This is a genomic window from Falsiruegeria litorea R37, assembly GCF_900172225.1.
In the GTDB taxonomy this organism is placed as follows: domain Bacteria; phylum Pseudomonadota; class Alphaproteobacteria; order Rhodobacterales; family Rhodobacteraceae; genus Falsiruegeria; species Falsiruegeria litorea.
Genome location: NZ_FWFO01000001.1, coordinates 965,538 through 1,191,250, shown reverse-complemented (window position 1 = coordinate 1,191,250; position 225,713 = coordinate 965,538). Strand labels below are relative to the sequence as shown.

The window sequence follows — 225,713 nt, the reverse complement described above, 5'->3', positions numbered from 1 at the left end:
CGTCCGAGCTGACGGGGCTGAGCCAACCTGCGGTCAGCCAGCAACTGCGCAACCTGGAAAAGGCGCTTGGCACCGATCTGGTGGATCACGGCAAACGGCCGATGGTGGTGACGCCCGCGGGCCGGTCGTTTCTGGCGCGGACCGAAGCGGTGCTGTCCGAGCTGCGGCTGGCACAAAGTGAACTGACGGTCATGGACCTGACCCATCTGAGCACGCTTTCGATCGGTCTGATCGACGATTTCGACAACGACCTGACCCCGCGTCTGGTCACCATCCTGGCCGACAGCCTGACCAAATGCCGGTTCAAACTGATCACTGCTCCCAGCCACGAAATCAGCGAGGCGATGCAGCAACAACGCCTGCACATCGCGGTTGCCGCCACCACCGGCGAGATGCTGGACGGCGTCGTCGAATACCCGCTGGTGCGCGATCCGTTTCTGCTGGTGGCCCCCAAAGGGCACGTTCCCGAGGGCGCAGATATCATGGCTGCCCTGCAAGGATTGCCCCTTTTGCGCTACGCCCGCGAACAGCTGATCAGTCGCCAGATCGAGGCACATCTGGCGCGCCAGAAACTGATCTTTGAAGAGCGGTTCGAAATCGGCTCGCATCTGGCGCTGATCGCCATGGTGGCCCGCCGCGTGGGTTGGTCGGTGACAACGCCGCTGGGATATATGCGCGCGGCGCGCTTCCACGACCAGATTGACGCCTTCCCCCTGCCATTTGCCTCGTTCTCGCGCACCATTTCGCTGTTTGCCGGTGCTGACTGGGCGGATCGCGTGCCGCGTGACGTCGCCCAGACCATGCGCCGCCTGGTGCAAAGCCAGATGATCGATCCGGCGGTTGCCAAGCTGCCGTGGCTCAACACCCAGCTGCGCGTGATCGACAGCTAAACATTCGGCGTAGGGCGATGGCATTGCGGGGATCCTATGAACAGGCTCGATGGGTTATCCTGGATAAATCCCAAGCCCACACACCCTCGCAAGAGACGCCGGGTCAGTTTCCTGATCAACAGACGATGAATTTCGCTTTCCTTAAGTCAGGATGCGCTTGAACCGCCCTTCCCGCAGGTTCGGGCAGGCCCATGGTTTCACCAATTTCGTCCACGTCTCAGAAAGTGCGACCACGGTTGGCTCAGTTGCCTTCTGGACGAGCGGGGCGAAGGCCCCAACGTCTATGCGCATGAACTCGCACTCCTAAGGTAGGTCTCGGCCATGCGTCGGACCCAATAACGAAGACTGGCAAACAGGAAACCAAAGCCCGAAGCGACACTCTGACAGAAAAGCAGGCTGAACCTGCGCACCCAATACTGATGTCACAGTCAGGGTCGACAAATCTAAAGAACCCGCAAATCAGCCGCTACCGAAAGGGTTCCGGTTTTGAACTCAGCGTACCTCGGCGTGGGCACGATGGCGAGAGCGTTGGCCCCTTGCCTTGCCGCATAAACTCACAACACACAGTGGCCCCCGATAATCTGAAATTTAGATCCAGGATGAGTTTCTAGTTTTGCCTGTTTACCTGGGAGGATAGAACTGAAATTGTGGCAACTGAACTTACGCGCGTTTTCAACAACACGAGGTGTGAGTCTTATCTGGGTTAAATAATGATGCCCCCCAACGCAGTTCGGGTTTTCCTTATGATCAAGAACCGCCCAATCCCGCATACTTACGGTAGGTAAGGCAGCAAAGACAAAGAATCCGTGACACCCATCTTGACCATCCCAGCGATTCCTCCTAAACGCATCCAACCAGTTTTCGGGCGCGTCATCGGATTGCGCCCCTTGTGATTTGGCTGCGGGGGAACCCGAGCCTCCAGAAACAAAGGAAGAAACCATGTCGCGCCGTTGCGAACTGACCGGAAAAGGCCCGATGACTGGCAACAATGTCAGCCACGCCAAAAACAGAACTCGTCGTCGTTTCCTGCCGAACCTGAACGACGTCACCCTGCAGTCGGAAACCTTGGGCCGTGGCGTCAAGCTGCGCATCTCGGCGGCTGCGCTGCGCTCGGTCGACCACCGTGGTGGTCTGGACGCGTTCCTGGCCAAAGCCAAGGACGAAGAGCTGTCGGCAAACGCGCTGAAAGTGAAGAAAGAGATCGCCAAGGCACAAGCCGCGGCCTGATCGCTTCGCGAAACTAGAAAATTCCAGAAGGCCCCGCACCTTGTGTGCGGGGTTTTTCTGTTCACTCTCATGACTTGGGCCGCTTGCGTCACTGCGCTGCAGGGCTGGGTTTCGACTTGCGACGGGCTGTGAGCGCTGCCTATATCGCGCCCGAGATGAGAGCCTTAGTTCGCACATATCTGGCCGTGATGATGAGCTTGCAGGTCATGCTGACCGGCCAAGCCATGGCTGCCACAAGCGGTATGGATGCCGCCGTGGGACATATGGTGATTTGTACTAGCACCGGACCGGTGGTTGTCATGGTCGACGAAAACGGCCAGCCGACCAAGGCCCCGGCGTATTGTCCCGACTATGCGATGTCTCTGCTGGGGGCCGTTCTCCCCGATACAGTGTCAGGTGTCACCTCAGACCGGGGCCTATTTCCTGAACCCGATCGCATTACCAAAGCTCTGATTTCCCGCGTATCTCTGCAACCTTCGGCGCGGGCACCTCCTGTCACTATCTGATTCCCCAACTTCCCAACAGACAGACCAAACATACAGGAGAGAAGTCATGCGCTTCACCAGAACCTTCACCGCAGCCGTGGCCGCGATCACCGTTGCAACTTCTGCCATCGCGGGCGACGCCATCATGGTCAAGGACGCCTATGCACGTTCGGCCACCAAAACCGCCAAAACCGGGGCTGCCTTCATGAACGTGATGAACCATGGGGCGGAGGATGATCGCCTGGTCGATGTTAAATCAGATGTCGCTGCTCGGGTCGAATTGCACACGCACAAGGAAAATGCCGAGGGTGTCATGCAGATGCTCCACGTGAAAGAGGGCTTTGCCATTCCAGCAGGTGAGATGCACAGTCTGGCCCGGGGTGGCGACCATGTGATGTTCATGGGGCTGAAAGAGCCCTTTGAGCAGGGAGAGATGATCCCGATGATCTTGGTCTTTGAAAGAGCCGGCGAGATCGAAATTGAGGTTCCGGTCGACCTGGAGCGCAAACCTCAAGCGGGCGCACATGGTGGTCACAAGAACTGAGTTTTGACGGCAAGCGGGGGCTACTCCCGCCCGTCGTCAATGTTTCTGACGAAACACCTCCTCCCGTTGGGCCCGGCGCCGCGCTAGCGCGCGGCGCTTCACTGCCAAGGATCAACCGTGGTGATCTGATCCTCACCTGTGGTCTCAAGCGCAACCGCCGAGCGGAGCGAGGCCACGCCCAACCCCGCCAGTGGTGCTGACGCAGTCAGGATCACGCGGGGGCGGGAGTGCCCCTCTGTCCCAAAAGTTCATCAACCCAGGCTGGTACGGTTTCGCTGGCCGGACCGAAACGGGTTTCGTCGAAACTGGAGACCACGGCCGAAGGATCTAGGTTCAATTCAACCGTTCGCGACCCTGCTGCGATTGCTTCGTGCACAAAGGCGGCAGCGGGATAGACCTGACCAGAGGTCCCTATGGCAGCAAAGATGCTGGCCTCGGCCAGGTGATCATAAATCTGATCCATAAAATAGGGCATTTCACCGAACCAAACCACATCGGGTCTACCTGATGGCGCTCCGCAAGAAGGGCAGAGTTCGCCAACCTTCATTTCATCTGGCGCCTTCCAACGATGATCACAACTGGCGCAGAGCGCCCCTGCCAAAGTCCCGTGCATGTGCAGAACCTGAGACGCACCGCCTGCCTCGTGAAGACCATCCACGTTTTGTGTTACGATCACGACTTCACCAGGCCAATTTTGTTGCAGCCGAGCCAGAGCACGGTGGGCATCGTTCGGCAGAGCTTGTGCTGCCTGTACCCGGCGGGCGTTGTAAAACCCCTGCACCAAACCGGGATCTCGGGCGAACCCTTCGGGCGTCGCCACATCCTCGATCCGGTGTTGCGACCATAGCCCGCCTTCGTCTCGAAATGTGCCCAACCCGCTTTCGGCAGAAACGCCCGCACCTGTCAGAATGACGATTTTTTCCATCAATTTTCCGATCCCTAGATTCTGGACGCATTCTTCTTTCATAGACCAATCTTGACGGTTTCAGCGAGATCCATTGCCCCCCCCCTAAATCATATGCAGCTTGGCGTTCACGTCACCTATCTGGCGATTTCCTATTTTGTTCGCCCCGAAAACTGAGGTCTTTCGATGTGCCGAAAGGTATGCATGAAATCACTCACGGCAGTCTTTTCCTCAAATCTTGGCAACAAGACCGGCCACCAGTCGAACGCCGAAGCCCCGATCCTTGCACCTCTTTGCCCCAATACGATTGGTAAAGACAATTCTGCTCGTAACACGACGACGATTCACACCGGCTTTGCCGCGAGCTCTTTTGGAAAAACTCAATGATTTCGGATGCCTGCATCGGCAGCCCGATCCAGATAAGGCAGGTTTGATGCTCGAACTTCCTTCAACGGCGCAACAAGACGGAATTCTGGAACTTGGGGCCCTGCCCCTCAGATCCGTGACAGAGATTGCAGCATTTGATCGGCCGCCATCGCCGGGCCTAGCGCGCCCCGAGCCACATCTTGCGCCAGTTGATCCATCCGCGCGCGTGCTTCGGGCGTGTCGAGCTGCGCCAAAAGCGCCTGGCGCACTTCTTGATCGAACCAATAGCGCGCCTGATTGGCCCGGGTCATCTCCCAAAAGCCGTTCTCCTTGCGCCACGTGATCAGCGCCTTCATTTCATCCCACGCCGTGGTCAAACCATCCTCTTGCAGAGCCGAAACCATCATGGCTTTGGGAAACTCCTTTGGGTCCTGCGGACGTTTGCGCAGCAAGCGCAAGGCCCCCGCATAGTCGGCACATGTCCGCGTGGCCGCCGGTTTCAGATCACCGTCCGCCTTGTTGACTAGGATCAGATCCGCCATTTCCATGATGCCGCGTTTGACGCCCTGCAATTCATCACCACCAGCCGGTGCAAGCAACAGCAAAAACAGATCCGACATCTCGGCCACAACCGTCTCGGATTGACCGACCCCGACTGTTTCGATCAGCACCACATCGAATCCTGCCGCCTCGCACAAGGCGACGGCTTCTCGCGTACGTCGCGCCACCCCGCCAAGATGCGTCTGGCTGGGAGAAGGGCGAATAAATGCGTTGCGCTCGCGGCTCAGGCGCTCCATGCGCGTCTTGTCGCCCAAAATCGAGCCGCCAGAACGAGATGAGCTGGGGTCAACGGCCAGCACGGCCACGCGCAACCCTTGGCCAACCAGATGCATTCCAAAAGATTCGATAAAGGTGGACTTCCCTACACCTGGTGTTCCGGACAAGCCAATCCGCATTGCCTGCCGTCGGGCGGAACTCAACTGCTCCAGCAAAGCCGTGGCCTGCACGCGATGATCTGTGCGCCCGCTTTCGACCAATGTGATCGCACGCGCCAAAGCCCTGCGATCACCTGTCAAAATCTTGTCACCCAGCTGTGCGATGTCCATGGTGGTTCGACCCTTTTCAAATTTGCGCTACTTGACGCCGAGCGGGTTGCTTTGTCCAGAGTTTGAAAGGGTTTCTCAATATGTATCTTCGCCGCATAGCCCTTGCCCTTATGGTCTTGCCCCTGTTCAGCGCCCTCCCGGCACGGGCGGCAGACACTGACGCGCTCTTTGATGTTCAGGCTTGGGGTGTAAAAATCGGTGAATTTCGCGTCACCGGGCAGGATCGCGCGGGCTTCTACGATGTTAAGGCCAGATTTGAAACCACTGGGGTGGTCAAACAGCTTGGCCGAATTTGGTTCACCATGTCGGCCACGGGGCGCAAGCAAGGCCGTGAATTTACCCCAATACGATACTCCGAACAGGTTCGGACAGGGCGGCGACAATCATCGGCCCAGATGGACTATTCCTCTGGCTTTCCCCTGCTGACAGGCGGCAAGCTGGGAACCGAAGATGCCGAAGTTCTGGATGCCACCGCACAGACGGATACGGTCGATCCACTGACCGCAATGTTTGTTGCCCTGCGGGATCAACCGCGCGCGCAACTGTGCAAACTCAACCAGCCGATCTTTGACGGCGCGCGCCGGACTATCGCCTATATGACAGGTCGCAAGGCCGAGGGAGAAAAGGTGATCTGCACCGGACAATTTCGACGGCTGGGCGGCTATTCGGCCAAACAACTGCGACAGGGGCGCAATTCCAGCTTTGAGCTTACTTACGTGCCCGCCGGGGCCGTGATGCGGGTGCAAGAGGCACGCGTCACCAGCTCTCGTGGCACCGCCGTCCTGACCCGGCGCTAGACGCCGCCGCGCGCTTTGGCGATAAGGCGAGCATGAGCAAGCTCCCCATCGAAGACGCCCTCCCTGATCTGATCGACGCCCTGCGCCGCACAGGCCGCGCCGTGTTGCAGGCCCCGCCCGGTGCGGGCAAGACCACGCGCGTCCCCCTTGCGATGCTCGAGGCGGACCTGTGCACCGGGCGCATCATCATGCTGGAACCCCGCCGACTGGCGGCGCGCGCTGCTGCCGAACGTATGGCGCAAACCTTGGGAGAACCTGTTGGGCAAACGGTTGGCTACCGAATCCGGGGCGACTCCAAAACCACGAAAGTGACTCGGATTGAAGTTGTGACCGAGGGTATTCTGACCCGGATGCTGCAATCCGAACCTGACTTGCCCGGCGTCGGCGCGATCCTGTTTGATGAGTTCCACGAACGCTCTTTGAACGCCGACCTTGGCCTGGCTCTGAGTCTTGAGGTCGCCGAAGCACTGCGCGACGACCTGATGCTGATCGCGATGTCCGCGACACTTGACGCCGGTCCCGTTGCCGAGCTGATGGGCGCGCCGCTGGTAACATCCGAAGGGCGGAGTTTTCCAGTTGAAACCCGCTGGCTTGACCGGCCTTTGCCCCCCAAGGCACGCAAGCTGGATGCGTTGGTTGATCTGGTGGTGCGGGCCGAGCGTGACACACGGGCCGAAGGCGGTGGAATTCTGGTGTTTTTGCCCGGCGAGGGAGAGATCCGCCGCGCTGAGGGTGCCTTGAACGCGCAGCTGCCCGGCGATTGTACCGTCCGACCGCTGTTTGGCGCGATGCCCTTTTCCGATCAGCGCGCCGCCATTGCCCCAGTCAAAACAGGCCGCAAGGTGGTTCTGGCAACCTCGATCGCGGAAACATCGCTTACCATTCAGGACATCCGGGTTGTGGTGGATATGGGCCAGGCCCGCCGCGCCAGGTTCGACCCCGGCTCGGGCATGTCGCGGCTGGTCACCGAACGGGTGACCCGGGCCGAAGCCACGCAACGCGCAGGCCGCGCCGGCCGTGTGGCCGCCGGGGTCTGCTATCGCCTCTGGACCAGAGGAGAGGAAGGCGCGCTCTTTGCTTACCCCCCGGCCGAGATCGAAGCCGCCGACCTGACCGGGCTGGCGCTGGAACTTGCGCTTTGGGGGGCAGACGCCACGGATCTGGCGTTCCTCACTCCTCCTCCCGCAGGGGCACTTGCCGAAGCGCGCGCACTTTTGCAGATGCTGGGCGCTTTGGACGGCGCGAACCGGATGACCGACCACGGACGAGCTCTGACCGCCCTGCCTCTGCACCCTCGCCTGGCTCATATGCTGGTGACCGCGGGTCACGCGGCTGCCTCTATGGCTGCCCTTTTTGCGGAACGCGATCCTCTGCGAGGTGCCCCCTCGGACCTGGCCTTGCGGATAGAGGCCATGCGCGATCCAAAGGCGTTTCAGCGCAAGCGGTCGTATCAGGTGAACTTTGGCGTCCTTGAACGCGTCCGGGCCGACACCAAGCGCCTTCGTGCCTTGACCCGCACCAAAGGCAGCGATCTCTCACCAGCCGCCATGGCCGCGCTTGCCTACCCTGATCGGATCGGACAACGGCGCAAGGGCGACGCGGCGCGCTATGTCCTGTCGGGCGGTAAGGGCGTTGTGATGGAGGACAGCGATACTCTGGCCGCAGCCCCCCTGGTCGTGGCGCTCGACACCGACGGCAACCCCCGCGAGGCGCGCGTCAGGTTGGCTGCACGCATCTCCGAGGGTGAGGTCCGCGCCCTCTTTGCCGATCAGATTGCGTGGGTCGATCATTGCGAATGGTCGAAACGTGAACGCCGCGTGGTGGCCCGCAAGCGTGAGTGTTTCGGGGCCATCGCTCTGGATGACCGCATCTGGAAGGATGTGCCACCCGATGCGGTTGCCCTGGCCATGTTGGACGGCGTGCGCGATCTTGGGCTGCGGTTGGACGGGGCTGCCGCACGGCTGGCAGCTCGGGTGGAACTTGCGCGCACGGATGGGGCCGAGATGCCGGATTTCTCGCAAGACGGGCTGATGGCCACGCTTGAGGGCTGGCTGCTGCCGATGCTCACCGGCGTACGCAGCGCCGAGGACTGGAAACGCTTCGACCCGCTGCCCGCACTGCAAGCGGCGCTCAGCTGGGACCAGACGCAGACGCTCGATCGTCTGGTGCCGTCGAAGTTCGTGACACCACTGGGGCGCAAGATCGCCATCGATTATGACGCCGACGGCAACCCCGAAATCCAGGTCCGCCTGCAAGAGATGTTCGGCGTGACACGGCATCCCACCAGCGGCGGGGTGCCCCTGAAGATCACGCTGCTGTCGCCCGCGCAACGGCCGATCCAGATCACCCGCGATCTACCTGGGTTCTGGACCGGATCCTATGCGGATGTGCGCAAGGACATGCGGGCGCAATATCCCAAACACCCCTGGCCCGAAGATCCCACCCAAGAGGATCCGACCCTTCGGGCGAAACGCAGAAAATGACCCGTTTTAGCCCATACACTTGCGGCTTGACGCAACCGCAGCGCGCCGCAGGCGCGCTGCCCGGCCCAACGGGTTTGCGTGCATTTTCAATGCATGCCAACCGGGCGGGAGCGCTACGAGCGTAGACTGGGCAAGCCGATCCCCGTGGCCTGGAACCCGCCATCCGCGGCCAAGATCTGCCCGGTGATGTAACTTGCCTTGTCGCTCAGCAGGAACGTGATGGCCGCGGCGATCTCCTCCTCGCTACCGTAGCGGTTCAAAGGAATGGCATCATGATAGGCCGCGCGGATGTCCGGTGTGTGCACCGCCAGCGCCAGCTTGGTGTCCACGGGCCCTGGGGCGACCGCGTTGACGCGAATGCCCAGCTCGCCCAGTTCCGCAGCCTGCTGCAAGGTCAATTGCGCCAATCCTGCCTTGGACGTTCCATAAGCCACACGCAGGGTCGACGCGCGCAGGCCGGAAATCGAAGTGATGTTGACCACCGCGCCGCCGTCACCACCCGACAACAATGCGGTCAGCGCCTGCGTCATCAAAAAGGGGCCGTCCAGATTGGTGGCCATGACGGTTTTCCATCGCTCAAAGCTGGTCTCGCGGATCGGGCCAAAGTCGGCCACGCCCGCATTGTTCACCAGCCCGTCCAAACGTCCGAACTCGGAGCCCAGCCAATTGGCCACCCGGGTGGCATCCTCGGGGCTGGACACGTCAGCCTCACAGGCCACCGCGCCCTCGACGCTGTGAACCGCTTCGGTCAATGTCTCAACATCACGGTCGAGCATGATCACGCGCCAACCCTGCTCGGTCAGTTGCCCGGATGTTGCAAGTCCAATGCCACGCGCGGCTCCGGTAACCAATGCCGTTTTCATCGTACGTCCCTACTTCCAGTCGCCATGATGTTTCCCTGGTGCATCGGTGCGCTCGAACCCATGAACCCCAAACGCGTCTCGCTGGGCCTGGATCAAGTTTGCGGTGCCTGTTTCCTGACGCGCGGTGTCGAACCACGCCAACCCCGCGGACAGGGCCGGCACCGGCAACCCAGCAGAAACCGCCGCGCCAACCACCCGCCGCAAGGCCGGAATTTCAGGCGACAGAAGCTCGGCCATCCCTTCAGCCAAAAGAACCGGCCGGTCAGGCGTTTGCCGCAAAAGAGGGGCCAGATCATCCAGCAAGCGCGAACGAATGATGCAGCCCGCCCGCCAGATTTCGGCAATCCTTGCCAAATCCAGAGACCAATCATACTCGGCAGAAGCCGCACGCAGGACTTCAAACCCTTGCAAATGCGCCAATACGCGACCCGCAAACAACGCGTCTTCGAATTTTTCGGTCTCGATTTCAATTTGCCCGAACCCTGGAAACTGCGTTGCAGCTGCCAGGCGTGCGGACTTTGCAGACGACCAGGCCCGCGCTCCGACGGCTGCCTCGATGGTGCTGGCGGATTGCCCCAGCTTCAGGGCCTCGATCACCGTCCAGCGTCCGGTTCCCTTTTGCCCCGCCTGATCACGGATCATATCCACCAAAGGTCTATTGCTGGTCGGGTCAAATGTCTGCAAAACCCGTGCTGTTGTTTCGACCAGGAAAGAAGCCAGCTTGCCGTCTGACCAGCCCGAAAACAGAGCGCCGATCCTAGGGGCCTCCCAGCCCTGCCCATCCCGAAGCAGCCCGTAGATTTCCGAGATCATCTGCATGTCGGCATATTCGATACCGTTGTGCACCGTCTTGACGAAATGCCCAGCCCCATCGGGCCCTACATGCGCCACGCATGGGTCATTTTGAAACCGGGCAGCAATGGGTTCGAGCATCGGCGCCAGTTGTTGCCAACTGTGATCCGAGCCGCCAACCATCATCGAAGGCCCCGTTCGGGCACCTTCTTCGCCGCCGGAAACACCCATCCCCACAAAATGAAACCCTGTGGAGGTTGTCGTACGCCGACGGGTTTCGTTGAAATCTGCGTTGCCCGCGTCAACAACCGTATCGTTTTCATCCAACAAAGGGGCCAGCCGTTCGATCATGGCATCAACAGGTGCCCCAGATGGGATCATCAGCACAATCACACGCGGCGAGGCGATGGACGCCACAAAGCCAGCCAGATCTTCGACACCTTTGATCCGCTCTGCCAATGTGCCAGCTTCGGCCAAGAAAGAGGGTATCCAATCTGGCTCGCGGTTGCTTACAGCAATCTCAATCCCGTTCTCCGCCAGGTTTAGTGCCAAGGCGCTGCCCATCGTACCCAACCCGTAGACTCCGACCCGCGCCTGTGTTTGCGCCATGTTTCACCTCGCACCTGTTCGATCTGGCAAGGTTGCGACATCACGGACACGGGCGCAAGACAAAGACGGAGCGATTAACCGTCTGGTCATTGTAAGTAATGCTACATTCCTTATATTCCTTTCGAAATGCCGTGAAACAAGGCGGCCGGATCGAGCTTGAACCATGACAAATGTACTTGAAATCGCTTGGCAGGAAGTCGTCCGGCCACTCTTCTTCCGCCCCAAACGGGTTCAGGTCGCTGCGTTGTGTCTGCGAGACGGGACAGATGGCCACGAAGTCTTGATGATAACCAGCCGTGGAACCGGGCGCTGGATCGTTCCCAAGGGGTGGCCGATTGAGGGTCTGAATGGCCCCGAGACCGCCCTGCAAGAGGCCTGGGAAGAGGCGGGTGTCAAAGACGCGCATGCGCAAAAGAGCCCAATTGGTCGATACAACTACGACAAGGTTCTGTCCAACGGGACATCCGAACCGGTGGAAACGCAGGTCTACAAGATCAACGTTTCCGAGTTGTCGGATGAATATCCCGAAGCAAGCCAGCGACAAAGACAGTGGATGTCGGCGGGCGAAGCCGCAAACCTGGTGCGAGAGCCGCAACTCAAGGCCATTTTGCTGAGCTTGTAACAGTTTCACGACAGTTTTATGAAGATCGACTTGTGCCTGTTCCAATCTGCCACTAGTAGCGCGCGCTAGATACGGAAGGGATGGCGGACACATGGCTGACGCTGAAAACAGCAACAAGTGGACAACTCTTGATCGCGACTTGAACCGGATTTCCCGGGTTGAAGTCGCAACAGCCTATGTTGCGCGCCCTATGGTCGGCCCCGGTATTGCTCTGGCCTTTATGGTTATCGCTGCCCTATTGGCGATGCTGGCCTTTGGTTCGACATCGGGAAGCTTGATCATCGCCGCCGCAGCGGCGTTTGGCGCCTATATGGCGATTAACATCGGCGCCAATGATGTTGCCAACAATATGGGCCCCGCAGTTGGGGCCAACGCGCTGACTATGGGTGGCGCCATCGCCATTGCCGCCATCGCAGAAAGCGCAGGCGCGCTGCTGGCCGGGGGAGATGTCGTCTCAACCATCTCCAAGGGGATCATCGACCCCTCGGGCATGCAAAACAGCGAGATTTTCATCTGGGCGATGATGGCCGCGCTCATTTCATCGGCACTGTGGGTCAATCTGGCGACATGGGTGGGCGCGCCGGTGTCGACCACACATTCGGTTGTGGGCGGAGTTATGGGGGCCGGGATCGCAGCGGCCGGCATGACGGCCGTCAATTGGCCCACGATGGGCAAGATTGCCGCCAGTTGGGTCATTTCACCGGTTTTGGGTGGTGCGATCGCAGCCGGTTTCCTGGCCTTGATCAAGGCACGCATCTTGTATCAGGACGACAAAATTGCCGCCTCGCGCCGTTGGGTTCCGATCCTTGTGGGTGTGATGGCCGGCGCATTTTCCGCCTATCTCGCGGTCAAAGGTCTCAAGCGGATCGTCAAGATCGAGCTGGAGATTGCCCTTTTGATCGGGGTAGTCGGGGGCCTGGCGGTTTGGGCGCTCTGTGTGCCGCTGATCCGTCGCCAATCCGAGGGGCTGGAGAACCGCAATAAATCGGTCAAAACGCTTTTTGGGTTGCCTCTGGTCGTTTCTGCCGCCCTGCTCAGCTTTGCGCATGGTGCCAATGATGTGGCCAACGCGGTTGGTCCGCTGGCCGCCATCGTTCACGCCACCGAATTCGGAGATTTTGCCGCCAAGGTTGCAATCCCGACCTGGGTCATGGTGATTGGTGCCTTTGGTATCTCGTTTGGTCTGTTCCTGTTTGGCCCCAAGCTGATCCGTATGGTGGGCAGCCAGATCACTAAGCTGAACCCGATGCGGGCCTATTGCGTCGCGCTATCTGCCGCCATCACCGTGATCGTCGCAAGCTGGTTGGGGCTGCCGGTCAGTTCGACCCACATTGCCGTTGGCGGCGTGTTCGGCGTGGGGTTCTATCGCGAATGGCACATGGAGCGGCGCCTACAGAAATCCAGCGCCAATCGCCCCGTTGAGAAACGCATCGCGCGCGAGGAACGCCGCCGTCGCAAGCTGGTTCGTCGGTCGCATTTCATGACCATCGTGGCGGCCTGGGTCATCACGGTGCCCGCCGCTGCTCTCATGTCGGCCAGCATCTTCTGGCTGCTTTCGCTAATGCTGTGAGGCTGTTGGGCTAGCCTCTGACTTCGTTTGCGGTCAGGGGTGGGTCTGCTGTTTCGATCAGATTGGCCACCCTGCTGCAGATCGGGGTCGCAACCCCGGCCTGTTGCCCCAAACGCATGATTTCGCCTTGCAGGCTGTCAATCTCGGTCGGGCGCCCTGCCATCAGGTCATAGGCCATCGACGTCCGCGCGGACGGATCGATCGTCAGCATCTTGGCCGCGATCCGGCTGAACAGCGGCGTTGGCAAGCGCAGGATGTGCGGTGTCATCCAGGCAGGCAGAGGCGTGGTTGAGGCCACTTCGAGACCGGAGCGTTGCAATACATTCAATGCCTCGGCCATCTGGTCCGCCATCACGCGGCGCCAATCCCGATCCAGGAGTTGTTGCTGCAAGGTCAGACCGCTGAGCGCATTCAGCGCATTGTTGAGGTTGATGACCAACTTGCCCCATTGCACCGCCTCGATCCGGTCGCTTTCGGTCACCGAGAGATGCGGCACGCTAAGGGTCTTTCCCAGATCACCCGGGCCCTGCTCGATCACGATATCCCCCGACGTGGCCCGGTGAAAACCCATACCCGAGGGGACAACGTTGAAGGGCACCATACCTGCACGCACGTCACGGCCCGTCAGGATGGCGCGCAAGGTGGCCGCATTTTCGATCCCGTTCTGCCACGACAGGACCGGAGCATCGGCGGGTGCGTATTCGGCAATCAGGCGCGCCATCTCCTCTGTCGCGCCGGATTTGACAGTCACGACCACCAGATCCGCTTGGGAAAGACAACTTGGGTCATCACTCAGCCCCAATTGATCGGCTTGCACCACCTGCTCCAGCCCCGAGAAATCCGAAACCGTCAGGCCGTGCTCGCCGATCTGATCAAGAATACGCGCCCGCCCCAACAGCGTGACGGGCTGGCCTGCGGCGGCCAACAGCCCCCCTGTGAAACAGCCGATGCTTCCGGCTCCTGCTATAACAATACGCATTGCGGCCTCTCCCCTCCGGATGATCTTGCGACCGACCGGGCAGAGAGGCAACCATGACCACACGACAAATCAAGGGGCGCTCCCGCCCTCGCTGCATGCCCTGGCGGGCCCTTGCTCGGTTCGGTCGGGCGCCTCGCCTGTGGCTCGGCGTGGTCCCGTCCAGACACACCGTCAGCCTGCCCGCCTTTGCCTGCGCTCCTTGAGGCGTGCATGCGCCTCGGGCGTGCCATCGTGAAACGAGCCGAACCACTTGTCCCAGGGCATTTCCAGGTTGCCATAGTTCACTTCGAAATACCGGTGATGCATCTGATGATGGAATGTCCCAAGCGCCAGCGTTTTGCGGTCCTTGACCAACAAGCTTTCGAACCCTGTGTGAGAGGTTGCCGCCGTCAACCCCTGGTGCTGCAGATGGAACAGGATGTGCAGCGGATGGGCGGGCACCACCAGGTGGATCAGGATCGAAGTGAAGAAAAAGAACGCCTCGACCGGATGCATGGACAGCCCCGACCACGGGCCGACATTGACGTTACGGTGGTGCAGCGCGTGTGCCAGACGATAAAGCGGCCCCCAATGCAGCGCTCGGTGAATCCAGTAGAAGTGGAACGAGATCCAGACCGGTGTGAGCAGGAAGAAGAGCACAAACAGAACGGGGTGTTCCGAGGGGACAAGCATGGGAACCCACCCCCGCGCCATGCCGTGGAACATCAGCACTTCGAAGAAGGTCCAGCATCCGACCCCGCTGACCAACGTCCAGAACATGTTGTCGTGCACCTGATTTGCAAAGGTGAATTGCTTTCCTTTGCCTGCCAGGGGACGCGGATCAAACTTGAGCCGTTCACCCTGTTTGCGGGCGCGAAAAAAGAACAGATGCAGCCCGCCCGCCACCAGAATCATCAAGGCCAGATTGCGCAGCCAGATCAAGGCGATCCAGTCGAAAGAAAGGACCGCCATCCGCTCCATCGCGGGGGTCAACCAGGTCCAGCTGATGAAGGCGATCAGCAGGACAAGGACGTTTTCCGCCAACCCCAGCCACCGCACCACGAGCCACTGCGCCATGCGCGCCGGATCTGGTGGCCAGCTGAAGAACGGCGAGACCGCAATAGGCACATCAGGTGTATGCGCCCAACCGGGCAACTTTGGGTGATCGGACATGGTGGGCCTTTGTTGCTTGCTCAATTGCGTTGACTCAGCCTGTCACATCGACTTACACCTGAAAAACAGAACCAATTTATAAATAACATCTGATTTTCTGAGGTTATGCACGATGGACGATCTTCGCCTGTCTCTGCGACTGCTGCGCGCCTATACGGTCGCCGTCGACTGTGGCTCAATCACCGGTGCGGCTGAGGTGTTGAATGTGGCACCCTCAGCCGTGGCCTCAGCCATTGATCGGGTCGAGGCGGAATTTGGGGCAACATTGCTGGTTCGCGCGCGGGCCCGTGGCATCACCGCCACCCCGGCGGGGCGGGCATTGGCCGCGCGGATCAAGCCATTGATCGAGACGTATTCGGACGTCATGCAGCAGGGTTATGCCCTGAACCAGGGTTTGCGCGGCACGCTGCACGTTGGCTACTACGCCCCCATTGCTCCGGCGTTTTTGCCGCATATCTTGCAAAATTTGGGTGACGATAGCCATGATTTGAATTTCAATGTGCAAGAATGCGACAATATCACGGCGCAATCTGGGCTTTTGGATGGCACGCTGGACGTGGCCATCTTTGCCGGGGACGAGCTGTTGGCCGGAGTGGACACACGCCCACTGATGGACCTGCCGCCTTATGTGCTTGCCCCCGAAGGACACGAACTGAGCACAAAATCAAAGCTGGGTTTGTCTGATCTACACAACGTGCCCCTGGTCCTGCTCGACCTGCCCGTAGCCGGGGCCTATGTTCGCCGTCTGCTGCGCGCCGCCGGGGTCACGCCACGGATCGCCGCCACTTGCACAAGCGTCGAGATGGTGCGCTCGCTGGTTGGCGCGGGCGCTGGCGTGGCCGTTCTTAACATGCGGCCCCGCACAGAGCAGAGTTATGGCGGTGACCTGGTCCAGGCTTTGCCGTTGATCGATGGAGAGCCCCTGCATCTGGTCACAGGGCGGGCAGCTGGCTCTCCGCGCCGCTTGGTGCAGGTGTTTCAGGACCAGCTGCACGAATGGTTCGCCGGACCTGAGGCCCGCGCGCTGATCACGCGGTAGCGACCTGCTTCGCCACAGGCCAGCCAAAGATCAGGTTGTCAGATTTCCATAGCGGCCCCTTGTCTTGCTTTTCAGCCACGACGCGACCGCCCTGCGCCGCATAGAACCCGACCGCTTGAGTGTTCTCTTTGACCACGGCCAATGTCACTTGCGTATTGCCCACAGTGGCTGAGAAGTTCCGGGCCAACCGTAGAAGATGCGCACCTACTCCAGCGCCACGGGCGGTGTTCAGGACATAAAGGTGGTCGACCTCAGCCGCGCATCCTGACAGGGCACACAGACCTATGATACGTCCACCGACTTCGGCCACCAGCGTCTGCGCAGCCGTCTCCAGTCGGGCCTGCCAATACCGCTTTCGGTGGGCCAAATTCAAAGCCAGACGCACCTCGGGCGGGGCGATCTTGGCATAGGTCTCCTGCCAGGTTTCGAAATGGACCTGGGCCAGCGCCTCACCATCCGAAGGCATCGCCAGGCGATAGGTCACTTTGCCGTCGCAATAGTGATGCCCTGCGGTGATCCAGGCCATTCGCGCGGCAATGCTCTCAGCCGCGCGCACCAGCAGATAGTCACGATCAAAGGTCGAGGTGACAAAAATCCCCAAACCGGCCTGGGAAATCGGCTGCACCGCCGAGAGCACCACGCCAGGCACATCCAGATCAACCAGGTTCGACACCTGCACCGCCTGCCATCCGCCCGAGCATTGCTCGGCTGCGGGCACGCGATCCTCAAGGCACAGGATCGAGGTTTCATCGGGGGCTTGAGTAACACTCACCAACCCCTCGCCATGCGCCCAATCCGGCACAGGCATATTGCGCGCGCGCCGGGTCACCGCATAGGCTCCCGGCAGCGCGTTCAGCACGAGCTGCACAGTCATGTTGTTTGTCCTTAGCTTGGCTTAGTTGCCCAGGCACCAGCGCATGATGGCTTTTTGCGCATGCAGGCGGTTTTCGGCCTCGTCAAAGATCACCGAGTTCGGGCCGTCCATCACCTCGGATGTCGCCTCCTCCTCGCGGTGTGCGGGCAGGCAATGCATGAACAGCGCGTCGGGTTTGGCATGAGACATCAGCTCGGCGTTGACCTGGTAGGGGCGCAGCATGTTGTGGCGACGTTCCTTGGCCGATTGCGCGTCATGCATCGACACCCAGGTGTCGGCGACCACCAGATCGGCCCCTTCGACAGCTTTGAACGCATCGCGCTCGACTTGGATGGTCGAGCCCTGTTGGCGTGCAAAGCCCATGAACTCTTCTTCTGGGTCCAACTGCGACGGACCGGTAAAGGTCAGGTCAAAGCCGAACTGACCAGCGGCGTGCAAGAAAGACGCGCAGACGTTGTTGCCGTCGCCAGTCCAAACCACCTTTTTGCCTTTGATAGGGCCACGGTGTTCTTCATAGGTGAGCACGTCAGCCATGATCTGGCATGGATGGGTGCGGTCAGTCAGACCGTTGATGACGGGCACGCTGGCGTATTCCGCCATCTCGGTCAGGACGGTTTCGTCGAACGTGCGGATCATGATCATGTCGACATAACGCGACAGGACGCGGGCGGTGTCAGCGATGGTTTCGCCGTGGCCAAGCTGCATGTCCTTGCCGCTGAGCACCATGGTCTGTCCGCCCATCTGGCGCACGCCCACGTCAAAAGACACGCGCGTCCGGGTCGATGGTTTTTCAAAGATCAGCGCGACCATGCGGTCCTTGAGTGGCTGTTCGTCGTCAAGGGCGGCCTTTGGCTGACCCACGCGCGCAGCCTTGGTCTTGGCCGCCTGGTCGATGATGCTGCGCAGGTCGGCGGCATCGGTTTTGTGGATGTCGAGGAAATGGTTCATATCGGTATCGCTTTTGGCTGGCCGAGGCCGGGGGCGCTGCCCCCGAACCCCCGCCGTATTTGGAACAAAAAGAAGATCAGGCGATTTCCAGCTGGTTTTCGACCTGTTTGGCGGCGGCGTCGAGGCGGTTGGTGGCCTCGGCGATGTCATCCTCGGTCAGGGTCAGCGGTGGCAACAGGCGGATGACGTTGTCAGCCGCAGGAACAGTGATGACCTGGTTGTCATTGCCTGCGTTCACCACGTCAATGTTGGTGGTCTTGCACTTTATACCCAGCATCATGCCGGATCCGCGCACTTCTTCGAAAACCTGCGGATGATCGGCGATCAAACCTTCGAGCTTCTGCCTCAGAAGCCCGGATTTGCGGTTCACCTCGGCCAAAAAATCGGGGTTCGCCACATGGTCGATGACAGCGCAACCAACGGCACATCCCAGCGGGTTGCCGCCGTAGGTGGAGCCATGGGTGCCCGCGACCATACCCGATGCGGCCTCTTCGGTGGCCAGTACAGCACCCAGAGGGAAACCGCCGCCGATGCCCTTGGCAACCATCATGATGTCAGGCGTGATACCGGCCCATTCATGGGCAAACAGCTTGCCGGTCCGGCCAACGCCGCATTGCACCTCATCGAGGATCAACAGCAGGCCATGCTCGTCGCAGATCTGGCGCAGGGCCTTGAGTTCAGCGTCTGGCACAGGGCGAATGCCGCCCTCCCCCTGTACCGGCTCGATCATGATCGCGGCGGTGTTTTCTGAAATGGCATTGGTCACCCCATCCAGGTCACCAAATGTCAGGTGGACAAAGCCACCCAGCAACGGACCAAAGCCCTTGGTCATTTTCTCGGACCCAGCAGCGGCGATGCCTGCCGACGACCGACCGTGGAACGAGCCGTCAAAGGTGATGATCTCGACCTTTTCCGGCTGGCCTTTGTCAAAGAAATACTTGCGGGCCATCTTGACCGCCAATTCGCAGGACTCGGTGCCCGAATTGGTGAAAAATACCGTGTCGGCAAAGGTATGTTCGACCAGCTTGTCGGCCAGCGCCTGTTGCTGCGGGATCTCGTAAAGGTTCGACACATGCCACAGGGCCTGCGCCTGATCGGTCAGCGCCTGCACCAGAGCCGGATGCGCATGGCCCAGCGCGTTCACCGCGATGCCTGCGCCCAGATCCAGGAAACGTCGGCCGTCTGCCTCGATCAGCCAAGCGCCTTCGCCCTTCACGAACTGAAGGGGCGCACGATTATAGGTCGGCAGAACGGACGGGATCATCTGGATCATCCTTTTCGAAGAGTTGAAGCCCGATCAGTGCAACACAGAGGGCGGTTTCGTCAACATTTTGAGGTGGGTTTGCGCAGATTAAGGAACGCGCAGGATCAAACGGGCCGATTACGCAGTAAAGCGTCGGCGTCGGAGCAGGGTGATATGTGCAACTTTGATCATAGAATGGCTCCATAACGAAGGAATCGGAGCTTGAAAACCCCTTTTGAAGGGGCGGGCCTGCATTTTGTCACCCGCCTTGACGTTCTGCGTGATTTGACCGCCAATGCGGGCATGACAACACTTTGGTCTTTGCGCAATTATCGCCTGCTCTTTTCCGCTTCTGCCATTTCCAACCTGGGGGACGGAGTATCCGCCCTGGCCTTTCCCTGGCTCGCCACCTTGATCACCCGCGATCCGATGCTGATCGCCATGGTCGCCTTTGCCACGCGTCTGCCGTGGCTGCTGTTTTCCATTCCAGCCGGCGTCTGGACCGATCGGATGGATCGTCGCCGCCTGATGGTGCAGGCCGATCTGGTTAGGATGCTGCTGACCTTTGGCGTGGTGGCAGTAATTCTGAGCGCGCCCGAGTTTCCGGTGGCGAGGGCCGAGCTTTACATTGCGGCGATTTCGGTGCTGGCTTTCTTGCTGGGTTCGGCCGAAGTGCTGCGCGACAACGCGGCCCAAACCGCTTTGCCTGCGGTGGTCTCAGCGGACCAATTGGAGCAGGCCAACGGGCAGCTCTGGAGCATTGAGCAGATCATGGGGTCTTTTGTCGGCCCACCTCTGGCTGGTCTGCTGATTGCCACAGCCGTGCCTGCGCCCTTTGTGCTGGACGCCGCCAGTTTTGCCCTCGCCGCCGGTTTGGTCTGGTGTATGGCGATTGCACCACGTCTAAACTCCAAGCGCCGGTCGTGGTTGATCGAGGCGCGCGAAGGAATCACTTGGCTGCGCTGGCATCGGATCATCCTGCAACTGGCCATTATGCTAGGATTGATGAACACGGTGTCGTTGATGACCTTGACCGTTCTGATCCTCTACAGTCAGGAAATCCTTGGATTGGGCGCCGCAGGTCACGGTCTTCTGCTGACTGCTGGCGCTGCTGGGGGTGTCGCGGGCGGATTGCTGTGTCCCAATATCGCCGCGCGCCTGGGTCGCCGCGCCTCTCTTTTGATTGCGCTTGCCTTGCTTGGAGCCGCCCTTGCCGTGATCTGGATCGCAACGTCGGTCTGGCTGGTCGCCGTAGCGCTTTTTATCGAGATGTTCGCGGCGCTCCTGTGGAACGTGGTCACCGTCTCATACCGCCAGCGGTTGATCCCGGATGAATTGCTGGGCCGCGTCAACAGCCTTTATCGGTTCTTTGGCTGGGGCATGATGCCTTTTGGCGCGCTCATCGGCGGAGCAATTGTTTCGCTCGTCGAACCGACTGTGGGGCGCGAAAGTGCCTTGCGGCTCCCTTACTTACTCGGCGCGGGCGGAATGGGTGCAATCTGGCTTTACGCATGGCAACAGCTTCGCCTGTAATACTAGCCTCATCCTCTTGCTAAAAATATCCAGGAAAAGGCCCGCACAGGCCGGGACAGAACCCCGTTTGTACCCCACACATTTTCCCGCTTGCCAATCGAAAGCGGCTCGTCCACCGCTGGCACCATGTATGAACCGACCAAACAGAACCCGGCCCTGGCCGCAACGCTGATCTTTACAGCTACGGCGTTCATCGCCGGGACCACCTTGCTGGCCAAAGCGCTTGGCACTGGGGCGCTTGGGCCAGCGCTGCATTCCATGCAGATCAGCCATGGTCGTTTCCTGTTTGCATTCATCGTCATAGGCACCGTCGTCGCAGCTGTTCGCCCGCCTTTAAGGCGGCCACATTGGGGGCTGCATATTGGTCGAACCACCTTTGGATGGACCGGTGTGACGCTGATGTTTGCCAGCGTGGCCTACATCCCGATGGCCGACGCAACGGCTATTTCTTTTCTGAACCCCGTTTTTGCCATGGTTCTGGCCATCCCCCTGCTGGGAGAACGGGTTGGCCCCTGGCGGTGGGGCGCGGCCACGGTTGCGCTGGTGGGCGCACTGATCCTTTTGCGCCCAACCCCGGACAGTTTTCAACCCGCTGCCCTTCTGGCTCTGGCTGCGGCCATGGTGATGGGGATGGAGCTGATCTTCATCAAGAAGCTCTCGTCTCGGGAATCGCCGTTCCAGATCCTTCTTGTGAACAACACGATGGGACTGGTCATTGCCACGCTGGCCGTGCTTCCTGTGTGGCAGATGCCAACAGCCGAGCAATGGGCCGCCCTTGCAGGCATAGGCTTGCTGATGGCTTGCGCTCAGGCCTGTTTTGTCAATGGCATGGCGCGGGCAGACGCATCGTTTGTGGCCCCGTTCAGTTATGCCACGTTGATATTTGCCGCTCTTTACGACTTGATCGGCTTTGACGTCATCCCGGACGCTGTCAGCCTGACCGGGGCGGCGATCATCCTAAGCGGTGCCTTGGTTCTGGCCTGGCGCGAGGGTCGCCAAACCAAGCGCTGATCACCTTTTTTCCCGTATGGGGTCTGCGCGCGACCCCCATGTCGCAAACCCCCAAGCTCGGTATCCCGAAGCATACACACTGATGTCACGAAACAAGTGAGACTGTGTCATGCATGAACGCCGCATCCCTGAATGGGTCCGCCACGCCCCTGCTCCCTCGGTTCGGGATTTCGGTATTCTTGCAGGGCTCGAAGCGGTGGTGCGCGGCATCCTGATCTCGGTGTTCCCGCTGATCATGTATCGCACCCTGGGCGATGCCGGCACTGTGTCCTTCATCTACTTTCTGATCGGTATCGTCTCGCTTGTTGCGGGGCTGATGGTCCCTTACGCCGTCCGCTATGTGCCCCGCAGGTGGGCTTATTCGGCAGGCGCTTTGATGTTCACCGCATCTGCTGTGCTTGCACTTCTCGAAACCCCGGTCGCTGTGATTGGCGCCTTGGGATTGAACACCGTTGCGGCTGTTACGACCTTTGTCTGCTTCAACGCCTATGTGTTGGATTACATTGATCGAATCGAGTTGGGCAAATGTGAAACCAGCCGAATGTTCTACAGCGCGATCGGCTGGACTGCGGGTCCGATGGCGGGCGTGCTGTTGCTGGAGTATTGGACTCCGGCGCCGTTTCTGATCAGCGCACTTGCTTCGCTCGTGATGTTGGCCGTGTTTTGGGCCATGCGCCTGGGCAACGGCAAACTGATCTCTCGCGCGCGCAGTCAGGCCGCCAACCCGCTCGCCTATCTACCAAGGTTCTTTGCTCAGCCCCGCCTTGTTGCGGGATGGCTATTTGCCGTGATCCGGTCCTGCGGATGGTGGATTTATGTGGTGTATCTGCCCATCTTTGCGATCCAGAACGGATTGAGTGAGCAACTGGGAGGTATCTTGCTGTCTTTCACCAACGGGATGCTCTTTGCCTCTCCGCTGATCCTGAAATGGATGCAGCGCCGATCCGTCAAACAATCGGTCCGCATTGGATTTGCAGCCGCCGCTGCCTGCTTTGTCGCTGCAACCATCGTGTCCCCCATGCCCTGGGTGGCCGTTGTGGTCATGGTGGTCGGGTCCCTTTGGATGATCGTATTGGATATCTGCGCCGGGTTGCCATTCTTGATGGCCGTAAAGCCATCTGAACGCACCGAAATGAGCGCCGTCTACAGTTCGTACCGTGATGTCAGCGGCATCTTGACCCCCGGAGCGGCCTGGGCCGTTCTTTGGTTCTTTCCCGTCGCGGGCATTTTTGCGGCTGGTGGCGTTGCGTTGGCCGTCGCCTGGGGAATCGCAGCCCGGCTACACCCTCGCCTGGGGCAACCAAGGACGCCCTTGCGACCAGGTGAACTGGTGCAGCCCCACGCCGAAGCGGCCTAGGATTTCAGCCGGTAACCGGTTTTCAACATCCACCACGCCACCGCACATACGGCGAAGGTCGACCCCGAACACACCATCAACCCCAACCACGGTGAGCTGTCGGACACGCCGATGACACCGAACCGCACACCGTCGATCAAGTAAAACACCGGGTTCATGTGACTGATAACATTCAGAACCGGCGGCAACGCCTCAACCGAATAGAACGTGCCCGACAAAAAGGCCAAAGGCGTCACGATGAAGTTGGTGATCGCCGCCATCTGATCGAACTTGTTGGCGAAGATGCCCGCGACAATCCCCAAGGCGCCCAGAAACGTTGCGCCCATCACCACAAACAGCAAGGCGACCAACGGATGCTGGGGCACAATCCCAAGCACTAGTGCGAGAGCTATGCTGATAGCAATGGCCACCAGCAAGCCGCGCGCAACGCCGCCCGCGAGATAGCCCAGCAATTGCTCAATGGCGGAAAGCGGCGGCATCAGCGTATCCACGATATTGCCCTGCACCTTGGATATCACAATCGAGGATGAGGTATTGGCAAATGCGTTCTGGATCACCGTCATGGTCAGGATACCCGGCGCCAGAAACGTCAGGAAGGGCACGCCCATGACGTCGCCACGCTTGGCCCCGACGGCAATGGTAAAGATCAGCAGGAACAGGCCCGCCGTAACCAAGGGCGCCAACAGCGTTTGCGTCCAAACCACCATGAAACGCGCCGTTTCACGATGTGCCAGTGTCCTAAGACCCAGCCAGTTGACCCGCCCAAACCGGCGCTCGCCAAGTTCCATGAAATCCGACATCTGCTCTGCCTCACGCTTTGCTGCGAAACTGATTCTAAGACGCCTTGTAACTCGCGGCGCAGTGATTAAAATAGGGCGCTGAGACAAATTCCGAAGGCGGCCGCGATGGGGGCCGCTTTCCCGCTTTGAAAGGCATGCCATGTCCTGGACCGACGAGCGCGTAGAACTGCTCAAGAAAATGTGGGGCGAGGGCCAGTCGGCCAGCCAGATCGCCAAGGAACTGGGCGGCGTGACACGCAACGCCGTCATCGGCAAGGTGCATCGCCTAGGCCTGTCGAACCGCGCGACCAGCAACGCCTCGACCAAGGCCGAGCCTAAGGAAAAGCCCGCACCCGCGGCCAAGGCGGAACCACGCGCCAAACCCACACCTAAGACAGAGCCCGCTCGCAAACCGGCACCCGAGCCCGCGGCCCCCGCGGCCGAGACCAAGCCGATCCCGGCGCGCAAGCAGATCATCCCGGCCGGTCAGCCGCTGCCGCCGCAGCCGTCGGCCAATGAAATCAGCCCCGAGGCGCTGGCAAAGGTCAATGAGGTCGAAAAGAAAGCCAAGAAGCTGACCTTGATGGAACTGACCGAGCGGACATGCAAATGGCCCGTGGGCGACCCGGCTACGGACGACTTCTGGTTCTGCGGCCTACCCGTGCAACAGGGCAAACCCTATTGCGAGGCCCATGTCGGCGTGGCGTTCCAACCCATGAGCGCCCGCCGCGACCGCCGCCGCTAAGATTGCTCAGTGAGTTCCCAAAAGCCCGCGCCACGTCGCGGGCTTTTGTGTTTAAGCCACGTCCGCGCTGTCAGCCATTGCATCCCTGATACGCACCGATGGGCTGCTGAATCGAAACCGTCAACCTTTTACGCCCGCTTCCATTCTGCACCGTCGATCCAAGGCAGTTCCAATGTGGCGTGAACAGTTTCGTGAAAGACGATCTCCCCGAGATCATGGTGTTCGATTCTTGTCGCTATGTATTCGGGATGGACGGTAAAGACCGCCTGAGACCTTCGGCAAACGCCGTTTCATCCCTGATATGCACCACCACGTGCCGCAGCTTCTGGCGCATCAGGGTGGGCAACACACCAATTGGGCGCGATATGGCATTTACCAACTCCTTGGCCCGCTGCGCCTCACCTGCGTTGGAGTGCTCATAGATATCCACCTGCGTCCTGTCCGTACAGCGCTATTGAAACAGAAAGGCACGCTCATCCCGGCGTTTGTCCGGCATTTCGGCCCGAACACGGTCTTGAAAGATCAAACAGCCAAAGGCGTTTTCGTCGCTGGTCGTGATGAACTCCAAGTCGTTGGACACAACCGAATTCGGATACAAGGGCTCTGCAAGCACCGGCGTAGCACAGCCCGCCATCACTGCCGTTGCCGCCAATATACGTGACCACATGCCAAGCGCCCCTTGCGCTTGTTTCTGTCGGTCCGATCACAACAACAGGACAAGGCGACAAAAAAGACGCCCGAAGCAAATTCGGGCGCCTTGATGTCCAACGATGACGGGCGGATCAGTTCTTGATCGGCGCCTGCGAGGTGAATTTCGGGATCGTGTTTGTCGAGGCATCCTTGCCCTCGATGCCGGGCCAATTCCCTTGCGCCAGGTTCAGGTTGGCGGGAATGTCTTCTTCCCAGAAGCCAACCACAACGTCGGTGATGTTCAGGTACAGCTTGTCGTCAACGATGCGCCACAGGTTCGGGTTGCCGGGCACCTTGCCACCTTTGGAGACGCCATAGGCACAGTGGCCGTCGTACTGCGGCGCATAGAATGCGGGGTTTGCCACAAAGGCATCCCGGTTGGCTTCGGTTGAGAAGGCAAAGGTCGACCCGTTGTATTCAGCGGTGAGGTCAGCGCGGCCTTTGACACCTTCGGGCTGGGATTGGCCGACCGGAACCTGAGCCAGGCTGCGATAGGCCACGACATCATAGCCAGATACGGCAAAGCCGGTTTCGTCAACATATTGAGGACCTGCAAGGGCAGGCAAAGCGAACATCGAGGCGGCGGCAAAGGCCAGGGCAAAACGTTTCATGGCGGGGTCCTGTCTGGGTTCAAATCTCTGGGCTATCCGGCATCTGTACCGGGCGTTCCCAAACAATATGTGAAAAATCTTCCCTGCGAAGGGGGGCTAACGCGGCTGTGAGGGGACACGAGAATTCGTGATCAAGACGCGCCGTTTTGTTTCAATGTCCCCCTTGCCCCCGCCGCGCGGTTGGACTTTGATCGCCTCTGGACTAGCTCGGAACCGGGGCTGCAGGCCTCAATCAGATACGGATGACACGCGACATGAGCGACGATACAACCTACACCCCACCCAAAGTCTGGACCTGGGACGCCGAAAGCGGTGGACGCTTTGCCAACATCAACCGCCCCATCGCAGGCGCCACCCATGACAAGGACCTGCCGGTGGGCAAGCACCCGCTGCAGCTCTATTCGCTGGCAACGCCCAATGGGGTGAAGGTCACGGTGATGCTCGAAGAACTGCTGGCACTTGGTCACGAAGGTGCGGAATATGACGCCTGGCTCGTCAACATCGGCGAAGGCGAACAGTTTGGCTCGGGCTTTGTGGGGGCCAACCCCAACTCCAAGATCCCGGCAATGATGGATCATTCGGGTGATACGCCCGTGCGCGTGTTCGAATCCGGATCGATCCTGGTGCATCTGGCCGAGAAGTTCGATGCCTTCCTGCCCAAGGACGGCGCAGCGCGAACCGAGGTGATGAACTGGCTGTTCTGGCAGATGGGCAGCGCGCCGTATCTGGGCGGAGGATTTGGCCACTTCTATGCCTACGCGCCAGAGAAATGGCAGTATCCAATTGATCGCTTTGCGATGGAAACCAAGCGCCAATTGGATGTGCTAGACCGACAATTGGCCGAAACCACCTTTATCGCAGGCGCAGAGTACACCATCGCCGACATGGCGATCTGGGCCTGGTATGGGCAACTGGTGTTGGGACGGCTCTATGATGCGGCCGAGTTCCTGGACGTAACCAGTTATGAGAACGTTTTACGGTGGGCCAAAGAAATCGACGCCCGCCCCGCTGTCAGCCGCGGCCGCATGGTCAACCGCGCCTTTGGCGAATTGCACACACAGCTGCGCGAACGCCACGACGCCGGAGATTTCGAGACCAAGACGCAAGACAAGCTCGAGCCGGCCGAAGAATAGAGCGGACGCGCGGGGGTCGGGGGCATGGCCGCGTTGCGGCCATGCCCCCGACCCCCGCGCCCCCTCACTTCAATCGCGGCGGTTTATCCGGGTCGCGGCCCGGCGCGGGCCTGGCCATTTCAGACGTTTGCACCTGCGGTAAATCGAACTTTAGCCCGACTGTTTCAAGTTTTGCCGTGACCGGGTCACCAGCATCAAAAAACCCGACATCCATCGCACCTGCATCCACGCCCGAGAAGGTCAGCGCCTCGGACGCGGCCTTGGCCAAGGCCCCCTGCGCGTCTTCAATCGCCCCGACAAACCCCAGCAGATGCCCTTGACCACCACCGGGATATGTCACCCCAACCAGATAGGCTGTTGTCGCCAGACCCTGCGCCGTGCTGAGCTTGGTATCAAGGGATGTGATCAGATGGTCGGGCAGCCCCGCAGGCGGTGTAAACGCGTCAACCCGAGCCTCGACCTCATCCGGAACGTGTTCCAACGTCTGTTGAAGCCAGGCCAACGCTTCGGACGGTATAAGGATCGAAGAAGGTGCGACTTCCAGATTGAGTCCTAAACCAATTCCCTGCCCCGCCAGCATCATCGCCAAAATGCGTCCTGACAACGCGGCATAGGGCGCAGGTTGTCCCACAAATTGTGCCAACCGTTCTTCGCGATCAAAGGCCAACACGAACTTTCCATCTGCCACTTCGAACAGTTCGGGCGAGATGTTCTCGTTCTTGGCCTCTTCAGTCAGCAGCAAGAACAATTCGCAATCTCCCAACCGCTCAAAGAAGCTCAGCCGCGCCTTGTCATCCGTCGGTTCAGCTTCCATTGCGGCATGAGCAACATCAAGCGGTGTTGGATCAGTCATTGAGCACCTCATTCACGCGGGCTCTGAGCGCCGGCAAAAGCTCAGTCTCGAACCACGGGTTTTTCTTCAGCCACGCCGTATTGCGCCACGACGGATGAGGCAAGGCAAAGAGGTCGGGCGCATGGTCGCGCCACCCGGCAACCGTCTGCGTAACAGACCCTTTGGCTCCGATGTGGTATTTCTGTGCATAGCCCCCCACCAGGATCGTGAGTTGCACTTTATCTAAAGCTGACATCACTTGCGCGTGCCAGGTCTTGCCGCAGATGGGCGGAGGCGGCAGATCAGCCTTGCGCGCGTCATAGCCTGGAAAGCAAAAGGCCATCGGAACGATTGCCACCCGGTCCTTGTCATAAAATGTCGACCCATCCACACCCAGCCACGCTCGCAGCCGGTCTCCTGATGGGTCAGTAAAGGGCCGCCCCGAGGCATGTACACGCGCGCCCGGTGCCTGGCCAGCGATCAGAATGCGTGCGTTGGGTCGAAACCACACCACAGGGCGTGGCTCATGTGCCGAGGCCGTCTTGGAAAAGCGATCTGAACACAATGTGCACGCGCGTATGTTGGATTTCAGCGATGCAACTTGCGTCAAAGCGCGCCCTTCCCTCGCTTGAGGCTCTCTGAGAATTGGGTCAAGAATAGGGACATTCAGTTGCCGGTCCAGAGTCAGAACCGCCCTACACGGGTAATTGTTTACCAATGGGAAACAACTTATATCAAGGCAGCAGACCGACAGCGCTTTGTGATCCGATAAAATGCTTCCTATGTTGAGAGGTCAAGGTTTGCCCGGAAAACAACGCGTTGAATATTTGTTTCACATTTCGACATAATGTGGCCAAAATCGCCCTATAGACCGGCCAAACGCCCCCGACAAAGAGGGGCTGCCAGCGACCAACGGCCGACACCCGGCCATCCGACAAGGCACAAAGCAGTAAACCGATGCTCGAGTTCGACAATGTCAGCAAGTCCTTTTGGACCGGAAGCCATCACAAGGTGATCTTGGATCGGGTTTCCTTTCGCGTTGAATTGGGAAAATCGCTGGGAATCCTGGCGCCGAATGGCACCGGCAAAACGACAATGATCAACATGATCGCGGGTCTGGAAAAGCCAGATGAGGGTGAGATTCGGCGCAACTGCAACATCTCGTTCCCACTGGGCTTCATGGGGGGCGTCATCGGGCGCGTCTCGGCAATGGAGAATTCGCGCTACATAGCCAAGCTGTATGGGCTTGATCCGGACTATGTCGAAGCGTACTGTCGGTGGCTTTGTGGTTTGGGCGAGTATTTTGATCAGCCTTTGGGCACATACTCGTCTGGGATGCGGGCACGGTTTTCTTTTGCGCTGATGCTGGCATTGGATTTCGACATCTACCTTATTGACGAGGGCATGCCCGGCTCCACGGATGTGGAATTCAACAAACGGGCTGGTTCGATCCTTGAGGAGCGCCTGCGTACAACAACGATCATCATCGTCTCGCACCAGGCCGAAACACTTGAAAAATTTGCGCGTCAGGCCGCCGTCCTGCTAGATGGTCACCTGCACATGTTCGATACCTTGGAAGAGGCAAAGCAGCTCTATGACTACGAAACCCAAGGCTAAGAAATTCCGCATCCGCCGCAATCCGGCCAGCCCGGCTGAGGGCCCCGCCGAGCCGGTGCGCAAATCCGCGCCTGCACCTGCGCCTGCCGAAGAGACAAAGGCTCCCACTCCGGCGACCGACCCTTCGGCACGCGCCCGCGCAGAACAAGCCGCACGTCCCGCAATGAAGGGGCAAGTGTCTTCGGCACGCGAAACCAATGCCGAAACCGAGATCGAAGCCATCAAGAAAGAAGGGCTGACCGGTCGCCAGCTGCGAATGGCGCGGCGCGTCGCCCAAAAACACAACCTGCCAGCCACGTCTGACTATGACGCTGTACGGCTGTTGCGTCTGAGCGGCATAGACCCGCTGAAACGGTCGAACATGCTGGAACTGGTCGTCCCCAAAAATGAGGGCGAGAAGCAGGTTCAGCCAAAAGAAGACAATCCGTCATCCAAGGTGCAACTGCCACAGACGGTTGCGCCACAGAAACAGAACTTGCCGTCGACCGAGCTCAGCCCAGCTGAGCGTCGCGATCGCGAAATCAGCCAAATTCAACGCGACATCGCCAAACGTCGTCGCAAGAAACTCTTGCTCCTGCTGACACGCTTGAGCGCATTTGTGTTCCTGCCGACCTTGATCGTGGGATGGTATTTTTACGTCATCGCAACACCGATGTATTCGTCCAAGTCTGAATTCTTGATCCTTCAGGCCGACAACGCCAGCGGCATTGGCGGGCTTTTGTCTGGCACGCAATTTGCCACCAGTCAGGACTCGATCGCAGTGCAGTCCTATCTGGAATCCAAGGACGGCATGTTGCGACTGGATCGCGATGTCGGCTTTCGAAACGAGTTTTCTCAACCGTGGATCGATCCAATTCAAAGACTGTCCGCTGATGCCACCAATGAAGAAGCCTACAAGACTTACAGCCGCAACGTGAAAATAGGCTATGACCCCGCCGATGGTGTGATCCGGATGGAGGTGATTGCCCCCGACCCTGGAATCGCAAGCGAGTTTTCAGAGAAGCTTATCTCGTATGCTGAAGAGCGGGTGAACAACCTGTCCGTCAAGAAGCGTTCAGATCAAATGAAAGACGCGCAAGAAGGGTTGCAGATCGCCGAAGACAAACGGCGCGAGGCACAGGAAAATCTGGTGGAGTTGCAGATCAAAGGCGCCCTGCTGGATCCAGAAGGGGTGATCGCCAGCCTGCGAAGCCGCATCAACTCGGTCGAAATCCAGCTTCAGGAAAAGGAACTGGAACTTGCAGCGCTGCTGGACAATACCCGTCCGAACCGCGCCAAAGTCGACGGTGTACGCGGCGACATCGAACGGTTGGGCAATGTGCTGGACGAACTCAACGCTCAGATGACCGATGCATCCAACGGCGAAAACTCGCTTGCGCAGTTGGCTGTTCGCATTCAAATGGCGCAGGCCGACCTGGTGACACGCGATGCCATGCTGCAAGCGTCTTTGCAGCAAATGGAGACGACGCGGATGGAAGCCAACCGTCAGGTGCGTTACCTGACCACATCCGTCTACCCCGTCCCCAGTCAGGAACCCAGCTATCCCAGGGCCTTTGAAAATACGATTTTGGCATTCCTGGTGTTTTCCGGTATCTACCTGATGATCTCGCTTACAGCATCCATCCTTCGTGAACAGGTAACATCGTAGTCCAATGAAACACGTCTCAGTAGCTGATCGCACGATCGGCAATGATCTCCCGCTCACAATCATCGCGGGCCCCTGTCAGCTGGAAAGCGCGGACCACGCGCAAATGATTGCAGGCACCTTGAAAGAGGCCTGCGACACCGCTGGTGCGCAGTTCGTGTTCAAAGGGTCTTTCGACAAGGCCAACCGAACCTCGGTCAATGCGGCCCCTGCCTTGGGCTTGGAAAAAGGGTTGGCGGTTCTGCAATCGGTCAAGGAGAGCATCGGCGTGCCGGTGACCACAGATGTGCACGAAAAAGAACAATGCGCGCCAGTGGCCGAGGTTTGCGACATCCTGCAGATCCCAGCCTTCCTGTGCCGCCAAACAGCACTGCTCAAAGCGGCAGGCGCCACCGGTGCCACGGTCAATGTCAAAAAGGGCCAATTTCTGGCGCCTTGGGATATGGTCAATGTCGCCTCCAAGATCGAGAGCACCGGCAACACCAACATCATGCTGACCGAACGCGGTGTGAGCTTTGGCTACAACCGCCTGGTGGTGGATCCCCAATCGCTACCTGAAATGGCGCGCACCGGATATCCCGTGATCATGGATGCAACCCACACCGTCGCCCAGCCCGGCGGCCTTGGTGGATCATCTGGCGGACAGCGCGAGTTTGCTCCGATCATGGCGCGGTCTGCCGTTGCAATCGGCGTGGCCGGTGTGTTCATGGAAACCCACCAGGACCCCGACAACGCACCATGTGACGGACCGAACATGATCTACCTTGATCAGATGCCAGACCTGATCAAGAGCCTGATGGATTTCGATCGGCTTGCCAAAGCCAACCCCATTTTCATCTGACCTTAACGAGAATTCTGTTATGCCCAAACCCCTTGCCGAGGTGACCCCGAACACCTGGAACTTTCTGCGCGACGCCATGATCAAGCCCACAGGCTTTCGCGAATATGATGCGCGTTGGAAATACCCTGACGAAATCAACCTGCCTGGCATGACCGCTTTGGGCCTGGGCCTGGGCACGCAGATGCACAAGCGCGGGATCGAGCCGTTGATCGCAGTCGGCAACGATTATCGCGACTATTCGCTCAGCATCAAAAACGCCCTGATCCTAGGGTTGATGCAGGCGGGCATTCAGGTCAAGGACATCGGGCCTGCGGTGTCGCCCATGGCCTATTTCGCACAGTTCCATTTGGATGTACCAGCCGTCGCGATGGTCACGGCCAGCCACAACCCCAACGGCTGGACCGGGGTCAAGATGGGCTTTGACCGCCCCCTCACCCATGGCCCGGACGAGATGGCCGAACTGCGTGACATCGTTTTGAATGGCGAAGGCGTGGCGCGGTCGGGCGGATCATATGAATTCGTTGATGGCGTCAAAGAGGCCTATATCGACGATCTGGTCGGTGACTTCAAAATGTCCCGCCCACTCAAGGTCGTTTGCGCCACGGGCAATGGCACCGCAGCCGCCTTTGGGCCCGAGGTATTCGAGCGCATCGGTGTCGAAGTGGTCGATAGCCACAACCGGCTCGACTATACTTTCCCCAATTACAACCCCAACCCCGAAGCCATGGAAATGCTGCATGACATGTCGGCGTCCGTGAAAGCCTCTGGCGCGGATATGGCGCTTGGGTTCGACGGTGATGGCGACCGCTGCGGTGTGGTGGACGACGAGGGCGAAGAGATTTTTGCCGACAAGGTTGGCGTGATCATGGCCCGCGACCTGTCAAAGCTCTACCCCAACGCGACCTTTGTGGCGGATGTGAAATCCACAGGACTTTTCGCGAGCGACCCCGAGTTGCAGGCCAATGGCGTGACAGCAGACTATTGGAAAACCGGCCACAGCCACATGAAGCGCCGGGTCAAAGAAATTGGCGCGTTGGCAGGTTTCGAGAAATCCGGTCACTACTTTCTGGCCGAGCCCGTTGGGCGTGGCTACGACTGCGGCATGCGCGTTGCGGTCGAGATCTGCAAGCTGATGGACCGAAACCCCGACAAGAGCATGTCTGACCTGCGCAAGGCCCTGCCCAAGACGTGGTCAACACCGACCATGTCGCCCTATGCTGCCGACACCGAAAAATACGACATTCTGGCGCGACTGGTGGACAAGCTGGTGGCCAAACATGACGCTGGCGAAACGCTGGCTGGCCGTCCGATCAAAGAGGTTGTCACCGTCAACGGCGCCCGCGTGATCCTGGACAATGGCAGTTGGGGCTTGGTGCGGGCCTCGTCCAACACCCCGAACTTGGTGGTGGTCTGCGAAAGCAGCGAAAGCGAGGCCGAGATGCGCGCCATCTTTGCCGACATCGACGCGGTGATCCGCACGGAACCGGGCGTCGGCGACTACGATCAGACGATCTGAGCCAAGAGGGGGCGCACTCCCGCCTCCTCAACGACCTCTCTGACGAGAGCCCCTTTCGGGGTTGGGCCGGGCCGCGCGTTCCGCGCGGCGGTTCGCCCCGGTCGCTCAGGTCTCATGCCATTCCGACAAGGCGTCCCCAGGCGACCGGTCCTTGTTTGTTTTTGCCCAAATACGGCGGGGGGATCGCAGCATGCCGTAATGGGGGCAGAGCCCCCTTCTCTGCAAACTCAGTCGAGCCCAAAAAGCTTTAGCACGCCTTTCTTGGCTTCATCCTCGAGCCGGTCCTTGATCAGCTCTTCGATGTTCTGATCCTCGGTCACGGTGGTATCCAGTTCTTGGCCCAGCTTCTCGAGCGCACGATCCTTGGCCTCTTGCTCGATCTTGTCGATTTCGACCCCGGCAGCAGCCTCGATCACCTGACTCAGGTCAGGTTTGATCGCCGGATCCGCCCAAGGCCCCACGATACGCACCGGTATGGAAAGCCCCTGGCCCGCGTTGGCACGCAACGCGATAGGCGTAAACAGATAGTCGATGTCACGCGCGCCGAGACCAACCCGGCCTGTGCCATCCGCGCGGTAATTGTCGAGTTGCAACAACAGATCGCGGTTGTCCAAATTGCCATTCTGGATCGTGTAGCTGGCGGTCAGGCTGTTGAACACAGTTGCCCCCCCCGACCCGCTACCACTGCCCATCAGACCGTCCAGATCAATCCCCGAGATCACACCACGCCCCATCTGCAACGCGCCCTTCCCGGACAGGGAACGCAAGATCGCATCCTCTGTCTGCCCCACGCCCAGAAACTCGAAATTGCCGTTCAGCTTGCCTGACAAACGGTCAATGTCGGCGAAAGTCACCATCGCATCTTGGGCCTCGATCCCGTCCATCTGCAGCTTGCCCCCCACCGACAGCCCATTGCGGTTGTTGGCCACAAGCTGCCCTGTCACGGTTCCGCCAAAAATCGACACCGGCGCCAGCTTCAGCACTCCGCGCGACCGATCCAGCTCAAGTGTCAGATCACTGGGCCCAAGGTTCAACGTCGTGGTCTTGATGGCCTGTGCCGTCAACCGAATGCTGCCGTTGGCCAAAGCCAGCCCCGAAGCATCAATCGGCGCCTTGGACCATCCGCTTGAGGGCCCCGCCACCGCTTCGCGCCCTGCCCCGGCCCCGCTTCCCCCGGACAGCTCCGTCAAATCCAGAGTGCCCGTCGACAGGCGCGCAGTCACCTGCGGTGGGTCCGCAACCAACAGATCCGCGTTCCCTGAAAATGTGTTCTGGTCCAAGTTAGCCGTCAACCCGCGCAGGGCCAGCTTGCCATCCTGCGTATAGGTGATTTGCGACGCAACTTCTGCCGCTTGCCCCAGCCCCTTGGGCAGGCGAACACCCGGCTGGCCAAAGGCGGCCAACATCCGAGCCGTGTCCTTGGCCGACAGTTTGGCTTGCCCGGCAATCTCGCCCGCGCTGCTGACCTTGCCTGTGTAGCTGATGGTGGTCTCTGGCGCGGTCAGGGTAAAGTTCATGTCCGTCACGCGCCCCGCCGCAAAGCCTGGCAGGTCAGGCAGTGTCATGGCCACGTCGATGCTGTCCGCACCGATCGCCAATGAGGCCTCGACATCCAGCGGCGCGGTTGGCTCTGGCCAGCGCGCTTTCAGCGTGACACCTGCAAAATCCAAGTCCCTCTGCCCGTCCTTCACGTGGATCAGGCGCGCATTGCGCAGTTCGAGACGTTCCAGCGTCACGCCAAACGCATCGGGGGCGGACACGACCGCGGTGCCGCTGGACGCCCCACCGCCCGCAGAAGGCGATGTCGAGAAATCCCAATTCTTCCGCCCTTTGGCCTCTTCCAGACGAAGCACCGGGTTTTGCGCGATCACACGTTTGATTTGCACCTCGCCGGACAACAAAGGCGCGGCGGCAACGCCGATCGAAAGGGCATCGGCCGTCAGCATCGGTGCGTCACTGGCCCAATCCGCGTTGCCAACGGTCACTGTCCCGGTTTCAACCCCCAAAACGGGCCATAGCGTGACTTTGACATCCTTGCCGAAATCGACGTCGCGCCCGGTCTGCGCCTTGATCTGATCCGCAGCGAGAGAGGCAATCTTGTCTCCCGGCAGCAGCAAAAGGACACCAACCACCAGCCCAACAACCACAATCAGGATCACACTGATCCGAACCAACCACCCCATGACACTGCTCCTTAGCCGTCTTTTGCCCAATTCTATGCCAGCGCACCGTCCTCCGCACAACGTTTGCAAGGGCCACCAAACCCCACTATACGCGCGAGCATGAGCACAAACCCGCCAAATCTCCGCCCCGACCTTGCCCCCGCCGCCCGGATGACCGAGCAGCCCCGCGCAGGCCAGCCAACGATTGGAATGGTGTCCCTGGGATGCCCCAAGGCGCTTGTCGACAGCGAACGCATCCTGACCCGGCTGCGGGCCGAAGGGTACGGCGTCTCGCCCGACTATGCGGGTGCCGATGCGGTGATCGTCAACACCTGCGGGTTTCTCGACAGCGCCAAGGCCGAAAGCCTCGACGCCATTGGCGAGGCGTTGACCGAGAACGGCAAGGTCATCGTGACCGGCTGCCTGGGGGCCGAGCCGGATTACATCCGCGAGCATCACCCCCGCATCCTGGCCGTCACCGGCCCGCACCAATACGAACAGGTGCTCGATGCGGTGCACGGCGCCGTGCCCCCCTCGCCCGACCCGTTTGTCGACCTGCTGCCCGCCAGCGGCGTCAAGCTCACCCCGCGCCACTACAGTTACCTCAAGATTTCCGAGGGCTGTAACCACAAGTGCAAGTTCTGCATCATCCCCGACATGCGCGGAAAACTGGCCAGCCGCCCGGCTCATGCGGTGCTGCGCGAGGCCGAAAAGCTGGTCGGCGCAGGCGTGCGCGAACTGCTGGTGATCAGCCAGGACACATCCGCCTATGGCCTCGACCGCAAATACGATGTGAACCCGTGGAAAGACGGCGAGGTGCGCAGCCACATCACCGATCTGACGCGCGAGCTGGGCAAGCTGGGCAACGCCCGCGACCTCTGGGTGCGGCTGCACTATGTCTATCCCTACCCGTCCGTGCGCGAGCTGATCCCGCTGATGGCGGACCCAGAGAGTGCGGTGCTGCCCTATCTCGACATCCCGTTCCAGCACGCCCACCCCGATGTCCTGAAACGCATGGCCCGCCCCGCGGCCTCGGCCAAAACCCTGGACGAGATCGCCGCCTGGCGCGCGGTCTGCTCCGACATCACCCTGCGCTCGACCTTTATCGTGGGCTATCCGGGCGAGACCGAGGCCGAATTCCAATATCTGCTCGACTGGATGGACGAGGCGCAATTGGACCGCGTCGGCTGCTTCCAATACGAAAACGTCGACGGCGCGCGGTCAAACGATTTGGCCGATCACGTTCCGGCCGAGGTCAAACAGGACCGCTGGGACCGCTTCATGGAAAAGGCGCAGGCGATTTCCGAGGCCAAGCTAGAGGCCAAGGTGGGTCAGGTCATGGACGTGATCGTGGACGACATCGACGAAGACGGCGTCGCCACCTGCCGCACCAAGGCCGACGCACCCGAGATCGACGGGAACCTGTTCATTGATGAAGGGACCGAAGAGTTGAGTGTTGGCGAGATCGTCACGGTCGAAGTAGATGAGGCGGGGGAGTATGATTTGTGGGGGCGCATGGCCCAAGCTCCATCAGCCGACTAAAGGAGAAGCGCACGCAGTGCCTCTTATTTTTCACGCTTATTGAACAACCCAGCGACAACTGCCGCGACCAACCCGATCGAGCTTACTGCCGTGCTTCCAACCAAAAACTCCAGAACTGAGGCTGGTAAATCAAAAGTCACTTGCTCGAATCCATCAAAGATCAACAACACAAAAACGAACATAGAGTAGCACACAAGATAACTAAAAACCCACTGTGAGTAGTTCCACCTCATCCGACGGTTATCTTTTTGGTCTTCGTGCGACAGCCTGATACTATCCAAGTGAAGCTCAATAATGTCTTCACGATACTTGTGCGTTACTTGCTCCGCCGCCTTCAAGCTATCGTCTAGATCGCTGTCTCGATCTTGGACACTGTCTCGTAGCAACGAGCTTTTTGCAAAATCTAGGTTGAATTTTTTGTAGTTGTCTTCAAAATTTTCAGTCACAGTCGTCACTTATACGAAAAAAGCGCTCACACGCGGGTGAGCGCCTTTGAAATGATATCAGGCGACACCAAAAACATTGAACTCAACTGTTTTTCGGTAAGTGCCGGGTAATACTTCTTCACTTCGTCGGATGGTGCCAACAAGCATTCAGCAAAAAAGTCAGCTTCCCGCTCCATCTCTGTGTCAACTTCGAACTTTAGCCGGGGTACATATTCTGCACTAGCTGCATGTTCAATATGCAACAAATGATGGCCCAGCTCATGAGCTATAGTGAAGAGTTTTTCCTGCGGTTCATCGTCGGTGTTTACGTAGATTCTCTTTTCGTCATGATCGTAGAAACCATGAATCTTCTTGCTTGCCTCTGGAGAAAAGTTCACAAATTGAACGTCAACCCCTTCATTTTCGGCAATAGTTTCCGCATTGTACGGCGGTTTGGTCAGATCGTACTTCTTGCGAAGAAGCTCAGCTCGCAGCTTGATATCTGTCATAACATACGCCCTCCTACAAAGTTACAGTTCAAAACTACACTGGTACTGTACCGCGTCTTAGCAGATGCTTACACTTTGGCAACGATTTTCAAACGTTACTACGTATCAAAAGTACGTACGTCGCTTTCAGCATTGCATACACACAGACACGTGTACATTTACTTAAGAAGTAACGTGTTGTTTTCCAGTAGACACGGCAACATTGGGTCTATCTGCCGCATCTGCGCAAAACCACTGCCCGGAAAGACCGCAACGCCACAGCCAACAACCTACCAATCCTCCCCCACTCCGCTATCCTCTGGATCAGACACACGCCATCCAAGGAGAGCCACATGTCCGACGCGCCCATCATCGCCCAGAAAGCCCCCTATCCGGTCGAGGTGACCGAGGGGAAAACCTATTTCTGGTGCGCCTGCGGGAAGTCTCAGAAACAACCTTTTTGCGATGGATCGCACAAGGACACCGGCCTGAACCCGGTCAAATACACGGCGCCCGCGGACAAAAAGGTCTTCTTCTGCGGCTGCAAGGCCAGCGACAAATCCCCCCTCTGCGACGGCAGCCACTCCAAGCTCTGAGGGTCAACAAGGGGGGCTCCCGCGCCCGCACGATCCTGACTGCGTCAGCACCGCTGGCGGCCTTGGGCCCAGCGCCGGGCGATGCCCGGCGCGGTTTCGCTTGGGGCACCTGTTTCGCAACACGCGCAACCCGCCGAGCGTAGCGAGGCCGGGCCCAACGGGAGGAGGTTTTTCATCAGAAAAATTGACGACGGGCGGGAGCCGCTCGCCCTTTGTGATGCCCTATCCGGTTCCACGCAGGCGGTTCAGCAGTTCTGCGTTGGCGCAATGCATCGGTGCTTCGTCCACGACGCTGCACTGTTGCGCCAGCCACTCCTGACAGGTCTCGGCGCATTCGGCACGACGGCAGGTTGTGACCATGCGGGCATATTCCCCTTCGGTCAGGCGGCCCGTTGCCATCGCCTCGGTCAACGACACCCCCATGCAACGCGCCACCGACCGAGTCAGCCAAAAGTGGCGGTTGATTGGGCCAAGGGTGTCGCGTGCGGTCATTACAAGCTCTCTATTTCGGGGCCAAGGCCGAGAACAGATCCGCGTTGCGACAATATTCCGGCGTCGCAGGTGCACTGTCGCGCCCGTTCAGCCATTGCTGGCAGTGTTCGGGGTTCGTGCAATTGGTGCAGCTGAACACCGCATCGGTGATTTCGTCGATCGAGACATTGCCGCGCAGCGCCTGCTCCTCGAGGTCGATGCCACGGACGGTTGCCATCCGGTCGACAAGATCGGCGTGGCGTTTAAGCTGTTCACGGTTTTGCATGAGTTTCATCCTCTGATCGCGCGTGTCGCGACTCAAAGGGTATCGCAGGCGCCCCACGTCGCCTTGATTCAGATCAATGCCCGATTCCTCGGTCGTCAAAATAGGCCCGCACCGCATCCTGCACTCGCCGAAACCGGTCACCACCCAATTTCTTGCCCCCGTACCACCGGGTGACGATGATCACATGATCGCTCATCTCCGCCCGTTCCATCATCCGCAGGATCACGATCCCTGCACCACTTTCACCATCATCTGCCTTGAGTGCGCCTTGCGGCAGCACCGCCGCCCAAGTGTTGTGCGTGGCCTTAGCGTAGGCACGGTCCTGCTTGAGCTCGGTCAGAACCGCGTCCACTTCGGACCGGCTGGTTACCCGCGCACCGGTCACCGCGTATTTTGAGCCGCGATCGGTCAAGATTACGCCCAGTCGGATCAAATCGCTCATTGCAACAATCCGGGATTGCGAACCGCCAACCGCACGATCTCCAGTCGCTCGGCGTTGGGAGGATGGGATCCCAGAAACTTGTCCCCCGGATCCGGCAAGCGAAAGAAAAACTGCGCGCCTCGAAGCGGATCGTATCCGGCCTCCATCGCGATGATCGAACCCAGAGCGTCTGCCTCCAGCTCAAACTCCTTGGAGAAAATGCGCGATCCGACCACGGCCCCCAACTCTTGCGCCTGTCGAATATCACTGGGGGTACCGCCTTTGCGCGCTTCTCGGTCGGCATAGAATTCCGCCCCTGCTGCCGCGTTATTGGCCTGTTTATCCAAATGCCCCAGAATGTGATGCGCGGCCTCGTGGCTCATGACAAAGGCCAACTCATCCGTGTTGCGCACATCGGCCAACATGGCGACCGTAAATATGACCACCGGGTTTCCCTTGTCATCAAGGGTTTGAAAGGCGTTGATTGGCGCCTCTGGGTCCAGGTTGATGGCGATGCGAAAGTTGCAATTGATGCCCCTGGTCCGATCGCGGCAGATACGCTCGGCCGCGGGGCCAACTGCACCACTGACTTGGCGGAAACTCAACGCAGCGGCATCTGCATCAAAGTCAGCCGGCAATTTGCCACCCGTGGGCAGGCTCGCCTCAGGGATCTGACCGCAAGCAGACATGACGACTGCCAGCAGCAATAGCATCCGACGCATAGAGGAGCCTTTCCCTGTTGAGACCTGTTTCAGAACCTAGCGCGCCAGAAATGCAGCTGCCACCCGGAAACAGCGCGGCTTTTGGTTGCATTGGCGCTTTGGGCTGGGCACTCTAGGTTTATGTTTACAATCGAGCATGAATTTGACGCCACCGTCATCACCCTGGTGGACGAAGGCGAAACACCGCTTCAGGAAGATGTCACCATCAACAGCTTTGCGGAATGTGTAACGCTGGAACAATTTGATCCCCGCACGGACAGCGTGCAAAAGATCACGTTGTCGCCCGAGCAATTGCGCGATCTGGCGGCGGCGCTGGATCTGCCCGAAGGGGTCTATCAACTGCGCCTGACCCCGGAATAGAGGCGGCTTTGGGGGCTCTGCCCTCGGTGCCAGGCGCCTCCCCGCCGTGCTTCAAACAAGAAAAATGCGCGGAGTGTCATGCTCAAAAGCTGACTACTCGGAACGTCTTGTGCCTCGAGGTTTGACCACGCATCAGGCTCAATCCACTGGGGGCTATCCCCAAAGCCTGCGCCAATAGGCGCGCAACCGCTGCATTTGCTTTGCCGTTTTCAGGAGGCGCCGTGACTGAGGCATGCAAGACCTCTCCCTTGAGCATCAAAGAGGTCTGTGCAGCGTTCGGAGTGACCTTGACCGTGATTTCCTGTCCAGGGCGCGCGTGTTCAGACAGATCCAGCAGGTTTTTGACTTTTGCTCTTGCCATGAGGCCGAGTGTGACAAGACTGAGCCGCAAGCACCACCGCTATTGTGCGGCGCGTCCAGGGGAGAGGCAAGCAGATGAAAACCGGGTTCTTTTGGGACGAAAAGTGCTTTTGGCACAGTGGCGGCAACTATGCCTTTACCCTGCCAGTGGGGGGGTTGGTGCAGCCGCTGGCCGCAGGTGGTTTTCCTGAAAGCCCCGAAACCAAACGCCGACTGATCAACTTGATGAATGTAACCGGCCTGCCCCGCGATCTGGTCATGCGCGGGGCTGAACCCGCGACGCGGACTGATCTGTTGCGTGTCCACCCCGTCGGCTATCTTGATGAATTCAAACGTCTCTCGGATGGCACAGGTGGAGAGTTGGGGCGTCGCACCCCCTTTGGCTCGGGCGGGTATGAGATCGCAGCTTTGTCTGCCGGTCTGAGCGTTGAAGCTGTTCGGGCCGTTTGGACCGGTGAAATGCCCAATGCCTATGCGCTTTCGCGCCCTCCTGGTCATCATTGCCTGCCAGATTTTCCCAATGGCTTTTGCCTGTTGGCTAACATTGCCATCGCAATTGAAGCCGCAAAATCCAGCCTCGGATTGGGCCGTGTCGCGGTCATAGATTGGGATGTACACCACGGGAACGGCACCGAGGGCATTTTTTACAACCGCGCCGATGTGCTGACGATCTCGATGCATCAAGAAGGCAACTATCCGATGGACAGCGGTGACTTCGCTGACCGGGGCAAAGGACCCGGCGAAGGGTACAATTTGAACGTTCCGTTGCCTGCTGGCGCGGGCCACACGGCGTATATGGCGGTCATGGATCAAATTGTTCTGCCCGCGCTGGATGCCTATCGGCCGGAAATGATCATTGTGGCCTGTGGCTATGACGCTTCGGGCGTGGATCCTCTGGCGCGGATGCTGGCGACTTCGGACACCTATCGGCAGATGACGCTCAGGACAAAGGCTGCAGCCGATCGGCTGTGCGCGGGCAAATTGGTTCTGGTACACGAAGGTGGGTACTCTGAGGTTCACGTACCCTTTTGCGCCCACGCCACACTGGAAGCTTTGTCAGGCAGCGACATCAGCGCACCCGATCCGCTGACCGAAGTTCTGGAGGCGCGCCAACCCTCGGCCCGGTTTGACCGTTTCCTTTTGGAACTGGTCGAAGACATGGCACACGAACTGAACCCCGGCGCAATTACACCCGGTTGATCACCATTCGTCCCCGCGCGGGCCTTGATAATATTTGCGCCGAGCAGAGCGCTCTGCCTCGGTTCGGCCCGGCGGTGGAGCGCTGCCCACTGCAAAGACAGGAGACGAAAACCCCACATTGACCGAGCTTGAAGTTGTTGGCTGACAAGCCGCCAACAACGATGCAGCGCAAATGAGATGGGAAAACGATTTGATCATGAAAGCCTCGTAGTACTGTTGAGAGCCTAGGTATCTGGCATCTTGGGTCGAAAACAACCCGGATCGCTCGGCTATGACGCAGGATTTACCCTTGAAACTTGGGCCGCACTGACCGAGATACAAGGCAACTCGCATGTAAATAGGTTTCACATATGCCCCTTGAGAACCCTGCCGCCCTGGAATTTCTGCTGTCACGAAGGTCACGCCCGGCCAAGACGCTGGTGGCTCCGGCCCCGACGCGCGCGCAATTGATGCCGCTCCTGACAGCTGCCGCCCGCAGCCCCGATCACGGCAAGCTGGAACCCTGGCGGTTCGTCGTGCTGGAACAGGGCGCGATGCCGCGCTTGGCGTCTCTGACCGAAGAGCGAGGACAGGCTTTGGGAAAATCCTCGGAAGATATCGCAAAGGGCCGAAACCAATTCGATCTAGGGCAATTGGCCGTTGCAGTGATCGAGGTGCAGAAACCCTCGGAAAAGATTCCAGCCATCGAACAAACCTATTCGGCAGGCGCGGTCTGCCTTGCGCTTTTGAACGCGGCCTTGGCGGCGGGTTGGGGCGCAAATTGGCTCTCGGGCTGGGTCAGCCATGATCGTGTGTTCCGTGAACAAGCCCTGGGATTGGCTGAACACGAGCGCATCGCGGGCTTTGTCCATATCGCCACCGAAGGTGCGGCGCCGCCCGAACGTCCCCGCCCCGACGTGGCCGCCATTACAAACTGGGTGTCCCAATGATCATTCTCAATTCGTTTTTTGCCGCCTTGGGTCAGATGGGAGATCCCCGCTTTCGTAAAGTCCTGTTTTTGGGCGTGGGTCTGACACTGGGGTTGCTTGTCGCCACCACGTTCGGCTTTGTCTGGCTGGTGCAATTTCTGGTGGGCCCGGCCGTAACCCTGCCCTGGATTGGTGAAATAACCTGGCTCGGGGATGCTGCTGGTGTTTCTTCGGTGCTGCTGATGATGGTTCTGTCCGTGTTTCTGATGGTACCTGTGGCATCGGCATTTACCTCGATGTTTCTGGACGAGGTCGCTCAGGCCGTCGAGGATCGGCATTATCCTCAGCTGCCACCAGTGCCCGGCGTTCCTTTGAGCGAAGGGCTGAGAGACTCGCTCAGTTTCCTCGGCGTGTTGCTTGCAGCAAACCTTGTGGCGCTGATCCTTTATGTCATATTTGCACCATTGGCCCCTTTCATCTTCTGGGCGCTGAATGGTTTCCTTCTGGGACGAGAGTATTTCACCCTCGCCGCTATGCGCCGCCTTGGACGTGAAGGCGCGCGCAAATTGCGCTCGAAACACTCGGTCACGATCTGGATGGCTGGAATCCTGATGGCAGTGCCGCTGTCGGTACCCTTGGTCAACCTGTTGATCCCGATCATCGGAGCAGCAACGTTCACGCACATTTACCATCACCTTGACGGGCGACCCTCCTAGAAACCTGCGCGGCCTATCGGCCTTGCGTCCTGCGGACGGCAGGGGGCCAGGCTCATGCGGGCAAAGCCCGCATGAGCCTGGCCCAACGGGAGGAGACGTCCCGCCAGGGGCGTTGACGACGAGCGGGAGTGCTTCGCGATTAAGAGGTCAGCATCCTGCAAGACAACTGACCTAGGGGATCTTGGATCACTGGTTGGACTGGAGGTTTTTCGTCCAATCAAAATCGCTGATCGAGATCCAGCCGCTCAGGATGATGCCGCCAATGATCACCCAAAGAACGAAGGCTACCCCGGTCGTGATCCACATCTTTTGTTTCATGTGATGAACTTCGGGCGCCCCGGCATGAGTCCCCGGTACAATCTCGCCCATATCCCCTTGGGTTTTGACCCGGATTGGAAGGACGATGAGCAGGGTCATGAACCAGATGACGGCGTACAAAACCAAGGCCGAAGTGATGGACATGCGAGCGCTCCTGCATGGGATCGGCCCCCACACTTAGGGGGCCGTTTTGTTAGATGGGTCAGACCTGTTCGAGTTCCACCAGGCAGCCGTTGAAATCCTTGGGGTGCAGGAAAAGCACCGGCTTGCCATGCGCGCCGATCTTGGGCTCACCCGATCCCAGAACGCGGGCACCAGTTTCCTTCAGGTGATCACGGGCCGCGATGATATCCTCGACTTCGTAGCACACGTGGTGAATGCCGCCTGCGGGGTTCTTTTCCAGAAACCCGTTGATCGGGCTGTTGTCACCCAGCGGATAGAGCAGTTCGATCTTGGTATTTGGCAATTCGATGAACACCACGGTCACACCGTGATCGGGTTCGTCCTGCGGCTCGCCCACTTTGGCGCCCAAAGCGTTGCGATACTGTGCCGAGGCTGCCTCGAGGTCGGGCACGGCAATGGCGACATGGTTCAGACGGCCGATCATGGCAAATCTCCTAAGCTCCTGTTGGTTGCAGCGGGTTATGGGGGGTCCGTCCCGCAAGAGCAAGTGCGCCATATCGCCCATCTGCCCGGGCTTGGGCGTTAACGCCTTGTTAGCCAGGGTTTCATAGCGTGGCAGCAGTCTGCCAAGAGGAGCTTGTCATGAACGATTCGGACCCCTTCGCCTCACCTCTCCGTATTCCCACGGCCACTCGCCCGCTGCTCGGCCTCACCATCCTGGTGGTCGAAGACAGCCGCTATGCCTGCGAGGCCATGCGTCTATTGTGTTTGCGCAGCGGTGCGCGCATTCGACGTGCGGATTGCCTGAAATCGGCCCGCAGACATCTGCAGATCTATCGCCCGTCGGTCATCATCGTCGACCTTGGCTTGCCCGACGGATCGGGCGCGGACCTGATCGAAGAGCTTGCCAATGCCACGCCACGCGTGGGCGTCATTCTGGGCACCTCAGGCGACGAGTTTGCCGAAGACACCGCCATCGCCGCCGGGGCAGACGGTTTTCTGGCCAAACCCATCACTTCGCTGGCTGTCTTCCAAACCGCTGTTTTGTCGAAGCTGCCAGCGGACCGGCACCCGTCGGGACCACGAGTCATGCATGATGAAACCATCGATCCTGATCCCATCGCCTATCAGGACGACATGGCACATGTCGCAGATGTGTTGACCGATACCTGTGATGGCAAAACCCTGGACTACGTTGCACAATTTGTCAGCGGCGTTGCCCGTAGCGCGTCAGACACGGTCTTGGCCAACGCCGCCCGCGACCTGGCCAAGGCACGCGCTAAAGGCGCCCCGGTGGCGACCGATGCCGCACGGGTTGCCGGGCTGATCCAGGAGCGATTGGATCGCAGAAAGGCCATCTGACATGCTCGAGACGTTCTTGATCGCCCTCAGCACCCTCGGCATCGTTCTATTCGTTCAGGCACGCATTGCGGCACGCGAAATTCGCCGCAATCGCTCGTCCATGACCGTGCAATTGAAAAAGGATCTGGTGTTGCCGTATCGCCCGGTGACGCAAAAACGCTAGGGCTTCGCGTGCCGTTCAAGCAAACAGGACCCGGCTTCGGCATGCATTGCTCTGAAAGCGTAAACAGGCAAGGACTTCGACCACTCACATCATGAGCCCGGGATCACGCCCAAGTTTCAGCCCCGGGAACACCGTGCGCTCCAAATCGCCCGCGTCTATGCCCAAAGACGCGCGCAAAACCCAAGCGGTCATTTCACGCACGTCTGCGGTTGGCAGCAAATCGCGGCGGTCATACAACTGGGCCTCGTCCAAACCCGGCCATTCTCCGTAGACGCAGCCCCCGCGCACCGCCCCACCTGCCAAAAGCATGACGCCGCCTGTTCCATGATCCGTGCCCTTTGACCCGTTCTCGGCCACAGTGCGACCAAACTCGCTCATCGTGACGACGGTGGTTTGCCCCCAGATGTCTGGTCTCAACTCGCGCTTCAACGTCAAAATAGCTTCGATCAACAGCTCGGCGGCTTTCGCCATGCCTCGTCGTTGATCACGGTGGGTGTCCCAACCGTTCAACGAAAATGCAACGATCCTTGTATCCTGTTGCAACTGATCTGCCGCATAACGCGCAATGTTGACGTGCATCCCGCCTTTATGCAGCGCTGCCATCTGGCCGGAGCCACCGACAGGAGATGAAAGCATCTCGGCCTGCGTGAACGCATTCAGAAACGCCGTCTCCTCGGACATCACACGCCGCGCGCGTTCCATCGTTTCCAAGGACAGCGACAGATCCGCATCAGGGGCCCAATGCCCGGCGGGGGCTGTTCCGTCCAAGACCCGCTGCACGCCCTGCCCCAACCCCATGGCCGTTCGCATCTCGGCCCCCGGCACCAGTTGCAGCGCGCGATTCAACCATCCGCCATGCTCAGAATCCAAGGTCGTCAAACCTGCCTCAAGCAGGTCCTGCCCATCAAAGTGACTTCGCTTGTTGCGATAGGGCGTTGCAACAGCATGAACAGCGGCCAACTCACCAGCGTCCCACAAGGGCATCAAGCCCCCAAACGCCGGGTGCAATCCAAAGAAACCATCCAGATCAGCGCGCGATGGATCCGAGGCAAGAGTTGGGCGCGCCAACGAATAGTTGGGATCTCCAAAGGGGCGGATCACGTCAATGCCATCCATCCCTCCGCGCAAGATGATCACAACCAGCCGGTTTTCCCCAGATGTCTGCGCGAAGCTGACGGAAGACACAAACGGACTGGCAGCAGCCGTACACCCAAGTGCCAAGGACCGGGACAAAACATGTCTGCGGGTCATATCACCAACCATTAATCGCCCCTTTTTATCTGCGTTGAAAACTTGGAGACATGAGCACCAGTCCGATGCCATCGGCCCGGCTTTCGGCGCCATGAACCTCGTGCTGCAAAAGCGGCGAGGCGTAGCTGCCCAATGCATGCCTCAGGAAAACACGCGGATCGACAAGGTCCGGTGTCAGAATTGAAGGCCCGGACATGGCCCACCCGATGCGCGCCGCCTGCCCTTGTGGCGACAACCAATCCGCATCGACTTCGGACCAGCCATCTGGTCCCGCCGGTCGCAACCAAGGCTGACCCATTAGCCGAAGAGGCCCAAGGAATACACGTTTCACCAAACCTGGCTTGGCCTCGGTCACCTTAGTCGCCGGCACTGCCAAGGCGCGGCAGGCTGAGGCGACAAAATCAAACGCCGGTTTGACGTTCCCCAACTTTGGGGCCCACGCCAGAGGATGGCTGAGCAGCGCATGATAGACCTCGACCAACGCCCCGCCCGTTTCGCGGTACCGCGCGGCCACATGTGCAACCAGCTCCTGCGGAGGTGCGTCGGACAAGAAATGCACCGCAAGCTTTCGCGCGATGTGGTCAGCGGTCGCCGGGTGCCGCGCAAGGTCCCGCAACACCGCCCGAATGTCACGAAACCGCGCGTCGTCCCCGCCATAGGTTTTGCCCAGAACAGTCTCTGCCCCCGGCTCTGCCGCCTTGGCACGATAGACGAACCCTTTCTCCGGCACATAGCTGATCCCGGTAAACAGCTCGGCCAATTGGCGCACGTCCGCCTGATCATAAGGCCCATCGACCCCCAACGTGTGAAGCTCGATCACCTCACGCGCCAGGTTTTCATTCAGTCCCAGGCCGCGCTTTTTCTGGCCGATCTGGCTGTTGGGTCCCACCGAATGGCGTTGATCAAGGTAATGCACCATCAGGGGATGGGTCGCAGCGGCAAACAGCAGATCTTCGAACCGGCCTAAGATATTGGGACGGATGACCTCCTCTTGATAGGGAAGCCCGCCATGGATCATGACGCCCCGTTTACCCTGGGCGGTAAAGTGATCGGCCCAGAACCGCACCAGACGTTCGCGAAAGCCTTGCGGTGTATGGGTCCAGCGCAACAGCGCTTGGCCAAACCAGGCAATGCTTTGGCGCCGCGTTGCCTTGTTGCGTTTGCGGTTTTCGTCGCGCAAAGCCGCCTTGCGGGCCGGGGTCTTGGCCTTGCGTATCGCACGGGTCAGGCGCTGTTGTTGAACCAGGCGCGCCCGGAATTCTGGGAAATCTTCGATCGGATACCTAAGCGCAGCAACGTCCGGGCCGGACAAAGCGCCCAACATCTGCTCGGTGCTGTCGGGCGGCGCAAGGCCGGGTGACAAACCGCACCCAAATCGTAATTCGGCCAATTCCGGTGAAAAGCCCATGTTTCCGTCCTTTGCAGGACAGGGTAGCAGACAGTTCGAGGCAGGCGAAGTAAAACGACCTGCCCATCGGACAGGTCGCCTTGATTTCACATGATCAGACTTATTGATCCTGAGGAATGACCCGTAAGCCCAGTTCCATCAGCTGATCCGATGTCGGATCGGACGGCGCGTCCATCATCAGGTCTTCGGCGCGCTGGTTCATCGGGAACATCATCACTTCGCGGATGTTGGCCTCATCCGCCAGAAGCATGACGATGCGGTCGATACCAGCAGCACAGCCACCGTGCGGCGGGGCGCCATAGTGGAACGCGTTGAACAGCGCACCAAAGCGGCTCTTGACTTCATCCGCGCCGTATCCGGCCAGCTCGAACGCTTTGAGCATGATCTCGGGCTTGTGGTTCCGGATCGCGCCGGACACCAGCTCGTACCCGTTGCAGGCCAGGTCGTACTGATAGCCCTTAACGGCAAGCGGGTCGCCGTTCAGCGCGTCCATCCCGCCTTGGGGCATCGAGAAGGGGTTGTGTTCGAAATCGATGGCACCGCTTTCCTCGTCCTGCTCGTAGATCGGGAAATCGACGATCCAGGCAAAGGCAAACCGGTCCTTGTCGGTCAGGCCCAGTTCCTCACCGATGACGTCACGCGCTTTGCCAGCAACCTTTTCGAACGCTTTGGGCTTGCCACCCAGAAAGAAGGCCGCGTCGCCCACATCCAGACCCAGCTGTTGGCGGATCGCCTCAGTGCGCTCGGGGCCAATGTTCTTGGCCAGCGGACCCGCAGCCTCCATACCTTCGCCCTGATCGCGCCAGAAGATATATCCCATGCCCGGCAGGCCTTCGCCCTGGGCAAATTTGTTCATGCGGTCACAGAATTTGCGGCTGCCGCCCGTGGGCGCCGGGATCGCACGGATTTGCGTGCCGTCCTGCTCCAGCAGCTTGGCAAAGATGGCAAAGCCGGAACCACGGAAATGTTCCGAGCAGTCCTGCATTTCAATCGGGTTGCGCAGGTCGGGCTTGTCCGAGCCGTATTTCATTGCCGCTTCGGCATAAGGGATCTGCGGCCAGTCCTGCGGCGCGTCGACTTTTTTGCCGCCGCCGAACTCTTCGAACACGCCCGCCAGCACCGGTGAGATGGTGTCGAACACGTCCTGCTGCGTGACAAACGACATCTCCAGGTCAAGCTGGTAGAAGTCGGTCGGCGAACGGTCGGCCCGCGGATCTTCGTCGCGGAAGCAGGGCGCGATCTGGAAATACTTGTCAAAGCCCGAGACCATGATCAGCTGTTTGAACTGCTGCGGGGCCTGCGGCAGGGCATAGAACTTACCCGGATGCAGGCGCGACGGCACCAGGAAGTCGCGCGCGCCCTCAGGCGAAGATGCGGTGATGATCGGCGTCTGGAATTCGCGGAAGTTCTGATCCCACATCCGGCGGCGCATCGATGCGACCACGTCCGAGCGCAAGGTCATGCTGTTTTGCATCTTCTCGCGACGCAGGTCGAGGTAGCGATAGCGCAGGCGGGTTTCTTCGGGGTACTCCTGATCGCCGAACACCATCAACGGCAGCTCGTCGGCGGCACCCAGAACTTCAATGTCGCGAATAAAGACCTCGATCTCGCCGGTCGAGATCTTGGGGTTGATCAGGCTCTCGTCGCGGGCCTTCACCTCGCCGTCGATGCGGATGCACCATTCAGAGCGGACCTTCTCGATCTGCGCAAAGACGGGGCTGTCGGGGTCGGCCATGACCTGTGTCATGCCGTAGTGGTCGCGAAGGTCGATGAAGAGCAGCCCGCCGTGATCGCGCACGCGGTGCACCCAGCCCGACAGACGGACGGTCTCACCAACGTTGGATTTGTTCAGGTCGGCACAGCTGTGCGAGCGATAGGCATGCATGTCGGATATCCCTTGGGGGCGTAAAATAGCGTCGCGCCGATACACCGCGCCAGCACACAGAAGTCAAGGGAGAGTGACCTTGGCGGGGGCGCGGTGGCGGATTTTTTGAAAAAACCCGGCTTGGGGGCGCTGCCCCCTCTTGGCCTGCGGCCAATTCACCCCTGGGATATTTGGAGCAAGAGGAAGAACGGGGGATTAGATCAAGGGCCAGCGCGGTCCCTGATAGGTGACCCCAATTTCCCCGCGCAGGGAATTCCCGACGGTAATCCATTGGGCGTGTCGCAGGTCCTTGAGTGTCACAACCTGCTCGATCACCCGGTTCTTTTCCAAAAGCCTTTGACGCAAAATGCCGGGCAAGCATCCGCTGCTTAACGGGGGTGTCACCTTTGGCCCCGCCTGCAGTTTGACGAAGAGGTTGGTGATCGTGCCTTCGCACAACTCGTCGCGTTCGTTCAGGAATAAAAGTTCATCCACGCCTGTTGGCAGATTGGCGCGAGTTTGATCATAGAGCATACGGCGGGTGGTTTTATGTTGCAGCCAAACGTCATCGGAGTTGAGGCGGTGGTCTGCGATTTGAACGATCCACGGTCCAGACCTAGGCTCGAGGGGGGCCATAGTGATTTCAGAGCTTCCCGCAACGTCCAACGTCAGACGGGCTCGCAAGACCTCTGGCGCCTTTATCCTGCGTATCTCCGCTTCGGTCGCGCGCCGATCAAAGTCGATTTCGAATGCCTGGGCTGAACGCTCCATGCGGCGCAGATGTCGCGACAGGTCGTGTGCGCCAGTTTCGGGATCGATCCGAAAGGTTTCGATCAGGCGGAAGTCAGGCTCAACTGGCTTGCAAAGCGGGCTTTCCATAGGGCCTCCTCATATTCCGACGGGGCGGTGCTGTCCCAGACGACGCCGCCACCCACATTGAGTGTGGCCTTTGCCCCCTCAACCATCAACGTGCGGATAGCCACGTTGAATTCGGACCGGCTATCGGGCGCAGCCCAGCCGATGGTGCCGCAATAGATGTCGCGCGGCCAGGGTTCGAGATCCGACAGGATCTCCATCGCGCGGATCTTGGGCGCGCCGGTGATGGACCCGCAAGGAAAGAGCGCGCGCAAAATGTCGGCAAGCCCGGCGTCCGGGTTCAGTTTGGCCCGCACCAGCGAGACCATCTGATGCACGGTGGCATAGGTTTCGACCTTGAACAGCTCGGGCACACCAACCGAGCCGGGCCGTGCCACGCGGCTGATGTCGTTGCGCAGCAGATCCACGATCATCAGGTTCTCGGCCCGGTTCTTTTCGTCCTGGGACAGGAACGCCTTGCGCCGCGCATCTTCGACCGGGTCGGCGCTGCGTGGCTGCGTGCCCTTCATAGGACGCGTTTCGATCGAACCGGCGGCGTCGGTGCGAAAGAACAGTTCGGGCGAGCGGCTAAGGATGTCGGGCAGCCCCTCTTGCCGAACAAGCGCGCCATGCCCCACCATCTGACGCTCGGACAAGGCCGCATAAAGCTGCTCGGATGTCCCGTCGACCTCGGCGTCGATGGGAAAGGTCAGGTTGGCCTGATAGATGTCCCCTGCCCCTATGGCGTCATGCACCTTGGCAAAGGCCCGACCATATCGCGCCTCGTCCCAACGGGGTTGGAACGCCGTGAACCCTCCTCCAGCAGCGGCCAAAGGTCGCTGAACCGGCGCGCCATAAACGCCCATACAGATCAGCGGCAGCTTGCGACCCTTGGGCATCCGTTCTGCCAGTTTCGGCTCCAGTGCATATCCCAGCTCGTAACTGGCATAGCCCGCCACCCACGCGCCGTTCTTTTGTGCCGCGTCGATTTCGTGCAAAGCTTCAGGCACATGGCACGCCTCGTCCGCCCGAACCACATAGACAGGTTCAGCGAAGGTTGTGCCGGGCCCCGCTGGCCCCTGATCAAAGCGTATCTGCAATTTCGACCCCATTTCGGCAGGCTTGCCGTATACTCAATTCAGAGCCGACGAAAAGGGGGGAATGCGGCGAATAGCGGTCATATTGCGAAGGCCCTTGCACCTTTTCGCGCGGTGCCTATAACGCAGGACAATTTGGGCGCTTGGGCGGTGCCCTGACTCGCGGACAATCAAAGGAACCAGGCCATGCCGAAGAGAACCGACATCCAGTCGATCATGATCATTGGGGCGGGACCCATTGTTATTGGTCAGGCCTGTGAATTTGACTACTCGGGTGCTCAGGCCTGTAAGGCGCTGCGCGAAGAAGGCTATCGGGTCATCCTGGTGAACTCGAACCCGGCGACCATCATGACCGATCCGGGTCTGGCCGACGCCACATACATCGAGCCGATCACGCCCGAGGTTGTCGCAAAGATCATCGAGAAAGAGCGCCCCGACGCGCTGCTGCCGACGATGGGTGGTCAGACCGGCCTGAACACCTCGCTGGCACTCGAAGAGATGGGCGTGCTCGACAAGTTCAATGTCGAGATGATCGGCGCCAAGCGCGACGCCATCGAAATGGCCGAAGACCGCAAGCTGTTCCGCGAAGCGATGGACCGCTTAGGCATCGAAAACCCCAAAGCCACAATCGTCACCGCCCCCAAGAAAGACAACGGCACCGCTGATCTGGACGAAGGTGTGCGGATCGCGCTGGAGGCGCTCGATGAGATTGGCCTACCCGCAATCATCCGCCCCGCCTTTACCCTGGGCGGCACAGGCGGCGGCGTGGCTTATAACCGCGACGATTACATCCACTTCTGCCGCTCGGGCATGGATGCCTCGCCAGTGAACCAGATCCTGGTCGACGAAAGCCTGCTGGGATGGAAAGAATACGAGATGGAGGTGGTGCGCGACACTGCCGACAATGCCATCATCGTCTGCTCGATCGAAAACGTGGATCCGATGGGCGTGCACACCGGTGACTCGATCACCGTGGCCCCTGCGCTGACCCTGACGGACAAAGAGTTCCAGATCATGCGCACCCACTCGATCAACGTTCTGCGTGAGATCGGCGTCGAGACCGGCGGGTCAAACGTGCAGTGGGCCGTGAACCCCGCCGACGGCCGCATGGTCGTGATCGAGATGAACCCGCGCGTGTCGCGCTCGTCCGCTCTGGCGTCCAAGGCGACCGGTTTCCCGATCGCCAAGATCGCGGCGAAACTGGCCGTCGGCTACACGCTGGATGAGCTGGACAATGACATCACCAAAGTGACGCCCGCGTCGTTTGAGCCGACCATCGACTATGTCGTCACCAAGATCCCGAAATTCGCCTTTGAGAAGTTCCCCGGCTCGGAACCCTACCTGACCACCGCGATGAAATCGGTGGGTGAGGCGATGTCGATTGGCCGGACCATCCACGAATCGATGCAAAAGGCGCTGGCCTCGATGGAATCGGGCCTGACCGGGTTCAACGAAATCGAAATTCCGGGCCTGACCGTCGGTGTCTGGGACGAGGCCGACGATAAGGCGTCCGTCATCAAGGCGATCAGCCAGCAAACCCCCGACCGCCTGCGCACCATTGCCCAGGCGATGCGTCACGGGTTGAGCGACGACGAAATCCACGGCGTCACCATGTTCGACCCCTGGTTCCTGGCCCGCATCCGCGAGATCGTCGATGCCGAGCGTGACCTGCGCAAGAACGGTCTGCCGGTGACGGCTGAGGGCATCCGCGCGCTGAAAATGCTGGGCTTCACCGATGCCCGCCTGGGTGAGCTGACCGGCCGGGACGAGGACAACGTGCGCCGCGCCCGCCACAACCTGGGCGTCACTGCCGTGTTCAAGCGCATCGACACCTGCGCGGCCGAGTTCGAAGCGCAAACGCCCTACATGTATTCGACCTATGAAGCGCCCATGATGGGTGAAGTCGAGTGCGAAGCGCGGCCCTCGGACCGCAAAAAGGTCGTCATCCTGGGCGGCGGTCCAAACCGGATCGGTCAAGGCATCGAGTTCGATTACTGCTGCTGTCACGCCTGTTTCGCGCTGACCGAGGCCGGGTATGAGACCATCATGGTCAACTGCAACCCCGAGACGGTGTCGACCGACTATGACACCTCGGACCGCCTGTATTTTGAACCGCTGACGTTCGAACATGTGATGGAGATTCTGACCACCGAGAAGCAGAACGGCACGCTTCACGGTGTCGTCGTTCAGTACGGTGGTCAGACTCCGCTGAAGCTCGCCAACGCTTTGGAGGCCGAGGGCATCCCGATCCTGGGCACCTCGCCCGACGCCATCGACCTGGCCGAAGATCGCGAGCGGTTCCAGGCGCTGGTCAACGAACTGGGCCTGAAGCAGCCCAAGAACGGCATCGCCTCGACCGACGCGCAGGCGCTGGAAATTGCCGAAGACATCGGTTTCCCGCTGGTGATCCGCCCGTCTTACGTGCTGGGTGGCCGCGCGATGGAGATTGTGCGCGATATGGGTCAGCTGGAACGTTACATCGCCGAGGCGGTTGTTGTGTCAGGTGACAGCCCGGTTCTGCTCGACAGCTATCTGGCGGGCGCGGTTGAATTGGATGTGGATGCGATCTGTGACGGCACCGACGTGCATGTCGCGGGCATCATGCAGCACATCGAAGAGGCCGGCGTGCACTCGGGCGATAGCGCCTGCTCGCTGCCGCCCTACTCTCTGTCGAAAGAGATCATCGCAGAAATCGAAGAGCAAGCATTCAAACTGGCCAAGGCGCTCAACGTTGTGGGCCTGATGAACGTGCAGTTCGCGATCAAGGACGATGAGATCTACCTGATCGAGGTCAACCCCCGCGCCTCGCGCACCGTGCCGTTTGTGGCCAAAGCCACCGACAGTGCGATTGCATCCATTGCTGCGCGTGTGATGGCAGGTGAGAAGCTTTCGAACTTCCCCAAGCGCCCGCCGTACAAGGAAGGTCAGGACACCAAGATTGCCGACCAGATGACGCTGGCCGACCCCAACATGCCGTGGTTCTCGGTCAAAGAGGCTGTGATGCCTTTTGCCCGCTTCCCCGGTGTCGACACCATCCTGGGCCCGGAAATGCGCTCAACCGGTGAGGTCATGGGTTGGGACCGCGATTTCCCGCGCGCTTTCCTCAAGGCGCAGATGGGCGCTGGCATGGTGCTACCATCCGAAGGTCGCGCGTTCATCTCGATCAAGGACGCCGACAAGGGCGCGCTGATGCTTGAGGCGGCGCAGGTGCTGGTGGCGCAGGGCTTTACGCTGGTCGCAACCCGCGGCACCCAAAGCTGGCTGGCGGAACAGGGCGTGCCCTGTGACACCGTCAACAAGGTCTATGAGGGTCGCCCGGACGTGGTCGACATGCTCAAAGACGGTCAGGTGCACCTGCTGATGAACACCACCGAAGGCGCGCAGGCGGTCGAGGACAGCAAGGGCATCCGCTCGGTCGCCCTCTATGACAAGATCCCCTATTTCACCACGGCTGCTGGCTCCAACGCCGCCGCCCTGGCGATCAAGGCGCAGGCCGAGGGCGATGTCGAGGTTAAAAGCTTGCAAGGCTGACCCCGGTCTGACCACAAGCCCCGACAAGAGATTGCCGGGGCTTTTTTTTCGAACTCCCAATGGCCCAGACGCACCTTGTCAAGCGCATTGCTCGCAGGCAGGTTCAAAGCAGTCAGCCAAAGGAGCCGCCATGTCCCTGCAGAATGAACTGAACCGCTTGTTCAGCATGGTGAGTCAGGGAAAGTCCAAAAAGGCGCTTGCTCAAGCAAAGGCGGCCATACGCCGATATGGTCAGCATCCTGCCCTTTTTCATATCTCCGCTCTTGCTCAATGCGCAGCAGGAAAACAAAGAGAGGCTATACCAAATTTCCAAAAAGCGTTGAAACTTGACCCCGACTTTCATGATGCGGCAAAGGCGTATGCCACCGTCCTGATAAAACTTGGTCAAGCAAAACAGGTTGTTAGCGTGTTGCGCCGCGCATCTGCAGCCTTACCCGATGATCCTGCAATTGCAAAACTCACGGCCTTGGCCAAATTTTCCGAACGCCAACTTGACGCGGCGTCCGAGGCAGCAACGCACTTTTTGCAACTGCAACCCGATGATGTGCAGGGTTATTTGCTTCGCGCTGACATATTTGAAGCAGGCAATCGCCTGAAAGAAGCTGCTGAAGATGTCATGCACGCAATTGCGAAAGTGCCCAACGACCCCGAACTTTGGATCAGGCTGAGTATGCTGAACGCTGAGCGTGGCGAACACGATGCTGCATTGCAGACCGCAGAGCAGGCCGTGAGCATTGCTCCAGACTATCCGCGCGCCATCATGCAACAGGCAAATCTATTGCTGGGAGCCGGGTTTCGCAGCGAAGCCATCCAAGGGTATCGCCGGGCACTGACTCTCAATCCCGGTGAACCGGAAACGATTGATCAACTGGCAAAACTTCAGACCACCGAAGAGAACGCAGGCCTGGAGCCTTCTGTGGCGAGCCTTTTCAAAAGTGCAAAGGGTCGAAATCGGGCCATTCTTGGGTTTGCACTCACGGCTATTGCCGAGCAAAAGGGCGACAACGCAGCAGCACAGTCTTACCTCTCGGCAGCCAATCGTGAAATGGCAAAGCTCACCCCCTACTCGCGCAAATCCGAACAGACAGTCAATGACAAGATCATGGGTCGGTATGCCGATGTAAAACCCTCTGAGCAAAGTGAGAACCACAAGGGCCCCTGCCCGATCTTCATCCTTGGCCTACCTCGTTCAGGCACGACGCTGATCGAAACGATTTTGGGCAACCATCCCGACATATCCCCATTGGGTGAAAGAGACAGTTGCGATTTATTGTATCCAGTTATTGACGGCAATCTTGTCTTCGACAAAACGGCGACCGACGAATTTGTCAGACGTGACCAAGCTGAGTTGTCAGAAGAGGCCAAAGGCAGCAGGTTCTATACCGACAAGATGCCCGAGAACCATCGCATGATCGGCTTTCTAAAGACCGCGTATCCCGACTGCCGTATCATACACGTCAAAAGAGACCCACGCGACACCGCTTTGTCGATGTGGCGCGCTCGTTTCGCGGATGGGGCGTTGGCCTATACCTATGATTTTTCAGATATGGCGCATCGCTTCAATTTGTACGCAGAGATGATGCAAATGTGGCAGCGCCTGTATCCCGACGAGATCCATGTTGTGCACTACGAAGACGTGGTCTCTGACCCCGTATCTGTCAGCAAAAGGTTGGCAGATTTATGTGATGTGACCTGGTTGGATGCAATGGCGCATCCCGAAACAAGCGCAAACACGGTAAGAACATTGACAGCGTACCAACTGCGCCAACCCGTGCACAGTCGATCAGTTGGAAAGTGGCCAGGCAAGGAAGATCTGCTGAAACCTTTCCTTGATGGTCTTGACCCCAAACTCTGGCCGGAATTGGCTGCTGTCTGAGTCGAGGTCAGTGATGTCATCATCTTTTGCTTCAAGACTGTTTCAGACGTGATGGACACCTAAATGACCAAGTGCCTAACGGTTAGCCCTCCGCGCTAGCGGAGGGCCTTCCTAATCATGACGCAGCCATTTCGCGCCGCTCATCCTTGGCAAAGAACACCAGATAGAACACCGGTGCTGCGATCAGCGTCAGGATGGTGGCAAACGCAAGCCCGCCCATGATCGTCACCGCCATCGAGACAAAGAAGGCGTCCGTCAGCAGCGGGGCCATGCCCAGAATGGTGGTCACGGCGGCCAGCATCACAGGGCGCAAACGCGAGACCGACGCCTCGACAATCGCCTCACGCAGCGGTTTGCCCTCGGCGCGGACCAGGTCGATCTCCTCGACCAGCACGATGCCGTTCTTGATCAGCATGCCCGAGAGGCTGAGCAGCCCCAAAAGCGCGGTGAAGGTGAACGGCAGGCCCGTCCCAAGCAGTCCGATCACAACACCATTGACCGACATTGGCACCAACAGCCAGATGATCACCGGTTGACGGATCGCGTTGAACAGCAGGACCGAGATCAGCACCATGATGATCAGGCTGAGCGGCAGTTGCCCCGCCAGGCTTTCCTGCGCATCACGCGAGCTTTCGAACTCGCCACCCCATTCCAGCTTGTAACCCGGCGGCAGTTCCATCGCCTCAATCGTTTCGCGCACTTCGGCATGGACCTGGGCCGCTGTCAGATCGGGTGGGATGTCAGCACCGACGGTGATGGTCGGCACCCTGTCGCGGCGATGGACCAGAGTGTTCTCGACCTCGTAGCGAAAGCCATCGACCATCTGTTCGACCGGCACGAATTTCTCGGCCTGCGTGGAGTAAACCACCTGGTCAACGATGCTGTAGTCGCCATCCGCGGGGCGGCGGACGATTATGGGAATCAGACGTTCACGTTCGCGGAACACACCCCCCTGAGAGCCATCGGTTGAAAACAGCAGCATGTCGGCGATGTCATCGCGGGTGACCCCTGCGGTCTGGGCACGGTCCGTGGCATAGATCGGTCGCAACGCCAGTTCCTGTTCACGCCAATCCGTACGGATGCCGATCAGGTTGTCCGAGGCCGCCGCCATCCGCGTGCTGGCCTCGGCCGCCAGTTCCCGCAGCACTTGCGGGTCGCTGCCCGAGAACCGCGCCTGGATCGGGTCGCCGCCGCCGGGGCCAAAGACCAGGCGTTTGGTGCGAAACTCGCCCTCGGGGAATTTGGCCGTGCCGAATGCCTCAAGGTCGGCTTGCAGCGCCGGAATGTCATCCAGCGTCTCGGTGCGGATGATCATGTGGCCATAGCTGGGGTTCGGTTTTTCCGCCGAATAGGTCAGCATGAAGCGCGTTGCCCCCTGCCCCACAAAGGTGGCCACAGACACCACATCGTCCCGCTCTGCCAGCCATTCCTCGACCTCGCCCAGATGGTCCGAGGTCAGGTCAATTGGCGTGCCTTGCGGCAGCTTGTAGTGAACAAAGAACAGCGGCGTGTTCGAGTTCGGGAAGAACTGCTGCTTCATCAGGCCGAACCCCATGAAACAGGCCGCCGTAATCGCCACCAGCCCCGGAATGACCAGCCAGCGTAGTTTCAGCGCCGCACGCAAGGTTGCCCCATACGCCCGAAAGATCAGCCCGCCATAAGCGTCGACGTCATCCCCAGAGCCCTGTTTGAAGAAGTAGTGCCCCAAAAGCGGCGTCACCGTCAGCGCCAGCACCCAGCTCAGCAGCAGTGAAATGCCGATCACCGCAAAGAGAGAAAACAAGAACTCGCCCGTCGCATCGGGGCTGAGCCCGATCCCCGCAAAGGCCATGATGCCAATCACCGTGGCCCCAAGCAGCGGGATCTGCGTCTTGCCCGCAGCGTCATCAGCCGCATCGTGCGAGGTCTTGCCTCGTTGCATGGCGATCTGCATCCCTTCGGCCACAACAATGGCGTTGTCGACCAGCATCCCCATGGCGATGATCAGCGCCCCCAGCGAAATCCGCTCCATCTCGATCGAGAAGATCGCCATGAACAGCAGCGTGCCGACAACCGTCAGCAACAGGGTCGAGCCCACTACGATGGCCGCGCGCCAACCCATGAATATGGCAAGCACCGCAACCACGATGGCAACGGACATCGCCAGGTTCACCAGAAAGTTGTTGGAGGCCTCTTCGACTACAACATGCTGTTGATAGATCGGCAGGACCTCGACCCCATAGGGGATGTCGGCGTCCAGCTCGGCCATCTTGGCATCCACGCGTTTGCCCACTTCGACGATGTTTTCAGTGGCAAGGCCCGCAACGCCCAAGGTAAAGGCCTCGGACCCGTCAAACCGCACGATCAGCTCGGGGTCGGTCTGGCGCCCCCGATAGACGTTGGCCATGTCGAAAAGGTTGATGACCTTGCCTTGGGTGCCCACCGACAGCCCGGCAATGGCCGACACGGTGTCCGACCCTTCGGCGGCCAGGATGCGGGTCTTGCCTGTGTCCGAGCGGACGATACCGGAATCCTTGACCGAATCTGACGTGGCAATCGCGTTGGCAATCGCGTTGAGGGGCACGTTCTGGTTCACCGACAGCGCCAGGTCAGGTTCGACAAAAATCGCCTCGGCAGGCAGGCCCGCGACCTCGACGTCAGCAACACCGTCAACCGTCAGCAACTCGCGCCGCAGGAATGTCGCCAATTCGTGCTTTTCTGCATCCGTATAGCCGTCTGCTGTCACCGCATAGAACAGGCCGAACACATCACCGAAAGCGTCGTTCACATAAGGCTGGCTCACGCCTTGCGGCAATTGCCGCGCCGCATCCCGGACACGGGCGCGCAGTTTGGTCCAGATCTCGGGCAGCTCTGTTCCATCATAGGTCGACTTGATCTCGACCTCGATCAGCGAGCTTCCCGGCTGGTTGACAGATGTGATCTTGTCCACTTCACCCATTTTCTGGATCGCGGATTCCAGTGGCTCGGACACCTCCAACGCCACCTGTTCGGCCGTGGCGCCGGGGTATTGCGTGGCGATGACCGCCTGTTTGATGGTAAAGGCCGGATCTTCGAGACGACCCAATGACGAGAACCCCCAGATCCCCCCCAACAGCGAGATCAGGATGATCAGCCACGTATAAAGCGGCTTTTCGATAGACGCGCGTGCGATTTTCATCTGTCCCGATCCTTAGTTCGCAAAGCCGGTGAACCGGCGCACAGATTGCCCATCGGTCAGGGAATTGCCGCCTGTGACCACGATCTCCTCGCCATCCGACAGACCGTTGGACACGCGCACATCACCGCTGACGGTGGGTTCAATTTCGACCTGGGTCCAGGTCACGGACCCTTCATCGCCCCCAACGGGGTCGAACACCATGACGCCGATGCCCCCTTCGGGCGTTGTGACAACTGCGGTCGGCGGGATCACGATACCAGTGCGCCCATCCTTGACCTGAACCGAAACCGTCACCGACGAGCCCGGCAGGATCTGGCGCCCCTCGGGCGGGGTCAGACCAAAATTGATGCGAAACGTCTGGCCAACGCTGGATGTCTCGGCGTCAAATTCGCGAATCTCCAGCGGAAATACCTGGTCACTGAACGGGAACTTGGCAGTGATGGTCACATCATCCTGCTGACCCGCACGCTGGAACAGGATCTCGGGCACATCGACCTCGATCCGCAATTCGGACATGTCGTGAATGCGGACGATGGGTGTACCGGTCGAAACAGTGGTAAAGGCCGCGACACTGCGGCGCGACACCAGCGCGTCGAACGGCGCGTTCAAAGTGGCGTGTTCCAAGGCATATTCCGCATCGCGCAACGCAATGGCAGCCAGGGCCGCATTTGTCCCGGCGTCATCCAGCGACACCTGACTGACGGTCGTGCCTTTCAAACGGCTGAGGCGCGCGACGGTCCGATCCGCCTGTTCCTTTTGCAGACGCGCACGGTTGAGTTGCAGCTCAAACGGTTCTTGATCCAGCTGCGCGATCAGGCTCCCCTTGGGGACGACATTGCCTTCGGTCACCGGGAAGTCGACGATTTGACCCGCGACCTGAAATGCCAGATCAACGGTCTGGCGCGCGGCAACCTGCCCATAAAACTGACGGGAAAATCCAGGGGCCGTTTCGGACACCTGCATCAGTTTGACGGGCTTGGGCGTCTCTTGCGCGGCCAGTGGCAAGGCGAAAAGGCCCATGCCAACGGCAAATGTCTGGAGGAGTTTCATTTCTTCAGTCCTTCGGGAATACCTGTTTTCAGGATGTTATCACGGATCTTGCGCGCCAATTCGGCGAAGACCTCTGTCTCTTGAGTGTTCAAGCCAGAAGCATGGCGAAACAGCTCTCCTGCCTTGGTTACCAGATCGTTGCGGGCGGCTTCGCCCTGCTCGGTCAACACCAACAGCCAGGCGCGCCGATCTTCGGGGTCGCGTTGCCGGGTGATGTGACCTGCCTGCTCCAGCGCGTCCGCTGATGCGGTCAGGCTGGACGGAGCCATCATCATGTCGCAGGCCAGAACGCCCATCCGCTTGGGCCGATCCAGCTTGATGAGCATGTGGCTTTCCTGCCGTGTCAGATCCGGCCGAATGGCGTCAATGCTCTCATCAACTTTCCAATAAAGCGCATAGACCCCCATCATCGCCTGGATCTCGGGGCTGAGCCCATCCAGGACAAAGGGTTCGTCGTCTGCCATCATTTCTGTCCCATAGATTTTCGCGCGATATACTTCGGATTTCGAAACATTCAAGAGCCGAAGGTAAATTTCAAACCCCAACACTGGGTGCCGCAGGGTCACCTCCCCTTGATCATGGCACATTATGCACGCATTTTGGGCAAATCCGGCAGTTTTCAGGAGTCTGCAATGTACACACCCGCCATCACCGGGACCGGCGTCTTTACGCCCGAGCACGTCATCACCAACGCCGAACTGGTCGAGGCGTTCAACGCCTACGCCGACAAGATGAACGCCCAGAACGCCGACGCCATCGCCGCCGGAGAGATGGAGCCGATGGACCATTCGTCCGAAGAGTTCATAGTCAAAGCCTCGGGCATCGAGCGTCGGTTCGTGATGGACAAGACCGGTGTGCTGGATCCGGATGTGATGCACCCACTCCTGCGGCAGCGGTCCGACGATGAGCCGGGCATCATGACTGAAATGGCCGTGGACGCCGCGAAAAAGGCGCTGGAGCAGGCAGGAAAGACAGCTGCGGATGTCGATGCAGTGATCTGCGCAGCCTCGAACCTGGAACGCGCTTATCCGGCCGTGGCCATAGAAATCCAGCAGGCACTTGGGATCGAAGGCTTTGCCTTTGACATGAACGTCGCCTGCTCTTCGGCGACCTTTGGCATTCAGGCCGCCGCCGACATGGTGCGGTCCGGCTCCATCCGATCGGCTCTTGTGGTCAACCCCGAGATCTGCTCGGCCCACCTGGAATGGCGCGACCGCGACTGCCACTTTATCTTTGGCGATGTGGCCACCGCCACGCTGATCGAACGTATCGAGGATGCCAAAGGGCCCCACTTTGAAATCCTGTCGACCCGCTGCGCCACGCAGTTTTCCAACAACATCCGAAACAACAACGGCTTCCTGCGCCGCTCGCGCCCCGATGGCGTGAAAGACCGCCGCGACATGCAATTCATGCAAAACGGCCGCAAAGTGTTCAAAGAGGTGCTGCCTATGGTCTCGCAGCACATCACCGAGCACATGGGCGACAACGGTGTGGTCAACACCGACCTCAAACGCATCTGGCTTCACCAGGCCAATAAAACGATGAACGACTTCATCGGCAAAAAAGTCCTTGGCCGCACCCCCGAAGAGGGCGAGCAACCCAACATCCTGCAGGATTACGCCAACACTTCATCGGCCGGCTCGATCATTGCGTTCTCACAAAACTCTGACGATTTGGCCGAAGGCGACGTTGGCCTGATCTGCTCCTTTGGCGCAGGCTACTCTGTCGGCTCCGTCATCCTGCGCCGCCACGCCTAAACTGCTGCTGCTTCAGAGCCGTCCTCGCTTGAGCCTGAACGGTCTGGCTGGGGCGCGCGCTGCAAGCAGAATTGCCGAGGCTCCGCGGCGCAGCCGTGGAGACGGCCATTGTGCTTGCAGGGTGGATCCCAGTCTGGCAGGCAAGGATCATGCAAGGACGGGGACCAAGCAGTTGCTGCTTTGGTGAGTTCCGTTGCGATCATGCAAAACAAAAATGCGCGCGCCGCAGGCGCGCACAATTCAATAACAGCCAGTCCGGCTCAGCCTTTCACCGACACCCGTGCGTGAACCTGCTCGACGCTTTCCACCCGCTCGGAATAGCGATCCACCAGATAATCCTTGCGACCGCGGCACATGTAGGTGAACTTCACCAGTTCCTCCATCACGTCCACAAGGCGCCGATAAAACGAGCCATCGGGCAATCGGTCACCTTCAGCGAACTCCAGCCAGGCCTTGGGGATCGAGCTTTGGTTCGGGATCGTCACCATCCGCATCCAACGTCCCAGGATTCGCATCTGGTTGACCGCGTTGAACGACTGCGACCCGCCTGAGACCTGCATAACTGCAAGCGTTTTGCCTTGTGTCGTGCGGATCCCCCCCTTGAGAGACAAGGGCAGCCAGTCGATCTGCAATTTCATGATGCCGGTCATGGCTCCATGCCGTTCCGGCGAGGACCAGACCATGCCTTCGGACCAAACGGCCAAGTCCCGCAATTCCGCCACCTTGGGGTGATCGGCCTCCGCATCATCAGGGAGCGGCAGGCCAGAGGGGTCAAAAATCCGCGTCTCGCATCCCAAAGCGCGCAGAATACGTGCGGATTCCTCGACCGTCTTGCGAGAATAGCTGACGTCTCGCAACGAGCCATAGAGCAGCAAAATGCGTGGCGGATGGCCGTCGTCGCCCTCCGCCACCAACCCCTCGGGCGCAACAGGATGCAACGCGCCGGGCACGATTTCAGGAAGATCGCTCAAGTCCACGATGTCAGGCGCTTTCTTGTTCCAGATGTAGTTTCATGTCGATCAAGACCTGTTGCAGCGCCACGGTTTCACGCAACAGACGCTTGGCCTCGTTCACGGTGATGATGCCATCCTCGATCGAGACCTGATACTCGCTCATCAACATGGCAAATCGCTGGCTCAGAGCGATAACATCAGAATTCACCCCGCCTTCGCGGTCGTGATTGGGATGGCGGTCGTCATAAGACAGGGTGATATTGCGCAGCTCTGCCAAAGCCGAGGTAACATGCGGATAAGACGACGCCGCCTCAAGCCGCGCCACGGAATCCACCGGCATGAACCGGTCCGAGTGTTCCGCGTTTTCTGAATAGTATCTGCCCAGAGTTGCTTTTGACTTCCCCGTCAACTCACAAGCTGCTTCGATTCCCACGTCCTTGACCAAGGCCTCGGTGTGCTTCTTGAGGTACGCCCCGATATCGGCCATATGCACCCTTTCCCAAACCATCGCGCCTCCCCTCCCGTGCTTAGGGGAAAGGCCCGAAATATTTCCCATTCATGAGTTCTAGTCCAAATGTCATATCTTGGCTATCCCTCAGGTTTTCTGGGATTTTGTGAGTGAGTGAACGGCGGATTTTTCAGCCGGTAACGAGTGGGTGCCAAGATTCCTTTTCCGGCATCTGGGTTGCCATCGCTCTGCGATGCACAGGTGTCATCACCGGAACAACGCGTGTCGTCCATCCCCAGCAGGCTCAGACCTGCGGACCGTCCCGCCTCCGGCGGTGGCACCTTGTGATAGAAATTACCCGCAACGACCCGTTGTCATCTTGCCCCTTGAAGGACGCCCCCTTAGACGATGGGACATGGCAAAGCTCTACTTCAACTACTCGACCATGAACGCCGGCAAATCGACCGTTTTGCTGCAGGCCTCCCACAACTACCGCGAGCGCGGGATGGACACCTACCTGATGACGGCTGCGCTTGATGGCCGCTCTGGTGTCGGTCGCATCGCCTCTCGTATCGGGATCTGCGAGGACGCAGATGTCTTTGGACCCAGGGATGACGTCTTTGCCATGATCAAAGGGCGCCTTACCCAGGGGGCTGTGGCTTGCGTGTTCATCGACGAGGCCCAATTCCTGAGCGAGAGCCAAGTCTGGCAATTGGCACGCGCGGTTGATGATCTCAAGGTGCCAATCCTGTGCTACGGCTTGCGGGTTGATTTCCAGGGCAAGCTCTTCCCCGGCTCTGCCACGCTTTTGGCCCTGGCTGACGAGATGCGCGAAGTGCGCACCATCTGCAAATGCGGGCGCAAAGCCACAATGGTGATTCGACAGGATGAAGCCGGGAACGCCCTGCTGGATGGTGATCAGGTGCAGATCGGCGGTAACGAGACCTATGTCTCCCTCTGTCGCAAACACTGGCGCGAAGCGGTCGGGGACTTTCGCTGATGTCAGCCCACTCTCTTGCTGTAAGCAGGCAGAAGCCAGGCCGACGACACAGTAGGCATCCGAGGGTTAGGCCCCTAGGGATCTACGATGCAAACACCTGCCCCAAGCGGAACCGCCTGGGCCGAAAGGCCCAGGCCCGGCCCAACTGCGGGTGGCGCATCTTTGATGCGTCTTCCCGCAGGCGGGAGCCCCCTGGTCACGCCACAGGGTTCGGGAGCGCCTGCCCGGCCCAAAACGCGGCCACGTTGTCCAGCGCCATGTGGCCCATATTTGACCGCACCTCTTCAGTCGCCGTGCCCAGATGTGGCAAGAGGGTGACGTTCTCCATCCGGATCAGCTGCTCGGGTACGTTGGGTTCGAATTCATAGACGTCCAAACCGGCCCCCGCGATATCACTGCTTTCCAGAGCGGCAATCAGCGCCGCTTGATCCACCACTTCGCCCCGCGCGATGTTGATCAAGATCGCGGATGGCTTCATGGCCCGCAGAACATCGGGCCCCACAAGGTGTCGCGTCTCGGCGCCTCCAGGGACGGCAAGCACTAGAAAGTCGACCTCAGCAGCCAGGCTCTGCAGGCTCTCCGCGCGCGTGGCCGGAAACTCCAGCATCTTTTCGGTGCGCGCCACGTAAGCCACGTCCATGCCAAAGCCAAAGTGACAGCGCTGCGCGATGGCCTGGCCTATCCGCCCCATACCAACAATGCCGACCCTCTTGCCGGTCGCGTGCTGGCCCAGCATCTGCGTCGGGTGCCACCCCTGCCACGCGCCGGAACGGACCAATCTTTCGCCTTCGCCCGCACGCCGTGCCGTCATCAGCAAAAGGGTCATGGCCACATCCGCTGTCGCATCGGTCACCGCGCCGGGCGTGTTGGTGACCTCAATCCCCGCCCCCTGCGCTGCAGTAATGTCGATGTGATTGTAGCCCACGCCAAAGTTGGCCAGCAGCTTGCAGCGGGGCTTGGGCGCGTTGGCAAAGATCTCGGCTGAGAACAGATCGCCAAGGGTAGGCACCACTACATCGAACTCGGTCAATGCGCGCTGCATCTCTTGGGCTGTCAGAGGCAGGGTGTTTTCACGAATCTCCACATCGAACTCGGCCCGAGCGCGCGCGTCCACTTCGGCCGTCATAGGGCGCGTAATCCAGAGCTTCATCAGTGCATCCGCCCGCCAAGCGGCACTTTGCCGTCCGGCCCGATCAGCACGATCTCGCCCTTTTCATCGGGCAGTCCCAGCACCAGCACCTCGGACATGAACTTGCCGATCTGGCGCGGGGGAAAATTCACCACCGCCATCACCTGCTTGCCCACAAGACTGGCAGGGTCGTAATGCGCCGTCACCTGGGCCGAGGTCTTGCGCTCGCCGATTTCACCGCCGAAATCGATCCACATCTTGATCGCTGGCTTTCGCGCCTCGGGGTAATCTTCGGCCCGGATCACCTCGCCCACGCGGATATCCACCTTCAGGAAGTCGTCAAAACTGATCTCAGCCACCCGACAGCTCCTTCGATCGGTTGGTTGCAGCCGCCACGGCGCGGTCCAGCAAAGCCGGGAAACCGTCGCTCTCACTCATCAAAACTTCTAGCGCCGCCTGCGTTGTCCCGTTGGGCGAGGTCACGTTCACCCGCAGCTGGCTGGGGCTGTCTTCAGCCGCCTCGGCCAATGCCCCGGCCCCGGCTACGGTCGCCTTGGCCAGTTGCATCGCCATATCCTCGGGCAGGCCCTGCGCCACACCCGCCGCTGCAAGCGTTTCGATCAAGTGGAATACATAGGCCGGGCCCGAACCGCTGACGCCGGTGACAGCGTCCATCTGCGCCTCGTTGTCCAGACGCACGGTCTGACCAACTGCCGCCAGCAGCCCTTCGGCCAGATCCAGCTGAGCCCCCGACACATTGGAGTTGCCGATTATCGCCGTTATCCCACGCGCCACGGCTGCAGGCGTGTTTGGCATCGCCCGAACGATCGGGGTTTGCGCCCCCAGGACCTCTTCGAATGTGCCAATGGTCGTCCCCGCAGCGACAGAGACAAACAGCGTCTCACCATTGCCCATGGCCTGCATGGACGGCAGTGCCTCGCCCATCATCTGCGGTTTGACGGCGATCAGCACGATGGCCGGGGTAGCAGGCAGTTGTGCATTCACATGCACGCCCTGCGCCTTGACCCAGTCGGACGGATAGGGGTCGATCACCCAGACGGACGTCGCGGGCAAGCCCCCGTCGAGCCAACCCGCCAACATTGCCGAGCCCATTTTGCCGCAGCCCAGAAGCACAAGCCCCCGGTCCGCCACATAAGACATATCCATAAAAAGTGCCCCTCGCCTGATATCGGTTCAGGGCACAGCTTTACGCCCGGCCATAGGCCTCTGCAATGGCGACCTGCATCGCCTCGGACGGGGAACGACCACCGTAAACCATCAACTGGATTGCAGGGTAGTACCGCTCGGCGCTCAGAACGGCCGCGTTGATCATCGTGTCGATCTGCTCGGGGCTCGCCACCTGACCGCCTGCCAGTACCAAACCGTATTTATAGACCATCAACTGCTGCGCCGCCCAATAGGTGAACCCACCGGCCCAGCATTGGTCATTCATCGCATTGAGCAGCTCATAAAGCTGCGGCAGCGCCTCTTCGGGCGGCTCCATCTCGAACGTGCAGACCATCCGCAGGGTTTCATCATAGCCGGACCAGGCCAGAGTGATGGAATATGTGCGCCATTGGCCTTCGACCGCCATTGCGATCTGATCGTCGCCGATGCGGTCGAATTCCCAATCATGGTGCTCGGCCAGATGCTCGACAATGTCGATCGGGTGAATGTCTTCTTCCAGATACTGCTCGGAAAGTGCCATGGTGCCACCTCACTCATCTCTAGCTGTTTGGGGCTGGCAGCGCCCCCAATGCTAGGTGTCTGCTCTAGAAGCCGGGGCGATCCCCCGTACCTCTACTAGATATGGTGCGGTGTAGGTGAGACTCTGACAACCCCTATTTTTGGGGATAAAGCCAATAAGTTGTGGGCAACTCGACACGACGCCCAAAATATCGACGGTTTTGTCAGCTTTTTCTTGCGAATGTTACAATTCGTGGCAAGATACCGCCCAACGCGACAGCCATGGCGGCTCTCGCGACAGGGTGTTTTTCGGCAAATTTCGGGGACATGCGCGCCTGATCGACAGGCGCAGCCGGATCAGTTGCCCAGCTTGGCCTCAAGCGCTGCAATGCGGGCCGACAGGGCCTCGTTTTCTTCGCGTGCTTTTTGGGCCATGGCCCGAACCGCGTCGAACTCTTCGCGGGTGACCAGGTCGCGATCGGCCAACCAACGATCCAAAAGCGATTTCATAGCGGTTTCAGCTTCGTCTTTCGCCCCTTGCGCCACGCCCATGGCGTTGGTCATCAGTTGCGAAATGTCGTCGAGCATCTTGTTGCGGGTCTGCATCTGTCTTCTCCGTGTCGAAGTTGCCCCCTATATGGGCAACAACGCGGGCGGCCACAAGGTTGACTTGCCCCCCAAGGCACAGGCATTGAGACGCACATGCAGGCAGTACTGACTTTTCCCGACTTTTCCCCCGAACTGTTTTCGATCTCGCTTTTCGGGTTCGATTTCGCCCTGCGCTGGTATGCACTGGCCTATATCGCAGGCATCCTGATTGCCTGGCGGCTTGGGATTGCAGCACTGAGGCGTCCCGGTCTGTGGCCCGGAGACACCCCACCACTGACCGCCCAACAGCTGGAGGATCTGCTGACCTGGATCATCCTGGGCGTCATTCTGGGTGGGCGCCTTGGATTTGTCCTGTTCTATCAGCCAGCCTATTACCTGGCGAACCCGGCCGAGATTCTGATGGTCTGGCAGGGCGGCATGTCGTTTCATGGCGGCTTGCTGGGTGTGGTCATTGCCAGCTGGATCTATGCGCTGCGCCACAACATCCCCAAGCTCAGCCTGGCCGATCTGGTGGCCCATGCGGTGCCGCCGGGGCTGCTGTTGGGGCGGCTGTCGAACTTTATCAATGCCGAGTTGTGGGGCCGTCCCAGCGACGTGCCGTGGGCTTTTGTCTTTCCCGGTCCTGCCGCACAGAACTGCCCCGACGTGGTGGGCCTGTGCGCCCGCCACCCCTCGCAACTCTATGAGGCCGCGATGGAGGGGCTGATCCTGGGCGTCGTCCTGCTGTGGTTGGTCTATCGCCGCGGCGCGTTCAAAATGCCCGGTTTCGTCGTGGGCATGTTCCTGAGCGGCTATGGCCTGGCTCGTTTCCTGGTCGAGTTCGTGCGCCAACCGGACGCGCAGTTCATCTCGCCCGGCAACCCCTTGGGGCTGGCCTGGCATGTGGGTGGCTATGGTCTGACGATGGGCCAAATCCTGTGCCTGCCGATGCTTGCGCTTGGGCTGTGGCTCATCTTTTCGGCAAAATCGCGGGCCCGGCAGGTGCCCGCGCTATGACACTAAAACCCCTGCTGCAGGAACGTATTGCCCATTCGGGCCCAATGACGATTGCAGACTACATGCAAGACTGCCTGCTGCATCCCGAGCACGGGTATTACGTGGCGCACGAGCCCTTCGGGGCCGAGGGGGATTTCACAACCGCCCCCGAAATCAGCCAGATGTTTGGCGAGTTGGTGGGTCTGTCGCTGGCGCAATGTTGGTTGGATCAAAATCGCCCTGCCCCCTTTATTTTGGCCGAACTGGGACCGGGACGAGGTACGTTGATGGCCGATATTCTGCGGGCCACGATCGGGGTTCCTGGGTTTCATGAGGCGGCCCAGATCGTTCTGGTCGAGGCCTCCTCGCGTCTACGCGGGGTGCAGTCCCAAACTCTGGGCGCTTACGCCCCGAAATGGATCACCGACACTTCGAAACTGGATGACCAGCCCCTGTTCCTGGTCGCCAACGAGTTTTTTGACGCCTTGCCGATCCGACAATTCGTCCGGTCTGCCACAGGGTGGTCGGAACGTTTGGTTGGCACGTCAGAGACGCAAGAGTTGATCTTCGGCCTTGGGACACAAGCGGCGCAACCTGCGCTGACCCACCGGCTAACCGATACCAAGGACGGCGATCTGGTCGAATCCTGCGAGGCCGCGCCACGGATCATACAGGACATCAGCGCGCGCATCGCCCGACATGGTGGCGCCGCCCTACTGATCGACTATGGCGATTGGCGTTCCCTTGGGGACACGCTGCAAGCCCTGAAGAATCACGCCCCGGTCGACCCGCTCGCTACGCCGGGACACGCCGATCTGACGGCGCATGTCGATTTTGAGGTTTTGGCCAATGCCGCCGCCCACGCGGGATGCAAACACAGCCGACTTGCCCCACAAGGCGTGTTTTTGGAACGTCTTGGCATCACGACCCGCGCACAGGCCCTGGCCAAGGGGTTGAGCGGTCCCCGGCTTGAGAACCTGATCCATGCGCATCGGCGGTTGACGCATCCCGAAGAAATGGGAAACCTGTTCAAAGTGCTGGGTCTCTTCCCCGCCCAAGGCATGCCTCCACCAGGATTGGAACCATGACGCTGGAAATTCTGACTTCGGATCTCCTCTCGCCCGTGCGCCACGGCTTTTTTACCCGTCGCGGCGGAGCATCCTCCGGCATCTTTGCCGGGTTGAACTGCGGAACTGGCTCGAGCGACCAGACAGAGGCGGTTGCCATCAACCGGGCCCGTGTGGCCGAGGCGATGGGAGTCGGTCCGGATGGGATGGCGGGCATCCATCAAGTTCATTCAGCGGACGTCGTAACCGCGCACAGCGTGTCAGACGAGCGCCCGAAAGCAGACGGTGTGGTCACGGCAACTCCGGGCGTTGTGCTGTCGATTCTGACGGCAGATTGTCAGCCCGTTCTGTTTTCCGATCCAAACGCCGGCGTCATCGGCGCTGCCCACGCCGGGTGGAAGGGGGCCGTTGACGGGGTGCTTGAGGCCACGCTTGACGCGATGGAGGCGTTGGGAGCCAATCGGGCGAACACGGTTGCTGTCATTGGCCCGACAATCTCCCAGCGCGCCTATGAGGTTGGCCCCGAGTTTCTCGACCGATTTCTTGTTTCAGATGCCGACAATGGCCGCTTCTTCGCCAATGGTGAAGGAGATCGGATGCTGTTCGATCTTCCCGGCTACGGGCTGCACAGGCTCCGCTCGGCAGGTGTGCGGCAGGCAGAGTGGACAAGGCACTGCACTTATTCGGATCCTGACCGCTTTTATTCGTTCCGGCGCACCACGCACGCCAAAGAAGCCGATTATGGACGGCTGATTTCAACCATAAGGTTGTAAGCCATAGTCCGATTGTGACCAAATCTGCACCAGTTTGGTCACAATTGTCATCTTAGCACCTACACCCCATGACGCCAAATCGCGTCCATTCGTATTTTTCATTCACATTTTCAATGTCTTACCTAAGGTAAATGTTTACTAAATTTTCGTTAACCATGAATTCTTTCGCTGCCCTATTTTTCCCCGGAACAGCCAAATCCCTGCCGCAATGCACCGTGATATTAGGTTCAGCAAAACGAAACACGGACCGAATGGCCCGGACATAAGGCAGGAGCGCACCCATGAAACCCAAAGCACGATTTCTGAATTCGATCGTCGACACCGCAAATAAGTGTGATGTTCAGATGCCTTGGGCTCGCGGTGCCCGTCGCGCAGCGATGATTGCGCGCCGCAACGGTGAAGCAAAGCTTCGCCTGGTCAAAACGGCCTAACTCGCCACAACATCGCCCGACGCCGGACGCTGCCCCTGACCGGCCGGGCCTGACACCCGCCTCGCCCACCGAGGCGAGGCGGGTTCGGGGGCAACTGTTGCAAAACCGGCGGATTACCCGCCAAACCGGAAACAAAAATCGAAGGTCAGCCTGACTGTCTGCAAACAGCGCCCCAAAACCAGAAGGTTTTTTGACAAATTTAATCAACGCTCGGCATATTCTCAGCCGATTCAGATGTGGACTAAACGTAATCAGTCCATCTGACGTTGTCGGTGGGGGCCGACGCAGATGCGACCCGAATGGAAAGGGCCGAATACGCTATGACAATCCCCCACTCGTTAACCCGGGCGGCGCGGAATGCCGTTGAAACCAGCACGATTCTACAAGATCCCGCGGCCCTGCGTGCTCCGACCCGTCCGCAGCTACGCCGCTATCAGATCAGTAGTCTACTGGACAACGGCAATATCGTCGAAACCCGCCAAATCGCCCCAGCCCTCCCCCTGTTCGAAAACGCATTCTGTGCCTTCAGTCGCGGCTCGCTTGTGGAAACCGATTGTGGCCCGATGGCGATCCAGGACCTGCTGCCCGGCGATCGCGTGATCACGCAAGACGGCTCGGCACAAGAGGTACTCTGGAAGGGTTCGACCACGCTGATCCCCGGCAAACCCGACCTGCGCGGCCGTACGCATCATCTGACCCGTTTCATGGCCGATACCTTTGGTATGCAAAAGCCGATGTCCGGCGTGATTGCTGGCCCCGCGGCCCGGCTCTTGTCGACGCCCGGCCACTTGCGAGCCATCGCAAACGGTCAACCAATCCTGACACCGGTGCAAGAATTCATCGACGGCATGAACGTGATCGAAACAGCCCCCCCGACACCGGTTGAGTTGTTCCACATCTGCCTACGCAAACACGCCGTGATCAACGTCGACGGCCTGCAGTTCGAAACCTATCATCCGGGGATCAATGCGGTGCGGGTCATCAGCCACGCGATGCGTAGCCTCTACCTCAACCTATTCGCACATATCGATAAATTGACCGATTTCGGCCCTCAAGTCTTCCCACGCGCAGGCGAAGGCGAAATCGACAGCCTTACCGCCTAAGGGGACGTCATGGACATTTTGTTTTGGTGGGTCGGCTGCATCGTGGCAGCCACCCTGCTGCCACCTGCCCGATCGCCTGAATTGACACCTCAACCGGTCAAGCCGTCCGGTTCAGGCGCTCCTCAAGGATATCAAAAGGCACGCCAGGGTCGTCCTTCGCACCGCGAATGACAAGCGAGGTTTTGACGCTAGCCACATTCGGTGTGCTCAGCAGCTCTCCGGTCAGGAAGCTCTGAAAGCTGCTCAGATCGGGGGCCACACATTTTAGGATAAAGTCCACTTCGCCATTCAGCATGTGGCATTCGCGAACAAGCGGCCACTGGCGGCAGCGTTCTTCAAACGCCACCAATTCCGATTCGGCCTGGCTGTCCAGGCCAACCATGGCGAACACCTGAACCTCGAATCCCAATTCGCGGGCATTCACATCCGCGTGATACCCGCGGATAAATCCCGCCTCTTCCAGCGTGCGCACGCGGCGCAGGCAAGGCGGGGCAGAAATACCCACCCGCTTGGCCAATTCGACATTGGTCATCCGACCGTCAGCTTGCAGCTCTGACAGTATCTTGCGGTCAATCGGATCCAGCCGTGTTGCGACCATGAAAAGCTCCCTCACATTGCGTTTCTTATAGCAGCGCCCCAAGCGGGCGCAATAATGTTTCGCCGCAGTATCGCCACGATAATTTTCGACTGCGGAATTTATGTGCGGGCGCCTTGCTCTGCTTGCGTTGCCGTTCTGCAACCCTGCGTGTTTGGGGGTTTAAGAGGCCTCCTGCCGTCGCTATATCCATCCCCCGACGGATGGCGCTGCCGCCATCGCACGCATTCGAGCAGATCATAGGGGGTCATGATGGCCGAAACACGTCACACCAAAGTTCTGATCATCGGTTCAGGGCCTGCAGGCTACACCGCTGGTGTCTATGCCAGCCGCGCCATGCTGGAACCGATCCTGGTTCAGGGTATTGAGCCCGGCGGTCAGCTGACCACCACGACCGAGGTCGAGAACTATCCGGGTTTCACCGAGGTGCAGGGCCCTGACCTGATGATCAAGATGCAGGAACATGCCCAAGCCATGGGGTGCGAGATCATCGGCGACATCATCACTGATCTGGACCTGTCGAAACGCCCCTTCACCGCCAAGGGCGACAGCGGCTCGGTCTATACAGCGGACGCGGTCATTCTGGCCACCGGCGCGCGCGCCAAATGGCTGGGCATGGAAAGCGAAGAGAAATTCAAGGGCTTTGGCGTTTCGGCCTGTGCCACCTGCGACGGGTTCTTCTATCGCGGGCAGGAGATCGTGGTCGTAGGCGGCGGCAACACCGCCGTCGAAGAGGCGCTGTTCCTCACGAACTTTGCATCCAAAGTGACGCTGATCCACCGCCGCGACGAGTTGCGCGCCGAAAAGATCCTGCAGGACCGCTTGTTCAAGAACGAAAAGATCGAAACCCTGTGGTTCAACCAACTGGACGAGGTTTACGGCACCGACGCGCCCCTGGGCGTCGAGGGCGTCAAGGTCAAGAACGTGCAAACGGGCGAGATCACCGACATCCCTTGCAAAGGCGTCTTTATCGCCATCGGCCACGCCCCGGCCAACGAGCTGGTCAAGGACTCGCTTGAGACCCACATGGGCGGCTATGTCGTGACCGAACCCGGCACCACGCGCACGTCGGTGCCCGGTGTCTTTGCCGCCGGCGACCTGACCGACCACGTGTATCGCCAGGCCGTCACCAGCGCCGGCATGGGCTGCATGGCGGCGCTTGATGCCGAGCGGTTCCTGGCCGAACAGGAATGACACACACCGCCCGCCACATCGCCCGAATTGAAGGGCGTTTTTGGCGGGCGGGTTTTCTGGGGCAAGAGCATGATCTGCTCAGCCCTGCCCGCGCACCGCAAGGACGTTGGCATCACAATGGTCAAAAGGCGCTTTATCTGTCGCAGACGCCCGAAGGCTGCCAAGTCGCGTTACGGGTTTATGTTCGCCCCCAGGACCCGCCACGCGCGATCTTTCCATTTGCTGTTGAAAACGCAACCGTCGCCGACCTTCGGTCCCATCAGGCTCGCGAACTTTGGGGCGTCTCTTTGGACGACATTCATGCTTTCTGGGCAGAGCTTCATGCAAAGGGAGAGGTTTCACCAACGTGGCACCTTGGCGACCGGTTGCGGGCCAAGGGACTGGACGGGTTGCTGACCCCCTCGCGCTCGCGGCCAGACCTGACCCATCTTTCACTGTTTCGCTGGAACACGGCGGACGGACCCACGATCAGAAGAGATGGCCCGTCGCAGGCTTTTGATCCGCACTATTAACCTAGGCAAACAGAACAAAACCCTATAGGCCAGCTTTCTCGCATATATATGAGGACCGGCCCGAATGTCCCAGAACACTGCCAGCCACGATTTCGCCGCCCAGCAGGCTGAAACCTTTGCGGTTTATGCTGACCTTCAGTCCAAACATGGGCTGCCCGAAATGGCGGATGTGGATTACTTTTTTGTCCCCACCTCGGACGAGGCTGACTGGCGGCCCCTGGCAGATGTGCTCAGCCGCCAGGATTATGTCTGCCAGTATATCGAAGACGATGACGGCGAAGGTCCCTATCTGATGGCGACACTTCCTGAACAGGCAGTTTCAGCCTCGGGCATCTGGATCGGCGAAGAGGTCGCGACCCAAGCCGCGCTTGAGCATGGGTTTTCCCCTGACGGCTGGGGTCTTGAAGCTTAAGGTCGGGACGTAAAACAAACTTCACCTGCGCCTTGACCACGCTCGGGCCCTGCCGTCACAGTGGTCCGAGTTGGGAGCAAGCTCGGGAGGGCCCCCTTGGCAAGCGCACTCTGGCGCGGAAATTGGCAGACGCGGGCCCGGATCGTCACCGGCCTGATCCTGTTCACCTACGCCTTCTTTCATTTCATCAACATTGGCATGGGCCTGATCTCGGATGACCTGATGGACGGGATGGAGGAGATCATGCGCGGCATCGTCCGCAACCCCGTGGGCAGCGGTATCCTCTATACAGCGCTGATCTTGCATGCGGGTTTGGCTCTGGCCAAAGTGGCCGGGCGCCGAACTCTGCGGATGCCCATCAGCGAGGCATTGCAGGTCGTTCTGGGGCTGATCATCCCCCTGCAGCTGATCGCTCACCTGGTGCAGACGCGCTATGCCCACGAGCTCTTCGATGTGAATGACGAGATGAGCTATCTCATCATCCTGATGTGGCCATCCTCGGCGATCTGGAAGCAAAGCGGGCTGATGCTGGTTGTTTGGATTCACGGCTGCATCGGGTTGCATTTCTGGCTGCGACTGCATCCCCTTTGGCGAAAGCTCAGCCCTTATCTGATTGGTGCCGCAGTTCTGGTGCCTGCCTTTGGTCTGGCCGGGGTGCTGACCGAGGGGCGCCGGATGTATGACATCTTCATCGATAATGACCTGCGCCCCGAATACATGGAATATTTCAACTGGCCATCGCGCGAAACATTTCAGGCGCTTTTTGCGGCAACAGAACAAGGGACGATGGTGTTCTGGTCGTTGCTTGGCCTGACTGCGGCGGTCTATCTGGGTCGCAAGCTTTTGGCGCGCCGCCGGTCTGTGCGAATCTCATACGTCCACGGACCGCGCATCACATCCGAAAAAGGCATGACACTTCTCGAGATGTCCCAAGCCAACGGCGTGCCCCACACGGCGCTTTGCGGTGGCAAGGGGCGCTGCACCACCTGCCGGGTTGTGGTTGAAGAAGGCATCGACCTGTTGGAACCGCCGTCCGAGGCCGAAGCACGCAGCCTGCGCGCCGTCAAAGCCGCGCCGAATACGCGACTGGCCTGTCAGATCCGCCCAACCAACCCTGCGACCGTGTTCCGGGTGTTCCGCCCGGACGGGCAACGCAACCGGGCGCACAAAAGCCAGGGGCAGGAACGCCAACTGGCCATCCTGTTTCTGGACATGCGCGGCTTTACCGCCCGCACCACCGGGCAACTGCCTTATGATGTGGTGTTTCTGCTCAACCGGTTTTTTGACGCGATTGTTCCATCCATCGTGCAAGCGGGCGGCACAGTGGACAAATACCTGGGCGACGGATTGCTGGCCGTTTTTGAAACCACCAACACGCCCAGCTCGGCCAGGGCGGCCTTGAAAGCCGCCGCCGAAGTCGGTCGCGCGTTGGAGGAGTTCAACCAGACGCTGGACACCGAAGGCGACCCAAACGTGCGGATCGGGATCGGTGTGCACCTAGGCAACCTGGTTCTTGGGGAAATCGGCTCAGCCGGACATGCGCCGCGCACGATCATCGGCGACACCGTCAATGCAGCAAGCCGATTGGAGGGGCAGACCAAGGAATTGGGCGTCGAACTGCTGGTGTCCGAAGCGGTCCTGAACGAAGCCGGCATCGATGTGACATCTCTGGAGTTGAAGAGTTTCGAGCTGCGGGGGGTCTCGGAACCGTTGCACGCCCTGCCCGTCAAACGCGCCGTTGAGCTGGATGATTTGCCGAATTCGGTCTCTGGCGAGACGACAGCCCCCCGTTGAAGCATCGTTCTGACAAACAGGCATCCGGGTTCAAACGCTTACAGCCCGAAAACTTCCCATTATGTGCGATTCCATCACACACCGTCCTTAGTTTGTGTTGACCTTATGGACTTTACCCGCCTCACGGGGATAGTCCCCGTTCTTGAGGCATTCACACATACGAACAGGACTCAAAGAGAGAATTTCAATGACGATGCTCAGCAACCTGGCACCCATTCCGGAACTCTACGTTTCCTACGATTCCGCACAGAAACTCAAGGTCGAAGCAGCCGACCTGAAAAGCTGGGATCTGACCCCGCGCCAAATCTGTGATCTGGAACTGCTTATGAACGGCGGGTTCAATCCGCTCAAAGGTTTCCTCAGCGAAGAGGATTACAACGGCGTGGTCGAAAACATGCGTCTGGCCGACGGAACGCTCTGGCCGATGCCGATCACGCTCGACGTTTCCGAAGATTTTGCGGCTTCACTTGAGGTCGGCGAAGACATCGCCCTACGCGACCAGGAAGGTGTCATTCTGGGCACCATGACGATCAGTGACCGCTGGACCCCGAACAAGGCGCGCGAAGCTGAAAAAGTGTTTGGTGCTGATGATGACGCCCATCCGGCCGTCAATTATCTGCACAACACAGCAGGACCGATCTATCTGGGCGGTCCGATCACCGGCATCCAGCAGCCTGTGCACTATGATTTTCGCGCCCGCCGCGACACGCCCAACGAGCTGCGCGCGTTCTTCCGCAAGGTCGGCTGGCGCCGCGTTGTGGCGTTCCAGACCCGCAACCCGCTGCACCGCGCGCACCAGGAACTGACCTTCCGCGCTGCAAAAGAAGCGCAAGCCAACCTGCTGATCCACCCCGTTGTGGGTATGACCAAGCCGGGCGACGTGGACCATTTCACCCGCGTACGCTGCTATGAAGCGGTGTTGGACAAATACCCGGCCGCCACCACTGGCATGAGCCTGCTGAACCTGGCGATGCGCATGGCTGGCCCGCGCGAGGCGGTCTGGCATGGGCTGATCCGCGCCAACCACGGCTGCACCCATTTCATCGTGGGGCGCGATCATGCAGGCCCCGGCAAAAACTCGGCTGGCGAGGATTTCTATGGTCCTTACGATGCGCAGGACTTGTTCCGCGAGCATCAAGACGAGATCGGCATCGAAATGGTCGACTTCAAGCACATGGTCTATGTGCAGGAGCGTGCCCAATACGAACCCAACGACGAAATCGCCGACAAGGATGACGTCACCATCCTGAACATTTCGGGCACCGAATTGCGGCGCCGCCTGCAAGAGGGCCTGGAGATCCCCGAGTGGTTCTCGTTCCCCGAGGTGGTCACCGAACTGCGCAAGACCCGCCCGCCGCGTTCAAAGCAGGGTTTCACTGTTTTCTTCACTGGTTTCTCCGGCTCGGGCAAGTCGACCATCGCCAATGCTTTGATGGTCAAGCTGATGGAAATGGGCGGCCGTCCTGTGACGCTGCTGGATGGCGATATCGTGCGTAAGAACCTGTCTTCGGAACTGGGGTTCTCGAAAGAGCACCGTGACCTCAACATCCGCCGCATCGGCTATGTGGCGTCCGAGATCACCAAGAACGGTGGTATCGCCATTTGTGCTCCGATCGCGCCTTATGCGACGACACGGCGCGCTGTGCGTGAAGACATCGAAGCCTTTGGCGCCTTTGTCGAAGTACATGTCGCAACCTCAATCGAAGAATGCGAACGCCGCGACCGCAAGGGGCTGTACAAACTGGCGCGTGAAGGAAAAATCAAGGAATTCACCGGGATTTCCGACCCCTATGACGTTCCGGAGAACCCTGAACTGAGCGTCGAGACCGAGAATGTCGAGGTCGACAACTGCGCCCATCAGGTTCTGTTGAAACTGGAAAGCATGGGATTGGTCTCGGCCTGACCCCTTTGCATGACATCGAAAGGCCCGCCATCGAGCGGGCCTTTTTCGTGCCTGTGCACCAAAAGCATGAGGTTTCAGATATCGGAGGGACCTAACCACAGGCGCCAGAAACTTTCAAAGTTTCTGACCCAATTTCTTTGAAAGAAATTGGCGGCGACGCATCCCGCGCGCACCATAACATCGGTCACACCTAGGCAAGGTTATGGCTGCAGTAGCGCGTCTCGAATTGACTGCGCAGCACGCCGTTCCAGATCGGCAAATGGTTCAAGTTCGCCCTGCAACCGCTTCAGATCAGGCAAACGGCTTTCAAAATCCTCAATCGACATGGCAGCAACTGCGGAGCGCACCTCTGCCTCGGAGTTGCAGCGTATGATACCGGTCGGGTCCACAAACCGCTCGATATTTGGGCACCCCCAATAGATCGGCACTGTGTTGCAAAACACCGCATCCAACAGCTTTTCAGAGAAATAGTTCTCCTCCTGCACATTCTCGATTACGACCGAATAGCGATATGGCGCCAGACCATCAGACTTTTCTTCGAAGGGCGTATAGCCCCTACCCATGATTTCGACATCTTGATCCGTCTGTCGAACCCAATCGACGATGCCATGGCGCAGCTTGTGCCCGGTGCTGTCGCGTTTCGCCGACGCAATCAAAGAACACATTGCAGTCTTTTTCAGCGGCAAGTCTTTCCAGTTTGGCACCCATGTGGTGCCAAAGGCAAAGAATTGAGCGTTGGGGATATGCCCCAACAAGCTGTCATGAAAGGTTAAGACCCGAAAAAAGCGCCGCCAGGTGAAGCGTAGCAATTTCAGGTGCTTGGCGTGAATAACCGAAGGCTCACCCATCACCAGAGAGATCTGGGCCCGCGTCCCGCGGCGCATGCGAAAGTGCGTTGAGGTCTTTGGATAGACAATCAGGTGATCCGTGGGCAGCAGATCCCCCACATTCTTGCCAGTCAGACGATCCGGACAGCCAAGTGGCCAGAGCAATGCGTCAACCGAAACGCCCGATAACTTGGGACCAAGCGCCATGCCATAGGGCAGGATTGCGATGGCAACGTCACTCATTCCGGCAAATCCACTTGCCCGCGCATCAGGACAAATCCCTGACCCGCGACCTTGACCCCAGTGATATCCTGCGGCGTTCCCACGCGCGTCACGGTGGCCTGCCCCGGCCGCCCCATACCGTGGCCCTGTTCGGCCGTGAACACCGCTTTATCCATCAATCCGTGGCGCCACAGATAGGCTGCCATGGCCCCAGTCGCCGAACCGGTGAACGGGTCTTCGGGTGGGCTGGGCGGTGCCATCAGCAAACGAGAGAACGTATCCCCCGCCTCGGACGCGCCTTGCAGCGTGACCAAAAAGGGCTCCAGCATATCGGTGCCCGCGTATCCCTGGCTGGCCGCCATGTCGCGCATCGCATCCACGTCAAGCTTTGCCTGCCGCAACGCCTCTTGGTCTCGCAGGACTGTGATACAAAATGGCAAACCGGTCGACACCATCTGCGGCGGGGCAACAATCGCGTCAGACGACAATGAGATGGTCCGCGCGACCAATTCAACCGGTATCGTGTCCCCAAACTGCGGTGCCACTTGGGTCATTTCGATTTCGTCACCGTTCAGGCGGATCGGCACCAGACCGGCCCCGGTTTCCAGAACCAGTTCCTCTCCCTCAATCAGGCCACGGGATCGCATGGCAGCCACGGTTGCAATCGTCGGATGACCAGCAAAGGGGATCTCTCGACTGGCCAGGAAATAGCGCACCTTGACGTCGGCCACATCAGATGGGCCGGTAAAGGTGCATTCCACCAGTGACGTCTCGCGCACATAAGCCGTCGCGCATTCTTCGCTTAGATGTGCGCCATTATGCACCACTGCGCAGCCATTGCCGCCAAACGCCTGATCGGTGAAGGCATCTACCCAGTCAAACTCATACCAGCTCATCATCAACCTCCTGTTGGCGCGATCAGAACCAAGGGGTACTGCCTCGCACCCAGAGTGTCACCACAAAAAGCACCGGCAGACGGACAACAAAAAAGGCGCAACAACATGCTGCGCCTTGCTTTCATGCATCACCCTGTGGGCAAAGCTAGTGCACGGCCACCGGCGCAAAATCGTGCTGGCGCGCCAACACAAAGGCCAGCTTGCGATCGGCGACCAGGGCCAGTTGCTGCCCCTCTTCGTCGTGCACGGCGTAAAGCTGTTCGTGATCCCCGGCCTCGGCCCGGATCTGATCAGGCAGGTCGGCCACGTCTACGGTTTTGACATAGACGATACGACCGGCGTTCTCGTTGAAATCAAATGGCGTATCCATCGCTTACCCTTTCTTGATGTTGATCTTTTGAACCACGGTTTCCGGACGCGCGCGCGTCAGGTCCACATGGAGCAATCCGTTTTCCATCACCGCCTCGCCGACTTCGACTCCGTCCGCCAGTACAAACATGCGCTGAAACTGGCGCGCGGCAATGCCCCGGTGCAGGAACACCCGCCCTTCGCTGTCGTCGCTTTGACGGCCCCGGATCACCAGTTGGCGGTCCTCGATGGTGATCGACAGATCCTCTTCGGCAAAACCGGCCACCGCCAGCGTGATGCGATAGGAAAAATCCGAGGTCTGTTCGATGTTATACGGGGGATACCCTTCATTGCCCGATTTGGCCGAGCGTTCCAGAAGGCGTTCCAACTGCTCGAACCCCAGCATGTGCGGGTATGAGCCAAGAGTAAGTTTTGACACGTCTTGTCGTCCTTTATTGTCAAAGCGACGGTGCGCGCGGTCCCGGATTCGGCAACCGCACCTGTGGAATATGGGAAGAAATTCCCCCCTTAACAAGGTCTAGGCGAAAACATCGTGAACGCGTATCCTGTCCCAGCAAGACCACAAAGACCCGAGTCGCATATGAACGCTCCCACAGATCTATCGATGAAAACCGACGACGTCCTGCGGGTGGAGTTGGAAGTCTTCAAGCGGCAACATCGGGATCTGGACGAGGCCATCATGGCTCTGGTTGATCGCGGAACCGGCGATCAGTTCACCATCAAACGCCTGAAAAAGCAGAAGCTTCGGGTCAAGGACATGATCGCTCTGATCGAGGACCGCCTGACCCCGGATATCATCGCCTGAAGCTGGTCAGTGCCGCGACGAAACACCTCTGACAAACCGGTCTCAGCCACATTGCTTAACAAGGTGATTTGGCTATAGTGCGCGCTCTTTCGCAAGCAGGGGCGGATCGGATGAGCGAGATCAAAGTAGGGATCATCATGGGCAGCCAATCGGACTGGCCCACGATGAAAGGGGCAGCAGATATTCTGGACGAATTGGGCGTTGCCTATGAAACCCGGATCGTCTCGGCACACAGAACACCGGACCGTTTGTGGGACTATGGCAAGACCGCCGTGGACCGTGGCCTGCATGTGATCATCGCAGGGGCCGGCGGGGCCGCGCATCTGCCTGGCATGATGGCGTCAAAAACCCGCGTGCCGGTGATTGGCATCCCGGTTCAGACCCGCGCGTTGTCGGGGATCGACTCGCTCTATTCCATCGTGCAGATGCCCAAGGGCTTCCCGGTCGCCACCATGGCCATTGGCGCTGCAGGTGCGGCAAACGGTGGTCTGATGGCGGCTGGCATTCTGGCGATCAGCGATCCCGATTTGGCAGCGCGGCTTGATAAATGGCGCGACGACCTGTCAGCCTCGATCCCCGAGGTGCCCAGCGATGACTGAAGCCCTAACCACCGGTGCAACAATCGGCATTCTCGGCGGCGGCCAGCTGGGCCGCATGCTCTCGGTCGCGGCCTCTCGCCTGGGGTTCAAGACCCACGTGTTCGAGCCCGGCGCCAACCCGCCCGCAGGCCACGTGGCCGATCAGGTGACCACCGCAGCCTACGACGATGCCCAGGCGCTCCAGCGCTTTGCCCAAGCTGTCGATGTCATCACCTATGAGTTCGAGAATATCCCGACCGAAGCTTTGGACCTGCTCGAGGCGCACAAACCCATCCGGCCCGGCCGCGAAGCCCTGCGTGTAAGTCAGGACCGGTTGACCGAGAAGGCGTTTCTTCAAGGGCTTGGTCTCAAGACGGCGCCCTTCGCGGACATCACAGACCTCGGCAGCCTGAACGCTGCGATCGCCGAGATTGGCGCGCCCGCGATCCTGAAAACCCGCCGCTTCGGGTATGACGGCAAGGGCCAGTCACGCCTGAAATCGGCGGATGACGCCGAAACCGCGCTTGCGGATATGGCAGGCGCGCCCGCAATCCTCGAAGGCTTTGTCGATTTCAGCCACGAGGTTTCAGTCATCGCCGCCCGTGGAACCACCGGAGAAGTTGCCTGCTTTGATCCCGGCGAAAACATTCATCGCGATGGCATCCTGCACACCACCACCGTGCCTGCCCGGCTGAGCGCAGCGCAGCGGATGGACGCCGTCCTGCTGGCGGCCAACATCCTCAACGCGCTGGATTATGTCGGCGTGATGGGGGTCGAACTGTTCGTGACGCCCCAAGGGTTGATCGTGAACGAGATCGCGCCGCGCGTGCACAACTCCGGCCACTGGACGCAGAACGGCTGCGCGGTGGATCAGTTCGAACAGCACATTCGCGCGGTGGCAGGTTGGGCCTTGGGTGATGGTCAGCGCCATTCGGATGTGGTGATGGAAAACTTGATCGGCCACGACGTGGACCGCGTCCCCGAGCTGGCGAAAGAGCGCGACACCGCAATCCACCTCTACGGCAAGGCCGAAACCAAGGCGGGCCGCAAAATGGGCCACGTCAACCGGGTCCAGCGCAACGACTGAAACGGCGCGGTGCCGGAAAATCCCCGATTTTTCGGGCGCGCAGCTGATGGCCCCAACGGGGCCTGAGGGAGCGCGCTGCTAGCTCACAAACCGCGCGGCAATGTCCCCGCTCATGTAACTCACAACCCCACCAGAGCAGGTGGCGGCCACGCGATGGGTGCCTGCTTCCAACACCACCAGATCCGCGCGCAGACCCGGGCTCAGTTGTCCTCGGTCCGACAACCCCAATACCCGCGCTGGTCCCGAGGACACCAGCTCCCAGGCTCCGGCAAAATCCAACACGCCCGATTTCGCCAACATCACCGCCGCCCGACGCGGGCTGGGATAATGGTAGTCCGACGCCAAGGCATCACAAAGCCCCATGGTGATCAGATCCAGGGCCGAAGCATTGCCTTTATGCGACCCGCCCCGCACCACGTTGGGCGACCCCAGAATGACCGGATCACCCGCCGCCCGGGCTGCCTCGGCTGCCTCAGCCGTTTCCGGGAACTCACATATCGACACGCCACGTGCTTTCCATGTCTCACGATCATGAGCCGTGTGATCGTCATGGCTACCCAACCGCACGCCTCTCTCACCCAGATCCTCTGCCAGTTTGCTCACCGCCGTAGGCACTTCGCCTGCACGCGCATGCATGTCCTTGAGCATCTGCCAATGAACCTCGGGGTTCCGCCCGGCCTTGAGCGCTTGCCCGGTCAGGCGTGGAGGCTTCTTTCCAGCAGCCAGCCGCTCATGCGGCAGATGGTCGTTGAAAACCACATAAGGCACGTCCCAATCACTAACCCGATCCGCCAACCCTTCGTAGTCGTCCAGCATATGCGTCTCGAACCGCAGTTGCGGAATCAAGTCGGTCACAACACGGTCCTTCGCCGCCTTCATTGCGGCAAACACCTGCCCGGCATATTCCGGTGCACGCAGCCCCCCCTCCCAGCTGAAGAACTGCGCCATCACCGCCGTGGTGATCCCGTTGGCCGCAAATTCGGCCTCAGCCGAGATCACCCCTTCGTCCATCTGCTTCATCGCCCCGCGGCGCGGCGCCAAGTGGCGTTCGAAACCGTCACCGTGCAGATCTACAATTCCAGGAAGCACCAGATAACCCGACAGATCGACCTGACGCCCCTGCTCTCCCGCCTGAATGACACCCCCCCCAATGTTCAGTGGCGCATCGCACAAACCCGTGTCAGGCAACAGGACACGGGCGCCGGTCAAAGTCAGGTCTAATGGGGTCATTTGGTGCTCAGGGAGTCAGGAATTTCACATCCCAGCCCTTCGCATACCTGTTCGATCGGGCCAAGCACGGAATCGATCCAGGTGAGCTCTGGGTCAAACCGCCCGAACCGCAAGAAATGGATTGTCTGCGCGATCACCAGCGGGTTGTTCATCATGAATGTATGGGTTACCGGCAATTCGATGTGATCCGACATTCCCGTCACATGTGTCGAGAAAACGGACACCTTGCCGTCATCAGGGCCGGGAATGATCGACGAAAAGAGCGGGTTCAGGGAATTCGTTCCAGCAACCACACCAAGCGGAAAATCCACTGGCCCCAATTTGCGCGGGACGCTCTCGTCACCTGTGCCAAGCGCCAACCCAGCAGGCCCGTTCAACATGCCAAACACCTCATAGGCGCCCAGCTCATCCACCAGCTCACTGCCCTGATTGGGCGGGCCGAGCATGACGACGCGGCCCAAGTTCCGGGGCTTGTGGTCCTGGAACCAGTACCGAACCAGAATACCGCCCATAGAGTGGGTGACGAAATGAACCCTCTGATCCCCGCAAGCTTCAACTGCGGCGGGAATGGTCTGCGCCGCCAGCTCTGGTATCGGCAAATCGGTCGAGGGATATCCAGGGCGAACAGTGTCGTACTCATAGAGGTCCAGAACCTCTTCCATTACGCTCAGCGATGCCTCGGTCCGGGCCAACCCGTGCAAAAGAACGACGCAATCGGCAACCGCACTTGTGGGCCACATGAAAAGCAACAAAAGAAATCTACGCATGTGTTCTGCTTACTCTGATTTACCAGACGGGAAAAGCACGTCACGAATTGGGCTTCAAACTGGCCAATGCGATCCCGCCCAGAACCAGCAAAGCCCCAAGCGCCAGATCCATCGACAAAGCCTCGCCCAACAAAAGGGAGCCAGACAGCAGCGCGATGATCGGGACGCTCAGTTGTACTGTCCCAGCGACAGCCGTCGCAAGATGCGGCAAAACGCGATACCACAGCGCGTACCCAAGACCCGATGTCACCGCGCCCGAGATGACGGCCAGCGCCACACCTTCTGTCGACAAATAGCGGTCGCTGGTAATGACAAGAATACCGCCCACTGTCACCGGCAGGGCCACGACAAAGTTCGCAGCCGTTCCTGACAAGGCGTCCTTTTCCAGTCGTCCGACCAGCGTGTAGATGCCCCAGCCGATTCCAGCAGCCGTCATCAACGCCGCCCCAGTTGGGTCAACCAGTGCCCCCTCACTGGGCCAGAGCACCCAGGCCAGCCCCGCAAAGGCCACGCCAGCCCCGATCAACTGCCGCCCTGAAGGAGGTGCGCCGGTCAAAGAGGTCACGGCAAACATCGTCATTTGCACAACGCCAAAAAGGATCAGCGCCCCTGCCCCTGCATCCAACGTCAGATAAGCCAGCGAAAACCCGATCAGGTACAAAGACAGCGAACCGCCCCCTGCCAGGCGCCGCGCCGACAGAAACTCCATCTGCCCACGACGCAACAAGACAAGCCCCGCCAGCGTCACAGCACCGGCCAACACCCGAACGATCGCAAAGCTGCCAGGATCGACCGCATCGCTGTCGACAGCAAATCGATTAAGGATTGAGTTGGCCGCAAAAGCGACCATGGTCAGTGCAGTGAGTAAAAACAAGCGCATAGGTCCGGCATACCCCGACCAGGCGCAAGGCGACACTCAAAACTGTGTCACCGCCTCATGCATCAAACGCCGACGGGTAAGTCAGTGTCTCTTTTGGCGCCCCCTTACCCGGCCCTGCCAGCAGGGTATGCTCAATCGGATATGGAGAGATCAGGTTCTGAGCTCGCGCCGATGAGAACCCGCGCTTGCCATAGTAATTGGGATCTCCCAACACCACAGCGGTCAAGTCACGTTCAGATATCCAATGCTGCACCGACTTCATCAGCTTTCCACCAATTCCACGCCGCTGTCGCGAAGGTTCAACCGCGACAGGTGCAAGGCAAACCCACCCCGACGGCCGTTTCATCCAGGACAAAGCGGCATACCCTACAAGCTTGTCACCTTCGGTAACTGTCAGTTCAGCGGCCATATCCCTATCCGCGCGCAAGGCATGCACCAATGCGGCCTCGTCCTCTCCGTCAAAGGCGGCACGCAATAGCGAATCAACGTGTTGGGGAAAGGCGGCGGACGTAAGCGGCGGCATCGCACTAATACCTTGATACTGTGAACAAAAAGGGGCCACCAATTGGTGACCCCTTCTTTTAGCACAATGGCTCGGCAGATTACATCATGCCGCCCATGCCGCCCATGCCGCCCATGTCGGGCATGCCGCCACCGGCCGCGCCTTCTTTGGCGGGCTTGTCGGCAACCATGGCTTCGGTGGTGATCAGCAGACCAGCAACCGATGCGGCGTCTTCCAGAGCGGTGCGAACCACTTTGGCCGGGTCGATAACGCCAAACGAGAACATGTCGCCATATTCTTCGGTCTGAGCGTTGAAGCCAAACGAGGTGTCGTCGCTTTCGCGGACTTTGCCGGCAACAACTGCACCGTCAACGCCTGCGTTTTCAGCGATCTGGCGCAGAGGCGCTTCGATGGCTTTCCGCACGATGGTGATACCGGCGTTCTGGTCGGCGTTTGCACCTTCCAGCGATGCCAGGGCTTTGCCGGCCTGAACCAGAGCAACGCCACCACCAACAATAACACCTTCTTGAACCGCAGCGCGGGTCGCGTTCAGTGCATCGTCAACGCGGTCTTTACGCTCTTTGACTTCAACTTCGGTCATGCCGCCGACGCGGATAACAGCAACACCGCCTGCCAGTTTGGCAACGCGCTCTTGCAGCTTCTCACGGTCGTAGTCCGACGACGTTTCTTCGATCTGAGTGCGGATCTGAGCAACACGTGCTTCGATCTCGGCTTTTTCGCCAGCACCGTCGACGATGGTGGTTTCGTCTTTGGTGATTTCGACCTTCTTGGCGGTGCCCAGCATGTCCATGGTCACGGACTCGAGCTTCATGCCCAGATCTTCCGAGATCACCTGACCGCCGGTCAGAATTGCCAGGTCCTGCAGCATGGCTTTGCGGCGATCGCCGAAGCCCGGTGCTTTGACAGCAGCAATTTTCAGGCCGCCGCGCAGTTTGTTGACCACGAGGGTCGCCAGCGCTTCGCCTTCGACGTCTTCAGCAATGATCAGCAGCGGCTTTTGCGACTGGATCACCTGCTCGAGCAGCGGAACCATCGGCTGCAGCGACGAGAGTTTTTTCTCGTGCAGCAGGATCATGCAGTCGTCCAGATCTGCGATCATCTTGTCAGCGTTGGTCACGAAATAAGGCGACAGGTAGCCGCGGTCGAACTGCATGCCTTCGACAACATCGGTCTCGGTTTCCAGACCTTTGTTCTCTTCAACGGTGATGACGCCTTCGTTGCCAACTTTTTGCATCGCGTCTGCGATCTGCTGACCGATTGCCGCTTCGCCGTTGGCCGAGATGGTGCCAACCTGCGCAACTTCGTCGCTGTCTTTGACTTCACGAGCCGACGCAACGATGCCTTCAACCACTTTCGAGGTCGCCAGGTCGATGCCGCGCTTGAGGTCCATCGGGTTCAGACCAGCAGCAACCTGCTTGAGGCCTTCACGCACGATCGCCTGCGCCAGAACGGTCGCGGTGGTGGTGCCGTCGCCTGCTTCGTCGTTGGTGCGCGAAGCAACTTCTTTCACCATCTGTGCGCCCATGTTCTCGAACTTGTCTTCCAGTTCGATCTCTTTGGCAACAGATACACCGTCTTTGGTGATGCGCGGTGCGCCGAACGACTTGTCCAGAACCACGTTGCGGCCTTTGGGGCCCAGGGTCACTTTGACAGCGTCCGCCAGCACGTTCACGCCGGTCAGCATACGGTTACGGGCATCGGTGTCGAATTTGACGTCCTTAGCAGCCATGTTCTTTTCTCCTTGAAAAGTCTTTTGACAGGGTCAGAGAAGCCGGATGGCTTACTCGATGATCCCCATGATGTCGCTTTCTTTCATCATCAGCAGCTCTTCGCCGTCGACGTTGACCTCGGTGCCCGACCACTTGCCGAACAGGATCTTGTCGCCAGCCGAAACAGCCATGGCGATCAGCTCGCCGCTGTCTTTGCGCGCGCCTTCACCGGTCGCTACAACAACGCCTTCGCTGGGCTTTTCTTTTGCGGAATCGGGGATGATCAGGCCGCCCGCGGTTTTTTCTTCGCTTTCGGTACGGCGAACCAGTACGCGGTCATGAAGCGGTTTCAATGCCATCTTTGCAGCTCCTTAAGCTCAAAGTTCGTTTCCTTACGGTCCCCGCGCTCCCTTGCGCGTGACCGTTATCACTCACCCTAGTTGAGTGCTAACGAGCAATAGCTAGGCAGATGGTTTTTCCGAGTCAACGTCTGGATGCAGATTTTTTGAATTTATTCCGCTTCCCAGCTGTAAGCCCAGTGAATCAGCCCCTCGGACCCGACCGAAGTAAGGGCATAGACGCCCTTTTCAACCTTTTCGAACCAACCATAGTGATTGTCGCGCATCAGCGTGGTGGCCTTGGTCACCCCGGTGGCCTGCGCTACAACCGATCCCTTGGCCGCACCGTTTTCGGCCAAATAGGCGGCACAGCGCAACGCATCCTGGCGATAGGCCGTCACAATCCCATGCCGCGTGGCCCCACCCGCGTTGGGGTCCCCTTCGAGACGGTTGAACTCGCGCAGCAGCCGCTGAGTCCGCTTCTTGGATTTGCGCGGCGCATAAGGCCCCGGATCGCAATGCACCTCGGCCCGGCCGTCGTCGCGGACCGTGATCAACCCCAGACCTAGACGACGACACATTGCCAGATTGTCCTTGAGCGCACGCCGCGCCGTACGCCCGGTAGGCCGCGTAACAGCCACGTAAACCAGATCCGTAACAGACAAGCGCGTGATCGCCTGATGAAACAAGCTGAGCGAAAAGCGCAGTTTCAGCTCGACAATCACCGGCGGCTCGCTGCCACGACAAGCCATGACGTCGGCCGCGCCGACCTCGCCTTTGACCTCATACCCCTGCCCCTCGAGCAGCGCCTTGATCGGTGGATAGAGTTCCTGTTCGCGCTCCATTGTATCATTCTAGGGACAGCCCCGATCCTTCACAATCGCCTTTGATCGCTTGGCCTTGCCTCCCCCCTTCAAGTGCCTAAAGTCAAAGGTACCGAATTGATTAAAGGGGCGCTTTATGCTGCGCTTGTTTGTCTTTGTACTGTTCTGCCTGACCTCGGCCTCGGTCGCAGCAGCTCAATGCCGGGGCACAGATTTGCGGGACAGGCTGACGCCCGAAGCTCAAGAACGGTTGCAACGCGAGATTGCCAAGGTTCCCTTTGCCTATGGCAACCATTGGATTGCCAGCAAAGGAAAAAAGCGCATCCATGTGATTGGCACCCAACATACCGGGGACAGCCGGATGCGCGCCATCATGCGCACCCTGCGCCCAGTGATCGAGCAAGCCGACGCCGTGTTGCTAGAGGTGACAAGAGTGGAGCTGGCCAAGATGGAAAAGGCGCTGCTCGACAATCGCGCTCTGCTGCTGATCACCAAGGGGCCCACTCTGCCTCAGATGATGTCTGAAACGGCTTGGGCCGACCTGAGCCATCGGATGAAGCAGCAGGGGTATGAACCGGAGCAAACAGCACAGATCCAGCCCTGGTATCTGTCATTGTCCCTGGCGCAAAGCGGCTGTGGCGGTCGAGGGTTCGCGGCTTACTCGGGCCTTGATGACCGGATCGAGGAGTTGGCCATCCGCAACCGCATCCCCATCGGATCACTGGAATTGTCGATGGACGGCATGCGCTCGCTTGCGCTGCAACCAATTCGGGACCAAGCCAAGTTGCTCGAACTGGATCTGGCCAGCGATCTGAATATCGACGATCAGGTCGTGACGCAAAGAAACGCCTATTTCGGCGAAACCCTAGCCGAGGCGCTGCTGATCAAGGAATGGACGATGTACCGTGACATCGACATCCCGAGGTCCGAAGTTGTGCGGCTGCTCAGACAGTTTGACACCCTGCTGCTGGACCGGCGCAACAAGGCCTGGATGCCCGTCATTGCGCGCACCAAAGGAAACAATCTGGTGGTGGCCGTCGGGGCCGCGCATCTGCCGGGGCGCAACGGGGTGCTCAACCTGTTGCATAAGCGCGGATACACTCTGAAGCGGGCCTCGTTCTAAAGCTCGTAGACCATGTGCCGCAGGTCGTCTCTGCCTGCGTGACATCGCCCCCGACCCAGCCTATAAGGCCGCAAAATTCGCAAATCGCAGGACGCAGTCATGACCACCCTTGTATTTGGACATAAATCCCCCGACACGGATTCCACCGGCTCGCCCATCGTCTGGGCCTGGTACCTGAACGAAATCAAAGGCGTCGACGCCAAGCCGGTCCTGCTGGGTGAACCCAACACCGAAGCGGCCTTCATGCTGGAGCGCTGGAACCTCGAAAAGCCTGAAATCATCGCCGATGTGGCCGATGGCCAGGCCTGTGTCGTGGTCGACACCAACAACCCTGCCGAGCTGCCGGAAAACATCAACGGCGCCGACGTGCACGAGATCATTGACCACCACGCGCTGGTGGGTGGCCTGAAAACCAAAGGCCCGATCAACATCACCATCCGTCAGCTGGCCTGCACCGCCACCATCATGATCGACCTGATGGGTGATGATGCCGCCAAGATGCCCGAGGCCATCAAGGGCGCAGCGCTGACCTGCATCCTGTCCGACACGCTGGAATTCCGCTCGCCCACCACCACCGATCACGACCGCGCCGTGGCCGAGAAGCTGGCAGCCGATCTGGGCCTGGACGTCTCGACCTATGCCGCTGACATGTTCGCCGCCAAATCGGACGTCTCGTCGTTCTCGGATGCTGAATTGATCCGCATGGACAGCAAGGAATACGAAGTCGACAGCACCAAGTTCCGAGTGTCCGTTCTGGAAACCACCGCGCCCGGCGTTGTGCTGGACCGCAAAGCGTCCCTGATGGACTCGATGACCTCGGTTGCGGGCGAAGACGGCGTGGATCAGGTTCTGCTGTTCGTGGTCGACATTCTGAACGAAGAGGCCACCCTGCTGGTCCCCAACGATCTGGTCAAAGGCGTCGCGGAAAAGAGCTTTGGTGCGTCGGTCGATGGCGACGCCGTTGTTCTGCCCGGCATCATGAGCCGCAAGAAGCAGATCATTCCGAACCTCAAGGTCTGATCTGTTCCGTTTTGACTGTTTCAAAGGCGCCCCTGGTCGGGCGCCTTTTTTCTTGCAAGGCTCTCGCTCACGTTCTGGGATATTGAGAGCGCGAGGAAAGAAGGGATCAGCCGGTTGGCGGGTATCCTTCGAATGCCGGAAGCTCGGCCGGGACGTGATGGAACGGCTGCGCCTCGGCCACGTAGATCGACATCTTTGGCCCCTTGTAGGTACTTGGATCATCCAATGTGCCGATCTTGAGGATCGCCGCATCCAAGCCAGGACGGCACGAGATCAGATGCGTGCCGCAGTCACCGCAGAACTCGCGTGTCACCCGCGCCGGATGATCTGACCGCTGAAAGGTTTTGGGTACACCTTGGGTATAGTGAAAGGCATCCTTGGGCAGAACCATGAAAAGGTTGGGCGCGCCGCCCGTTATATGTTGGCAGGCGCGGCAATGGCATTGCGCCTTGAGCATCGGCTTGCCCGTCACCTCATATCGAAGTGCGCCGCAAAAACAGCCCCCTGTTTGTGTCATCTGAAGTGTCTCCCATCTCGTTCCGACGAATGAAGCATGGACACACGCCAGAGATATTGGCAGTGTCATAAATGACATTTTTCATACCACTATGGACAAGATGACACTTCGCACTCTGATCTTGCACCCGACCCCCTGCCAGTTGTCGAGCTTGGCCATTGCACAAGAGATGCTGGACACGGCAAATCGCGTGGCTTCGTTGGGTGGTGGGCCGGTGGTGTTCAAACACCAGAGTCTGACGCCTGAACGGGCGCTGGCGGAATGCCCTCACGTCGATTTGGTGATCCTGCCCGGTTTGGGGCTCGCCACACCATCCGAGCTTGAGCAGGCCATGGCCACCGAGGGTTTTGAGCGGTTGGCTCAGAGCTTGCGCATGCTGGCGCGTCCCGATGTTACCATTGCAGGGGCCTGTTCGGGGTGTTTTGCCCTTGGCGCCGCCGGGCTGTTGGATGGGCGGATGGTGACAACAACCTGGTGGCTGGCTCCGCTGCTGAAAGCCCGGTTTCCCAAGGCCCGGCTGGATCAAGAGCAGATCGTGCGGCAGGATGGGGATCTGATCACCGCAGGCGCCGCCTTTGCCCAGATCGACTTGATGCTGGTTTTGATCGAACGGTTCGGCGGTTATGCGCTGGCCGAGGATTGCCGACGTTTCACCATGGCCGACAGTCGCCCCAGTCAGTTGCCCTATCTCTCGGTCGCGACGCTGGTGGCCGGGGATCAGCAGTTGCAGCAGGCGGAACTGTTTCTGCGTCGCAACATCTCTCGCCAGGTTGATCTGGCCGAACTGGCAGGGGCTGCGGGTCTGGGTGCGCGCACTTTTGCCCGACGTTTGGCGCAAAGGGCCGCGATGACCCCGACGACTTTTGTTCAGACCCTGCGCGTGACCGAAGCCATTCGGCTGGCACGCGCGACCACCCTGCCCCAAAGTGAGATCGCACATCGCGTCGGCTATGGCGATGATACCGCATTGCGGCGCGTGATGCTCAAACGGACCGGGAAGACGCTGGAACATTTCAAGACATGACGCGGGATTGACCCCGGATCATGCCTTGCGCGTGTCGAGTTACTGAACCTGTTGCAGGGCCACGCCAGAATCGATGCGATCCTTGGTCGCCAGAACGGTGGCAACACGTTTTTCGTCAGGGGGATGTGTGCCCCAAAACGACAACTTGCCCGCCTGCGTTCGGGCCGCTTCGGGCCGAGCAAAATACTTCGCCCCTTTTACCGGATCGTATCCGGCCGCATCTGCGATATAGGTGCCCAAGGTATCGCTTTCGAGTTCATAGGTCTGCGAATAGGCAAACGTGCCCGCAGCCGCGCCGATCCCGACACCTGCGCCGATCAGGGAACTGTCGATGATTTCAGCCTGCGCGGTAACTGCAGCTGTTATCACACCAACAATGACTGCCCCCGCCAAAGCCTGCTGTTTCGCCTTTTGGACATGCTGCCCAAGAAGATGCCCATATTCATGCGACATGACGAATGCGACCTCGTCATCATTTCTGCTGTCTTGCAGCAACGGCATCGAAAGTCGGATCACGGGGCCCGTTTCTTCGTGCGTGAAATAGGCGTTGCGCTGCTCCATCTTGCGGTCGATCTCAATCTTTACCGTGCAATCGACATCTTTCCCCTGTTCAGCCAGCGCATTGCAGTAACTTTGCCCCACAGGGGCCACCCGCCGCGCCACGCGGTTGAAGCGCTGCTCTGCAGCTGCCTGAGAGATCGGTTTGCGCACAGGCTCAGATTGGGCTTCGGCGAACATGCGCGACGCCGTGGATGTATGGCTGTCCGCCACTTCGGGCACTTGATAGGTCGTTCCACACGCAGTGAGGATCGTCATTCCGGTCAACAGCCCCAGAACTCTCAATGACTTATTCATTTTCACTCTCTTTTACTTTTTACCCGGTTAAGGCGATCAAAAAGGCAGGTCAACTGCGAAAGGGTGAATGGTTCGGTCGCCGATTTCTTGTATCGGCATATCCATTTGACTTGGTCGAACTGACGGTTCGAATCCAGTGTTTGCACGCTGATACAATCCAAGAACTTTGACCTTGTCCATTTGACCTGGAATCTCGCAGTCGGCCGCGCAGAACCATCATGGTCAATCAACCCGAACTCGTGCATAAGCCGGTGGACCCACGCAAAAATCAGGTGCTTTCATGTCTCAGATCATCACCGCACTTTCCGAAGTTTCCGACCGTTACCAGGCGCTTTTTGTCGACCTTTGGGGCTGCGTCCACAACGGTGTGACCGCTTACCCCGAGGCAGTTGCCGCCCTGCAGCAGTATCGCGCCAAGGGCGGAACCGTGGTGTTGGTGACGAACTCGCCCAAACCGCGTGCGGGTGTGGCCAGCCAGTTGGGCCAGTTCAACGTGCCGGACGATGCCTATGACATCATCGCCACCAGCGGCGACAGCGCACGCTCGGCCATGTTTCGAGGCACCGTGGGGAACAAGGTTTATTTCATGGGCGAATGGGAGCGCGATGCGGGCTTCTTTGAGCCGCTGCACCTGCTGGAAAATCCGGTCGAGATCGAACGTGTGCCCCTGCAAGAGGCCGAAGGGATCGTCTGCTGCGGCCCCTTTGATCCGATGGCTGACCCCGACGTGAACCGCCCGGATTTCCTTTATGCCAAGACCAAGGGCATGAAACTGCTCTGTGCCAACCCCGATATCGTGGTCGATCGCGGCGAAATTCGCGAATGGTGCGCGGGCGCTCTGGCGCGGCTGTACACAGAGATGGGCGGTGAGAGCCTGTACTTTGGCAAGCCACATCCGCCGATCTATGATCTGGCACGGCGGCGGCTGGCGAGCCTGGGGAAAGACGTTCCTGATTCCGAGATTCTGGCGATCGGCGACGGCGTGTTGACCGACATTGCTGGCGGCATGGGCGAAGGGATCGATTCTCTTTTCATCTCGGGCGGACTGGCCGCACAGGAAACAAAAACTGGCTTCAGCCCGGACGCAGAGGCGCTAACCGACTATCTGGAAAAAGAAAAATCCAACCCGACCTACACCATCGGACGTTTGCGCTGACGAAAAAAGAACTTGATTTTCTGCACCTGCAAAGTAATAAAGTTGCCATATCACGATAGAGCGTAACGTTTTATTGCTGCGTCGATCAGAAAAGAGGACATCATGTTGGACAATCTGCCTCGCGGAACGATCTGCATTGAAGACATCGAAATGGGCATGACCCGGTACCTGCGCAAAGTGGTGACCGACGAAGACATCGAGATGTTTGCCCAGGTGTCCACGGATCGCAACCCGGTGCATCTGGACGATGATTATGCCCGCGACACGATCTTTGAGGGCCGCATCGCGCACGGAATGCTGACCGCTGGCCTCATCTCGGCCGTGATCGGCGAGCAGCTGCCCGGCCACGGCACGGTCTATATGGGTCAGTCGCTCAAGTTCCTGGCGCCGGTGCGCCCCGGTGACATGGTTTACGCCGAGGTCAAGGTTGTCGACATCGAGATGTCCAAACGCCGCGTGAAACTGGATTGCCACTGCTCGGTTGATGGCAAGAAAGTTCTGGTTGGTGAGGCGATGGTGCTGGCACCGTCGCGGAAGTTTGACTGATCCATCCCCCGATACGAGACGACAAGCCGCCCCATCCGGGCGGCTTTTTCTTTATCAGCACATGTTGTTCACGCGGTTCGGGGGGCTCCCGCCCGTCGGAATATGCATCAAGAGATGCACGCCCTCCCGTTGGGCCGGGCCGCGCCCCCTGCGGGCGCACGGCGGTCGTGCCTGCGGCCAATGTATCCGTGACGCGGCGAAGTGGGCTTCCCACACGTCGCCGATATCATGTGGTCTTGCACCGGATCGGACATGACGCTAACTCAGCCACATGCGGATCATCCGGGATTATCATTTTGTCGAGCCAGAAGATCGCGGCGCCTGCGCTGCGATCGGCAATTTCGATGGCGTACACATCGGCCATCAATCGGTCATCAACCTGGCACGCGACGTGGCTCCGGACGCCCCTTTGGGTGTTCTGACCTTTGAGCCACATCCGCGCGAGTTCTTTGCCCCAGCCGCCCCGCCCTTTCGCCTGATGCGCGCCGTTGCCCGCGCCCATCGGCTTGAGAAGCTTGGGGTCGAAAAACTGTACGAGCTGAACTTCAACGTTTCGCTTTCCAATCTGACGCCCGAAGAGTTCGCCCGCAATGTGATCGCCGATGGGCTTGGCCTGAGCCACGTGATCGTCGGAGCCGATTTCTGCTTTGGCCAAGGGCGCAAGGGCACTGCGCAGGACCTGCAGCGGTTCGGCCAGGAGATGGGGTTTGGTGTCACCATCGCGCCCCTTCTGGAACGATCGGAGGATATCGTGTCATCCACAGCCATTCGCAAGGCTCTGTCTGACGGACGCCCCCGGGATGCCGCCGATATGCTGGGCCATTGGCATCGCATCGAAGGTGAGGTGATCGGCGGCGAACAGCGTGGGCGTGAGTTGGGCTATCCCACCGCCAACATGTCCATCGATGGGCTGCACCCACCCAAATTCGGTGTCTATGCCGTACTGGTCGATGTGCTCGACGGCCCCCATGCCGGCAGCTATCATGGCGCAGCCTCGGTCGGCACGCGCCCCATGTTTGATGGCGAGCATCCCAACATCGAAACCTTCCTGTTCGATTTTTCCGGCGATCTTTATGGTGCGACCCTGTCGGTAGGGCTGGTCGATTACCTGCGTCCCGAGCTCAAGTTCGACGGGTTGGATGCGCTTATCACGCAAATGGACGCCGATTGCGATCAGGCCCGCAACATCCTTGGGGCGTTATGAGCGACCCGATTGATCGCAAAGGACTGGCAAAGCGGTTCTGGGAACGCAAACCGCTGAACAAACTGTCCGACAAAGAGTGGGAAGCGCTCTGCGACGGCTGCGGTAAGTGCTGCCTCAACAAGCTGGAAGACGAAGACAGCGGCGAAGTCGCCCTGACCCGCGTGGCGTGCCGCTTGCTGGATGATGAAACCTGCCGCTGTGCGCAATATCCCATCCGCCATCAGTTCGTACCCGAATGTATCGTCCTGAAGCCCGAAAACCTGGATACCCACGCCTATTGGATGCCGCAAACCTGTGCGTATCGCCTGCTGTGGCAAGGAAAACCCCTTTACGATTGGCATCCGTTGATATCAGGTGACCCCGACAGCGTGCACAAGGCGGGCGTATCGGTTCAGGGATGGACCGTGTCCGAGTTTGAAACGCCCGAGGAGGAGTGGGAAGACCACATTATCGAGGAGCCGATCTGATGTATTTTGCCTCTGACAATTCTGGACCCGTGCACCCCCAGGTGCTAGACGCCCTGGCGCGGGCGAACGATGGCTATCAGATGGCCTATGGCGCGGATACGTTGATGAACGATGTGCGCGACAAGATTCGAGGGCTGTTCGAGGCACCGGGTGCCGCCGTTTATCTGGTTGCGACCGGCACCGCCGCCAACTCGCTGGCGCTGGCGACATTGTCAGAGCCCTGGCAGACGATCTTCTGCTCGCCCATGGCCCACATTCACGAGGACGAGTGCAACGCGCCCGAGTTCTACAGCGGTGCCAAGCTGACACTGGTTCCGGGCGGCGAAAAGATGACACCGCAGGCGTTGCGCCAAGCCATCGCGGGCGAAGAGACCCGCGGCGTGCACGGGCCGCAGCGTGGGCCAGTGTCAATCACGCAAGTCACTGAACGCGGCACGGTCTATTCTTTGGACGAGTTGCGCGCGCTTTGCACCGTGGCCAAGGGCTACAATCTACCGGTTCATCTGGATGGCGCCCGGTTCACCAATGCTCTGGTCGCGCTTGACTGCACCCCGGCCGAGATGACTTGGAAAGCGGGCGTTGATGCCGTCAGTTTTGGCGGCACCAAGAACGGCTTGATGGGGGTCGAGGCAGTTGTGTTCTTTGACGAGAGCAAAGCCTGGGAGTTCGAGCTTCGTCGAAAGCGCGGGGCGCATCTGTTTTCCAAGCACCGCTACCTGTCGGCGCAGATGGAGGCCTATCTGAGCGATGATCTGTGGCTGACATCTGCGCGCCAGGCCAACGCCAATTGCGCACGCTTGACCGAAGGTCTGCGCGCGGCTGGGGCGAGTTTCCTGCACGAACCGCAAGCCAACATGATCTTTGCCAGCTTCCCGCGCGGGGTGCACAAGGCGCTGCATCAGGCAGGCGCAGTCTATCACCTTTGGGGCGCCACACTCGAGGGGGAAGACGACGAAGAGATGCTGGCCTGCCGTCTTGTCTGCGACTGGGCAATTTCGAACGAGCAGATCGACGCCTTCCTCGCTCTGTTCTAAAGACTTCGCAAAAGTCGAAAACGGTCAGCCATAGGCGCAACCGCGCCGCGCTGCGCGCGGCGCCCGGCCCAACGGGAGGGTGTGCTTCTTTGATGCACATCCCGACGGGCGGGAGCACCCCCGTCCTTCAGCGCCAGAACGCCTTTAGGTGCTGCGCCACGTCTTGTGGATGCGAGATCGGCACCATGTGCCCAGCACCATCGACCACGTGATCAATCGCGCCGGGAATGCGCCGTGCTAGACCACCGTTGATGCTGCCTATCACCGGTTGGCTTTGCCCGCCTCGTAGCAGCATCACCGGCATGCTCAACCCATCCAGAACGCCGGGCGCCAACACCCCCGCGCGATCATCAAACAGCGCCGCGTCACAAGCTGGCACCACCGGGATTCCCCGGATCATGGCCGCGCGCGTCGCTTCGGGCAATTGCGGCCATCGCGGGCCGCCATCCGTGCTCCACATCCGATTGAACAGCCGCGCTGCCAAGGGCCAGTCACCTGCCTGCATAGCCGCCTGATACGGCTGCGCGATCCGGTCATGTTCGGCCACCAACGCGGGCGCGTCTTGCAGGGCAACCGCAAAAAACACGGGCTCGATCAGGGTCAGGCTGCGCACCAGATCGGGGCGCTCCACCGCCGCGCGCAATGCAACCGTGGCCCCAAAAGAATGCCCCACCACATCCATTGGCCGCTCGAGCACTGACAGGGCAGCCTCGACATTGCGGTCCTGAAAATCACCGTGCCCGTCCCAATCGGCACTTTGGCCATGAGACAGCATATCAAAAGCGTGGAAAGTTGCCTCTTCACTCAAAAGTGACGCCAGCCGCTTCCACGCGCCTGAATGCGCGATGGTGCAATGAATGGCCAAAACGTCCCGTGCGCCCTCTCCCATCAAGCGCACGTGGATCGGTTGTTGCAAGTCGCGCATCAGCGGCTCAGGTGTGCGTCCAGATCGGCCAGGCGGTCCTGGCCCCAGAACCGTTGCCCGTCTTCGGTCACATAGAAAGGCGAGCCAAAGACGCCGCGCTCAATCGCCTCTTCGAGGTTGGCGGCATATGTTTCTGCACCAACAAGCATGCCGCTGTCGGCCAAGGCCGGATCAAACCCGGCCGCCGACAGGCAGTCGCGCACCACGGTATCCTCGGCAATATCCTTTTCCTCGGCCCAGCAGGCCCGCAGGATCAGGCGCACCAGCTGTCCCACGTCGCCGCCACCGGCATTGGCGGCCGCAATGATCGCATAAGACGACGGCGCCGCATTGGTTGGCCAATGGGCGGGCTTGAGGTTGAAGTCCATTGCCAAGTTCGCCGACCGCCGCAGCAGATCCTGTGCCCGGTATTCAATGCGCGAGGGGTGGCGATCCTTGGGCGGTGTCCCCCCGGTGCGGCTGAACAGCGTCATGATATCCACGGGTTTATACGTGATAGACGCGCCATGTTTGGCGGCAATCTGTTCCAGTCCGTCCCCGGCCAGGTAGGCATAGGGTGAAAGTGTCGCAAAATAGTAGTCGATATGGGCCATCTGTCGTTTTCTCCGCGGCGTTACCTTTGCGGGACGGTAAGCCCATGCTAAGCGGTGTCAACATCACGAATCTGTCACATCCTCGCTGCCACGGGTCTCTCCAATGCCGACACTCAACGAACCCAAGCTCATTTCTGGGAACGCCAACCTACCACTCGCCGAAGCGATTTCGCGCCGAATGAGCCTGTATCGGGGGGTCGACCAGGGATTGGTTGATGCCCGCGTCGAACGGTTCAACGACGGCGAGATCTTTGTCGAGGTGTTCGAGAACGTCCGTGGCGAGGACATGTTCATCATCCAGCCGACCTCGAACCCGGCCAACGACAACCTGATGGAGCTGCTGATCATCTGTGACGCGCTGCGTCGCTCGTCCGCGCAACGGATCACCGCCGTGGTCCCTTACTTCGGCTACGCCCGCCAGGACCGCCGCACCAAGGCCCGCACGCCCATCTCAGCCAAGCTGGTCGCCAACATGATGGTCGAGGCCGGAGTTGAACGGGTTCTGACCATGGACCTGCACGCGGCCCAGATCCAGGGCTTCTTCGACATTCCCGTGGACAACCTTTACGCTAGCCCGGTCTTTGCGCTGGACGTCAAGAACCAGTTCAAAGGCCGCATGGACGAGCTGATGGTCGTCTCGCCGGACGTGGGTGGCGTGGCCCGCGCACGTGAGCTCGCCAAACGGATCAACGCACCGCTGTCGATCGTGGACAAACGCCGCGAGAAGCCCGGTGAGGTTGCCGAAATGACCGTGATCGGGGACGTCACTGACAAGATCTGCCTGATCGTGGACGACATGTGCGACACCGCAGGCACGCTCTGCAAGGCTGCGCAGGTTCTGCTGGATAACGGCGCCAAGGAAGTGCATTCCTACATTACCCACGGCGTCATGAGCGGCCCCGCAGTTGAGCGTGTGACCAATTCGGTGATGAAATCCCTGGTGATCACAGATTCGATCCAGCCGACCGAGGCGATCCTGAACACCCCCAACATCCGCGTGGTCCCGACCGCACCCATCTTTACCCAGGCCATCCTGAACATCTGGAACGGCACTTCGGTCTCGTCCTTGTTCGAAGACAAGACCCTGACCCCGATCTACGAGTCGCTTTATCACATGGATTGAGCGAGACCTCGTTGGAGGAACGCGAGAGGCGGCCGCTTGGCCGCCTTTTTCTTGGCTAACGGATCATGCCCCTCATCGGGAAATCAAAACCTCGCCCTCGATCTCCATCGCAAATCCCATGGGCAACCCATAGACGCCGATGGCAGAGCGCGCGTGGCGTCCCACATCTGGTCCAAAGACATCGATGACCAGATCGCTGAACCCGTTCACCGCTAAGTGCTGTTCGGAATAGCCCTCGGCCGAAGTCACCATTCCAAACACACGAACCCAGCCTGTAATCCGTGACAACTCGCCGATCTCGTCCTTGATGTTTGCCAGTACGGTCAGCCCAACATCTCGGGCTTCGGCATAAGCCTGCTCGGTGGTCATATCGCCGCCCACAACACCGAATGGCCCACCAATGCTGCCATCCATTGCGTTTTTGGGGTGTCCGGAAAACAGAAGCCGATCCCCCCTGATGTTTACAAATTCAAACGGCAAATGCAGTCCTTCAGGCAGCTTGGTCGGTTGCGGCAGGTGCAACCCCAACTCTGTCAGTCTCTCTTCTGGTGTCGGCATGCTGGGCTCCAAATGCAGTGACGTATATAGGCACGTTAGACCAAATCTGACTTGATGTCTGTCTTGCGCGTGATGGAGTTGGCCAAGGATGTTCAGTGCTATTTGTGTACCCAGGCGGCTCTGACCCTGGGAACCAACACAACCTTGCACAGCACCACCAGCAACAGAAGGCTGACAAGGATCTTGGATGTGCTCTCCATCGTGCCATGGATCAACAGGGCGTGCACAACGGTTCCGACGCTGGTCAGCGATGCCAGGCTCACATGAACTCGGCGCCAAACCCGGGGGTTCGATGAGAGACGCCGCCGAAAAGCGACTGAAAAGGCTGCGACAAAGACCGACCACATGGCCACCACGCCCCAGGTCGAAAACGGGGTTGGTGAGCGAAACAGTAACGCGTCGATGACATCCGGGGGGCTTGTGATCCACAGACCGGCCACATGCAGGATCACGGCGGCCACCAAGATAAGCCCAACCCATTTGTGGATGCGCCTGCCCTTCATGCCCCTGGCACCAGGAAGGCCGCCATCAATCAGCAACAGCTGCATCACCACAAGACAGAGGGCCACGATGCCTGCAAATCCCGCGATGATGTAGATCGGCTCACGCCAAGCCAATAGCGGACTGAAACCCGCTGCTGCGAGAGCGATCAGAAACATGGCTAGCAGCCCTGCCCAGATCAGCAGGGCGCGCAGCCGATCAGGCCGCATTGGGCGCTTCATGATCAGGCAGGCGTAAGTACAAAATGGGCTTCCAAGTGTTTGTCTCGGGCACTGGGCATGACCGGCCGCAAGAAAACGGTTTCATATTCGCCACTGTCGTAAGCGAGATGGCCGTGTGGTTGTCCAAACGCCGGAACAATTTGCGGCATCTCAAGACGAAACACTCCATTTGCGTCTGTGAGTGTTGCCCCGTGACTGTGCGGATCACGTTCGTGTCCTTCCGTCGTGTGCGCCCAAATCTGAATGCGCTGCCCCGCAAGCGGAGCGCCGTCCCCGGCCCTTCGGACTGTGCCACTCATCCAGAAACCACCTTGTCCGATCCGCTCGACAATCGGAGCACCCGGAAGGTAGTTGTTCGCCCCGCCCCGCATGGACTTGGTTGGCTTCACGTTGGCTGCACCAACAGACGATTGAAAGCCCATGGCACCAATCCCGGCGAGAGCGCCGCCTGTGGCGAGAAAAGCGCGTCGAGAGAAACGGAGAAATGGCATGCGATACCTCCCTGCAAGGTGTCTGCTGGATCGGACAGGCGACTCACAGGAAAAGCTTAGCGCAGATTTCAGATTTTTCGAGTTGGCAGACCCATCGGGGACCCGCCTTGGTTCAAATTGATGTGAATGACGTCACGCACAACGGCTCTGTTCTATGGCACATCCCAGTCATCATCCGTCGTTACATCTCCGATCGCCGTCCAGGCGACGCGGGCGCGGGCGACGCGGCTGTCGGCCCAGGTGCGGAACACGATGTCAAAGCCCTCGGGTGTGATGCTTTCCGCGACCACTTCAGCCCGGACCGCGGCCGAGGTGTCCACATCCCACAACGATATTCCCACCTGCACGGCGGGCGTTGACCGAAACGGCTGATCAAAGGTGACAGCGTGTCGGCGCTCGCGGGTGCCCGAGCCTGTCCACATCTCTCCGTCGTTTTCGAAATCTGCAAAAATCTGTTCGTCGCCTTGGGCGATGCCGATGGGATGGGTTTTGAAAGTCTTCATGCGTGTGTCTAATCAATTGCCTGTCGCCATTTTCCGAAAAAAATGGGCGACAACAAGGCACAAAAAAACCGGCCCCCTCTCAAGGGCCGGTTTTGTGATCTTTTCACAAGCGCTTACAGGCTCATGTGGTCGCCCAGGGCCTCCATGTCGGCGAGCAGCTTGGCTGCGTCGTCGACAAGCGAGGGGTGCTCCTGCGATGCCTCATGGGCACCGCGGGCCTCAGCGATCAGCTCGTCCAGATGTGCGCGGGTCACCTCGTCCACCGGGATGGCCTTTTCAGCCAGCACCGACAGACCGTCGCCGTTGATCTGGGCAAAGCCGCCGGTCACAAGATACTCGGTGGTACCTTCGGGACCTTCGGCCTTGAGCACACCAGGGCGCAAGGTGGTGATAGTCGGAGCATGATCGGGCATTGCCGTCATGTCCCCGTCCGCACCCGGGATCTGGACCGCGCTGACCTGAAGCGAAGCAAGGCTCCGCTCCGGGCTGACGAGGTCGAATTGCATCGTGTTTGCCATCAGGGATACTCCTTAGGCAGCTTCTGCGGCCATCTTTTCGGCTTTTGCGATCACTTCGTCGATGCCGCCAACCATGAGGAAGGCTGCTTCGGGGAGGTGGTCGTATTCACCGGCCACAACTGCTTTGAACGACGCGATGGTGACATCCAGGGGAACCTGAACACCCGGCGAACCGGTAAACACCTGAGCAACGTCAAACGGCTGCGACATGAAACGCTCGATCTTACGAGCGCGCGAAACGGTCATTTTGTCTTCTTCCGACAGTTCGTCCATACCAAGGATGGCGATGATGTCCTGCAGCGACTTGTAACGCTGGAGGATCTGCTGAACGTCGGTTGCAACCTTGTAGTGCTCTTCACCAACGATGGCCGGGTCGAGCAGACGCGAGGTCGAGTCGAGCGGGTCAACAGCCGGGTAGATACCCTTTTCCGAGATCGCACGGTTAAGAACGGTGGTCGCGTCCAGGTGCGCAAACGAGGTCGCAGGCGCAGGGTCGGTAAGGTCGTCCGCGGGAACGTAGATGGCCTGAACCGAGGTGATCGAGCCCGACTTGGTCGAGGTGATGCGTTCCTGCAGGGCGCCCATGTCGGTCGCCAGGGTCGGCTGATAGCCCACCGCCGAAGGAATACGACCCAGCAGAGCCGAAACCTCGGAACCCGCCTGCGTGAAGCGGAAGATGTTGTCGACGAAGAACAGAACGTCGGTACCGGACTGGTCGCGGAACTGCTCGGCCAGGGTCAGACCGGTCAGAGCAACACGTGCACGTGCTCCCGGAGGTTCGTTCATCTGGCCGTAAACCAGGGCAACCTGCGATTCCGACAGGTTGTCAGGCTTAATAACGTTCGATTCGATCATCTCGTGGTAAAGGTCGTTGCCTTCACGAGTACGCTCGCCAACACCCGCGAACACCGAGAAGCCCGAGTGCACTTTTGCGATGTTGTTGATCAGTTCCATGATCAGAACGGTTTTACCAACGCCGGCACCGCCGAACAGACCAATCTTACCACCCTTTGCGTAGGGGGCCAGCAGGTCCACAACCTTGATACCGGTGACGAGAACTTCCGACTCGGTCGACTGTTCCGCAAAGCTCGGCGCGGGCTGGTGGATGGCACGTGTATCGGTTGCTTCGACCGGGCCTTTTTCGTCGATGGGGTCGCCAACAACGTTCAGGATGCGGCCCAGGGTGGCGTTGCCAACCGGAACCGAGATGGGCGCGCCCATGTCGGTCACTTCGGCGCCGCGAACCAGCCCTTCGGTCGCGTCCATCGCGATGGTGCGGACGGTGTTTTCACCCAGGTGCTGAGCAACTTCCAACACCAGGCGCTTGCCGTTGTTGGTGGTTTCCAGCGCGTTCAGAATTTCAGGCAGTGCATCATCGAACTGCACGTCGACGACGGCCCCGATGATCTGTGTGACTTTGCCTTTTGCATTCGCCATGTTTCGTCTCCGGTTTTCTTACAGCGCTTCGGCGCCGGAAATAATTTCAATCAGCTCGTTGGTGATCACGGCCTGACGCGAGCGGTTGAACTGGATCGTCAGCTTGTCGATCATTTCACCCGCGTTGCGTGTCGCGTTGTCCATTGCGGACATCCGTGCACCCTGTTCAGACGCCCCGTTTTCGAGCAGAGCCGAGAAGATCGCGGTCGCAACCCCCTTGGGCAGCAGGTCGGCCAGGATGGCCTCTTCGCTGGGCTCGTAGTCGAAGATCGCGCCGCTGTCGTCTCCGCCTTCGGTCTCTTCGAACGAGGCAGGGATGATCTGTTGCGCGGTGGGAACCTGTGTGACCACGTTCACGAACTTCGAGTAGAAGATCGTGGCGACGTCAAAGTCCCCGGCGTCGAAACGGGCCAATACGTCCTTGGCGATGTCCTGCGCGTTGGCATAGCCGATGCGCTTGACTTCGCTCAGGTCGACGTGACCCACGAACATATCGCCATAATCGCGCTTGATCGCATCGCGACCTTTTTTGCCGACCGTCAGGATTTTCACCGTCTTGCCGTTCGCGCGCAGCTCGTCCGCTTTGGCGCGGGCGAGTTTGGCGATGTTGCCGTTAAAGCCGCCGCAGAGACCGCGTTCGGCTGTCATTACGACCAGCAGGTGCACATCTTCACTGCCCGTACCACGGAGCAGCTTGGGCGCGCTGTCGCTGCCCCCGACCGATGCCGCCAGCCCCGCCATTACGGCATTGAACCGCTCGGCATAGGGACGCGAGGCTTCGGCAGATTCCTGGGCGCGGCGCAGTTTTGCAGCCGCGACCATCTGCATGGCCTTGGTGATCTTGCGGGTCGATTTGACCGACTCGATCCTGTTTTTTAGGTCCTTGAGATTTGGCATTACCGCCTCTCCTTAAGCGAAGGTTGCGGCGTATTCGTCCAGCGCAGCCTTGATCTTGTCGGACGCATCACCCTTGATCTTGGGATCTTCGTTGGTGATCCAGTCCAGCAGGTCCTGATGCTTGCCACGCAGGTGCGCCAGCAGGCCAGCTTCGTAACGGCCCACATCAGTCACTTCGATCTTGTCGAGGTAGCCGTTGGTGCCGGCGAAGATGACGCAGACGATTTCCGCGTTGGTCAGCGGCGAGTACTGCGGCTGTTTCATCAGCTCGGTCAGGCGCGCACCACGGTTCAGCAGCTGCTGAGTGGCGGCATCCAGGTCCGAACCGAACTGCGCAAAGGCAGCCATTTCGCGATACTGAGCCAGTTCCAGCTTAACCGGACCCGCAACCGATTTCATCGCGTTGGTTTGGGCCGAGGAGCCCACACGCGAAACCGACAGACCGGTGTTCACAGCAGGACGGATGCCCTGGTAGAACAGTTCGGTTTCCAGGAAGATCTGGCCGTCGGTGATCGAGATCACGTTGGTCGGAATAAAGGCCGACACGTCGCCGCCTTGGGTTTCGATGACGGGCAGAGCGGTCAACGAACCGGCACCGAAGTCTTCGTTCAGCTTCGCCGAACGCTCCAGCAGGCGCGAGTGGAGGTAGAAAACGTCACCAGGATAGGCTTCACGACCGGGCGGACGACGCAGCAGTAGCGACATCTGACGATAGGATACGGCCTGTTTGGACAGGTCATCATAGATGATCAGAGCGTGCTTGCCGTTGTCACGGAAGTATTCGGCCATCGCGGTCGCGGCATAGGGTGCTAGGAACTGCATGGGCGCCGGGTCGGACGCGGTCGCAGCAACAACGATCGAGTAGTCGATCGCGCCGGACTCTTCCAGTTTCTTCACCAGCTGAGCAACGGTCGAACGCTTCTGACCAACAGCCACGTAGACGCAGTACAGTTTCTTGCTCTCGTCATCGCCAGCCGCGTCGTTGACCGACTTCTGGTTCAGGATGGTGTCGAGGGCAACTGCGGTTTTACCGGTCTGACGGTCACCAATGATCAGCTCGCGCTGGCCACGGCCGATCGGGATCATCGCGTCGACCGACTTCAGGCCGGTTGCCATCGGCTCGTGAACCGATTTACGCGGGATGATGCCCGGCGCTTTGACGTCTGCAACGCCGCGCTCGGTGGATTCGATGGGGCCTTTGCCGTCCAGGGGGTTGCCCAGGCCGTCAACAACACGACCCAGCAGACCGGTGCCGATTGGCACGTCCACGATCGAGTTGGTGCGCTTGACGGTGTCGCCTTCTTTGATGTCACGGTCGGACCCGAAGATAACCACACCGACGTTGTCGCTTTCCAGGTTCAGCGCCATGCCCATGATGCCGCCGGGGAATTCAACCATTTCACCGGCCTGAACATTGTCGAGGCCATATACGCGGGCGATACCGTCGCCGACGCTCAGCACGCGACCGATTTCGGCCACTTCTGCGTCCTGACCAAAGTTCTTGATCTGGTCCTTCAGGATTGCAGAAATCTCTGCAGCTTGGATACCCATTTATCCGACCTCTTTCATTGCATTCTGGAGGGAGTTGAGCTTGGAGCGGATCGAGGTGTCGATCATCTTCGAGCCCACTTTAACGACAAGACCGCCGATGAGGCTCTCATCAACGGTCGCATTGATAGTCACGGTTTTGCCCACGTTCGCGGACAGCGTCTTGGACAGTTTTTCCATCTGGGTCTTGGTCAGCGCCTTGGCGGATGCGACATCTGCGGTCACTTCGCCACGGGCCTCTGCCAGTGCCTCGCGCAGCGCGGTCAGCAGCTGCGGCACGACGAACAGGCGGCGCTTCTGCGCCATCAAACCCAAGCTGTTCTTCAGAACCGGGTCCAGACCCATCTTGTCTGCCACTGCAGCGATGGCGGCCTCTTGCTCGGCGCGCGATACGACGGGCGAGGACAGCAGGTCGCGCAGATCAGCGCTGTCTGCCAGAGCAGCAACCAGATCGTTGATGCCGGTTTCCAGACCGTCGAGGTTATTGTTCTCTTTCGCGATCTCAAAAATCGCGGTGGCATAGCGCTCGGCAATGCCTGCGGAAATCGAAGCTGGTTCGGACACGTCCACCCTTCCGATACGTTGGCCCCGAAATCACCCAATCAGGCAACACGGGGGCGTGAAGAAACCCCGCCGTGGCGGCAGGGCATCAAATTCTTGGGGGATGTAGCAGAGCGTTTGCGACCTAGCAATAACCTATAGCGGTAACGGATTTATCCACATATTGTTTATTTTCAATACCTTACCGAAACTGCGACCGTTTGTGTCGGGTTGCGGGGTTGAAAAATGTTACCAAATTGCAGGTTTTTGCGATTCCTGTGACAGATTTCCGTCAGTTTGCCGCGAAACTGGCCCCATCAATAGGTCCAGTTTCCCGAGATCGGGCAGCCACTCACCCGCAGCCACTCACCCCTCGTCTGATTTCCCCGTTTTCTTTCACGCCCTGGCTGCAGTTGCTGCTGGCGCAAACTGGTATCTCTGGCAATCAAGTTAGTTACCAATGCTGGAAGCTACTATGCTTTTGACAGGATCGCCTTCGTTGATGGGGATCGCAGCATCAGTTGCTGTTGTGGACATGATCCAAGAGGATAACAGCGACAAAGAACAAATCCCACAGGTCAGTGAAGAGGATACACCCTCCGCCGAGATAACTGATGATCAAACAGACTCAGATGATGCAGACCCTGAGCAGACACATCGGATCAAGCGCTAAGTGAAGAACCACGAGATGCCGAGAGCGATCAAGAAGCCCCTCTTCAGCCTGACATCCAAATCACATTTGCGGACGGCAATTCACAAGACATCTCTGTTGACGACTTATAGCAGAATGGAAACAAGGCCCATTTGGACACGACCAATGCGGATGAAACCGTCGACATCACTCTGAGCATGAACAGAATTTGGGTATTGCTTCAGGTGGTGGCTGCGATGTGGGAACGGCCAGCTTCAGCGAAAACATAGAGCATTGAAATACGACTTTTGTTGACACTGCCAACGAAGGTGTTTGTTGCCCCGACAGAGTTTATCTTTCGTATCTCGTCGGTCAAGATGTGGACCCTGATCCTGTAGTCACAACCACCGCGTCATCATGGATGCCGAGGATCATCTTGACGTCGAGATTTCAGCTGAACTTGGCGCCGCAATATTGCCAACCTACTTCGCCGGACAGTACCAACCAGCTTCATCTTGCTGTTCAAGAGGCACCCAACACAGTGTGGGTCTGTATCGTGTTCCTGAAGACAACTAATTTGACCTGCTAGAGATCAAGGCCGGGATCGAAGCGGAGACCAGAGTAGACGAGACCGCGATGAGGAGACTTGGATATACGAAGATCGCTACCGTTCTCCTTGGCGAAGAGGGCAATATTCCGGACTATGATGCCCCCGTTGTGAACGAGGAAGCTCCGACAGAGGAATGGGATCGCTTCCGAGACGCCCCCACGATCACGTCAAACGTCCAAATACTTGAGCAGATCCGGGCAGCAGAGTTGTAGCGCGGATTGTCGCGGATCATGCAGGTTTCGGAAGAGGATTCGATAGCCCCTCAAGGATGCGGATACGGCTGGGAACCTTGTCCTTGATCCCTGCCCCACGTGGCGGATGCAGGCGTTTGGAGACCTCAACGAGAAACACGCCACCCGCCATGATCGTCGGCATCCGGGTGCCGGTGCGCTCGAGCAGCGGGCCGGACTTGAGCCAAAACCGCTTGAACGATGGCGGATGATAGAGCGCCGAGCAATGGAACTCGACCTCGAACTCGTGCTTGCGAAGTTGCGCCTCCAACTGGGTGAGCGTGTACGGACGGCCGTAACCGAACGGCGTCTTGTCCGACCGCGACCACAGTCCGGCCCGGTTCGGCACCACAAACAGCGCCCTGCCCCCCGGCCCCAACACCCGCCAACATTCATCCAGCAGGTCCGAGGGCCGCTCGGACGTTTCCAGACCATGCATCACGATCAACCGGTCGACGTGGCCGGTTTCGATGGGCCAGAGCGTCTCTTCGACCAGGACCGAGACATTGGGCTGCCCAGCAGGCCAGGCCATGACGCCTTGCGGCCCCGGCATCAACCCGATTACTCGCCGCGCGTCGCTCAGGTAGGGACGCAACAAGGGTACAGCAAAGCCGAACCCGGCGATGGTCTGCCCGGTGGCTTGCGGCCAGATTGCCTGAACACGACCACGCACAGCCGCCTGCGCCGCGCGCCCCAGCGTGCTGCGGTAGTAGAAATTCCTAAGATCCTGCACATCAAGATGCATTGCGGACGCCCGTATGATCGGCCAAGCTGCGGGCCAGTTTAGCAACGAAAGGTCAAAAGGCCATGCCTCTCGAGATCGTCACCATTCCCTGCCTCTCAGACAACTATGCCTTTCTGGCCCATGATGACGCAAGCGGAGAAACTGCCCTTGTGGACGCCCCCGAAGCCGGGCCCATTCTGGCCGAGCTTGAGGCGCGCGGATGGTCGCTCAGCCACGTGTTGCTGACCCATCACCATTGGGACCATGTGGACGGTTTGGGCGACATTCTGACCAAACACCCCGCAAAGGTTATTGGGGCCGCCGCAGACGCGCACCGCCTGCCCGCCCTGGATGCCCAGGTGAACGACGGGGACACATTCGAATTTGGCGGTGAAACCGTGCATGTCATGGACGTCTCGGGCCACACTGTCGGCCACATCGCCTTTCACATGCCTGCCAGCTCGGTGCTGTTCACCGCCGACAGCTTGATGGCGCTTGGCTGTGGCCGCCTGTTCGAGGGCACGCCGGACCAAATGTGGGCCTCGCTGTGCAAAATGGCCGCCCTGCCCCCCGAAACCACCGTCTGTTCGGGCCATGAATACACCCAATCCAATGGTGCCTTTGCCGTCACCATCGAACCCGAAAACCCCGACTTGCAGGCTCGTGTGGCCGATATCGCGCAAGCCCGTGCTGCTGGAAAACCCACCGTGCCCTCATCTTTGGCGTTGGAATTGGCAACTAACCCCTTTCTGCGCGCGGCAGAGCCGGGTATTGCAGCCAATCTGGGCATGTCAGGCGCCGATCCGGCGGCCGTGTTCACCGAAATCCGGTCGCGCAAGGACAGTTTCTGATCCCTTAACGGCCCGGTTCTCAACAACAGTCACAACAAATGTGACCGCTAAATGAAAGAAAACCCTTGAAGCCGGGCAAACATCAACCAAACTCTAATACTATGAGGACATGGTTGGCTGTTGGGGGTGCCTCCATCCCACGCCCCGCCCGACCCAAGACAGAGGAGCACCCGCGTGCCTTCATTCTCGAGCACACTTGAACAAGCCATTCACGCAGCCCTGGCCGCTGCCAACGAACGGCGTCACGAATTTGCCACGCTAGAGCATCTGCTTCTGGCGCTTCTGGACGAGCCTGATGCAGTGCGCGTCATGAAGGCCTGTAGCGTGGACTTAAGCGAGCTTCGCAGCACCCTGGTTGAATTTATCGACGAGGATTTGTCGAACCTTGTCACGGACATAGACGGATCCGAGGCGGTGCCCACGGCCGCTTTCCAGCGTGTGATCCAGCGCGCTGCGATCCATGTACAGTCGTCAGGTCGGACCGAGGTCACCGGCGCCAACGTGCTCGTCGCGATCTTTGCCGAACGCGAAAGCAACGCCGCCTATTTCCTGCAAGAGCAGGACATGACCCGCTATGACGCAGTGAATTTCATCGCCCATGGTGTCGCCAAGGACCCCGAATTCGGCGAAAGCCGCCCGGTGTCTGGAGCGACTGACGCCGAAGAAGAGGTGCACACCGCGACGACCGAGGGCGAACAAAAAGAAAGCGCCTTGGCCAAATACTGCGTCGATCTGAACGCGAAATCGCGTGAAGGCGATATTGACCCGCTGATCGGGCGCGACTCCGAGGTCGAGCGCTGCATTCAGGTGCTCTGCCGCCGCCGCAAGAACAACCCGCTGTTGGTGGGTGATCCGGGCGTGGGTAAAACCGCGATCGCCGAGGGGCTGGCCCGCAAGATCGTCAACGGCAACACGCCCGAGGTTCTGTCGAACACGACGATCTATTCGCTCGACATGGGCGCGCTGTTGGCTGGCACCCGCTATCGCGGCGACTTTGAGGAGCGTCTGAAAGCGGTTGTGACCGAGCTTGAGGACCACCCCGACGCCGTGCTGTTCATCGACGAGATCCACACTGTCATCGGTGCCGGTGCCACCTCGGGCGGTGCGATGGATGCCTCGAACCTGCTGAAACCTGCGTTGCAGGGCGGCAAGCTGCGCACAATGGGGTCGACCACCTACAAGGAATTCCGCCAGCATTTCGAAAAGGACCGCGCCCTGAGCCGCCGGTTCCAGAAGATCGACGTGAACGAACCCACGGTTGAGGACAGCGTGAAGATCCTGAAGGGTCTGAAGCCCTACTTCGAAGAGCATCACGACATCAAGTACACTGCGGATGCGATCAAGACCGCGGTTGAACTGTCGGCGCGCTACATCAACGACCGCAAACTGCCCGACAAGGCAATTGACGTCATTGACGAGGCAGGAGCCGCGCAGCATCTGGTGGCCGAAAGCAAGCGTCGCAAGACGATTGGTGTGAAAGAGATCGAGGCCGTTGTGGCCAAGATCGCCCGCATTCCGCCCAAGAACGTCACCAAGGACGACGCCGAGGTGCTCAAGGATCTTGAGGCCAGCCTGAAACGTGTGGTCTTTGGTCAGGACAACGCCATCGAGGCCCTGTCCAGCGCCATCAAACTGGCCCGTGCGGGTCTGCGAGAGCCTGAAAAGCCCATCGGCAACTACCTGTTTGCCGGCCCCACCGGCGTCGGGAAAACCGAGGTTGCAAAGCAATTGGCGGACACGCTCGGTGTCGAGTTACTGCGCTTTGACATGTCGGAATACATGGAGAAGCATGCGGTGTCCCGTCTGATCGGTGCCCCTCCGGGATATGTCGGGTTCGATCAGGGTGGCATGCTGACTGACGGAGTCGACCAGCACCCGCATTGTGTCCTGCTGCTCGACGAGATCGAAAAGGCGCACCCGGATGTGTTCAACATCCTGCTGCAGGTCATGGACCACGGCGAACTGACGGATCACAACGGCCGCACGGTGAACTTCCGCAACGTGGTGCTGATCATGACCTCGAACGCGGGCGCGCAGGAACAGGCCAAGGCCGCCATCGGCTTTGCCCGTGATCGTCGCGAGGGTGAGGACACCGCCGCCATCGAGCGCACATTCACACCCGAATTCCGCAACCGTCTGGATGCCGTGATCTCGTTCGCGCCGCTGCCGAAAGAAGTCATCTTGCAGGTGGTCGAAAAGTTCGTGCTGCAGCTTGAAGCGCAGTTGATGGACCGCAACGTGTCGATCGAACTGACCCGCCCCGCTGCTGCTTGGCTGGCCGACAAAGGGTATGACGACAAGATGGGCGCCCGTCCGCTGGGTCGCGTGATCCAGGAACACATCAAGAAGCCGCTGGCCGAAGAGCTGCTGTTTGGCAAACTGGCCAAGGGCGGCGTCGTTCGTGTGGGTGTCAAGGACGGCGAGTTGGATCTGCAAATCGACGGCCCGGACAAGCCGCGCATTTCGGGCGACAAGCCTCCGCTTTTGACCGCGGACTAATGCGTGCGGCGCTGATCGCACTTATGTCGCTCGCCGCGTTCCCTGCGGCGAGCGAACCTGTTTTGACCCTGCCCGTTGATTGTGTCCTGGGTGAAACCTGCCACATCCAGCAATATGTCGACCGCGACGCCGGGGATGGCTATCGCGATTATCAATGCGGCAACCTGGCCTATGACGGCCACAAGGGCACCGATTTCTCGCTTCCCACCCTGCAAGCGATGCGGGACGGCGTGAATGTCATCGCCGCCGCACCCGGTGTGGTGCGCGGCGTGCGTGATGGCATGGAAGATCGGCTCTACACCATCGACAATGCCAAGGACGTCAAGGGCAAGGAATGCGGCAACGGCGTTGTCGTGCGGCACGACGACGGGTGGGAAACGCAGTACTGCCATCTGAAAAAGGGATCGGTCCGGGTGCGCACCGGCTACAAGGTCAAGCGCGGCACGGTGCTGGGTGAGATCGGGTTGAGCGGCAAAACCCAATTCCCGCACTTGCACATGTCGGTGCGCCACAATGGCAATGTGGTAGATCCGTTCAACACAGGCGATGTTGCCGCCTGCGATGTCGAGGGCGGCAACCTGTGGCGCTCTGTTCCCGATTACCTGCCCGGCGCCCTGATCGAGGCCGGGTTCGCCGACCGTGTGCCCGACTATGAAGAGGTTCACACGGGCACCGCGAAACAGACCCAAATGTCACCGGAATCGGGTGCCTTGGTTCTCTATGGGTTCGCCTATGGTGGCCGCAAAGGCGACATTGTCCGGATCGAAATCCACGGGCCCGAAGGGTTGATGGCCAGTTACGACTCGGTGCTGGAAAAGAACTTGGCGCGGTTCTTTCGCGCCTATGGCAAGAGATTGAAAAAGACGCGCTGGCCAAGCGGCGAATATGATGGCATCGTGACCATGATCCGCGATGGCCAGGTGCTGAGCCGCGCCGCGACCCAAGCGACGATCGACTGATCCCCCCCCGACAACCAGACAGGTGCATCCCATGCCCAACCCCGCCTATTGCCAAGCCATGGCGCGTTACAATCTATGGCAAAACGACAATCTGATCACCGCAGCCAACACGCTGTCCAAGGCCGAACGCCAAAAGGATCACGGCGCCTTTTTCGGTTCGATCCAGCAGACGTTCTCGCACCTCGCCTGGGGCGATACAATCTGGTTCAGCCGTTTTGCGGACATCCAGCCTCCTGATCTGGCGATAGCGGATTCCGCCCAATATCTGCCAGACTGGGAAGCGTACTGCACCCGTCGCAAAGATCTGGACCAGCAGATCCTGGCCTGGGCCAAAGAGGTGCCAGAGGCCTGGTTCAACGGCGATCTGAGCTGGTATTCCGGGGCGATTGAACGCGACGTAACCAAACCGAAAGCCCTGCTGGTGATGCAGTTCTTCAATCACCAAACCCACCACCGGGGCCAGATCCACGCCATGTTGACAGCCGCAGGCGCGCGCCCGGGGGACACCGATATCCCCTTCATGCCAGACAGCTACGCCGCGCTCTGAGCTTTATTTTTCCGTCAGTTTCAGCTCGATGCGCCGGTTTTGGGCCCGCGCTTCGGGCGTGTCTGCGGTGTTCAACGGCTGGTATTCACCAAATCCGTTTGCCGACAGACGATCCGGCGGGATGCCCAGGAACTCGACCATGTAGCGAACCACGGACAGAGCACGGCCCTGGCTGAGCTCCCAGTTGTCAGCGTATTTGCCAGAGCCGAACAGCGGCACGTTATCGGTGTGGCCATCCACGCGGATCACCCAATCGATTTCGGTGGGGATATCGCTGGCGATGGATTGCAGGATGCGGGCAACCTTGGCGATTTCGAACTGACCGTCGATGGACAGATCGGCACTGCCGGGATCGAACAAAACCTCGGACGAGAACACAAAACGGTCGCCCTCGATCCGAACCCCCTCTTGATCGCCCAGAAGACCCCGCAAACGGCCAAAAAATTCGGATCGGTACTGCTCTAGATCCTTGGCCTGAGCCTCCAGCGCGCGGGCCTCTTCTGCCAGTTTGATGGCCTCGGCTTCGAGCCTCTGGCGTTCCGCCTCTTCCAGCAGGCGACGCTTGCGCTCCTCAGAGGCGGCGCGGGCCAGTGCGGCGTTCAAATCCTGCCCAAGGGTCTGCAACTGAACCTGTGCCGCCGCGTCCCGGTCCTTGAAGTCATCCAGCAAAGCCTGCAACCCGCCAAGCTGCGAGCGCAAGGCCGCGACCTGTTGATTGAGCAGCGCTGTCTGTCGCTGCGCCTCGGCTGAAATCTCTTGCTCGGCCGCAAGAGTTTCACGCGCCTTTGCCAAAAGAATGGCGCGCTCCTCGGCCAGATTGCGTTGACTGTCAGCTTCCTGGCTGGCGTTATCCTGCGCATTGAGAGCTGCCAACAGACGGGCTTGCAACAGCTCCTGATCCGAGGCCGCCGTTTGCGCACGCTCCAGGGCGTCCAACGCTTGTAGCAGGCGCGCCTCGACTTCGGCTTTGCTTTCTTCGGTCCCTGCCGTCTGAGCGCGCGCGGTCTCAAGATCAGCTTGCGCCAGAGCCAATTGCGCTTCCAATTCGGTGACTTGCGTGGTTTGCGCTGCCTGTGTTGCTTCCATCAAGGCCAAAGTACGGGTCAGGCTTTCGGCCAATTCGTCGCGTTCGCGGCCTTGGGCCTTGGCAATATCGATCTGCTCCAAGGCCTGCGTCAGCTCTTGTTGCAGGGCGTCACGTGCAGCATCGGCTGCCGCCAACAAGGTCAGCGTATCTTCGGCTTCCTGACGCTGCTGTTCCAACGCCAGCGTCATCGCCGTCAGCTCGGTATCCGCGTTTTGCAGGCGTTCGCGCAGGGCTTCGGCTGCGGCGGCCTCGGCCAGGCGGGCCGCCTCTTCATCGGTCAGTTGCTGTTCAAGCGTGTTGATGCGGCCCGCGCGCTCTTCGCCTTCTTTCTGCAGGTCGGCCACCAGCGCCTCGAGCGCCTCGCGGCGGGCGGCCGCCAATCGTGCGGCCTCGACTTGGGCGTCAATCTCGCTGCGCGACTGCGCAAGCGCCAGGTTCAGCGCCTCTTGTTCCGTCAGCAGATCAGCGCGTGCCTGGTCCAGCGCATCGCGCTCTTGCTGCAACGTGGCAATATCTGACAGCACCCGGTCCCTATCCGCCAACAGGGCCGCAACTTGGGCCTCAAATCCGGTGATCCGGGTTTCGGCCTCGGTCAGAGCCGTCCGCTGCGCATCCCGCTCGGCGGTCAGCGAGGCAATGATCGACGCGCGTTCCGCCAGTTCTGACTGTGCGGCATCCAGATTATCCTGTGCCTGATTGAGGGTCGAATTGAGAGCCCCCAACCGCGCCTCAAGTTGGTTGCTTTCACGCTCTTCCAATCCAAGTGCCAGAGCCAGGGCCGACACCTCGGCCGACAGCGCGTCCAACTCGGTTTCCTGGCCTGAAATCGTCTCTCGCAGGACAAACTGCACCACCATAAAGATGGTCAGAACGAACATCAGAACCAGCAATAGTCCCGTCATCGCGTCTACGAAACCGGGCCAGATCGACCCTTGGAACCTTTGACCCGTACGACGTGACAGGGGCATGGAATCAATCCCCGCTGCGTGGCGAGGGTGCGCGGCCTGCCGACATGGCTGTTACGAGCAACTCAATATCCTTGCGTAGCTCGGTCATACTTTCCTGACGACCCGCTGAAATCTCTTCCAGGATGCGTAGCATCTGCACGTCGATCGAGCGCAGGCGCATCCGGCTTTCGGCATCCAACCCTTCGTGCTGGCCCTGGGTGCGCATGATCTCGACCAAAGCGTCCTGCCCTGCCGCGACCCGGTCGAGCGCTGCAATGGTGCCCTCGGTCTGCGCATCCCGGTCACTCATGGCGCTGATCGCATCGACCAAATGGCCGAGGCGTGCGTTCACCTCAGCCTGCGATTTGTCCGAGGCTTCGAACATGGCGCGCAGACCTTCCATCTGCTCGGCCATGTGGTCCATCACGTTGGTGATGGCACCAGTATCAACGCCGCCCTCTTCACCATCGCCCGAGCTGAAGCCCACGCGGGTGATCGAAGACAACCACTCTTCCAACTCGCGGTAGAACCGGTTTTGACCGTGCCCTGCAAAGAGTTCCAAAAGTCCAACGATCAGCGACCCGGCGAGCCCCAAGAGGGACGACGCAAAGGCAACCCCCATGCCGCCCAACTGCGCCTCGAGCCCGGTCATCAGGCGATTGAAAACGGCGATCCCCTCTTCGCCCTCTTGCGGGGCGAGGCTGCGAATGGTGTCAACGACGGCAGGAACCGTGGTGGCCAAACCATAGAACGTCCCCAAAAGGCCAAGGAAAATCAAAAGATTGACGATGTATCGCGTAATCTCCCGCGCCTCATCAATCCGCTGAGCCACCGAATCCAGGATTGAGCGGGTCGAGGATGACCCCAGCTGCATCCTTGCACCGCGCGACCGCAAGAGCGAGGCCAGCGGTGCCAGCAATTGCGGCGGCACCACATTGGCGTTGTGCTCGCCCACGGCAAAGGCCTCGATCCAGCGGACCGAGCCGATGAGCTGCAGCACCTGCCAGAAACAGGCCAGTACCCCGATGACAAATACAAAGACAATGAACCCGTTCAGGTAAGGGTTCGCCTCAAACACCGGCAAAACTCGCGGAAGCGCCAGAAACGCGCCTGCACCTGACAGGCCCAGAACGATCAGCATGGTGACGATCTGTTGGATCGGTTGCGAGAATTGTGGTCTCGTCTCTTGTTCTTGGTGCGCCATGCGCGGTCTTCCTGACATGGGTTGTCTGCTCTGGCCTGAACCTAGCGAAGAATTGACCGCTGCGCCAAGGATTTATGCCGAAAGCACACGCACGCGGTCCGACAGCCAATCCAGATCTGCGTCGCTCAGGCCGATTTCGGTCAGATGTTGGGCAGTGTTGTAAAGATATTCGGTGTTTGGCCCGCGGCCCCCTACGGCGTGCGCGATAATCTGAGCTTGCCGTTCCAGCTCCATCCCGCCGCAATACTGCACGTGGTCGGGGTCGATGACATAGGTGACGGCATTCACGACACTGCCGTCGTCCAGCTCTACATCCAGCATCCGCTCCAGATAGGCCGACGACACCAACTCGCGTTCACGCAACTCGGCCAGGGTCTTGTCCTCGTGGCCCGGCTCTACCGCCAGTGCCAGCCCCCGGCAATGCGCATCCGCCACCTCATCCAGCGCCAGCACAAGGCCGGGCTTGTCCTCGGTCCCCCGATGGTGGATTGAGCTCATGCAGAATGACCGCGCATATCCGTGCAGTGTCGCCAGCTCACTGCGCGCCACGGGAAAGCCCGGGTTCCACAAAAGCGATCCGTATCCGAATACCCACATCGTCATGGTGCTGGTCCTTGCCTGTTTCGGCCTATAAACATCAAAACACGAGCAGGAAAAAGGGGCCTTTGCACATGTTGCGGCTGATACGGGTTGTCATTGTTCTGGGTTTGCTGTGGTCGGCCTATTGGTACATCGCAGGCTTTGGCCTGCGGTCCGGCATCGAAGGGTGGTTTGCAACGCAGGGCGAACGCGGATGGCAGGCGGATTATGCCACCATCGAGACGTCGGGCTATCCCACGCGTCACCGCACGATGCTAACCAGTCCCGCATTGGCCGATCCCGCCACTGGCACCGCATGGCAGGCCGATTGGCTGGAAGTGGACAGCCCCGCAATTTGGCCAGGACGGCAAACGATGCGATTTGCCCCGACACCGCAGCGCCTGTCTTACTTCGACCGTACACTGGTGATCGAAGCGCAGGACATGCAGGCGGATTTTCATCTTCATCCCGGCATCGCTCTGGCCTTGGATCGACTGGCGCTGACAGCGGATGACTGGTCGATTTCCGGCCCGAAAGGACCGATTGCCAACGCCAATGATCTGACCCTGTCGATGGTGCAAACCGAGCAGGTGGAAACCTATGAGATCACGGTCGACGCCGCAGATTTCACACCGGGCGAGGAAATACGCCGCATTCTGGCAAGCTCGACCGTATTGCCGCGCAGTTTTGATGCGCTGAAACTGGATACCGCCGTTCAGTTTGACAAACAGTGGGACCGCAGCGCGCTTGAGGAAAAGCGCCCTCAGCCGGTGGCGATTGACCTGAAACTGGCGGAGCTGCATTGGGGCGAGCTACGTCTTTTTGCGGCGGGAAAGCTGGACGTTGATGCGCAGGGCATTCCCACCGGTGAAATCGCGCTGAAAGCCGAGAACTGGCGCGAGATGCTGGCCATGGCCGAAGCTGCCGGGGCCATCCCACCTCAGGCGGTTGATCCTGCCGAACGTGTTCTGAACATGTTGGCGAGCCTTGGCGGCAACCCAAGCGCTTTGGATGTGCAGTTGAATTTCCGGGATGGTTTTGTCGCCCTCGGCCCACTGCCGATCGGTCCCGCTCCGCGTTTGATCCTGCGTTAGCGGCAGTATGCTCCGCCCCTGTGGCGGGCGGTGTCCAAATGGAAATGATCGCGGTGATAGCGATCAGCATTTGGTCCCAGAACAGTTCCAAATGGACCGCAGGCCGCTTTCCACACACGGCGCAACATCTTGCGGGTCGAACCACGTTTCCACCCTTCTAGCACCGTGATTTCTTCGCCGTCTTTCATGCGAAAGGCGGAAATGTCGATCGCCCTGCCCTTGCCGTGTTCCGAAATCTTGGCCCCCGGGCGATTGTTCCGCGTGCGACAGGAATAATGCGCCGCGATCTTTAGTTCGACCACCGGACCACGGCGTCGGAACGTCGGAATAACGCTCCGATCAACCCATTTGTTCAGGCTGCGTGCCGTGTCACAGGTCATCAATGAGGGACGACTGAGCCTTACACCAGACACCGAGGTCACCCGCACCGCATCCGTGATTCCACATCCCCGGATCTTGCCCGGAATGTCGCCCGCGGCCTGCCCCTGGATCTCGATGTTGCCGCAGACCGACCCCTTGCGCTTCTTTCGCCGCTTGAAAAATGCCTCTTCCTCGACCGCTTTGGGTCGCATGTAGGGGCGCAGCGATACATCAGGGCCCAAGGACGGCAGATCAGCAGGACGGGCGGCCACCTGCACCAGCTGATCCGAAACGGGTCGCGACACCGGTCGGGCGCGACTGCTGACGACAAAGGCGGCAGCTTCGGCAGCCGCCACCTGGACAGAGGCCTCTTGTACGGCCGCCGACACGGCCACGGTTTGCGTGGTCCGTGCCTGTGGCCTAAGCGAAGTTTCGGGCGCCGTCGCCGCAACTGGCAGGGCGGATAAAACCGCCGCCAGAGTTGCGGGAAAGAGCGCCCGAACGATCATTGCGCCGCTTTCCCGCGGCCAAAGTCGGGTGCGTCGGTGTCCTGCCCCGCCTCGATGATACCGCGCCGGATCGCGCGGGTGCGGGTGAAATAGTCGAACAACTGCTCGCCATCACCGGTCCGAATGGCCCGCTGCAGGGCAAAGAGTTCTTCGGTGAAACGGCCCAAAATCTCCAGCGTCGCGTCTTTGTTGGTCAGGAACACGTCCCGCCACATCGTCGGGTCCGACGCCGCGATGCGTGTGAAGTCCCGGAAACCGGCGGCGGAATATTTGATCACCTCACTGTCGGTCACACGGCTTAGATCATCGGCAACACCCACCATCGTATAAGCGATCAAATGCGGCGCGTGGCTGGTTACGGCCAGTACAAGGTCGTGATGATCGGCGTCCATCTCTTCGACGTTGGCGCCCATGCCTTCCCACAACGCGCGCAGGTTTTCCACGGCGTCGCGATCTGACCCTTCGGCGGGCACCAGCAGGCACCAGCGATTGTCGTAAAGCTCGGCAAAACCGCTTTCCGGCCCCGAATGCTCGGTCCCGGCCAGCGGGTGGGCTGGCACGAAATGCACGCCCTCGGGGATATGTGGCGCGACGCTTTGGATCACATGGCGCTTGACCGAGCCCACATCCGTTACGGTCGCACCGGGTTTCAACGCAGCAGAGATTTCCTGCGCCACAGCGCCCATGGCCCCAACCGGCACACAGAGCACGATCAGATCTGCCCCCTCGACCGCCTCCACTGCACTGTCGCAAACACGATCACACAATCCAATCTGGCGCGCGGTCTCCCGAGTTTCCGCCGAGCGCGCATATCCGGTCACTTCGCCAGCCAAACCTGCACGTTTCATCGCCCAGAACATCGAAGACGCGATCAGACCCAGGCCGATCAACGCAACGCGGTCGTACACCTGGCTCATTTGTTGCGCTCCTTAAATTCTGTGATGGCCTGCGCCACACGGTGGCAGGCGACCTCATCCCCCACGGTAATGCGCAGGGCGTTTGGAAGGTTGTATCCAGCCACACGCCGCACGATCAACCCCTGCTGCTGCAAATAAGCGTCACAGGCCTCGGCCTCGGCTTGATCGGCAAAGCGGGCAAGGATGAAGTTCGTGTTTGACGGATCCGACGGTACGCCAAGCTTGGCGAGTTCTTCTGCCAGCCAGGCACCCAGGCGCGAGTTTTCCGACCGGCAGTGTTCAACATAGCCCTGATCGTGCACCGCAGCCTCGGCCGCGGCCAGAGCGGTTGCAGACAGGTTGAACGGCTGGCGGACCCGGTTCAGCACATCGATGATCGCCTTTGGCGCATAGCCCCAGCCGACGCGCATGCCACCCAGACCGTAAATTTTCGAGAAGGTGCGGGTCATGATCACATTCTCATGGGCATCCACGACAGCCGCGCCGCCGTCAAAACCATCGACGTATTCGGTATAGGCCCCATCCACCACCAGGATCACGCGCTCTGGCAAACCGGCGGCCAGGCGCATCACCTCGGCCTCTGGGATCATGGTCGACGTCGGGTTGCCCGGATTGGTCAGGAACACCACACGCGTACGGTCGGTGCAGGCCGATAGGATGGCGTCCACATCCACCATCCGGTCGCGCTCTGGCACCTGCACCGGAACGGCTCCGGCAGCGCGGGCCAGGATCGGATACATGGAAAACCCGTGCTCGGTATAGATCACCTCATCCCCCACACCGGCGTAGCACTGCACCACGAATTGCAGCACCTCGTCACTGCCGACACCGCAGATGATGCGATCGGGGGCCAGCCCATGCTGCGCGCCGATGGCCGCCCGCAACGGGCCATGGTCGGTGCTGGGATATCGATGCAGGTCCGCCGCACTGTCGCGCACGGCGTCAATCGCCTTGGGGCTAGGCCCAAACGGGTTTTCGTTCGAGCTGAGCTTGATGACATTCTCGACGCCCTTCACATGGGCCGCGCCCCCTTGGTACAGGGCGATGTCCATTATGCCGGGCTGCGGGGTGAGTTTGTTCATGTCGGGGCTCCCTTGGATGCCCTCTCATACCGGTCTCACCCCTTGTAGAAAAGCGGCAAAACCGTCACGCGGCCTTGAACCGCGCCGTCGCTGGATCGACGTTGTAGAACGGCGCATACTCCTCGGTTCGGCGGGACAGATCATTGACGCTGTCGATGATGAACTGAACTGTTTCCTCACTCATCAGATAAGAGAAATTAAGCCGCACCCATCCTGGCTTTCGCAACTCTCGGCCAGCTTCCAGATCCGCATGCAGAGCATCCGACATCTCGCGGTCAATGCCCAGCAGACGGTGTGCGTAAGGCCCTGCACAGGCGCAGCCGCCGCGGGCCTGAATGCCGTAGATGTCGCTCAGCATCCGGGTGAACAGCTGCTGGTGCACCGGCGCGCCGGATGTGTCCTGCACCAGGAATGAAAAGATCGGCAAGCGATGTGCGGCACCCGTGCCCAAAAGCGTCAGATGCGGGTTGTCGGCCCAGCCGTCCAGCGCCATCTGGTTGTATTTCGCCTCGCGTGCAGCGATCGCATCGGCCCCCACCGCGTCTTTGACAATAAAGGCCAAAGCTGCCCGGATATCGCCGATGACATTGGGCGTTCCCGCCTCTTCGCGCACCGCCAGGTCGTCGGAATAGTCATGCCGCCAGGGCGAGACAAAAGACACCGTCCCGCCACCTGGCCAGCTTGGGCAATCACGCTTGACCGCGCCCTTGCTCACAACCAACACGCCCGAGGCCCCCGGACCGCCCGGAAACTTGTGTGGAGAAACAACGATAGCATCCTTGCGTACGGCACCCTGCCCCATGGACATGGGCAGATACGGCCCACCACCGGCATAATCCCAAACCGACAAGGCGCCATAGCGTTTCAGCAACCGGGTCACAGGATCGGGATCGGTGATGATGCCCGTCACGTTCGACGCGGCCGAGAAGCTGCCGATGATCAGATCAGCCGCTGCGTGTTCGATCAACGCGGCCTCAAGCGCAGCCAGATCCGGCCCGCCGCCGTCCCCTTGGGGAATTTCGACCACCTGCGCGCGGCTTTCGCGCCAGGGTAAAATATTCGAATGATGCTCATACGGCCCGATCAGTACAACCGGCCGGTCAGCCTGCTCAACTCCCATCAAGCTGACCAGCCGGTTGAGACCCGCCGTGGCGCCAGAACCGGCAAAAATAACCGCATCCTTTTCCGTGGCACCAACAAGGCGAGCAATCTCGGCGCGCGCGTCTCGACGCAACCGAGTCATGTAGGAACCGCAATAAGAGGCTTCGGTGTGGCTATTGGCATAAAACGGCAACACATGCGTGGCCACATAGTCTTCGACCTGGCGCAACGCGCGCCCCGAAGCAACGTAATCCGCATAAACAAGCGGCACGTCCCCATGCAGACCCGGGATCAGAACAGTCTCTCCGATCAGCCCATCCGCGAGGGTGTTGTCGTGAGTAGCGGCTTCGATGGTGTCGCGGAAATGGGTCAGGGTCATGGCGTGGGCTCCTATTACAGAGACCAATGTGATATTGTTGTCCTGAGAAAACTTACTCAGTTTTTGCTTGAAGCTGGAAATTTTTGGGTCATATGATCTGAAATGCAAAAATCACTCGATCATATTGACATCAAGCTGCTGCGCGAACTGCAAAAGGACGGCAGCTTGTCCCAACGAGAGCTGGCCGATCGCGTCGGCCTGTCGCAAAACGCCTGTTGGCGGCGGTTGAAGGCGCTGAACGACAGCGGCCTGCTGCAAGGGTCCACCGCGCGGATCGACCGGCAGCAGCTGGGGTTGAACCTGGTGGTCTTTGTGATGCTGCGCACGCGGCACCATTCGGCCGAGTGGCTGCAGGCCTTTCGCAGCCACGTCCTGACCATCCCCGAGGTGGTCGATTTTCACCGTATCGGGGGCGACTATGACTATCAGCTCAAGGTCGTGACCGAAGACATGGCGTCCTACGACAAGGTGTATCAGCGGCTGATCGAAAAGGTCGAACTGGACAGCGTGACATCCTATTTCGCAATGGAGGCGATTGCAGAGGGGCGGCCGCTACCGTTGTAGACTTCAAGCCCCGCGCGTGCACTCTGCACAACGGGCGATGCCGGGGTCAGCCTCAAGGCGCGGAACAGGGATGGCTTCACCGCAATCGGTGCAATATCCGAACTCATCATTTTCGATCCGGTCCAGTGCCGCGTTCAGACGCATCCGCTCGACCTCTCGCCTGCGGGCGGTGGCCTGCGCCATGGCTTGATGTTGCAGGGCATCCATCCGGCTGAGGCGTCCAACACTGGTCTGATCAAGCTTGACGATGGCTTGACCCTGCTTGCCAACCTCGTCGTCAGCATCCAGTGCGGCCAGTCTTTCCAGGATCAGGGAACGGAAGTGTTCGGGGTTCATGCCCACAGGGTGTCACGCCATGCCCCGCTCAAGCAAGAGTACAAAAAAAGACCGCACCAAAAGCACGGTCTTTCTGAAATCTGTCTGTCAGCGAAGACAGTCATTGTACGCTTGGCCCGTATCGAACGGCGCTGCCTCTCCCTTCGGTCGAACGCGCCCTTCGATGCTTTCCTGTATGAAGCGTAAACGACTTAGTTCTTCGCGTAGAATTCGACGACCAGGTTCGGTTCCATCAGAACCGGGTACGGCACATCGCCCAGACCGGGGGTGCGCACGAAAGTGGCGGTCATTTTCGAGTGGTCGGCTTCGATGTAGTCCGGAACGTCACGCTCGGCCAGGCCGGTTGCCTCGATCACAACAGCCAGTTGCTTGGACTTGTCACGCACCTCGATCACATCGCCTTCTTTGACGCGGTAGGAGGGGATGTTGACCTTTTTGCCGTTCACTTTGACGTGGCCGTGGTTCACGAACTGACGTGCAGCAAACACGGTTGCAACGAACTTGGCGCGGTAAACAACCGCGTCCAGACGACGCTCCAGCAGACCGATGAGGTTTTCACCGGTGTCGCCGTTCACACGAACAGCTTCGGCATAGATGCGGCGGAACTGTTTTTCGGTCAGGTCGCCGTAGTAGCCTTTGAGCTTCTGCTTGGCGCGCAGCTGGATACCGAAGTCGGACAGTTTGCCCTTGCGGCGCTGACCGTGCTGGCCGGGGCCATATTCGCGACGGTTGACCGGCGACTTGGGACGGCCCCAGATGTTTTCGCCCATGCGGCGGTCGATTTTGTACTTGGCAGACGTGCGTTTGGTCACGGCTGATCTCCTTCGTTAGGGTCGCGGCCCTGGTGGGCTGCTATGAAGGGCGTTGTCCTCTTGCCTTTGCAGACATGACAGGGATCCCCTTGCGAGGGCCACCAACACCAATGAAGCCGCGCTTATATCCGCGCGGCCCCCAGAGTCAACAACAGTTGGCAAGTTTTCTTGGCGCTCAAGCCGCCTCGTGCCGCAACAGCGCAGATTCCGTGTCCGTCAGATTGCGGCGGGCAAAAGAGCCATAGCTGTATGGGTCGGTTTCAAGACCCGGCATCTGTCCCAGAAGCCGCGCCCTATCCTCATCCGTGAGCGAGGTCAAAGCCGCATTTGCAGGGTGGAAGCTTTCGGTTTCCACACCATTGGCCCACAGGATCTGATGGCTGGGCAACAGCAGGTGGATATAGGTCACCTGACGCACCGTCAGATCCACTGAAATGGTCGAGCCATTCACCAGCTCTCGGGCAGGCACCAGCACCTCAGAGGTGTTGAACAACGCCTGTGCCGCAGCGCCCTTCACCAACATCCGATGCTCGGGCGACACCAACAGTTCGGCATCCGGGCGGTCGATGCCCAAGGCCCCCATCCGCAGGCGCACAGGTCGCAGTTTGGGCATGACAAAAAGGCGCGCACCACTCATTCGGCGATGACCAATCCATTGGATCTGCTGCGGTCCGCTGTCTCGGGTCTGCACTTTGTCACCTTCGCGCAGCTCTTCGACCAGGCGGGGGCCTGTCGGCGTCGCGATGCGCGTGCCCGGCGTGAAACAGATGACCCCGCGCCCGCTGGTGTCCGCATGCACCGGTTGTGTCGGCGGCGACAGCGAGTGATGCACGACCCACAGGTCCGTATTGCGCGGGGGAATTTGATCCAAAAACATCAACAGTGGCGCTGCCCCGTTTTCAGGGTCAATCACCGTGACAGTATAACTCTGCGCTCCATTGGTGACGACAAAGCTTTGATCCGCCAAGGGTTCGTCGAACTCGATCTCGTCGATGTCCGATCTGTGTTGTACCGCCGCGCCCACCATGCGCCGCACTTTGCGTGCAGCCCGTTTCCGAAGCGCATCTTCACCGTCCGCATGATCCAATCGCAACAGCCCCGTGGGTCCATCCACGCGCACTGCCTCACCGTGCCACGACCACACCGCACCCACCGAAAGCGAATCCAGCGGAGCAGCCTCAAGGCCGTCGAGATCTGTTTGCGACCAGGAAATGACGAACGTGCCACGAAAGCCCGTTTTCATCTGCCTGTATGCCTGCCTTTGTATTTTTTTATTGAGGAACCGTTAACAATTTAGGGGCCTCAAAGGAAGTCACATAATTACAGAATACTACAGCGTGTTCTTAATACCGCAGTGTCAGGGTGAGAGCATGCAGAAACCAAAGAAAACTTGACTCCGAATAGCGTCAGAAGACGACCCGCGCCCGCAGCCCCAAAATGGCAAACCCGCTCTGAGCTGAGGTCAAAGGGTTGTCGATGTATTGCAGCGACGGCGTGATCTGGAAATTCGGAGAGATCGAGAACCGGTAGAACAGCTCGGTCGTGAACTGCGTCCCTGGACCCCCTCGGGCCTCAGCCCAGTTAAGCCCCACCCCCGCCAAGTCGGTGTTGCGCCCATAATATCCGATCCCGGTCGAAAATGATCGCTCGTAGAGCGCAGCCGTGCCTTTGGCCCAGCCGGCCCGCACAAACGGCATCCACTGGTTGTCGATGAACCAGGCGGCAGAAAAGGCCGCGCCGTAATCCTCGGCCCGGCTGCCATCATCTGCGGCATCCGCATGCCACAACGTCATATGCACGTTATCGAAATAGATCCGGTCAAAGCCCGAGGTATAGCCGATCTCGAGGCTCTTGAAGAGATTGCCATGGCTGAAGACGTCAAAATCCGGATTGGTGGGGTCGGCATTGGCATCGGCCACGCTGGCCACCGCATAGAAATTCGACCCCAGCTTGACGCCGCCCGCGATTCCCAGCCCAGGGTTTGGCGCGTTGATCGTCGGGTTGGTGTTGAACGCAAGGTTTTGAAACCCGGTGTAGGGGCTGACCAGACCATAGACATCCACAAAATCAGTGACGTCGATCTGGCCGAATTGCAGCGTCCAATTTCCATTGGCAGCTCGCTGCGTCCAGAACAGGTTCGTCAGCATGGTTCCGTTGTCATTGAACGCCGTGCCCGTGATCGACAAGGCGCCCCCGTTCAGGCCCAGAAACTGCGGAGCGACTGTGCCATAGGCGTGGCGATGCTCTATCTTGAAGGTCAGGGACCCCTGTTCCGTCGCCTGCCAAGCCCCATAGAACCGCGCAATACCGCCGCCTGCACGACCATTGCCCACATTCGAATCCGACGACTGGCCAAGGGTCAAATAGTCGATGCTGAAGCGAAACCCCTTTTCCGCGAGACGGTCCTTCCAGGCAAACCACCCCGGCACCACGTTCTTTGGAAAGGTAGAGCGATACTGCGGGGCGGTCAGCCCGTCGCCATCCAGCTCTGCCCCGACCGAGGAGGGACCGTTCAATCCTCCGCTTTGCGCGATCGCTGGAACGGCCGACCACACCAACAGGGCCACGACTGCGGAAATCCTAGTTTTCATTCAAGTCCTGCCCTTTAACTCCACGCAACCGCTGTGCCATCTGCTCCGCCCAAGCGTTGCCTTCTGCAGATGTCTGGCCCGTGAATGCCAGCGGCTCAACCTCGATCGCCTCCATCGTGAACGCAGCTTGCATGCGCACAGGCCCGTCAACAACAATGACCTCACGCTCGGTCGGTACGACAGTCATCTGCCCCGTCAGACGTACGGGTTCATAGATGGTCTTAGGTCGCCAATCGCCGACCAGGCGCACGCGCACCATCTGGTTCGGCGGAGGCGGAGGCATGTGGCTGCACATGCCGCGCTCGGGCACCAGATACAGAGTGGGAACCCCATCCTGATCCGCAGGTGCCGGGATGGCATAGCCCCCCAGGGTTACAGTCTGACCATCCACAGCCTGATCCCCGGCCCAGGCCGCATTCCGCCGACGCTCGGCCACGACCCAACGCTGCGCAATAAGCCAATCGGCATCAATTCCATCCTCGGCAAATGCAACTTTTACATCAGTCAGGCGCTGCGTTAGCTCGCTCCGCTGATCATCGTCCAAGGTTGCCGCCAACTGCGACTGCATGGTCGCAACTTCTACCAGTGCCGTGAGCTGTTCCGCGCTCAGATCCCGATAGGGGTCTTCATAGCTTTGGGCGGCCTCATCAATCAGATCCGCCCAATCCAGCATCCCGCGTTCAGCATGGGCAACAGTCGCGCCAAGCAGCAGCACACTCAGGGAAAGAAACTTAAGCATATCTCACGTCCTGTCAGTGGCGCGGCGCAGACACCGAAATGCCCACGCCGCACCGAGGGATTGGGTCAGCGGGATTGGGTCAGCGGGATCAGTTCAGCGTGTTCTTGTAGACCACGCCGTCTTTCATGATCAGCCGAATGGTTTCGGGGCTTTCGGGGCGCGGATCCGCGCCAAACCATTTGTCACCTGTCCCCACCACCGTGAAGTCCTCAAGCGGATTGCCGTCAATCAGCAAAATATCGGCATAAGCCCCCTCTTCGATGACGCCGAGTTTCGCGTCAGGGTATGGGTTCATAAAGTTGCCGCTAAGCTGCGCGATTTCACCGCCGATTGATGTCAAAGTAATCATCGACTGAAACGGGCCAAAAAACTCGTTGTTGAGATGCTTTTCATAGGCGACTTGAATATTGCAGGCCTCAACCGAACCGACACAGTCTGTTTGAAAACCTCGCGGTACAGGACACTTCTTCATGTTGGGAATGTAGTTTGCGAACGTGGCAGAAGCTGATTTTGCTTTTGCCAGACTGGACGGCTGATTCTTGACGGCGGGGACATCCAAAAGACCGGGATCGAAAGCCGTTAAGTTGGTCGTGATATAAGCGCCTTTTTCAACCATCACCTCCGCGATGTCACAATCGAACGAAAACCCGTGCTCAATCGACATGACGCCCGCATTGAGCGCATTCATAATCGCTTCTTTGCGATAGGCATGGGCCATCACATAGCTCTCGTATTCGCTGGCAACTTGTACGGCTGCTGCGATTTCCTCAGGAGCACCGGCCAACAGCTGCCAGGGATCAAATGCTGACACCACACCGCCCGAGATCATGAATTTCAGTTGGGTGGCCCCCATGCGGAAGTTGTTGCGCCCATACACGTACACATCATCAACACCAGTGATTTCCTGTGACAAATTCAAGCGACCAAAATTCGTAGACCCACCCGGCGGTGAGGTGAAGGTTGCAAAGTCAGCGTGACCGCCACGCGTTCCAAGAAAGGCTCCAGACGGATAAAATCTAGGCCCTGCGATCTGACCCGAGTCGATTGCACGGCGAAGGCCACCATTGGCACCTCCGGCATCTCTCACGGTTGTAAACCCCTGCATAAGGTACATCTCGGCCATACGCGTGCCATGAATACCAAAGTCTTCCCAGGTCGTGTTGGCCTCCATTGCTGACAATGACGGGCCCATCAGCATCAGGTGCGCGTGGTTCTCTATAAATCCAGGCGTCAACGTCCGCCCGCCCCCGTCAATCATGGTGGCGTTGGGTGCATCAATCGCTTCGGTTGAAACGGACTTGATCAGATTGCCCTCGACCAGAACGCTGGCGTTCTCGATCCGGGCCTCGTTCACGCCGTCGAAGACATGAACATTGGTAAAGAGAGTTTGGGCGGGGGCATCGTCCTGCGCATGCGCGGCATAAGCGGAAAACGAGAGTGCGGTGGACATCGCAGCAAAGGCCAGTCTTCGAATCATATTTCCCTCCAATTCATTTAGTTACTTGAATATTAGCACCTTTGAATTGAACATATCGGCCAGTTTTCACCCGCCGGAGCAACAAAACCAAAGAAACTGGCCGAAGTTTGCGCGAAAACTGTGCAATACTGACCAAACGTATTTGAACGGACGACCGCCATGCCTCGCTCTCACGACGGCTTCATTCGATTGATATTGGTTCAACCCTTTGTTGAGCACGTGGCACGCTCGGGCGTTGACCCAAGGCCAGCCCTTGCGACCTTGGGTCTGAACCAGCAAATGTTGCTGGACCCAACCGCAACAGTGCATGCCGAGATTGTTTACGGCCTGTGCAATGCATTGGCAGACCTTTCCCGAACACCCCATCTGGGGAGTGAGGTCGGCCAGAAATTTGATCTGAGCACTTGGCCCCCTATCGCGGCGGCGGCAACGGCATCAACTGCTGTAGGTGGGTTTTTGATCAACTATTTGATGCAGGTGCCGCAAGAATCGAGCTCGGTTAAACATGCGCTGACCGTTCAGGCGGACCGGGCCCGATACGGTGTCAGCCGATTGGTTCAAACAGACAATCCCCCCGTTCAAGTCGACGGCTTCGGCATCGCGCTGCATTTGCGGCTTTTGCAAATGGCCATGGGGTCGGCCTGGATGCCTCAGGATGTGCTGGTAGAGACTGCCTATCCCCAAGCTGTGCCGCGCGGTTTCATGGGGGTGCGCCTTGCACGGACCGAAGATCCGGCGCTTACGATTTCATTTCCATCGGATTGGCTGAATGCCCAGTTGGAATTGCGTGCAAGCGCGGGCTTGCCACCACCCACCGCAAAAGAACCGGATATGTCGATCGTGGCCGCCTTGCGCAGCGCAGCGCGCCCCTTGCTGTGGGACGGAAAACTCAACGCTCGGGATTTGGCCCAGGCCCTGGGCTTGGATCAGCGGCGCCTAGAAGCCGCGTTGCGGCTCCACCAGACAACTGCGGCACGTGAACTCAAGAGGTTGAAGATAGAGATCGCTCAGCAGAATTTGGCAGACACCACCCTGTCCATTTCTGAAATTGGGCAAAGTGTGGGCTATTCGGATCAGTCACATTTTGCGCGTTTTTTTCGGTCGCAAACTGGCAAGACGCCGCAGGAATATCGCCTTTCGCGAATTGCGGCGGATAGAGGCTGACCGCCAGCTAACCAACGGCAGGCTTTGGCGCATGTTCAACGGCCCAGTTTCGAAACGCTCGGACTTTGGGGACATCCCAAGCCTCTTGCGCTGCAATCAATGCGTAACCTCCATACTGGGTGCCGCACACCATGTCCGGAAACGGGCACACCAGCAGACCACTTTCCAACTCTTCTGCGCACAGCAACGGGTCGACCATCGCGACCCCTGCCCCCAGAACAGCCGCCTTTGTCGCCATATCAAGGTTGGGGAAAACCTCGCCAGTTTGCACATCAATGCCATCAACACCAAAGCTCTCGACCCAAGTGGCCCAATCCTCGCGTTTCGCACTTTCGTGCAACAAAGGGTGACGCGCCAAATCAGACGGTCCAGATAACGGTGCCCCATGGTCCAAAAGCGCAGGAGCACAGGCCGGAACCAACGACATTGGGAACAGGAACAGCGCCTTGATAGTCGATGAACGCCCCGGCCAATGTTCCAGTGAAATGCCCACATCATGTTCGGCGGGATCAAACCCACGGTCGCCGTAAAATTCGGTCGTCAGACGCACATGGATGTCTGGATGCTGTTCTCGAAACCCTTGCAGCCTGGGAAACAGCCAACGGATGGAAAGCCCCGGGGGACAGATGATCCGCAGTTCGTTGGCCGCCGTTGAAACCTTTTGTGTTGCCCGCCCGATCTGAGCAAAGGCGTCAGTCAGTTCCGGTAACAACGCTTGGCCAGCTTGCGTCAGTTCAACACCCCGATGGTTGCGTCTGAAAAGAGCCACTCCCAGGTGCTCTTCAAGCAGTTTCACATGTCGACTGACGGCCCCGCGTGTCACGCAAAGCTCGTCGGCGGCGTCGATATAGCCACCATGACGCGCGGCAGCCTCAAAAGCGCGCAAAGCATTTAGCGGTGGGAGCATGAACTCTCCAATGGAATACTTTTCCTGATCCTAAATAGGAGAAAGCTTGGTTTGATATCAACCCTGGCATTGCCATAACCTTGTTTTGACGATGCGGAGGTTTCCATGTTTTCAATGATAAAATCACAAAATCGCCCCTGGATCCCCGACATTCTACGCGCATTGGAGCAGCGATTGAGAGGGGTTCATTTTATACACCCTAGGCGCAGTACACGTACAAATATTCGGATCGAACAAGATCTGCTTCGGCTTGCTTGCACCTCGCCGCATTTGCTACCTGATCTAGGTTTCACCCGAGACCACCTGCGCGACTGCGCAAGTTTCGAAGTCTGGGTTTCCGATCGCACGCCTTTGAAGGTCCATGTTCCCAGAAACCTCTCATCGGAATGTGAACCGCACAGCGCGTGTGCGCCCGCGCAGGGGTTTCGATCCTGACAGACAGTGGCATTTCGCTATGGTTTAACAGCGTTCGCAGCAGCCGAGACGAGACCGCCATGACCCCTGCCAAGACCTCATTTGCCGATGCCGAAACACTGGATTTTCCCGGTGCCATCACCCTGCGCATCTTGCTGACCGGCGATCAAACTGGCGGCACGATGGAGGTATTCGAGGATATCGTTCATCCGGGTGTAGGTCCCGGTCGCCATATCCACCACCAACAAGACGAGACGTTCTTTTTCCTTGAAGGCGAATTCGACGTCGAAATCGATGGTCAGTTGCACCGAATGTCACCGGGCGATGTGGCCTTTGTTCCGCGCGGCACGGTTCATGCATTCAAGAACGTGGGCGATACGCCCGGACGGCTGCGCTATATCTTTTCCCCCGCGCTTCAGGTCGAGGCAATGTTCCGCGCCTTTCATACCGCATTGCAGGCCGAGGCTCTGACGCCCGACGAAATGGCCCGGATCGCCGAGGCGCATTGCCAAGAGTTCGTTGGGCCACCGCTTTGACAGCGACCCAACGCACCGGTCAACGGACGCTGTCGAACATGTCCAGCAGGGTTTCCAGTGTGGCCCTGTCTTGTGCTGAATACTGCGCCTCACGGCTGCGCCACAGCGTCGCCTGAGACCGCAGAATCAAGCCATCTGACAGGATCTTGAGGTGATTGGCCCGCAAGGTTTCCCCGGTCGAGGTGATATCGGCGATCCCCTCAGCCGTTTCATTGGCCACCGTCCCTTCGGTCGCGCCCTGACTATCGACCAGCGCGAAATCGGCCACGCCGCTGTCGGTCAGAAACTCGCGCACCAGACGGTGATACTTGGTGGCAATCCGCATCCGGTGGCCGTGCACCTCGCGAAATGCGGTCGCGGCGGCGTCCAGGTCATCTAGCGTGTCCACGTCAACCCAACAGCTTGGCACCGCAATGATCAGGTCGGCCTGGCCAAAACCAAGCGGTGCGATCTCTTCGACCTGTTGCTCCCAACGGGGCAGCTTCTCGTGCACGAGATCTGCACCGGTCACACCCAGATGAATGCGCCCCGCGGCCAGCTCACGCGGGATTTCACCCGCCGACAGCAGCACCAGCTGGACGTTGTCGATCCCTTCGACCTTGCCTGCGTATTCGCGGTCAGATCCGGTCCGCGACAGGCTGACGCCACGCTTTTCGAACCAGGCAAAGGTCTTTTCCATCAGCCGCCCCTTGGACGGCACACCGAGTTTCAGGCTCATTGCGCGGCCTCCTCGATTTCGAGCATCAGGTCAGGACGCAACACGCCCCCCACTGCCGGGATTTCCGCACCATTGCCCAACTGCCGCGTCAGCGCGTCATAGCGTCCACCCGTGGCGATCGGAGGCAGATCGGGCCGACGTTCCGCATAAAAGCCAAAGACGAACCCGTCGTAGTACTCCATCGAGGTGCGGCCATAGGCGGCCTCGAAATCCAGGTCGTGCACGTTGACGCCACGCGCCGCCAAGGCGGCAATCCGCGCCTCGAGCCGGTCCAGCGCGGGCGAGATCTGCGGCAGGTCCACTGCCACATCCCGCAGCTGCTCCAGGGCAAATGGCATCGTTTCACGTACGGCGAGCAAGCTGTCGAGGCCGACCATTTCCGTGTCCGAGATTGGGCCCGTCGCGGCATCCTCGCGCAGCGCTTCGATCCGTGCTTCGATTTCGGCGGCCTTGCGCTTGCCGATCATCGGCGCTTCGAACCCCATGGGGTTGTCCGCCGCCAGCAGCGCCTCGCGGCTGGCAGGCACCGGTGTACGCCCGGCAAAGCGATCCAGAAGCGCGCGGAACCGTCGCGGTCGCCAAAGATGGCGCATCAACGCGGCCTTGCGGCGCTCGGTTGTTTTTAGGCCCTGAACGGCTGCGATCAGGATACCGATGTCGCCCGTGGCCGCCCGCAAGGACAGCCCACGCAGCTGCAATGCAAAGAGCGAGAACACCTCGGCATCCGCAGCTGCCGGGTCGTCGCGGTCAAAAACCTCGTACCCGACCTGAACATATTCATTGGACCGGTCGGGATCGTGTTCCTGACGGCGGAACACCTCGCCCGAGTAGGTATAGCGCGCGGGCTCGGCCCCGTCGCGCATGTGCATCTGCACCACTGGCACCGTGAAATCCGGGCGCATCATCTGTTCGCCGCGCAACGCGTCTGAGGTTACATAAGCGCGGGCACGAATGTCTTCGCCGTACAGATCCAGCAGGGTGCCCGCAGGCTGCAACAGGGGCGGATCGACCACTTGGCCGCCCGCCGCTTCGAACCGCACCCGCATCATCGCGGCGCGGGCCTGAATGTCGGAACGTGTGACCATGGATCAGCCCTGCCCATCCAGAATTTCACGCACCTTGGCGACCAATTCACTGCGTGGCACTTCGAACTGGCTGGGGCGTTCCTTCCATTCCTCCAGCGTCGCGCTTTCGGCAATCTTGGCGCCCAGGATCAGGTCCTTGATCTGGATGACCCCCGCCTCTTTCTCGCTGCCGCCTTCGATGACCGCGATCGGAGAATTGCGTTTGTCCGCATATTTCAACTGGTTGCCAAAGTTCTTGGGGTTGCCCAGATACACCTCGGCCCGGATGCCCGCATTGCGCAGCTCGGCAACCATCGCCTGATAATCCGCCATGCGGTCACGATCCATCACGGTCACCACCACGGGGCCGGTTTCAATCGCCTGAATGCGTCCCTTTTCGCGCAAAGCGGCCAGCAGGCGGTCCACGCCGATGGACACACCCGTCGCCGGAACCTCTTGGCCCGTGAACCGCTTGACCAGATCGTCATAGCGCCCCCCGCCCGAGACCGAGCCGAACTGCCGCTTGCGGCCTTTCTCGTCAAAGATTTCAAACGTCAGCTCGGCCTCATAAACCGGGCCGGTGTAATACCCCAGACCGCGCACGACCGAGGGGTCGATCTCGATCCGGTCAGAACCATAGCCGCCAGCGGCCAGCAATTCGCCGATCTGTTCCAGCTCGTTGATGCCGTCCGCGCCCACCTTGGACGCGCCAACAGCGGCGCGCAGGTTGGCCAGAGTTCCGGCCGCATCCGCCGCCTTTGAGGTCAGGAAGGCAATCACCGGTTCGGCCTGATCGTCGCTCAGGCCCACGCCGTCGATAAACGCACCAGAGGCGTCCAGTCGGCCCTTGGTGAGCAGCTCGCGCACGCCGACCTCGCCCACCTTGTCGAACTTGTCGATGGTGCGCAGGACGTTGTCGCGGGCGGCCTGGTCATCGCCCAGGCCCATCACCTCAAGCACGCCGTTCATGACCTTGCGGTTGTTGACGCGCACCAGGTAGTCGCCGCGCGGAATGCCGACGGTCTCCAGCGTGTCGCTGAGCATGGCGCAAATCTCGGCATCGGCTGCCATCGACGCGGTGCCAACGGTATCCGCATCGCACTGATAAAACTGGCGATAGCGCCCCGGTCCGGGCTTTTCGTTACGCCACACCGGCCCCATCGCATAGCGGCGATAGGGTGTCGGCAGGTCGTTGCGGTGCTGCGCATAGACGCGGGCCAAGGGCGCGGTCAGGTCATAGCGCAGGGCCATCCAGTCGCCGTTGCCGCCTTCGTCGAACTCTTGCCAGGCGAACACGCCCTCGTTCGGGCGGTCGACATCGGGCAGGAACTTGCCAAGTGCCTCGACCGTCTCAACCGCGCTGCTTTCCAGCGCGTCAAACCCGTATTGATGATACACATGGGCAATCTGCTGCAGCATCTGGGTGCGCTGCGTGACCTCGGAGCCGAAATAGTCGCGGAACCCTTTGGGCGTTGCGGCCTTGGGGCGGGGCTGTTTCTTGGTCTTTGCCATCGAAGTATCCTCAGGGGGCATCACTGTCGCGCGGGGTCTAGCCCATGCCCCGCCAAGGAGCAAGGTGACCGCAACGCGCATGGCGTGACTTGCAGCCTATCTAGATGTCGCCAAAGTCCCCAGACCGGCCTTTGCCTGAAGCAAATCGCGCAGCACCCGCCTGACCTTCGGCGGCAAAGGCCGCAAAGGACGCCCATTCCCGGCGCAGTGCGGCGGCCAGATCAGCAGGTGTCATGCGCGCCGACAGGTGATCGGCCAACATGCAGGCCTGCGGGAAGCGGATCAGATCAGCGGCAATCGCGCGCGCGACCTTCAGCGCCTCACCTTGCGGACAGGTCCGGTTGGCAAACCCAAGCGCCAGCGCTTCTTCCGCCTCAACCCCGCGCCCCGTCAGGATCAGGTCATTGGCCCGCCCCTGCCCCAGGATCTGTGGCAAGCGGATCGTGCCGCCATCAATCAACGGCACGCCCCAACGCCGACAGAACACGCCGGTGACCGCGCCCTGCGCCATGACGCGCATGTCGCACCAGGCCGCCAGTTCCATGCCGCCCGCCACAGCCGGGCCTTCGATGGCAGCGATCACGGGCTTTGACAACATCAGGCGCGATGGCCCCATCGGACCAGGGATGGGATGGGCCATTGGGTCGTCCCAGCCTTCCGGGATCTGAACTTCGGCCATCCAACCTGTTGCATCCCCTGCGCCTGCCGCCTTGAGATCGAAACCGGCGCAGAAGTATCCACCTGTTCCGGTCAGAATCGCGACACGCTGCGGCTCATCCGCCTCAAAATCAAGAAAAGCCTGATACAGCAGCCGTGCCGTCTCGGGGTTGACCGCGTTGCGGGCGTCGGGCCGGTTGATGGCAATGGTCGTGATGGCATCGCATTTGTCGATGGTGATGGTCATGGCGCTTTCTCCCTTTGATCACAGGTTCGGACCTGTCACATCGGGCTGGCAAGCGTGACGTTGCGCCTGTATGACAGGGCAGCACGCCAAAGGACCCATGCCCCATGCAAAAGCTCGAGGAACAGATCGCCCACCTGACCCGCATGGTCGAGGAAATGAGCGACGTTGTGGCCCGCCAGGAGACCGAGATCGCCCTTCTGACCCGACGCGTGCAGATGCTGATGGAGCGTGAGGCCGAGCGCGAACAAGCAGGCGCGGATGGCATTGTTCTGGGCGATGAACGTCCACCCCACTACTGATTACGCCGATCACGTCTAAGCCGACTGTTGACAAGTATCTGTTTCAAAACAGATACTCGTCTCATACTGCCAATTGAATACTTGAATACCCAAACGAGACGGCCTGCCGCTACCAATAGCGTACGGTCCCCAAAATCTGTTCAGGGAGATCAGTATGAAGACCCAAAGACGTTCCACCGCTTTCCTGTCCTCTGTTGCGATGGCCGCCGCACTGATGTTGCCCGGCGCGGGACAGGCCCAGATCAAGACCACCGAAGAGGCCGCTGCCAGCGCCTTTCCACCCGAGGCCTTTTCGCCCTACGCCAACCGATCCATTCCGATCCAGCCTTTGTGGGGTGAGACGCACCTGCACACCGGTCTGTCGCTGGACGCAGGCGCATTTGGCAACATCCTGGGGCCTGATGACGCTTGGGCCTTTGCCAAGGGCGAGCAGGTGGTTTCGTCCACCGGTCTTCCGGTAAAGCTCAGCCGTCCGTTGGATTGGATGGTGCTGACAGATCACACCGACATGATGGGCTTTGCCCCCGATCTGCAAGCTGGCAAACCCGGCATTCTGTCCGATCCCAAGGGGCGCGAATGGTACGAGGGCTATTCCAAAGGTGGCGAGGCCGCGGGTAAGTCAGCCTTTGATCTGATCACCAATTTTTCGCAAGGCACCCTGCCCGAAGCGATTCTGAAATCCTACAGCCCTGGCGCGGATGCCTTTGCTTTTGTCTGGGAAAAGATCGTTCTGGCAGCTGAGAGAGCGAACGAACCGGGCGAGTTCACCGCATTCATCGGGTTCGAATGGACCTCTGTACCCAAGGGCTTCAACCTGCACCGCAACGTGATGCTGCGCGACGGCCCAACCCGCGCGCTGCAAGTGGTGCCTCCGGTGACCCAGGCACCTTATGGCGATACCGATCCGAACTATCTTTATGACTGGCTGGAGATGTACCAGGAGAAGACCGGCGGCCGGGCCGTTGCGTTTTCTCATAACGGCAACCTGTCGAACGGCTGGATGTTCCCAACTACGGATACCTATCACGGTGGCGTCGTGGACGAGGACTATGTCGAGCGCCGCGCCAAATGGGAGCCGCATTACGAAGTCACCCAGATCAAGGGCGATGGAGAGGCGCATCCCTTCCTCAGCCCCGATGACGAGTTTGCAGATTACGAAAACTGGGACGTCGGCAATCTGGATCTGACCGAGCTGAAAACCGACGAGATGCTGGGCGGTGAGTATGCCCGCGAGGCCCTGAAACAGGGGCTGGCGCTTGAGGCGAAGCTGGGCACCAACCCCTACAAATTTGGTCTTGGCGGGGCAACGGACAGTCATACCGCGCTGGCCACAGCTGAAGAAGAAAACTTTTTCAGCAAATCCACCAGCGTCGAACCCTCGCCCACGCGGATCGAACACCCATTCATCGCCAGCGACCTTGGCCGGATCGAGGGATACCAACTGGTCGCCTCGGGCTATACTGCAGTCTGGGCCGAGGAAAACACCCGCAGCGCCATCTTTGATGCGTTCAAACGCCGCGAGACCTACGCCACCACTGGCCCACGCATTGGCCTGCGGTTCTTTGGCGGTTGGGAGTTCAGCGAGGATGACCTTAGGTCACGCTCGCCTGCCATCATCGGCTATAACAAGGGCGTGCCCATGGGAGGCGACATGCGTCCGCGTGACGGCGACAGTGCCCCGAGCTTCCTGATCTTTGCCCTGCGCGACCCGATCGGTGCCAATCTGGACCGGATTCAGGTGGTCAAGGGCTGGATGGACGCCGAAGGCAAGTTGCACGAAAAGGTCCACAACGTGGTCTGGTCCGATGACCGTGAAATGGACGGCGACGGCAAACTGCCCGAGGTGGGCAACACCGTCGATCTGGAAACCGCAAGCTGGACCAACACCATCGGTGCGGCGGAACTGGCTACGGTCTGGACCGATCCCGATTTCGACGCAGGCGAGCGTGCGTTCTACTATGTCCGCGTGCTGGAAATCCCGACGCCGCGTTGGGTCGTATACGACAAGCTTCGCTTTGGCATCGAACTGCCCGAAGAAGCGCAGCTGATCCACCAGGAACGCGCCTATTCCTCGCCGATCTGGTACACACCTGCTGAAGGATAAGAACAGTTTGAGCGCCGTCCATCAGGGCGGCGCTTGCACTTAGAGCTCTTCGACCGCCATCACCCCATCAAGCGACTTGAGCGCGCCTTTGATCTGCGGGCTGATCGGGAAATCGCGGCCAAGGTCCATTTCGACATCGCCGGGCAATCCGGCGGCAATCAAACACACCTGGATCGGCCCGCGCGACGCGCCCTTGGCCGCCTCGGCGGCATCGGCCAACACCTTGGCCACTGTCGGCACCGCCTCGGGTGCTTCCAAAAACACCTTGAGCCCGCTGGTTCCGGTCGAGGACGAAATCGCCGCATCAATCGGCCCAACGGACCGGCCCAGCAGTTTCAGCTGATCGGATTCCATCGTCGCCTCGGCCTGCACCACCACATGTGCGCCGGTTTCCAGATGCTCGCGGCATTTCTCCAACGCCTCCGAGAACAGCGTGACCTCATAGGCCCCGGTCGGATCCGACAGCTGGGCAAAGGCAAACCGGTTGCCGCGCGCCGATTTACGCTCCTGCCGCCCGGCGACAACGCCTGCGATCTTGGCAATCAGCGGGCTGGAGCGCGCCTTTTCCATTACCTCATCCAGCGTCAGCACGCCCTTGCGTTTGAGCGCGGGCATGTAGTCGTCCAGCGGGTGCCCGGACAGGTAGAAGCCAATCGCCTTGAACTCTTCGCTCAGGCGTTCCGCCGCCAGCCAATCGGGTGAGTTTGACAGGCGCGGTTCGGGCAGATCATCGCCCGCCTCGCCAAACAGCGACACCTGGTTCGAGTTCTTCTGCTCCTGAATGGCCGCTGAATAGTTCACCAACGGCTCAAGGCTCTCAAAAACACGGCGTCGGTTAGGATCAAGCTGATCGAACGCCCCGGCCCGCGCCATCATCTCAAGCGGACGTTTTCCGACACGTTTCAAATCCACCCGGCGGGCGAAATCAAACAGGTTCACAAACGGCTTGTCGCCCCGCCCCTGCACGACAAGATTCATCGCCTCGACGCCCACGTTTTTGAGCGCGCCCAGCGCATAGACCAACTCGCCATTCACCACATCGAATGTCGCCAGCGAGCGGTTTACGCAAGGCGGCACATAGGGCAGTTTCAGCCCCTTGCGGACCTCTTCGAAATAGATCGCCAGCTTGTCGGTCAGATGGATATCGCAGTTCATGACGCCGCCCATGAACTCCACCGGGTGGTTCGCCTTGAGCCAGCCGGTTTGATACGACACCACCGCATAAGCCGCCGCGTGGGATTTGTTGAAACCGTAGTTGGCGAACTTCTCGAGAAGGTCGAAAACCTCAGACGCCTTCTTTTTGTCGACCCCGTTTTCGCCCGCGCCCTTTTCGAACTTGGGGCGCTCGGCGTCCATCGCCTCTTTGATCTTTTTACCCATCGCACGGCGCAGCAGGTCAGCGCCGCCAAGCGAATAACCCGCCATGACCTGCGCGATCTGCATCACCTGTTCCTGGTAAACGATGATGCCCTGCGTCTCGGCCAGAATATGGTCGATCAGCGGGTGAACAGATTCAATTTCCTTGATCCCGTTCTTGACCTCGCAATAGGTCGGGATGTTCTCCATCGGCCCCGGACGATAAAGCGCCACAAGGGCGACGATGTCCTCGATACAGGTCGGTTTCATGCGCTTGAGCGCATCCATCATACCGGTGGATTCCACCTGGAACACTGCCACCGTCTTGGCCGCCGAATACAGATCATAGGTCGGCTTGTCATCGAGCGGGATGGCGTTGATCTCATTCGCCGCGCCATCGGCGGGTTCATAAAGCTGCGTTCCATCGGCGGCGACATGCAGATCGCGCCCGGATTTGAAGATCAGATCCATGGCGTTCTGAATGACTGTCAGAGTCTTCAGACCCAGAAAGTCGAACTTCACCAGCCCGGCCTGTTCCACCCATTTCATGTTGAACTGGGTTGCGGGCATGTCCGAACGCGGGTCCTGATAGAGCGGCACCAGGGCATCCAGCGGACGGTCCCCGATCACCACACCGGCCGCGTGGGTCGAGGCGTTCCTGAGCAGCCCCTCAACCTGCTGCCCATAGGTGAGCAGCCGGTTCACGACCTCTTCGTTGCGGGCCTCTTCGGCCAGGCGCGGCTCATCCTGCAGGGCCTTTTCGATGCTGACGGGTTTGACCCCCTCGACCGGGATCATCTTGGACAGCCGGTCGACCTGGCCATAAGGCATCTGCAACACCCGGCCCACGTCGCGCACGGCGGCCTTGGACAGAAGCGCACCAAAGGTGATGATCTGGCCGACTTTGTCGCGCCCGTATTTCTCTTGCACGTAGCGGATCACCTCTTCGCGGCGGTCCATGCAAAAGTCGATGTCGAAGTCGGGCATCGAAACCCGTTCGGGGTTGAGGAAGCGTTCGAAGAGCAAGCTGTAGCGCAAAGGATCAAGGTCGGTAATTGTCAGCGCATAGGCCACCAGCGATCCCGCACCCGATCCCCGCCCCGGCCCCACCGGAATATCATGATCCTTGGACCATTGGATAAAGTCCGCAACGATCAGGAAGTAGCCGGGAAACCCCATCCCTTCGATGATGCCAAGCTCAAAATCCAACCGTTCCTGATACTCCTCGACCGAAACCGCATGCGGGATCACTGCCAGACGTTTTTGCAACCCGTCGTTGGCGATACGGCGCAGTTCGGCGACTTCGTCGTCGGCAAACTTGGGCAGGATCGGATCACGGCGATACGCCATGAACGCGCAGCGCTTGGCGATCTCGACCGTGTTTTCGATGGCTTCGGGCAGGTCGGCAAAAAGCGTCACCATCTCTTGCTGCGATTTGAAATAGTGCTGAGCCGTCAGACGCCGCCGCCCCTCTTGCTGGTCGACATAGGCGCCTTCGGAAATGCAGATCAGCGCATCATGCGCCTCGTACATCTTAGTGGTCGGGAAGTAGGCGTCGTTGGTGGCCACCAGTGGCAGGTTCTTGGCATAGGCCATTTCCACGTGGCCGCGCTCGGTCAGACGCTCGGACTCTGGCTGACCATCTTCACCCGGGTGGCGCTGCAGCTCGACATACAAGCGATCCGGGTAAATCGCCGCCAGCCGGTCCATCAGCTCTTCGGCCGCCGGACGTTGCCCCGCCTGCAAGAGCCGCCCAACAGGTCCCTCGGGACCGCCCGACAGGCAGATCACGCCCTCGGAATAGGTCGCAAGCTCATCCATCGTGACCTGCGGCAGTTGCCCGCCCTTGTCCACGTACAGGCATGAGTTCAGCTTCATCAGGTTCTCATACCCGCGCTCGGTCTGCGCCAGCAGAACCACGCCTGCCGGGTCCTTTGGTTTTTCCCCTGGCTGTGGTGCCAGATAGGCCAGATCGACCTGACAGCCAATGATGGGCTGTACCCCTGCACCTGCCGCACCGACCGAAAACTCAAGCGCAGAAAACAGGTTGTTGGTGTCGGTGACGGCCACCGCGGGCATGTCCATCTGCACGCAAAGACCGGGCAGCTTTTTCAGCCGCATGGCCCCCTCGAGAAGAGAGTATTCGGTGTGGACGCGGAGGTGAATGAATCGGGGATCGCTGCTCATCCGCTCAAGCTAGCGCAGCCCGCGAAGAGGGGAAAGGCGCAAGCGACCGCTCTTCGGAATGTCGAAATAATAGGCAGTACTTTTCGGGTATTCTTGAAGGTGTTTCAACCCTCGCACCTGCCGCAAAACAGGCAAGGCATTGCGTTTTCAGCATCTTAAGCCCGAAATCCCACCCCAAACACCTCGCAATTTGATGCAAAATGTTGCATCGCAGAATGACTTTTTCTTGCCAGAACTTGCGCCCCCTTTCTAATCTGGGACGCAATTATATGCCTGCGCTCTTTTTACGTCGCATCGAAGGGGCGCGCTGACAGGCACAACGGGGTAACGCGACGGGTTTTCGAATATGGACATCACGTTTCTTCTGAACGGAGAGACTGTGGAGCTGGAGGGCGTGTCGCCCACGGCCACGCTGCTGGATTGGCTGCGCGAGGAACGACATCTTCGCGGCACCAAAGAAGGCTGCAACGAGGGCGACTGCGGCGCTTGCACAGTCATGGTCAGTGACGCGGACGGCGCAAAGGCGCTGAACTCCTGCATCCTGTTTCTGCCGCAACTGCACGGCAAGGCGATCCGCACGGTCGAAGGTGTGGGCGAGGCTGACGGCACGCTGCATCCGGTACAGGACGCCATGATCAAGCATCACGGCTCGCAATGTGGGTTCTGCACACCCGGTTTCGTGATGTCGATGACAGCAGCTCATGCCAACGGCGCCACCGATCACGACACACAATTGGCCGGCAACCTGTGCCGCTGCACCGGATACGCCCCGATCGTCCGTGCGGCTGAAGCTTGCGAAGACAAGCCTGTCCCAACTTGGGTAAACAAGGACCGTTCCTTCCTCTTGCCAAAAATATCCCGGGGGGAGGACGAAGTCCGGGGGGCAGAGCCCCCGTTCGCCCCCACCATTGCAGATGAGTTGGCGACCGTCTACGCCCAACACCCCGATGCAACGCTGATCGCCGGTGCCACGGACGTGGGCCTTTGGGTCACCAAACAGCTGCGCGATCTGAAATCAATCATTTTCCTGAACCGCTGCAATGACCTGAAAACGGTCGAGGTCACAGACACGCGCGTTCGCTTTGGCGCCATGGTCGACATGAATACCGTGGGCGAGACCTTGACCGACCTGCACCCGTCTTACGCCGAAATGGTTCGCCGCTACGCCTCGGTCCAAGTGCGCCACGCCGCCACAATCGGCGGTAACATCGCCAATGGCTCTCCCATTGGGGACAACCCGCCCGCGCTGATCGCGCTTGGTGCGACCCTGCATCTGCGCAAGGAAGACACCCGCCGCGACGTGTTGCTCGAGGATTTCTTCATCGACTACGGCAAGCAGGACCGCAAACCGGGTGAGTTTGTCGAGGCGGTGAGTTTCCCCCGCCAGCCCGACACGCTGAAATGCTACAAGTTGAGCAAACGGTTCGATCAGGACATCTCAGCCGTCTGCGGCTGTTTCAACATCACGATCGAGGATGGAACCGTAACGGGCGCTCGTATCGCGTTCGGCGGCATGGCCGGTATCCCGAAACGCGCTGCGGCGGTAGAGGCCGCGTTGATCGGTCAGCCCTGGACGGCCACGACCATCACCACAGCCAAAGCCAAGTTCGACGCAGACTTCACACCACTCACGGACATGCGCGCCTCGGCCGAATACCGCCTTGAAACCGCCCGCACCCTGCTGGAGCGCTACTTTGCCGAAAGCCAGGGCCAGACCACCAATGTGCTGGAGGTGTCGGCATGAGCGTGACCAAACCCCTCCCCCATGACGCCGCGCGCCTGCATGTGACGGGATCGGCCCGCTACGTGGATGACATCCCCTCGCCCGCTGGCACGCTGCATTTGGCCTTTGGTCAGTCCCCGATTGCAAAGGGGCGCATCACCGCGATGAACCTAGATGCGGTAAAGGCCGCCCCCGGTGTCATGGCCGTGATGGTGGCGGATGATCTGCCTTTCGCCAATGACGTCTCGCCGTCGATCCATGACGAACCGCTGTTGTCGGATGGTACGGTGAACTACGTGGGCCAGCCTGTGTTTCTGGTGATTGCCGAAAGCCACTTGGCCGCGCGCAAGGCCGCACGGTTGGGCCAGATCGACTATGTCGAGGAAACGCCCCTGCTGACTGTTGATGAGGCTCTGGCCGCCGACAGCCGGTTCGAAGAAGGCCCGCGCATCTACGAAAAAGGCGATGCCGAGGCCGCGATTGATGCCGCACCGCGCCAGATCGAGGCGACGTTTGAAATTGGCGGGCAAGAGCATTTCTACCTCGAAGGTCAGGCCGCCATGGCCGTGCCGAACGAGGGCGGTGACATGCTGGTTCATTCCTCGACCCAGCACCCCACCGAGATCCAACACAAGGTGGCCGAGGCGCTTGGTGTGCCGATGCACGCCGTTCGGGTCGAAACCCGGCGCATGGGCGGTGGCTTTGGCGGCAAGGAGAGCCAAGGCAACGCGCTGGCCGTGTCCTGCGCCGTGGCTGCACGTCTGACCGGTCGCACCTGCAAGATGCGCTATGACCGCGACGACGACATGGTGATTACCGGCAAACGGCACGAGTTCCGCATCTCTTACCGTGTCGGCTTTGACGATGATGGCCGTGTGCAGGGCGTCTCGTTCAAGCATTATACCCGCTGTGGCTGGGCGCAGGATCTGTCGCTGCCAGTCGCCGACCGTGCCATGCTGCATTCGGATAATGCCTATCTGCTGCCCAATGCTCGGATTGAAAGCCACCGTCTGAAGACCAACACCCAATCCGCCACCGCCTATCGCGGCTTTGGCGGACCGCAGGGCATGGTCGGGATCGAACGGGTCATGGATCACATCGCCCATGATCTGGGACTTGACCCGGTCGAGGTGCGCAAGCGGAACTATTACGCCGCCAAGGCCGACGCCTTAGGGCAAGACGACAACTCGACCCCCTATGGCATGCAGGTTGAGGATTTCGAACTGCACGGCATGACCGAGCGACTGCTGGAAACCAGCAACTATGCCGCCCGCAAAGCAGCCATCGAGGAATGGAACGCCGAAAACCCCATCGTGAAAAAGGGTATCGCCTTTGCCCCGGTGAAGTTCGGAATCTCTTTTACGCTGACCCACCTCAATCAGGCCGGCGCTTTGGTGCACGTCTATCAGGACGGCTCTGTCCACCTGAACCACGGTGGCACCGAAATGGGCCAAGGGCTGTTCCAGAAGGTTGCGCAAGTGGCGGCCAGCCGTTTTGGAATTCCGCTGGATCTGGTCAAGATCACCGCAACCGACACCGCCAAGGTGCCCAACACCTCGGCCACGGCAGCCTCTTCCGGGTCTGACCTGAATGGTATGGCGGTCAAAGCCGCCTGCGACACCATCCGCGACCGGATGGCCGAGTTCCTGGCCGAGCGCCATCAGGCTGAGGTCAACGACGTCACCTTCAGCGACGGCAATGTCGAGATCGGCGAGGCGCGTTACACGTTCCAAGAGGCAGCATCGATGGCCTATCAGGGTCGCATCAGCCTGTCGGCCACAGGGTTCTACAAAACGCCCAAGATCGAATGGGACCGGATCAAGGGGCATGGGCGGCCGTTCTTCTACTTTGCCTATGGCGCGTCGATCACCGAGGTGGCGATCGACACCCTGACCGGCGAGAACCGCATCCTGCGCACCGACATTCTGCATGATGCTGGCGCCTCGCTGAACCCGGCGCTGGATATTGGTCAGGTCGAAGGCGGCTATGTGCAGGGCGCGGGTTGGCTGACGACTGAGGAACTGGTCTGGGATGATCAGGGCCGTCTGCGCACACACGCGCCATCGACCTACAAGATCCCCGCCTGTTCGGACCGCCCGGATGTCTTCAACGTCGCCCTTTGGGACGAGCAGAACCGCGAGGATACGATCTATCGCTCCAAAGCGGTGGGTGAGCCACCCTTCATGCTCGGCATCTCTGCCTGGCTGGCGCTGTCGAACGCGGTTGCCGCCTGCGGCGACGCCTATCCGGCCATCGATGCCCCCGCTACGGCCGAAGAGGTCTGGGCCAGGGTGCGGAGGGTTCGCGATGGGATTTGACCTGGAGGCTTTGAGGGAGGCAGTCAAATCCCACGGGCGCGTCACCCGCGTCGTGATCGCCGCGATCAAGGGGTCATCCCCGCGTGAGGTCGGCGCATCCATGCTGGTCTGGCCCGGCGGCCAGTCCGGTACCATCGGTGGCGGAACATTGGAGTTCGAGGCGGCAGAGACCGCGCGGCGGCAAACTGCGGACCGTGTTCTCAGCCATCACGCACTTGGCCCCGACATGGGGCAGTGCTGTGGCGGAGCGGTTTCGTTGCTATGTGAGGTGTATGACGCTGAAGCCGTAAACACGCTGGACGCTGAGATCATCTGCCGCGCCACCGATGACCGCACCATGCCGCTGACAGTCAAGCGCGTGTTGAATGAGGCGCGCGGACAAGGCACCCGGCCTGAGGCGCAGTTGATCGACGGCTGGATGATCGAACCGGTGCACAAACCCGCGCGTCAGCTTTGGATCTGGGGCGCAGGTCACGTGGGCCGCGCGCTGGTCGATGTGCTGTCCCCCCTGCCGGATCTGGCGATCACCTGGGTGGACACCGGGCCAGAGCGGTTTCCCGAAACCATCCCGGCAGGCGTGACGACTTTGCCAGCGGCCAAACCGGCGGAACTTGTGCGCTACGCCCCGATAGATGCCGAGCATCTGGTGCTGACATATTCACACACGCTTGATCTGGAACTGTGCAACCGCTTGTTAAATCACGATTTCGCCTTTGCCGGATTGATCGGCTCGGCTACCAAGTGGGCGCGATTCCGTTCCCGGCTGGGCAAATTGGGGCACCCCCCCGACCGCATCAGCCGGATCACCTGCCCAATCGGTGACCCGTCCTTGGGCAAGCACCCGCAAATGATCGCCGTGGGCGTTGCAGCTGACATGCTGCGCCCGGCGCAAATCAAAACCGTGGCAGAGACACGAAAAAAGGACCTGAGCGCGTGACAACTCCACTTCTGAGCCTTCAAGGGCTGACCAAGGCATACCCAGGCGTAGTGGCCAACGACACCGTCTCGTTCGATATCGGACAGGGCGAGGTTCATGCGCTGCTTGGGGAAAACGGCGCGGGAAAATCCACGCTGGTGAAAATGATTTACGGGCTGGTGAAGCCCGACAGCGGCACAATGGTGCTGAACGGCCAACCTTTTGCCCCGGCTGAACCGCGGGCTGCGCGGGCTGACGGCATCGCAATGGTGTTCCAGCACTTTTCGCTCTTTGACGCGCTGAACGTGGCTGAGAACATCGCTTTGGGGATGGAAAACCCGCCCAAGATGGGCGACCTGGCCGCGCGCATCCGCGAAGTGTCAGAGACATATGGCCTGCCGCTCGACCCGTTTCGAACGGTGGGCGACCTGTCCGCAGGTGAGCGCCAGCGGGTCGAAATCATTCGCTGCCTGCTGCAAGATCCCAAGCTGCTGATCATGGACGAACCGACATCGGTTCTGACCCCGCAAGAGGTCGATATCCTGTTTGAAACGTTGCAGAAACTGCGGTCCGAGGGCACCTCGATCCTGTATATCTCGCACAAACTGGAAGAGATCCGGACGCTCTGTGACCACGCGACGATCCTGCGATTGGGCAAGAACGTGGGCGAATGCATCCCGTCTGAAACTTCGGCTCGCGACATGGCCGAGATGATGGTTGGCACGACCTTGCAAACTCCCGAGCGCTCTGGTCGTGATTTTGGCGAGGTGGCTTTGGACATTTCGGGCCTTTCGGTGCCATCGCCCTCCGAATTCGGCACGGCGCTGCGCAACCTGCACCTGACCGTGCGTCGAGGTGAGGTTCTGGGTGTCGGCGGTGTCGCCGGTAACGGTCAGGACGAACTGCTGGGCGTGTTGTCGGGTGAGATCACAACCGCACCGGATGCGGTCAAGATGAACGGCCAGCCCATTGGCAAACTGGGCCCAACCGCCCGTCGCAAATTGGGCCTGCTGTCCGCGCCCGAAGAACGCCTGGGCCACGCGGCGGCACCGGACATGAGCCTGACAGAAAACGCTCTGCTCACCGGATCGGTGCGCGAAGGGTTGGAAAGCAACGGCTTCCTGAAATGGGGCGAAACGCAAAGCTTTGCGGAACGCATTATCAAAGAGTTTGACGTGCGCACCCCAGGTCCCGACAACGCAGCACGATCGCTGTCGGGCGGGAACCTGCAAAAGTTCGTCATTGGTCGCGAGGTTCTGCAAAACCCCGACGTGCTGGTGGTGAACCAGCCGACATGGGGCGTGGACGCCGCCGCTGCGGCCTCGATCCGGCAGGCCATTCTGGATTTGGCGGCCAAAGGCACTGCCGTGGTCTGCATCAGCCAGGATCTGGATGAACTGATGGAGATATCGGACAGCTTTGCCGCCCTGAACGAGGGCCGCCTGAGCGCCCCGCGGGAAACCACCGGCCTGACAGTTGACGAGATCGGCCTGATGATGGGCGGCGCACACGGAATGGAGGTGGCGCATGTCTGACCGACAGATCCGCCTCCGGCGGCCGTATTTGGAACAAGAAGAAAAGACTTTGGGGGGACAGAGCAAATGATCGTGCTGGAGAAACGACCACAGCCATCACAGACCTGGTCCATGGCCACGCCTGTCGTGGCGGTACTTGCAACAATGTTCTTTGGCGGGGTGCTGTTTGCCGCGCTTGGCAAGAACCCGGTTGAGGCAATCATGACCATCTTCTGGGAGCCGCTCTTTGGCGAGTTCTCGTTCTACTATCGCCCGCAGTTGCTGATCAAAGGCGCGCCGTTGGTACTGATCGCGATTGGCCTGTCCTTGGGCTTTCGCGCAGGCATCTGGAACATCGGGGCCGAAGGGCAATACATCATGGGCGCCATCGTGGGTGCCGGTGTGGGCCTGGCCTTCTACCCGCTTGAGGCGTGGTACATCTTTCCGCTGATGGTCATTGGTGGCGCTTTGGGCGGTTGGATCTGGGCAATGATTCCGGCCATCCTCAAGGTCAGATTCGGCACCAACGAGATCCTTGTGTCGCTGATGCTGGTCTATGTGGCCGAACAAATGCTCGCCTCGGTCTCGCTGGGATTGCTCAAGAACCCCGAAGGCTATGGCTTTCCCGGCTCGCGCAACCTGCAATCCTGGGACAGCGCGCATAACGCCGAGCTGTTCGCAGGCTCGGGCATGCACTGGGGCGTCGTGACGGCGCTGATCGCGGTGATCTTTGCCTATGTCCTGCTCAACCGTCACATGCTGGGCTTTCACATCCGCCTGACCGGTGAGGCACCCCGCGCGGCCAAGTTTGCCGGTGTGAACCCGGCGCGGTTGATCCTGTTCTGCCTGGGTGCCTCGGGTGTTCTGGCAGGCCTTGCGGGCCTCTTCGAAGTGGCAGGCCCCGCAGGTCAGATCACCATCGACTTCAACGTCGGCTATGGCTTTACCGCGATCATCGTGGCCTTTCTGGGCCGGTTGCATCCGGTGGGCATCGTACTGGCGGGCGGCGTCATGGCGCTGACTTACATTGGCGGCGACATCGCGCAGTCGAACCTGGGTCTGCCATCGGCCGCCATTCAGGTCTTCCAGGGGATGCTGCTGTTCTTCCTGCTGGCACTGGACCTGCTTACCAACTACCGCATTCGACTTGCCAGCAAAGAGGTGGCGTGAACCATGGATCTTTCTGCAATCAATCCCGTCCTGCTGATCGCCTCGCTCATGGTGGCAGCAACCCCGATCCTGCTGGCCGCCATTGGTGAGCTGGTGGTGGAAAAAGCCGGTGTTCTGAACCTGGGCGTCGAAGGCATGATGATCGTTGGCGCGATCTCGGGCTTTGCGATCACGGTCGAAAGCGGCTCGCCTTGGTTGGGTTTCCTGGCCTCGGCCATTGGTGGCGCGCTCTTGTCCCTGCTCTTTGTGGTGCTGACGCAAGTGGCACTGGCCAATCAGGTCGCCTCGGGCCTGGCGCTGACCCTGTTCGGCTTGGGCCTCAGCTCACTCATGGGGCAAAGCTATGTGGGGATCAAACCGCCGCAGATGGGCAAGCTGGACATCCCCGTCCTGACCGATCTGCCCGTCATCGGCCCGATCCTGTTTGGTCACGATCCGATCCTGTACCTTGGCATCGCGTTGACCGCCGCTGTCTGGGCGCTGCTGAAATACACCCGCGTCGGTCTGGTGCTGCGCGCTGTGGGTGAAAACCACGACGCCGCCCACGCGCTTGGCTACAAGGTTGTGCGCATCCGCATCATGGCGATCATGTTCGGTGGCGCCTGTGCGGGCTTGGGTGGCGCCTACATCAGCCTGATCCGCGTGCCGCAGTGGACCGAGGGCATGACCGCCGGTGTCGGCTGGATCGCGCTGGCACTGGTGGTGTTTGCCAGCTGGAAACCATGGCGTGCGCTTTTGGGTGCCTATCTTTTTGGCGGTGTTACGGTTGTGCAGCTGAATCTGCAGGCCGCAGGCGTTGCCATCCCGGTCGAGTATCTGGCAATGTCGCCCTATCTGATCACCATCTTTGTCCTGGTGCTTCTGTCACGGGACAAAAGCGGCGCGCCTGCATCGCTGGGTCGCATCTTCCACGCCACGCATTGATGTGGCAAAACCAAACCAAAGCCCTGATAAAAGGGCAAAACATACCAACCTGGGGAGTAACCTAATGAAACTCACTTCACTTCTTGCCACTGCGGCGCTTGGCCTTGGCCTGGCCACCGCAGCGGTCGCGGCAGACAAGACCAAAGTCGGCTTTGTCTATGTCGGCCCTGTGGGCGACGGCGGCTGGACCTATGAGCACGATCAGGGCCGCAAGGCCGTGGTCGAAGAGTTCGGCGACAAGGTCGAAACTGTCTACGTTGAAAACGTGGCCGAGGGCCCCGATAGCGAGCGCGTGATGACACAGATGGCGCTGGACGGTGCCGATCTGATCTTTACCACCTCGTTTGGTTACATGGACCCGACCATCAACGTGGCCAAGAAGTTCCCGAACGTGAAGTTCGAGCACGCGACCGGCTACAAGCGCGCCGACAACGTGTCGACCTATTCGGCCCGTTTCTATGAAGGCCGCGCCGTTCAGGGCACCATCGCCGGTCACATGACCAAGTCGAACGTCGTGGGCTACATCGGTTCGTTCCCGATCCCCGAAGTGATCCGTGGCATCAACTCGGCCTTTGTCCACGCCCGCAAGGTGAACCCGGACGTGCAGTTCAAGATCGTCTGGGCCTTTACCTGGTTTGACCCGGCCAAGGAAGCCGACGCCGCCAAGGTTCTGATCGAACAAGGTGCGGACGTGATCCTGCAGCACACCGACTCGACCGCGCCGCAGGCTGCCGCACAGGCCGCCGGCAACGTGATCACCTTTGGTCAGGCATCCGACATGAGCGAGTATGCACCGCACCCGCGCGTCAGCTCGATCATCGATGACTGGGCGCCCTACTACATTGCGCGCACCAAGGCCGTGATGGACGGCACCTGGGAGAGCAAAGACACCTGGGACGGCATCGGTGCCGGCATGGTGGGAATCGGCGAGATCTCGGACGCGGTTCCGGCCGAAGTGAAAGCCGAAGCGCTGGCGATCAAGGATGCACTGGCGGACGGCTCGTACCACGCCTTTACCGGCCCGATCAAAAAGCAGGACGGCAGCGATTGGCTGGCCGAGGGTGAGACCGCAGATGACGGCACCCTGGCTGGCATGAACTTCTATGTCGAAGGCATCGAAGGCGACATTCCGCAGTAAGCGCCGGATCAACGAACTAGAAAAGCCCCGCCTTTTGCGGGGCTTTTTTGTTGTCTACATCAGCGATTGCGAAACGATGAAACAGCCAGAGAGCATCAGCAAAACCAGTACCGCTCGCTGAAACCCTTTTTCGGAAATTGACAGGAACATGTTCGCGCCGACTACGGCCCCAAGCAGGCTGAACGGGATGGCTACGCCTGCATAGGCCATCAGTTCAGTATCGACCTTGCCAAGCGCGACCATGGCAACGGCCGACAACATCAGAATGAACAGGTTGAACGGCTGGTACCGCGCACGCTGATCTGCAGGGGAAAGCCGTTTGAGCTGCAACCAGATCAGCGGGAGCACGCCCGACAGTCCGGCAAAGCCACCAAGCACCCCTCCGACAAAACCGATACTGCGGTCAGCAAACCCGTCTTCGGGCGCAGAAACCATGGCCGCTGGCAGCCCTTTGAGTTGAAATAGAGCATAGGCGATCAGGAACCATCCAATGGTTGTCTTGACGACATTGGGGTCCAGCACACTCAGCAGCAGCGCGCCTACAGGTACACCCAGAACACCGCCCGAGATCAGGTAGATGGACAGGCGAAAATCCATCCGCCCTGACAGTTTCCACAGGCCCACGACCTGACCAGCCAAAGCCGCCAGGATGATCAGCGGTGGTACCACATGTGCCGGCAGAACCAGGAACCAGAAACCTGACGCCACCAGGGCGGTACCGAACCCGGCAAACCCGTTGATGAAGCCCGCTGTCAATGCCCCCGCCACAAGCAATCCAACCGTGACCCAATCCATCCATCTCTCCCCAAAAAAGAAGTGCCCCATCGGGGCACTCCAAAGATCATCGGTATGGGTTGACTCAGTGACCGCCCGAGAACACCAGCGTCTGCACCGGCATCAGGATCATCCGAAGGCGCAGGCCGGCTGCGTGAACCACGCCAATGGTGTCCACCACGTGCAGGAAGATGCGCTCGCCCGTGCCCAAATCCTCATCGTGCTCCAGGCGCTCGTGGTTGTTGGTATAGAGGTTCGCCAGACAGTTGCTGCCCGGCGGCAGGTCCGGCGCGTTGTCGGAATAGAGCGGCTCGAGAAAGACCATGATACTGCCCGGCACCGGGTTGTTCTGAGGATCGAAAATCCTGTCAGAGGGGCGGACCTGACCCGACGGGATCACGTCCTGCACAGCCACCACAACCATCGGGTAGACGGTGAACGGCTGCGTCATGCAGCCGATCTCTGCCACCATGCCCGGTTTGGCGACCTGTGCGGCCATCTGATTGAACCCAGCCTGGAACCGCTTGTGACCGGTGCTGGCGGGCACAAGGATACCGGCGGGGCGCAGAACCGGGCTGACATAGTCACCGATCTGCAGACTGAGCTGTTCGATGGTGCCATCGACACCGGCCACGATCAGCGTCTTGTCCAACTCGGCCTGAGCCTGCGCCAGCTGCGCCTCGGCGCTGTCACGCTGCGCGGGGATGACCACATCAATGCGCTCTTCGACTGCCTTCAGCTGCGCTTCGGCAGCATCAACCAGAGCGGCGCGTTCATCGACGAGGTTCTGCAGACGTTCGATCTCGGTCAATTTGACGGCGCTTGAGCCCTGTTCGAGCAGGGTCTGGTTGCGCGCCAGATCCTCGTTCGACTGGGTCAGGGCCGCATTGGCTTGCACGATGCCGGCCTTGGCAGCTGCCAGATCTGTCTGAGCAACCGAAACAGATGCGTCAACTTCGGCAATTGCGGCCTTGGCGGCTTGCACCGAGGCCTCTTGCGATACCGCATCCAGACGGAAGATCGGATCGCCCGCTTTGACCTTCTGGTTGTTCTCTACATAGATCTCGGACACGCGCCCGCCGAACTGAGGCAGGATCGTCAAGGTCCGATAGTAGGACGCAACCGAACCCGTCGCCGGGTGATAATAAAACAGCACCGTGATGACCGAGATGGCCGCGATGGCACAGGCGGTCAAACCTATGCGCAGCTCGTACCACATGGAAAACAGGGTGATCTCATGCCCGATCCGCTTGCCCTGGACATAGCGGCGAAACAGATAGTCGGGAAGAATGGTGAACAGGGCGCAAATCAGCGTTTCAAGCATGCCTTACACCTCCTGCTTCGGGGCAGGTTCGGTCACTGCCTCGGTGGGGCTTTCTTCAACCGGATCCGTCGCAAAATCACTTTCCGAAGGTTTGAACCCGGCCAGTCTGGCCAAAGATTGCGCGATGGATTCCATCGGACTCAGGTAATCCGGGAACCGGAACCCGGCCACAACGACCGCAAGAACCCAGAACAGATTGTTGTGGGTAAACAGCGCGATCAACGCCAGGATGCCCACAACTTGAAATTGAGAGTGGTTGGATTCGTGAGCCATACGCTCGGGCAGCGAATGCAGGGTGAAATACCCAACCCCGATCAACAGGATCAGACCCAGGGTAAAGAACACCATGAAGGTGAACAGATAATCACTGCCGTCTGCGGCCACGACATAATCGGGTATATGCCCGGCTGCCATGGGATGAAGCGTCCCGTTTTCCACGCTAAATTCCTTTGAAAACAACTCCTACTGTCCCGTGCATTGCACGCATCCGGAATCTGTGCAACGTCAAATGCAGGGCCTGCGTGTCTGGGTCCGCGCCTTTCAAACAACAGGATTTGCAGCATGACCCGCTCCCTTTGCACCCGCAGCGGCCACGTCGTCAGCCAGTTCGCCTTTGGCACGATGCAGTTCGGAGGACGCGCCGATGCGGCACAGTCCCACGCCATGTTCGACGCCGCACGCGCCGCCGGGATCACCCATTTCGACACCGCCTATCTGTACACTGATGGTGCGTCCGAGACCCTGCTGGGCGAGATGATCGCAAAGGATGCCGAGGATCTGTTCTTCGCCACCAAGGTTGCCTATGCCGGAGGCATGGGGGCCGACAACATCCGCACCCAGTTCGATGTGTGCCGTCAGCGATTGAAGCAGGACACTGTCGATCTGCTTTATCTGCACCGTTTTGACCCCTCCAGCGACCTGGCCGAGGCGATGGCCTGTCTGGCCGAGCTCAAGCAGGCCGGGCAGATCCGTCATGTGGGCCTGTCGAACGCCGCTGCCTGGCAGGTGATGAAAACCGTCGCCGTGGCCCAGACCTTTGACCTGACCATCGATGTACTGCAACCGATGTACAATCTAGTCAAACGTCAGGCCGAGGTTGAAATCCTGCCGATGTGCGCCGATCAGGGCATCACCGTTGCCCCATACTCCCCTTTGGGTGGCGGGCTTTTGACCGGTAAATATGCCCAAGGCGGCAGCGGCCGTTTGGATGAGGATGCAGGCTATGCCACGCGCTATGGGTTGGATTGGATGCCCGGCGCGGTCGCAGGGTTGGTGCAGATTGCACAGGAGCTGGACGTCAATCCCGCAACGCTCGCGGTGGCCTGGGTTGCAGCGCATCCCAATGCACTCTGCCCCATCATCTCAGCCCGCTCGGCAGAGCAGCTGCGCCCGTCGCTGGACTCCATCGACTATCCTTTGAGTTCCGAAATCTATGCCCGCCTGAGCGCTTTGGCCCCAACCCCACAGCCCGCAACCGACCGGACCGAAGAACTGTCATGATCGACTTTCTGGTCATCGGCGGCGGCATCGCCGGTCTGAGCGCGGCCGCCCGATTGTCGGCACATGGGTCGGTCTGTGTGCTCGAAGCCGAAGACGCCCTTGGCTATCACAGCTCGGGCCGATCGGCGGCCCTGTTTGAACCAAGCTATGGCGTGGGTTCCACCCTGACACTCAGCCAGGCCAGCGCTGCGTTCTTTCACGACAGCGAGGCCGGTTATCTGTCACCGCGCGGGTTGTTGTTGGTGGGCGGGCACGACCAGCGCGCGATCTTTGAGCAAGAGTGTCGCGACCTGTCCATGACGCCGCTGACGGTTCAACAGGCCCAAGACATGGTGCCGGTCCTGAACCCTGACACCGTTGGCTACACGGCCTTTCATGGTGAGGCTTGGGACATCGACACCGACCTGCTGCTGCAGAATTTTGCCAAACAGGTTCGCGCCAGCGGCGGGCAGATTTTGCCGCGACACAAGGTGGATGGGATCACCCGCACCAAATCGGGCTGGCAGGTTCACGCAGGCGAGGTTTTCGATGCCCGCATACTGCTCAACGCAGCGGGGGCCTGGGTGGACGAGATTTCCGCCTTGGCCGGGATCACGCCCTTAGGGATCACACCCTATCGCCGCTCGATGGCGCGTCTGCCAGCACCGGGTGGGTCAGATCTGCGCAATTGGCCAATGATGTTTGGTGTTGACGAAAGCTGGTATGCCAAGCCGGACGCCGGCGCGCTGATCGTGTCCCCGTCCGAGGTGGACCCAACCACCCCACATGACGCCTATGCCGATGACATGGTTCTGGCCGAGGGGCTGGCCCGCTACGAAGAGCGCGTGACCGAGCCGGTGACGCGCGTCACCAGCAATTGGGCCGGGCTGCGCAGCTTTGTGCCGGACAAGAACCTGGTGTTGGGGCCTGATCCCGATGACCCCAGCTTTGTCTGGGTCGCGGCGCAGGGCGGTTATGGGTTCCAGACCGCGCCTGCAGCCTCGCAATTGGTTGCCGATCTGGTCTGCGGGCTTACCTCTGATCTGAACCAAGGCACCATTGCCGCCCTCAGCCCCGAAAGGCTCCGCACATGAGCAAACGCACCTTGCCCCCCACCGCGAGTGTTGCCGAAGCAGGCGAAGGCGCGCGTTTGGTCGCCCCAGCCGCCAGCCGCAACGTGGATGCCATCGGCGCGCTCCTGGAACAGGTCGCACCGCGCTCTGGCAACGTATTGGAGATCGCAAGCGGCACCGGACAGCATGTAGCCACCTTTGCGCCCCGCTTCCCCGATCTGATCTGGCAGCCCACAGACGTCGACGCCGAGCGCCTTGCCAGCATCGACAGCTACGCCCGGGGTCTGGGAAATATTCAGCCTGCGCAGATACTGGATGCAACGTGCCCGGGATGGGCAGCGGCGTATCCAAATCAATCCCTCGTCCTTCTGGTGAACCTGTTGCACCTCATCAGCTGGGGCGAGGCCAGGACCGTTGTCACCGAATCCGCGCAATCTTTACGCCCCGGAGGGCGTTTGGTTCTTTATGGTCCATTCATGCGCCAAGGCGAGTTGACAAGTGAGGGTGATGTTCGCTTTCACCAATCGCTGACCGCACAAGACCCTGAAATCGGTTACAAGAACGACCAAGAAGTCGTGGATGCCGTCGAACGAGCGGGACTGACGCTGGTCGACATGGTCGATATGCCAGCAAACAATCTTGCCTTGATCGCAGAACGGCCCACCGCATGATCTGAATCAAAGTCCAGGCCGTCATACCCCAATACACATTCTGATAATTCTATGTGTAAGAGGAGCCAACATGTCCTGGACCGAAAAACTTTCCGCCACCCGCGCAGGTCTGCGCAATCTGAATGGGGCCATTCCCGACACGGCCAAAGCCTTTGGTGCTTTGGGAAAGTCCGTAAAACAAGGCGGCACGCTGGACTACAAAACCAAGGAATTTGTGGCCTTGGGCATCTCGGTCGCGGATCGCTGCGAACCTTGCATTTCGCTCCATGTTGAGGCTTTGGCCAAGGCTGGGGCAACCCGCGAAGAGATTGCCGATGTCCTGGGCATGTGCATCCAGATGGGTGGTGGCCCGTCGATGATGTATGCGGCCAAAGCGTTGGAGTGTTTTGACGAACTGACCGGCTGAGCGGTGACACGTCGCGGCAGAGCATTGGTGAATGCTCTGTTGCCGTTCGGTGGACGGTGCCGATTTCCATTAGGGTCAGGGCCCATTATTCTTGCGTCGCTGGATTAATGGACCCTGACCCTAGGCAATCCCGCTGCGGCACAATAGTCTGATGGGCGAAAACACGGGAGGGTGACATGACTGGATTTTCGTTTGAAGCGTTGGTCGCAGAACTCAAGGGCTATGTGAACACGCCCGATCCGCAAGCCGCTATCAAGGCCCACCTGCAACAACTTGTCCGCAACCCGGCGCCGCTGCTGGCGGCCTCGGATAAACTGAGCGAGCCCGAGACCCTGTTTCACGAGGATGATGACCTGTCGATCTGGCATTGCCGTTTTCAACCCGATGTGATGCTACCGCCCCACGAACACCTGCTGCCTGTTCTGATCGCCTGCTACAGCGGCGAAGAGCTGAGCCTGCTTTATCAAAGCGGAGAGGCCGGACTGGATCAGGTCGGTGAGATATCCGCCGCCGCAGGCGAAGTCATCGCGCTGGACCGTGACGCCATCCACGCCGTCACCGCCCATGGGGACCGTCCCAGCGAAGCGATCCACGTCTACTTGGGGCCGTTGATGAAGCTGAAACGAGATCTGTATGACTGGGATACCGGCAAAGCCGTCGATTTCACGATGGAGGCATTCGAGGCCATGAAACGACCGGTCTAAGTCTCGAGCAGAGAATAGAGAGAGACTGGTCCACTGATGCCCCGCACCGCGTGCGTTCCGCGGGAAACGAACAGATCAGAAGCGTTTTCAGCCACGTTCGAGGTTGCCAGAACACGAGCTCCAATGGATTTTGTCAGGCCCTCGATCCGACTGGCCAAGTTGACTGCGCCGCCAAGTACCGTGAAGTCCAATCGGCCTGGGCTGCCGATGTTGCCATAGCTGACTTTTCCTGCGTTGGTACCTATCCCCAGGTCGAGCGGAGCTTGCTGATTTGCCATTCGCGCATGGTTTAGTTCTGCGAGGCCATCCAGAACTCGCCGGGCGGACAAAGCCGCCTTGCGACATGTCTTTTCAGTGTCCGCATCGGACGGGATGGGAAAAATCGACAAGATGCCATCGCCCATGAATTTCAGAACATCGCCGTCGTTTTCCTCAACCGCCTGAACAACAACATCAAAGTACCCATTCAGAGCATCGAACAATTCGTTCTCATCCGCCTGCTCGGACAACGCCGTGAACCCCCGAAGGTCCGAGAACATGACCACGGCATCGACAGTCGTACGCTCGCCTCGTTTGATCGTTCCATTCCAAACGGCGTCGGACGCCCCATCCCCCAAGTAGGTGCGCAGCAAACTCTTCGACGATTTGCGCATCGTGACCGGCTCTAGCGCGCATGACAAAGCAGGAAGTGCAGCTTCGATCATTTCCAGATGGTCAGACATAAACCCCAACGGATCTTGGGTCACGAAGGTACAGCCATGCATCGAGCCGTCACCGTAATGGAGCAAGGTTGCGTAGTAGTCCGTCCCACCCTGCTCTGCAAACTCCAGATACGAGATGTGATCCGATCCCGGATCCAGGCCAAGTAAGCTTTTGTGCAGGGGGCGTCTATGTTTGAGGATATATTCAAACGAGCTGCCAACGTAACCGTCCGTCAACATGCGCTCATGCGTGACGTCATAAACTTCGGTGTTATCGGGCGTCCAGACCACCCCCCATGCGATCAACAAGGGATTGGCAAACCGCTGCCCGATATTGACCCGCCACAGAGGCACGCCCGCCTCGATCAGTGAACTGCAGAAATGCGAAACAACTTTGACCGGATCGTTGGAGCACCGCCCTTCGGTCATCATCCAGTGAGAGAGTTGATGCAGTGTTTCCATTCCATCAGCCTAGCTTCGCAAACTCATGGTGAACAGAGCCATCGAGTAGATACGAAAATAGCCCCAGCATTTCACTGAGGCCCAATCCTGTTTTCTTCTTTAGGTGCCCTCAACCGCCGACTCGGGCGGCACATATCCCATGCCGATCAACAATTTTGAGAGGACAGGAACCGCGCCAGGCGCTCTTGTAACTGGGGGATCGCCTTGGGATGCGACAAGAAGGCCTCAATCTCCATCATTTGCCAGTATTGCCCCTCATCTCCAAAGCAAATGGTCGCGATCTCGGTGGGCGTGATATGGGCCACCAGGAAATACGAATGTTTGGTCGTATCCGTGAACGCCTGACATCTTTCCCGCCAGACAACCCTTGAGGCATCAATGTCTAGGCCAAACTCTTCTTTGGTTTCCCGCAACGCGCATTGCTCGGGTGTCTCGCTGTTTTCTTGACCACCCCCAGCCAAGTCCCACAGTCCGGGGAATGGAATCTCGGGCTTGTTGTCCCGCAAGTAGGTTACGACACGGGTGCCTTCGATCAGGGCGATCTTGGCTCCTGAAAACTCTTCGTACGTTGTCGTCATGGCCCCTGCCCTCAATCGCTTGCAGGCCAATACCCTAGACACGTGATCTAAAGACGCAAGGCTGGGGCATACACCGGTTCAACCAAAAGGGCCGCAGCGATTTCGCTACGGCCCATTGGTTCGATTTCGAAAGGCTCAACCGTCCTTGCGGATGGTTTCGTTCTTGGGGTCATAGGGGCTGTCGCAGGTCACGACGCCGTCCCACAGCTTGTCCTGCATCTTCACCTTCACCTTGGTGCCCTCGACCGCCAGTTCAGGCGGCAGATAGCCCATGCCGATCGATTTCTCAAAAGCAACCGAGTAGCCACCCGAGGTCAGACGGCCCAGACGGGTCACACCATCCTCGGCATAGATCACTTCGCGGCCCCAGGGGTCCGCATCGCTCGGTCCGTCGATCAGCAGGGTGCAGCATTTGAAGCGCACGCCGGTTTCAACCATCTTGTCCTTGCCGTGGAACTCCTTCGACAGGTCGATAAAGCGCGGCAGGTCGGCCTCGGCCGGGGTCGCATCACGGCCCAGTTCGGTGCCGAACGCACGATAGGATTTCTCCTGACGCAGCCAGTTCTGGGCGCGTGCGCCCACCAGCTTCATACCGTGCTTCTCACCGGCCTTTTCCAGCAGGTCGAACAGGTAGTTCTGCATTTCCATCGGGTGATGCAGTTCCCAGCCCAACTCGCCGGTATACGCCACGCGGATCGCATTCACGGGACACATGCCCAGTTCGATCTGACGGGCCGACAGCCAGGGGAAGCGCTTGTTCGACAGGGCGGTTTCCGGATCGGCGTCGTTGATGACCTCTTTCAGCACGTCACGCGACTTGGGCCCGGCGATGGCAAAGACGCCCCACTGAGTGGTGACATCCTGGATTTCGATGTAGCCGAATTCGTCCATCTTGTCCTCGGCCGCCTTGCGCAGGAAGTCGGCGTCGTATTCGGTCCAGGCGCCGGAAGAGACGAGGTAGTAGTTGTTCTCGCCGTTACGGACGATGGTGTATTCGGTGCGGGTGGTGCCGTGGCTGGTCAGCGCATAGGTCAGGTTGATGCGGCCCACTTTGGGCAGCTTGTTGCAGGTGAACCAATCCAGGAACTGGGTTGCACCGGGGCCTTTGACCACATGCTTGGTGAACGCGGTCGCGTCGATCAGGCCAACGCCTTCGCGGATCGCTTTCGCCTCATCTACGGCATGCTGCCACCAGCCGCCACGGCGGAAGGAACGGCTGTCGTGATCGTAGGTCTGCGGTGCGTCGAGGGGACCGAAGTAGTTGGGACGTTCCCAGCCGTTGACCCAGCCGAACTGTGCGCCACGGGCCTTCTGACGGTCGTAAGCAGGTGCAGTCCGCAATGGACGGCAGGCTGCGCGTTCTTCATCCGGGTGGTGCAGGATGTAGACGTGCTCATAGCACTCTTCGTTCTTGCGCGCGGCAAACTCGGTGGTCATCCAGTTGCTGCTGTAACGCTTGGGGTCGAGCGAGGCCATGTCGATCTCGGCCTCACCATCAACCATCATCTGCGCCAGATAATAGCCGGTGCCGCCCGCAGCAGTGATCCCGAACGAGAAACCTTCGGCCAGCCACATGTTGCGCAGTCCCGGCGCCGGACCAACCAGCGGGTTGCCGTCAGGGGTGTAGCAGATCGGACCGTTAAAATCGTCCTTCAGGCCGCTTTCCGCACAGGACGGAACACGCTCGGCCATGGCCATGTACTGATCCGCAATCCGGTCCAGATCCAGCGGGAACAGGTCGGCACGGAAGCTGTCCGGCACGCCATGTTCAAACTGCGCCGGTGCGCCATGCTCATAGATACCCAGGATCCAGCCGCCACGTTCTTCGCGGGCATAGGATTCATTGTCGGCATCGCGCACAACGGGGTGCTCGGGGTTGCCAGCTTCGCGCCATTTGACCAGTTCGGGGTCTTTGTCCATGACGATAAAGGTATGCTCGACCGGGATAGCAGGCATCTTGATGCCCAGCATCTTGGCGGTGCGCTGCGCGTGGTTGCCGGACGCGGTCACCACGTGCTCAGCGGTGATGACGACCTGCTCGTCACTTGCCACCAGATTGCCGCCCTTTTCGACCATCTTGGTGCAGGTGACTTCCCAATGCGTACCAGTCCAGTGGAAGGCATCAGCCTGCATCTTGCGGACGATGTCGACACCGCGCTGACGGGCGCCTTTGGCCATCGCCTGGGTCACGTCTGCGGGGTTAATGTAACCGTCTTCGGTGTGATAGATCGCACCTTTCAGATCACTGGTCTCGATCAGCGGCCAGCGCTCTTTGATCTGATCCGGGGTCAGCCATTCATAGGCCACGTCGCAGGTCTCGGCGGTGGAGGCATAGAGCATGTATTCATCCATGCGCTCTTGCGTCTGCGCCATGCGCAGGTTGCCGACAACGGCGAAACCCGCGTTCAGCCCGGTCTCTTCTTCCAACTGCTTGTAGAAATCGACCGAGTACTTGTGGATGTGCGTGGTGGCATAGCTCATGTTGAACAATGGCAGCAGACCAGCCGCGTGCCAGGTCGAGCCGGACGTCAGTTCGTCCCGCTCGATCAACATGACGTCATCCCAACCTGCCTTGGCCAGATGATAGGCAATCGACGTACCGACGGCACCACCGCCGACGACCAGTGCTTTGACTTGGGTTTTCATATCCGGGCGACTCCCCTTGAATTCAGCTGCCTCCATATGAAGGAAAGCCAAGCCTCGGCGCGACAATCATCCGACCTGTGATAAGGAAAAAACGACGCCCTGCGGGTGCTGGCTGTCGGTTTCTCTCTTTTGTCGTCAGTTCTGTACGATTTTGCAGCGTTTGACCGCGCCCTGCATGACACAATTCGATCCACTGAAACCGCCTTTGTTCACGCGCACCTCGACCGGCTGTTCAACGGGCTGATCGGCCGCGACCCCAGTCCCCCCCATAGACGTCAGGCTGTCCATCAGGCCAGAAAGCATCCCCGGCTTTTCCTCGGCGTGTTCTACAGCAGCCTGGCGCGTATCGGTGTCGTCGTCCTGCGGCGCGGCCTCAGCCTGACGGCGATCCGCTTGGAAGAGGCTGGAAACCGCGTGACCATAACCGATCTGCAACAGATCCGGGTTATCGAAAACCTCGCCCCCTGTGATGTCAACAATTCCGTCCCGGTTAAATCCTGAGACAAATGTATTCACCATCAACGATCCCATATCCATGTTCTCGATCTTCTCCATCGAGATCTTGGCCTGCATGGTCGTCGCCTTGCGGTACAGGTCGTCGATTTGCTCGGCCCGCGCGGTCTGCTCAGCCGGGGCAACGACATACCCCGCACCAACCGCCGACACGGGATGTTTCAAGACTGCATTCAGCGCAGCATAATCCAGGCTGCTCAGAAAACGCTGGATTGTCGCGTCGCTGGCGTCCGTGCGCAAACGGATCACGACCTCTTCGTCAAAGCCAATTCGCCCGACCAGGTTTCGATAGCCCAATGGCTCGTCGGTTGAGCTCAACGTGCTGCGGGACACCTCGACAAAGCCGACACCGTCGAAGACGGCATAGCCTTCGGTCTGCTCCATGCCTTTTGAAAAGGCCATCATGTTTCCCATTGCCAGGCCTGCCATGGTGTTGCGGTGCGCCTTTGGTTTGAACGTGATGTCGAGCCACAGGGTTTCCACCCCGTTTGGCCCGGCCCCACTGTAGATGCGCCCGGTCCGGTCCAAGATACGCGCCTTTGCGGCGTTGCCCCTGCGTTCTGCGGTGTAGATGTCCGTAGTCGAAAGCGTATTTGCCACCGGTGTGGGCTTAAAACTCAACGCCCTGATAACAGGAGCTTCTTCGTACTGAGCAAAGCTGTAACTCGTCCACCCCTCTGGCGGGGCCGGCATGAACCCCTGCCCGCCTGCGGCCCACCGCGCTTGCCGGTCAGCTTCGACCTTGGCCGCAGTACGATCTGCCAACACCGCCGCGTAGCGGTCGTTCAATGTCTCCAGATAGGCTGAGACGCCGAATGCGCCTTCGGCCTTTTTCGATTGGGTATACACGTCGACGCCGACCGCGACCGCGCCACAAACCAAAACAAATCCAACGGTGTTTGCAATGCTCATCAAAAAATACTCGCACAAGGGGATCAGATAAGATCAACCTGTGCGAGAAATCTGGCAGGGATTGGGCAAAACCGGGTGGGAATATGACTTTTGCCTAGTCAGGCAGAATTTTTCCCGGGTTCATGATGTTGTCGGGGTCCAAGGCCCGTTTGATCGCCGCCATATAGGTTGTCGCCGCGCCCAGTTCCTTGAGCAGATAGGGGCGTTTGCCCTGACCGATTCCATGCTCGCCGGTGCAGGTGCCGTCCATCGAAATGGCCATGTCGTTCAGCCAGCTCACAAATTCTTCGGCTTTGGCAACCTCGTCCGCGTTTTCCATGTCGATCAGCAGCAGCGTATGAAAGTTGCCGTCACCTACGTGGCCTACGGTCGGCGCCACCAGCCCCAGGTCAGCCGCCTTGTCCTGCGCCGCGGTCACGCATTCCGCCAAACGCGAGATGGGCACGCAAACATCCGTGGAAATCCCGCTGGCACCAGGGCGCAGCTGCAGGGACGCCCAATACATGTCATGCCGGGCCTGCCACAGCTTGCTGCGCTCTTCGGTCGACGTGGTCGAGGCAAAATCACTGCCACCGAACTCTTCGGCGATCTGGCCAAAGGTCTCGGCCTGTTCGACGACGCCCGCCTCGGACCCGTGGAATTCCAGCAGAAGCAGAGGCGTTTCCGGCAAGGTCAGCTTCGAATAGTCATTCGCAGCTTTGACCGACAGCGCATCCAGCAGCTCGATCCGGGCCACCGGGATGCCGTATTGGATGGTCATCATCACTGCCTGACAGGCTGCATCGACCGATGGGAAAGAACAGCGGGCCGAGCTGATCGCCTCAGGAATGCCTTGCAGGCGCAGGGTGATCTCGGTGATCAGGCCAAGCGTTCCCTCGGAGCCCACCAACAGGCGGGTCAGGTCATAACCGGCGGATGATTTCTTGGCCCGTTGCGCGGTGCGGATCACCTGCCCGTCGGGCATCACGGCCTCAAGCGCGATCACGTTGTCTTTCATCGTGCCATAGCGAACCGCATTGGTGCCGGATGCGCGGGTCGAAGCCATGCCGCCAAGCGAGGCATTGGCGCCGGGGTCGATGGGAAAAAACAACCCCTGATCGCGCAAATGCGTGTTCAGATCCTCACGCGTCACACCGGGCTGCACGACGCAATCCAGATCACCGCTGTTGACGGCAAGGATCTTGTTCATCTGGCTCACATCAACCGAGATCCCGCCGGCTGGCGCGTTCACATGCCCCTCAAGCGAGGTGCCAGTGCCAAAGGGGATGACTGGCACCTTGTGCAGGGCGCAAGTCTTGACGATCTGCGCCACTTCTTCGGTAGAATGGGGAAAGACCACGGCATCGGGTGATTGGTTTTCGATCCAGGTGGTGGTGTGGCCATGCTGCTCACGCACTGAAGCCCCGGTTTGCAACCGATCACCGAACTGCTGCTTCAGGATACCAACAACCGTCTCGATCCCGGTCTCGTTGCGCGGCAATGCGGTGGCTTGAACCATGTTTCTCTCCCCTTGTGTTGACGTGACAATACGCAAACTTGTTGTCGAGTCAACTAACCTCCCGGCCGATCACTCTCCAAGCGCAATCCCCTCGCGCCGCGGATCGGCGCCGCCTTTGAGCGTCTCGCCAATTTCGATAGCGTGCAAACCCGAAGTCAAGTCGCGTAGATTCACCTTGTACCCCATCTCTTCGAGCGGGGTTTGCAGCGCCTCAGCTGTGGTGCCTTGCTCGATATCATAGGTTCCGAAACGGTTCACCAGATGCGGCGCTGACAGGGCCTGCTGCAGGTCCATGTCCCAATCGGCCCATCCAACGATGGCGGTGGCCACATAACCGATGATCCGACTACCGCCGGGCGAGCCGATGACCAGCAACGGCGCGCCATCCTGCATCACAATCGTCGGGCTCATGGACGAACGCGGACGCTTGCCTGGCTCCAGCCGGTTGGCAATAGGAACACCATCGCGATGGGTACGGAACGAGAAGTCGGTGAGCTCATTGTTGAGCAGGAACCCGTTTGTCATCAGGCGCGATCCAAAGGCATTTTCGATGGTGGTCGTCATCGACAGGACATTGCCGTATTGATCCACAATCGAAATGTGCGAGGTCGACGGCAACTCAATCGCTTCGTCATCCGCCCAGTTGAGCGCATGGTCGAACTCAGGTGACCCCGGAGCAACCTCGGTCAGTGCATCATCCCCTGCCAGCAGTTTGGCGCGATCAGCCAGATACTCTTTGTTTACCAAGCCAGCGGTTGGCATCGGGACAAAATCACTGTCGGCCATGTACCGCCCCCGATCAGCAAAGGCCAGGCGTGAAGCATCCCCAATGAGCCGCCAACTTTCGGGGTTCTCAGCCCCCAAAGCCGCCAGGTCATAACTATTGAGCATGCCCAGAATCTGCCCAACGGTCAGTGCGCCGGACGATGGCGGCCCCATGCCGCATACGTCATAGGCCCGGTAGGCGGCGCAAACCGCATCGCGCTCCTTTGCTTGATAGAGCGCCAGATCGGTTTGCGACAAGACGCCCGGATTGCCCTCGGCTTCCTGCACGGTCGAGACGATGTCGGCGGCAATCGAACCCGAATAAAACCCGTCAGCCCCTTTGGCCGCCAAAACATGCAAAGTTTGCGCATAGGCTGAATTCGTCAGCACGTCACCCTCTACCAAAGGCGCGCCACCCGGCAGAAAGTATTCCGCCGTAACCGGGAAACGTGCCAACCGCTCGGCATCGCGTTCAACCAATCCAGCCAGACGGGGTGAGACCTGAAATCCTTGCTCTGCCAACTTGATCCCGGCACCGAACAAAGTCGGCCAGGGCGCGCGGCCCCATCGGCGATGCGCCTCTTCCATCAAGGCCGGCGTGCCAGGAGTACCGACCGAGCGTCCCCCAACAACCGCATCAAAGAACTTCAGGGGCTCGCCCGCGTCGTCCTGAAACAATCGCGGCGTCGCGGCAACAGGTGCAGTTTCGCGGCCGTCCAACGTGGTCAAACTCTGCGAGGCGGCATCGTACCAGACCAGGAAAGCCCCGCCACCCAGACCCGAGGATTGAGGCTCGACCAGCCCCAGCACGGTCTGCACCGCCACCATCGCATCCGCAGCCGACCCGCCATTTCGCAACACTTGCGCCCCTGCTTCAGCAGCCAAAGGGTTCGCTGCGGCCACCATCCAATTCTCGGCCTCAACCACTTGGCCGGCGTCCTTGGCCGCCAAAGCAGCGCGCGCGGCCTCGGTTAGTGTTTGAACGTGGCCAGATGTCGCCGCCTCAGGTGCAACAGCATCTGCTGCCTCTTGGGCCTGCAAGGTATGACTTGAAAGAACAACCGAAGCCAGAAGCCCCGCCTTAACCGTCTTGTGCATTTCAAATCCTCCGGTCTGAAAATTCGTTTTGAACCCTGATCCTAAGCCTATTTTAATCTTCGCCAAGTTCCATCTTTGGCATTCATCGCGCATCGGCTGAATGTCTCTTATGTCGACAAGAAAAAGGGGTGGAATGACACGCATTGATCACACCCTCTCTGCCTTGGTTCTGGCGCTGTTTGGGAGCAGCTTACAGGCGGCTGAACTGAACGTACCTGCAAATGCCCCACCGATCATCTCGGACTATCTGAGTATGCGAGGCGCCAACCAATTGCCCCGCCCCACCCCGCATCAGGGCATCGACATCAGCGGCCCCGTGGGGATGGAGATCCTTGCTGCCGCTGATGGGGTCGTGCGAGATGTCGAGATCGCCGACTGCTGGGGGCCGACAATCGTGATCGACCACGGGCTTGGTTTTGACAGCAAACCACTTGTAGCCGTCTACGGTCATTTAGGACACGTAGCCGTCAAACGAGGGCAGCGTGTTTTGCGCGGGCAGCACGTTGCCGTTTTGGGTGACAACCACGGCTCATTTGACTGCGTCGTCGGCATCCGGCATCTGCACTTTCAGCTAGGGCGGCAATGGCGATCCGGGGCCAAGGGCAGTTATTGGGGACATGTCCGCTTTCTGGTCGACGGTCGATCCGGCGTGAACCCGCATCGCTATTGGGCGGATGGGCCGGGGCGTGTCACCTGTTACCAGCCAGGCAAGCGATACCGGTCAGGCACCCTAACCTATCCCGCGCCCTGCAAGTGATGCTCAGAGCATTGCCGGAACAACCTGATCCGGCGGGCGGTGACCGTCCTCAAAAGTTTTGATGTTGATGATGACTTTTTCGCCCATCTCGATCCGGCCCTCGACCGTGGCCGAACCCATGTGCGGCAAGAGCACCACATTGGGCAATTCCCGCAAACGGGGATTCACATCGGTGCCGTGCTCGTAAACGTCCAGCCCCGCACCTGCGATCTCGCCATTGCGGATCATCCGGGTGAGTGCGTTTTCGTCGATCACCTCACCGCGCGAAGTGTTCACGATCACACCGGTTGGCTTCATCAGTTTCAAGCGGCGTGCATTCATCAAATGAAACGTGCTGGGGGTCGACGGACAATGGACAGACAGGATGTCCATACGGGCCACCATCTGGTCCAAGCTCTCCCAATAGGTCGCTTCCAACTCACGCTCGGTCTCGGCGCGCAAACGACGACGGTTGTGATAATGAACCTGCATACCAAAGGCCGCAGCGCGACGAGCTACGGCCTGACCGATACGCCCCATACCCAAGATACCCAAACGGCGCCCCCCAAGGCGCCCGCCTAGGAACGCCGTCGGCGCCCAGCCGTCCCAATCGCCCTTTTGCATGATAGCCATCCCTTCGGGCAGGCGACGGGTGACGGACAGAATCAGCCCCATGGTCATATCAGCGGTATCATCGGTCAGAACGCCGGGCGTGTTTGACACCAGCACACCGCGGCTGCGTGCCGTGGCCACATCGATGTGATCGACGCCCGCGCCATAGTTCGCGATGAGCCGCAGGCGTTCTCCGGCCTGCCCAATAAGCCCCGCATCGATCTGATCTGTGACCGTGGGCACAAGAACATCCACATCCTGCACCGCTTCGACCAGCTCGGATCGGGTCATCGGCGTGTCATCGTCGCGCAGGCGCACATCGAACAACTCACTCAGCCTGGTTTCCACCGCTTCGGGCAACCGTCGCGTTACAACAACACTCAGACGTTCTCTTGACACTTCCGCTCTCCCAGGCTTTTCAAACAGCTCCGCGCCATGTCATCGTGGCGCAGGAACAGGCGGGGCACAAGAACCCCATGCGCAAATGACGCAGCCTTTTTAACAAAGCAGTCGAGCATTCAAGCGAGTATTCGGGCAGGCAGGCAGTGACACATTCGAGTTCAATCTATCGTCGCGTTTTGGCGGCAGTATCAGGTATTTCCATCGCATTTGTGGCGACAGTCGCCCACGCGCAAGACAAACGTGGCCCGGTCACCAACCTCCCCCTGCCCCGCTATGTCTCTATGAAGGCAAACGAAGGCAACGTGCGTCGCGGACCATCCCTGACCCACCGGGTCGACTGGGTTTTCAAACGTCGCGACATGCCACTGCAGATCACCGCTGAACACGGGCATTGGCGCAAGGTCCAGGATCGCGACGGCGCCGGCGGCTGGGTACACTATGCGCTGCTGTCAGGCGCGCGTACTGTGTTGATTGAACGCGACATGATGCCGGTGCATGCGCGGGCAGATGCCAACGCACCGGTCACCGCGCACTTCGAACTGGGCGTCGTGGCCCGCCTGGGCAGTTGCTCGTCCGATTGGTGCCGCATCTCTGCTGGTGGATACCGGGGTTGGGCCAGCAAGGAAAACCTCTGGGGTGTTGCACCCGAGGAATTGCGGGACTGAGGGGTCAGCCCCGCCTTCACATCACGACGTGCGCACGATGAAATCATTGGTCAGGCGTGCAAGCTCTGGCCCTACGTCCTCTTGCAGGAAATGGCCCGCGTCCGGCAGAATCGTGTGAGGTTGACCCGCCGCCCCTGGACACAGCTTTTGAAACACCTTGTCGACCCCGGCCATGATCTTGTCATCAGCACCGAATGCTGTCAGCACCGGCGTATCCAGGCCACGGATCACGCCCCAGGCTTCGCGATTGGCCTGGGATGAAGGATTGTCGGGACTGTCGGGCACAAGAACCGGAAACTGTCGTGCGCCTTCCTTGTAGGTTTCATCCGGGTATGGCGCGTCATAGGCCGCGACCTCTTCATCCGTCAACTTGCTGGTGGTGCCGCCATAGATGATACGACCGGCTGGGAACTCTGGCACCTCTTGGCTGAAGGTACGCCAGGCTGTAAACGCCTCGCCCATCGGCTGGTCGCCGGTCGGCAAAGCGGTGTTTGCGACCACGATCCGCGCGAAACGATCAGGCATTTCCGCCCACAAACGCAGACCGATCAGCCCACCCCAGTCCTGGCAAACCAGCGTAATATTCTCCAGATCCAATTGCCGCACCAGTGATCCCATCCAACCCACGTGCCGTTCGTAGGAGTAATCCGACCGCTGGCTGGGTTTGTCCGATCGTCCAAAGCCCACCAGATCCGGTGCAATCACACGGTGCCCGGCCCCGGTGAAAACAGGGATCATGTGCCGATAAAGGTACGACCAACTGGGTTCCCCGTGCATGGTCAGCACCGGGTTGGCGTCGGATGGCCCCTCGTCCACGTAATGCACCCGCAGGCTCCCGCCCTCGGTGTCATCGACCTCCAGATAATTCGGCTCAAATTGGTAATCCTTGAGCCCTTCAAAGCGCTCGTCCGGCGTACGAAGTGCCTTCATGGTCAGTCCTCCCTTATGTTGCGATTGAGCCTAGCATTCGCCCACGGCCCCGCTAGGGTGAACGTCGCGACAGTTTTCCAAAGGACATGCAGATGAAAGCGATCACCTACAACGCATTTGGTTCGGCCCGAGAGGTTCTGACCCTGGTGGACATGGATTGCCCTGCCCCCGGACCAGGCGAGGTGACAGTGAATATCACAATGTCTGGCGTGAACCCATCGGATGTGAAATCACGCGCAGGGCGCCCCGGTTTGGACCGCCCAGCCTTCGATCAGATCATCCCGCACAGCGACGGCGCTGGCGTGATCTCGGCAGTGGGTGATGGCGTCCCCTCGTCCCGCATCGGAGAGCGCGCCTGGCTCTGGAACGGCCAGTGGAAGCGCCCGTATGGCACCGCTGCCGAGCAAATCAACCTGCCCTCCCGACAGGCCGTGCCCTTACCGGCCTCGGTCAGCGACGAGGTCGGCGCCACCCTTGGCATTCCCGGTCTGACCGCCGCGCACGCCGTCTTCAGTGGTGGCGACATCAAGGGCAAGACCGTGCTGATCCACGGCGGCGCAGGCACGGTTGGCTTTTTGGCGGTGCAGATGGCAAAATGGGGCGGCGCCCGGGTGATCACGACAGCCCGCGGGGCTGGTTTGGACCGCGCCAAGGCCGCCGGTGCTGACGTGGCGATTGACTACAGCGCGCCGGATCTCGCGCAGCAAATCCTGACCGCAAACGGCGGGCAACCAATTGAAAAAATTATCGACGTTGAACTGGGACAGAACCTTGACATCGATGCCGAAGTCATCGCGGAAAACGGACGCATCAACGCCTACGGCTCGGCCAAGGACATGACACCCACCCTGCCGATTTTTCCACTGCTGTTCAAAGCGGTGACACTGGAAATCGTTCTGGTTTACCTCCTGACACAATCCGAACGCGACGCCGCCATCGCGGCCTTGACGGCGGCATTGGCCGACGGAGCACTCTGCAGCCCAGTAGAAAAGATCTTTGCCTTGGAAGACGCGGCAGAGGCCCACGTGGCCGTCGAAGCAGGCGGCCGCGCCGGTGCAATCCTGCTTTCAACGAGCGCCTGACAGGGGTTGAAATTTTTTTGAGGCCCAAGGCGATTTTTTTGCTTTGGACCTCTTGCGCCCTCCGACCACTCGGATTAGACAGCCGCTCACCGTTGGGGTGTAGCCAAGTGGTAAGGCAGCGGTTTTTGGTACCGTGTATCGTAGGTTCGAATCCTACCACCCCAGCCATCTTCTCTTACATCAAGTAAACAAGTGTTCAGGTCCATCAATGGCCCTGGAAATGCCCCTGTTTATGCCCCAGCTATAGATCTCCTAGCAAAGGTCTCCTTCTTCATGGTTATCCCTCTCTCTTAGTAGGTATAAGTAATGTATAAGAAGAAATAGAGAGAGAAGGGAAGAACCTGAGTAGGGAAACCCTGGTAGGGATACCCCGCCAGACCCCCCTAAGCAGAGATCCCCAGTAAGAGGTCCTGAGCATGGTTAACCAGATTAAGAACCCTTGGCATTCCAGACCGATAGATGTGCACAGGTGGTCAGATCATCCTGAGGTTAGGGATCTGGTGGATAGGATCTGGGAGGGGTTTCTTGGGGAAACGATTACTGAGAGAGGACCTGGCCCGAAACCCAGGATGGGGTTTAGGAAGCAACTCAGGGTAGTGATCCTGGACCTGTACGTGGCTTGGTTGGATGATCCGGAGTTGAGTATCGGCGTGTCTATGTCAGTGAACTCCTGGGACACAAACTCCCGATATAATGCCCTGCACATCTCCAAGAAGATCATTCCGATCATCAAGGAGCTGCATGAGAAGGGTCTGATCGATTTATCCAAGGGCAGTTATGGCAGCCCCGGTGCCAAGGGAAACCGAACCACCCGGATCAGGGCATCAGAGGAACTCCAAGGCTGGTTCGCCAAAGCCAAGTTCGAACGCGACGATATCGGGAGGGCTGAGGGTGAAGAGGTCGTTGTCCTGAAGGGCGATAGCAACAAGCAGATAGATTACGAGGATACGCCAGAAACTCGCGGGTGGCGGGAGGATCTTCAAGCTTACAATGACCTGATTGCCAATTCCTTCGTCGACATACCGTCTCTGCAAGAACCCACTCTGGAGATCAGTAAGGAACTCCCGCCCGGAGCCACTGGTGACATAGACGAATCCTGACGCATTCGCGTGGGTAATGCGAAAAAAAGGACGCGGCGCATATTCAGCCGGGGCAGTTGGGACATGCATGGTCGGTTCTATGGTGGGTGGTGGCAACAGATCGACAGTGGCTGGCGGTCCAAGATCACGATCGACAATGAACCCGTTATCGAAGCTGACTTCGAGGGCATGCATGTGGCGATGCTCTATGCCGAGGAAGGGCTGGAATTGACTTACGATCCTTACACTCTGCCGGGATATAAAAACAAAGGCTTTCCACAGAAGCTGGTCAGGAAGCTGGCCAAGTCTCTTGTGCTTACTGCTATCAACGCAAAGGAAAAAAAGGCAGCTTACAAAGCGTTCCGAGCCGGTTTCTCAGTAAATCACGTCGGCAAGCGAATGACCGATGAAAAGATGGATATCTTGCTAGAAGCTGTACTCGAAAGAAACCCATGCTTGGGCGACTACCTTTTCTCAGATCAGGGTATTCGGTTGATGCGACAGGACAGCGAAATTACGTCCCTGATCCACAACCACTTCACCAAAACAGGCATACCCGTTCTGTCTGTCCATGACAGCTACATCGTAGATTGTCGGCATGTCGGAGAGCTCAGGCAAGTCATGCTGGATGCATCAGAAGAAGTGACCGGAAGGCCTCTTCGGATGTCCTACAACATCCCAGGTCGCGAAGAGTTCGAGGATGTGGATGAGGGAGTACTAAAGAAGCACGTCCACGACTTGCGCTGGGCGGTCTACGAAAATGAGCAGAACGCCTGTGAAGGATATGTCCAACGGCTGCTGCAGTTCCAGAAGAGGACTGGCCGACGCATTAGCCCTTGCGCGGAGAACCCAGTCTAACGGGCTTCATCAATGAGGCTTGCTAGGGAGCTAGGGCTGGAAACGTCGGCTCCCAGCCCAAAGCGGACATATCTGTCCTGCACCTCGGGCGGGGGCCAACCATTCGCCGTAACTGCGAAAGGCCCGTGCCAGAGAGTTACCAACGGCCATTCATCGCCCCTTTGATCATTGCGTCGATGCTGCACTACGCATCAAGGCCAGCAAAGCGCAGTTGGCGGCATTTACAAAATCCGTGAACTCCGGTTCGAGACCGGTACTAGCCTCCACAATTCTTTCAATGACTTAGATGGTATTTGCATGACACGCAGGTTTTTCGTTAAAGCTGGCGGCCTAAACTATCTACTTTTGTTCGCGACCGTTCAAAAGATACCTTCCGCCGTCAGCGACCGAGTCTGCAATGGTCTTTTGGAACAGCGCCTCTCGTGAGGTATGACCTTGGTCGAGCTTTTCGATAATCGGTTGCGCAGTGTCTGCATTCCAAGCCTTAACGTGCCCCGACTTGTCTTTCAGCTTCGACTTTGAAAACAGGCTTTTGTAACGCTGTGGGGTAATGCCGACAAACTGCTTAAACACCACTTTGTCCTTGTCAGGTTTCTTTTGGTCAATCGATATCGAGTCAGGATAAGTCCTTGTCAGGTTTCTTTTGGTCAATCGATATCGAGTCAGGATAAAGGTCATCGGCAAAGCTTTTCGCGTAGGGCTCTAGATAAAACACCTCACTGACGCCGGTCGCTACAATGTGCTTTGAACAATTGTGACAGGGGAAGGTCGTACAATACAATCTTGAACCCGCCAAGCTTAGCCCCAATCTCGCAGCGGTTGAAATCGCCGCCATCTCTGCATGGACTGCCCGCCCATATTCGAGAGTATCCAAGATTTGGGCTTTCTCGAGCGGCGAGTTCTTTGCGTCAATGAAAGCTTCGGCGATAGCCACCTCATCTTCAAAATTTCGCTTCAGCTCGCCGGATCTAGCTAATCTTTGGACGACTTCGATCAACATTTGACGCTTGCGAATAGTATTTGGGTCTTTGCCCAATACGACATCGCGACCATCCTCCCCATCTTCAGGCCAATACGTCCCACCCTGAGATTTCGGAGCTTCGTTGTAACCGGTTGAAATTATATCACTATCTCTTGAAATTGCAGCCCCGACTTGCCGAGCCGTATCGCATGAGGTCAGCGAAGTCTGATAGGCTAAGTTTAGGAAAAACTCGCCTTTCGTTGGCGAAATCACAAAGTTTCCAAACAGTACAAAGAAAAAGCGCTTCAAAAGCTTTTCAAGTTGGTCACCGTCCGAGGTGTCGACCACTAGATCGGCTAGTGGGAATACATCACTGACACGTTGGCCGTGGGGCACTGAAGATTCGTCGCCATCTCTAGCTACGAGCTCCATGGCTGCTGCCTGCCATCTGTCCGACTTTGGGCTGTCAGAATGCCCATCCGCAATCTTCTGAGCCAATGTCTGCTTAACAAAATCACTTGGAGAGTGGCACGAAATTAGAATGAATTGCTGGCCGTAAATGGAGCGAAGCGCCGCGACTTCCTCAGGGCGTTTGATCTGGTCAATAATATAAGCAGTCCGCCTCAACGGTAGCGCAGCATTGCCCTCCGTGTTTTTCTCGCGCCTGATGGCTCGAATTCTTTCGACTGCATACGACACGAAAAAGTCGTCCCGGTCGGTGCGACTTCGCACTTCATTGCATGCGCTGATGTATGTTTCGTATCGTTTTTCGACGGGTGCTTCGACCAGTTCGAAGTGAAATTTGGGTTCCTTCACAAAGTCCGTCAACTTGATGTGGTGGTGTTTGTAGTGAAGACTGTGCAGCGTATCTTGAATGCGCTGTATGACCGTAGGCATGTCTGCGCCCAAACGTCCCACAAGACCGACTACCAATTCCGCGTCTATTACTTTTTCCATATATTCAACCTCAATGACCGCGTGACACGCTAGTGTACGTGTGCAACACTGTCCACAATATCTTGACAGGGAGAGACCATGCAGAATCGAGAACAGGCCCCGCAGTTCGATTTCTCAAGTTCATTTGCGCAGACCCTCAAGGACTACGAGCAAACATCCGAAGCGTCACAAGCCGACTTCGAACGTGCCAGAGAGTGGCGTGATAACCGCGACAATGATCATAGTGTTGAGATGAAGTAATCTCGCTGAAGGTACACCCGACTTACATCGTCAGCAAAATTTGAAGCACGGGGCCGCCATGATCGGCCCCGTGCTTCATTTGAGGTCTGGAGATATAAGTTGATGCAGTCGAGAAGCGTCTAACCTTTCACGTTTTGTCAGCCTATTATTGCGCGCAAATCTAGGCGGAAAACTGAACAAGTCCAATTACCTCCGGATTCTTGCGAAGTCGTGAAATCTGTCAGCCGGGAGGCAGCCCAAAGCGGCCCTTGCCTTAAGCCCATGCATCAACAAATGTTCCTTGTACTTTGGTAAGTTAAGTTTTCATGACATTGGCTCACATGGAATCGAATTAATTCTAGTCAAAGGTGGTAATATGGGTCTTCTCTACAAATATTACGGATTTAGTGCTGGCCTTGCAGCAATTAGTAAGAACTCTCTTGGTTTTAGTAAGCCCACAAAATTCAACGATCCAATGGAGGGTCGCCTTTGGTTACACCAAAACGGGCTATCCCCGACGTGGCTTGAGCCCTTGCTTGACAGCGTTGGCATACTTTGCATGACCCGCAATCATCTCAATCCGTTAATGTGGAGCCACTACGGGGAGAACCATACTGGCTTTGTGATAGGATATGATGACGGAGATCTGTTATTTTCAGATCAAAGAGACACCGTGATTGACGCCCAATCAGGGAGTACATTCACAGAATCTCAGTATGAATTTTCTGATGTTGAACAATCCGGCCGTGCGGCTGCACAGTGGGTTCAATTGGGTATGGACGAGCTTGAAGTGCCAGACATAGCAGCGGCTATTAGGCATATTTTTCTGATGAAACAACATTGTTGGAACTATGAAGAAGAAGTTCGCATTGTGAAGTTGCTCTCTTCTGCTGCGCATACTGCAAGTGAATGGGTGAGACTGACAGGCAATACTCCAACGCCGATTTCGACGCCGGTTGCACCGAAGGTTTCACTCTCTCATCCGTCCGAAGTTTTCACACTAGAGGCTTCTCCTCAGAGCATTAAACACATCATCCTTGGAATGAGGAACCCGCTAGTTGTTGAGGGCCGCAAAGTCAGCCCTGATGATGACTTAGCGAGATGCGTTTCTGGATGTGGTGCCTCGATTGAGTTGTCCTCTTGGGATGAGAATGGAGAAATGCAGGCCTCGAAGCTGGAAACAAAAATCGACTGGGGCTGGCCGAACGACGTATCGTCCGTAAAGATTGAGCCCGAAATGTTGAAAGCGATATCTGGCAAAATTTCAGGCCAGCCGTTGTCAACACAATCTCTAACAGTGACCAATTTCAACGATGGTCGAGTATGCGCGTCATGGGACGATGAGCTTTGAACGCCCATTCTTGTGCAAAGTGTTCAAAACACCCTTGTCTCGCGACTTTGCAAAGCCCGCTTCCTGCGCGAAGCTGACGTGGGCGATTGCTTTGAGTTCAAGTCGTCTCCGGATCATCCAACCAAGCCACGTACAGGTCCAGGATCACTACCCTGAGTTGCTTCCTAAACCCCATCCTGGGTTTCGGGCCAGGTCCTCTTTCAGCGATCTTTTCCCCAAGGAACCCCTCCCAGATCCTATCCACCAGTTCCCTAACCTCGGGATGATCTGACCACCTGTGCACATCTAAGGGTCTGGAATGCCAAGGGTTCTTAATCTGGTTAGTCACTCTCAGGACCTCTTACCGGGGATCTCTGCTTATTCCCAGTAAGAACCTCCCCACAGAAACCCACCACTGAGAACCCTCTCCAGGACCCACCCGGAGGCCCTCTCTGTGGCCCCTACAGTCCCCCCTCCCAGAGCACCTACCCAAGGGTATCCAGACTCCCAAAAGGCCCCCAGGAATGCCCCACTTTGGCTCTCTGGCGGGGTAAGTCGAAGAAAGGGATCATCGGGCTGGAATTCCTACCACCCCAGCCATCTTCCTTCAGATAGAATTCCAAATCGGATAGCCCGCGACTGACGCCAGTGTCTGCGGCCCTTTTGGGCATCAGACGGACCATCACACATTGTCGCTTGTTGACACATCCATCAAAGTCGGGCACTCAACAGCGCGATGGTTTCCTGGAGGTTATCCCAGGGATGAAAAGGGAATACGGTGCGGCCCAACCTTCGGCGCCAAATCCGTGACTGCCCCCGCAACTGTAAGCGCAGAGCGACGCCAGTGACCCACTGACCCAAACGGTCGGGAAGGATGGCCAAGCATCGACCCGCAAGTCAGGAGACCTGCCATCTTATGTTCAACCAACCCGGGACGGGGCGTCCTGGAAGGAGGCTTTGATGGCACGTTTGTTGCGTGTTTACATGAACGGCACCTACTGTCCGCGCTTGACATCAAGCGGAGCGGGCAATGCTGAAATCAACTGATCCATTTCGCCAGATCCAAACCGCGCGCTGGATTCGATCAAGCAGCGTCTTGAAACGCTGCAATTTGCTTGGGGTGACAGCCCCGGCTGCATTGCGCCGCGCGTCGTGGGCCACATCCGAGGATCGGCCATGACCCGCCACTCTTTTCTCAGTGCGCGTCATCTTGAATACTATGCCCTGAACGGTGACGCCTTGTTGCAAAGCACCTCGTTCGACTTGGAGCAAGGCGCGATTCTGGCGATCGCAGGCCCAAACGGCGCGGGGAAAACCACGCTCTTGAACCTGCTTTGCGGCGCGGCGGATCTGGCTTTGGGGGATGTCCTGATCAAGGGACACAGCCTGAAACAGATGCCCGCGGTCGAACGCGCCCGCATGATTGCGGTCGTCAGCCAGCAGGAATTGCCGGACGGACGGCTGTCGCTGCGAGATTACGTGGCCTTGGGACAGATCCCCATCCGCTCGGACCGCTCGGCCCGGGAGAACGCGGATGAACTGAACCGCATTGTGATGACAACAGGGCTGGACCAACTGGCCGCCAAGAAGATGTCGATGCTGTCTGGCGGCGAGCGTCAGCGGGCGCATATCGCACGCGCGCTGGCGCAGCGGCCCTCGTTGTTGTTTCTGGACGAGCCAACCAACCATCTGGACCCGGACGCCAAGGGGCGGATGCTTTCGCTTGTGGCCGGGCTGGGGATCACAGTCGTGATGATCGTGCATGATCTGGTCATGATCCCCGAATTTGCCACCCATGTTGCATTGATGAAATCCACGCGCCTCACCCACTTTGGGCCGGTGGATGCGGTACTCACACCCAATCATGTCCGCGACACCTTTGGCGTCGATTACCTGCGCTTTCAGCACGAAGGCCGGATGATACCGGCGTTGGACATTCGCAAAACCACACGTACAACCTGAACTATGGAGTCTTTGGGAATGAAACACATCTGGTCCGTGGCGCTGATCACAGCCATGGCGGGCGGGGCCTCTGCACAGGGGATCACCGTCGACAACTGCGGCGAACCGTTGTCCTTTGAAACTGCCCCCGAGCGGCTGATCGTGCATGACATGAACATGACCGACATGGCCTTTGCCCTGGATCTGCAGGACAAGATCGTTGGCCTGACCGGCATCACCGGCTGGTACAAGACTAGCCCCGAGTTTGACGACCTGCGCGGTGACATTCCCGAACTGGCGCCAAAGTATCCCACGGTCGAAAACCTGGTCGCGGCTGAGCCGGATCTGTTCTTTGCGGGTTGGTACTATGGCATGAAGCCGGGCGGTGACGTGACGCCGGACACGCTGAAACCCTTTGGTATCAAGACGATGATTCTGTCTGAGAGCTGCGTGCATCTGGACCAAAACCGCCCCGCAGCCAGCATGGACTTGCTGTTCAACGACGTGCTTCGTCTGGGGAAAGTCATGCAGGTATCCGAGAAGGCCGAAGCCCTGGTGACCGGCTGGAAGGATGAGCTGGCAGCAATCGAAGCCAAGACCGCTGATCTGGCAAAGCCGCGTGTCTTCCTGCTGGATGGTCCTGCCGATGCGCCGTTCACCGCCGGCAAGTTTGCCATCCCGGATGCGATGATCGCAGCTGCGGGCGGTGAAAACGTGACCCACGACATGGACACCAGCTGGGGTCGGACCTCGTGGGAGACGGTTGCAGCGGCGAACCCCGAGTTTCTGGTGTTGCTTGATTATCAAACCGGCAACGGCGCCGAGGATACGTTCAAGTTTCTGCAGGAACACCCCGTCATGTCCCAAACCGACGCCGTCAAGAACGAACGCTGGATCGGTCTGCGCTATGAAGAGCTGACACCGGGGCCTGCAAGCATCAAGGCGATCTCGAAAATGGTGCAGGCGATGCATCCCGAGCTTAACTGACATGGGGCGATTGAGCCTTAATTTGATACTGGGGGCGGCCATCCTGGCCGTCTTCTTGCTGATTTCGACCATCTACGGGACCACGCCCATTCCTGCTGGCGATGCTCTGAAAGCCATTCTGCTGGGCACCGGGGTCGTTGACGGTGAAATGTCGCCGATGCATCGGATCGTCTTTGACCTGCGTTTACCCCGCGCATTGTTTGCGGCCGTCATCGGCGCCGGTTTGGGCGTCGTCGGCGTTGTCCTGCAAACAACCACACGCAATGATCTGGCCGACCCGTTTTTGTTTGGGCTGTCATCAGGCGCGGCCGCCGGGGCTGTGTTTGTCATCACTGTCACCGGAGACGTATTGGGGTTTTGGACTCTCCCGCTGGCGGCTTTTTGCGGTGGCCTGGTGGCATCAGGGATCGTTCTGGCGCTGGTTCACGCATTGCGCACCAGCGCACCGGAAAAGCTTATCCTGTCGGGGCTGGCGGTGTCTTTTCTATTCGCCGCCATCACCAATTATCTGATTTTTGCAGGCGACAGCCGGGCGGCGCATTCCGTCATCTTCTGGATGCTGGGCGGTCTAGGGTTGGCCAGATGGGAGACCTTTCCGCTGATTTGCCTTGGATTGCTCTTGATCCTGGTTTTTGCCCATTACCGCAGCCGTTGGCTGGACGCTTTGCTGACAGGGGACCTGACGGCATCAACACTCGGCGTGCCGGTGCAGCGCCTAAGGTTCAGCATGTTCTTTGCGGCCGCTCTGGCCACGGCAGCGTTTGTATCGGTGGCTGGCGTCATTGGCTTTGTGGGACTGATGGTTCCCCATATTGCCCGAGGTATTGTCGGTCCTTTGCATGGCAACCTGTTGCCAACAGCGGCCCTTGTAGGTGCCATCTTGCTAACGGGGTCGGACATCCTCAGCAGGTTGCTACTCGCTCCACAAGAGCTTCCAGTTGGGATAGTCACGACATCCATTGGGTCGATCTTTGTGTTTGCCTTGTTGTTTCGAACAGCCCGCACCAACGGATAGCAGCTCGTTCACCGTTCGTCGGCTTTCGAAATCAAACCCAGGCAAGCCCTGACTTCCCACTTTCCGAGCAAGTTCAGTTCACGCAATGCGGTTGCCTAAACAAAAAATTCTCGCGCACAGTGTTGACTTTATCGACCAGCGTGCTCTGTTGAAGTCACGGAATAGAATATCTGAATTACAAAATGCCACTAAAAACCAAGCTACTGACCCTGGGAGGTTTAAATGACTTTTAAGACACTTGCTGCCACTGCCGCTTTGATTGCGATGCCCGCTGTTTCAGCCCTAGCCTCAGACGATTTTCTGCCTTCGGTTGATGACGTGTTTACCGAGTGGGGAAAAGTTGAAGGCTGGACTGTGTGGGTCGATGTAACGCGGAATTCCTGCTTGGCCGAGCGCATCGATTCGAACACAAACATCGTCCAGATGGGCCTGAACAAAGCCCAGGATTTTGCGTACCTCGGTGTGTTCACCAAAGCCGACATCAAACTTCGTGGCGGCAAGGAGAAGGTGACTATCTCGCTTGATGGTAAGCTTTATGAAGGTAATGCTCGGAAGAAATCCAAGCACATGCAAGATGGTTATAAGGGTGGATACATCCTAATCGACAACCCCGAATTCGTTACCCAAGTTCAAAAGCGCTACACCATGGTTGTTTTCCCCAAAAGGGAAGAGGCGTTTTCGGTCAGCTTGGACGGCACGTTTAAAGCCATCGAAGCCGCACGTAAGTGTCAAGCAGAACTAAACGGCTGATCACCGTCGACAAGGCCTGCAGCCCAAAACGGGCTGCAGGTATTTGACGCGCAAGCTGCACAAACTAAACAGGTTTCTGGTCGTAAGCTCCGCCAAGCGCGACGTTCAAGTCCACAAAATCCACTGCAAAGTTGCGCTTGTCCAAGGCCAGTGCGTTTTCGGCCGCAAGCAAAGCGCGCTCGGCGTCGAGAACTTGCAAGAAGCCACTTTGGCCCGCTACATAAGCTTGGCGCGCCAGCTTCAGAACCTCGTTCAGATTTGCGATAGCTTCTGAAGTGAACTTCACCGCCTCGTTGTGGTTTTTTAGGCTGACCAGCGAATCTTGCACCTCTTCAACCGCTTCAACCACGGTTTCCTCCCACACGGCGAGGAGTTCTTTGCTACGCGCTTTCTGAAATCGGACTTTGGACCGGCGCTCGGGCAGGTCAAACAAGGGAATGTCCAGTCCAAGGCGTGCAAAGCCTGCTGTTGGCAGCAGGTCATTGCCCGAGTAGTTGATGTTGATGTTTCCCGTCAGCTTCAACTCGGGATACAGATCGGCCTCGGCCACGCCAGCCAAGGCCACGGATTCCGCCAAGCGTTTTTCGGCCAGTCGCACATCCGGCCTGTTGCGGATCAAATCAGCCGGGACACCCGTCTTTAACCCTCGGGTCGATGGCACCGGCTGCGGTGCCGTACGGTCCAACCCTTCGCGCGGGCGATCCCATGCCTGGCCTAGCAGTGTTCCGACCCGCGATACGGATTTGAAAAACAGGATCTTTGCCTCGGGCAGTTCAGCCCGCGCAGAAGCCACAAGCGTGCGCGCCTGCGCAACATCCAGATCAGACACCTCAGGAATATCCGTAACCTCGGTTTCAGCGGCCCCCATTTCAGTGCGCCGCTTGCGCGCTTGCAAGGTCGCGTTGAGGGTCTGCTCGCGCGAGGACACAACGCGCAGGTTGATCCGAATAAGCTCCTGATAAAAACGCGCGTCGATATAGGCTGTCACCAATTCATCCAACAGGGTCATACGCGCGACATTGGCATCGTCATAGGCCCCTTCGAGCCTATACCTTGCCGCTTCCCGCTCGCGCTTTAGACGGCCATAAAGATCCGCTTGCCAACTGGCTTCTGCTCGAACAAAGCCAGTGTCTGCGCGCCCGTCTGTCCCGCCGCCTGCGACCTTGAATTCTGAGACGCGGGTCGTTCCGGAAATCGGGTATCCGGCCCCTTCGAGAATAGCTTGTGACTGTTCAACCCGGGCCACCGCCTTGCGGATATCCAGATTTTGTTCCAACCCCAGGTCCACCAAGCGATTGAGCTTGTCATCGCCATATGCCTGCCACCACTCCACGTTGCCGCGGGTGATAGAGGATTCTATTTGTGCTCCAAGAAACTGCTGGGGCACATCCTTGCTGGGTTTTTGAAAGTCTTCGCCAACAGTACACCCGGCTGCCAAAGCCAGTTGGGCCCCTGCAGTTGTCAGAAACCTGCGCCTGTTTACCTGTTGCCTGATGGTCTTGCCGTCCTGCGCCGCTCGGGTTTTGAGGCTTATGTTAAACAGGCAAACTCATCTCTGACAATTTCCATACGCGCAATTTGTGCAGCTGTCGCCATTTTGCACTGCCCCGCGCCGAACGCTTACGAATACGGCTCTATTAAATCTGCCGACAGGGCGTATCCAACTTCGGCAAGCTGGGTTGTTGCGGCCGACGTCCCGAACAAACCGGTGACATAAACCGGCTCGAACAACCCCTGCGCCTCGTAGGGTGATTTGTCGGCGGTCACATAGATCAACTGGTTGGGCGGTGGTGGCGGCACGTGGATGCAGGCACCGACATAAGGAACCAACAGGCCTGCCGTGACCGAGGTTCCATCAAAATCCAAAGGCACCAGGTAGCCGGGAATGCGCACCACCGTACCGTTGTATTCCGTGGTCACTGCTCCGCCTTTCTCCTGATCGAACGGCGTGCTCAACTGGCCATGCTGGACCACGCCCAAGTCACGCAGTGCGTCAAATTCGGTGCCACCGCTGTCCGGCACCAGATCGCGCCAGGTGATTTCGACCGGAGCGTCTGCCGCCTGCGCCAGCCCGCCAGCAAGGGAAAATGCCCCAAGCCCGGCCAGGCCTTGTGTCATGAACAATCGCCGTGAGTGCGCCATCGATCTTCCCTCTCTTGCTAAAAGCTCAGTTCTGAACCAGATCCGCACTTTCCTGTGCCAGGGCAACATATTGCGTCGCAACCAGCATATCGAGCGGCGATTTGATTTTGCCGCTGCGCATCAACTCGGAAACTAGCTCGCTTTGCGACCAATCCCAGCGGGCCCCCAATTGGCGTGCAGCCATAGCCACCAGGCCGGGATCCTGACGCAGGGCCTGCCCCAAGGCCGCCTGAACGGTTTCGCGCATCTTTTCGTCACCGACTGTACCGTGAATGGCCAGCACCTCGACCAGTTGCTCGCGGCTGTCTTGGGACAAATCTCGTCCCAACAAATGGTCGTTGACCAATCGCAAAGCCGCCTCGCTGCCACCGTGCTCGACCATCGCCATCGCAAGCGCCCCAAGCATCCCCCCCGAATAATCCGAAGACTTGGCAACGCCATTTTCGAAAAATGCCTGATCAATGCGTGCGCCGCTCAACCCCAACAAAAGCACCCGGATCGGGCGCAAGTCGGTTTCCGATTGCAACCCCAACCGCGAAATCAGCCGCTGGGGATCAACGTCCAAAACAAGCTGGCGCAAGATGCTGTAATCGGCCAAGTCCAGCTCGCGCAGAGCCAGGGCGTGGACCTCTTTGTCAGGATGGTTCAGCAACGAGGCAAAATAAGCGAACCGTTCTTCATCCGCGCCCATTTCCCATTCTGGCAGCTCGGCCATCACGACGTCCAAAACATCTTGCATCGCGGGGTTCACATAGGCGATGCGTTGCCAGGGGCCATAAGCGCCATCCCGCGCAAACAGGATATGATCGTCAGGGTTTGCCGCCAATCTGCGGCGCGCGATGCTGTCCACGAGGTGCGGAATATCCACATAGTCGGCGGTGCCTTCCAGGACCTCGATGTCCGAGTACCGGAACGGCCGAGCCTCGGACGGCCTGGCCAGAACGATATGCTCGCTGCCCAACAGGCGTTCTACAAAAGTGATTTGCGGATTGTAGCCATGAAAGGCGCATGCCCACGCCTGAGACGCAAACAAAGCCGACACAGCAGCGAGTGAAACGGAACGACGAAACATGACGTCAGCATGCCAAATAGCTGGCGAGAAATGAAGTCACATCTTCACCATCATGCCATCCGCCAACGAGATCCTATAGGCCCGGATGGCAGGCAGAAGGCTTACCAAGGCCGCAGCACAGACCACGGCGATCAAGGTTATCGCCTCGCGGCCTGAAAGCCCGCTGATTGGCACAAAAAGGCCAAAGCGCGCATCCAGCATCGGTTGTGCCACGATCAGACCCAGATACAAGATCCCGACACCAAGCACCGCGCCAACGGCGGCCATAAACAGCGCCTCGATCAACAGCAATCCGACAACCGTCATTGGCCCCGCCCCTATCGCGCGAAGGATCGCCATCTCCCTCCGTCGTGCGTTCAGACTGGCCAACAGCATCGCAGCCATACCCAAAAGGGCCGTGACCACAACCATGGCGGACACCCCGATCAACGCGGTTTCAGCGATACCGACAATGCCCCACAGCTCTTGCAGCGCAAGACCGGGCAAGACAGCCAGCAAGGGTTCTTGCGGGTATTCATTGATGGCACGCTGAAGCGAGAATATCTTCAGTCGCGACTCGGCACCCAGCATGATCGCAGTGATCGCTTTTGGCTGCAGATCCATGGACCGGATCACCTCGACCGGGGTGGCGGCGCCAGGCTTTTGTGCGCCGCTTTTCCAATCGACGTGAATGGCTTCGATCGCTTCGAGGCTGACGATCACCGTCCGATCGACTGGCGTTCCCGTCTTGGCCAGGACGCCAGAGATCTGGAACGGCGTGTCCGCGTGTTCCGAGAATGACGCCAACCCATGCGCCACAACAATCGGGTCTCCGACGGAATACCCCAACTGAGCCGCAACATCTGCGCCGACCACGGCATCGAACAGATCACCCATTCGCTTGCCTTGGGCAAAGTCCAGCGCCCGGTCACCCCGGTATTTGTAGCGATCGAAATAGGCGCCCGTTGTGCCCATCACGCGAAACTGGCGGTGGCTGTCCCCCAAAGAGATCGGCACCGCCCAGGACACCTCGGGACGGTTTGCGATGTCTTGGTAGCTTTCCCAGGTGATATTGTTGGTCGCATTACCGATACGGAAAACCGAATAGAGCAGCAATTGCACATTGCCCGATCGCGCACCGACGATCAGATCCGTACCCGAAATCGTGTCAGCAAAACTGTCACGTGCACCGGTGCGCAGTTTTTCGACGCCCAGATACAGGGCAACAGACATGGCCACCGCAAAGACGGTCAAGCCAACTGTCAACCAGCGGCTTTTCAACGATGCCAAGGCCAGTCGGGTCAAAGTCATGATGCCGCGGCTCTGCGTTGCCGCGCAATCTGATCCAACCGGATCACGCGATCAAAGCGGCTTGCCAGTCGTTCATCATGGCTGACCATCAAAAGGGCCGCGCCCGCGTCCCGCACTTGCCCAAAGACCAGCTCCAGAAACTCTTCCTGCGCGCCACTGTCGAGCGCCGAGGTCGGTTCGTCCGCGATCACGACATTTGGCCGTCCGATCATTGCGCGCGCCACGGCGACACGTTGCTGCTGTCCCACCGACAGCGTCGAGGCCTGTGCCCGTGCGACCAACGCATCGGGCAGCCCCAAGGCGCGGGTCAGCGCCAGAGCCTCTTGTCGGGGCGATTGAACTCGGGCCCGGCGCGCTTTGGAAAACCGCAAGGGAACTAGGATATTGTCCAGTGCGGATGCATAGGGCAGCAGGTTGAACATTTGAAAGATGATCCCGATGTGGTCCGCCCGAAACCTGTCACGCTTGGCTCGCCCCAAAGTGCCGATGTCGGTTCCCGAGACCTGTATCACACCCTGGCTGGGCGCCAGGATGCCACAGATCAGGCTCAGCAGGGTGGACTTGCCCGAACCGCTCTGCCCCAGCAGCAACACGGTTTCGTTCTGCTTCACGTCAAATGCGGGCACGTCCAAGCCGAACTGCCCACCAGGCCAGTCAAAGCGCACATCGCGCATCGCGATTGCACAGGGGGCTGTGTCCTCGATCACCATCTGGTGACGCTGGTACTAGAATAGGCTCTGCAAATCCAGAACCGGATCGTCGCGTTCAACCTCATGGGCTTGCGCGCCTTTGGCTGATACGATCTGCACATCCAGTTCCAGCGCATTGGGAAACCGTTCAAAATAGGTGAATTCAATCTTGCTCAGCGCTGACATATCGCTGCAAGTCAGCGCATATTCGGCATGAAATTCCGCGTGCTCGGCGCCTTCATCTTCATGATCGGCATGATCGTCGTGGTGCTCATCATCATGATCATCTTTGGTGTCATGTTCATGATCGTCGTCATGAGCGTGATCGTCCTTAGCTTCATTCGCATGATCGTCATCATGCGCGTGCTCATCGTCATGATCATCGTGCTCTTCGTCCCCATGCAATTCGACACTGGCAGACACGACCGAGCACCCGGCCTCGGCTGACAGCACGAACAGGTCCAGCGGCTTGCCAAGGTTTGCGACTGCGGTCTCGATCAGCTTGCGATCTTCGTCACTTGTTGCCTCATGTTCGAACCCAACGATATCGGCGCCCGGGGCTTCGACCTCCATTGCAATAGAGTTGCCTTCGAATGCGATGTTCAACGTGCCCGAGCCATGCTCGTGTGCACCCAATGACCGAGTTTCCTCTGCCCCGGCGATGGCAGGAACAAGCGGTAAAATCAGGCAGGCAATCGGCGCAAATTTCATGGTCAGACCTCTGAACAATAAATCAAGATTTTAGCCGATAGTATCGTAATGTTATAACATGTCTAGACAGAAGTAACGGCAAGTTCATTCTTCAAGGCGGACATCAGCTCAGCCGTTGGCATAGACCGCGCAAGGGGTGCGCCTTGTCCGGCCCACTGCGCCCCATATCCCCCCACTCCCTTGGCGCTGGCCGCTGCATTCAACGCCTTACCGGCATCATAGGTTCGCGGATAATCCGGCACGTCCGTGTCAGCAACAGCTTGCCCCCAATCGGTGAACCGGTTCTGCAGGCACCGTGCTGGCCGCCCCGAGATCACGCGGGTCATCACCGTATGTTCGGCAGGTGCCCCCATCAGCGCCGCGCGATACGAGGCATTTGCACTGCTCTCGTCACATGCAACAAAGGCGGTGCCGAGTTGTGCGGCCGCCGCGCCCAGGTTCAGGGCAGCGCGAATACCGGCCCCGTCCATGATCCCACCAGCCGCAATCACCGGCACGGTCAGGTGCTTCACCAGGATACGGGTCAGCGCAAACGTCCCCTGCCGGTCGTCTGGTCCGTTTTCGTCAAAACACCCACGGTGGCCGCCGGCCTCCCACCCCTGGGCAACGATGGCATCCATACCAGCCGCCTGGGCCTGTCGCGCCTCGATCAGATTGGTCGCACTGGCGATCAAATAAGCACCCTGTTCCTTGAGTGCAGCAATCTGCTCGGGCGTGGGTAGCCCGAAGTGAAAACTGACCACACCGGGTCGCACATCCAGCAGCATGTCAGTCATCGGACCGTTGCCCACAAAGGAGTCGTATATCTCGTTCAATGTTTCGGGCGGCTCAGCGTCGAACCTGTGGAACTCAGACCCAAGACGGGCCAGCCATTCTGAATCCTTGTCGGCATCAGCCCGGGCCGGTCGGTGGCAAAAAACATTGGCATTGATGCGGTGACCCGTCAGGCCCTTTGCCTCTTCGATCATGACGCGCGCACCGTCCACGGTTGCTGCTCCCACACCCAGGGAACCCAAACCACCCGCGTTAGATACAGCTGATGCCATTGCAGGCGTAGATACCCCGGCCATCGGGGCCTGAATGATTGGCACCTGCAAATTCAATCGGTTGCAAAATTCTGCGCTGCGCATGAGACGCCCCTTTGAACATGATCCCTGAAACCCGAGATCACGTTAGGGGCAGATCACCTAAAACGCCATTGCAAGCATAAGGCCTATCCCGCCCAGGCCTTGTTCAAAACCGCATCGCGCAACTCGGTCAGATCCTCAGCCAGCTGCGCCTCAGAGATCGGCCCGCCCAGACAGACCCGCATTGCTTCTGCCGGTGGACCTGTCACGGTGAAGGCATCACTTGGCATAAGGCCGATCTGGCGGTTGGCCATGCGCCCCATGACCTCGGCCCGGCTGGTGCCATCAGGCAGGGTCAGCCAGACATTGAACGCCTCGGCTTGACCGCGGATGTCGCAGCCCCTGAGAAGGTCGCGGGCCAAAGCCTGACGCTGCACCGCCGCCTGTCGGACAAAGGTTTGCAGCGCCCGCGCAGTGCCATCTTCGACCCAACGGCTCATCAACGCGGCGCTGATGGGCGAGGTCATGACATTGCTGGCGCGGAGCACCTGCGCAAATCGTCCCTTGGCTTGCCCTTCGGGAACCGTGGTCAACGCCAATCTCAGGCCTGCTCCGAAGCATTTCGACAGACCCGCGATGTGCCAGCCCAAATCAGGGATCAGGCGTGAGATCGGCGGCGGCGCGTCCGAGGCGACGAAGCAACAGGCGTCATCTTCGATCAGAGGGATCTCATGTCGTCGAAGGATGTCCGCGATCTGCCGCCTGCGCTCGATTGGCATCGTATAGGTGCCGGGGTTGTGCAACGTTGGGTTCAGATAGACAGCCGACGGCCAATGCGTGCCAATCGCCCGGTCCAGCGCATCCGGCAGAATGCCCTGCCCGTCCATCTCGACCCCGATCAGATGCACCCCCAACTGCGCCGCAATGGCACGGATACCAGGATAGGTCACAGCCTCGCACAGGACCGTCGGGCCGCTTTCGCTCAGGTGCGACAGCACCGCATGCACGCTAGCGTGGGCGCCGGGGGTGATCGCCAACTGCTCCAAGGTCACATTCAACCCGTTTTCGGCCATCCACCGTGCGGCGATTTCACGGTCCTGGAGACTGCCAGTGACGGATTGATAGCGCAGAAGGGGCACCAGATTGGCCGAGACATGCCGCAGCCCCTGCTCCATCTGCGCGATCAGATCCGGATCGTCGGGTTCGGGCGGCATGTTCATCATCGGGTCTTCTTCCATGGCGCGGCGCGGATCCGGCGCCTCGCGCTCTTCGGACAATTCACGCACAAAGGTGCCGCGCCCAACAAAGCTTTCGATGTAACCGCGTTTGACTGCCTCGGCATATCCCCGTGAGACCGTGGTGAAATCCACCCCGACCTGCTGCGCCACCTTGCGCTGCGAAGGTAGACGATCACCGGGCTTGAGCGTTCCGGCCTCGATATCGCCGTGAATGGCCTCGGCAATCTCAATATAGCGCGGCTTGCCCGTGTCCTGCAGGGTAAGGTGCCATTGCGTCATTGCCGTCTCCATTCTCCACTTGGTGCCGGAACTCGCCCGGCACGATCGACCTGCGTCCACCAGCTCAAATCATTATCCATCAATTTCAAAAATTGTATGGATAATGATTGCATCTACAGCGCGACTCACCTAAATGCAACGCTGAAACTGAAGGACGCTGATGATGACAACCGACATCCCTGCCACTGACGAGCCCCAAGCCGAGGTCCGCGACCTGAAGCCCGCCATTGTCAACGGGCTGCGTCTGCGCTGCCCCAAATGCGGCGAGGGCAAGCTGCTCCATAGCTATGTCAAGGTGAACGACCATTGCAGCGCGTGTCAGCAGCCGTTCCATTATCAACGAGCCGATGACGGCCCGGCCTATCTGACCATTCTGATCGTTGGTCATTTGATGGGCTTTGCCTTGCACATCGCGTGGGTAAACTGGCGGCCCGAACCCTGGGTACTGGCCACAACGATGTCAGTGGTGGCCGTTGTTGGCGCATTGGCCCTGCTACCGCGCATGAAAGGTCTGATGATCGCCTATCAATGGGCCAAGCGGATGCACGGGTTCTAGGGTCAGACGCGGCCCCGCAAGTGATCCGCCAGGCGCAACGTCAGGGCAATCATCATCAAGGTTGGGTTGGCATGACCCGAGGTCGGGAAAACCGATCCACCAACCGCATAGAGCCCTGTCACGCCGTGCACCGCACAATTTCGATCCACGACGCCCCGTGCAGGATCATCCGCCATCCGCGTTGTACCCAGTGAGTGGCCAAGATCAATAACCGTCGCAGCCCTGGGCTGGCCTTCACGCACCCAGGGTTCCGGAATCAGCGGTGGCAGCCCCGCCTGCTCAAAGCTCTCACACAGTTTGCGTCCGATCTGCAGCAGGTTCGACCGGGCCGCATCGCCGGGTGACCAAGTCACATGTGGCACGGGCAAACCCAGTGGATCCAGCTCCTGGGACAGAGTAACGCGATTACCAGGATCAGGGGGATGTTCAGTTGTAGCCTCGAATCGAACCCCAGAGAGTTTGACCGGCAAGCGTCCGAACCGATGATCTCTGGCCAGGGTGTTCGGGAACAATCGCAGAGCTGTATCCGCAATTCCGCGCGACACCCGCTCTGGCAGATACCCTCGCTCAAGCATCCGCGCGCCCGCTCCTCGCGCCAGCCGCACGGGGCTGCGCAGGACAGATCCCATATCCGACAACCGCGCTTTGCTTTGACCGCGCAGCAACCGACGCAACGCGGCAAATGGATCGTCCGGCGCGCGCTCTTCGGTCACAAAGACTGCACCGTTCAACAGGCTCTCGGCACGCTGCACCTGATCGGTCAAGGCAAGACCGTACATGTATACATGGCTTTGCCCCTGATCCCGCAATCCGAAAAGCCCGAACCGGGAAGCCAGATCGGTGACCTGATCAGGAGCGGCCCGGGCAACGGTCGTGGTGGGATGGTCCATCAAAAAACGTCCGACCGTGTCGTGCCGGTTGCCCAGGTCCGACATCAACAAAAGTCGCGCGTTTTCAATTGCGCCAGAGGCCAGCACACAAATCGGAGCCTCGACCGACACCTCTTTCCCCGCAAGGCTCCGCGCGCTCAAACCGGTACAGAGCGACCCCTCTGCATTGCTGTGCAGCGATGTCACTGTGGCCTCGGTCAGCACCTGCACGCCGCCTGGCATATTGGCCCGGAAGTCAGGCCCGAACCGCATAATGTCGGTCACCTGGCGGCGCGAACGGGCAAACTGCCAAAACATGGTGCGAAGGGCGTCGCCTTCGGGCGATTGCGCAGGAGGTTCGTGCCGTAAACGCATCCACAGCCGCGCATCGTAGAAGGCTGGCCCAAGGTTCAACAAATGCGATGCTTGCTTTAGGAAAGGGGCAACCTCGGTCTCACTCATTGGCCAACCAGAAAACGGCACCCAATCGCGTTCCTCAAAATCGATCTGATCCAACGGGGCCGACTTGCCTGCCCAAGCCTGGGTCGCGCCGCCCAAGCCCCGGCACCGCACGCCATATTGTTGGCGGTCGCCAGCCCAGTGATGGGTCAGGGTTCTGTGATAGCGGTCCCGAGCGGCCGCTTCCTCGGGGCTCCACCCGTCCATCCGAACAACGTTCAACGCCTCGTGCTTGGCGTCCTGGTCCAATCCCCCGCTTTCCAGCACAATGATCCGTCGTCCCTGCCCGGACATTGCGCGTGCAAGCGTCAACCCACATGCCCCACCGCCCACGACCACCAGATCGGCGCGCAAAGGGTTTGAGGTCTCGACCTCATTGAGACTTTGAATGGACATCAGAATTTTGCTTTAGTGACCGGGATGCATAGCAAAGTGTCATATAATCTGCCCCACGCGGCAACCGTCTGTTTTCAGACCCATTCCGGTATATCCAGTATCGGAATGCCCTGATGGCACGGCTGGGGTTTCGTGAATGGCTGGCCGTCGGGCGCGTCATCGCTGGCGGCACCTTGACTCGCACCGAACGCGCGGGCGGGGCCTGTGACCGGTTTGAAAACGAATTGGCCGGGTTCGCAGGCTGCAATCATGCGTTGGCTGTATCCAGCGGTACAGCGGCTTTGATCGCGGCTCTGCAGGCCTGCGGTGTTGGTCCCGGGGACGAGGTGCTGGTGCCCGCCTACACTTGGATGGCCAGCGCTGGCGCGGTTTTGCAAGTGGGCGCAGTGCCGGTTCTGGTCGAGGTGGACGAAACCCTGACCCTGGACGCGAAAGATTTTGCCGCCAAGATCACCCCACGCAGCCGGGCGGTTATCCCCGTCCATATGCTCAATCGGCCCTGTGACATGGACCGCATTCTACCAATTGCCCAAGAGCATGGCCTAAAGGTGATCGAAGACGCCTGTCAGGCGGTTGGCATCCGCTACAACGGCCGCGTTCTGGGAACACTGGGCGACATTGGGACGTTCAGTTTCAATCAGCACAAAAACATGACCTGCGGCGAAGGCGGCGCCGTCCTGACCAGCAATGCGACCTTGATCGACCGAGCCCGAAACGCGCACGACATGGGGCTGGGGTTTCGACAAGCCAACACCTTGGACACGAACGAGATATTCCTGGGCAACAACTTTCGCATCAGCGAGATCCAGGGGGCGATCTTGCGCGTTCAGCTGCGCAAGCTGCAAGGTAGGATCAACCGCATGTTGCGGCGTGTCACCATGATGGCTGACATGCTTGAACGCAACGGCTACCCGATTGCTAAGCCTCACGGGAACGGGCCGACTGCCAGCTTGGTTTTGACCTTTGACGCTGAAGGAGAAGCCATTCAATTCGCAGAACGCCGTGGAGCGAGACGACTGTTTGACAGCTCGAAACATGTCTACACCGAATGGGAGCCGATCCTGACCCGCAAGATGGCGCATCCCGGGGTCACCCCTTGGGCCTGGGCGGGCAATCCGAACGGTCCGGGCCCGGAAAGCTGCCCAAAGACGATTGATCTGCTTAAACGCAGCTGCGCGATCAATTCCATGCCGGATGTTCCCATGCCGGTCGTGCGATACTTGGCCAGGAAACTGGCGGCCTAAGACGGGAAAATTCGGTTCCAAACCTGAATGTCCGGGGCGCAGATATCGCGCACCAGGGCCAGTTGCGCGTCCGTCAGCCCGGCGCGGGTTACTTTGCTTGCGCCCAAGCTGGTCTTGTTTTCATGCTTGAACCGCACCCTCACACCAAGCACCTGGCGAATGCCATGAGCAAAACCGTCCAGATCGTCGAGACGCCCGACAAGATCGAACCCTTCAAGATGTTGCACCGCCCGGTCGATGGCCTCGGGCGCGCGCAGGTTGGCCTCAGCGGACAAGTCGGCAAAGATTTCCACGAACTCCGCCCCCATTGCTCTGGCCCGTTGAGTTGTCAGAAACACATCGAATTCATCTGAAATATGACCGTGTGAATCAGGCCTGTTCCGGCTCCAATTGTAGTGCGATAGAAACCGTGAAACCGGCTCTCGCAGCAGCGTGATGAAACTGTAACTGTCCCGGAACTGGGCATGTGCCGCGCTCGAAAATGGCACGTGGGATGAGATGCAGCGCACGTCGTCGAACATCAGATAGAGCAGCATCTGTTTGCGCAAATCGTTGACCTCTAGCATCAGGCGCTCGGTGTCGGTGCGCCCGGTAAAGGTCTGCAACGCGCGGAACGAGGCCTCAGGCTTGACCGTTGCCTGGCTGGACAAATAGCGCATCCTCAGCGCGCGTCCGACAGACGTACCACCGCATTTCGGCACGTGGTGAAAGACGAACCGCTGCGGTGCCAAGCGGTTCAGCATCGCCTGATTGACCCGGCGCGCACGACCGATCAAATCCATCTCAAGTCCTCCCCACGGTTTGAACACAGTCGGGCAATTGCATCGATTACTCCAACTCCAGTATGCGCGCGGGATTACTGCGACGGCACAGCACCTCGCCAATTGCGATCAGATTGCCCCGCAACCGCCCCCTGCGATCAAGGTAGGGTGGCGGATGAACCGACCCCAACAGATTGGCCGCGATGTTCCGCACCATCAACCGCAGAGCATGGCGCCAACCCAGCGTGCCCTTGCCAAGCATGTAGACGGGGTTGGCAATTTGCGAATACCCCAGCCGAATTCCAGGGGTTCGCCCGTTCTTGGTTCCAAGGTGAACACCCTTCAACCCGTCAGACCGAACCACCCTGCCCCGTCGCGCGACGCGACGCGACAGATCCAGATCCTCCAGCCAGCCATAAAGTGGCAAGGCCTCGTCAAACAGCTCTGGCTGTCCGATCATCCGCATCGCCATGTTGCAGCCATAGCCTGAGCGAACGTCTTGTGGCTGTGAGGCTTCAGCAGGTCCTGCACTGTGAAGCAACTCAACCGCATCTTCAAACGCCAAACCCGGCCCCTTGGCCCCGTCAGCCAGCACGCACCCGGTTGCGATCAGGATAGACGGGTCCCGGGCGAACAGGCTCCGAAGCTCTGTGATGTAGCCTTGAGAAATCAGAAAGTCGTCGTCGAGAAACAAAACCACATCGCTGTCGGCTTCGCCTTTCAGGATGGCGTTGCGCTGCGCTGAGCTACCTTTTGGCGAAGTGATCACCAAAAGCTCGAACGGCAGATCATCTGGTGGGGGACCCTCAAAATCATCTCGCGCGGCAATACTCACCACGACCCTGTCGGGCAAGTCGTCGAGGGTGCTCATGTAAGACAGCATCTGCCGCAAAACAACCGCGCGCCCGGTCGAAGCGATGCCCACCGTCACACGCATCACCCTTCAACCTCATGCCCATTTGATGACACTCCAGCGCCGCCCAGAATGTCCGCTCGGCGTAACCAGGTCGTCATACAGGTCGCCCCCAATTGCGCCCCGCAAGTCAGGACAAAAGCCCAAGCGGCACCCATGGTCCCATGCTCCGGGATCAGCACCATGCTCGCCACCAATGCAACCCCGAACGAGACGGCCGCAATCACCAACCGCACCTGCAGCATCTGCGCCGCTGTCAGCAGCGTGATCAGCGGCGCAGCCAGCAGGGTCATTGACGAGCCGAAGACGATGACCGTGAACAGCGTGCGGGCGGCATATTCTGGCCCGAACATCCAAGTCAGAATCGGCGCACCGAACATCCACGCCACCGCAACAAAAACCACCGCCATACCCATCGACATCCCGATCAACCGCCGCATCAGACGGCGCAACGTCTGTGTTTCCTGGAACCGGATGTGCTTGCGCAGACGCGCAGCGGTGGCGCTGCCCAGAGTGTTGGCCAACATGCTGAGCCCGGTATGCACATAGGCAAGCGCCCCGAACAGCCCCACAGCTGCCAAGCCTTCCGACCGCTCGAGTACGACCGAGGGCACGCTGATTGCTCCGCGTGCCAGCAACAGTGCCAATCCCACGGGCAGGAGCCACCAGGTCAAATGCATCAGTTTGCGCCCGTCGATCGACAGAATGTCACTCCAGGCCAGCCGCTGCCCCAACCGATCAAGCAGTTGCAGATCCGCAACCCGATAGGCCAGCGCCCAGGCGAGCGCTTGAAAGCACAAGGCCAACGGCAAGTTGCGCCACACCCAGAAGGCAACAGCAAAGGCAATGAACCCGGCCGATCCGCGGACGAGAATGGACCAGGCAACGTAATCCAATCGCTCGGCTCGCTGGAACATGCCATGGTTCAAATCGGACTGGGTGCCAAAGAACCTCACCAAGGCAAGCAGCAGAAACGTGCTTTGTACCGTGCCCCCCAATCCCGCGAACACGGTGAAGGCAAGTACCCCCGTCAAGGCCAGGGCCAGAACGCCACCAACAAAGCGCAGCGCGACATAGTCGGCCCGAGAAAATCGTGTCAGATCATCGACCGTGTGCACTTCGCGCATCCCCAGCGAAGCCAGAAAGAAGAGCGGCGTGACCACGGCCGTCGCCAAAGTGAGCGCGCCCACATCTTCGACCTGCCCCAGATGCGCTGTGACCATGATCAGCGCCAATTGCGTCAGCGCCAGATACCCACGCCCGATGGCCGCAAAAAACACGTTGCGCCGCAGGGATGGGCGTAGCGGTGCAGCGTTGGTCTTGGGATCATTCACGAGGGCGCAACCCTGTAGGCAGGATGCAACACGAAACTCTTGTCTTGATTTCTTGCGCGTCGGTTCGCCAAGACCAACCCGAAAAAGGCGCCGAAACCGATCCATTCGCCAAACCCCGGATGACCCGCGTCGCCTGCGACCCAAACCCGAAACAAAGGTAAAAGCGGCAGGATCGCCACCCATTCAACCCGCACCGGCAAGACCCAACTGCCAGGCGCGGCCACAAGCCGGAACACAAAAAGGACCCAAGACAGGAAAAGCCCCAAATAGGCCGTCACCACCAGCAAGAAGGGCACCAACCCGGCGTGCAACCAGGCACCGATGAACAGGTTGTGGACATTCTGGCCCTGAAACTCGATCAGGCCAGAGCCCACCAACGGGTTTTGTTCGATACGACTGAAAGCCCAGGAATATTGGTTGAACCGCCCCTCTGTTGATTGATCCTCGAACGACAGGCGCGCGGTGATTTGGTCCATTGCGGCCGATCCTGCTGATAGCACCAGGATCAAAGCAAGGGCGCTCAGCACAATCAGGGCGGTTTTCAAATAGAACTCGCCGGGGCTTTGGACGCCGCGGCAGACCAGCCCGATCCAGGCGGCAAGCGGAATGCCAATAGCAGACATCAGCAGAACCGAACGTGTGTTGAACACAACAAGCGTCAGCAGCGTGACAACTGTGATGATCCCGCCGATACGATCCGCACCTTTGCCGGTGTAGCCTGCGCGCATCAAAACCATGGCGATGAACATGCACACCGCAACAATGTTCTTGTTCGATGCCGGGACATCCACCCCTTCGGGTGCAACCATCTGGAACATTTCGCGCAAGAAATGATAGAAAACAAAGCCCAGATCCCCGGTCGACAGGAAATGCACTAGGGTACTGATCCAACTGAGACCGATCTGCCGGGCCAAGTATTCGGTAAAGGCAAAAAATCCGACAATTGCCAACATCCCCCCCTGCCGCAGGATGCGTGCGTCGGCACGCGTGCCCACCAGCCCAATGGCCACAGTCAGCGCACAAGCCAGGAAAAAGACCTGTCGGAACACCATGCCCTTTGTCGGCCCTCCGGCCAGATTGACCTGCAACAGCATCAGGTACAGCACATAGGCGGCCAACCACGGAAGGATCATTCGCAACAGCAAACTGACCCCAGTGGCAAACTGTGATGGGAAAGCACACAGAACCGCACCAAGGATCATGGCCATCATATACGGCAATCGCAGATCGAACCCGCCAACCGAAGCCACCGGCACCCAAGTCAACGTCACGGTTGCCAGCGCCGCTGTCACCGCCAGACGCAGGAACGGCGAAACATCTGCCCCTGCGACCTCGGCGCTCATGCCCGGCGCCCCCAATCCGAGAGTGACGTGACCTTGCCGCTTCGCGATTTACGCGCCGTTCGTGCACCCGATCGACCATAAAGGCGATATGTCTCGCCCAACCAGGGATCTTCATTCAGCTCGCTGAAATTAAGAACGACACCCGCCAATTTCTTGCGCGGCAGACGGGCCAAGGCACGGCGGGCGCCGTCGATTTGGGTTTGTCCCCAGCGGACAACAAACAAGATGCGATCACTGTGGCGGGACAGGATCGCACAATCGGCCACGTTGGCCGCGGGCGGACCGTCGATCACAATGAGATCATAGTCGCTCCGAGCCTGTTCAAGAAACGCAGCAAGGTGTGGTGATTCCAGTGCGTTGATTGGCATATCCGTCAGAATACCCGCAGGCAGGACATCCAAAACACCATCCTGTACATTTGGGCTGGACTGCCAACCGGCGCCGAGCAGGATATCCGCCAGACCAATCTCGTTGGCGAGACCAAACTTATCCGACAGGCCGGCACGACGCAGATCTCCGTCAATGAGCAGAACCCGCTGCCCAGCCACACTGCCAGACGTTGCCAAAGAGGCCGCGATCGACGTCTTGCCTTCAAGCGGAGCGGTCGAGGCCAGATAGATCACCGGTGCCGTATCGCTGCCTTGGTGATCGGCGCTGACCGAATAGCGCAGCGCTGCCACGGTTTCAGTAAAGGGCGACAGCGGCTCTTCTTCGATGACCGCAGGAATGGCTTGACGCTTGTCCAGTTTGGGCAGTTGCACCAGAATCTGCACGCCCAAGGCACCTTCGATCTGGGCCACTGTGCGAACGGTGGTATCAAGAGCCTCTCTTGCGAGGCCCCAGAGAACGGCAATCAGAGCACCGAACATGAACCCGAATATGACGAAGACCCGAACCGGAGGGTACACAGGTTCGAGCGGGGTCGTGGCGCTGGTGACCACCTGCGTCCCGCTGGTTGAGAAAGAACTGAGTTCTTCGGCAAGACCTGCGTTGTTCAGATAGGTTTCATACCGCAGGCGATACGCTTCGGCCACGCGTTCAAGCTGTTGCAGATCGACATTGTTGCGGATTTCGATCTTGGATTGCCCACTGGCGCGCAGCAGCGCTTCACTGAGCAGGCGGGTACGATTTTCGAGCGTTTCGACCTCGTTGCCCAAAACATTCACGATGCGCCGCACCTGCCGGTCGATCTGGCGTTCAATGGCAGCTCGGATCTGACGCACCTGATCCAGACGCGCGTTGTCCCCGCGCGAAGTGGCGCTCAGATCCCGTTCGCGCAATTCGACCTGGAGCAGTTGCTGACGCAACTCGGTCAGAATTTCGGATGATTGCACTTCGGGCAGGTCCAGAATGTCTCCGCCGCCGTCCAACAAGGCTTGCGCACGTTCATAAGCTGCGCGCTTTAGTGCGAGATCAGACCGGGCTCGCACCAATTCGGCGTTGAGCTCCGTGCTCTGTTGATCGCTGAGCGAGGCCCCATCGGCCTCGCCAATCAGCCCGTGTTTTACGCGAAAATCGGTAACGGCCTTTTCAGCGATTTCGACCTCTTGTCGCAACTCCTCGGCCCGGGCGCCGATCCAGGCAGACATCTGCAACGCATCGTCACGACGTTGATTGATCCGCAGGTCGACATAAGTGGCCACAACGGCTTGGGTCACCCGATGGGCAAGCTTGGGCGAATTGGCCCGAACATCGATTGTGATAACGTTGGTTTCTCCTTCGCGCGACACCGTCAGCGCATCATCGAGCGTTTTTCGCGCACTCAATGCCGCGGGATCGGGCGCGTCCGAGGGCAATGGACCCCGCCCTTTCTGCCGGTCGCTTGGAACCAATTGCTTGATGTATCTGACCGCCAAATCCAGATAGTTGGGCGGTTTGGACTGAAAGAACGGTTCGGACGTCAAATCGGCGCGCTCGATCACTTTGAGCAATGTGTCGTCGGCTTCGATCACCAGAATTTGCCCGTCGACATAGCTGGTACCGATTGCAGGAAAGGTCGGGCTTTCTTCTTCTATCGGGTTGGTTGCCGGCCGCTCGATCATCAACTGCGCAGAGCTTTTGTAGAGCCTTTCCATATTCAACGCCGCATAGAGCGTCGCGCAGGCACACAACAACCCCAAGATCACGATCCGCCAGAGGTGTCGACGCACAAACGACAAGGACTGACGGAAGAGTTCCGCCAGTGTCATGTCATGGTCGGCATAACGTCCAGGGCCGTATCTTGTTCGCTCTTCCGTCATTGTCCTTGTCGTCGCAATACAACCAGGCTGGTCTTGAGGATCAGCGACACATCACCGCCAAACGTCAGGCTGGTAAAATACCGCGCGTCCATCCGGACCCGTTCCTCGTAACTGACACGTCCGCGTCCATGGACTTGCCACACACCGGTCACGCCTGGCCTGAGGGCCAGATACTTGGGAAGATTGGCACTGTAGCGCTCCAGTTCATCGACCGTCACCGGCCGCGGCCCCACTATGCTCATATCCCCGCGTAGAACGTTAACAAGTTGAGGCAGTTCATCCAAGCTGGTCCGCCTGAGAAATAGACCCAACCGAGTAACCCTTGGATCATCGGTCAACTTCTGATGGTTGTCCCATTCCAGCCGAGCATCGGCATTCTGTTGCAGATGCCGCCTGAGAAGGCGCTCGGAATCCACCCGCATGGTGCGAAATTTCAAACAATTGAACTCGCGTCCGCCGCGTCCAATACGCTCGTGCGAAAACACCGGTGGCCCGCCTTCCAACCACACCATAAATGCAATCAGCAGAATAACAGGAAAACAAACAACCAACAAAATAACCGCCAGTGCTATGTCAAACACACGTTTGCCAACCGACCTGTAAAACTGTCTTTCGTTTGACGATAACCCGTCAGTCAGACGTGCGCATTCGTTCAGCCGAAGCTGTCTTGAATCTTCCTTCATCTTGAGAGTCCCCCAACCCTAAAGATTTCAAGCAATGCAAGATCGACCCTAGCATATTTGCCTGAAATCCAGCAGTTTTTGGTCGAATTCCCTGTTCACAGCATGGAAACAGACTGTTTCTTGGAAAATATCCTGCGACAATCATCCATGATTCAACAGAATTGTCGCATTAACCTAAACTTGCGGAAGAGTTTGAAAAGGAACGGGAATGGATGATTCGGCAACTGACGTTGCCCTGACGGCTTGTGCGCCCTCAGAAGAGGCTGCGTTGACACCCACGCCGACTATGTCAGCCGAAACACTTGTGATTTTGAACGTGTGCGAGACAGCTCAAGGAGGGGTCGGCCGCTATCAGGATGCATTGGGTGCCCTCTCGGCCCATGGGTTTTCCTGCCATGTGCTGCTTCCTGATTCGGACCTCGAGATACTGACCGACACGTCCCGCGCGATCACTTTCTCTCGCCCTAAACGCGGGCCGGTTGCAATACTGCAATTGTTGCGTGGCTTCAGGGCGGCACGTCGACGGGTAAGGCCCCATATCTATTTTTTTCACAGCACCTTTGCTCTGTTGCCGCTTTTGTTCCTGCGATTATCCAGAGACAAAACACCTGCAGTTTATTGCGCCCACTGTTGGGCCGCCAATACCAGTGTTTCGGAGACGTTAAAAAAGCAGATCATTCGCCGCATCGAAGGGAACCTTTGCGGCCTGGCCGATCTTGTGGTGAATGTCTCGCACTCAGATGCCGAAACAGCGCGCCAAAACAAATACCGTGGACGACATGTGGTCGTTGAAAATGCCGTCGCCCCCGCGGCACCAGACGCCCGTTTTGATCTATTCCCACGCCCCACGTCTGACACCATAAATCTGTTGTTTGTCGGCCGCTTTGATCAGCAAAAAGGTTTGGACATCCTGCTCGACGCTTTTCGGCGCGCACGCATTAACAATCCGGATTTGGCTTTGCATCTTGTCGGCGAACCGGTTCGCAGCGAAGGCATGCCCCATCTACCGGCGGGGGTAAGTCATCACGGTTGGATCCCTTCTTCGCAGATCGACAGTTTTTATCGATCCGCTGACGCGCTTGTTGTTCCCTCTCGCTGGGAAGGGCTGCCTCTTGTCATTCCCGAAGCTTATCGAAACGGCACACCAGTTCTGGCGGCCCGCACAAGTGGAATGGAGCATCTGGTTCAGCAAGATCAAACAGGGCACATCTTTGATCTGGCCCCCACAGACCTCGGAGAGCTGTTGGCTTCGCTTGATCGCAAACACCTTGTCGACATGCGACCGAACGCGCTGGCGCTGTATCGAGATCGCTTTTCTCTTGACCGGTTCAGCCGGGAATTGGCTTCGCACTTGCTGGGCTTGGTTTCGAATGGAAAGGCTCGAACCTCATCATGACGTTGCCCCGGCTTCCCTCTTTGATCATTGCTGGCGTACCCAAGGCTGGGACCACCTCTATCTTCGACTGGTTGGGCGCCCATCCTCAGGCCCAAGGATCGACACTGAAAGAAACGTGTTTCTTCGCCGATCCCGACAGCCACGCCTTTCGCCCGGATTTCAACAGCGATCTTGGTTTGGACACATACCGCTCGGTTTTCCCAGACCCTGCAACCGAGACCAAAGTGTTGTTTGAAGCAACTCCACTTTACATCTACAGCGCACGTGCGTTGGAACAGATCCCAGAGTTGCCATCGAAACCGAAGTGTCTGTTCGTTTTACGCGAACCTGCAGCGCAGATCCGGTCAATCTATCATTACTTCCGAAACACCTGGACTTATGTTCCGGCAGAAATGAGTTTTGCGGATTATCTGTCCGAGGTTCGCAACCAAAGCCACGAATTCGGTGGGAACGAGTTGGCTCGAAACGCTTTGATCAATGCGGATTATGCGCCCTGGCTGCTCCAATGGCGCTCGCGATTGGGACCCGAACGCATGAAGGTTTGCCTGTTCGAAGATCTCAGACGCAATCCTTGCGCTTTTATGACCAATCTATCCAGATGGTGCGGTCTGGACCCGCATTACTATGCAAATTTCTCGTTCGACGCCAGCAACGAGAGCTACGAAGTGGTCAATCGGTCTTTGCATGGGTTGAATATGGCGGTGCGCGATCACTTACCTAAGGGGCGGCTCTACAATCTGGCGCGCGATTTTTACCGGCGCTTTAATACCCGGCCTGTCACCAAGGAGGTCGATGCAGAGAATATGCAGCGGTTAAGACGCGAGTTTGCGCCCACCTACGCCACGCTGGAGCAAGCGTTTGATTTGAACCTGGATGCCTGGCGCAAATGATTTCGGGTCATCCCAGCATCCCGTCATAGATTTCGATCAGACGCGATACATGACGAACGGGTGAAACGTCCTGGGCAAGCTCATCACTGTCAAAATGACTGATCTGTTGCACCCGGCGCAAGCTTTCGGCCAAGGTCTCGACCGTCCGCGTTTGATGGACGACACCGTTGACGCCGTCCTGAACCACTTCGGCGGCAGCTGTCCACCCCCCGCAAACCACTGGCACACCGCGCAGCAAAGCCTCGATCGGGACAAGGGGCTGGCATTCGTACCATTGACTGGGAAAGACCAACGCTCGCGCCAGTCCCAGTTCAGCTTGCACCTGCACGTTGTCGAGCCACCCTGTAATCCGAGCATCCGGGTTGGCATTGCGGATATCATGCGCGTCCGGGCCATCACCTACAAATACGGCCTCTACCCCTGCCACTTGCGCGGCTTTAGCAAACTGCAAAGCACCTTTTTCGGGGGAAAACCGTCCGACAAAGACAAATGCCTTGTTCTGTGTCGCGTCAACTTTGGGACCGCCGACCTCAACGGGGTTGGGAAGGCTGTGCAGCCGCGTTGAATCGGGCAACGAGGGTCGCATGGCGTGCAACTGTGTCTGCGAAATATAGGCAACATCGGTCAGTCCACGTGGGATATGGCCCGGCCCCCGAGCCAACGCCGATCTTGCAACACGCCAAACCTTGTGGCTGCCATGCCGGGCATCGCAATTCACCGATAGACAAGACAGCGACAAGGGGCGACGCTTGCAAATCTCTTGTTGCCTGTAGTCGTAAAACCCCCCATTTGGACAAGCTAGAAAGTACTCATGCATCGTATAGAGCACGGGCAGCCGACCTAAGGCCAAGACACGCCCAATCGAGGGCGAAAGAGCTTTGGCCCATCCGTGGCAATGGATCACCGTGCGCGCTGGATCCAGTTTGGCGACCTCAAGCTTCAAAGCGCGCAATCCGGCTCGGTTCCAGAGCCCTGTGGTCATCGCATTCAGTCGGCTGGGGTTGTCCGCCAAAGTATGTTGGCCCAAGCAAACAGTCCGAATATTGTCATGGCTCAACTTGGGGTCAGCTTTACCAGAGGCAGCAAAGAACACCACTTGCACCCCCGCCTGGGCCAGCAAAAGCGCGCTATCAATAGCAACTTTGGCCTGCCCACCGTTGACGTTTGCAAAATCACTAACGATCAGAACGTTCTGAACCCGCATTTTCAGTGATGTCCTCTCAGAGCATCCGCCTGCCGTACCCTAGGTGTGCAAAGCAGCACCCGACAACCGTTAATGTCAGGCAGATGCACTCTCAAACCCAAGCGGGGTCCATTATTAGGTGCGGCACTGGAGTCGGTGTGTGGGTCAAAGTGGAAGGACGGGCACATACACTTCGGGAAGAAAGATTTAACTTGGACGAATCGCGGACCTCGCCTAAAGGGCGTCCACCTTTGACGAAACTCCTGCTGAATGGGTGTCTTTGATTGAAACAACCTCTCGACGAACCGCACATGGTCTATGGCGTAGACAAATGGGGCAAGGGCCTGATTGTGGTGACCGACGAGGGGGATATCGGCTTGCGGAACCCGCTGGCGCCCGATGCGCCCGCCGTCAGCCTGCCCGGCATCCTGAGCGATCTTGACGAACGCGGGATCAAATCGCCGATGGTGCTGCGGGTCAGTTCGTATCTTGAACACGAGATCGCCCATATCAACGAAAGCTTCGCCAGCGCCATCACGCGCACCGGGTACAAGGGCGACTATCGCGGCGTTTTTCCGATCAAGGTGAATCAGCAGGCGCAGGTCATCGACCGCATTGTCGAGTTCGGCCACAAGTACAACTACGGGCTCGAGGCCGGATCCAAGCCCGAGTTGGTAATCGCGCTCGCCCATCGTCTGGCCAAAGAGGCGCTGATCGTCTGCAACGGCGTCAAGGATGCCGAATTCATCCAACTGGCGATCCTGTCGCGCAAACTGGGCTTCAACACCGTGATCGTGCTGGAAAGCCCGAAAGAGGCCGACACTGTGATCGAAGTCTACAAGGAGCTCGGGATCGAGCCTTTGCTGGGCGTGCGCGTCAAGCTGACCAACCAGATCAGCGGCAAATGGGAAGAAAGCTCAGGCGACCGCTCGGCCTTTGGCATGAACACCGATCAGCTGGTCGCCGTGGTGGACAAGCTGCGCGACGCAGGTCTGCTGCAATGCCTCAAGCTTCAGCATTCGCATCTGGGCAGCCAGGTACAGGACGTCAACGACGTGCGCCGCGCGGTGGGTGAGGCGTGCCGCTATTACACCGAACTGACCGCCGAGGGCGTTCCGCTGACCCATCTGGATCTGGGTGGCGGCATGGGTGTGGATTACACTGGCGAGAAAAAGGCGGCCGAGAACTCGATCAACTACACGGTCGAGGAATATTGCGCCAATGTGGTTGAGACCGTCAGCTATGCCATGGACGAAGCCGAAGTGGCCCACCCCACCATCGTCACCGAAAGCGGGCGGGCGGTTGTGGCGACCTCATCCATGCTGGTGTTCAACGTGCTGGAAAGCACGCTCTACGATGCGCCCAGCGCGCCCGAAGTCGCCCCCGACGACAACCACCTGATTTCCGATCTGGCCGCAGTGGGCGGCTATCTGAACGCTGAACGTCTGCAGGAATGCTGGAACGACGCCACCTTCTATCGCAACGAACTGCGCGCGCTGTTTCGGCGCGGCTATATCGACCTCCGCCAGATGGCCCGGGGCGAGCGCATCTATCTGAACCTGATGGCCCGCATCAAGGCGTTGGTGGCCGCGCAAAAGGGCGAGACGGATGTCGACGATCAGTTGGAAAAGCTGGCAGACATCTATCACTGCAACTTTTCCCTGTTCCAATCCCTACCGGATGTTTGGGCGATTGATCAGCTGCACCCGATCGTGCCCTTGCAGATGCTGAACCAGACGCCCGACCGCCGCGCGGTCCTGTCCGACATCACCTGCGACAGCGATGGCAAGGTCGACAAGTTCATCCTGGCCGATGGCGTGTCACCCTCGTTACCGGTGCATTCCTTGCCCGAGGATCAGCCCTATCATCTGGGTGTCTTCTTTGTCGGTGCTTACCAGGAAACGCTTGGCGATCTGCACAATCTGTTCGGCGACACCAACGTCGTCACCATCGACCTGCGCGCCGATGGCGGCTTTGACCTGCTGCACGAGCAAGAGGGCGATACGATCAGCCAGGTCATGTCCTATGTCGAATTTGACCCCACTGATTGCGTCGCCGCCTTCCGCAAGCTCGTTGACGGCGCGATTTCCGCCGGTACGCTGAAAGCCAGCGAACGCAAGCTGATCATTGGTGCTTATCGCGACAGCATCAACGGCTATACTTACTACGAATAACCCCCATCCAGAGGAGATTTGCGCATGGGTAAGACACTGGTTGTCGGTGCAGGGGGCGTATCCCACGCCGCAGTGCACAAGATGGCGATGAACAGCGACATCTTTACCGAGATCACGCTGGCCAGCCGAACCAAGTCGAAATGCGACGCCATCGCTGCGGCCGTCAAAGACCGCGTGGGGGTCGACATCAAGACCGCTGAACTGGACGCCTACAAGGTGGCCGACACGGTTGCGCTGATCAAGGAAACCGGGGCCGAACTGCTGGTCAATCTGGCCCTGCCCTATCAGGATCTGGTGCTGATGGATGCCTGCCTGGAAGCGGGCTGTCACTATCTGGACACCGCGAATTACGAACCCGAAGATGTGGCCAAATTCGAATACCACTGGCAGTGGGCCTATCAGGACCGCTTCAAAGAGGCCGGTTTGACTGCGATCCTGGGCTCCGGCTTTGATCCGGGTGTGACCAGCGTTTTTGCCAAATGGCTCAAGAAACACAAGCTCGACACCATCCGTCAGATCGACGTGCTGGACGCTAACGGCGGTTCCAACGATCAGGAATTCGCCACCAACTTCAATCCAGAAATTAACCTGCGTGAGGTTCTGGCCGAGGTGCGCCATTGGGAAAACGGCGCATGGCAGCACAGCCCGGCGATGACGACCAAAGTCGAATATGACTTCCCCGCCATCGGGCCCAAGAACATGTACCAGATGTATCACGAGGAGCTGGAGAGCCTGATCACCCACTTCCCCGAGATCGAGCGCGCCCGCTTCTGGATGACCTTTGGCGACGCCTACATCATGCACGCCAAGGTGCTGGAAAACGTCGGCATGACCCGGATCGATCCGGTGATGCACGACGGTCAGGAAATCATCCCGATCCAATTCCTGAAAACCCTGCTGCCCGATCCCGGCGATCTGGGTGCGGAAACCAAGGGCAAGGCCTGCATCGGCGACATCGCCACTGGTCAGGCCAAGGACGGCTCGGGTGAGAAGACCTATTACATCTACAACATCTGCGACCACGAAGAATGTTATGCCGAGGTTGGCAGTCAGGCGGTCAGCTACACCACCGGCGTTCCGGCGATGATCGGTGCAGCACAGGTTCTGAAAGGCAACTGGAAAGAGCCCGGCGTCTGGAACATGGAGCAGCTGGATCCCGACAACTTCATGGACATGCTCAATGAACACGGCCTGCCCTGGCAGGTTCACGAGCTGGCAGGTCCGGTCAATTTCTAAGGAGCAGGAATGACGGGCGGCCACCCGCCTTTTCCTCTTGCCAAAAGTATCCCGGGGGTCCGGGGGCAGCGCCCCCGGCCTCTCCAATTATCGGAGACGCCGGCCATGTCCGACATGATGACCACCCAAGCCGGTGATGCCGGTGCCTTTCGCGACTTTGATCTGAACCGCGTGCCCAGCCCCTGCTTCGTTGTCGACGAAAAGGCGGTGGAGCAAAACCTTAGCATCCTGTCCGACGTCGCCGACCGGTCAGGTGCCCACGTCCTGAGCGCCCTCAAAGCCTTCTCGATGTTTGCTCTCGCCCCGCTGGTGCGCCACCACCTGGGCGGCACCTGCGCCTCTGGCATTTTTGAGGCGCGTTTGGGTCGCGAGGAATATGGCGGTGAAGTAGCAACCTTCTGCGCCGGTTACAAAGACAGCGACATCGACGAGATCCTGTCCCTGTCGGACCACATCATCTTCAACAGCCCCACGCAAAAAAACCGTTTCCTGGCCAAAGCACAGGCGGCTGGCGTTCAGGTTGGCCTACGGATCAACCCCGAACATTCCGAAGGTGAGATCCCCAAATACGACCCCTGCGCCCCCTGCTCGCGCCTGGGAACGCCCGTGTTACAGCTCACACCAGAGATCATGCAAGGCGTAGACGGGCTGCACATGCACACACTCTGCGAACAAGGCTTCGAACCCCTCGCCCGCACATGGACGTCGGTGGCCCCCAAACTCGCACCTTACCTGCCCGGCCTGAAATGGCTCAACTTCGGTGGCGGACATCATGTCACCCGCGCCGACTATGACCGTGACGCTTTGGTCGACTTCATCAAGACCATCCGCGAGAAACACGGCGTCGAGGTCTATCTGGAACCCGGCGAAGCGGTTGCGCTCGATGCAGGCATTTTGGTGGGCGAGATCCTCGACCTGCCGACCAACGGGATGAACCTGGCCATCACCGACATCTCGGCCACATGCCACATGCCCGACGTGATCGAGGCCCCCTATCGCCCCGCCCTGATGGACGAGGCAGAGAAAGGCCATACCTATCGCTTGGGCGGGCCATCCTGTCTGGCAGGCGACGTGATCGGCGACTACACTTGGGATGCATCGCTGGAGATCGGCCAGCGGTTCGCTTTCCTCGATCAGGCACATTATTCGATGGTGAAAACCAACACCTTCAACGGCGTCCCCCTGCCCACCATCGCTCTGTGGAACAGCGAGACCGACGAACTGAAGATCATCAAACAATTCGGCTACCAAGACTTCAAAGACCGCCTTTCTTAAGGATATGGGCATGAGCATCTTCCTCGACAGTGAACTCACCGCATCTGAGCGGACCGAAACCGCCCGCTTTCGGGTGATCCCGGTGCCGTTGGAGCGCACGGTTTCCTACGGCTCCGGCACTGCCAATGGTCCGGCTGCAATCATCGAAGCCAGCAATGAGCTGGAACGCATCGTCGGCACGGCGGAACCCAGCGCCAATGGTATTTTTACCGAGGCCCCGCTGGATTGCACCGGCCCCCTGCCCGATGTCATGGAACGTCTGGCACAGCGCACCGAGGCCGCAATCACCGCAGGCAAAGTGCCCGTCACTCTAGGGGGCGAACATTCCCTGTCCTACGGTGCCGTCACCGGCGTCGCCCGCGCGCTTGGCAAACCCGTAGGCATCGTGCAAATCGACGCCCACGCCGACCTGCGCGTGGCCTATCAGGGCGAAAAACACTCTCACGCCAGCGTCATGCACCTGCTGGCCGAGGATGGCGTCAAGCTGGCCCAATTCGGCGTCCGCGCCCTGTGCCAGCAAGAAGTCGATAGCCGCGCCAGCAATCACGTTTTCTTCAAAGACGCCGAAGAGCTGGTGACCCACAACACCCACGCCGTCGATCTGCCGGATGACTTCCCTGAACTGATCTATGTCAGCTTCGATGTCGACGGCCTCGACCCCAGCCTGATGCCCGCCACCGGCACGCCCGTCCCCGGCGGCCTGGGCTACTACCAGGCGCTGCATTTGGTTGAACACGCCCTCAAGGGTCGTAAATGCGTGGGCTTCGACGTTGTGGAACTGGCCCCCGATGGCAACGCCGCCTGGGACTTCACCACCGCCCAGATCGTCTATCGCCTGATGGCGGCCTGCGAATAGCCCCCCATCCCTTCACCTTTTTGAAAATACTCCGGGGGAGGAGCGCAGCGACGGGGGCAGCGCCCCCTCTGCCGGTGCGGGTTTGGGTTTACGCTGCTCTTCTTCGAACATACTGCCATGCGAACCAAGCGTGGGCCACAATGACAGCAATAGCCCAAATGCCAACAACTTGCGCCCAGGCCCATGGCCCTGCGACGTCCTGTTGCTCAAAAGTCGACAGTGTCCAATAGTAGCCCGCAATCAAGAAAACGACCTGAAATCCTGCGAAGACAAGGAAGCTTCTCCGGTGAGTGCCCAAAACAGCGTCGACTGCAATCACTGCAAAGAACAAGCCCAGAACCCATTGTTCCAAAGCACTGCTCAACATCACCCCAAGAGCAACAATAGTTTCCAACAGAACTTCCATCACTTTTCCCTAACGTTCAAAGCACGTCCAACGACACTTTGACCCGGTCCATCACGATCGAGGTCTTGAAGCGGCTGATGTTAGATTGCTCAAAGAAATGCTCCTGGGTGAAACGTTCGTATTCCTTGATGTCCGCCACCGTCAGGATCAGCACAAAATCGGCCTCGCCGGTGGTGTAGTAACATTGCTGCACGCACTCGGCGGCCCGGATACGGCGTTTAAAAGCGTCGAGCTGCGCCAGGTTCTCGCGTTCCAAAATGACCTCAACAATGATGGTCAGCTCGCGCCCCGCTTTGGCTGGGGACACAACCGCGATCTCGCGCTCGATCACCCCGGTTTCGCGCAGCTTTTTCAACCGCTTCTGCACCGCCGCAGGGGACAGCCCCACGTCCTGGCTGATCACCTCAGCCGTGAGCCGTGCGTTGCTCTGCACCAATTGAAGGATCTGTTTGTCTTTGTCGTCCATGATCCAAATTTCGTATCAATTTCGGCAAATGGCAACTATTTTCGTCACAATCAGAGCGAACTCCGACGCTCATTGAACCCGAATTCGGGGGATACTCGCAGCACCTACGTGGAGATATGACAATGCCCCCCTCCCTTGATGCCCTGACCGCCTTGCGACACGACTTTCACCGCGCACCCGAGCTTGGGTTTCAAGAAGAGCGCACCAAGACCCGCGTCGCAGACCACCTGCGCGCTTTAGGGCTTGAGGTGCACGAGGGCGTGGGCGTCGTCGGCATCCTGCGCGCGGGCACCGGCAATCGCACCATTGGCCTGCGCGCCGATATGGACGCGCTGCCAATCACCGAAATCGCAGGCCTCGATTATGGATCAGAAACCTCCGGCGTCATGCACGCCTGTGGCCACGACGGGCATATGACCATGTTGCTTGGGGCTGCTGAAACCCTCGCCAAAGACCCCGATTTCGACGGCACCGTTGTCTTCCTCTTCCAGCCCAACGAAGAGCATGGGTTGGGTGCACAAGCCATGATCGACGAAGGCGTGCTGGAGCGGTTTCCCATCGAAGAGGTCTATGCCATCCACAACCTGCCCGGCGCACCGGTGGGCCAGGTCTCGACCCGGCCCGGGTTGATCTGTTCGTCCGAGAGCCTGTTTGAACTGACCATCACCGGTCAGGGCGGCCATGCGTCGATGCCGCAAGCGGGCGTGGACGCGATCACCGTGGGGGCCGAGCTGGTGCAGGCGCTGCAAACGATTGTCTCGCGCAAGCTGGCCCCGGGGGCCGGGGCCGTGGTGTCCGTGACCGAGTTTCTGACCGACGGGCAGCGAAACGTGCTGCCCGGTCACGCGACGCTCAAGGGTGATGCGCGGGCGCGCTCACCGCAAGACCGGGCGGATATAGAACGCCACATGCGCCGGATTGCGGCGGGGATCGCCACCGCCCATGACGTGCAAATCGACGTGTCGTTCAAAACCGAATTTATCGAAACCAACAACGCGCCCGGCCCAACAGAGGCCGTTGTTCAGGCTGCCCGTGCGCAGGGCCTCGACACCATCCCCGATCGCACCCCGATGAGCTTTTCAGAGGATTTCGCCCATTTCGCAGCGGCCGTGCCCGGGTGCTTCCTCCTCCTGGGCAACGGGACCGAGGGGCGCAACGGCCAACCGCTGCATTCGGCGGATTATGATTTCAACGACGCCCTGCTGCCGATTGGCGCGAACCTATGGGCGCAGCTGGTTCGTGACCGGCTGCCACAACGACAGGACTAACCCCGATGACCCCTTATCAGACCGCCACCCTGCACCACGTTCACCGCACACCCGACGCAGGTGACGCGGCAACAACTGTGCTGTCCCCCGCCGATTTCTCACGCGCCGTGACCGAGATCACCAGTTGGCCGGGTTATACTGAGACACCATTGGCATCTCTGGACGGATTGTCCAAAGAATTGGGCCTGGGCGCGATCCATTACAAACACGAAGGCCCGCGGTTCGGCCTTGGCAGTTTCAAGGCGCTTGGCGGGTCTTACGCGGCGATGCGCGTGTTGCAGCGCGTTCTGTCCGAGCGTTTGGGAACTGAAGTGACACTCGCCGATATCAGCACTGGCAAGTACCGCGACGACTGCGCCAAGATCACGCTTGTGTCGGCCACCGATGGCAACCACGGCCGTTCACTGGCCTGGGGCTGCCAACGCCTGGGCGCGCCCTGCCGCATCTACATCCACGCCGAAGTCAGCGAAGGTCGTGCCGTGGCCATGCGCGAGTTGGGAGCAGAGATCATCCGCATCACCGGCGACTATGACGCCTCGGTCGCCTTGGCGCGCGAAGAGGCCGAGCAGAACGGCTGGTATGTGGTGTCCGACACCTCATGGCCCGGCTACACCGAGCCACCACGCGATGTGATGGCGGGCTATGGCGTGATGACGCGCGAGGCCTGCGAGGCGATGGAGCAGGCCCCTACTCACGTGTTCCTGCAGGGCGGCGTTGGCGGATTGGCCGCCTCAGTCGCCGCAGGCCTGCGCCAGTATTGGGGCGACAGCAGTCCGCGCGTGGTCGTGGTGGAACCCGAACTGGCTGCCTGCCTCTATGAAAGCGCCAAGGCCGGGGCTGCCACAAATTTCGCCATTCAGGAAGAGACCATTATGGCCGGTCTCAGCTGCGGTGAACCGTCACCCATGGCTTGGGAAATACTGAGCCAGGAGGCCAGCGACTACCTGACCATCCCGGACAGTATTGTCGCCCCAACCGTCCGCATGCTGGCCCGTCCGCAGAACGGCGAAGACCCCATCGAAGCAGGTGAAAGTGCGGTCGCCGGGCTGGCCGCCGTGATTGCCGCATGTCAGACTGACACCCTCAAATCCGCGCTTGGGCTGAACCAGACCTCGCGCGTTCTGCTGATCGGCTCCGAAGGGGTCACCGACCCCGAGATTTATGCCCGCATCATGGAGGGGCACGATGCCTGAAACACCCGCGCGCGGCTTTGAACAATCAGAGTTCGAAACCCGACTGAGCAAGGCGCAAGACCTGATGGCGCAGCAGGGGTTCGACGGTATCCTGCTGCTCAGCGAACCCGACGTGCGCTATTTCAGTGGCTTTCACACCCTGTTCTGGCAGAGCCCCACCCGACCATGGTTCCTGTATCTGCCCCGTTCAGGGGAGCCGGTGGCCGTGATCCCCGGCATCGGCGCCGACCTGATGGGGCGCACATGTGTCCGCGACATTCGAACCTGGGATGCGCCGAACCCGGATGATGACGGCATTTCGCTGCTGCTCGATCTGCTGGGGCCGTTGAACGCATCTCGGCAAACATTGGGCATCCTGAAGGGTCACGAAACCGGCTTGCGGATGCCACTTGGCGACTATGAACGCCTGATGGCAGGCCTGCCGGACATTCGCGTCAAAGATGCGACCGGCCTGATCCGCCAGTTGCGGATGGTGAAGTCCGAGGCCGAGATCGCAAAGCTTGCCCATATCTGCGCCATCGGCTCGGACACGTTTGACACTGTCCCAGAGTTCGCCCGCGAAGGCACGCCGCTCGAGGATGTCTTTCGCGCCTTTCGCCGCAGTGCGCTGATGCTTGGCGCAGATGATGTTCCCTATCTTGTGGGCGGTGCCGACCAGGGGGGCTATCACGACGTGATCTCTCCGCCCTCGCGCCGGCCTTTACAGGCGGGCGACATCCTGATGCTGGACACCGGTGCGACGTTTGACGGCTATTTCTGCGACTTTGATCGCAACTTTGCCATCGCCCAAGCCGACGATGCGTCCCACCGTGCCTATGACGTGCTCTGGCGCGCAACCGAGGCCGGTCTGAACGCCGCCCGCCCTGGCACCACCTGCCGCGATCTGTTCCATGCCATGCGTATGGTGATTGCCGAGCTGGACGACCAAGACGCGAATGTGGGGCGCCTGGGACATGGGCTGGGTATGCAGTTGACGGAATGGCCCTCGCACGCGGAATTTGACGACACGACCCTGCAAGAGGGTATGGTGATCACGCTGGAGCCATCACTGAGCTACGCGGATGGCCGCACCATGGTGCATGAAGAAAATCTGGTGATTCAGGACGGCGCACCGCGCCTGCTGAGCCGCCGCGCCGCGCCTGAGTTGCCGGTGATCTGAGGGGGAATGTGATGAAACTGCCATTCGACACGGACGCGGGGATCGGAACGCGCGCCAATCTGGGCGTCGTGGTTCTGGAAACCGACGAAACGCTGGAGCAGGAATTCGCGCGAATGACACACGTGCCGGGTGTAGCGCTTTATCACAATCGCATCCCGATGGTGCCCGAGATTCGTCCCGAAACCCTGAAACAGATGGCGGCTGATCTGCCTGCCGCGGCCAGCCTGTTCCCCTCGTCGCTGCAATTCGACGTGATCGGCTATGGCTGCACCTCGGCCTCGACCGTGATCGGGCCCGATGGGGTACGCGATGCCATCCAATCCGCGCGCCCCGAGGCGCGCGTCACCGACCCGCTTAGTGCCATCATCGCAGCCTGCAAGGCGCTGGAAGCAACCCGGCTGGGCTTTGTCACGCCCTATTTGCCCGAAGTGTCAGCACAAATGCGGGACAAGCTGGAAGACGCTGGAAACACCATCACCAGCTTCGGTTCATTCGAGGAAAGCGATGACCGTGTGGTGGCCCGGATCACGCCCAAGGCCATCCTGAATGCAGTTGACGCGGTGACACAAGGCGCGGACTGCGATGCGGTCGTGATCTCCTGCACCAACCTGCGCTGCCTTGACATTATCCCTCAGGCAGAAGCACAGGCTGGGGTTCCGGTAATCACAAGCAATCAGGCGCTGGCCTGGCACATGCTGCGCCTGAGCGGCGTGGCTGATCCGCGCCCCGAATTCGGACGGCTGTTCGCGCGACCCCTCTGATCTGCACGAATTCTGCACAACTGCTGCGCGGGTCCTGCACCCGCGCCTGTCATGACAATCCCAAGCCAACAACAAAAAGGCGAGGGACATGACACGAACATTGGAGATCCGCGGGCTTCCCGCATCGATTGCGCAAGACAGCTGGTGGCTGGAGGATTCACCCAGACAAAAGCCCGAGCGCAGCACAGGCATCACGCGCGCGCCCTGGTCGGCGGGTCTGGTCGGACTAACCGCACTTGCGGACTTTCTGTTCTTCGACCATCCCAAGGGGCTGTCGCTGGTGATCTTTGCGGCGGCCATCCTTGCCGCGGTCTGGCTCTTGCGCAAACCAAAGGTGAACTGGTCCGGCCCCGCCTCTCTCCTGGCCGTGGGCAGCCTTCCGGCCGTGGAGCATCTGCAGGCGCTATCGGTTTTCTTTCTGACCTTGGGGCTCTTGGGCAGCCTGGCCTGGATCGCCCTGGGGGACAGGGCAACGCTGGCCCAGATCGCCCGCACCGGTGGCCTCATTCTCCGCTCGGTGCCGCTGCGGGGCGCGCGCGACCTTTGGAGTGGGCGGCACCGGGTCGCCGCCCCGCGCCAGCAACAGGGCGCGGCCTTTGGGTTCAACGCAGCCCTGCGCGCCTGGGGCTTCCCCTTGGGCGGGTTGCTGGTTCTGGGTGCATTGCTGATCGAGGCCAATCCGATCTTGCTGCATTGGACAAACGCCATCCGCTTGGGCAATTTCGACCCGGAATATGCCCTTAGCCGCCTGCTGTTCTGGACCGGTATGGCGCTTTTGATCTGGCCATTGGTGGTTCCCCCGCTGCCGCAACGCCAGACCTATCCCCGCAAACCCGGGGCGTTCTCGGGCCTCTTTGACCCAAGCACATGGGGCGTGAACAAGGCCAGCACCGGCAATGCGCTGGTTACTTTCAATCTGTTGTTGGCCGTGCAAACCGCCCTTGATGCCCTCTACCTCTGGGGCGGGGCCAGCCTGCCTGAGGGGATGAGTTACGCCGCATACGCTCACCGGGGCGCCTATCCACTGCTGATCACCGCATTGCTGGCGGGGGGCTTTGCCTTGGCGGCGCGGCCCCATCTGGGCACCAAAGGCTGGCTCAAACCGTTGCTGATGCTGTGGTTGGCCCAGAACGTGGCCCTGGTCCTGTCATCGCTTCTGCGGCTCGAGCTCTACACCTCGGTCTACGGCCTGACCTACCTTCGCGTGCATGCCGCGATCTGGATGGGGGTGGTTGCCATCGGGCTGATGCTGGTGGCCTGGCAAATCTGGCGCTCCAGGTCGAACCTCTGGCTGCTGGCTCGGTGCACTGCCTTGGGCCTGGGCGTTCTCTATGCCTGTGCTTTCGTGAACTTCGCGGATCTGATCGTGCGCTCCAACCTGTCCCGAGCTGGCGATGTAGACACCTATTACGCCTGCCAATTTGGCCCCATGGCAGCAGCATCTCTTCAGGACGTTCCCGGTTGTGACGTCGCCGCCCCTCAGATCGAAGGTTGGCGGGATTGGGGCTTTCGGAGCTGGCGGGTGCTGGATAATCTCGCCAGCATGAACTCGGTCATGGATCAAGCAGAGGTCAGCCATGAATATCCTCGTCGTTGATGACGACCCGCGCCTGCGCGAGCTGCTGACCCTGACCTTGACCCGGGCCGGATATCAGGTCGCGACCGCCTCGAACGGGCAGCAGGCGCTGGTCTCGGCCACCCGCGATACCCCCGACCTGATCGTGCTCGATGTCGGTCTTCCCGAGCTTGACGGGCTCGAGGTCTGTCGCCGCCTGCGCCAGACGTCTGATGTGCCGATCCTGTTTCTGACCGCCCGAGATGACGAGATCGACCGCATTCTGGGGCTGGAACTGGGGGCCGATGACTATGTCACCAAGCCGTTCAGCCCGCGCGAACTGGTGGCGCGGATCAAGTCGATCCTGAAACGCAGCCACCGCGCGCCCGCGAACAGCCCCCATCGGCATGGCGAGTTGACGCTGGACCCCAACCGTCACCATTGCGCTGTTAAGGACACCCCTGTCCCCCTGACCCGCACCGAAGCGCAGATCTTGCAGGCATTGATGCAACGGCCTGATCATGTCCTGTCCCGGTCCCAACTGACGGACGCTATCTATGGCGTGGGAAGCCCAGTCTCTGACCGAACACTTGATAGCCACCTGCGTAATCTTCGTCGTAAGCTGGCAGACGCGGGCTGGAGTGATGCCGTTGAAAGCGTGCATGGTGTCGGCTTGCGCCTGCGCCCCTGGCCCGCATGAGGGGAAAGTGGCGCCCCTCGCTCTGGTTCGTCTTGGGTGGCGCATTGGCGGGTACCTTGGGGTTGTCGCTCGCAGGGCTTGTGGCGCTGCGTTACCTCGGGCCAGAGATCGGTTTTCGCCCCGCTGCGATCCTGTTGGCCGCTGGGATTGGCTTGGCCACGCTGGTCCTGGGTGCGCTGCTTGTCCGCCTCTTGGCACGGCCCGTGTTCGAGCTGTCGCGCCGGGCCGAGGCGGTGCGCAGGGGCCAATCCGAAGGAGCGGACCCTCTCAATCACTATGGCACGCAAGAACTTCACCGATTGGGACAAAACGTGCTGGAGATGGCACAAACCCTGCAGCGGCGCGAGGCCTCGATCCGCACTTTTGCCGATCATGTGACACATGAGCTGAAAACGCCGGTCTCAGCCGTCCACGCTGCTGCGGAACTGCTTGAAGACAGCCCGGACCTGAGCTCTGAGGATCGGCAATTGGTGGCGCAGATCCAAGGAGCCAACCAACAGATGCAAGATCAGCTGAACGCGCTACACCGTATCGCAGCAGCACGGGAACCTGCCCACCACGGGACTTGCCAGCTGCAAGGAATAGAGCCGCTCTTGCGCACAGCTCACCCCGAGGTGGATGTACACCTGACGGGAGAGGACATCTCCCTGCCTCTTGCCCCACAAGGGTTGCAAATCGTTCTCACGCATTTGCTGGACAATGCCGCGCAACATGGCGCGACGCGGGTCTCCGTGGATGCCAGTCAAATCGAAAGCGGTCTGGCCCTGACAATCACCGACAACGGTCCTGGCATATCGTCCGGCAACCGACCTCATGTGTTTGAACCCTTCTTTACCTCTCGCCGTGATACAGGCGGCACAGGCATGGGCCTGCCCACCGTGCGCAACCTGCTGCAGGCTCATGGCGCCGACATTGCCGTGATCCCCACCGATGCTGGCGCTGCTTTCAAGGTTTCATTCCCGGATATACACCCTGCGGCAAAGCAATAACCAAATCCTATTGAAATCATGATGATAAACAATTTTCTCCAATCCATTTTGTCCGCTAGGCTTTGAGTCGAAGCGTTGAAGTCGGGTTGCGGAACAAATGGCCATTTCCGTTTGAAACCAACCTGTTAAGGACGACCGCAGACCCTACCTGACCCCGATTTCCCGCAAAGTTTGTGAGAATCGGCCGGGTGGGTTGCTGTGGGCCTTGTTCAGCATTCACGCAGCGATTTTGAACAGTACAGCCACGATCGGAGATCAAAATGGACGGAAACAACAGCGCAGGGAAATGCCCGGTGATGCACGGCGCGCCTGTGAACACCTCACGCGGGGGCACTGGCAACCGCGACTGGTGGCCGAACCAATTGAACCTGAACATTCTGCATCAGCACTCGGCCAAATCGAACCCAATGGCTGCCGACTTTGATTATGCCGAAGCATTCAAGTCGCTTGATCTTGAAGCGCTCAAAGCCGATCTGACCGCGTTGATGACCGACAGTCAGGATTGGTGGCCTGCGGATTATGGCCACTATGGCGGCTTGTTCATCCGAATGGCCTGGCACAGCGCGGGCACCTATCGCACCGCGGACGGTCGCGGCGGCGGCTCGACTGGCAACCAGCGGTTTGCCCCACTCAACAGCTGGCCCGATAACGGTAACCTGGACAAAGCGCGCCGCTTGCTTTGGCCGATCAAGCAGAAGTACGGCAACAAGATCTCTTGGGCCGACCTGATGATCCTGGCCGGCAACGTCGCCATCGAATCCATGGGCGGCCCGGTCTTTGGCTTTGCCGGTGGTCGTGCGGACATCTGGGAGCCCGAGCAGGACATCTACTGGGGTGCTGAAACCGAATGGCTGGCCACGTCCGACAAGGAAAACAGCCGTTACTCGGGCGAGCGCGATCTGGAAAACCCGCTGGCCGCTGTTCAGATGGGCCTGATCTACGTCAACCCCGAAGGCCCCGATGGCAATCCCGATCCGGTTCTGTCAGGCAACGACGTCATCGACACCTTTGGTCGTATGGCAATGAACCCCGAAGAGACCGTGGCCCTGGTCGCTGGGGGTCACACATTCGGCAAGGCGCACGGTGCCGGCGACCCGGACCTGGTGGGTGTAGAGCCCGAAGGCGCCTCGATCGAGGAGATGGGCCTGGGCTGGAAGAACGGTTATGGCACCGGCAGGGGTGGTGACACCACCACCAGCGGCGTCGAAGGCGCTTGGAAGCCGAACCCAACCACCTGGGACAACGGCTATTTCGATGTCCTCTTTGGCTATGAGTGGGAGCTGGTCAAAAGCCCCGCCGGTGCGCAGCAGTGGCAGGCCAAGGACGTCGCACCCGAGCATATGGTTGTGGACGCGCATGACCCGTCAAAGAGCCACGCGCCGATGATGACTACCGCCGACATGTCACTGCGGATGCACCCGGATCTTGAGCCGATCTCGCGTCGGTTCCACGAGAACCCGGATAAGTTCGCAGACGCCTTTGCCCGCGCCTGGTTCAAACTGACCCACCGCGACATGGGCCCCCGCAGCCTGTATCTGGGAGCGGATGTGCCAGCAGAAGAGCTGCTGTGGCAGGACAATGTCCCGGCTGTAGACCATGAGTTGGTTGATGCCTCGGACGTCACAGCCCTGAAAGAGCAGATCCTGGCGACCGGCCTGTCGGTGTCGGCACTGGTCTCGGCGGCCTGGGCCTCGGCGTCGACCTTCCGTGGGTCGGACAAGCGGGGCGGTGCCAATGGTGCGCGCGTCCGTCTTGCGCCGCAAAAGGACTGGGACGTGAACAACCCGGCGCAGCTGGCATCGGTGCTGTCAGCGCTTGAAGGCGTGCAGGCCGCGTTCAACGACGCGCAGTCAGGCGGCAAGAAAGTGTCGCTGGCCGACCTGATCGTGCTGGGTGGCTCTGCCGCGATTGAGCAGGCCGCCAAAGCCGCCGGTCACGATGTCGAGGTGCCGTTCACAGCCGGACGCACAGACGCAAGCGACGAGCAGACGGATGTCGAATCCATCGCCGTTCTGGAACCCATCGCCGATGGTTTCCGCAACTATACCAAGGGCCGTTTCAGCGTCGCAGACGAGGAACTGCTGGTGGACCGCGCGCAACTGCTGACGCTGAGCGCGCCGGACATGACCGCTCTGATCGGTGGCATGCGTGTGCTCGACACCAACTGGGACGGTTCGGCCCACGGTGTGCTCACCAACCGCCCCGGCCAGCTGAGCAACGACTTCTTCACCAACCTGCTGGACGCGGGCATCGAATGGAGTGCAGCGGACGAGGACAGCCGTGTCTTTGACGGCAAGGATCGCGCCACCGGCCAGGTCAAATGGACCGGCACCCGCGCTGATCTGGTGTTTGGCTCGAACTCGCAGCTGCGTGCTTTGGCCGA

220 protein-coding genes, 1 tRNA gene and 1 riboswitch (2 of these 222 cut by a window edge) are annotated in these 225,713 nt (G+C 59.4%); of the genes, 105 read left to right on the top strand and 116 right to left on the bottom strand.

Annotated features, from left to right (window positions below):
* From TRL7639_RS05905 to TRL7639_RS05890, 4 genes are all read left to right on the top strand, one after another.
* A protein-coding gene (locus tag TRL7639_RS05905; RefSeq protein WP_085794824.1) for a LysR family transcriptional regulator crosses the window boundary here: on the top strand, positions 1-890 show its 3' portion. 76 nt of this gene lie to the left of the window's left edge; 890 of the gene's 966 nt are visible here — the last part of the coding sequence; the start codon falls outside the window, past its left edge; its stop codon occupies positions 888-890.
* Between the two features lie 939 nt (positions 891-1,829).
* Positions 1,830-2,117: a 50S ribosomal protein L28 gene (gene rpmB / locus TRL7639_RS05900; RefSeq protein ID WP_085794823.1), complete on the top strand. Its 288-nt coding sequence runs from the start codon at positions 1,830-1,832 to the stop codon at positions 2,115-2,117.
* 155 nt (positions 2,118-2,272) lie between these two features.
* Positions 2,273-2,623, top strand: a complete 351-nt coding sequence (locus TRL7639_RS05895; RefSeq protein WP_085796275.1) for a hypothetical protein — start codon at positions 2,273-2,275, stop codon at positions 2,621-2,623.
* Positions 2,624-2,669: 46 nt separating this feature from the next.
* A complete protein-coding gene (locus TRL7639_RS05890; protein ID WP_085794822.1) occupies positions 2,670-3,146 on the top strand; it encodes a copper chaperone PCu(A)C in 477 nt (158 codons plus the stop codon).
* 211 nt (positions 3,147-3,357) lie between these two features.
* On the opposite strand, the gene TRL7639_RS05885 is transcribed toward TRL7639_RS05890, so the two are convergent.
* Positions 3,358-4,071, bottom strand: a complete 714-nt coding sequence (locus TRL7639_RS05885) for an NAD-dependent deacylase (protein ID WP_085796274.1) — start codon at positions 4,069-4,071, stop codon at positions 3,358-3,360.
* A gap of 183 nt (positions 4,072-4,254) precedes the next feature.
* On the opposite strand from TRL7639_RS05885, the gene TRL7639_RS22890 reads away from it, so the two are divergent.
* Positions 4,255-4,437, top strand: coding sequence for a hypothetical protein (locus TRL7639_RS22890; protein ID WP_133057618.1), 183 nt, complete (start codon positions 4,255-4,257; stop codon positions 4,435-4,437).
* A gap of 107 nt (positions 4,438-4,544) precedes the next feature.
* Here the strand turns inward: TRL7639_RS22890 and meaB are convergent, their stop codons facing one another.
* The gene (meaB, locus tag TRL7639_RS05880) at positions 4,545-5,522 is read right to left on the bottom strand and encodes a methylmalonyl Co-A mutase-associated GTPase MeaB (protein ID WP_085794821.1); all 978 of its coding nucleotides are present in this window, start codon (positions 5,520-5,522) and stop codon (positions 4,545-4,547) included.
* 80 nt (positions 5,523-5,602) lie between these two features.
* Here meaB and TRL7639_RS05875 point away from each other — a divergent pair, with 80 nt between their 5' ends.
* Positions 5,603-6,319 (top strand): DUF3108 domain-containing protein, encoded by a 717-nt coding sequence (locus tag TRL7639_RS05875; RefSeq protein ID WP_085794820.1) that lies wholly within the window; start codon positions 5,603-5,605, stop codon positions 6,317-6,319.
* Positions 6,320-6,351: 32 nt separating this feature from the next.
* Complete coding sequence (gene hrpB / locus TRL7639_RS05870) at positions 6,352-8,802, top strand: ATP-dependent helicase HrpB (RefSeq protein ID WP_085794819.1); 2,451 nt, start codon at positions 6,352-6,354, stop codon at positions 8,800-8,802.
* Between the two features lie 113 nt (positions 8,803-8,915).
* Here hrpB and TRL7639_RS05865 read toward each other — a convergent pair whose 3' ends face one another.
* Together TRL7639_RS05865 and gnd are read right to left on the bottom strand one after the other, a co-directional pair.
* Positions 8,916-9,665, bottom strand: coding sequence for an SDR family NAD(P)-dependent oxidoreductase (locus tag TRL7639_RS05865; protein ID WP_085794818.1), 750 nt, complete (start codon positions 9,663-9,665; stop codon positions 8,916-8,918).
* A gap of 9 nt (positions 9,666-9,674) precedes the next feature.
* On the bottom strand, positions 9,675-11,066 hold the full coding sequence (gnd, locus tag TRL7639_RS05860) for an NADP-dependent phosphogluconate dehydrogenase (protein WP_085794817.1): 1,392 nt from the start codon (positions 11,064-11,066) through the stop codon (positions 9,675-9,677).
* A 163-nt stretch (positions 11,067-11,229) separates the two neighbouring features.
* Between gnd and TRL7639_RS05855 the strand changes: the two genes are divergently transcribed.
* Positions 11,230-11,688, top strand: coding sequence for an NUDIX hydrolase (locus TRL7639_RS05855; RefSeq protein WP_085794816.1), 459 nt, complete (start codon positions 11,230-11,232; stop codon positions 11,686-11,688).
* A 91-nt stretch (positions 11,689-11,779) separates the two neighbouring features.
* Positions 11,780-13,258, top strand: a complete 1,479-nt coding sequence (locus TRL7639_RS05850; RefSeq protein WP_085794815.1) for an inorganic phosphate transporter — start codon at positions 11,780-11,782, stop codon at positions 13,256-13,258.
* Between the two features lie 10 nt (positions 13,259-13,268).
* On the opposite strand, the gene TRL7639_RS05845 is transcribed toward TRL7639_RS05850, so the two are convergent.
* Both TRL7639_RS05845 and TRL7639_RS05840 read right to left on the bottom strand, forming a co-directional pair.
* Complete coding sequence (locus tag TRL7639_RS05845) at positions 13,269-14,237, bottom strand: 2-dehydropantoate 2-reductase (protein ID WP_085794814.1); 969 nt, start codon at positions 14,235-14,237, stop codon at positions 13,269-13,271.
* A gap of 171 nt (positions 14,238-14,408) precedes the next feature.
* On the bottom strand, positions 14,409-15,389 hold the full coding sequence (locus TRL7639_RS05840; RefSeq protein WP_085794813.1) for a sterol desaturase family protein: 981 nt from the start codon (positions 15,387-15,389) through the stop codon (positions 14,409-14,411).
* Positions 15,390-15,501: 112 nt separating this feature from the next.
* On the opposite strand from TRL7639_RS05840, the gene TRL7639_RS05835 reads away from it, so the two are divergent.
* The gene (locus TRL7639_RS05835; protein WP_085794812.1) at positions 15,502-16,428 is read left to right on the top strand and encodes a LysR family transcriptional regulator; all 927 of its coding nucleotides are present in this window, start codon (positions 15,502-15,504) and stop codon (positions 16,426-16,428) included.
* Here TRL7639_RS05835 and TRL7639_RS05830 read toward each other — a convergent pair.
* The 3 genes from TRL7639_RS05830 to TRL7639_RS05820 all read right to left on the bottom strand — a co-directional run bounded on the left by TRL7639_RS05830 (position 16,418) and on the right by TRL7639_RS05820 (position 19,514).
* Positions 16,418-17,302, bottom strand: a complete 885-nt coding sequence (locus TRL7639_RS05830) for a GNAT family N-acetyltransferase (RefSeq protein WP_085794811.1) — start codon at positions 17,300-17,302, stop codon at positions 16,418-16,420. The two genes, TRL7639_RS05835 and TRL7639_RS05830, sit on opposite strands and share 11 nt — an antisense overlap.
* A gap of 21 nt (positions 17,303-17,323) precedes the next feature.
* Entirely contained in the window at positions 17,324-18,250 is a 927-nt protein-coding gene (argF, locus tag TRL7639_RS05825) for an ornithine carbamoyltransferase (protein ID WP_085794810.1), read from the bottom strand.
* 76 nt (positions 18,251-18,326) lie between these two features.
* On the bottom strand, positions 18,327-19,514 hold the full coding sequence (locus tag TRL7639_RS05820) for an aspartate aminotransferase family protein (protein WP_085796273.1): 1,188 nt from the start codon (positions 19,512-19,514) through the stop codon (positions 18,327-18,329).
* 201 nt (positions 19,515-19,715) lie between these two features.
* On the opposite strand from TRL7639_RS05820, the gene TRL7639_RS05815 reads away from it, so the two are divergent.
* The 3 genes from TRL7639_RS05815 (at position 19,716) to TRL7639_RS05805 (ending at position 23,394) form a co-directional block, all read left to right on the top strand.
* Entirely contained in the window at positions 19,716-21,026 is a 1,311-nt protein-coding gene (locus TRL7639_RS05815) for an MFS transporter (protein ID WP_235820264.1), read from the top strand.
* 126 nt (positions 21,027-21,152) lie between these two features.
* Positions 21,153-22,037 carry a DMT family transporter gene (locus TRL7639_RS05810; protein ID WP_085794809.1) on the top strand — a complete coding sequence of 295 codons (885 nt, stop codon included), beginning with the start codon at positions 21,153-21,155 and terminating at the stop codon, positions 22,035-22,037.
* 109 nt (positions 22,038-22,146) lie between these two features.
* Positions 22,147-23,394 carry an MFS transporter gene (locus TRL7639_RS05805; RefSeq protein WP_085794808.1) on the top strand — a complete coding sequence of 416 codons (1,248 nt, stop codon included), beginning with the start codon at positions 22,147-22,149 and terminating at the stop codon, positions 23,392-23,394.
* Here TRL7639_RS05805 and TRL7639_RS05800 read toward each other — a convergent pair.
* Positions 23,391-24,194, bottom strand: a complete 804-nt coding sequence (locus tag TRL7639_RS05800) for an ABC transporter permease (RefSeq protein ID WP_085794807.1) — start codon at positions 24,192-24,194, stop codon at positions 23,391-23,393. The genes TRL7639_RS05805 and TRL7639_RS05800 overlap by 4 nt on opposite strands.
* A gap of 139 nt (positions 24,195-24,333) precedes the next feature.
* Between TRL7639_RS05800 and TRL7639_RS05795 the strand changes: the two genes are divergently transcribed.
* Complete coding sequence (locus TRL7639_RS05795; protein WP_085794806.1) at positions 24,334-24,918, top strand: GcrA family cell cycle regulator; 585 nt, start codon at positions 24,334-24,336, stop codon at positions 24,916-24,918.
* Between the two features lie 235 nt (positions 24,919-25,153).
* Here the strand turns inward: TRL7639_RS05795 and TRL7639_RS22885 are convergent, their stop codons facing one another.
* The 3 genes from TRL7639_RS22885 to TRL7639_RS05785 all read right to left on the bottom strand — a co-directional run bounded on the left by TRL7639_RS22885 (position 25,154) and on the right by TRL7639_RS05785 (position 26,219).
* The gene (locus tag TRL7639_RS22885) at positions 25,154-25,348 is read right to left on the bottom strand and encodes a hypothetical protein (protein ID WP_133057617.1); all 195 of its coding nucleotides are present in this window, start codon (positions 25,346-25,348) and stop codon (positions 25,154-25,156) included.
* A 21-nt stretch (positions 25,349-25,369) separates the two neighbouring features.
* A complete protein-coding gene (locus TRL7639_RS05790; protein ID WP_133057616.1) occupies positions 25,370-25,585 on the bottom strand; it encodes a hypothetical protein in 216 nt (71 codons plus the stop codon).
* 115 nt (positions 25,586-25,700) lie between these two features.
* Complete coding sequence (locus TRL7639_RS05785) at positions 25,701-26,219, bottom strand: YHS domain-containing (seleno)protein (RefSeq protein ID WP_085794804.1); 519 nt, start codon at positions 26,217-26,219, stop codon at positions 25,701-25,703.
* A 254-nt stretch (positions 26,220-26,473) separates the two neighbouring features.
* Here TRL7639_RS05785 and yghU point away from each other — a divergent pair, with 254 nt between their 5' ends.
* A complete protein-coding gene (yghU, locus tag TRL7639_RS05780; RefSeq protein WP_085796271.1) occupies positions 26,474-27,352 on the top strand; it encodes a glutathione-dependent disulfide-bond oxidoreductase in 879 nt (292 codons plus the stop codon).
* A 64-nt stretch (positions 27,353-27,416) separates the two neighbouring features.
* Here the strand turns inward: yghU and TRL7639_RS05775 are convergent, their stop codons facing one another.
* Complete coding sequence (locus TRL7639_RS05775) at positions 27,417-28,205, bottom strand: SseB family protein (protein ID WP_085794803.1); 789 nt, start codon at positions 28,203-28,205, stop codon at positions 27,417-27,419.
* A complete protein-coding gene (locus tag TRL7639_RS05770) occupies positions 28,198-28,794 on the bottom strand; it encodes a uracil-DNA glycosylase family protein (RefSeq protein WP_085794802.1) in 597 nt (198 codons plus the stop codon). The genes TRL7639_RS05775 and TRL7639_RS05770 overlap by 8 nt, the downstream gene beginning before the upstream one ends.
* A 347-nt stretch (positions 28,795-29,141) precedes the next feature.
* Between TRL7639_RS05770 and TRL7639_RS05765 the strand changes: the two genes are divergently transcribed.
* Genes TRL7639_RS05765 through TRL7639_RS05750 form a run of 4 tightly spaced genes read left to right on the top strand, consistent with a single transcriptional unit; the run spans position 29,142 to position 33,803 of the window.
* Positions 29,142-29,801: an ABC transporter ATP-binding protein gene (locus tag TRL7639_RS05765; protein ID WP_085794801.1), complete on the top strand. Its 660-nt coding sequence runs from the start codon at positions 29,142-29,144 to the stop codon at positions 29,799-29,801.
* Positions 29,779-31,449, top strand: coding sequence for a KpsE/RkpR family capsule polysaccharide export protein (locus TRL7639_RS05760; protein ID WP_085794800.1), 1,671 nt, complete (start codon positions 29,779-29,781; stop codon positions 31,447-31,449). The genes TRL7639_RS05765 and TRL7639_RS05760 overlap by 23 nt, the downstream gene beginning before the upstream one ends.
* Positions 31,450-31,453: 4 nt before the next feature.
* Positions 31,454-32,287, top strand: coding sequence for a 3-deoxy-8-phosphooctulonate synthase (kdsA, locus tag TRL7639_RS05755; RefSeq protein WP_085794799.1), 834 nt, complete (start codon positions 31,454-31,456; stop codon positions 32,285-32,287).
* Between the two features lie 19 nt (positions 32,288-32,306).
* Positions 32,307-33,803: a phosphomannomutase/phosphoglucomutase gene (locus TRL7639_RS05750; RefSeq protein ID WP_085794798.1), complete on the top strand. Its 1,497-nt coding sequence runs from the start codon at positions 32,307-32,309 to the stop codon at positions 33,801-33,803.
* Between the two features lie 227 nt (positions 33,804-34,030).
* Here the strand turns inward: TRL7639_RS05750 and TRL7639_RS05745 are convergent, their stop codons facing one another.
* Positions 34,031-35,986, bottom strand: coding sequence for an AsmA family protein (locus tag TRL7639_RS05745; RefSeq protein WP_085794797.1), 1,956 nt, complete (start codon positions 35,984-35,986; stop codon positions 34,031-34,033).
* A 99-nt stretch (positions 35,987-36,085) separates the two neighbouring features.
* Between TRL7639_RS05745 and rimO the strand changes: the two genes are divergently transcribed.
* Positions 36,086-37,507, top strand: coding sequence for a 30S ribosomal protein S12 methylthiotransferase RimO (gene rimO / locus TRL7639_RS05740; protein ID WP_085794796.1), 1,422 nt, complete (start codon positions 36,086-36,088; stop codon positions 37,505-37,507).
* 23 nt (positions 37,508-37,530) lie between these two features.
* Here the strand turns inward: rimO and TRL7639_RS05735 are convergent, their stop codons facing one another.
* Positions 37,531-37,953: a hypothetical protein gene (locus TRL7639_RS05735; RefSeq protein ID WP_133057615.1), complete on the bottom strand. Its 423-nt coding sequence runs from the start codon at positions 37,951-37,953 to the stop codon at positions 37,531-37,533.
* Between the two features lie 26 nt (positions 37,954-37,979).
* Positions 37,980-38,441, bottom strand: a complete 462-nt coding sequence (locus tag TRL7639_RS05730) for an ImmA/IrrE family metallo-endopeptidase (protein ID WP_085794794.1) — start codon at positions 38,439-38,441, stop codon at positions 37,980-37,982.
* A 332-nt stretch (positions 38,442-38,773) separates the two neighbouring features.
* Here TRL7639_RS05730 and TRL7639_RS05725 point away from each other — a divergent pair, with 332 nt between their 5' ends.
* Positions 38,774-39,016, top strand: a complete 243-nt coding sequence (locus tag TRL7639_RS05725; RefSeq protein ID WP_085794793.1) for a CDGSH iron-sulfur domain-containing protein — start codon at positions 38,774-38,776, stop codon at positions 39,014-39,016.
* 222 nt (positions 39,017-39,238) lie between these two features.
* Here TRL7639_RS05725 and TRL7639_RS05720 read toward each other — a convergent pair whose 3' ends face one another.
* From TRL7639_RS05720 to TRL7639_RS05705, 4 genes are all read right to left on the bottom strand, one after another.
* Positions 39,239-39,508 (bottom strand): DUF6455 family protein, encoded by a 270-nt coding sequence (locus TRL7639_RS05720; RefSeq protein ID WP_085794792.1) that lies wholly within the window; start codon positions 39,506-39,508, stop codon positions 39,239-39,241.
* A 10-nt stretch (positions 39,509-39,518) separates the two neighbouring features.
* Positions 39,519-39,773, bottom strand: coding sequence for a DUF6455 family protein (locus TRL7639_RS05715; RefSeq protein ID WP_085796270.1), 255 nt, complete (start codon positions 39,771-39,773; stop codon positions 39,519-39,521).
* A 73-nt stretch (positions 39,774-39,846) separates the two neighbouring features.
* Positions 39,847-40,215 carry a YigZ family protein gene (locus tag TRL7639_RS05710; protein WP_085794791.1) on the bottom strand — a complete coding sequence of 123 codons (369 nt, stop codon included), beginning with the start codon at positions 40,213-40,215 and terminating at the stop codon, positions 39,847-39,849.
* Entirely contained in the window at positions 40,212-40,916 is a 705-nt protein-coding gene (locus tag TRL7639_RS05705; protein ID WP_085794790.1) for a M48 family metallopeptidase, read from the bottom strand. Before TRL7639_RS05705 ends, TRL7639_RS05710 begins: the two co-directional genes overlap by 4 nt.
* A 120-nt stretch (positions 40,917-41,036) precedes the next feature.
* Between TRL7639_RS05705 and TRL7639_RS05700 the strand changes: the two genes are divergently transcribed.
* Positions 41,037-41,276, top strand: a complete 240-nt coding sequence (locus TRL7639_RS05700) for a DUF8831 family protein (RefSeq protein ID WP_085794789.1) — start codon at positions 41,037-41,039, stop codon at positions 41,274-41,276.
* A gap of 82 nt (positions 41,277-41,358) precedes the next feature.
* Here TRL7639_RS05700 and TRL7639_RS05695 read toward each other — a convergent pair whose 3' ends face one another.
* Positions 41,359-41,637 (bottom strand): DUF167 domain-containing protein, encoded by a 279-nt coding sequence (locus TRL7639_RS05695; RefSeq protein WP_085794788.1) that lies wholly within the window; start codon positions 41,635-41,637, stop codon positions 41,359-41,361.
* A gap of 74 nt (positions 41,638-41,711) precedes the next feature.
* Here TRL7639_RS05695 and TRL7639_RS05690 point away from each other — a divergent pair, with 74 nt between their 5' ends.
* The 3 genes from TRL7639_RS05690 (at position 41,712) to TRL7639_RS05680 (ending at position 44,460) form a co-directional block, all read left to right on the top strand.
* Positions 41,712-42,836, top strand: coding sequence for a histone deacetylase-like amidohydrolase (locus TRL7639_RS05690; protein WP_085794787.1), 1,125 nt, complete (start codon positions 41,712-41,714; stop codon positions 42,834-42,836).
* Positions 42,837-43,186: 350 nt separating this feature from the next.
* Positions 43,187-43,765, top strand: coding sequence for a nitroreductase family protein (locus TRL7639_RS05685; protein ID WP_085794786.1), 579 nt, complete (start codon positions 43,187-43,189; stop codon positions 43,763-43,765).
* Positions 43,762-44,460: an EI24 domain-containing protein gene (locus TRL7639_RS05680; RefSeq protein ID WP_207559641.1), complete on the top strand. Its 699-nt coding sequence runs from the start codon at positions 43,762-43,764 to the stop codon at positions 44,458-44,460. The genes TRL7639_RS05685 and TRL7639_RS05680 overlap by 4 nt, the downstream gene beginning before the upstream one ends.
* 186 nt (positions 44,461-44,646) lie before the next feature.
* Here the strand turns inward: TRL7639_RS05680 and TRL7639_RS05675 are convergent, their stop codons facing one another.
* Positions 44,647-44,922 carry a DUF1467 family protein gene (locus TRL7639_RS05675; protein WP_085794785.1) on the bottom strand — a complete coding sequence of 92 codons (276 nt, stop codon included), beginning with the start codon at positions 44,920-44,922 and terminating at the stop codon, positions 44,647-44,649.
* Positions 44,923-44,980: 58 nt separating this feature from the next.
* Positions 44,981-45,385 (bottom strand): methylmalonyl-CoA epimerase, encoded by a 405-nt coding sequence (mce, locus tag TRL7639_RS05670; protein ID WP_085794784.1) that lies wholly within the window; start codon positions 45,383-45,385, stop codon positions 44,981-44,983.
* Between the two features lie 158 nt (positions 45,386-45,543).
* On the opposite strand from mce, the gene TRL7639_RS05665 reads away from it, so the two are divergent.
* Both TRL7639_RS05665 and TRL7639_RS23030 read left to right on the top strand, forming a co-directional pair.
* The gene (locus TRL7639_RS05665; protein ID WP_085794783.1) at positions 45,544-46,263 is read left to right on the top strand and encodes a response regulator; all 720 of its coding nucleotides are present in this window, start codon (positions 45,544-45,546) and stop codon (positions 46,261-46,263) included.
* A 1-nt stretch (position 46,264) separates the two neighbouring features.
* On the top strand, positions 46,265-46,426 hold the full coding sequence (locus tag TRL7639_RS23030; RefSeq protein ID WP_165759705.1) for a hypothetical protein: 162 nt from the start codon (positions 46,265-46,267) through the stop codon (positions 46,424-46,426).
* Between the two features lie 84 nt (positions 46,427-46,510).
* Here TRL7639_RS23030 and TRL7639_RS05660 read toward each other — a convergent pair whose 3' ends face one another.
* From TRL7639_RS05660 to TRL7639_RS05640, 5 genes are all read right to left on the bottom strand, one after another.
* Positions 46,511-47,677 carry a DUF1501 domain-containing protein gene (locus TRL7639_RS05660; protein WP_085796268.1) on the bottom strand — a complete coding sequence of 389 codons (1,167 nt, stop codon included), beginning with the start codon at positions 47,675-47,677 and terminating at the stop codon, positions 46,511-46,513.
* 25 nt (positions 47,678-47,702) lie between these two features.
* On the bottom strand, positions 47,703-49,085 hold the full coding sequence (locus TRL7639_RS05655) for a DUF1800 domain-containing protein (RefSeq protein ID WP_085794782.1): 1,383 nt from the start codon (positions 49,083-49,085) through the stop codon (positions 47,703-47,705).
* 100 nt (positions 49,086-49,185) lie between these two features.
* On the bottom strand, positions 49,186-50,970 hold the full coding sequence (gene aspS, locus TRL7639_RS05650; protein WP_085794781.1) for an aspartate--tRNA ligase: 1,785 nt from the start codon (positions 50,968-50,970) through the stop codon (positions 49,186-49,188).
* 195 nt (positions 50,971-51,165) lie between these two features.
* On the bottom strand, positions 51,166-51,828 hold the full coding sequence (locus tag TRL7639_RS05645) for an aminotransferase class IV family protein (protein ID WP_085796267.1): 663 nt from the start codon (positions 51,826-51,828) through the stop codon (positions 51,166-51,168).
* Positions 51,783-52,916: an aminodeoxychorismate synthase component I gene (locus tag TRL7639_RS05640; RefSeq protein ID WP_235820263.1), complete on the bottom strand. Its 1,134-nt coding sequence runs from the start codon at positions 52,914-52,916 to the stop codon at positions 51,783-51,785. The genes TRL7639_RS05645 and TRL7639_RS05640 overlap by 46 nt, the downstream gene beginning before the upstream one ends.
* Before the next feature lie 171 nt (positions 52,917-53,087).
* Between TRL7639_RS05640 and carB the strand changes: the two genes are divergently transcribed.
* Positions 53,088-56,432 carry a carbamoyl-phosphate synthase large subunit gene (carB, locus tag TRL7639_RS05635; RefSeq protein ID WP_085794780.1) on the top strand — a complete coding sequence of 1,115 codons (3,345 nt, stop codon included), beginning with the start codon at positions 53,088-53,090 and terminating at the stop codon, positions 56,430-56,432.
* Between the two features lie 130 nt (positions 56,433-56,562).
* Entirely contained in the window at positions 56,563-58,308 is a 1,746-nt protein-coding gene (locus TRL7639_RS05630; RefSeq protein ID WP_165759761.1) for a tetratricopeptide repeat-containing sulfotransferase family protein, read from the top strand.
* Between the two features lie 115 nt (positions 58,309-58,423).
* Here the strand turns inward: TRL7639_RS05630 and TRL7639_RS05625 are convergent, their stop codons facing one another.
* From TRL7639_RS05625 to TRL7639_RS05615, 3 genes are read right to left on the bottom strand one after another with little or no spacing between them, the layout of a single operon-like run.
* The gene (locus TRL7639_RS05625; protein WP_085794778.1) at positions 58,424-61,465 is read right to left on the bottom strand and encodes an efflux RND transporter permease subunit; all 3,042 of its coding nucleotides are present in this window, start codon (positions 61,463-61,465) and stop codon (positions 58,424-58,426) included.
* 12 nt (positions 61,466-61,477) lie between these two features.
* Positions 61,478-62,515: an efflux RND transporter periplasmic adaptor subunit gene (locus TRL7639_RS05620; protein ID WP_085794777.1), complete on the bottom strand. Its 1,038-nt coding sequence runs from the start codon at positions 62,513-62,515 to the stop codon at positions 61,478-61,480.
* Positions 62,512-62,979, bottom strand: coding sequence for a MarR family winged helix-turn-helix transcriptional regulator (locus tag TRL7639_RS05615; RefSeq protein WP_085796265.1), 468 nt, complete (start codon positions 62,977-62,979; stop codon positions 62,512-62,514). Before TRL7639_RS05615 ends, TRL7639_RS05620 begins: the two co-directional genes overlap by 4 nt.
* 168 nt (positions 62,980-63,147) lie before the next feature.
* Here TRL7639_RS05615 and TRL7639_RS05610 point away from each other — a divergent pair, with 168 nt between their 5' ends.
* Positions 63,148-64,272: a beta-ketoacyl-ACP synthase III gene (locus tag TRL7639_RS05610; RefSeq protein ID WP_085796264.1), complete on the top strand. Its 1,125-nt coding sequence runs from the start codon at positions 63,148-63,150 to the stop codon at positions 64,270-64,272.
* A gap of 260 nt (positions 64,273-64,532) precedes the next feature.
* On the opposite strand, the gene arsH is transcribed toward TRL7639_RS05610, so the two are convergent.
* The gene (gene arsH, locus TRL7639_RS05605; RefSeq protein ID WP_268875831.1) at positions 64,533-65,249 is read right to left on the bottom strand and encodes an arsenical resistance protein ArsH; all 717 of its coding nucleotides are present in this window, start codon (positions 65,247-65,249) and stop codon (positions 64,533-64,535) included.
* Between the two features lie 4 nt (positions 65,250-65,253).
* Positions 65,254-65,712, bottom strand: a complete 459-nt coding sequence (locus TRL7639_RS05600) for a hypothetical protein (protein WP_085794775.1) — start codon at positions 65,710-65,712, stop codon at positions 65,254-65,256.
* Between the two features lie 376 nt (positions 65,713-66,088).
* Between TRL7639_RS05600 and TRL7639_RS05595 the strand changes: the two genes are divergently transcribed.
* On the top strand, positions 66,089-66,673 hold the full coding sequence (locus TRL7639_RS05595) for a thymidine kinase (protein ID WP_085794774.1): 585 nt from the start codon (positions 66,089-66,091) through the stop codon (positions 66,671-66,673).
* 196 nt (positions 66,674-66,869) lie between these two features.
* Here TRL7639_RS05595 and TRL7639_RS05590 read toward each other — a convergent pair whose 3' ends face one another.
* From TRL7639_RS05590 to TRL7639_RS05570, 5 genes are all read right to left on the bottom strand, one after another.
* Positions 66,870-67,823 (bottom strand): 2-hydroxyacid dehydrogenase, encoded by a 954-nt coding sequence (locus TRL7639_RS05590; protein WP_085794773.1) that lies wholly within the window; start codon positions 67,821-67,823, stop codon positions 66,870-66,872.
* Positions 67,823-68,161 (bottom strand): tRNA-binding protein, encoded by a 339-nt coding sequence (locus TRL7639_RS05585; protein ID WP_085794772.1) that lies wholly within the window; start codon positions 68,159-68,161, stop codon positions 67,823-67,825. The genes TRL7639_RS05590 and TRL7639_RS05585 overlap by 1 nt, the downstream gene beginning before the upstream one ends.
* Positions 68,154-68,969, bottom strand: a complete 816-nt coding sequence (gene proC / locus TRL7639_RS05580) for a pyrroline-5-carboxylate reductase (RefSeq protein ID WP_085794771.1) — start codon at positions 68,967-68,969, stop codon at positions 68,154-68,156. Before proC ends, TRL7639_RS05585 begins: the two co-directional genes overlap by 8 nt.
* A gap of 40 nt (positions 68,970-69,009) precedes the next feature.
* On the bottom strand, positions 69,010-69,510 hold the full coding sequence (locus TRL7639_RS05575) for a type III secretion system chaperone family protein (protein WP_085794770.1): 501 nt from the start codon (positions 69,508-69,510) through the stop codon (positions 69,010-69,012).
* A 335-nt stretch (positions 69,511-69,845) separates the two neighbouring features.
* Positions 69,846-70,094, bottom strand: a complete 249-nt coding sequence (locus TRL7639_RS05570) for an accessory factor UbiK family protein (RefSeq protein WP_085794769.1) — start codon at positions 70,092-70,094, stop codon at positions 69,846-69,848.
* Between the two features lie 96 nt (positions 70,095-70,190).
* Between TRL7639_RS05570 and lgt the strand changes: the two genes are divergently transcribed.
* The 5 genes from lgt to TRL7639_RS05550 all read left to right on the top strand — a co-directional run bounded on the left by lgt (position 70,191) and on the right by TRL7639_RS05550 (position 74,446).
* A complete protein-coding gene (lgt, locus tag TRL7639_RS05565) occupies positions 70,191-71,093 on the top strand; it encodes a prolipoprotein diacylglyceryl transferase (protein ID WP_085794768.1) in 903 nt (300 codons plus the stop codon).
* On the top strand, positions 71,090-72,160 hold the full coding sequence (locus TRL7639_RS05560) for a class I SAM-dependent methyltransferase (RefSeq protein ID WP_085794767.1): 1,071 nt from the start codon (positions 71,090-71,092) through the stop codon (positions 72,158-72,160). The genes lgt and TRL7639_RS05560 overlap by 4 nt, the downstream gene beginning before the upstream one ends.
* Positions 72,157-72,912, top strand: a complete 756-nt coding sequence (gene pgeF / locus TRL7639_RS05555) for a peptidoglycan editing factor PgeF (protein WP_085794766.1) — start codon at positions 72,157-72,159, stop codon at positions 72,910-72,912. Before TRL7639_RS05560 ends, pgeF begins: the two co-directional genes overlap by 4 nt.
* Before the next feature lie 281 nt (positions 72,913-73,193).
* Positions 73,194-73,343, top strand: a complete 150-nt coding sequence (locus TRL7639_RS23025; RefSeq protein WP_165759760.1) for a hypothetical protein — start codon at positions 73,194-73,196, stop codon at positions 73,341-73,343.
* Between the two features lie 320 nt (positions 73,344-73,663).
* The gene (locus TRL7639_RS05550; protein ID WP_085794765.1) at positions 73,664-74,446 is read left to right on the top strand and encodes a Hint domain-containing protein; all 783 of its coding nucleotides are present in this window, start codon (positions 73,664-73,666) and stop codon (positions 74,444-74,446) included.
* A gap of 97 nt (positions 74,447-74,543) precedes the next feature.
* Here TRL7639_RS05550 and TRL7639_RS05545 read toward each other — a convergent pair whose 3' ends face one another.
* The gene (locus TRL7639_RS05545; RefSeq protein WP_085794764.1) at positions 74,544-75,044 is read right to left on the bottom strand and encodes an Lrp/AsnC family transcriptional regulator; all 501 of its coding nucleotides are present in this window, start codon (positions 75,042-75,044) and stop codon (positions 74,544-74,546) included.
* Positions 75,045-75,293: 249 nt separating this feature from the next.
* Here TRL7639_RS05545 and trxB point away from each other — a divergent pair, with 249 nt between their 5' ends.
* The 5 genes from trxB (at position 75,294) to TRL7639_RS05520 (ending at position 80,856) form a co-directional block, all read left to right on the top strand.
* Complete coding sequence (trxB, locus tag TRL7639_RS05540; RefSeq protein ID WP_085796263.1) at positions 75,294-76,235, top strand: thioredoxin-disulfide reductase; 942 nt, start codon at positions 75,294-75,296, stop codon at positions 76,233-76,235.
* A complete protein-coding gene (locus TRL7639_RS05535; RefSeq protein WP_085794763.1) occupies positions 76,232-76,747 on the top strand; it encodes an RES family NAD+ phosphorylase in 516 nt (171 codons plus the stop codon). The genes trxB and TRL7639_RS05535 overlap by 4 nt, the downstream gene beginning before the upstream one ends.
* 64 nt (positions 76,748-76,811) lie before the next feature.
* Positions 76,812-77,159: a ribonuclease E inhibitor RraB gene (locus TRL7639_RS05530; protein WP_085794762.1), complete on the top strand. Its 348-nt coding sequence runs from the start codon at positions 76,812-76,814 to the stop codon at positions 77,157-77,159.
* Positions 77,160-77,255: 96 nt separating this feature from the next.
* Complete coding sequence (locus TRL7639_RS05525; protein ID WP_085794761.1) at positions 77,256-78,953, top strand: adenylate/guanylate cyclase domain-containing protein; 1,698 nt, start codon at positions 77,256-77,258, stop codon at positions 78,951-78,953.
* Between the two features lie 187 nt (positions 78,954-79,140).
* Positions 79,141-80,856 (top strand): bifunctional sulfate adenylyltransferase/adenylylsulfate kinase, encoded by a 1,716-nt coding sequence (locus tag TRL7639_RS05520; protein ID WP_085794760.1) that lies wholly within the window; start codon positions 79,141-79,143, stop codon positions 80,854-80,856.
* 200 nt (positions 80,857-81,056) lie between these two features.
* On the opposite strand, the gene TRL7639_RS05515 is transcribed toward TRL7639_RS05520, so the two are convergent.
* The 4 genes from TRL7639_RS05515 to TRL7639_RS05500 all read right to left on the bottom strand — a co-directional run bounded on the left by TRL7639_RS05515 (position 81,057) and on the right by TRL7639_RS05500 (position 83,588).
* Positions 81,057-81,926: a glycosyltransferase family 10 domain-containing protein gene (locus TRL7639_RS05515; RefSeq protein ID WP_085794759.1), complete on the bottom strand. Its 870-nt coding sequence runs from the start codon at positions 81,924-81,926 to the stop codon at positions 81,057-81,059.
* Positions 81,923-82,801 (bottom strand): PhzF family phenazine biosynthesis protein, encoded by an 879-nt coding sequence (locus tag TRL7639_RS05510; RefSeq protein ID WP_085794758.1) that lies wholly within the window; start codon positions 82,799-82,801, stop codon positions 81,923-81,925. The genes TRL7639_RS05515 and TRL7639_RS05510 overlap by 4 nt, the downstream gene beginning before the upstream one ends.
* Positions 82,802-82,946: 145 nt before the next feature.
* Positions 82,947-83,171, bottom strand: a complete 225-nt coding sequence (locus TRL7639_RS05505) for a DUF1150 family protein (protein WP_085794757.1) — start codon at positions 83,169-83,171, stop codon at positions 82,947-82,949.
* A gap of 3 nt (positions 83,172-83,174) precedes the next feature.
* Positions 83,175-83,588, bottom strand: a complete 414-nt coding sequence (locus tag TRL7639_RS05500) for an Hsp20 family protein (RefSeq protein WP_207559640.1) — start codon at positions 83,586-83,588, stop codon at positions 83,175-83,177.
* Between the two features lie 162 nt (positions 83,589-83,750).
* On the opposite strand from TRL7639_RS05500, the gene TRL7639_RS05495 reads away from it, so the two are divergent.
* The 3 genes from TRL7639_RS05495 (at position 83,751) to TRL7639_RS05485 (ending at position 85,640) form a co-directional block, all read left to right on the top strand.
* Positions 83,751-83,975 carry a YdcH family protein gene (locus tag TRL7639_RS05495; RefSeq protein ID WP_085794755.1) on the top strand — a complete coding sequence of 75 codons (225 nt, stop codon included), beginning with the start codon at positions 83,751-83,753 and terminating at the stop codon, positions 83,973-83,975.
* Positions 83,976-84,085: 110 nt separating this feature from the next.
* Positions 84,086-84,574 (top strand): 5-(carboxyamino)imidazole ribonucleotide mutase, encoded by a 489-nt coding sequence (gene purE / locus TRL7639_RS05490; RefSeq protein ID WP_085794754.1) that lies wholly within the window; start codon positions 84,086-84,088, stop codon positions 84,572-84,574.
* A complete protein-coding gene (locus TRL7639_RS05485) occupies positions 84,567-85,640 on the top strand; it encodes a 5-(carboxyamino)imidazole ribonucleotide synthase (protein WP_085794753.1) in 1,074 nt (357 codons plus the stop codon). The genes purE and TRL7639_RS05485 overlap by 8 nt, the downstream gene beginning before the upstream one ends.
* Positions 85,641-85,718: 78 nt before the next feature.
* Here TRL7639_RS05485 and TRL7639_RS05480 read toward each other — a convergent pair whose 3' ends face one another.
* The 7 genes from TRL7639_RS05480 to TRL7639_RS05450 form a co-directional block, all read right to left on the bottom strand.
* The gene (locus tag TRL7639_RS05480) at positions 85,719-86,870 is read right to left on the bottom strand and encodes an alpha-D-ribose 1-methylphosphonate 5-triphosphate diphosphatase (RefSeq protein WP_085794752.1); all 1,152 of its coding nucleotides are present in this window, start codon (positions 86,868-86,870) and stop codon (positions 85,719-85,721) included.
* Entirely contained in the window at positions 86,867-87,637 is a 771-nt protein-coding gene (locus tag TRL7639_RS05475) for an esterase/lipase family protein (protein ID WP_085794751.1), read from the bottom strand. The genes TRL7639_RS05480 and TRL7639_RS05475 overlap by 4 nt, the downstream gene beginning before the upstream one ends.
* A gap of 40 nt (positions 87,638-87,677) precedes the next feature.
* Positions 87,678-88,517, bottom strand: coding sequence for a DMT family transporter (locus tag TRL7639_RS05470; protein WP_085794750.1), 840 nt, complete (start codon positions 88,515-88,517; stop codon positions 87,678-87,680).
* 55 nt (positions 88,518-88,572) lie between these two features.
* The gene (locus TRL7639_RS05465; RefSeq protein ID WP_085794749.1) at positions 88,573-89,040 is read right to left on the bottom strand and encodes a GNAT family N-acetyltransferase; all 468 of its coding nucleotides are present in this window, start codon (positions 89,038-89,040) and stop codon (positions 88,573-88,575) included.
* Positions 89,041-89,119: 79 nt separating this feature from the next.
* A complete protein-coding gene (groL, locus tag TRL7639_RS05460) occupies positions 89,120-90,769 on the bottom strand; it encodes a chaperonin GroEL (protein ID WP_085794748.1) in 1,650 nt (549 codons plus the stop codon).
* Positions 90,770-90,820: 51 nt separating this feature from the next.
* Positions 90,821-91,108, bottom strand: a complete 288-nt coding sequence (locus TRL7639_RS05455; RefSeq protein WP_024096377.1) for a co-chaperone GroES — start codon at positions 91,106-91,108, stop codon at positions 90,821-90,823.
* A gap of 152 nt (positions 91,109-91,260) precedes the next feature.
* Positions 91,261-91,932 carry a DUF2161 domain-containing phosphodiesterase gene (locus TRL7639_RS05450; RefSeq protein ID WP_085794747.1) on the bottom strand — a complete coding sequence of 224 codons (672 nt, stop codon included), beginning with the start codon at positions 91,930-91,932 and terminating at the stop codon, positions 91,261-91,263.
* 115 nt (positions 91,933-92,047) lie between these two features.
* Here TRL7639_RS05450 and TRL7639_RS05445 point away from each other — a divergent pair, with 115 nt between their 5' ends.
* Both TRL7639_RS05445 and TRL7639_RS05440 read left to right on the top strand, forming a co-directional pair.
* Complete coding sequence (locus tag TRL7639_RS05445) at positions 92,048-93,034, top strand: TraB/GumN family protein (protein WP_085794746.1); 987 nt, start codon at positions 92,048-92,050, stop codon at positions 93,032-93,034.
* A gap of 99 nt (positions 93,035-93,133) precedes the next feature.
* Positions 93,134-94,054 (top strand): manganese-dependent inorganic pyrophosphatase, encoded by a 921-nt coding sequence (locus TRL7639_RS05440; RefSeq protein WP_085794745.1) that lies wholly within the window; start codon positions 93,134-93,136, stop codon positions 94,052-94,054.
* Between the two features lie 106 nt (positions 94,055-94,160).
* On the opposite strand, the gene TRL7639_RS05435 is transcribed toward TRL7639_RS05440, so the two are convergent.
* Entirely contained in the window at positions 94,161-94,571 is a 411-nt protein-coding gene (locus tag TRL7639_RS05435; protein ID WP_085794744.1) for a GFA family protein, read from the bottom strand.
* A 100-nt stretch (positions 94,572-94,671) separates the two neighbouring features.
* On the opposite strand from TRL7639_RS05435, the gene TRL7639_RS05430 reads away from it, so the two are divergent.
* Entirely contained in the window at positions 94,672-95,595 is a 924-nt protein-coding gene (locus TRL7639_RS05430; protein ID WP_165759759.1) for a GlxA family transcriptional regulator, read from the top strand.
* A gap of 39 nt (positions 95,596-95,634) precedes the next feature.
* On the opposite strand, the gene TRL7639_RS05425 is transcribed toward TRL7639_RS05430, so the two are convergent.
* Positions 95,635-96,450, bottom strand: a complete 816-nt coding sequence (locus TRL7639_RS05425; RefSeq protein WP_085794742.1) for a M48 family metalloprotease — start codon at positions 96,448-96,450, stop codon at positions 95,635-95,637.
* 280 nt (positions 96,451-96,730) lie between these two features.
* Between TRL7639_RS05425 and TRL7639_RS05415 the strand changes: the two genes are divergently transcribed.
* From TRL7639_RS05415 to TRL7639_RS05395, 5 genes are all read left to right on the top strand, one after another.
* A complete protein-coding gene (locus tag TRL7639_RS05415) occupies positions 96,731-97,606 on the top strand; it encodes a TIGR01459 family HAD-type hydrolase (RefSeq protein WP_085794740.1) in 876 nt (291 codons plus the stop codon).
* A gap of 102 nt (positions 97,607-97,708) precedes the next feature.
* Positions 97,709-98,152, top strand: coding sequence for a MaoC family dehydratase (locus TRL7639_RS05410; RefSeq protein ID WP_085794739.1), 444 nt, complete (start codon positions 97,709-97,711; stop codon positions 98,150-98,152).
* 271 nt (positions 98,153-98,423) lie between these two features.
* Positions 98,424-99,356: a bifunctional riboflavin kinase/FAD synthetase gene (locus TRL7639_RS05405; protein ID WP_085794738.1), complete on the top strand. Its 933-nt coding sequence runs from the start codon at positions 98,424-98,426 to the stop codon at positions 99,354-99,356.
* Positions 99,353-99,823: a YcgN family cysteine cluster protein gene (locus TRL7639_RS05400; RefSeq protein WP_085794737.1), complete on the top strand. Its 471-nt coding sequence runs from the start codon at positions 99,353-99,355 to the stop codon at positions 99,821-99,823. Before TRL7639_RS05405 ends, TRL7639_RS05400 begins: the two co-directional genes overlap by 4 nt.
* Positions 99,823-100,857, top strand: a complete 1,035-nt coding sequence (locus TRL7639_RS05395; protein WP_085794736.1) for a threonine aldolase family protein — start codon at positions 99,823-99,825, stop codon at positions 100,855-100,857. The genes TRL7639_RS05400 and TRL7639_RS05395 overlap by 1 nt, the downstream gene beginning before the upstream one ends.
* A 127-nt stretch (positions 100,858-100,984) precedes the next feature.
* Here TRL7639_RS05395 and TRL7639_RS05390 read toward each other — a convergent pair whose 3' ends face one another.
* A complete protein-coding gene (locus tag TRL7639_RS05390) occupies positions 100,985-101,782 on the bottom strand; it encodes an alpha/beta fold hydrolase (RefSeq protein WP_085794735.1) in 798 nt (265 codons plus the stop codon).
* Positions 101,782-102,375 carry a 2-hydroxychromene-2-carboxylate isomerase gene (locus TRL7639_RS05385; protein ID WP_085794734.1) on the bottom strand — a complete coding sequence of 198 codons (594 nt, stop codon included), beginning with the start codon at positions 102,373-102,375 and terminating at the stop codon, positions 101,782-101,784. Before TRL7639_RS05385 ends, TRL7639_RS05390 begins: the two co-directional genes overlap by 1 nt.
* 103 nt (positions 102,376-102,478) lie before the next feature.
* Between TRL7639_RS05385 and TRL7639_RS05380 the strand changes: the two genes are divergently transcribed.
* Positions 102,479-103,498 carry a ribose-phosphate pyrophosphokinase gene (locus TRL7639_RS05380; protein WP_085794733.1) on the top strand — a complete coding sequence of 340 codons (1,020 nt, stop codon included), beginning with the start codon at positions 102,479-102,481 and terminating at the stop codon, positions 103,496-103,498.
* 72 nt (positions 103,499-103,570) lie between these two features.
* Here TRL7639_RS05380 and TRL7639_RS05375 read toward each other — a convergent pair whose 3' ends face one another.
* From TRL7639_RS05375 to TRL7639_RS05335, 9 genes are all read right to left on the bottom strand, one after another.
* Positions 103,571-104,056 (bottom strand): RidA family protein, encoded by a 486-nt coding sequence (locus TRL7639_RS05375; protein ID WP_085794732.1) that lies wholly within the window; start codon positions 104,054-104,056, stop codon positions 103,571-103,573.
* Positions 104,057-104,154: 98 nt separating this feature from the next.
* A complete protein-coding gene (locus TRL7639_RS05370) occupies positions 104,155-104,778 on the bottom strand; it encodes a ferric reductase-like transmembrane domain-containing protein (RefSeq protein ID WP_235820262.1) in 624 nt (207 codons plus the stop codon).
* 2 nt (positions 104,779-104,780) lie between these two features.
* Entirely contained in the window at positions 104,781-105,200 is a 420-nt protein-coding gene (locus TRL7639_RS23285) for a peptidase associated/transthyretin-like domain-containing protein (protein WP_235820346.1), read from the bottom strand.
* 221 nt (positions 105,201-105,421) lie between these two features.
* Positions 105,422-105,772: an H-type lectin domain-containing protein gene (locus tag TRL7639_RS05360; protein ID WP_085794730.1), complete on the bottom strand. Its 351-nt coding sequence runs from the start codon at positions 105,770-105,772 to the stop codon at positions 105,422-105,424.
* 113 nt (positions 105,773-105,885) lie between these two features.
* The gene (locus tag TRL7639_RS05355; RefSeq protein ID WP_085794729.1) at positions 105,886-106,290 is read right to left on the bottom strand and encodes a F0F1 ATP synthase subunit epsilon; all 405 of its coding nucleotides are present in this window, start codon (positions 106,288-106,290) and stop codon (positions 105,886-105,888) included.
* A 12-nt stretch (positions 106,291-106,302) separates the two neighbouring features.
* Positions 106,303-107,727, bottom strand: a complete 1,425-nt coding sequence (gene atpD / locus TRL7639_RS05350) for a F0F1 ATP synthase subunit beta (RefSeq protein ID WP_085794728.1) — start codon at positions 107,725-107,727, stop codon at positions 106,303-106,305.
* A gap of 18 nt (positions 107,728-107,745) precedes the next feature.
* Positions 107,746-108,624, bottom strand: a complete 879-nt coding sequence (locus TRL7639_RS05345; RefSeq protein ID WP_085794727.1) for a F0F1 ATP synthase subunit gamma — start codon at positions 108,622-108,624, stop codon at positions 107,746-107,748.
* 12 nt (positions 108,625-108,636) lie between these two features.
* Positions 108,637-110,175 (bottom strand): F0F1 ATP synthase subunit alpha, encoded by a 1,539-nt coding sequence (gene atpA, locus TRL7639_RS05340; protein ID WP_085794726.1) that lies wholly within the window; start codon positions 110,173-110,175, stop codon positions 108,637-108,639.
* Positions 110,176-110,736, bottom strand: coding sequence for a F0F1 ATP synthase subunit delta (locus TRL7639_RS05335; protein WP_085794725.1), 561 nt, complete (start codon positions 110,734-110,736; stop codon positions 110,176-110,178). It abuts the gene before it with no gap.
* Between the two features lie 436 nt (positions 110,737-111,172).
* Here TRL7639_RS05335 and TRL7639_RS05330 point away from each other — a divergent pair, with 436 nt between their 5' ends.
* The gene (locus TRL7639_RS05330; RefSeq protein WP_133057614.1) at positions 111,173-111,385 is read left to right on the top strand and encodes a hypothetical protein; all 213 of its coding nucleotides are present in this window, start codon (positions 111,173-111,175) and stop codon (positions 111,383-111,385) included.
* 594 nt (positions 111,386-111,979) lie between these two features.
* Positions 111,980-112,165: a hypothetical protein gene (locus TRL7639_RS23200; protein ID WP_085794723.1), complete on the top strand. Its 186-nt coding sequence runs from the start codon at positions 111,980-111,982 to the stop codon at positions 112,163-112,165.
* 16 nt (positions 112,166-112,181) lie between these two features.
* Here the strand turns inward: TRL7639_RS23200 and TRL7639_RS05320 are convergent, their stop codons facing one another.
* Entirely contained in the window at positions 112,182-112,928 is a 747-nt protein-coding gene (locus TRL7639_RS05320; RefSeq protein ID WP_085794722.1) for a methyltransferase domain-containing protein, read from the bottom strand.
* A 62-nt stretch (positions 112,929-112,990) separates the two neighbouring features.
* Between TRL7639_RS05320 and gloB the strand changes: the two genes are divergently transcribed.
* The 4 genes from gloB to TRL7639_RS05300 all read left to right on the top strand — a co-directional run bounded on the left by gloB (position 112,991) and on the right by TRL7639_RS05300 (position 117,763).
* Positions 112,991-113,758, top strand: a complete 768-nt coding sequence (gene gloB, locus TRL7639_RS05315) for a hydroxyacylglutathione hydrolase (protein WP_085794721.1) — start codon at positions 112,991-112,993, stop codon at positions 113,756-113,758.
* A gap of 174 nt (positions 113,759-113,932) precedes the next feature.
* Entirely contained in the window at positions 113,933-116,257 is a 2,325-nt protein-coding gene (gene clpA / locus TRL7639_RS05310) for an ATP-dependent Clp protease ATP-binding subunit ClpA (protein WP_085794720.1), read from the top strand.
* Entirely contained in the window at positions 116,257-117,216 is a 960-nt protein-coding gene (locus tag TRL7639_RS05305) for a M23 family metallopeptidase (protein WP_085794719.1), read from the top strand. The genes clpA and TRL7639_RS05305 overlap by 1 nt, the downstream gene beginning before the upstream one ends.
* A gap of 31 nt (positions 117,217-117,247) precedes the next feature.
* Positions 117,248-117,763: a DinB family protein gene (locus TRL7639_RS05300; RefSeq protein ID WP_085794718.1), complete on the top strand. Its 516-nt coding sequence runs from the start codon at positions 117,248-117,250 to the stop codon at positions 117,761-117,763.
* Positions 117,764-117,766: 3 nt separating this feature from the next.
* On the opposite strand, the gene TRL7639_RS05295 is transcribed toward TRL7639_RS05300, so the two are convergent.
* From TRL7639_RS05295 to TRL7639_RS05285, 3 genes are all read right to left on the bottom strand, one after another.
* Positions 117,767-119,818 (bottom strand): peptidoglycan -binding protein, encoded by a 2,052-nt coding sequence (locus tag TRL7639_RS05295; protein ID WP_085794717.1) that lies wholly within the window; start codon positions 119,816-119,818, stop codon positions 117,767-117,769.
* Positions 119,819-119,822: 4 nt separating this feature from the next.
* Positions 119,823-121,001: a biopolymer transporter ExbB gene (locus TRL7639_RS05290; protein ID WP_085794716.1), complete on the bottom strand. Its 1,179-nt coding sequence runs from the start codon at positions 120,999-121,001 to the stop codon at positions 119,823-119,825.
* 72 nt (positions 121,002-121,073) lie between these two features.
* Positions 121,074-121,604, bottom strand: coding sequence for a gamma-glutamylcyclotransferase (locus tag TRL7639_RS05285; RefSeq protein ID WP_085794715.1), 531 nt, complete (start codon positions 121,602-121,604; stop codon positions 121,074-121,076).
* A gap of 68 nt (positions 121,605-121,672) precedes the next feature.
* Here TRL7639_RS05285 and TRL7639_RS05280 point away from each other — a divergent pair, with 68 nt between their 5' ends.
* Positions 121,673-122,674 carry a DUF2125 domain-containing protein gene (locus tag TRL7639_RS05280; RefSeq protein WP_207559638.1) on the top strand — a complete coding sequence of 334 codons (1,002 nt, stop codon included), beginning with the start codon at positions 121,673-121,675 and terminating at the stop codon, positions 122,672-122,674.
* On the opposite strand, the gene TRL7639_RS05275 is transcribed toward TRL7639_RS05280, so the two are convergent.
* The 4 genes from TRL7639_RS05275 to TRL7639_RS05260 all read right to left on the bottom strand — a co-directional run bounded on the left by TRL7639_RS05275 (position 122,671) and on the right by TRL7639_RS05260 (position 127,022).
* The gene (locus TRL7639_RS05275) at positions 122,671-123,543 is read right to left on the bottom strand and encodes an extensin-like domain-containing protein (protein ID WP_085794714.1); all 873 of its coding nucleotides are present in this window, start codon (positions 123,541-123,543) and stop codon (positions 122,671-122,673) included. The two genes, TRL7639_RS05280 and TRL7639_RS05275, sit on opposite strands and share 4 nt — an antisense overlap.
* Positions 123,540-124,460 carry a prephenate/arogenate dehydrogenase family protein gene (locus tag TRL7639_RS05270; protein WP_085794713.1) on the bottom strand — a complete coding sequence of 307 codons (921 nt, stop codon included), beginning with the start codon at positions 124,458-124,460 and terminating at the stop codon, positions 123,540-123,542. Before TRL7639_RS05270 ends, TRL7639_RS05275 begins: the two co-directional genes overlap by 4 nt.
* Positions 124,457-125,542 (bottom strand): histidinol-phosphate transaminase, encoded by a 1,086-nt coding sequence (hisC, locus tag TRL7639_RS05265; RefSeq protein WP_085794712.1) that lies wholly within the window; start codon positions 125,540-125,542, stop codon positions 124,457-124,459. The genes TRL7639_RS05270 and hisC overlap by 4 nt, the downstream gene beginning before the upstream one ends.
* Positions 125,543-125,606: 64 nt before the next feature.
* The gene (locus TRL7639_RS05260) at positions 125,607-127,022 is read right to left on the bottom strand and encodes an aminotransferase class V-fold PLP-dependent enzyme (RefSeq protein WP_085794711.1); all 1,416 of its coding nucleotides are present in this window, start codon (positions 127,020-127,022) and stop codon (positions 125,607-125,609) included.
* Positions 127,023-127,124: 102 nt separating this feature from the next.
* Between TRL7639_RS05260 and TRL7639_RS05255 the strand changes: the two genes are divergently transcribed.
* Positions 127,125-127,586 (top strand): Lrp/AsnC family transcriptional regulator, encoded by a 462-nt coding sequence (locus tag TRL7639_RS05255; RefSeq protein WP_085794710.1) that lies wholly within the window; start codon positions 127,125-127,127, stop codon positions 127,584-127,586.
* Between the two features lie 3 nt (positions 127,587-127,589).
* On the opposite strand, the gene TRL7639_RS05250 is transcribed toward TRL7639_RS05255, so the two are convergent.
* The 6 genes from TRL7639_RS05250 to TRL7639_RS05225 form a co-directional block, all read right to left on the bottom strand.
* Complete coding sequence (locus TRL7639_RS05250) at positions 127,590-127,922, bottom strand: TraR/DksA family transcriptional regulator (protein ID WP_085794709.1); 333 nt, start codon at positions 127,920-127,922, stop codon at positions 127,590-127,592.
* Between the two features lie 191 nt (positions 127,923-128,113).
* Positions 128,114-128,734: a 30S ribosomal protein S4 gene (gene rpsD / locus TRL7639_RS05245; protein ID WP_085794708.1), complete on the bottom strand. Its 621-nt coding sequence runs from the start codon at positions 128,732-128,734 to the stop codon at positions 128,114-128,116.
* A 175-nt stretch (positions 128,735-128,909) separates the two neighbouring features.
* A complete protein-coding gene (locus tag TRL7639_RS05240; protein WP_085794707.1) occupies positions 128,910-129,977 on the bottom strand; it encodes a Hint domain-containing protein in 1,068 nt (355 codons plus the stop codon).
* 163 nt (positions 129,978-130,140) lie between these two features.
* Positions 130,141-131,325, bottom strand: coding sequence for a carbohydrate porin (locus TRL7639_RS05235; RefSeq protein ID WP_085794706.1), 1,185 nt, complete (start codon positions 131,323-131,325; stop codon positions 130,141-130,143).
* The gene (locus tag TRL7639_RS05230; protein WP_235820261.1) at positions 131,315-132,064 is read right to left on the bottom strand and encodes a DUF3299 domain-containing protein; all 750 of its coding nucleotides are present in this window, start codon (positions 132,062-132,064) and stop codon (positions 131,315-131,317) included. The genes TRL7639_RS05235 and TRL7639_RS05230 overlap by 11 nt, the downstream gene beginning before the upstream one ends.
* 88 nt (positions 132,065-132,152) lie before the next feature.
* Positions 132,153-133,322: an amidohydrolase family protein gene (locus tag TRL7639_RS05225; RefSeq protein ID WP_235820260.1), complete on the bottom strand. Its 1,170-nt coding sequence runs from the start codon at positions 133,320-133,322 to the stop codon at positions 132,153-132,155.
* Between the two features lie 378 nt (positions 133,323-133,700).
* Here TRL7639_RS05225 and TRL7639_RS05220 point away from each other — a divergent pair, with 378 nt between their 5' ends.
* Entirely contained in the window at positions 133,701-134,705 is a 1,005-nt protein-coding gene (locus tag TRL7639_RS05220; RefSeq protein WP_085794704.1) for an AraC family transcriptional regulator, read from the top strand.
* 7 nt (positions 134,706-134,712) lie between these two features.
* Here the strand turns inward: TRL7639_RS05220 and TRL7639_RS05215 are convergent, their stop codons facing one another.
* Positions 134,713-135,612 (bottom strand): LysR substrate-binding domain-containing protein, encoded by a 900-nt coding sequence (locus tag TRL7639_RS05215; protein WP_085794703.1) that lies wholly within the window; start codon positions 135,610-135,612, stop codon positions 134,713-134,715.
* A gap of 494 nt (positions 135,613-136,106) precedes the next feature.
* Between TRL7639_RS05215 and TRL7639_RS05210 the strand changes: the two genes are divergently transcribed.
* Positions 136,107-136,562 (top strand): cupin domain-containing protein, encoded by a 456-nt coding sequence (locus TRL7639_RS05210; protein ID WP_133057613.1) that lies wholly within the window; start codon positions 136,107-136,109, stop codon positions 136,560-136,562.
* A gap of 19 nt (positions 136,563-136,581) precedes the next feature.
* Here the strand turns inward: TRL7639_RS05210 and hisG are convergent, their stop codons facing one another.
* The 4 genes from hisG to TRL7639_RS05190 all read right to left on the bottom strand — a co-directional run bounded on the left by hisG (position 136,582) and on the right by TRL7639_RS05190 (position 140,760).
* Complete coding sequence (gene hisG, locus TRL7639_RS05205) at positions 136,582-137,280, bottom strand: ATP phosphoribosyltransferase (protein WP_085794701.1); 699 nt, start codon at positions 137,278-137,280, stop codon at positions 136,582-136,584.
* Positions 137,277-138,365, bottom strand: a complete 1,089-nt coding sequence (locus TRL7639_RS05200; protein ID WP_085794700.1) for an ATP phosphoribosyltransferase regulatory subunit — start codon at positions 138,363-138,365, stop codon at positions 137,277-137,279. Before TRL7639_RS05200 ends, hisG begins: the two co-directional genes overlap by 4 nt.
* Before the next feature lie 3 nt (positions 138,366-138,368).
* The gene (gene hisS / locus TRL7639_RS05195; RefSeq protein WP_085794699.1) at positions 138,369-139,856 is read right to left on the bottom strand and encodes a histidine--tRNA ligase; all 1,488 of its coding nucleotides are present in this window, start codon (positions 139,854-139,856) and stop codon (positions 138,369-138,371) included.
* A 100-nt stretch (positions 139,857-139,956) separates the two neighbouring features.
* Positions 139,957-140,760 carry a crotonase/enoyl-CoA hydratase family protein gene (locus TRL7639_RS05190; protein WP_085794698.1) on the bottom strand — a complete coding sequence of 268 codons (804 nt, stop codon included), beginning with the start codon at positions 140,758-140,760 and terminating at the stop codon, positions 139,957-139,959.
* A gap of 104 nt (positions 140,761-140,864) precedes the next feature.
* On the opposite strand from TRL7639_RS05190, the gene TRL7639_RS05185 reads away from it, so the two are divergent.
* Both TRL7639_RS05185 and TRL7639_RS05180 read left to right on the top strand, forming a co-directional pair.
* Complete coding sequence (locus TRL7639_RS05185; protein WP_085794697.1) at positions 140,865-141,059, top strand: SlyX family protein; 195 nt, start codon at positions 140,865-140,867, stop codon at positions 141,057-141,059.
* A 154-nt stretch (positions 141,060-141,213) separates the two neighbouring features.
* A complete protein-coding gene (locus TRL7639_RS05180) occupies positions 141,214-143,163 on the top strand; it encodes a DUF3604 domain-containing protein (RefSeq protein ID WP_235820258.1) in 1,950 nt (649 codons plus the stop codon).
* Positions 143,164-143,202: 39 nt separating this feature from the next.
* Here TRL7639_RS05180 and dnaE read toward each other — a convergent pair whose 3' ends face one another.
* On the bottom strand, positions 143,203-146,706 hold the full coding sequence (gene dnaE, locus TRL7639_RS05175) for a DNA polymerase III subunit alpha (RefSeq protein ID WP_085794696.1): 3,504 nt from the start codon (positions 146,704-146,706) through the stop codon (positions 143,203-143,205).
* A gap of 346 nt (positions 146,707-147,052) precedes the next feature.
* Between dnaE and xdhA the strand changes: the two genes are divergently transcribed.
* From xdhA to TRL7639_RS05140, 7 genes are all read left to right on the top strand, one after another.
* Positions 147,053-148,450: a xanthine dehydrogenase small subunit gene (xdhA, locus tag TRL7639_RS05170; RefSeq protein WP_085794695.1), complete on the top strand. Its 1,398-nt coding sequence runs from the start codon at positions 147,053-147,055 to the stop codon at positions 148,448-148,450.
* Entirely contained in the window at positions 148,447-150,747 is a 2,301-nt protein-coding gene (gene xdhB / locus TRL7639_RS05165; protein WP_085794694.1) for a xanthine dehydrogenase molybdopterin binding subunit, read from the top strand. The genes xdhA and xdhB overlap by 4 nt, the downstream gene beginning before the upstream one ends.
* Positions 150,737-151,684, top strand: coding sequence for a xanthine dehydrogenase accessory protein XdhC (xdhC, locus tag TRL7639_RS05160; RefSeq protein ID WP_085794693.1), 948 nt, complete (start codon positions 150,737-150,739; stop codon positions 151,682-151,684). Before xdhB ends, xdhC begins: the two co-directional genes overlap by 11 nt.
* The gene (locus TRL7639_RS05155; protein WP_085794692.1) at positions 151,681-153,198 is read left to right on the top strand and encodes an ABC transporter ATP-binding protein; all 1,518 of its coding nucleotides are present in this window, start codon (positions 151,681-151,683) and stop codon (positions 153,196-153,198) included. Before xdhC ends, TRL7639_RS05155 begins: the two co-directional genes overlap by 4 nt.
* 66 nt (positions 153,199-153,264) lie before the next feature.
* Positions 153,265-154,347: an ABC transporter permease gene (locus tag TRL7639_RS05150; RefSeq protein WP_085794691.1), complete on the top strand. Its 1,083-nt coding sequence runs from the start codon at positions 153,265-153,267 to the stop codon at positions 154,345-154,347.
* 3 nt (positions 154,348-154,350) lie between these two features.
* Entirely contained in the window at positions 154,351-155,271 is a 921-nt protein-coding gene (locus TRL7639_RS05145) for an ABC transporter permease (RefSeq protein ID WP_085794690.1), read from the top strand.
* Positions 155,272-155,335: 64 nt separating this feature from the next.
* The gene (locus TRL7639_RS05140) at positions 155,336-156,409 is read left to right on the top strand and encodes a BMP family ABC transporter substrate-binding protein (RefSeq protein WP_085794689.1); all 1,074 of its coding nucleotides are present in this window, start codon (positions 155,336-155,338) and stop codon (positions 156,407-156,409) included.
* A gap of 54 nt (positions 156,410-156,463) precedes the next feature.
* On the opposite strand, the gene TRL7639_RS05135 is transcribed toward TRL7639_RS05140, so the two are convergent.
* The 3 genes from TRL7639_RS05135 to TRL7639_RS05125 form a co-directional block, all read right to left on the bottom strand.
* The gene (locus TRL7639_RS05135; protein WP_165759758.1) at positions 156,464-157,204 is read right to left on the bottom strand and encodes a sulfite exporter TauE/SafE family protein; all 741 of its coding nucleotides are present in this window, start codon (positions 157,202-157,204) and stop codon (positions 156,464-156,466) included.
* Positions 157,205-157,268: 64 nt separating this feature from the next.
* Complete coding sequence (locus tag TRL7639_RS05130) at positions 157,269-158,507, bottom strand: HlyD family secretion protein (protein WP_085794687.1); 1,239 nt, start codon at positions 158,505-158,507, stop codon at positions 157,269-157,271.
* A gap of 3 nt (positions 158,508-158,510) precedes the next feature.
* Positions 158,511-158,945: a hypothetical protein gene (locus TRL7639_RS05125; protein ID WP_370808715.1), complete on the bottom strand. Its 435-nt coding sequence runs from the start codon at positions 158,943-158,945 to the stop codon at positions 158,511-158,513.
* Between the two features lie 123 nt (positions 158,946-159,068).
* Here TRL7639_RS05125 and TRL7639_RS05120 point away from each other — a divergent pair, with 123 nt between their 5' ends.
* From TRL7639_RS05120 to TRL7639_RS05100, 5 genes are all read left to right on the top strand, one after another.
* Positions 159,069-160,007 carry an aldo/keto reductase gene (locus TRL7639_RS05120; protein WP_085794685.1) on the top strand — a complete coding sequence of 313 codons (939 nt, stop codon included), beginning with the start codon at positions 159,069-159,071 and terminating at the stop codon, positions 160,005-160,007.
* Positions 160,004-161,080 carry an NAD(P)/FAD-dependent oxidoreductase gene (locus tag TRL7639_RS05115; RefSeq protein ID WP_085794684.1) on the top strand — a complete coding sequence of 359 codons (1,077 nt, stop codon included), beginning with the start codon at positions 160,004-160,006 and terminating at the stop codon, positions 161,078-161,080. The genes TRL7639_RS05120 and TRL7639_RS05115 overlap by 4 nt, the downstream gene beginning before the upstream one ends.
* On the top strand, positions 161,077-161,730 hold the full coding sequence (locus TRL7639_RS05110) for a DUF938 domain-containing protein (protein WP_085794683.1): 654 nt from the start codon (positions 161,077-161,079) through the stop codon (positions 161,728-161,730). Before TRL7639_RS05115 ends, TRL7639_RS05110 begins: the two co-directional genes overlap by 4 nt.
* Before the next feature lie 70 nt (positions 161,731-161,800).
* Positions 161,801-162,136 (top strand): carboxymuconolactone decarboxylase family protein, encoded by a 336-nt coding sequence (locus tag TRL7639_RS05105; protein WP_085794682.1) that lies wholly within the window; start codon positions 161,801-161,803, stop codon positions 162,134-162,136.
* A gap of 176 nt (positions 162,137-162,312) precedes the next feature.
* Positions 162,313-162,840, top strand: coding sequence for a hypothetical protein (locus TRL7639_RS05100; protein WP_085794681.1), 528 nt, complete (start codon positions 162,313-162,315; stop codon positions 162,838-162,840).
* On the opposite strand, the gene TRL7639_RS05095 is transcribed toward TRL7639_RS05100, so the two are convergent.
* The 6 genes from TRL7639_RS05095 to ggt form a co-directional block, all read right to left on the bottom strand.
* Positions 162,837-164,003 carry an adenylate/guanylate cyclase domain-containing protein gene (locus TRL7639_RS05095; protein ID WP_085794680.1) on the bottom strand — a complete coding sequence of 389 codons (1,167 nt, stop codon included), beginning with the start codon at positions 164,001-164,003 and terminating at the stop codon, positions 162,837-162,839. The genes TRL7639_RS05100 and TRL7639_RS05095 overlap by 4 nt on opposite strands.
* Positions 164,004-164,149: 146 nt before the next feature.
* Positions 164,150-164,581, bottom strand: a complete 432-nt coding sequence (locus TRL7639_RS05090) for an NUDIX hydrolase (protein ID WP_085794679.1) — start codon at positions 164,579-164,581, stop codon at positions 164,150-164,152.
* 135 nt (positions 164,582-164,716) lie between these two features.
* Positions 164,717-167,227: a GcvT family protein gene (locus TRL7639_RS05085; RefSeq protein WP_085794678.1), complete on the bottom strand. Its 2,511-nt coding sequence runs from the start codon at positions 167,225-167,227 to the stop codon at positions 164,717-164,719.
* Positions 167,228-167,362: 135 nt separating this feature from the next.
* Positions 167,363-168,652: a hypothetical protein gene (locus TRL7639_RS05080; protein WP_085794677.1), complete on the bottom strand. Its 1,290-nt coding sequence runs from the start codon at positions 168,650-168,652 to the stop codon at positions 167,363-167,365.
* 94 nt (positions 168,653-168,746) lie between these two features.
* Positions 168,747-170,150 carry an FAD-binding oxidoreductase gene (locus TRL7639_RS05075; RefSeq protein WP_085794676.1) on the bottom strand — a complete coding sequence of 468 codons (1,404 nt, stop codon included), beginning with the start codon at positions 170,148-170,150 and terminating at the stop codon, positions 168,747-168,749.
* Between the two features lie 69 nt (positions 170,151-170,219).
* A complete protein-coding gene (gene ggt, locus TRL7639_RS05070) occupies positions 170,220-172,013 on the bottom strand; it encodes a gamma-glutamyltransferase (RefSeq protein WP_085794675.1) in 1,794 nt (597 codons plus the stop codon).
* Positions 172,014-172,146: 133 nt separating this feature from the next.
* Between ggt and TRL7639_RS05065 the strand changes: the two genes are divergently transcribed.
* Positions 172,147-172,770 carry a M23 family metallopeptidase gene (locus tag TRL7639_RS05065; protein WP_165759757.1) on the top strand — a complete coding sequence of 208 codons (624 nt, stop codon included), beginning with the start codon at positions 172,147-172,149 and terminating at the stop codon, positions 172,768-172,770.
* 3 nt (positions 172,771-172,773) lie between these two features.
* Here the strand turns inward: TRL7639_RS05065 and TRL7639_RS05060 are convergent, their stop codons facing one another.
* On the bottom strand, positions 172,774-173,760 hold the full coding sequence (locus tag TRL7639_RS05060; protein WP_085794673.1) for a 2-hydroxyacid dehydrogenase: 987 nt from the start codon (positions 173,758-173,760) through the stop codon (positions 172,774-172,776).
* A 179-nt stretch (positions 173,761-173,939) separates the two neighbouring features.
* Here TRL7639_RS05060 and TRL7639_RS05055 point away from each other — a divergent pair, with 179 nt between their 5' ends.
* Positions 173,940-174,428, top strand: coding sequence for an SH3 domain-containing protein (locus tag TRL7639_RS05055; RefSeq protein WP_370808937.1), 489 nt, complete (start codon positions 173,940-173,942; stop codon positions 174,426-174,428).
* Between the two features lie 21 nt (positions 174,429-174,449).
* Here the strand turns inward: TRL7639_RS05055 and TRL7639_RS05050 are convergent, their stop codons facing one another.
* Complete coding sequence (locus tag TRL7639_RS05050) at positions 174,450-175,358, bottom strand: haloalkane dehalogenase (RefSeq protein WP_085794671.1); 909 nt, start codon at positions 175,356-175,358, stop codon at positions 174,450-174,452.
* 92 nt (positions 175,359-175,450) lie between these two features.
* On the opposite strand from TRL7639_RS05050, the gene TRL7639_RS05045 reads away from it, so the two are divergent.
* The 4 genes from TRL7639_RS05045 (at position 175,451) to TRL7639_RS05030 (ending at position 178,377) form a co-directional block, all read left to right on the top strand.
* Entirely contained in the window at positions 175,451-176,440 is a 990-nt protein-coding gene (locus TRL7639_RS05045; RefSeq protein ID WP_085796258.1) for an NADPH:quinone reductase, read from the top strand.
* A gap of 93 nt (positions 176,441-176,533) precedes the next feature.
* Positions 176,534-176,608 (top strand) — tRNA-Gln (locus TRL7639_RS05040).
* Between the two features lie 248 nt (positions 176,609-176,856).
* Positions 176,857-177,540: a hypothetical protein gene (locus TRL7639_RS05035; protein WP_085794670.1), complete on the top strand. Its 684-nt coding sequence runs from the start codon at positions 176,857-176,859 to the stop codon at positions 177,538-177,540.
* Between the two features lie 63 nt (positions 177,541-177,603).
* The gene (locus TRL7639_RS05030) at positions 177,604-178,377 is read left to right on the top strand and encodes a hypothetical protein (RefSeq protein WP_085794669.1); all 774 of its coding nucleotides are present in this window, start codon (positions 177,604-177,606) and stop codon (positions 178,375-178,377) included.
* Positions 178,378-178,716: 339 nt separating this feature from the next.
* On the opposite strand, the gene TRL7639_RS05025 is transcribed toward TRL7639_RS05030, so the two are convergent.
* Entirely contained in the window at positions 178,717-178,950 is a 234-nt protein-coding gene (locus TRL7639_RS05025; RefSeq protein WP_133057612.1) for a hypothetical protein, read from the bottom strand.
* Positions 178,951-178,993: 43 nt separating this feature from the next.
* A complete protein-coding gene (locus TRL7639_RS05020; protein ID WP_085794667.1) occupies positions 178,994-180,295 on the bottom strand; it encodes a hypothetical protein in 1,302 nt (433 codons plus the stop codon).
* Between the two features lie 78 nt (positions 180,296-180,373).
* Between TRL7639_RS05020 and TRL7639_RS23020 the strand changes: the two genes are divergently transcribed.
* From TRL7639_RS23020 to TRL7639_RS04985, 6 genes are all read left to right on the top strand, one after another.
* Positions 180,374-180,535 (top strand): hypothetical protein, encoded by a 162-nt coding sequence (locus TRL7639_RS23020; RefSeq protein ID WP_165759756.1) that lies wholly within the window; start codon positions 180,374-180,376, stop codon positions 180,533-180,535.
* A 280-nt stretch (positions 180,536-180,815) separates the two neighbouring features.
* The gene (locus tag TRL7639_RS05015) at positions 180,816-181,865 is read left to right on the top strand and encodes a DUF2971 domain-containing protein (protein WP_133057611.1); all 1,050 of its coding nucleotides are present in this window, start codon (positions 180,816-180,818) and stop codon (positions 181,863-181,865) included.
* A gap of 699 nt (positions 181,866-182,564) precedes the next feature.
* Positions 182,565-182,772, top strand: a riboswitch (cobalamin riboswitch).
* Positions 182,773-183,020: 248 nt separating this feature from the next.
* The gene (locus tag TRL7639_RS05000; RefSeq protein WP_085794663.1) at positions 183,021-183,806 is read left to right on the top strand and encodes an ABC transporter ATP-binding protein; all 786 of its coding nucleotides are present in this window, start codon (positions 183,021-183,023) and stop codon (positions 183,804-183,806) included.
* A gap of 18 nt (positions 183,807-183,824) precedes the next feature.
* Positions 183,825-184,772: an ABC transporter substrate-binding protein gene (locus tag TRL7639_RS04995; RefSeq protein ID WP_085796257.1), complete on the top strand. Its 948-nt coding sequence runs from the start codon at positions 183,825-183,827 to the stop codon at positions 184,770-184,772.
* Position 184,773: 1 nt separating this feature from the next.
* Positions 184,774-185,787 carry a FecCD family ABC transporter permease gene (locus TRL7639_RS04990; RefSeq protein ID WP_085794662.1) on the top strand — a complete coding sequence of 338 codons (1,014 nt, stop codon included), beginning with the start codon at positions 184,774-184,776 and terminating at the stop codon, positions 185,785-185,787.
* Between the two features lie 222 nt (positions 185,788-186,009).
* A complete protein-coding gene (locus TRL7639_RS04985; protein WP_085794661.1) occupies positions 186,010-186,537 on the top strand; it encodes a hypothetical protein in 528 nt (175 codons plus the stop codon).
* Positions 186,538-186,601: 64 nt separating this feature from the next.
* On the opposite strand, the gene TRL7639_RS04980 is transcribed toward TRL7639_RS04985, so the two are convergent.
* The 8 genes from TRL7639_RS04980 to TRL7639_RS04945 form a co-directional block, all read right to left on the bottom strand.
* The gene (locus tag TRL7639_RS04980) at positions 186,602-187,975 is read right to left on the bottom strand and encodes an efflux transporter outer membrane subunit (RefSeq protein WP_165759755.1); all 1,374 of its coding nucleotides are present in this window, start codon (positions 187,973-187,975) and stop codon (positions 186,602-186,604) included.
* A gap of 182 nt (positions 187,976-188,157) precedes the next feature.
* Positions 188,158-188,655, bottom strand: coding sequence for a DUF3299 domain-containing protein (locus TRL7639_RS04975; RefSeq protein ID WP_110647107.1), 498 nt, complete (start codon positions 188,653-188,655; stop codon positions 188,158-188,160).
* Between the two features lie 49 nt (positions 188,656-188,704).
* Entirely contained in the window at positions 188,705-189,751 is a 1,047-nt protein-coding gene (locus TRL7639_RS04970) for a hypothetical protein (RefSeq protein ID WP_085794658.1), read from the bottom strand.
* Between the two features lie 36 nt (positions 189,752-189,787).
* Positions 189,788-191,041: an ABC transporter permease gene (locus TRL7639_RS04965; protein WP_085794657.1), complete on the bottom strand. Its 1,254-nt coding sequence runs from the start codon at positions 191,039-191,041 to the stop codon at positions 189,788-189,790.
* Positions 191,038-191,748: an ABC transporter ATP-binding protein gene (locus tag TRL7639_RS04960; protein WP_370808713.1), complete on the bottom strand. Its 711-nt coding sequence runs from the start codon at positions 191,746-191,748 to the stop codon at positions 191,038-191,040. Before TRL7639_RS04960 ends, TRL7639_RS04965 begins: the two co-directional genes overlap by 4 nt.
* 18 nt (positions 191,749-191,766) lie before the next feature.
* The gene (gene zrgA / locus TRL7639_RS04955) at positions 191,767-192,441 is read right to left on the bottom strand and encodes a zinc uptake protein ZrgA (protein ID WP_085794655.1); all 675 of its coding nucleotides are present in this window, start codon (positions 192,439-192,441) and stop codon (positions 191,767-191,769) included.
* A 62-nt stretch (positions 192,442-192,503) separates the two neighbouring features.
* Positions 192,504-193,571: an NAD(P)H-dependent flavin oxidoreductase gene (locus tag TRL7639_RS04950; protein WP_085794654.1), complete on the bottom strand. Its 1,068-nt coding sequence runs from the start codon at positions 193,569-193,571 to the stop codon at positions 192,504-192,506.
* Between the two features lie 83 nt (positions 193,572-193,654).
* Complete coding sequence (locus tag TRL7639_RS04945) at positions 193,655-195,025, bottom strand: aminotransferase-like domain-containing protein (protein ID WP_085794653.1); 1,371 nt, start codon at positions 195,023-195,025, stop codon at positions 193,655-193,657.
* 163 nt (positions 195,026-195,188) lie between these two features.
* Between TRL7639_RS04945 and TRL7639_RS04940 the strand changes: the two genes are divergently transcribed.
* A complete protein-coding gene (locus TRL7639_RS04940; RefSeq protein ID WP_235820255.1) occupies positions 195,189-195,581 on the top strand; it encodes a DUF983 domain-containing protein in 393 nt (130 codons plus the stop codon).
* Between the two features lie 2 nt (positions 195,582-195,583).
* Here the strand turns inward: TRL7639_RS04940 and TRL7639_RS04935 are convergent, their stop codons facing one another.
* The gene (locus TRL7639_RS04935; RefSeq protein ID WP_085794651.1) at positions 195,584-197,305 is read right to left on the bottom strand and encodes a GMC oxidoreductase; all 1,722 of its coding nucleotides are present in this window, start codon (positions 197,303-197,305) and stop codon (positions 195,584-195,586) included.
* A 113-nt stretch (positions 197,306-197,418) separates the two neighbouring features.
* On the opposite strand from TRL7639_RS04935, the gene TRL7639_RS04930 reads away from it, so the two are divergent.
* Positions 197,419-198,549, top strand: coding sequence for a DegT/DnrJ/EryC1/StrS family aminotransferase (locus TRL7639_RS04930; RefSeq protein ID WP_085794650.1), 1,131 nt, complete (start codon positions 197,419-197,421; stop codon positions 198,547-198,549).
* On the opposite strand, the gene TRL7639_RS04925 is transcribed toward TRL7639_RS04930, so the two are convergent.
* The 6 genes from TRL7639_RS04925 to TRL7639_RS04900 are packed head-to-tail and all read right to left on the bottom strand — an operon-like array spanning position 198,546 to position 205,823.
* Positions 198,546-199,331 (bottom strand): sulfotransferase family 2 domain-containing protein, encoded by a 786-nt coding sequence (locus TRL7639_RS04925; RefSeq protein ID WP_085794649.1) that lies wholly within the window; start codon positions 199,329-199,331, stop codon positions 198,546-198,548. The genes TRL7639_RS04930 and TRL7639_RS04925 overlap by 4 nt on opposite strands.
* A gap of 46 nt (positions 199,332-199,377) precedes the next feature.
* On the bottom strand, positions 199,378-200,247 hold the full coding sequence (locus TRL7639_RS04920; protein WP_085794648.1) for a glycosyltransferase family 2 protein: 870 nt from the start codon (positions 200,245-200,247) through the stop codon (positions 199,378-199,380).
* Positions 200,247-201,557, bottom strand: coding sequence for a lipopolysaccharide biosynthesis protein (locus tag TRL7639_RS04915; protein WP_085794647.1), 1,311 nt, complete (start codon positions 201,555-201,557; stop codon positions 200,247-200,249). The genes TRL7639_RS04920 and TRL7639_RS04915 overlap by 1 nt, the downstream gene beginning before the upstream one ends.
* On the bottom strand, positions 201,554-202,900 hold the full coding sequence (locus TRL7639_RS04910) for an O-antigen ligase family protein (RefSeq protein ID WP_085794646.1): 1,347 nt from the start codon (positions 202,898-202,900) through the stop codon (positions 201,554-201,556). The genes TRL7639_RS04915 and TRL7639_RS04910 overlap by 4 nt, the downstream gene beginning before the upstream one ends.
* Positions 202,897-205,140, bottom strand: coding sequence for a GumC family protein (locus tag TRL7639_RS04905; protein ID WP_085794645.1), 2,244 nt, complete (start codon positions 205,138-205,140; stop codon positions 202,897-202,899). Before TRL7639_RS04905 ends, TRL7639_RS04910 begins: the two co-directional genes overlap by 4 nt.
* Positions 205,137-205,823 carry a sugar transferase gene (locus tag TRL7639_RS04900; RefSeq protein ID WP_085794644.1) on the bottom strand — a complete coding sequence of 229 codons (687 nt, stop codon included), beginning with the start codon at positions 205,821-205,823 and terminating at the stop codon, positions 205,137-205,139. Before TRL7639_RS04900 ends, TRL7639_RS04905 begins: the two co-directional genes overlap by 4 nt.
* 208 nt (positions 205,824-206,031) lie before the next feature.
* Between TRL7639_RS04900 and TRL7639_RS04895 the strand changes: the two genes are divergently transcribed.
* Together TRL7639_RS04895 and TRL7639_RS04890 are read left to right on the top strand one after the other, a co-directional pair.
* Positions 206,032-207,219: a glycosyltransferase family 4 protein gene (locus TRL7639_RS04895; protein WP_085794643.1), complete on the top strand. Its 1,188-nt coding sequence runs from the start codon at positions 206,032-206,034 to the stop codon at positions 207,217-207,219.
* Positions 207,216-208,109 carry a sulfotransferase domain-containing protein gene (locus TRL7639_RS04890; RefSeq protein WP_085794642.1) on the top strand — a complete coding sequence of 298 codons (894 nt, stop codon included), beginning with the start codon at positions 207,216-207,218 and terminating at the stop codon, positions 208,107-208,109. The genes TRL7639_RS04895 and TRL7639_RS04890 overlap by 4 nt, the downstream gene beginning before the upstream one ends.
* Before the next feature lie 7 nt (positions 208,110-208,116).
* Here the strand turns inward: TRL7639_RS04890 and TRL7639_RS04885 are convergent, their stop codons facing one another.
* Entirely contained in the window at positions 208,117-209,313 is a 1,197-nt protein-coding gene (locus TRL7639_RS04885; RefSeq protein WP_085794641.1) for a glycosyltransferase family 4 protein, read from the bottom strand.
* A 290-nt stretch (positions 209,314-209,603) separates the two neighbouring features.
* On the opposite strand from TRL7639_RS04885, the gene speA reads away from it, so the two are divergent.
* The 4 genes from speA to speB all read left to right on the top strand — a co-directional run bounded on the left by speA (position 209,604) and on the right by speB (position 214,833).
* Positions 209,604-211,466: a biosynthetic arginine decarboxylase gene (gene speA / locus TRL7639_RS04880; RefSeq protein WP_110647106.1), complete on the top strand. Its 1,863-nt coding sequence runs from the start codon at positions 209,604-209,606 to the stop codon at positions 211,464-211,466.
* 24 nt (positions 211,467-211,490) lie between these two features.
* The gene (locus TRL7639_RS04875) at positions 211,491-212,702 is read left to right on the top strand and encodes a saccharopine dehydrogenase family protein (protein ID WP_085794639.1); all 1,212 of its coding nucleotides are present in this window, start codon (positions 211,491-211,493) and stop codon (positions 212,700-212,702) included.
* A 105-nt stretch (positions 212,703-212,807) separates the two neighbouring features.
* Positions 212,808-213,977 (top strand): carboxynorspermidine decarboxylase, encoded by a 1,170-nt coding sequence (locus TRL7639_RS04870; RefSeq protein WP_085794638.1) that lies wholly within the window; start codon positions 212,808-212,810, stop codon positions 213,975-213,977.
* A gap of 10 nt (positions 213,978-213,987) precedes the next feature.
* Positions 213,988-214,833: an agmatinase gene (gene speB / locus TRL7639_RS04865; protein WP_085796256.1), complete on the top strand. Its 846-nt coding sequence runs from the start codon at positions 213,988-213,990 to the stop codon at positions 214,831-214,833.
* 88 nt (positions 214,834-214,921) lie between these two features.
* Here the strand turns inward: speB and TRL7639_RS04860 are convergent, their stop codons facing one another.
* Both TRL7639_RS04860 and TRL7639_RS04855 read right to left on the bottom strand, forming a co-directional pair.
* Positions 214,922-215,239, bottom strand: coding sequence for a hypothetical protein (locus tag TRL7639_RS04860; protein WP_085794637.1), 318 nt, complete (start codon positions 215,237-215,239; stop codon positions 214,922-214,924).
* A gap of 16 nt (positions 215,240-215,255) precedes the next feature.
* On the bottom strand, positions 215,256-215,705 hold the full coding sequence (locus tag TRL7639_RS04855; protein WP_085794636.1) for an Lrp/AsnC family transcriptional regulator: 450 nt from the start codon (positions 215,703-215,705) through the stop codon (positions 215,256-215,258).
* Positions 215,706-215,827: 122 nt separating this feature from the next.
* Between TRL7639_RS04855 and TRL7639_RS04850 the strand changes: the two genes are divergently transcribed.
* From TRL7639_RS04850 to katG, 8 genes are all read left to right on the top strand, one after another.
* Complete coding sequence (locus TRL7639_RS04850; RefSeq protein WP_085794635.1) at positions 215,828-216,973, top strand: amidohydrolase; 1,146 nt, start codon at positions 215,828-215,830, stop codon at positions 216,971-216,973.
* A gap of 5 nt (positions 216,974-216,978) precedes the next feature.
* The gene (locus TRL7639_RS04845) at positions 216,979-218,166 is read left to right on the top strand and encodes a diaminopropionate ammonia-lyase (protein ID WP_085794634.1); all 1,188 of its coding nucleotides are present in this window, start codon (positions 216,979-216,981) and stop codon (positions 218,164-218,166) included.
* Complete coding sequence (locus tag TRL7639_RS04840; protein WP_085794633.1) at positions 218,159-219,325, top strand: M24 family metallopeptidase; 1,167 nt, start codon at positions 218,159-218,161, stop codon at positions 219,323-219,325. Before TRL7639_RS04845 ends, TRL7639_RS04840 begins: the two co-directional genes overlap by 8 nt.
* 11 nt (positions 219,326-219,336) lie before the next feature.
* Entirely contained in the window at positions 219,337-220,086 is a 750-nt protein-coding gene (locus tag TRL7639_RS04835) for a maleate cis-trans isomerase family protein (protein ID WP_085794632.1), read from the top strand.
* An 88-nt stretch (positions 220,087-220,174) separates the two neighbouring features.
* Positions 220,175-221,683 carry a DUF4153 domain-containing protein gene (locus tag TRL7639_RS04830; RefSeq protein ID WP_085794631.1) on the top strand — a complete coding sequence of 503 codons (1,509 nt, stop codon included), beginning with the start codon at positions 220,175-220,177 and terminating at the stop codon, positions 221,681-221,683.
* Positions 221,664-222,341 carry a response regulator transcription factor gene (locus TRL7639_RS04825; RefSeq protein ID WP_085794630.1) on the top strand — a complete coding sequence of 226 codons (678 nt, stop codon included), beginning with the start codon at positions 221,664-221,666 and terminating at the stop codon, positions 222,339-222,341. Before TRL7639_RS04830 ends, TRL7639_RS04825 begins: the two co-directional genes overlap by 20 nt.
* Complete coding sequence (locus TRL7639_RS04820) at positions 222,338-223,330, top strand: sensor histidine kinase (protein ID WP_165759754.1); 993 nt, start codon at positions 222,338-222,340, stop codon at positions 223,328-223,330. Before TRL7639_RS04825 ends, TRL7639_RS04820 begins: the two co-directional genes overlap by 4 nt.
* 260 nt (positions 223,331-223,590) lie before the next feature.
* Positions 223,591-225,713, top strand: the 5' portion of a protein-coding gene (gene katG, locus TRL7639_RS04815) for a catalase/peroxidase HPI (protein ID WP_085794628.1). The gene runs 97 nt beyond the window's last position; the window shows 2,123 of its 2,220 coding nt (coding positions 1-2,123); it begins with the start codon at positions 223,591-223,593; its stop codon lies off the right edge, out of view.

Bases quoted from the DNA above. Each gene is read 5' to 3' on its own strand.
- TRL7639_RS05370 (WP_235820262.1), bottom strand. From the start codon at position 104,778: ATGAAGCGCCCAATGCGGCCTGATCGGCTGCGCGCCCTGCTGATCTGG.
- TRL7639_RS05630 (WP_165759761.1), top strand. From the start codon at position 56,563: ATGTCCCTGCAGAATGAACTGAACCGCTTGTTCAGCATGGTGAGTCAG.
- TRL7639_RS05750 (WP_085794798.1), top strand. From the start codon at position 32,307: ATGCCCAAACCCCTTGCCGAGGTGACCCCGAACACCTGGAACTTTCTG.
- TRL7639_RS05395 (WP_085794736.1), top strand. From the start codon at position 99,823: ATGTATTTTGCCTCTGACAATTCTGGACCCGTGCACCCCCAGGTGCTA.
- argF (WP_085794810.1), bottom strand. From the start codon at position 18,250: ATGAACCATTTCCTCGACATCCACAAAACCGATGCCGCCGACCTGCGC.
- TRL7639_RS05890 (WP_085794822.1), top strand. From the start codon at position 2,670: ATGCGCTTCACCAGAACCTTCACCGCAGCCGTGGCCGCGATCACCGTT.
- ggt (WP_085794675.1), bottom strand. From the start codon at position 172,013: ATGCACAAGACGGTTAAGGCGGGGCTTCTGGCTTCGGTTGTTCTTTCA.
- kdsA (WP_085794799.1), top strand. From the start codon at position 31,454: ATGAAACACGTCTCAGTAGCTGATCGCACGATCGGCAATGATCTCCCG.
- TRL7639_RS05480 (WP_085794752.1), bottom strand. From the start codon at position 86,870: ATGACCCCATTAGACCTGACTTTGACCGGCGCCCGTGTCCTGTTGCCT.
- hisC (WP_085794712.1), bottom strand. From the start codon at position 125,542: ATGAACAAACTCACCCCGCAGCCCGGCATAATGGACATCGCCCTGTAC.
- TRL7639_RS05625 (WP_085794778.1), bottom strand. From the start codon at position 61,465: ATGAAAATCGCACGCGCGTCTATCGAAAAGCCGCTTTATACGTGGCTG.
- TRL7639_RS05095 (WP_085794680.1), bottom strand. From the start codon at position 164,003: ATGGAAACACTGCATCAACTCTCTCACTGGATGATGACCGAAGGGCGG.
- TRL7639_RS05250 (WP_085794709.1), bottom strand. From the start codon at position 127,922: ATGAACCCCGAACACTTCCGTTCCCTGATCCTGGAAAGACTGGCCGCA.
- TRL7639_RS05505 (WP_085794757.1), bottom strand. From the start codon at position 83,171: ATGGATACGCCATTTGATTTCAACGAGAACGCCGGTCGTATCGTCTAT.
- TRL7639_RS04835 (WP_085794632.1), top strand. From the start codon at position 219,337: ATGAAACTGCCATTCGACACGGACGCGGGGATCGGAACGCGCGCCAAT.
- TRL7639_RS23200 (WP_085794723.1), top strand. From the start codon at position 111,980: ATGAGGAGACTTGGATATACGAAGATCGCTACCGTTCTCCTTGGCGAA.
- TRL7639_RS05320 (WP_085794722.1), bottom strand. From the start codon at position 112,928: ATGCATCTTGATGTGCAGGATCTTAGGAATTTCTACTACCGCAGCACG.
- TRL7639_RS05045 (WP_085796258.1), top strand. From the start codon at position 175,451: ATGAAAGCGATCACCTACAACGCATTTGGTTCGGCCCGAGAGGTTCTG.
- TRL7639_RS05810 (WP_085794809.1), top strand. From the start codon at position 21,153: ATGTATGAACCGACCAAACAGAACCCGGCCCTGGCCGCAACGCTGATC.
- TRL7639_RS05800 (WP_085794807.1), bottom strand. From the start codon at position 24,194: ATGTCGGATTTCATGGAACTTGGCGAGCGCCGGTTTGGGCGGGTCAAC.
- TRL7639_RS05290 (WP_085794716.1), bottom strand. From the start codon at position 121,001: ATGGCGCACCAAGAACAAGAGACGAGACCACAATTCTCGCAACCGATC.
- TRL7639_RS05375 (WP_085794732.1), bottom strand. From the start codon at position 104,056: ATGCCGACACCAGAAGAGAGACTGACAGAGTTGGGGTTGCACCTGCCG.
- TRL7639_RS05210 (WP_133057613.1), top strand. From the start codon at position 136,107: ATGACCCCTGCCAAGACCTCATTTGCCGATGCCGAAACACTGGATTTT.
- TRL7639_RS05520 (WP_085794760.1), top strand. From the start codon at position 79,141: ATGACGATGCTCAGCAACCTGGCACCCATTCCGGAACTCTACGTTTCC.
- TRL7639_RS05560 (WP_085794767.1), top strand. From the start codon at position 71,090: ATGACACTAAAACCCCTGCTGCAGGAACGTATTGCCCATTCGGGCCCA.
- TRL7639_RS05150 (WP_085794691.1), top strand. From the start codon at position 153,265: ATGATCGTGCTGGAGAAACGACCACAGCCATCACAGACCTGGTCCATG.
- meaB (WP_085794821.1), bottom strand. From the start codon at position 5,522: ATGGACATCGCACAGCTGGGTGACAAGATTTTGACAGGTGATCGCAGG.
- TRL7639_RS05330 (WP_133057614.1), top strand. From the start codon at position 111,173: ATGCTGGAAGCTACTATGCTTTTGACAGGATCGCCTTCGTTGATGGGG.
- TRL7639_RS05570 (WP_085794769.1), bottom strand. From the start codon at position 70,094: ATGCAGACCCGCAACAAGATGCTCGACGACATTTCGCAACTGATGACC.
- TRL7639_RS05085 (WP_085794678.1), bottom strand. From the start codon at position 167,227: ATGAAAACCCAAGTCAAAGCACTGGTCGTCGGCGGTGGTGCCGTCGGT.
- TRL7639_RS05110 (WP_085794683.1), top strand. From the start codon at position 161,077: ATGAGCAAACGCACCTTGCCCCCCACCGCGAGTGTTGCCGAAGCAGGC.
- TRL7639_RS05590 (WP_085794773.1), bottom strand. From the start codon at position 67,823: ATGAAGCTCTGGATTACGCGCCCTATGACGGCCGAAGTGGACGCGCGC.
- TRL7639_RS05685 (WP_085794786.1), top strand. From the start codon at position 43,187: ATGCCCCTTGAGAACCCTGCCGCCCTGGAATTTCTGCTGTCACGAAGG.
- atpA (WP_085794726.1), bottom strand. From the start codon at position 110,175: ATGGGTATCCAAGCTGCAGAGATTTCTGCAATCCTGAAGGACCAGATC.
- TRL7639_RS04875 (WP_085794639.1), top strand. From the start codon at position 211,491: ATGGGTAAGACACTGGTTGTCGGTGCAGGGGGCGTATCCCACGCCGCA.
- TRL7639_RS04890 (WP_085794642.1), top strand. From the start codon at position 207,216: ATGACGTTGCCCCGGCTTCCCTCTTTGATCATTGCTGGCGTACCCAAG.
- aspS (WP_085794781.1), bottom strand. From the start codon at position 50,970: ATGCATGCCTATCGCTCGCACAGCTGTGCCGACCTGAACAAATCCAAC.
- TRL7639_RS05090 (WP_085794679.1), bottom strand. From the start codon at position 164,581: ATGACGACAACGTACGAAGAGTTTTCAGGAGCCAAGATCGCCCTGATC.
- TRL7639_RS05645 (WP_085796267.1), bottom strand. From the start codon at position 51,828: ATGGAAAGCCCGCTTTGCAAGCCAGTTGAGCCTGACTTCCGCCTGATC.
- TRL7639_RS05795 (WP_085794806.1), top strand. From the start codon at position 24,334: ATGTCCTGGACCGACGAGCGCGTAGAACTGCTCAAGAAAATGTGGGGC.
- TRL7639_RS05595 (WP_085794774.1), top strand. From the start codon at position 66,089: ATGGCAAAGCTCTACTTCAACTACTCGACCATGAACGCCGGCAAATCG.
- TRL7639_RS04990 (WP_085794662.1), top strand. From the start codon at position 184,774: ATGGGGCGATTGAGCCTTAATTTGATACTGGGGGCGGCCATCCTGGCC.
- TRL7639_RS05105 (WP_085794682.1), top strand. From the start codon at position 161,801: ATGTCCTGGACCGAAAAACTTTCCGCCACCCGCGCAGGTCTGCGCAAT.
- gnd (WP_085794817.1), bottom strand. From the start codon at position 11,066: ATGGCGCAAACACAGGCGCGGGTCGGAGTCTACGGGTTGGGTACGATG.
- TRL7639_RS04995 (WP_085796257.1), top strand. From the start codon at position 183,825: ATGAAACACATCTGGTCCGTGGCGCTGATCACAGCCATGGCGGGCGGG.
- TRL7639_RS05435 (WP_085794744.1), bottom strand. From the start codon at position 94,571: ATGACACAAACAGGGGGCTGTTTTTGCGGCGCACTTCGATATGAGGTG.
- TRL7639_RS05075 (WP_085794676.1), bottom strand. From the start codon at position 170,150: ATGGTTCAAGCCACCGCATTGCCGCGCAACGAGACCGGGATCGAGACG.
- TRL7639_RS05695 (WP_085794788.1), bottom strand. From the start codon at position 41,637: ATGGCAAGAGCAAAAGTCAAAAACCTGCTGGATCTGTCTGAACACGCG.
- TRL7639_RS05280 (WP_207559638.1), top strand. From the start codon at position 121,673: ATGTTGCGGCTGATACGGGTTGTCATTGTTCTGGGTTTGCTGTGGTCG.
- TRL7639_RS05285 (WP_085794715.1), bottom strand. From the start codon at position 121,604: ATGACGATGTGGGTATTCGGATACGGATCGCTTTTGTGGAACCCGGGC.
- speB (WP_085796256.1), top strand. From the start codon at position 213,988: ATGAGCATCTTCCTCGACAGTGAACTCACCGCATCTGAGCGGACCGAA.
- TRL7639_RS05225 (WP_235820260.1), bottom strand. From the start codon at position 133,322: ATGATTGACGGGGGCGGGCGGACGTTGACGCCTGGATTTATAGAGAAC.
- TRL7639_RS04845 (WP_085794634.1), top strand. From the start codon at position 216,979: ATGACCCCTTATCAGACCGCCACCCTGCACCACGTTCACCGCACACCC.
- TRL7639_RS05305 (WP_085794719.1), top strand. From the start codon at position 116,257: ATGCGTGCGGCGCTGATCGCACTTATGTCGCTCGCCGCGTTCCCTGCG.
- TRL7639_RS23020 (WP_165759756.1), top strand. From the start codon at position 180,374: ATGCAGAATCGAGAACAGGCCCCGCAGTTCGATTTCTCAAGTTCATTT.
- TRL7639_RS05855 (WP_085794816.1), top strand. From the start codon at position 11,230: ATGACAAATGTACTTGAAATCGCTTGGCAGGAAGTCGTCCGGCCACTC.
- TRL7639_RS05465 (WP_085794749.1), bottom strand. From the start codon at position 89,040: ATGCCGCCGCTTACGTCCGCCGCCTTTCCCCAACACGTTGATTCGCTA.
- xdhB (WP_085794694.1), top strand. From the start codon at position 148,447: ATGAGCGTGACCAAACCCCTCCCCCATGACGCCGCGCGCCTGCATGTG.
- TRL7639_RS05510 (WP_085794758.1), bottom strand. From the start codon at position 82,801: ATGAGCTGGTATGAGTTTGACTGGGTAGATGCCTTCACCGATCAGGCG.
- TRL7639_RS05865 (WP_085794818.1), bottom strand. From the start codon at position 9,665: ATGAAAACGGCATTGGTTACCGGAGCCGCGCGTGGCATTGGACTTGCA.
- purE (WP_085794754.1), top strand. From the start codon at position 84,086: ATGAGCGAGATCAAAGTAGGGATCATCATGGGCAGCCAATCGGACTGG.
- TRL7639_RS05200 (WP_085794700.1), bottom strand. From the start codon at position 138,365: ATGGTCACACGTTCCGACATTCAGGCCCGCGCCGCGATGATGCGGGTG.
- TRL7639_RS05700 (WP_085794789.1), top strand. From the start codon at position 41,037: ATGTTTACAATCGAGCATGAATTTGACGCCACCGTCATCACCCTGGTG.
- TRL7639_RS23285 (WP_235820346.1), bottom strand. From the start codon at position 105,200: ATGGGCTTTCAATCGTCTGTTGGTGCAGCCAACGTGAAGCCAACCAAG.
- TRL7639_RS05345 (WP_085794727.1), bottom strand. From the start codon at position 108,624: ATGCCAAATCTCAAGGACCTAAAAAACAGGATCGAGTCGGTCAAATCG.
- TRL7639_RS04885 (WP_085794641.1), bottom strand. From the start codon at position 209,313: ATGCGGGTTCAGAACGTTCTGATCGTTAGTGATTTTGCAAACGTCAAC.
- dnaE (WP_085794696.1), bottom strand. From the start codon at position 146,706: ATGAGCAGCGATCCCCGATTCATTCACCTCCGCGTCCACACCGAATAC.
- TRL7639_RS05215 (WP_085794703.1), bottom strand. From the start codon at position 135,612: ATGCTCCCACCGCTAAATGCTTTGCGCGCTTTTGAGGCTGCCGCGCGT.
- TRL7639_RS04910 (WP_085794646.1), bottom strand. From the start codon at position 202,900: ATGAGCGCCGAGGTCGCAGGGGCAGATGTTTCGCCGTTCCTGCGTCTG.
- TRL7639_RS05415 (WP_085794740.1), top strand. From the start codon at position 96,731: ATGTCTCAGATCATCACCGCACTTTCCGAAGTTTCCGACCGTTACCAG.
- TRL7639_RS05495 (WP_085794755.1), top strand. From the start codon at position 83,751: ATGAACGCTCCCACAGATCTATCGATGAAAACCGACGACGTCCTGCGG.
- zrgA (WP_085794655.1), bottom strand. From the start codon at position 192,441: ATGAAATTTGCGCCGATTGCCTGCCTGATTTTACCGCTTGTTCCTGCC.
- TRL7639_RS05475 (WP_085794751.1), bottom strand. From the start codon at position 87,637: ATGCGTAGATTTCTTTTGTTGCTTTTCATGTGGCCCACAAGTGCGGTT.
- TRL7639_RS05690 (WP_085794787.1), top strand. From the start codon at position 41,712: ATGAAAACCGGGTTCTTTTGGGACGAAAAGTGCTTTTGGCACAGTGGC.
- TRL7639_RS04900 (WP_085794644.1), bottom strand. From the start codon at position 205,823: ATGAAGGAAGATTCAAGACAGCTTCGGCTGAACGAATGCGCACGTCTG.
- TRL7639_RS04905 (WP_085794645.1), bottom strand. From the start codon at position 205,140: ATGACGGAAGAGCGAACAAGATACGGCCCTGGACGTTATGCCGACCAT.
- TRL7639_RS04895 (WP_085794643.1), top strand. From the start codon at position 206,032: ATGGATGATTCGGCAACTGACGTTGCCCTGACGGCTTGTGCGCCCTCA.
- TRL7639_RS05775 (WP_085794803.1), bottom strand. From the start codon at position 28,205: ATGACTGATCCAACACCGCTTGATGTTGCTCATGCCGCAATGGAAGCT.
- TRL7639_RS05360 (WP_085794730.1), bottom strand. From the start codon at position 105,772: ATGAAGACTTTCAAAACCCATCCCATCGGCATCGCCCAAGGCGACGAA.
- TRL7639_RS04935 (WP_085794651.1), bottom strand. From the start codon at position 197,305: ATGTCCATTCAAAGTCTCAATGAGGTCGAGACCTCAAACCCTTTGCGC.
- TRL7639_RS05790 (WP_133057616.1), bottom strand. From the start codon at position 25,585: ATGTGGTCACGTATATTGGCGGCAACGGCAGTGATGGCGGGCTGTGCT.
- TRL7639_RS05130 (WP_085794687.1), bottom strand. From the start codon at position 158,507: ATGCTTGAAACGCTGATTTGCGCCCTGTTCACCATTCTTCCCGACTAT.
- TRL7639_RS05675 (WP_085794785.1), bottom strand. From the start codon at position 44,922: ATGTCCATCACTTCGGCCTTGGTTTTGTACGCCGTCATCTGGTTCATG.
- TRL7639_RS05485 (WP_085794753.1), top strand. From the start codon at position 84,567: ATGACTGAAGCCCTAACCACCGGTGCAACAATCGGCATTCTCGGCGGC.
- TRL7639_RS04830 (WP_085794631.1), top strand. From the start codon at position 220,175: ATGACACGAACATTGGAGATCCGCGGGCTTCCCGCATCGATTGCGCAA.
- TRL7639_RS05400 (WP_085794737.1), top strand. From the start codon at position 99,353: ATGAGCGACCCGATTGATCGCAAAGGACTGGCAAAGCGGTTCTGGGAA.
- TRL7639_RS05050 (WP_085794671.1), bottom strand. From the start codon at position 175,358: ATGAAGGCACTTCGTACGCCGGACGAGCGCTTTGAAGGGCTCAAGGAT.
- TRL7639_RS05450 (WP_085794747.1), bottom strand. From the start codon at position 91,932: ATGGAGCGCGAACAGGAACTCTATCCACCGATCAAGGCGCTGCTCGAG.
- TRL7639_RS05390 (WP_085794735.1), bottom strand. From the start codon at position 101,782: ATGCGCGACTTGCAACAACCGATCCACGTGCGCTTGATGGGAGAGGGC.
- TRL7639_RS04985 (WP_085794661.1), top strand. From the start codon at position 186,010: ATGACTTTTAAGACACTTGCTGCCACTGCCGCTTTGATTGCGATGCCC.
- groL (WP_085794748.1), bottom strand. From the start codon at position 90,769: ATGGCTGCTAAGGACGTCAAATTCGACACCGATGCCCGTAACCGTATG.
- TRL7639_RS05715 (WP_085796270.1), bottom strand. From the start codon at position 39,773: ATGCAAAACCGTGAACAGCTTAAACGCCACGCCGATCTTGTCGACCGG.
- atpD (WP_085794728.1), bottom strand. From the start codon at position 107,727: ATGGCGAATGCAAAAGGCAAAGTCACACAGATCATCGGGGCCGTCGTC.
- TRL7639_RS05530 (WP_085794762.1), top strand. From the start codon at position 76,812: ATGTCCCAGAACACTGCCAGCCACGATTTCGCCGCCCAGCAGGCTGAA.
- TRL7639_RS05660 (WP_085796268.1), bottom strand. From the start codon at position 47,677: ATGACCCGCAGACATGTTTTGTCCCGGTCCTTGGCACTTGGGTGTACG.
- TRL7639_RS05300 (WP_085794718.1), top strand. From the start codon at position 117,248: ATGCCCAACCCCGCCTATTGCCAAGCCATGGCGCGTTACAATCTATGG.
- TRL7639_RS05615 (WP_085796265.1), bottom strand. From the start codon at position 62,979: ATGGCAGACGACGAACCCTTTGTCCTGGATGGGCTCAGCCCCGAGATC.
- TRL7639_RS05425 (WP_085794742.1), bottom strand. From the start codon at position 96,450: ATGAATAAGTCATTGAGAGTTCTGGGGCTGTTGACCGGAATGACGATC.
- TRL7639_RS05430 (WP_165759759.1), top strand. From the start codon at position 94,672: ATGACACTTCGCACTCTGATCTTGCACCCGACCCCCTGCCAGTTGTCG.
- TRL7639_RS23025 (WP_165759760.1), top strand. From the start codon at position 73,194: ATGAAACCCAAAGCACGATTTCTGAATTCGATCGTCGACACCGCAAAT.
- proC (WP_085794771.1), bottom strand. From the start codon at position 68,969: ATGGATATGTCTTATGTGGCGGACCGGGGGCTTGTGCTTCTGGGCTGC.
- TRL7639_RS05840 (WP_085794813.1), bottom strand. From the start codon at position 15,389: ATGTCCGATCACCCAAAGTTGCCCGGTTGGGCGCATACACCTGATGTG.
- TRL7639_RS05145 (WP_085794690.1), top strand. From the start codon at position 154,351: ATGGATCTTTCTGCAATCAATCCCGTCCTGCTGATCGCCTCGCTCATG.
- TRL7639_RS04940 (WP_235820255.1), top strand. From the start codon at position 195,189: ATGACAACCGACATCCCTGCCACTGACGAGCCCCAAGCCGAGGTCCGC.
- TRL7639_RS05730 (WP_085794794.1), bottom strand. From the start codon at position 38,441: ATGACAGATATCAAGCTGCGAGCTGAGCTTCTTCGCAAGAAGTACGAT.
- TRL7639_RS05440 (WP_085794745.1), top strand. From the start codon at position 93,134: ATGACCACCCTTGTATTTGGACATAAATCCCCCGACACGGATTCCACC.
- TRL7639_RS04840 (WP_085794633.1), top strand. From the start codon at position 218,159: ATGCCTGAAACACCCGCGCGCGGCTTTGAACAATCAGAGTTCGAAACC.
- lgt (WP_085794768.1), top strand. From the start codon at position 70,191: ATGCAGGCAGTACTGACTTTTCCCGACTTTTCCCCCGAACTGTTTTCG.
- TRL7639_RS05190 (WP_085794698.1), bottom strand. From the start codon at position 140,760: ATGACCATCACCATCGACAAATGCGATGCCATCACGACCATTGCCATC.
- TRL7639_RS05140 (WP_085794689.1), top strand. From the start codon at position 155,336: ATGAAACTCACTTCACTTCTTGCCACTGCGGCGCTTGGCCTTGGCCTG.
- speA (WP_110647106.1), top strand. From the start codon at position 209,604: ATGGTCTATGGCGTAGACAAATGGGGCAAGGGCCTGATTGTGGTGACC.
- TRL7639_RS04825 (WP_085794630.1), top strand. From the start codon at position 221,664: ATGAATATCCTCGTCGTTGATGACGACCCGCGCCTGCGCGAGCTGCTG.
- TRL7639_RS05550 (WP_085794765.1), top strand. From the start codon at position 73,664: ATGACAATCCCCCACTCGTTAACCCGGGCGGCGCGGAATGCCGTTGAA.
- TRL7639_RS05820 (WP_085796273.1), bottom strand. From the start codon at position 19,514: ATGATCCCGTCCGTTCTGCCGACCTATAATCGTGCGCCCCTTCAGTTC.
- TRL7639_RS05065 (WP_165759757.1), top strand. From the start codon at position 172,147: ATGACACGCATTGATCACACCCTCTCTGCCTTGGTTCTGGCGCTGTTT.
- TRL7639_RS05080 (WP_085794677.1), bottom strand. From the start codon at position 168,652: ATGAGCATTGCAAACACCGTTGGATTTGTTTTGGTTTGTGGCGCGGTC.
- TRL7639_RS22890 (WP_133057618.1), top strand. From the start codon at position 4,255: ATGAAATCACTCACGGCAGTCTTTTCCTCAAATCTTGGCAACAAGACC.
- TRL7639_RS04965 (WP_085794657.1), bottom strand. From the start codon at position 191,041: ATGACTTTGACCCGACTGGCCTTGGCATCGTTGAAAAGCCGCTGGTTG.
- TRL7639_RS05535 (WP_085794763.1), top strand. From the start codon at position 76,232: ATGACACACACCGCCCGCCACATCGCCCGAATTGAAGGGCGTTTTTGG.
- TRL7639_RS05830 (WP_085794811.1), bottom strand. From the start codon at position 17,302: ATGACTGTGCAGCTCGTGCTGAACGCGCTGCCGGGAGCCTATGCGGTG.
- TRL7639_RS04925 (WP_085794649.1), bottom strand. From the start codon at position 199,331: ATGGATTTGATCGGTCGTGCGCGCCGGGTCAATCAGGCGATGCTGAAC.
- TRL7639_RS05765 (WP_085794801.1), top strand. From the start codon at position 29,142: ATGCTCGAGTTCGACAATGTCAGCAAGTCCTTTTGGACCGGAAGCCAT.
- hrpB (WP_085794819.1), top strand. From the start codon at position 6,352: ATGAGCAAGCTCCCCATCGAAGACGCCCTCCCTGATCTGATCGACGCC.
- TRL7639_RS04950 (WP_085794654.1), bottom strand. From the start codon at position 193,571: ATGCGCAGCGCAGAATTTTGCAACCGATTGAATTTGCAGGTGCCAATC.
- trxB (WP_085796263.1), top strand. From the start codon at position 75,294: ATGGCCGAAACACGTCACACCAAAGTTCTGATCATCGGTTCAGGGCCT.
- TRL7639_RS04930 (WP_085794650.1), top strand. From the start codon at position 197,419: ATGGCACGGCTGGGGTTTCGTGAATGGCTGGCCGTCGGGCGCGTCATC.
- TRL7639_RS04870 (WP_085794638.1), top strand. From the start codon at position 212,808: ATGTCCGACATGATGACCACCCAAGCCGGTGATGCCGGTGCCTTTCGC.
- TRL7639_RS05115 (WP_085794684.1), top strand. From the start codon at position 160,004: ATGATCGACTTTCTGGTCATCGGCGGCGGCATCGCCGGTCTGAGCGCG.
- TRL7639_RS05680 (WP_207559641.1), top strand. From the start codon at position 43,762: ATGATCATTCTCAATTCGTTTTTTGCCGCCTTGGGTCAGATGGGAGAT.
- TRL7639_RS04945 (WP_085794653.1), bottom strand. From the start codon at position 195,025: ATGACGCAATGGCACCTTACCCTGCAGGACACGGGCAAGCCGCGCTAT.
- TRL7639_RS05640 (WP_235820263.1), bottom strand. From the start codon at position 52,916: ATGGGGTCGAAATTGCAGATACGCTTTGATCAGGGGCCAGCGGGGCCC.
- TRL7639_RS05185 (WP_085794697.1), top strand. From the start codon at position 140,865: ATGCAAAAGCTCGAGGAACAGATCGCCCACCTGACCCGCATGGTCGAG.
- TRL7639_RS05030 (WP_085794669.1), top strand. From the start codon at position 177,604: ATGCATGGTCGGTTCTATGGTGGGTGGTGGCAACAGATCGACAGTGGC.
- mce (WP_085794784.1), bottom strand. From the start codon at position 45,385: ATGATCGGCCGTCTGAACCATGTCGCCATTGCCGTGCCCGACCTCGAG.
- pgeF (WP_085794766.1), top strand. From the start codon at position 72,157: ATGACGCTGGAAATTCTGACTTCGGATCTCCTCTCGCCCGTGCGCCAC.
- xdhC (WP_085794693.1), top strand. From the start codon at position 150,737: ATGGGATTTGACCTGGAGGCTTTGAGGGAGGCAGTCAAATCCCACGGG.
- TRL7639_RS05380 (WP_085794733.1), top strand. From the start codon at position 102,479: ATGCCGACACTCAACGAACCCAAGCTCATTTCTGGGAACGCCAACCTA.
- TRL7639_RS04850 (WP_085794635.1), top strand. From the start codon at position 215,828: ATGCCCCCCTCCCTTGATGCCCTGACCGCCTTGCGACACGACTTTCAC.
- TRL7639_RS05445 (WP_085794746.1), top strand. From the start codon at position 92,048: ATGCTGCGCTTGTTTGTCTTTGTACTGTTCTGCCTGACCTCGGCCTCG.
- TRL7639_RS04855 (WP_085794636.1), bottom strand. From the start codon at position 215,705: ATGGACGACAAAGACAAACAGATCCTTCAATTGGTGCAGAGCAACGCA.
- TRL7639_RS05725 (WP_085794793.1), top strand. From the start codon at position 38,774: ATGTCCGACGCGCCCATCATCGCCCAGAAAGCCCCCTATCCGGTCGAG.
- TRL7639_RS05135 (WP_165759758.1), bottom strand. From the start codon at position 157,204: ATGGATTGGGTCACGGTTGGATTGCTTGTGGCGGGGGCATTGACAGCG.
- TRL7639_RS04975 (WP_110647107.1), bottom strand. From the start codon at position 188,655: ATGACACAAGGCCTGGCCGGGCTTGGGGCATTTTCCCTTGCTGGCGGG.
- TRL7639_RS05745 (WP_085794797.1), bottom strand. From the start codon at position 35,986: ATGGGGTGGTTGGTTCGGATCAGTGTGATCCTGATTGTGGTTGTTGGG.
- TRL7639_RS05705 (WP_085794790.1), bottom strand. From the start codon at position 40,916: ATGCGTCGGATGCTATTGCTGCTGGCAGTCGTCATGTCTGCTTGCGGT.
- xdhA (WP_085794695.1), top strand. From the start codon at position 147,053: ATGGACATCACGTTTCTTCTGAACGGAGAGACTGTGGAGCTGGAGGGC.
- carB (WP_085794780.1), top strand. From the start codon at position 53,088: ATGCCGAAGAGAACCGACATCCAGTCGATCATGATCATTGGGGCGGGA.
- TRL7639_RS05180 (WP_235820258.1), top strand. From the start codon at position 141,214: ATGAAGACCCAAAGACGTTCCACCGCTTTCCTGTCCTCTGTTGCGATG.
- TRL7639_RS05385 (WP_085794734.1), bottom strand. From the start codon at position 102,375: ATGGCCCATATCGACTACTATTTTGCGACACTTTCACCCTATGCCTAC.
- TRL7639_RS05575 (WP_085794770.1), bottom strand. From the start codon at position 69,510: ATGGCACTTTCCGAGCAGTATCTGGAAGAAGACATTCACCCGATCGAC.
- TRL7639_RS05835 (WP_085794812.1), top strand. From the start codon at position 15,502: ATGGACGATCTTCGCCTGTCTCTGCGACTGCTGCGCGCCTATACGGTC.
- TRL7639_RS05620 (WP_085794777.1), bottom strand. From the start codon at position 62,515: ATGAAACTCCTCCAGACATTTGCCGTTGGCATGGGCCTTTTCGCCTTG.
- TRL7639_RS05000 (WP_085794663.1), top strand. From the start codon at position 183,021: ATGACCCGCCACTCTTTTCTCAGTGCGCGTCATCTTGAATACTATGCC.
- TRL7639_RS05255 (WP_085794710.1), top strand. From the start codon at position 127,125: ATGCAAAAATCACTCGATCATATTGACATCAAGCTGCTGCGCGAACTG.
- hisS (WP_085794699.1), bottom strand. From the start codon at position 139,856: ATGGCAAAGACCAAGAAACAGCCCCGCCCCAAGGCCGCAACGCCCAAA.
- TRL7639_RS04920 (WP_085794648.1), bottom strand. From the start codon at position 200,247: ATGCGTGTGACGGTGGGCATCGCTTCGACCGGGCGCGCGGTTGTTTTG.
- TRL7639_RS05405 (WP_085794738.1), top strand. From the start codon at position 98,424: ATGCGGATCATCCGGGATTATCATTTTGTCGAGCCAGAAGATCGCGGC.
- TRL7639_RS23030 (WP_165759705.1), top strand. From the start codon at position 46,265: ATGCTCGAGACGTTCTTGATCGCCCTCAGCACCCTCGGCATCGTTCTA.
- gloB (WP_085794721.1), top strand. From the start codon at position 112,991: ATGCCTCTCGAGATCGTCACCATTCCCTGCCTCTCAGACAACTATGCC.
- yghU (WP_085796271.1), top strand. From the start codon at position 26,474: ATGAGCGACGATACAACCTACACCCCACCCAAAGTCTGGACCTGGGAC.
- TRL7639_RS05655 (WP_085794782.1), bottom strand. From the start codon at position 49,085: ATGGGCTTTTCACCGGAATTGGCCGAATTACGATTTGGGTGCGGTTTG.
- TRL7639_RS05760 (WP_085794800.1), top strand. From the start codon at position 29,779: ATGACTACGAAACCCAAGGCTAAGAAATTCCGCATCCGCCGCAATCCG.
- TRL7639_RS05875 (WP_085794820.1), top strand. From the start codon at position 5,603: ATGTATCTTCGCCGCATAGCCCTTGCCCTTATGGTCTTGCCCCTGTTC.
- TRL7639_RS05120 (WP_085794685.1), top strand. From the start codon at position 159,069: ATGACCCGCTCCCTTTGCACCCGCAGCGGCCACGTCGTCAGCCAGTTC.
- rimO (WP_085794796.1), top strand. From the start codon at position 36,086: ATGAGCACAAACCCGCCAAATCTCCGCCCCGACCTTGCCCCCGCCGCC.
- TRL7639_RS05220 (WP_085794704.1), top strand. From the start codon at position 133,701: ATGCCTCGCTCTCACGACGGCTTCATTCGATTGATATTGGTTCAACCC.
- TRL7639_RS05895 (WP_085796275.1), top strand. From the start codon at position 2,273: ATGAGAGCCTTAGTTCGCACATATCTGGCCGTGATGATGAGCTTGCAG.
- TRL7639_RS05845 (WP_085794814.1), bottom strand. From the start codon at position 14,237: ATGCGTATTGTTATAGCAGGAGCCGGAAGCATCGGCTGTTTCACAGGG.
- rpmB (WP_085794823.1), top strand. From the start codon at position 1,830: ATGTCGCGCCGTTGCGAACTGACCGGAAAAGGCCCGATGACTGGCAAC.
- TRL7639_RS05240 (WP_085794707.1), bottom strand. From the start codon at position 129,977: ATGAAAACGGGCTTTCGTGGCACGTTCGTCATTTCCTGGTCGCAAACA.
- TRL7639_RS04860 (WP_085794637.1), bottom strand. From the start codon at position 215,239: ATGGAAGTTCTGTTGGAAACTATTGTTGCTCTTGGGGTGATGTTGAGC.
- TRL7639_RS05410 (WP_085794739.1), top strand. From the start codon at position 97,709: ATGTTGGACAATCTGCCTCGCGGAACGATCTGCATTGAAGACATCGAA.
- TRL7639_RS05720 (WP_085794792.1), bottom strand. From the start codon at position 39,508: ATGACCGCACGCGACACCCTTGGCCCAATCAACCGCCACTTTTGGCTG.
- TRL7639_RS05710 (WP_085794791.1), bottom strand. From the start codon at position 40,215: ATGAGCGATTTGATCCGACTGGGCGTAATCTTGACCGATCGCGGCTCA.
- TRL7639_RS05035 (WP_085794670.1), top strand. From the start codon at position 176,857: ATGGTTAACCAGATTAAGAACCCTTGGCATTCCAGACCGATAGATGTG.
- TRL7639_RS05295 (WP_085794717.1), bottom strand. From the start codon at position 119,818: ATGCCCCTGTCACGTCGTACGGGTCAAAGGTTCCAAGGGTCGATCTGG.
- TRL7639_RS05270 (WP_085794713.1), bottom strand. From the start codon at position 124,460: ATGAGCCAGGTGTACGACCGCGTTGCGTTGATCGGCCTGGGTCTGATC.
- TRL7639_RS05235 (WP_085794706.1), bottom strand. From the start codon at position 131,325: ATGAAAACTAGGATTTCCGCAGTCGTGGCCCTGTTGGTGTGGTCGGCC.
- TRL7639_RS05515 (WP_085794759.1), bottom strand. From the start codon at position 81,926: ATGAGTGACGTTGCCATCGCAATCCTGCCCTATGGCATGGCGCTTGGT.
- TRL7639_RS05850 (WP_085794815.1), top strand. From the start codon at position 11,780: ATGGCTGACGCTGAAAACAGCAACAAGTGGACAACTCTTGATCGCGAC.
- TRL7639_RS05805 (WP_085794808.1), top strand. From the start codon at position 22,147: ATGCATGAACGCCGCATCCCTGAATGGGTCCGCCACGCCCCTGCTCCC.
- TRL7639_RS05230 (WP_235820261.1), bottom strand. From the start codon at position 132,064: ATGCTTAAGTTTCTTTCCCTGAGTGTGCTGCTGCTTGGCGCGACTGTT.
- TRL7639_RS05885 (WP_085796274.1), bottom strand. From the start codon at position 4,071: ATGGAAAAAATCGTCATTCTGACAGGTGCGGGCGTTTCTGCCGAAAGC.
- TRL7639_RS04820 (WP_165759754.1), top strand. From the start codon at position 222,338: ATGAGGGGAAAGTGGCGCCCCTCGCTCTGGTTCGTCTTGGGTGGCGCA.
- TRL7639_RS05455 (WP_024096377.1), bottom strand. From the start codon at position 91,108: ATGGCATTGAAACCGCTTCATGACCGCGTACTGGTTCGCCGTACCGAA.
- hisG (WP_085794701.1), bottom strand. From the start codon at position 137,280: ATGAGCCTGAAACTCGGTGTGCCGTCCAAGGGGCGGCTGATGGAAAAG.
- TRL7639_RS05785 (WP_085794804.1), bottom strand. From the start codon at position 26,219: ATGAAACGTTTTGCCCTGGCCTTTGCCGCCGCCTCGATGTTCGCTTTG.
- TRL7639_RS05600 (WP_085794775.1), bottom strand. From the start codon at position 65,712: ATGGCCGATATCGGGGCGTACCTCAAGAAGCACACCGAGGCCTTGGTC.
- TRL7639_RS05470 (WP_085794750.1), bottom strand. From the start codon at position 88,517: ATGCGCTTGTTTTTACTCACTGCACTGACCATGGTCGCTTTTGCGGCC.
- TRL7639_RS05610 (WP_085796264.1), top strand. From the start codon at position 63,148: ATGTACACACCCGCCATCACCGGGACCGGCGTCTTTACGCCCGAGCAC.
- TRL7639_RS05665 (WP_085794783.1), top strand. From the start codon at position 45,544: ATGAACGATTCGGACCCCTTCGCCTCACCTCTCCGTATTCCCACGGCC.
- TRL7639_RS05355 (WP_085794729.1), bottom strand. From the start codon at position 106,290: ATGGCAAACACGATGCAATTCGACCTCGTCAGCCCGGAGCGGAGCCTT.
- TRL7639_RS05020 (WP_085794667.1), bottom strand. From the start codon at position 180,295: ATGGAAAAAGTAATAGACGCGGAATTGGTAGTCGGTCTTGTGGGACGT.
- TRL7639_RS05100 (WP_085794681.1), top strand. From the start codon at position 162,313: ATGACTGGATTTTCGTTTGAAGCGTTGGTCGCAGAACTCAAGGGCTAT.
- TRL7639_RS05275 (WP_085794714.1), bottom strand. From the start codon at position 123,543: ATGATCGTTCGGGCGCTCTTTCCCGCAACTCTGGCGGCGGTTTTATCC.
- TRL7639_RS05545 (WP_085794764.1), bottom strand. From the start codon at position 75,044: ATGGTCGCAACACGGCTGGATCCGATTGACCGCAAGATACTGTCAGAG.
- TRL7639_RS04970 (WP_085794658.1), bottom strand. From the start codon at position 189,751: ATGTTTCGTCGTTCCGTTTCACTCGCTGCTGTGTCGGCTTTGTTTGCG.
- TRL7639_RS05260 (WP_085794711.1), bottom strand. From the start codon at position 127,022: ATGACCCTGACCCATTTCCGCGACACCATCGAAGCCGCTACTCACGAC.